This is a genomic window from Rhodococcus sp. UFZ-B548 (genome assembly GCF_903819475.1).
Classification (GTDB): Bacteria; Actinomycetota; Actinomycetes; order Mycobacteriales; family Mycobacteriaceae; genus Rhodococcus_F; species Rhodococcus_F erythropolis.
On sequence record NZ_CAIJDS010000002.1, the window covers coordinates 1 to 161,487 of the forward strand.

Sequence of the window (161,487 nt, forward strand, 5' to 3'; positions counted from 1 at the left end):
CGGACGAGGTCCACCCTGGCCGGGAGCCGGACGGGGACCGCCCTGACCCGGAGCCGGACGAGAACCGCCCTGGCCTGCACCCGGACGCGGTGCGCCGGGAGCCGGACGAGGTGCCGGACGCTCGGCGGGTGCCGAGGAGTACGGGTTGTTACCGACGCGAGGTGCCTTCGGTCCCGGACGCGGTCCGCCGGGCTTTGCGCCGGTGGACGGTGCCGCCGGAGCCGCGGGGGCTGCCGGTGCCGATGCTGCGGGAGCAGCCGGAGCCGGGCGTGCCGGCTGTGCCGGCTTCGGAGCGTTGAACGTCGGGGTGGGGACCGGCGCCGACGGTGCTGCCGGAGCAGCGGCTGCGGGAGCCGCGGGGGCTGCCGGTGCCGGAGCTGCGGGAGCAGCCGGTGCGGGTGCGGCCGGCTTGGGGCCGGGACGCGGGCCACCGGGCTTTGCAGCTGACGGCGACGGTGCGCCGGGCTTTGCCGCGGGGCGAGCCGCCGGAGCGGCTGCGCCGGTCTCGGACTTGGTTTCTGCTCCGCCTGCCGACGGGAATGACTCCCGCAGACGACGGGCGACGGGCGCCTCCACTGTGGATGACGCAGACTTCACGAACTCGCCTTGCTCCTTGAGCGTTGCGAGTAGTTCCTTGCTGGTGACACCGAGTTCTTTAGCCAACTCGTGCACGCGGGCCTTGCCTGCCACTGCTCTCCTCACTGATGAGGTCGAGCAGGAGGCATCCCACAGATGTGGGTCCCGCACGACCTCGGGTTATCGCCGATGGACGTTCATCGTTGGTGCTTCACGGTGTGCTCATGAGTGCTTGTGCCTGTTCTTCTCGAGAGGTACTGCTTTTGTGTGAACTGCGTCGACCAGCTGGTCGACAGCGGACGTGTCCAGATTTCCGGACACTCGCAGTGCTCTGCTGAATGCTCGGCGCCGCTCTGCCAGGCTCAGACAACTCGGATCCAGGTGCAGCCATGCACCTCGACCGGGGAGTCTTCGCGATACGTCGGGGACGAGCGGGGAACCCTCCGGCCCCTGCTCACCAACCACGACCCTCAACAGATCGACAGCCGACCCTTGTTCCCTGCACCCCACACACGTTCTGACCGGCGAACCGGGTTTCACGCGCGCAGAATCCGAGGACTCACGTCGAACCATTGTCCACTCTACCGCCGAACCGTCTCGATCACTGCATTCCACCGTTATCCGTTGGACGTGGCGGGCCGGTCGGACGCGTCGCCAACGGGTGCCGCATCGCTCCGAATGTCGATACGCCAACCCGTCAACCGTGCAGCCAGGCGGGCATTTTGACCCTCTTTTCCGATGGCCAACGAAAGCTGGAAATCGGGCACGATGACACGGGCCGCACGAGCCTCGGGATCGACGACAGTGACGGAGACCACTTTCGACGGGGAAAGTGCGTTGCCCACAAACGTCGCGGGATCTTCGTCGAAGTCGATGATGTCGATCTTCTCCCCCGCAAGTTCGCTCATGACGTTGCGTACGCGCTGACCCATGGGGCCGATGCATGCGCCCTTTGCGTTCAGCCCCTGCACGCGTGAGGCAACGGCGATCTTGGAACGGTGTCCCGCTTCGCGCGCGACGTTGATGATCTCGACGCTGCCGTCCGCGATCTCCGGAACCTCGAGTGCGAACAACTTGCGAACCAGGTTCGGATGGGTCCGCGAGAGGGTGATCTGGGGGCCACGGGCGCCGCGAGCAACCCCGACGACGTAGCACTTGATGCGCTCGCCGTGTTCGTAGTTCTCGCCGGGAACCTGTTCTGCGGGCGGCAACAATCCTTCGGCGCCATTGGATTCGCTGCCGATTCGAACGACGACCATCCCGCGAGAGTTTGCACGCGTGTCGCGCTGAATGACACCGCCGACGATTTCACCCTCATGGGTGGAGAACTCACCGAAACTGCGCTCGTGCTCGGCGTCGCGCAAACGCTGCAGGATGACCTGGCGTGCGGTGGTCGCCGCGATTCGACCGAATCCTTCGGGAGTGTCGTCCCACTCCTCGCCGATCATGTTGCCGTCGGCATCGGTGTCGTGTGCCATCACTCGCACCGAACCGGTCTTGATGTTGACATCGATCCGAGCGTTCTGCTTGTGCCCCTCGGTGTGGCGGTACGCCGTCAGCAGCGCGGTCTGGATCGTGGCGATCACAGTTTCGATCGAAACGCCCTTTTCGGCTTCGATCGCTCGCAACGCTGCAATGTCGATATTCACTTGTCGAACCCTTCTTCGTTTTCTACGTCTTCTAATTCTGCTTCGTCGTCTTCGACACTGTCCACGCCCGAGTCGTCGGTGAGGTCAACCGCATCCGAGGGAACTGCGCGCCCGTCCGGGATGCCGCCCGCGAGTTCCAACTCCGCCTCACTGGGCTTCGAGAACTCCACCTGAACTACGGCCTTCTGAACGTCGCCCAGTGCAATCTCTCGCACGGTCAGTCCGCCACGGCCACCGATGACAACCGCCACGGAATCGTCGTTCAACGTTCCGATACGGCCGACCACGGTCTCGCCGGCCAGATCGATACGCGCTTTGCGTCCACGAGCTCGACGCCAGTGACGCTCGAGCGTCAGTGGACGATCGATTCCCGGGGAGGTCACCTCGAGGGTGTACGGCGTTTCACCGATTTCCTCGAGGCTGTCGAAAAGTTCCGAAACGAGTCTGCTGATCTCTGCGGCGGCATCGAGTTCGATCCCGGCATCGCTGTCGACCATGATGCGCACCGCGCTGTGCTTGCCCGCACTGGTCACGACAACGTCTTCGACGTCGTAACCCTGGGCGTGCACGAGTTCGGAGATCAGCTCGATCACCCTCTCCCTGGATGGCACCGGCATCTCGCGAACTCCTCATTTCAGTTGTCGTCGATTGTCCGACTTGTGTCGACTGTCGACGTGGGCGGCTGCGAGCATGAAAAGACACCAGGTGCCTCAATGCTGCAAGCATCCAAGAGTACCGCTCATTACGCGTCTCCGTGACCAGAGTGCCCGACGCACGTCACACTTGAACACGTGCCGCGGATTCGAACGATCGGCCGACCACCTGGCACGATGGACTGGTGCTGACGCCCATGACTACTACCCCACTCTCCCGGCGGAGTGCGCTCAAGATGACGGGAACCGCAGCAGCGTTGGGCGCTGCAGCCTTCTCGTTGTCCGCCTGCACCGACACCGGCACAGCGGAGGCGGCTGCAGAAGTCGACCAGTTGACGGCCCAGGCCGAGCGAGCTCGCTCCGACGCGGCAGCCGCAACCGCCGCCATCGCTCTTGCGCCGGACAAGTCGGCATCACTGACCACGATCAGCGCCGAACGCACAGCGCATGCACTCGAACTCGACGCCGAGATTGCGCGAGCAGCGGGCGGCGGCGCTACGACCACTGCGCCCCCGTCGACCTCGGTCGCGAACGCTCCGACGGGCGTCGACACCTTGAGGACCTCGCTTAACGATTCGGCGCGCAGTGCCGCGGATCTCGCTCGCACGATGTCCGGCTATCGCGCGGGCTTGCTCGGTTCGATCAGCGCGTCGTGCTCGACCCAGGTTGCGGTGTTGCTTCCATGATCACTTCGCACACCCGTCGAACCGAGAGTTCTGCCTTGCTGACCGCAATCGAATCAGAGAATGCCGCGATCTTCGCTTACGGAGTGGTTGCCGCGTTTTCGAATCCTGCCCGTGTCAACGAAGTTGCCACACATACAGCCGCGCACCGCGCGCGACGTGATGCGCTGGTTGCCCTGTCGACCGACGCAGGCGAGACCCCGCCGACAGCCGCGGCAGCCTACGAGATCCCGTTCCCGGTGACGGACGCCGTAACCGCGGCACAACTGGCAGCACAGATCGAATCCGACACCGCCGTGACCTACCGGGCATTCGTCGAACAGGTCGATACCGACCAACTCCGCGCGTTCGGAATCGACGGCCTGACCGATGCGGCAATCCGCGGCGCCGGATGGCGGTCCGCGCTGGGAACCGCTCCGTCCACCTCAGCGTTCCCAGGGGACCCGGCTTCGTAGACTGCTGTGCGCCTTTATTAACCGCCGGCGGTTAATAAAGGCGCACAGCAGTGCTCAGGCCTTGCGATGCGAGGGCACGAACCAAGCCGCAACCACGGCCACCAACACGAAGCAACCGCCGACGCGCAGTGCAGGTGTCAGCGCATCTCCGTAGCCCAGCGGCGTGAGCGCGCCACCAGCGGCAAGGAAGACTGCGGTGAGAACCGCGATTCCCAGCGCAACACCGATCTCGCGAAGCGTCGAGTTGGTCGAACTGGCCGTTCCGTGATCAGGCTCGTCCATGTCGACGAGGACAGCCGTGGAACTCGGCGCGAAGGTCAGGCCCATGCCGATGCCCGCCATCAGTAGAGCCGGAACCAGCGAACCGTACGTCACGTCGGGACCGATCAACGCGGCCAACCAGAACAATGCTCCGGCCTGGAGCAGCAGACCGGTCAGCAGAAGTGAACGGAGCCCGACCTTCGGCGCCAGAAAACCGGCGAGAGGAGCGAAGATCATCGGCGCTGCCGTCCACGGAAGCGTCCGCAGGCCTGCTTGGAACGGGCTGTAGCCCATCACGATCTGGAGGTACTGCGACAGCAGGAACACCGCTCCGAAGATCCCGATCGAGAAGGTCAAGCCGATGACGTTCGCCATCGAGAAGCTGCGTGAACGGAACAGACGTAGGGGCATGACCGGATGTGACGTCTTCTTCTCGCGAAGAACGAACAGCGCCAACGCGACTGCGGAACCGACCAACGACGCAACCACTCCAAGCGATCCCCAGCCGTCGTCGTTGCCGTGAACGATCCCCCACACCGCCAGAAACACACCGAGTCCGGCGAGTGCGACACCGGGAAGGTCGAGAGGTTGTGTGCGACCGGTCGATTCACGCAACGCATACAACGCGAGAGGAACGGCAACGATCGCAACCGGGACGTTGATCCAGAAGATCCCCTGCCACGAGAACCCGTCGACTACCGCTCCACCGACCACGGGACCCATCGCGATTCCCAGTCCGGAGACGCCACCCCAGACGCCGATTGCCATGGCGCGCTTGGCTTCCGGTACCGCTGCGACGAGGAGGGTCAGCGAAAGCGGCATGATCGCGGCTGCGCCCGCGCCTTGAAATGCCCGGGCCGCAATCAGCAGGGCGGGAGTTGTCGACAGCGCCGAAGCGATCGATGCAGCCGTGAACAGCCCGATTCCGAACACGAACATCCGGCGGCGTCCCCACCGATCGCCGAGCGTCGTCGCCGAAAGCATCAGCGTCGCAAAGCAGAGCGTGTACGCATTCATGAACCATTGGAGCTGCCCGACGGACGCGTTCAGTTCCTTCTCGATCACCGGCAGCGCACTCGTCATCACGAGGTTGTCGAGGGTAGCCATGAACATGGGCAGAGAAGCAGCAACCATCGCTATCGCGATCGGAACCTTACGTCCTCCACTGTTTTCCGACCCGGATGCGGCGTCCGATCCGGACTTCGTCAAAACGGTCATCGTGATTCCTCGATGGTGAAGGTGCCTTAAGGCATCAATTGATTACTTAAGTCGAAACTAAGCTATCCGGTGATAACGTGTCAATATGTCGATCGGTGCAGCTGAACCACGTACCCGCAGGATGAGCGCACCGGAACGTCGCGCACTGGTCCTTGCCGCGGCAACGCGGGCATTTGCAAAGGGCGGATACTCCGGCACCAGCACGGACGCCGTCGCCAAGGAAGCCGGCGTCTCGCAGCCCTACGTCGTGCGCATGTTCGGGACCAAGGCAGATTTGTTCCACGCGGTGTTCACGCGTGCGCTCGACGAAATCGTCCGCACCTTCAACGACAAATTGGACACCGTCACAATCGATCCGAGCAATCCGCAGTTCTGGGCCGAACTCGGATCCGCCTACGGCGAGCTGGTCCTCGATCGAGACCTGCTGCTCGTCATGTTGCACGGCTTCGCAACCAGCACCGACGACGTCGCCGCCGTGTCCCGGACCGCCATGTCCGGCATCTACACCTTGCTGCGCGAGCGCACCGGTTGCACGCCCGAGCAAGCCCGCTTGTTCATCGCGAACGGCATGCTGATCAACAATCTGCTCGCAATGATGGCACCCGAACACGCCGAAGAAGATCCGGCCCTCGGCGAACTCTGGGGCAGCGTCTTCAGCGACTCGACTGCGATCACTCTCACCGGCGACGAATCCTCGAGCGAAACCGACACCGTTTCCTGACCGGTCACTGGGAAAAACTACACACATGTGACTGAGGACACCCTACAGTCGATCCGACATGTCTCCGGGAAACCCAGACGAAAAGGACCGACGGTGGATCTCGCACAACGCCTCGACGCGCTCGAACAGATCGAGGAAATCAAGAAGCTCAAACATGGCTACTGGCGAGCATGTGACGCCAAGGATCCGGTTCGGTTCCGCAGCAGCTTCATCCGTTCAGGAGCGTCGATCGACTACGGCCGTCTCGGCGCGTTCGACGACGCCGGGCCGATGGCGGACATCTTCGAGAAGATCGCTCTTCGCAAGGTCGACGGCCGGTACGCGGTACTCGACATGCATCACGGATTGCATCCCGACATCACACTGACCTCGGAGACGTCGGCAGTGGGGCGATGGACCCTGCAGTTCCGCCAGGTCGACACTGTCGGACGCACCGAGAAGTTGATGACCGGCGAATACGACGACAAATACGTGATCGAGGACGGTGTGTGGAAAATGAGTCAATGTCACTTCACGGAGACGTGGTCGATCACCACTCCCCTGTCCCCCGACACTGATATCCCTGAGGGTTCGTTGGGAGGCCCCCGATGACCACGTCGACAAACGGCAAAGTAGCGCTCGTGACCGGCGCGAGTAGGAGCGTCGGTAAAGGCATTGCACTCGCACTGGGAAGCGACGGATGGACGGTGTACGTGACGGCCCGAGGCACCGTCGGCGCCGACAGCCCGCTCGATCGCACCGCAGCGGAGATCACCGAGCGCGGCGGTCACGGCATTGCCGTGCAGTGCGATCACGCCGACGATCAACAGATCGTCGACCTGTTTGCACGCATCGCCGAGGAACAGTCAGGCCGCCTCGATCTTCTGGTCAACAACGTCTGGGCCAACCCGGCGGGCTATGCCGGCTTCGCCGATCCGTTCTGGAAGAGGCCGATCGACGATTGGGATTCGCTGATCGGAATCGGACTGCGCGCCCACTACGTTGCTTCGGTGGAAGCGGCGAAGTTGATGGTCCCCCGGGGCAGTGGAGTGATCGGCAATATCTCGTCATTCGGCACCCGCGGGTACCTGCACTCTGTCCTGTACGGGATGTCAAAAGCAGGTTTGGACAAGATGGCCGCCGACATGGCTGTCGAATTGAAGGGAACCGGCGTCACCGCACTTTCCTTCTGGCTCGGGTTGATCCGCAACGAGCGGATGGAGGCGAGTGGGATCGAGAGCTTCGAAGGCTTCTCACTGGCCGAGGCCGAAACCCCGGAATTCGTCGGCCAGGTCATCACTGCATTGGCCAACGATCCAGAAGTGAACGCGCGCAGCGGTCACACACTGATCACCGCCGAGACGGCCGTCGAGTACGGAATCACCGACGCCAACGGGAAACAACCTGCGTCACACCGCAGTGCCTTCGGTGGCGGCCCGCTTTTCTGAATCATCGGTGGCGGTGGTCGCGTCGCGTGCCGGCACAGCACGCGGCGCTGCCACTCGCGCCTTCAGGGCAAGCCAGGCACACCCGATGACGACGACGCCGCCGGCCACGATCGAGGGTGACAACGCCTCACCGAGTATCAGCGCCGACCAGGCAATGCTGAGCACCGGTTGAACCAACTGTGTTTGGCTCACAGTGGAAATGGGACCGATCGCCAGACCCCGGTACCAGGGAAAGAACCCGAGAAACATACTCACGCATCCCAGGTAGGCAAACGAAAGCCACGAATTCACATCGGCAGAAACCGGAGCCTGGGCCATGGACGCCACCGTCAACGCAATCGTGACCGGCAGTCCGAGAATCAATGCCCAGGCAATCGTCTGCCACGACCCGATCTCGCGGGCCAGCAACGCACCTTCCGAATATGCCAGCGCTGCACACACAACCGCGGCGAACAGAAGAAGATCAGCGAGATGAAACGAGCCGAGTCCGCCGTTTGCGACGGCCACGAACCCTACGACCGATACCGCGCCGGCGGCGCTTGCCCACCAGAATCCCTTACTGGGACGCTCTTTTCCTCGGACGACGGCAAATACCGCGGTCGCAGCGGGAAGTAGTCCGATCACGACTGCCGCGTGACTCGCCGGCGATGTCTGCAACGCAAACGTGGTGAACAGTGAAAACCCCAGTACCGCGCCAACGGTCACGAGTGCGATGCGCAACCACTGCCGAAGCGTCGGAAGCGTCGCGCGAGTAACCGACAGCATCACAATCGCAAGGGCCCCGGCAACGACGGCGCGGCCCGCGCCGACGAACAGGGGGTCGAGATCCGCGACGGCGACCCTCGTGAGCGGAACGGTGAACGAGAACGCCAGAACACCGAGCAAGCCCCACCACAAACCGGATCGAGACGATGGCATCGGTAGCGGTGCCCGTGACGTGACGATAGCGCTACTCTTCATACTCATATTCAACGATAGCAGTAGCGCACCAACCTGCGAAACTGGTATTTCAGGCGCGAACCCGTGTGCAGGAGATCGAAATTGCACCGAGCAGTCCGACGAGCGCGAAAGCGTAGAAGCCCCACGGCACGGCGTAACCCGCACCCAGGAGAACTCCGCCCAGAATCGGGCCACAGATCGCACCGACCCGGCCGACACCCGCCGACCATCCGAGCGCTGTCGCGCGAATCTGCGGTGGGTGATTGGCGCTCGTGAAGGCGTAGACCAGTACCTGTGCACTGAAAACGAAGCATCCGGCGAGGAAGACCATCACGTAGATTCCGAACGACACCTTCACACTCAGAAGCGCCAGGAACAACGCTGCTCCCGTGAACCACACGATGGCTGCAGTCCGCGGGCCGATCTTGTTCGCGACGCCCCCGGCGATCAACAGTCCGACGACGGCTCCGGCATTGAGGATCAGAAGGAACGTCAACGAGGCTCCGAGGTTGTAACCGGCCTCGCGCATGATCGTCGGAAGCCACGTGTTCAATCCGTAGACGAGCAGCAAGCCCATGAAACTGGTGATCCAGATGGCGATGCTGTTGCGCAGGAACTTCGAAGAGAACAGTGCGCGAACGGGGTTGGCGGCTTCGGCGCGCCCAGCTTCGGACGTAGGCGCAGCCTCGAGCTCGACACCGTAGCGGGCAGCGATTTCCTCGGCCTCGGCACGCTTTCCGTGAGCGAGAAGGTACGACGGGGATTCCGGCAGATACCGCAACATGAGTGGAATCAGGACGACGGCAGGAAGTGCGCCGACAACGAACATCGCTCGCCAACCGAAAGGTTCGATCACGACGAGCGCCAGCGCGGCGGTGGCAACGGCGCCGACGTGATAGCCGGTCATCAGCATGGTCGACGCAGATCCACCGCCTTGTTTCTTCGAGAATTCGTTGACCAGAGCCAATGCCGTCGGAAGGGCGCCACCCAGTCCCACCCCGGCGAGGAAGCGCAGCAGACCGAAGATGAACGGATTGGGCGCAATTGCGCACAACAGAGTCAGAATCGAGAATGCGGCAACGGCGTACAGCAGCGCGCGGCGTCGACCGATGACGTCAGTGAGAGTGCCGATCACGAGGGCGCCGATGGTCATGCCGATGAGCCCGAAGGTCGAGATCATCGTGATCGTGCCGGTACTCAATCCCCACGCGTCGTAGTCGAGAAGTGAAGGAATGACCGCGCCGAGTACGACCAGATCGAATCCGTCCAGAAGCACAGCTATCCAACACAACGGTGCTACCCACATTGCGGCACGCGCCCCAGGCGAACCGGTGATCGAACTCGATTGCGTATGCGGTGCGGTCATCGGATCCTCGACATTCACTGCTTGTGGGCGTTCGCTACCGGTTCAGATCCAGTAGTCCAGATCGAGATCTGTTCGCATTGCGAACGCATGTTCATAATGAGCACATCGATTGTGTACGGAGTCACAACGCCATGTCAAACGTCGCGGTAATCTCGAGGAATGGCACTCTCCGAAAATGAGCGTGAACAGTTTCTGGCCGAACCCCACATCGGGGCGCTGTCCGTAGCGGACGGCACCGAACGCGGTCCGTTGACCGTCCCGATCTGGTACCTGTACTCACCCGGTGGCAAACCATGGATCCTCACGGGCAAGGATTCACGAAAGGCACGACTCATCGAGTCGGCCGGGCATTTCTCGTTGATGGCCGAAAGGCTCGATCCGACAATCCGTTACGTCAGCGTCAGCGGATCCGTCGACAAGATCGTTCCGGGCACCGACGAGATGCTGGTCGAAGTCTCGCGGCGATACCTGACCCCGGACAAGGTCGACGGATATCTCGAATTCGCGCGATCGCAGTTGGGCGAGCAGGTAGCGATCTACATGAATCCGCAGCACTGGCTGTCTGCGGATCTCGGGGCGATCTGACACTTCACCGAAAAGCGAAGGCTCGGCGCGCCGGAGTGGCGCGCCGAGCCTGACCTGCATTCGAGTGTTCTCGGTATCAGCTCTCGGTGAAGAAGCGCACCCGATTGAGGCGATGACCGCTCGCCTCGAAGCCGAACAGGGCGATGGCCGGTTCCCCGCACACGATTACGCTCGCCGTCACAGTTCGACCGGCAACCAGCATCTTGCTCTTCGTCACGCCGGTGAGCAGAGCGTTGACGTCAGCATTGGACAACTGCGTCCCCGCCGGAAGCTCGACGGGTACCGGCGGCGTTCGACCGACAGCGGCCGCATCGAGGAACCGCGAAGCCGCCTTCTTGCCTTTGTCTCCGACTCCGAAGATGCCGCGCGAGAATCCGAGCGCTCCGCCGATCCCCTGGTTCGAGAGCAGCTGCGGGGTCAATTTCGCGGCAGCCTTCACCCCGGCAACGCCGGCGGTAGCGAGCTGGCTCAGCATCGTTGCCAATTCCCAATGCGCATAGAGGGTTCCGATCCGCAAGGAATCGGGCTCCCCCACCAAGTCGTAGCGCAAATGCATCGGCACGTCGAGGACGACTCCGGTCGACATCTCGGTAGCGAGGCTCAGATCGCGCCACACTGTGCGGCCGCACACGATATCGCGCTCGACGTGGAAGGTGATCGAATTGGGGGCGATGAACGTGTCGTAAAAACTCTCGATCGCCGCCTGCCCGTTATGCGGACGTGAACCTACAGGGTCGTTGATCTGGCCGTCTTCGGCAAACAGCGCAACCCAGGTCGAGCGATCATGCGCGCCGACGGCTTTCGGGGATCCCTCCACGACGGCCATCAACTGCTCACGCACCACCGGCGCGGTCATGCGCGCATCTCGTATGCACCGTCGTACGCCTTGACCTGCTGCCACACCCGGTCGAAGCGTTCACTGTCCACAACAGGCTTCCGCACTGCGGCCAAGGCCCACTTCTGCTGCTCCGGCGTCGACGACGGCTTTCCGTGCAGTGCGATCGCGTATCCCGAGAAGTCGCGAATCTGGAAGTCGAAGATCTGATCGACAACGTCGGCGTCGAGTCCGCTGATCTCGGCCTGCTCGAGAATCAGATGACCGTAGACGACGAGGGAGAACAGGTGCCCGACATTGAGCATGAAATCGAGATCCTTCTGCTGCTGCGCGTCCGGCGCTGCGGCAGTGAGCAATTCGGTGAGTGCGATCGCCTGCTCGTAGAAACGAGCGACGTTCGGGATCGAAGAGTGCTTCTCGTAGACGGGCTTCCACTCGTGGAACTGGATCTTCGCAGCGCCGCGGGTCGGTCCCTGATTCCAGAAGAACTCGTCGTCGGCTGCGTCGTCGCGCGTGACGATCTCCGGGAACTCCGCGGGGTTGAACAGGTAGTTCGGCAAGAACTTGAGGATCAGGCCGACGTTGACGTGGACGGTGCCCTCGAGCTTGGGCAGCGTGCCGATCATCTGCGCTGCTTCACGGAAGTACGTGGACTTCTCGTACCCCTTTGCCGCGATCACGTCGTGCAGCAACCCGACGACCTTTTCACCTTCCGAGGTGACCTTGGCCTTGGTCATGGGATTGAACAGCAGGTAGCGACGGTCTTCGAGGCTGGCGCTGCGGAAGTAGTCGACCGCCCGCGCGCTGAACTGTTTCATCGCGATCAGACGTGAGTACGCGTCGACGAAGGCGGCGCGTACATGGGCGAAGTCGGTGACCGGATTACCGTAGAGAATTCGATTCTGCGCGTGAGTGATTGCTTCGAAGAACGCATGTTCGGTGATCCCGATGGAGCCGGTGCACAGGTTGAACTTTCCGACGTTGACCGTGTTGAGCGCGGCCTCGAATGCGGCGACGCCGGTGTGCAGAATGTCTTCCTCGCGCACCGGGTAGTCGTCGAGGCGGAAATTGCTGACGTACATTTGGCCGCGCAGGACATTGTCCACAAGCTGATAGTTCGGATGTGCACTGTCGGCGACGAAGAACACGTAGCCTTCGGGACCCTCGACGTCGGTACGACGCCCGAACACAGACACCATTCCGGCTACGTTGCCGTTTCCGATGTAGTACTTCTCGCCGCTCGCGCGGAAGGCGACGTCGCCGTCGGTGGGAGTGAGAAGCATGTCGGTGGAGTACACGTCGGCGCCGCGATCACGCTCGGACAGGCCGAACGCCATGACACCACCGTCGACGAGTTCCTGCGCTGCACGCTTCTTCGCTGCGTCGTTGTCACTCATCCAGATCGGTCCGAGTCCGAGGATCGTGACCTGCCAGGCGTACCAGTAAGCGAGTCCGTAGAAACCGAAGATCTCACTCAAGGCCGCGTTGCGGGCACCGTCCCAACGACGGTTCTCGTCACCGTCGGCGAATGCCGCCGGAGTCTGGAACGTCGCGAACAACTTCTCCTTGCCGACGAACTCGAGAAAGTCGGAGACCCACACTGCGTCGAGGTCGTCCTGAAGCAGTTGCTTCTTGCCGCGGTTCTCGAACCATTCGATGGTGGCTCGCAGCAAACGGCGGGTCTCCGGATCGAACTGAGCGGGGTCGTAAGTATGGGGGTTGAAGAGCAATCCATCGGTGCCAGACACGTCATTACCTTTCGTCGATGACGCTAAACTACCAGCGGGTAACTTTCCGCGGTGCGATTCATGGAAGACCTGCGATTCTTCGCGAATGCCACAGGTCCATCGGATTCCACGTGCCCGCCCGAGCACGCGTGATCGGATAGCACGCCAATCCCAGCAACAACGCAGACATGTGGCCGATGGCGGTGAAATTGGTGGCGAAAATCAGAGGTACACCGTAGAAGACCAACAGCCCCGCGAGATAGACGTATCGCCACGGATCGACGATGCGGTACACCAGAATCCCCATGATGCCGGCCAGACCGTAGCTCACTCCCACGTCGAGAGTGTTGACCGCCGACTCCGCCACGTATCCGTGCCGAATACCTTCGTACAGAACACCTTCGCTGATGTACGTGGCTCCGACGTGGGCGATGACGACAACACACAGCCACCGCCACGTCCCGAGCCAACGCTCAGCCGTTGCATGAAAGATGGTGAAGAGAAGCAGGTATCCCAACCAACCGCCACCTTCGAGCCAGAAGGCACTCGAGAACAGGACTCGTAGCGGGTCTTCGGCCAGGTGATGCAGATTGGTCGAGCGCTTGCCGAGAAAACGCTCCTCGACATTGTCAGGCAGATGCCGCAGGAACAGTGTGGTGAACAGCAGGGCCAGCAACCAGACGTAGGTACCGGGAGCACTGCGCACCCATCGCCATGCCGCCTTTGCTGCCCCCAGCATCCTCACCGCTTCGAGTCTGCGCTCACTCGTTCACTACTGCAACGGCAAACCCGTCCCATCCCTTCGAACCCACGGTTTGAATGGCGGTGCCGTCGAGTTTCGGCTCGGCCGCGATCATCTCCAACACCGCTCGGCTCGCTTTGACGCGCTCATCGTCGATATCCGGGTTGGACACATGTCCCCCACGCACCACGTTGTCCACGATGATGACGGTTCCGGGATGCGAAAGGGCCAACGCCCACCGCACGTACTCGGTGTTGTTCTCCTTGTCGGCGTCGATGAAGACCAAGTCGAAAGGTCCCAACTCTTCCTTCGCGATCGACGGGAGGCTGTCGAGCGCAGCCCCGACGCGGATGTCGACACGGTCAGCCAAGCCGGCGCGCTCGATATTCGCCCGAGCGACATCCGCATGGGTGAGATCGAATTCCAGCGTGATGACTTGGCCCGAGGGGCCGACCGCGCGAGCGAGCCAGATCGTGCTGTATCCGCCGAGCGTTCCGATCTCGAGGACATTGCGCGCCAAGCACATTCGCGCCAGAAGGTTGAGGAGCTTGCCCTGGTTCGGCGCCACGTCGATCGGAGGGAGGCCGGCCTCGGAGTTGGCGGCGAGTGCCGCGTCGAGAACCGGATCTTCACCTACCAACGTGGAGACAAGGTAACCGTCGACTTCTGCCCAATCCGGTTCGCGTTCCATAGCCACGATTGTGGCAGAAAAGAAGGGCCGCCGCAGACACCTCGGAAGGTGGCTGCGGCGGCCCAGACGACTATTCGAATCAGCCGCGAACTGCGCTGATGATCTCCTCGATCGCCGAGACGGCGTCGATCTCACGGCTCTCGCCGGTGAAGCGGTCGCGAATCTCGACCTTGCCGTCGGCCCAACCACGGCCGACGACAACGATCAGCGGAACGCCGATCAGCTCGGAGTCCTTGAACTTCACGCCCGGCGATGCCTTGCGGTCGTCGAGGATTACTTCGAGTCCGGCACGGTCGAGTTGCGCGGCGAGGCCTTCGGCGCCTTCGCGTGCAGTCTCGTCCTTGTTCGCGATGACGAGGTAGACGTCGGCCGGTGAAACTTCGGCAGGCCAGCGCAGACCCTTCTCGTCATGGTGCTGCTCGGCAATGACGGCCACCAGACGCGAGACGCCGACGCCGTACGAACCCATGGTCGGGCGGACGGGCTTGCCGTTCTCGGCGAGGACGTCGACGGTGAAGACATCGGTGTACTTGCGGCCGAGCTGGAAGACGTGCCCGATCTCGATACCGCGAGCCGAGACCAGCGTGCCGGCGCCGTCGGGAGAGGCGTCGCCGTCACGAACCTCGGCGGCTTCGATGGTTCCGTCAGGGGTGAAGTCGCGACCGGCAACGAGGCCGACCACGTGCTTGCCGTCTTCGTCGGCGCCGGTAATCCAGCTGGTGCCGTCGACGACGCGCGGGTCGACAAGGTAGCGAACGCCGTTGGCCTGCAGTGCCTTCGGGCCGATGTAACCCTTGGCCAGGAACGGGTTGTTCTTGAAGTCGGTCTCGGTGATCATCACGAACTCGGCCGGCTCCAGCGAAGCTTCGAGGCGCTTTTCGTCGACCTCACGGTCGCCGGGGATGCCGATACCGAGCAGTTCCCACTCGCCGCCGGGCAGGCGGGTCTTGACCATGATGTTCTTGAGAGTGTCGGCGGCGGTGATGGTGCGGCCGAGGTCGGCACCGTTCGCCCAGTCCACGAGCGTGTCGATGGTGGGTGTGTTCGCGGTGTCGTACACCTTGGCTTCGGGCAGCCCGTCGAACGGAATCGAGTCGGGAACAACAGTCTTGACGGCCTCGACGTTGGCGGCGTAGCCGGATTCGAGGCAGCGCACGTACGTGTCTTCGCCGATCTCGCTCTCGGCAAGGAACTCCTCGGACGCGCTGCCGCCCATCGCACCGGAGGTCGCCGAGACGATGACGTATTTGACGCCCAGACGCGTGAAGATCTTCTCGTAGGCACCGCGGTGCGCCTGGTACGACTCCGTCAGGCCTTCGTCGCTGAGGTCGAAGGAGTACGAATCCTTCATGAGGAACTCGCGACCACGCAGAATGCCCGCACGCGGACGCTCTTCGTCGCGGTACTTGGTCTGCACCTGGTACAGGGTGACTGGGAAGTCCTTGTACGAGTTGTACTCACCCTTGACCGTCAGAGCAAAGAGCTCCTCGTGGGTCGGGCCGAGCATGTAGTCGTTGCCCTTGCGGTCCTTGAGGCGGAACAGGTTGGGGCCGTACTCGGTCCAGCGGTTCGACGCCTCGTACGGATCGCGCGGGAGCAGAGCAGGCAGCAGAATTTCCTGCCCACCAATGGCATTCATTTCTTCGCGGACAACACGCTCAACCTCGCGCAGCACCCGCAATCCCAGCGGCAACCACGAGTAGACGCCTGGAGCGATACGACGCACGTAGCCGGCACGAACCAGCAATTTGTGGCTGGCAACTTCGGCGTCCGAGGGATCGTCACGCAGGGTACGCAGGAACAGGTGGGACAGACGGGTAATCACGAGGTGTAAGGATAGTCGCCGCAGTCGGCCGAGCGGGCCTCGGTACGGTTACAGCGTGCTTGTACTGCTGCCTCCCTCAGAAACCAAGTCCGACGGCGGCAAGGATGCGCCCCTCGATCTGGCCGAACTGTCGATGCCACACTTGACCGAAACGCGCGAATTGCTGGTTCAGACGCTGGTCGATCTGGCCGCTGACGTCGAGGCGTCGTGCGAAGCGCTCGGGCTCGGTCCGACGCAAGCAGACGAAGTGGAACGCAACGCCAAGCTGTGGGTGTCCGCGACGCGGCCCGCGCTGCAGCGCTACACCGGGGTGCTCTTCGACGCCCTCGACGCCAAGTCGTTCACCCGTGCCCAGAAGGCCAAGGCTCTCGATCGGATCGCGATCGGCTCCGCCCTGTTCGGTGCAGTCCGTGCGGGAGATCTGATCCCCGCCTACCGCCTTTCCGGCGGGTCCAAGCTGCCCGGGATGGGCACGCTCCGCTCACTGTGGAAGCCGGAGTTGCCGAAGGCCTTGGCGGCCGAAGCCGACGGCCTTGTCATCGATCTACGGTCCGGCACCTACCAAGACCTCGGACCGGTTCCGGACGCACTGATCGCAACGGTCCTCACCGAGAAGCCGGACGGCACCCGCACTGTCGTCAGTCACTTCAACAAGCACCACAAAGGTCTGCTCGCCCGTGCGCTGGTGGTCTCGCGTGCCGAACCGACCGACATCAAGGGGGTTGCGCGGGTGGCGTCGAAGGCGGGCTTGCGCGTCGAAATCGCGTCGGAGCGTGAATTGATCATCCTGACGGATTGATGGCTTCGTCTGTCAAGTGCCACAGAAGGTTTGGAATGTTTCGCTGAAAGACTGCGGAGCCGCCTCGGTGTAGTCAGCCCACTCGTCGCGTCGGTCGAAGGGATGCGTGACCACCTCCAGCAGCTTCTCGAAGGGAGCGAGGTCGCCGTCGGTCGCGGCGCGCAGGGCAGCGTCGAGCCGATGATTACGCGGAATGTACAGCGGGTTGACGCGATCCATCGCGCTCGCGGTCTCCGCGGCCCCGTGTCCGTTTTCGGTCAGGGCTCCCTGCCACCGCTGCAACCAGGGCGCGATGTGCTCCCGTGGCACGAGGTTGTCGAGAGGCACCGAATTTCCGCGCAATTCGTCGGCGAGAGCGCGGACACTGCCCGTCCAATCAGCACCGTGTTCCGCCAACAACGTCAGCAGATCGTCGACGAGCGCCCGATCGACAAACGGCTGGGCCAGACCGAGCTTTGCCGCGAGACCGGCCGCGTAGTGACCCTCGTAGCGCTCGTCGAAGGTCTCGAGAACTGCTGACGCCGCGGAAATTGCTTCGTCGGGTGTGGAATCGATCAGTGGCAACAGCGTTTCTGCCAAGCGCGCCAGGTTCCACTTCAGTACAGCGGGCTGATTGCCGAATGCATAGCGGCCCCCGTGGTCGATCGAGCTGAACACTGCCGCCGGATCGAACGCGTCGAGGAAGGCGCACGGACCGTAATCGATGGTCTCCCCCGAAATTGTCGTGTTGTCGGTGTTCATGACCCCGTGCACGAAACCGATGAGCATCCACCTCGCCACCAGTGATGCCTGAGCCTCGACCACCGCCTCGAGGAACTTCAGGTAGCGATTGTGTGTACCCGTTGCCGGAAGTTCGGTCAGCTCCGGGTAGTGCCGGGCAATCGCGTAATCGGTGAGCGGCTGCAATACCTCGCCCTGCCGGGCCGCGAACTCGAAGGTCCCAACGCGTAGGTGACTCGACGCGATCCGAGCAAGCACGGCACCGGGTTCTGCGCCGTTGCGGCGAACGTCTCGGCCCGTCGCCACCACCGACAGCGCGCGCGTAGTGGGGACACCGAGGGCATTCATCGCCTCGCTGACGAGATATTCGCGCAGCATCGGCCCTACGACCGCATACCCGTCGCCGCCCCGAGAGAACGGGGTGCGCCCAGAGCCCTTCAGATGCAAGTCCACACGCTGCCCGTCACTGCTGACGAGTTCGCCGAGTAACAACGCCCGACCGTCCCCGAGAATTGGCGCGTACCCACCGAACTGATGACCCGCATATGCCATCGCCACCGGTGTGGCCCCGACCGGCACCGTCGAACCGGACAGGACGCCGATCCCGTCCACACTTCGCAGCGCTGCTACGTCCAATCTCAACGACGCAGCCAGTTGCTCGTTCAGCACGAGCAACTGCGGGTCGGGCGCGGCAGCACCTTGCCACGGCACCGTCAGAGCGCCGAGTTCGTCGGCGAAGGTGCTCTCGAGGCCGGCCACGATGGTGACCGTCTCTGCTGTGGATTCCTGGAATGCGGCCATCACACGAGAGTAGTCACCGTGCGACAACCTATCGATCAGCCCTGATCGATGTACGACTCGAGCTGATCGCGTTCGCTCTTGAGCTCGTCGATGCGGCTCTTCACCACGTCACCGATACTGACGATGCCGAGGAGGTTGCCGTCCTCGATCACCGGCAGATGCCGGATTCGACGCTCGGTCATGATCGCGGCAATGCTGTCCACCGCGTCTGCCGGAACGCACGTGTACATCAGAGCGGTCATGACCTCGGACACCTGGATCCCGAGAAGGTCCGGGCCACGCTCGTGGAGGCGTCGAACGACATCGCGTTCGGAGATGATGCCGACCACCGCGTCGTCGTCGACCACCACCATGGCTCCGATGTTGTGGCGGGCAAGATCGCACAGCAACCCGTTGACCGTCGTGTGGGCGTCGATCGTGACGATGCTGTTGCCCTTGTTTCGCAATATGTCCGCGATCCGCATCACGGCACCCCGATTCGTCGAGACTCTCGGCACGTCCTGCAACGATCGTATCGGCTAGCGAAGCGGAAAAACAGGACTGATCAGGCGATTCCCTGAGCTGCCTTCTCCGCAGCCTGAGCCTGGGCTACCTGAGAAGGTGTGAACCTGATGCACAGCGCCGCGATACCGGCGAACACCGCGCAGACCGCGCAGCCCACAAGTGCGAAGGTGTATCCCTCTCCGAGTGCGATCAATTGCGCCGGATTCATGTCCGCTGCCTTGCCCGAAGTGCCGCCGAGCGAGAGCGTCTTCGACGTCGCCATCGCACCGATCACCGACAGCGCCAGTGGTCCACCGAGCGTCTGGGCAACCTGAGCGATGGCCGTCAGCGGGCCGATCTCGGTCTCCGGCACACCGGCGATCGCGCACAGTGGCAAGGGCACCATCGCGAGGCCGATACCGAATCCGATCCCGATCACGGGCACGAACAAGTTGGCCAGGTAGGTGGAATCGGAATCGAGAGTAGATCCGTAGAGGAGTCCGACGATCATGATCACGACGCCGGTGAGGACCAGCCAACGGGGTTGAACCTTTACGGCGAGCTTGGAAGCAACCGACGCGGCAGCGCCCAATCCGAACGCGAACGGAATGAACGCGATACCGGCACGCAACGGCGAATACTGCATGATGTCCTGCACGAACAGTGCGACGAAGGCCGTCATGCTGAACATCGCGCCACCGACGAAGAAGATGGCGAGGAACGTCGCGACACGGTTGCGATCGGCGAACAACGAGAAGGGCAAGAGCGGGTTGTCCGCAGTTCGCTCGACGAAGAGGAAGGCGGCGAGGGCGACCAATCCGGCCGCCAATGCACCGATGACGGCGATACTCCCCCATCCCATTTCCGGGCCTTCGGTGAGAGCAAAAACAACACCGGTGCACCCGAGAGTCGCGAGGATCGCGCCGGGGACATCCAAAGCCAGACGCGTCTGATTCGTCTCTCGAAGGGCGCGGAACGCCATGCCGACGAGCGCGATCCCGATCGGGACGTTGATAAGGAAGATCAGTCGCCATGACACCTCGGTCAATGCGCCGCCGATGATCAGACCGGCGATCGATCCGACGCCCGTCATGGCGGCAAAAATCGCGATGGCCTGATTACGAGCCGGACCCGCGGCGAAAGTCGTGGCAACAAGGGCGAAGGCGGTGGGCGACGCCACAGCTGCGCCGACGCCTTGAAGCGCCCGCGCTGCGATCAACATGCCCTCGTTCAGGGCGAGACCACAGAGCAACGACGCCACCGTGAACAGCGAGACTCCCGCGATGAACATCTTCTTGCGCCCGTACGCGTCACCGAGGCGACCACCGAGGAGCATGAGACCTCCATACGCCAGCGCGTAGGAGGTCAAGACCCAGTTACGGCCACTGTCGCTCAATCCGAGATCAGACTGCAACGGCGCCAGCGCGAGGTTCGCGACAGTGCCGTCGAGCACCACCATCATCTGCAAACCACTCAGGACGATGATGGCGAGCCCGATGACTCGAGTGGCTACCGGGGCATTCGCCGAAGCGGTTTCAGATGTTGGGGAATCAGACACAAGACTTCACGTTACCCAGCGTCGACGGAAAAGCCCGCGACCGGCCCGATCACGATGATCGCCGGAGGCTTGATCTCCTCGTCTTTGACGCGCTGAGCAACGGTCGCCAGATCGGCCCGAAGTTCACGCTGAGTGCGCAGAGTGCCCTCTTGGATCACGGTGACCGGCGTTGTTGACGGGCGTCCACCGTCGACGAGCGCCTTCGCGAACTGATCGATGCGCTCGACCGCCATGAGCAGCACGATCGTGCCGCGCAACTTGGCCAGTGCCGACCAGTCGACCAGCGAATCCGGATGATCCGGAGCCACGTGCCCACTGACGACGACGAACTCGTGGGTGACACCGCGGTGGGTCACCGGGATGCCTGCGGCCGACGGGACCGAGATCGCGCTCGTGATTCCGGGCACTACGGTCACCGGAACGCCGGCAGCGGCACACGCTTCGAGTTCTTCGTATCCCCGCCCGAAGACGTACGGGTCCCCGCCCTTGAGGCGGACCACGAACTTGCCTGCCTTCGCGTTGTCGATCAGCGCGGCGTTGATGGCCTCCTGAGCCATGGCACGGCCGTACGGGATCTTCGCGGCGTCGATCACCTCGACGTCGGGACCCAGTTCGGCGAGCAACTCCGGAGGAGCCAATCGGTCGGCCACGACGACGTCAGCGCGTGCGAGCAAACGGCGTCCGCGCACGGTGATCAGGTCGGGGTCACCGGGGCCACCACCGACGAGAGCAACGCCCGCAGCGGCCGGCTCGGCCGTATCGGCGAGCACGCCCGACTGAAGACCTTCGACGACCGCGGTGCGGACTGCTGCCGAACGACGGTGATCGCCGCCGGCAAGAATTCCGATACTCATACCGTCGTACTCGGCGCTGGCGGGAGTTACCGCGGTGCCGTGCTTCGCGTTGTCGGCGCGCACGCAGAAGATGTGGCGACGCTCCGCTTCGGCGACGATCGCCGCATTGGTTTCCGGCTCGTCGGTCGAGGCGATGGCATACCACGCACCTTCGAGGTCGCCGTCGGCGTACGGGCGCTCTTCGACCGTGATCTGCCCGGCCGTGGCCATACCTTCGACGGCTGGAGTGAACGCGCGACTGATGACGTGAACACGGGCACCAGAGGCGACCAGCAGTCCGAGTCGGCGCTGAGCCACAGTGCCGCCACCGAACACGACCACGCGTCGATCGGTCAGGTTGAGGCCGACCAAGTAGTTGGTCTCGTCTGCGGTGGACTCGCTCACTCGCACTCCGTTTCGTCGTCAGAATTGTTCAAGCTGGAGGGAACTTTACGGGCCGCCGCCACGGTCACTCCATCCCTGGCAGTCTTGGCCACTAGGAGCGGGCCGCCCCCGGAGGCGAGGATCGCCGCCGCTTCCGCGACGCTTGCCGTCCCGATCGCGTGCTCGACGCGAGTCGACGGTGACGGAACCTGAACTCGCCCAAGTACGTCCGGGTCGAAACTCACAATCGGGACGTTCAGTTCATCGGCGGCAGCGAGCAGAGCTGCAGACGCCGCCTTGCCGGTCGCAGTGGCGAGGACCACGATCCTCGCTCGCTCCTGCAGCACCGCGTTCACCGCAGCGACGATGTCCTTCGCGGTGGCGCTCGACGTGAATCCAACGCCTATACAGAGGTCATCCCCGTGCGGCATCGACGAACTTCGCGATCGATTCGGGCTGCCCCACCGGATGAGTGTGGAGATACGACGCGTGGACGCCGCCGCGAACAAATCCTTCGCGGACACTGCCGCCGTCCCAGGGCCGCCACCCCCACGCACTTCCGCAACCGTCCGCGTCTGCCGAGACGAGAGACGTTCGGTGGAACTCGTGACCGGTGACGCGGGAGCCTGCTTCGAAGAGGCTGGAGTCGCTGATCGCCACTGCTTCGCGGTACCCGAGGGTCAGGCGTTTCCCGAATGTGGCATCCACCCCGACAACACCGGCCATGCTGTGACCGTCCAAGCTGCGAGCGAGGTAGAGCAGACCGGCACACTCGGCGTGGATCGGTGCGCCGCCGTCCGCCAGGTCACGAACCTGCTGCAGCAGAACGGTATTGGCCGCGAGGTCCACCGCATGCTCTTCCGGGAACCCGCCAGGAAGGACAAGAGCAGCAGTTCCCGCGGGAAGCTCGTCCCGTAACGGGTCGAACACCTGCACGTCCGCGCCGGCGGCATTCAGGAGTTCACGGTGCTCGGCATAGCCGAAGGTGAAGGCCGGGCCGCCCGCCATGGCAACCACAGGGCGAGACACTGCGTGTGCGCCGACCTCGGCAACCGGATCCCATGCAGCTGCACCCACGTTCGAGGCGGCCAGTGCGCGAACAGCGTCCAGTTCGACGTGCGAGGCAATCAAGTCGGACATCGCGTCCACTGCGGCCACAGCGGCGGCGCCGTGCTCGGCTGCCGGAATCAGACCGAGGTGCCGGGAGGGAACTTCGAGTTCCGTCAACCGTGGCACAACTCCGAGCACTGCGACGCCGACCTTGTCGCACGCATGACGCAACACCTGCTCGTGACGAGCGCTCCCGACGCGATTGAGAATGACGCCGCCGATGCGCACACCTGCGTCGTAGGTCGCGAAGCCGTGGAGTACGGCGGCCAGACTCTGACTGTGCCCACGGGCGTCGATCACGAGGATTACCGGCGAACCGAGGATCGACGCTACCTGCGCCGTCGATCCCTCCGCCGACGGCTGCGAGTTGGCCTCGTCGATCTTTCCGTCGAACAGACCCATGACGCCTTCGACCACGGCGATGTCACAGCCGGCGGTTCCATGCCGGTAGAGCGGTCCGATGCGATCCGGGCCGACCAGAACAGTGTCGAGGTTGCGTCCGGGCCGCCCTGCCGCGAGTCCGTGATAACCCGGGTCGATGTAGTCCGGCCCCACCTTGAAGGGGGCAACGCTGCTACCGGACCGTCGCAGCGCACCGATCAATCCCGTTGCCACCGTGGTCTTTCCGCTACCCGAGGCAGGAGCGGCGATCACTACGGCCGGAGTGGAAGGACTTACCATTCGATGCCCCGTTGACCCTTTCGGCCGGCATCCATCGGGTGCTTGATCTTCGTCATCTCGGTCACGAGGTCGGCGGCGTCGATCAGCGCCTGCGGGGCGTCACGCCCCGTGATGACGACGTGCTGGTTGCCTGGGCGATCGCGCAGTGTCTGCACTACCTCGTCCACGTCCACCCAACCCCACTTGAGCGGGTACGTGAACTCGTCGAGGACATAGAATCGATGCTCCTCGCCTGCAAGCCTTCTCGCGATCTCCTGCCAACCCTCCGCAGCGGCAGCAGCATGATCTTCCTCGCTACCGGCCTTGCGTGTCCATGACCAACCTTCGCCCATCTTGTGCCACTGCACCGGCCCACCGACGCCGGTTTCGTCATGCAGGTTTCCGAGCGCGCGGAACGCGGCTTCCTCGCCGACCTTCCACTTGGCGCTCTTCACGAACTGGAACACGCCGATGTCGAACCCTTGATTCCAGGCACGCAGCGCCATGCCGAAAGCGGCGGTGGACTTACCCTTTCCCGGGCCGGTGTGCACGGCAAGTACCGGCGCGTTACGACGCTGACGCGTGGTCAGACCGTCGTCGGGAACTGTCTCGGGAACACCCTTGGGCATCGTGAACTCCTGAGCTGGGATCTAGGCTGCGGCGCGGACGACACCCGCGACCTGCTGCGCTGACAATTCGGCAAGGCGGACGTAACCGCCACGTAGTTCTCGGGCCAACTCGGCTGCCAGCCCCAGACGCACGAGGCCGGTCTCGCAGTCGACGACGATGGAAGCGACGGACGCGTCGGCAAGAAGACGCGCGGCTACGCGGGCGCGATGCAGCGCGTCCTTGCCTCCGGTAGCCCGGCCGTCGGTGAGCGTGACGACGAGGGCGCGGCGCTGCGGGTCACGAAGCCGTTCCCGCAGAACCACTTCGCGAGCACGCAGGAATCCCTCTGCGAGTGGGGATTTGCCGCCGGTACGCATCGACTGCAGGCGACGGACGGCGATGTCCACCGAAGAGGTCGGCGGCAGTACGAGCTCTGCTTCACGACCACGGACAGTGATGACCGCGACCTTGTCGCGGCGCTGATAGGCGTCGCGGAGCAACGAGACAACCGCACCGGTGACCGCGGAGAGGCGGTCGCGTGCTGCCATCGACCCCGACGCGTCGACAACGAAGACGATCAGATTGCCTTCTCGCCCTTCACGAATCGCGCCGCGGAGATCAGCAGGTGCCAGCCGCAGCCGTCCAGCAGTGCGGCCGCGCGCAACTTGAGACTCGGCTGCGGCGAAGACCGTGCTCGTCAGATGCAATCCGTGGCCACGTTCCCGCGTGGACCGCACGACTCGTCCACGGGACGACATGGACCGCGAGCGGCGTCCCGGTGCACCTTCGCCGACACCAGGAACCTCGAGGAGCTTGGCCTTGAATTCGCCGGCCGGTGGCGCCGAGGGGCGATCGGTAGCGCGTACTCCCCCACCAGGTCCGTCAGGGTCTTCCGGGCCGTCGTCGTCCGGACCCTCGTCGTCCGGACCGCCGTCTTCGGGGCCACCATCTTCCGGGCCACGGTCTTCGTCAGGGCCACGGTCTTCGGGATTCTCGGGAGGTTCGGGCTCTCCGTCGCGCGCGTCGTCCTCTACCTGCGACTGGGCGTCCTGATCGGCCTGCTCGAGTGCATCGTCCAACTGCTGCTGATCCAGGCCGGGCTCGTCGAACGGATCGCGGCGGCGGCGATGCGGCAGCGTCAGTTCCGCAGCCACTCGCACGTCCTCCGCAGTGACCTCACTGTCGCCTCGCCAGGCAGCGTGGGCGGTCGCGGTGCGCGCCAGCACCAAGTCCGCGCGCATACCGTCGACGTCGAACGACGCACACAGTGAGGCGATACGACGCAGCTCGCGGTTGCTCAGCTCGACCGAGTCCAGTTTCCCACGCGCCGTGAGGATTTCGGACGCGAGCTCTTCATCGGCGGATTCGTACCGAGCGACAAACGCCTCGGGGTCGCGCTCGTAGTCGAGCCGGCGACGCACCACTTCCATGCGTACGTCGACGTCGCGGGAAGCTGCGACATCGACCGCCAGTCCGAAACGGTCCAACAACTGTGGACGCAGTTCTCCCTCTTCGGGATTCATCGTGCCGACGAGTACGAATTTGGCCGGGTGCGAATGGGAGATTCCGTCACGCTCGATGTGAACGCGACCCATCGCCGCGGCGTCGAGAAGCACGTCGACCAGGTGGTCGTGAAGCAGATTCACCTCGTCGACGTACAGAACTCCCTGGTGAGCCGCGGCGAGCAGTCCAGGTTGGAAAGCGCGCTCACCGTCGCGGAGAACCTTTTCGAGGTCGATGGACCCGATCACTCGGTCCTCGGTGGCGCCGACGGGCAGTTCCACCAAGCGGGCCGGTCGTGTCGTTCCGGCGTCGTCGACCGCGGGCAGCAGCGCAGTCAGCGCGCGCACGACCGTCGACTTGGCAGTTCCCTTCTCGCCGCGGACCAGGACTCCACCGATCCCCGGATGCACAGCACACAGAATCAGCGCCAACCGCAATTGATCCTGGCCGACCACAGCACTGAACGGGAAGCCCGCCACTGGTCGATCTTCTTCACTTCGCACGTCGATATCCCTCCACCTCTCGGTTTCCTCGCCGAGAATTTGGCTGCACTCGAATGTCGCGGCAACCTGGCTGAGATCTCCCGGTCAGTCGGTAGAGGAGAGATCTTTCACAGTGGCGGGACCGCGCCTGGATCGAACAGGACTTCCCCGCGAACATTCGGTATCGAAAAAACCCTAGTCGGCTCGCTTTTCCACGAGCCGACCAGGGTCAAATCTCCGACAAACTAGCTGACAGCCACGAAAGGCTCTCCCCCGCCACGGCGCATCGGGGTGTGCGGGATGCCGTCTTCGATGAACTCTTCGCCGTCAGCCTTGAATCCGTGCTTGGCGTACATCTCGACCAGGTAGGTCTGGGCGTTGATCCGACACGGCGCTTCGCCGACCTCGGCAAGTGCGGCCTGCAGGAGGCGGGTCGTGTGGCCCTGACCGCGAGCCTGACGCGACGTGCAGAGGCGTCCGATTCGGAAGCTCTTGTTTCCGTCGTCGTGCTCTTCGAGCAGACGGAGTGTGCACACCACCTGGCCGTCCTGCTCGAGCCAGAAGTGGCGTGTTTCCGTCAGCAGGTCCCGCCCGTCCAACTCGGGATACGGGCAGGCCTGCTCGACGACAAAGACCTCCACTCGAAGCTTCAACAACTCGTAGAACGTCTTGTTGTCGAGGTCGAGTGCCCATGAACGCTTCAAAGCTGCTGTTGCCGTCATGGGTTGGACTATCACACAGTCGCGACGGTATCCGCGACCGGAGCCGATTCGGAAGCACCAGCGGAATCGAGCTCGAGAACCTTCGAGGACCAATCCCAGACCTGGTTGAACAGGCCTTCGTTGTCAGTGAGTTTGACGCCGATGGACGGAACCATCTCACGAAGCTTGCCTTTCCAACCCTGGAACTCGGTCGGGAAGCAGCGCTCGAGGACGTCCAGCATCGCCGGGACGGCCGTGGACGCACCGGGCGAAGCGCCGAGCAGGCCGGCGATGGAGCCGTCCTCAGCGGCGACCACAGCGGTACCGAATTCGAGGACGCCGCCCTTGCCCTTGGCACGGCGGATCACCTGGACGCGCTGGCCCGCGGTGATGAGCTCCCAGTCCTGAGCCTGCGCCTTGGGCGCGAATTCACGCAGATCCCAGATGCGACCGGCTTCGTTCTTGGCGAGTTCGCTGACCAGGTACTTGACCAGGCCGAGCTCGCTGACGCCGACGCCGAGCATCGAGAGGATGTTGTTCGGCTTGACCGAGCCGGGCAGGTCCGTGACGCGACCCTGCTTGAGGAACTTCGGCGACCATCCGGCGTATGGGCCGAACAGCAGACCCGGCTTGTTGCCGATGACACGGGTGTCGAGGTGCGGCACCGACATGGGCGGGGCGCCGACGGCAGCCTTGCCGTAGACCTTGGCGCTGTGCTGGTCGATGAGTTCGGGGTTTGTGCATCGCAGGAAAGCACCGCTGACCGGGAAGCCACCGAAGCCCTTGGCTTCCTTGATGCCGGACTTCTGCAGCAGGTGCAGGGCGCCGCCACCGGCACCGACGAACACGAAGCGCGAGCGAACGGTGCGCTTTTCACCGGTGCGACGGTTGGTGACCTTGACGGTCCAGGACTTGTCCGAGTTCTGGGTCAGGTTGGTGACCTCGTGGCCGAAGTACATCTTGCCACCGGTCTTACCGATGTAGCCGATGAGCTGCTTGGTGAGCGCTCCGAAATCGACGTCGGTGCCGTCCTGGCTCCAGTTCAGGGCGATGGGATCGGAGAAGTCGCGTCCCTTGGCCATGAGCGGCAAACGCTCGCTGAACTCGGCCGGATCGTCGATGTACTCCATGCCGCGGAAGAGCGTGTGGCCGGCAAGTGCGTCGTAGCGAGCACGCAGGTACTTGGCGTTGGCCTCACCGTGAACGAAGCTCACGTGTGGGATGGGGTTGATGAATTCCTTGGGCTGAGTCAGGACGCCCTGCTCGACCGCGTGTGCCCAGAACTGGCGGGACACCTGGAACTGCTCGTTGACGTTGACGGCCTTCTTGATGTCGACCGTGCCGTCGGAGTTCTCCGGGGTGTAATTGAGCTCACACAGGGCGGAGTGACCGGTTCCCGCGTTGTTCCAGGGGTCGCTGCTCTCGGCTGCGACGGCATCGAGCCGCTCGAAGGTCGAGATCGACCAATCGGGCTGCAGCTGGCGCAGCAATGCACCCAGCGTGGCGCTCATGATGCCTGCGCCCACGAGCACTACATCCGTCTTCGTCTCTACCGCGTTCTGATTCGACACTGGAGAATCGACTTCCTTGTCATTAGCCGTGCGCGCATCCGCCTGCTGTGTTACGCCGAATAGGTTACCCGTGCGTACTCGCGCGGTTCACCACCCCCAATTGTGCTCTACAACGCGCACCCGAAACGACGATTAGATTGTGATTTGTGACTACTTGGGTTCCAGACGTCCTCGGTGACGGATATCAGCAGCTGACGATCCCGCTCGGAACGGATCCGGACGGCGAAGGCGAGGTGGACGCAACACTGGTCCGCTACCAACCGCGGAAGGAGGCGGTGAAGACACGTCGTGCCGTCTTGTACGTGCACGGATTCACCGATTACTTCTTCCAGAAGCACCTGGCCGAGCATTTTGCCGAGCAGGGCTACGCATTCTTCGCACTCGACCTGCGCAAGTGCGGGCGATCCCTCAAGCCGGGACACACGGCGCACTACGTCTCCGACCTTGCGCTCTACGACGCCGAACTGAACGAGGCGCTGCGCATCGTCCGCAGCGAGACCGACGGGAGCGAGGTGCTGCTCATGGCGCACTCGACCGGCGGTCTGATCGTTCCGCTGTGGCTGAACCGGTTGCAGCGCAAGCCCGGTGGCAGCGACGGCGCCGGAATCTGCGGGCTGGTGCTCAACAGTCCCTGGTTCGATCTTCAGGGCCCCTCGGTGGTGCGCAACGTCGGGACCACGGCGATCGACGCCCTCGGACGGGTATCGGCGAAGACGGTGATTCCGGGAACCGGACTACCGACTTACGGTTCCAGCCTTCATGTTTCGGCAAACGGAGTGTGGGACTACAACCTCGACTGGAAGCCTCTGGCCGGCTGCCCCGTCACCTTCGGCTGGATGCGGGCCGTCCGAGCGGGTCACGCGAAACTTCACCGCGGCCTCGCCATCGGAGTGCCTGCGCTGATTCTGCGCTCGAAGAAGTCGCAGTTCGCCAAGGCGTACAACCCGAGCGTCGACCTCGCCGATTCCGTTCTCGACGTCAAGCAGATCGCACGCTGGGCGGGTTGCCTCGGCGATCGCACCACCATCGTCCCGATCGACGGCGCCCGTCACGACGTGTTTCTTTCGACCGAGAAGCCCTTGGCCACAGCCTTTTCCGAACTCGACCTGTGGCTGGAGTGGCTCGACGGCCACCTCACTCCGGCCGCAGAAAGTTCGGCAAGCACAGCAAGCAACACACAGGAGATCGCGCAGTGACGCACTACGACCTTGCAATCATCGGCAGCGGATCCGGAAACTCGCTGCCCGACGAGCGGTTCGACGGCAAGAAGATCGCAATCCTCGAAGAGGGCACCTTCGGCGGAACGTGTCTCAATGTCGGGTGTATCCCGACCAAGATGTTCGTCTACGCCGCCGAGGTGGCACGCACCATCACCACTGCCGAGAAGTACGGCGTCGACGCCACGCTCGACGGCGTCCGTTGGTCCGACATCGTCAAGCGCGTCTTCGGCCGCATCGATCCCATTTCCGCAGGTGGTGAGCGGTACCGCAGCGAAGACAGTCCCAACACCACCGTCTACCGCGGCCACGCCACGTTCACCGGCGACAAGACGATCGACACCGGAACCGGCGAGACGATCACCGCCGACCAGGTGGTCATCGCTGCCGGTTCGCGGCCGATCATCCCGGAAGAGATCGCGTCGAGCGGTGTGAAGTACTACACCAACGAAGACATCATGCGACTGCCCGAACTTCCCGAGCACCTGGTGATCGTCGGCTCCGGATTCATCGCCACCGAGTTCGCACACGTGTTCTCCGCGTTGGGTTCTCGCGTCTCGATCATCGGTCGCAGCCAGAGACTGCTGCGGCACCTCGACGACGAGATCTCCGAGCGCTTCACCGAGTTGGCCGAACAGAAGTGGGACGTCCATCTGGGCTCCCCCCTCACGTCGGTACGCGGCGACGGCGACAACATCGCCGTCGAACTGGCAAACGGCACAGTCGTTTCCGGTGACGTCCTTCTCGTCGCGGTGGGTCGTCAGCCGAACGGTGACCTACTCGGTCTCGACAAGGCCGGCGTCGAACTCGACGACAAGGGCTCGATCGTGGTCGACGAATACCAACGCACCACCGCCGAGGGCGTCTTCGCACTCGGCGACGTCTCGTCGCCATACCAGCTCAAGCACGTCGCCAACCATGAAGCGCGCGTTGTTCAGCACAACCTGCTCCAGGACGCTTGGAAGGACACGTCCGAGCTTCGCAGCACCGATCACCGCTTCGTGCCGGCAGCCGTGTTCACCGACCCGCAGATCGCCGACGTCGGAATGACGGAGAAGCAGGCTCGCGACGCCGGACTCGACATCACCGTCAAGGTGCAGGCATACGGCGACGTCGCGTACGGCTGGGCGATGGAGGATCAGGAAGGCATCTGCAAGGTGATCGCCGAGCGCGGCACCGGACGCATCCTGGGTGCCCACGTCATGGGTACGCAGGCTCCGACCGTCATCCAGCCGCTCATTCAGGCGATGAGCTTTGGTTTGTCAGCTCAGGACATGGCACGCGGCCAGTACTGGATCCACCCGGCCCTGGCCGAAGTGGTCGAGAACGCGCTGCTCGGCCTCGACATCTGAGCCCCGCAGCCCTAATGACGCCGAAAAGGCGGGCACTCCGCACATTGGGAGTGCCCGCCTTTTCGTAGGTCAGAGTTTCACCAGGGGCTGGTACGCAGCACGATCTCGGTTGCGAGTTCGGCCGGTGCCGACTTGACGACGTCGTCGACACCCGGAAGTTCCGTCACGCGGAAGTCGGAGTACACGAAACGACCGCTGGCGTCGGCGATGGCCCGACCTCCACTGCCCACGACGACGGTGGTCGGAACCTCGACCGGCGGTACGCCGGCAATATCGCTCGCCGACGGATGTCCACGGTCCACGGCGATCAAACTCGCGAAGCGGCCGAACTGACGTGCAGCCAACAGCCACGCGAGATCGGCGCCCTCCCGGTGACCGACCAGGTTCACCCAGGCGATGTTCAACTCGTCCAGAAGTACCACGGCCGAGGTCTCGTCGAGATTCTCGATCGATTCCACCGCGACGGTCCGCAGATCCGAATGGTGCAGTCGCTCACACACATCGTCGTACAAGTCGACGGGGTCGCCCTTGCCGGGGAGCAGGAGTACCGCATGCTTGCTGACCGGCCCGTCGATCCGAACGGTGCACGAACCACTGCCCACCGCTACTCGAGTCAATTCCATGTCTGGAAACGGTACGCGATCCACACTGTGGAGGACCCTGGAGTCGACAGAAGTATGACCACTCATACATTCTCACCACCGCCGGCGAGTCCGATTTGTTCGCTCTGCACCGCCTCTCCCCTGAGCGAAAGTGGCTTTCGGCGCATCTGAGGCGACCGACGTACCGTTCGCTCGAGTGGGGGGGTGGGCGAAGCAACGAGCGCCTGACCGGAGGAAGCGCCTCGGTCAGCCCCTCATTGCCGGCTGATCTCGGTTCCCGTCGACGTAACAAGCAGAACCAGTGCGTCCGCAGTGCGCGCGCAGAACGCGTCACCGTCGGCGAGGCCACTCGTGAGGCCCCGCACGATGGTGGTTGCAACGAGAATGTCGAAGGCCACATCGGCGGTCGACACGATTTCCGCGTCGGACCGCTCGGGAAATTCGACACGCACGCGCTCGGCGAGCGCGAGCCGGGCCGGGTCTTCCGATCTCCGAACCAGTTGTTCGTAGGCGCCGTCTTCTTGGTGGTAGGCCGACAGCAGGCCGGGAATCGCTGCGCGCGTTGCCGGTTCGGCAACTCTCGCGAGGAACCATCTCGTCCAGGCCTGCATGTCGTCACGCAAATTCGACGTGGTCACCGGTAGCGCCGCATCCTGCATTCCGAAGACCGCATCCTCGATGATGGATTCCTTGGTCGCCCAGCGCCGATAAATTGCGGCAGTGCCCAGTTCGGCCCTTCGCGCGATGGCTGTGATCGTGGTCTTCTGGTAACCCTGCTCCGCCAGCAAGTCGCGGGCGGCGGTGAGGATGGCGTCGTCCACTTGCGGATCTCGAGGGCGCCCGACTCCGACGGTGCCGATGCGTCGATCTTTGCGTTCGTCCACAACTGCGGACAGTACCCGACCGGTTTCGCCGAAAACCATTACGTTGCGTAGCGCTCCGTAATAGATTGTGAACACCCCACTCCGTCGACACAAGGACCGACTGTGATCACACCGCACGACGAACTACTCATTCATCAACTCCCGACGACACTCGACCACGTCTCCCAAAGTGACCTGCGCTGGACCGAACGCATCGTGATGTACGGCTTCGACAAAACGGGCGAGATCAGCATCATGACGGGACTGGCCAAATACCCGAACCGCAACGTCCTCGACGCCTACGCGATGGTGACGCGCAAGGGTGAGGAAGCCCGCGTGGTGCGCCTGTCCACCGAGTTGAACCCTCAGACCGGAGGACTGGCAGCGTGGAGTGTGGGGCCGTACACCTATGAAATCGTCGAACCACTCCGCCAGGTACGTTCCACGGTCGACGCAAACGAACACGGATTGAGCCTGCAACTCGACTTCCACGGCGACTTCCCGGTGTACGAGCAGACGGCAGCGTTCCATCGCACGCGCGGCCGCGTTCGCGAAGACGCCCGACGCTTCTACCAGAACGGCACAATCACGGGTTGGATCGAAATCGACGGCACCCGCATCGACATCGATCCCGACAACTGGTGGTTCGGCCGCGATCACTCGTGGGGCGTACGACACGGCGGTGGCGGCGGCAGTCTGTCCGAGGGCGCGAACCTGCAGCCGTCCGAGGTTCCGGACGGAGTCCTCTATTACATGGGGATATTCCAATTCGACGACGAGGTAGTGCATTTCGCGCAGCGCGAAACCAGTACCGGCGCGCGCTGGCAGTTCGAGGGCGAGGTGCTCTTCCCGATCGGTTCCGGCAAGGACGCGCTACCGATCATCGACGTCGAGCACGACCTGAAATTCCGTGACGACATGCGGGTGGTCGAATCCGGCACTTTCACCGTGCACCGAGCGGACCGGACCACCGATGTGATCGAGGTGAATCCAGTGTGCGATTTCTGGCCCGGACTGGCCGGTTACGACGAGTACCGGGGGTACGCCTCCGGCATGTACCGCGGCAAGGACTTCAGCGACAGCTTCACCGTCGACATCACGAACCTCGATGAAATCCGGCAGGTGAGCATGCTCAGCGAGACGCTGTGCGAGGTCCGCATGGGAGACAAAGTCGGATACGGGCTCGTGGAAATGGTCTTCATGGGCGTGAATCCCCGCTACGGGTACACCGATTGGAGCAACACACGGACAGGTACGAACAATGACTGACCGAACAGCCGCAGAAGACATCGCACCCGCCCTTGAACCACTTGTCCGGGAGCACATTCCGGGTACTCGGGGCGCCAAGATCGTCAACTTCAAGCGCACCGAACGCGGATTCTCGACGGAGACATACCTGTTCGACCTCGATGGCGCCACTGGCGAGTCGAGTGGTTTTGTTTTCCGGCGTCCACCGGAGGTTTCGCTGTTCCCCGACTACGATCTCCGCCGCCAGTTCCTCGTGACACAAAGGCTCGCGAAGTCCGACCTCGCAGTCCCCCACGTTCGGTGGATCGACAGCGGCGACAACCCACTCGGCAGCCCCTACTACGTCATGGACCGCATCGGTAATGCCGAGGCGCCCAGCGACTTTCCGTCGTATCACAGTGCCGGAACATACTTCGAAGCCGATGAGGCAGGCCGAGCGAAGATGTGGTGGGGATGCGTCGAGACGATTGCGCAGATTCATCGCTTGGACCCGGACAAGCTCGAACTCGGATTCCTCGCCTACCCCAAGTTCGGCACCCATCCGGTCGAACAGGCGGTGAACTACCTCGACTGGGCCGTTCGTTGGGCATCGCCGGACCTACCGCCGATATTCGACAAAGCACTGGCCTGGCTGAGGGAGAATATCTACCAACCCGAACATGTGACACTGTGCTGGGGCGATGCCCGGATGTCGAACATCCTCTATGGTCCGGACCAGTCGATCGCCGGGGTTCTCGACTGGGAGATGGCCTACCTCGGCGATCACGAGGCCGACCTCGCCTGGCTGTTGTTTCTCGATTGGGCGTGTAGCGAATTCGAGGGACACACACCTTTGCCAGGCACTCCCAGCCGAGAAGAGACCATTGCCCGCTACGAGGAACTGACCGGCTGGAGGGTCGAGAACCTTTTGTTCAACGAGGTACTCGCTGCGGTTCTACTCGCTGTTCCGCTCCTGCGCCTGTCCACGCATCTCCAACTCGGCGAACATACGGATATCACCGCGTTCTGCAAACATCGTCTCGAACAGTTGCTGCGAGACGCGTAGTCGTCCGCGTGTGATTTTCCGCAAGGCTCCCGAATCATTCCGACGGGATTTCCTGCCACTCGGCGGACAAGCGCGAAACCCACACAGGCGTGCGCCGTTCCATTAATGCACGAACACCTTCCACCGCGTCCGGCTTCCCCATGACGCGTAGATGCAGGTCCGTTTCGATGGCCGCCACCGTCTCTGGTCGACAGCTGCTGCTCTGGCTCTGCCAGAGCAGTCGCTTCGAGAGTGCCACCGACATCGGTGCAGTGTTCGTCGCAATGTCTCGGGCGATCACCAACGCCGCCGAAAGGACTTCGTCAGCGGGCAGGCAACGGCTACCCAACCCGAGCGCGATTGCCTCGGCTCCGTCGAACGTCCTTCCAGTCAAAAGGATGTCGGCGGCCACAGCCATTCCTGCGATGCGCGGAACCGTCCAATGCGCCATCGCATCCGGCAACACACCGAGGCGAACCTGCGGAATTGCATACTTGGCGTCAGCTGCAAAGATTCTGATATCGGCCTGCATCGCGATGGTGAGGCCGATTCCGATCGCATGTCCGTTCACCGCTGCGATGACCGGCTTTCGCAACTCGAACGCCGGCGGATCCACCGGTGATGACGAAAACTGCTCGCCGTCAGGTGAATCGAAGGTGCCGGCGCCGTCGCCAAGATCTGCACCCGCGCAGAATGCTGGTGGCGCACCGGTCAGCACGATCACGCGAACGGAATCGTCTTCGTCGAGCTTTCGGTACGCCTGCCCCAATTCTCGACCCATGCGCTTGTTGAAGGCATTCCGTTTGTCAGGCCTGTCGAGGGTCACGACGGCAACGCCGCCGTCCACCGAAACCGAGATCATTGCCCCACCGCTTCCGTCCCGACGGCGTCGGCCGGATGCGCAGCCAGGACGTACAGAGATCGTGCGAGGGCATCTACAAAGCGGTCCTGACCCTCGAGCCCACGGGTCAGCCCCTGCATTGTCGTCGTTCCGGCCAGCAGATCGAACAAGAACATCGCGTCTGCACCTGCCGGGATCTCACCACGCCTCACCGCGTCGTCCAGCAGATCCTGAAACGCTGCACGAACCGGCGCACCGATAGCCAACAGACGTTGTCGCGCCTCCGCCGTCCGCGAATCGGCAAGCAGGCCAGGAACTCCGGCCCGCGCCGCGGGTCGGGCAGCGCGGACCAGGAAGATGTGCACCCACGTCGTCAGATCCACCCGCAAATCACCGGTCGACCGAGGCAACGGATGTCCGCCCGGTCCATGCACTGCTTCTTCGATCAGGGCTTCCCGTGACGACCAGCGACGGTAGATGGCCGGCGTATTGACACCGGCAGTCCTGGCAATCGCCGAAATGGTCGTCTGCTGATACCCGACTTCGGCCAGCAGTGTGCGAGCTGCAAGCAGCACAGCCTCGTCCTTGCCTGGGTCGCGTGGTCGTCCGATACGGGCGGGAGACTCGGTTTTCACCATTACATATTAACTCGTAACGTTATCTCCTACCTGAACGAACGCAGTTCAGGTGCCGGACGGCTTGGGGAGCCTCGTCATTCCGTAGACGTGATCAGCGCGCACCGTGAGGATCTGTCGACGCTCCGCAACCATCGCTTCGCGGTACTCCTCCCAATCGGGATGCTCCTGACCGCTGATGTCCCGGTACAGCTCGACCAGTGCGTCAGACACTTCGTCGTGAGGATCGGCCGCGACGGGTGTCACCACGGCAAGTCCTTCGATCACGGCGTAGCTCCAGAAGTCGGGCGCGCTGACGTGAAGGGAAACCCGCGGATCGCGGATCGCATTTTTACTCTTGGCGCGATCGGCTGTGATGGACACGGAAGCCGTCTTCGACTCGACGTCCCAGCGGTAAATGATGTTGGACAACTGTGGGCGGCCGTCACGCTTGACGGTTGCCAGCACGCCTTGTTTTCCCTGGGCCACGAGTGCGAACAACGCGTCGTCGGTGTCTGTGTCATTGCTCATATCTGCACCAACGACGCCGTGCGGCCGGTTTGTTCCGGAGGCAGTCCAGTTCGAAGATCGCGGACCGCAATCGCGCGATGTCTCTTCCCCCGATGGACGACAGCGGACAAAGATGGTCGACATGGCAACTTCTCACGACATCCTCCGACTGACTGCGTTCAGTTCGGATCCGGCCGGCGGTAATCCCGCCGGCGTGCTGCTCGACGCCCGCGGACTCGACGACCCCGAATTACAATCCGTTGCAGCCGAAGTCGGGTATGCCGAGACGGCGTTCCTCATCGAACCGGAACTCGGAGGCAACCCGCGCCACAGCCGGATCCGGTACTTCTCCCCTATCGCCGAAGTACCGTTCTGCGGTCATGCCACTATTGCGACGGCCATCGCTCTCACCGAGCGAGACGGCGACGGAACCTTCACATTCGAAACACCGATCGGACCGGTATCCATCGACACGGCGACCGACGAGGACGGAAGGTCGACCGCGACCTTCATCAGCGTCGAACCGTCGGTCTCGCCGATCGATCACGCCGTGCTGACAGCGCTGCTCGGGCTCATCGGCGTCGATTCGTCTGCGCTCGACGCGCGGTATCCCGCAATGCTTTCGTACGCCGGCAACACTCACCCGATCGTCGTACTTCGTGATCAGTCGACATTCGACGAGTTCACCTTCGATCCATCCGCAATGCGAATTCTGATGGACGCGCAGGGGTGGGCCGGCACGGTGACAATCCTGCATCCCCTCGACGACAACACCTTCGAAGCCCGAAATCTGTTTCCGGTGGGAAACATCGTCGAGGATCCCGCAACCGGGTCCGCAGCGGCGTCGACCGGCGGTTACCTGCGCAAACTCGAACCCGCGGCCACTCCGCGGCGAATCACCATCCACCAGGGCCGACACGTCGGGCGTCCCAGTGTGCTCGAGGTCGACATCCCAGTCGACGGCGGTACCTCGGTCACCGGCACCGCAGTGCCCGTCGTCGACGGGCAATAGTCAACCTCAGCGATGAGTTTCTCCCAGCCGGCGGGTCTATTCACCAGAGCGACGTCACAAGACCATCGCATCGAGCCGGGAGAACACCATGTCTGCAATCACGTCAACCGCACACAACCTCCACGTCACCAAGCCACGTGCCGTACTCGGCGCCACGGTAATTGCTCTCGTCGTCAATCTGATCCTGTGGTTGATCGGCCTCGCATTGGGCGGATCCTTCGAGATGACAGATCAGGGAAAGCCGGCGAGCGTCGCGCCTGGTGGGGTCATCACATTGACGGTGGTGCCACTGCTGGTCGGTTTGTCGGTCGCAATGTTGATCTCACTGAAGTGGGAGCCGATCATCCGCAGCGCCCAGATCGTGGGTGCAGTCGTGGCGCTCGGCACCATCGCTTTGACCATTGCCGCGGACTTCGACGCCGCCAGCACGGTCATGCTCGCGCTGATGCACGTGGTTGTCGCCGCGGGCGTCGTCGTCGCGCTCGAGGCTGTACGTCGGTCCCCCTCGAACTAGACAGCGGTAGGCGGCGCCGAATACGTCTCGACGATCTCGGCTGCCACGTCGCGCAACCGGGTATTCGTCGTCTGAGACTGCTTGCGCAGCATGTGAAATGCGGTGTCGGCGTCGATCCGATGGATGGCCATCAGCATGCCTTTGGCCTGTTCGATCGGCGCCCGGGTCTCGAGCGCACGTTGCAAGGCATCAGCCACCGCCTTGGCGGACTTGAAACGAGAGAAGTCGCCGATCGCGCGTGAGACCGTTGTCGTGAGAATCTCCATGACATCCGCGTCGACGCGGTCGAATGCCGCTGAGGCGCGTCCGTACAGGTTGAACGAACCCAGTCGCTGATCCGGCGTGAAGAGCGGCGCCGCGAGAAAGGACTTGATCCCTTCGTCCTTCGCCGCCGCCGCGAACCGCGGCCAGCGTTCCGCGCTGGTCTCGGCATCGACGACAACGGTTTCACCGGTTCGAGCGGCGTGCAGACATGGTCCGTCGCCGGCGTCGTATTGCTCGATGTCGACACGCAGAGTCCGCGAATCGGTATGAACGGCGGTGTAGGTCTGCCCGGCCAGATCGATGGTGACGCCGATGCTGTCGGCGCCCTCGATGGCGTCGTTCGCGATTTCGACGGCGCGCTGGAGCAAAACCACGAGTTCGTCCTCGTCGCCGATACTTCCTCCGAGCGCTGCCAGCAACTCCCGGACCGCGCTTGCAGTCAGCCGAGTTTCCGCAGCCTCGACGGCGACGTCAGCACCCGTTGCCGTCGCATCGTCCGGCATTACCGACGGCACCGAATCCTCGGTTCTCGGGTCGAAGCCTCTGGGGTCGAAAGCGGTATCCACGACGAAGCATTCTTCCAGCTACCCGGGCCGTCAGGAGAGTGAGTTCGGTGACAGAACCCGGCAAACCGCCGAGTCGTCAACGCCATCGGTCGAGCGCGAGACCCAGATTCCGCCTCGCCCGAGTGTGTTGGCCACGAACCGCGTCCGGACTCAGTTCCAGGACAACTGCGATCTGTGGATACGTCATGCCCTCGACTTCCCGCAAGACCCAGGCGGCGCGCTGACGCAGCGGTAGACGATCGAGTTCGGCTTCAAGAGCGTCGAGAAATGCTGTGCCGCATACTTCCTCGCTCGGATCGCGCAATCGAGTATCGACTTCGTCCCGAAGTCCGTCCACATCGGCGGCGCAGGAGCCGACTTTTCGATGGACATCCGCGATCTTGCGAGAGCAGATCGCGAACAACCAGGTCTTGATGCTCGAGCGCCGCTGAAACCCCGGAAGTTGGCGCCAGGCGGCAACGCAGGTTTCCTGGACGATGTCGTCGACGTCACTCTCACTGGTGACGAGTCGACGGGCAAATCGATACAAGTGCGGGCCGTATCGGCGAACGATGACGTCGAAGGCCGCATGATCGCCGAGCATTGCCGAGTCGACCAGCACCTCGTCACTGAAGTCGGTAAGCAAGCCGTCGAATTGATCTGTCACCGCGCACACTCCTACTAGGGAGCCGTCGCGGGAGTGAGGCCTGGCTATTCTACCGCGTCCACGTCGACGCCCGCGGGAGCGCTCTCAGGCTTCGAGTGCGGAGGCAATGACGGGAAGCCCGATCGGCGCCCCACCGTTGATCAGTTTCTCGAGTAGATCCTGATCGAGGTGCTGCTCGACGAGATCAGCGAGAAGGTCGAGTTGTTGTTCTCGCACCGCGGCAACCGAGGTGTCGGGTGCAGCAACAAAACCGGGAACCGCGATCTCACGCAGCAGGCTGCGCCGAAAGTCGTCACTTTCCAGGAGACCATGCCAGTGTGTCCCTCGAACAGACCCTCGCACACTGCCTTCCGGCACACCGCCCGAGTCCGCCAGCAATGGACGGTCCCCGTTGTGCACGACGCGTCCGTGATGAATCTCGTACCCCGACACCGAGATACCGTCGGCGGAACCGGTTACCTGCGCCAGCACTTTGTCCGAAGCGAATTCGATGTCGAGGTCCAGCAGACCGAGTCCTGCGGTGATCCCTGATCCTGATTCGACGTCATCGACGATGGAATTACCCAGCATCTGGTATCCGCCGCAGACTCCCAGCACCGCCTGCCCGCGGCTCGCTCGGGCGATGATCTCGTCAGCCAGGCCGGTACTCCGCAACCACTCGAGGTCACTCACGGTGGACTTACTACCGGGGATCACCACGAGGTCTGCGTCGCGGATCCGCGACGGATCGGTCACCCACGAAACTGCCACGCCCGGTTCACATGCCAGCGCCTCGACATCCGTCGAGTTGGAGATGCGCGGGAGCCGAACCGCAGCAACGGTGAGCCAGGCCGAACCGACGGGTGGGCCAGGGCGCCCTACCGGGGCGTTGCCGGTGACGCCAAGCGAATCCTCGGCGTCGAGCCAAAGATCGTCGGCAAACGGGATCACTCCGAGAGTGGGTCGACCGGTGAGGCTGCGCAGTTGATCCAGTCCGGGTTCCAACAGTGCAACGTCACCGCGGAATTTGTTGATCACAAATCCCGCGATCAATGCCTGGTCGCTCGGCGAGAGCACAGCAACGGTCCCGAACAGATGGGCCAGGACGCCGCCGCGATCGATGTCACCGACGACGACGACCGGAATCTGCGCAGCCTCAGCCAATCCCATGTTGGCAAGATCCGTTGCGCGCAAGTTGATTTCGGCCGGTGAACCGGCGCCTTCACAGATCACGACGTCGAACTCGGATCGAAGCGATTCGAGATCTTCGGCCACGACGGCGCGAAGCCACTGCCGATGCTGCATGTAATCGCGAGCACCCACCGTGGTCATCGCCTTGCCCCGAACGACCAGTTGCGAAGTGCGATCACTCCCCGGCTTGAGCAGCACGGGATTGAATCGAACACTCGGCTCCAGACCGCATGCCCGCGCCTGAAGTGCCTGCGCACGGCCGATCTCTCCGCCGTCCAGCGTGACCACGGAGTTGTTCGACATGTTCTGTGCCTTGAACGGCGCCACTCGGACGCCTCGACGCGCCAACATGCGACACAATCCGGCTACCAGAACGCTCTTGCCTGCGTCGGAAGTAGTGCCGGCTACCAGCAGAGCGCCGCGCATCGCCGAACTCAAGGCAGGGTGAGAATCTCTGCACCGGTCTCGGTGACCACCAAGGTGTGCTCGAACTGCGCCGTCCACTTACGGTCCTTGGTGACGACGGTCCAGCCGTCCTCCCAGATCTCGTAGTCGATACCACCGAGGTTGATCATCGGTTCGATCGTGAAGACCATGCCCGGTTCGATGATCGTCTCGACCGCGGGCTCGTCGTAGTGCAGGATCACGAGGCCGTTGTGGAAGGTCTCGCCGATTCCGTGTCCGGTGAAGTCCCGGACGACGCCGTACCCGAACCGATGGGCGTAGGACTCGATGACGCGTCCGATCACGTTGAGCGCGCGGCCGGGCTTGACGGCTTTGATGGCCCGCATCGTTGCCTCGTGTGTGCGCTCGACGAGCAAGCGGTTCTCTTCGGACACGTCACCGGCGAGCAACGTCGCATTGGTGTCCCCGTGCACCCCGTTGATGTACGCGGTGACGTCGATATTGACGATGTCTCCGTCCTGGATCACGGTCGAGTCGGGGATTCCGTGGCAGATCACCTCGTTGAGAGACGTGCAGCACGACTTGGGAAAGCTCTTGTAGCCCAACGTCGACGGGTATGCGCCGTGGTCGAGCATGAACTCGTGTGCGATGCGGTCGAGCTCGTCGGTCGTGACACCGGGAGCGACAGCCTTGCCGGCTTCCTGCAGCGCGCCGGCAGCGATCTTGCTGGCGATGCGCATCGCCTCGATCGTCTCCGGCGTCTGAACCCAGGGCTCGTTGCCCTCTTTGGCGGTCGGCTTCCACGCGTACTCGGGCCGCTCGATCTTCGAGGGCACAGCGAGGACGGGAGAGACGGTTCCAGGGACCAATGGGGTACGCACAGACATGCAGAACAGCCTAGACCTCGCGTCGCGCGTCAGCCGGATGCACTCCAGTTCCGGAAAACCGGATCGACGAGAATTCTGATGGGGGTCGACATCGTCTGTCCGAATTCCTCGAAGAGCTTGTCGCGAGATTCGAAGGTGCCCAGATCACGGTCGACGAATTCGGAGAAGTCCAAGCAATCGCACGAAATTGATTTGCCCCAACTGATCGGAGCGCGTCCGATCGCGTCGAACAGTGTCTCCTCGCCGGTATTCGTGAACGGTTCGAGCGCTGAGACCACCGCAGGTGAAACGATCTCGGAGATGTCCTGCCAGCGCCCGTCGACCAGAAATTCCGGCCACGCCAGCAGCACTGACTTCGGAATCACCGCATGTAGACGCCGAAATCTCGGGTACCAGAACTCCCCACGAAGTACGAGACCGCGAACTCGGGTGGCGATACCTCGGCGGCGAGACAACGCTTCGACGATAGCCAGTCTCTGACTGCAGGATCCGCGTCCTCGGCTCAATGTCACCGAGACGGGTTGCCGGTCGTCGAGGCCGTACACCGGCCGAATATTTGCAGCGACGCTGCGATGCGCCGACACCAGGAACTCCTGCGCCGACTGGATCGCACCTTCTGCAATGTCCTCGTAGAGGCGAGCCACGTCATCGTGGCCCCAGTCGAGAATCGGCGTCGCGGTTATATCGCCACCGGACACATCGTGGCGGATGTCACCTTGGCGGATTCCGCCGAGCAGCACGCACGTCATGTCTCAACCGTAGTGCGCGACCGGAATCGGTGGAGCCTGACAGAATCCGAACCGTGAAGAAATGGCTCCTGTTGATCACCGCGATCCTGACCGAGGTGTCTGCGACTCTGTCTCTGCGCGCGGCCCTCGATCACCCCGCCTGGTACGTCGTGGTCGTCGGCGGATATCTCGCAGCATTCACCGCGTTGTCGTTCGTCCTGCGGGAGGGCATGGGACTCGGTGTTGCATACGGAATCTGGGGCGCAACCGGAGTTGTCCTGACCGCGGTGTTCGCGACTTTCCTTTTCGGCGACCCCCTGACAGCCACGATGGGCGTCGGCATTGCCCTGGTCATCGGCGGAGTCCTCTGCGTTGAACTCGGTTCCCAGGTTGCTGCCGACAGCGGGCCGGCGGACCCGGCATGACTTTCGTATTTCTGATCGCTGCAATTATTTCCGAGGTCACCGCGACGTTGTCACTACGGATGGCGTCGCAGGACGGCAGCGACAAACGATGGCTCGCGGTTGTCACCGTGGGGTACCTCGCCGCTTTCGCTTTCCTCACGCTCGCACTCGACGCGGGCCTGACGATCGGCGTTGCGTACGGCATCTGGACTGCTTGCGGGGTGGCGCTAACAGCAATCGCATCCCGCATTCTCTTTCGCGAACCGCTGACCAAGCTCATGATCGTGGGGATCGGCCTTATCGCGGCAGGCGTGCTTCTCATCGAACTCGGTGCGGGCCACTGAACCCAGCAAACAGGGTGTAAGGTTTACCTAACTTTGCTTTGGAGGTAGTCCGCAGTGCCGATCCCTGCCCTTCGTGAAATCGACGGTGGCCTCCACCTGTCGGATTCCGACCGCCACACTCCGATGGCGCGCGCCGTCCCGGCGCCGTTCCAACTGACGACGTACATCGTCGAGACCGACCACATCACCCAGTGGCCACAGCACGCTCATGCCGAGCACGAACTCATCTGGTCCGACCGCGGCGTCGTCAACATGATCATCGACAATCAACTCTGGACCGTCACGCCCGGCGTCGGCCTGTGGATCCCTCGCGGGGTCCTCCACGAAGGTCAAGCCAATCCCCACGTCGCATTCCGCGCCACTCTCTTCACCCCCGAGTTGTGGACTCCCACCTGGAACGAACCGTGCATCGTGACCTTGAGTGAGGCAGCCCGGGTACTGCTGATACACCTCGCCCATACCGGAATGCCTGCAGAACAACGCCTTCGGGCACAGCAGGTCTGTGTCGATCTCCTCACCCCGGCATCGGCACCTCACTTCGATGTACCGATCCCCCGCGATCCCCGGCTTCGACAACTCGTCGACAAAGTGTTGTCGGATCCCGCCGACGATCGGTCACTCGACCAGTGGGCGCACGTTCTCAACCTCAGCCGACGCACGGTCACCCGGATTTTTGCCGCGGAACTTGCGCTCAGTTTTGCGCAATGGCGCACTCTGGTTCGCATGAGCACAGCACTGGGCATGCTCGGGACCGGGATGAGTGTGAACGCCGTCAGCCGTCGAGTCGGGTACGGGACGTCGAGCTCGTTCATCGCTGCTTTCCGTAAGACGGTCGGCTACACCCCTGGCAATGCGCTCGCCGCTGTCAACTGACTCGAGCCTGACCTGTTGTCGACATCTGCTGGCCCCTTCGCTACACGCACGCGCCCTACATTCACTTAGGTAAGCCTGCTCTCATGTGCGTACCGCACTGAGTCGTGCAAGCACTTCCCCGATCAATCCCGAGGAGTTTCGCGTGTTCAGATCTGCCCGTCAGAGAATTCGTCCCCAACGGAAGAGGCGAATTGTCGTTGCGCTGATGGTGGCGGCCGCACTGCCTCTGACCGCCTGCACGCAGTCGTCATCGGACGCCCAGGAAAATAGTTCGTCGGCATCTGCTGTCGAGGACGGCGCATACCCCGTCACGATCGAGCACGCATTCGGCGGCACCACCATCGACAAGGAACCGACCAGGATCCTCACCCTCGATTCCGCAGCGGCCGACACTGTCATCGCCCTCGGCGTCACTCCGATTGCAATGCAGAAGGACTCGTGGGCCGGCGACGCCGACGGCTTCCTCCCGTGGACGCGCGCGGAACTCGAGAAGTCGGGCCAGCCGCTGCCCACACCGGCGCCGTACTACTCCGACAGCGGTGAGCTTCTGTTCGAGCAGATCCTCAATGCCGCACCCGACCTGATTCTGGCCCCGTACTCCGGTTTCTCCGAGCAGGACTATTCGCGTCTGAGCTCGATCGCCCCGACACTCCCCTACGACACCAAGCCGTACCAGCCGAGTTCGTGGCAAAACCTCGCCACCGATGTCGGCAAGGCCTTGGGGCGCCCGGCCCAGACCGCGGATTTGATCAAGTCCGTCGAAAAGACGGTGGAAGAGTCGAAGACCAGCCATCCTGAATTCAATGGAGTCACGTTCGCCTTCGGGTCTTACATCCGCGAAGGCGAAACCGAAACGGCCATCTACGGCCCGGACGATCCGCGCGTGAAGTTCGTCGAAAACCTCGGACTCACAGTCGCTCCCGACGTGGTCAACGGTGCCAAGAACTTTGCAGGCGACTCGTTCCTGTTCGGCATCAGCATGGAAAAGCTCGACACGATAAACACCGACGTATATCTCGGATGGGCAAGCGATCAGTCGGAAGTCGACAGCACGTTGGCCAACACCCTGTTCGCACGGTGGCCGGTTATCGCCAACGGGAAGGACTTGTGGATCACCGACAATCGCCTGACAGCCGCCACCATGTACGTCAGCGTTTTGAGCGTTCCATGGGCAACTGACGAGCTGGTCCCCCAGTTGACCGAACTGGTTGCGAAGTAGCAGCTCGGCCCTCCTGATCAGAGACTTGTAGGCCACTCACTGCGCAGCGTTGCAAAAACCACAGTGTCGGTCCACTCGTTCTTGATCCACGCGTTCTGCCGAAAATGTGCCTCTCGCCGCAACCCGATTCGCCGCGCGAGTCGCGCCGAGGATTCGTTTCTCGCATCCATCTGCGCGACCACGCGGCGCAATCGGGGTGTCGCGAAGACCAGGTCGATCAGAGCGGTCACAGCTTCCGTCGCGAATCCTCGGCCGCCGAAGTCGGGCGAGAATGCCCACCCGACTTCGGCGGTGCGCTCGGTGTCGACAGCGTCCCCTGATTCGTCGACTAGCCAGGCACTCACGCTTCCGACAACCCGGCCCTCGTATTCGACGACAAGAGCCACCGCGCCCGCTCTCAGGTCGCGGCGAGACATTCTGGTCTGCACTGCCTCTCGCGCATCGTCCGGGCTCCAGGGTTCGTTGAACAAATACCGGCACACGTCGCTACGCCCGTAGAAGGTGAGAAGGTCCTGATGATCGCCGGGACGGTAGGTACGAAGCACCAGTCGATCCGTCCGAATTGTTACCGGCGCAGTCGTCGGCGTCATGCCTGCGTCCTCCACATCCATGCCGTCACGGTAGATCCTCTCGGATTCGTGGGCGAGCGAATATCGCGAGGATGTCCAGCGCTCAATGTTTGATTTGCCCCGTGGCGGGATACTTCACCACCGTAAATAGTCGCAATACGGAGTTACGCCAGGCAATTTCGCACTTGATACCAAGGGGCGGTCATGGCCGAGGAATCACTGGTCAAGCAAGGTGTGGCAAAAGGAAGCGCGCTGGGCGGAGCCGTTCTTCTCGTCACCGTCGGCGTGCTCGAAATTCTCCAAGGCATCTCGGCGATATCCAAGGACGATGTGACCGTTGTCGGCCCTGAATACGCGTACCAATTCGACCTCACCTCCTGGGGATGGATTCACCTCGTACTCGGCGTGCTCGTCACCGCTGTCGGAATCATGCTCTTCACCGGCGCGACGTGGGCACGGGTAGGCGCGATAATCTTCTGTTCGCTCTCGATCCTCGCGAATTTCCTGTGGCTACCCCACTCTCCGTGGTGGTCGATCACCATCATCGCGCTCGACGTATTCGTCATCTGGGCTGTCGCGACATGGAATCCCGACGTGATCTGAGGTCTCGACTTCGGATACACCCATCGAATTCAGCGTTTTCATCTGTGCGGCAGTAGTTTCCCTCCGGAGAGGAACATGATGGCAAACGGCACGAACGACGGCCCACTCCAGGAGGACGAACGTGCCGAACTAGCCAGGTTGCGGCAAGAGGTTGCAACACTTCGAGAGCAGACTCCCAGCGCCCGCGAAACGACCGTCGAGCAAGTCTCCCGGCCACCTCGACACGGACTCCGGTGGACTGCCGTGGCGATACTGCTGGTGTTGGTCGCCCTCCTTGCAGTCTTGTCCGTGACCACCCGCTTCACCCGTAGTCAGATACTCGATACGGACCGCTACGTCAGCACGGTCGCGCCACTGGGCGAGAATCCCGCCGTGCAGGCCGAGATCACGAATCAGATCACCGACGAGATCTTCGATCGTGTCGACGTCGAGGGGCTCACCACCGACGCACTCACCGCACTGACCGACGTGTCGAATCTTGCGGCCAACGCGCCGCGTCTAGATCAAGCCGTAGTGGGGTTGGCACCGGTGATCGCCGGCCAGGCAAAGAGCTTTGTTCACGACACGGTGGGCTCGCTCGTTCGGTCACAACAGTTCGAGGACTTGTGGATTCAAGCGAACCGATCGGCGCACAACGCACTGGTCTCGGTCATGACCGGAGATTACGGCCCCAATTCCGTCGAAGTCGATCAGAGCGGAACCGTCAGCATTTCGCTCAGTACGATCATCGACAGGGTCAAAGCAGCTTTGATCGACCGCGGCTTCGCCTTCGCAGACAAAATCCCCTCCGTGGACAAGGAATTTGTTCTCTTCCAGTCCCCCGAGCTGGTGAAGGCTCAGCGAGCCGTCTCGGCACTCGACAAGGTCTCAGCGGTGCTGCCGTGGTTGGGAATCGCTTGCGCGGCAGCCGCTGTCGCCGTTGCGCCAACCGGTCGCAGGCTCCGCGCACTGTCCCTGGTCGGCCTGTCGATTGCGTTGGGAATGCTGGTTCTCGCGATCGGAATTCTCATCGGACGCGCAATCTACCTCGACAGTGTGCCCACCGATATCCTCTCGCCAGACGCCGCCACTGCCGTCATCGACACAGTTCTGGTACCACTGCGCACGAGCCTGCGAGCGGTCGCGGTCCTCGGCGTGGTGATAGGGCTCGGGGCCTACCTGGTCGGTGGGTCGTCGTCGGCGATCGCCGTTCGACGAGGCTACGGGCAGGCATTGGACTTCGTCCGGCATTCTTCAAGCGGCCGTACGCCGAATCAGGTGGAGCGGTGGGCCAATCAGCTTCGTGTTCCGCTGCGCTGCGCCATCATCGGCATCGCCGCACTGTTGCTGCTCTTCTGGCGCTACCCCACCGGTCTGGTCGTGGGTTGGATCGTCATCATTGCGCTGGTTGCACTCGTAGCTCTCGAAGTGCTGGTTCGTCCCGCACGCGCCGCCGCGCAGGACGCCCGGCCTGACGACGCCGGAACCGACGACGCCAGGCCTGGGGCAGAAGATACAAAAACTACGCCAGCGCCTTTGCCTTGATTGCCTGGAATTCCTCTTCGTTGATCGCGCCGGAGTCGAGAAGCTCTCTGGCGTCGGCAATCTGCTGAGTCGGAGACCTGCCGGCGACGGTTCGAATGTAGTCACTCTGCGCGTGTATGTGCTGTTGAGCGGCCTCCATCGACCGCCGAGTCATTCCGTCATTCTTGACAACCACGTAGATCATCGCGGACAAGAATGGAATGACGAAGAGGAAAATCATCCACAACGCCTTGGCCCAACCCGAAGTCTCGTGATCACGGAACAAGTCGGTGATGATCGAGAACAACACGCTCAAATACGCCACAAAGGCAAAGCAGACGAAGATGAACCAGAAGAATTCCCAGAAACCTTCCATGTCAACGCTCCCTGTACTCGGTTTACACATAAGGAGTTCGGGAGGCTGACATTCCGCGCCTGAAATCTGCAGTCGGCCAAAACTCCCTGGTCCAAGGTCATTTCAGTATGCGCCGACGACGTCCGTTCCGGCTACAGTTCGAGAGGGTTCAGCACTGCGGACCGTTCATCCATTATCGGAATCACGATCATCCGGTTCGAGATCTCGTGTCTGGCCGCCTTTTCGACAAGGAGAGGCACGAAATCACGTATCCGACACCCCGCAAAACGTTGGTGAATTGTTCGCACTCTGTTTTCGATCTCCGGTGGAGGAACATTCGGATACCGGGAAATCAGGCGAGTGATCACCCGCTCGACGTGGAGCAACTCTTCGTCGCCAGTCATTCATTAATGGTCGTCCGTCCAGGCGACTGCGTCAAGACTCGAAACAGGTTCGAAAACAACACGATTCGGGTCTCGATCACGGAGAGAATAGGTTGACCGAATACGGGGCATACACATACGAGCGGACGATGCCCCGCGCGCTCACGTCTCCAAGGAGTGGAAGTGGGAAAGAACGCTCGGATTCTTCACGACGACGCGGCACTCGTCGCAGAAAAACCGATGAAGAACAAGGTATACCGCCACGAACTCAAGCCGATGCACGGTGAGCTCGTGGCTTTGCAGGAGTGGGTCAAATCGTCTGGCGCCAAGGTCTGCATCGTGTTCGAAGGCCGAGATACCGCGGGGAAGGGCGGAGTAATCAAAGCCATCACCGAACGCGTGAGTCCACGAGTGTTCCGGGTGGTTGCTCTACCGGCGCCGACCGAGCGAGAGCATTCGCAGATGTATGTCCAGCGTTACGTCCCACATCTCCCGGCGGCGGGCGAGATCGTCATCTTCGACCGAAGTTGGTACAACCGTGCCGGAGTCGAACGAGTGATGGGCTTTTGCACCGAAGAACAGGCTCATCAATTTCTCCAGCTCATTCCGACCGTCGAACGCGCGATCGTGGAATCGGGAGTCATCCTGCTCAAGTACTGGCTCGAGGTCAGCGAAGAACAGCAGCTCTTACGTCTGCAAAGCCGGATCGACGATCCTCGAAAGATCTGGAAGCTGTCGAATCTCGATCTGAAGTCGTTCAGTCATTGGTACGACTACTCGCGTGCTCGCGACGAGATGTTTCGCTTCACCGACACCGGCTGGGCGCCCTGGTATGTCGCAAACAACGACGACAAGAAACGCGGACGACTCAACATCATCAGTCACATTTTGAGTCAGATCCCCTACGAGCCCGTGCAATCCACTGACATCACCCTGCCGAAACGGCAGAAGGCCCACGGCTACCAGACGCCCAAACAACCGCTTCACTGGATTCCGACCCGGTATTGACGATCGCCAAGGAAAGGACGTGCGGTCATGAGCCCCACGCCGTGGCATGCGCAGAGTGGCGAATCAGTCGTGTCCGTACTGCAGTCGGACCAGCAGCGCGGACTGCAATCGAGTGAGGCCGACCAACGTCGACAACGCTACGGGTCGAACGAAATCACCTCGACGCCACCGCCGTCGACGTGGTCGATCGCACTGCTGCAACTGAAAGATCCGATGAACTTGATGCTCGTCGCCGTGGCCGCGGTCAGCATCGCCATCGGTGAAGTGCCGACAGCGATCGTGGTGGCGGTGCTCGTCGTGCTCAACATCGTCCTCGGAACTCGACAGGAGTTGAAGGCACGGGCCAGCGTCGACGCGCTCGCCAAGATGCAGACACCCCAAGCACGTGTCATTCGTGACGGGAACCTGATTCAGCTCGACGCTACCGAACTGGTGCCGGGTGACGTCGTCCAAGTCGAGGCAGGAGACATCATCGCTGCCGACGGGCGGTTGCTCGCCTCGACCACCCTGGAGACACAGGAAGCCGCATTGACCGGGGAAAGCGCGCCGATCCCGAAGGACCCGAAAACGCTGAGCAATGAGGATATTCCACTCGGAGACCGCAGCAATCTGGTGTTCCAGAACACCTCGGTCACCCGCGGCACAGCGACCATGGTGGTCACCGAGACCGGAATGCAGACGCAGATCGGCCAGATCGCGTCGATGTTGTCGGCCGTCGCCCCTGGCAAGTCGCCACTGCAACGAGAATTGGACTCTCTCACCAAACTTCTCGGCATCATCGCGTGGACAGCCGTGATCGTCATCGTCGTCATCGGACTCATTCGTGGTCAGGACCTGACAACGCTTCTGCTCCTTGGTATCGCGATGGGAGTGTCCGCGATTCCGACCGGCCTGCCAACCTTCGTCCAGGCAATGCTGGCCTACGGGGCCCGTCAACTGGCCGACGCCAAGGCCGTCGTGAAGAACCTGACCGACGTCGAAACTCTCGGCGCGACCAGTGCAATCAACTCGGACAAGACCGGCACGCTGACCATGAACCAGATGACCGTCCGATCGCTGTACGTCCACGGCCGTTGGTACACAGTCGACGGCGAAGGCTACGCCAAAGCGGGAAGGATCACGCAGGTTGCCGGCGAGGCACCGCCCGACTTCACCCTTCTCGCATACGGACTGTGTCTCGACAGCGATGCAACGGTTTCCGATTCCGGGGAAGTTGTCGGCGACCCGACCGAGGCCGCACTCGTGGTGCTCGCGGCAAAGATCGGTGCCGACGCCCCACTCACCAGACGGACCTACCCGCGGGTGGCGACGGTTCCGTTCGATTCCGCGTACAAGTTCATGGCCACGTACCACCATCTCGAAGTCGACGGCTCAAGTCAGTTCGTCGGATTGGTCAAGGGCGGACCCGATGTCGTCCTCGCTCGTTGTTCTTCGGCCTTTCTCCCCGGCCGCCGGCAGGTCCCGATCGAGGAAGTCCGAGACGAACTCACGGCAGCAAATCAGTCCATGTCCGAGAAGGGTCTTCGGGTGCTGGCATTCGCGGTCAGACGACTCGACGGACGGGAAGACGCTGTCGTGGCGGACCCTATGTCCTTTGTCGAGGACCTGACGTTTGTCGGTATGGCAGGCATCATCGACCCGCTGCGTCCGGAGGCGGTCGATTCGGTGCGAACCGCACACCGGGCCGGCATCGAGGTCCGCATGATCACCGGCGACCATGCCATCACCGCCGCCGCGATCGGTGCCGAACTCGGACTCGGCCCGGGCGCGGTCGGCGGAGCCGAATTGCAAGCGATGACCGATGACGAACTCTCGGCCGCGTTGCCGAACCTGCACGTGTTCGGCCGAGTCACTCCGCAGGACAAACTTCGCTTGGTCGATGTCATGCAGAGCGGTGGCGCCGTGGTCGCGATGACCGGAGATGCTGTCAACGACGCCGCCGCGTTGAAGAAGGCCGATATCGGCGTCGCCATGGGCTCGGGCAGTGAGGTAACCAAACAGGCGGGCAAGATGGTGCTCACCGACGACAACTTCGGAACCCTCATCACCGCGATCACCCTGGGCCGCAACATCTACGAGAAGATCGTCTCGTACATCCGCTACCAGATGTCGAAACTCTTCTCGTTGGTTCTCCTCTTCCTCGCCGCGAGCATCTTCAACATCAACGAGGGTGTGGCACTGACACCGCTGATGGTGCTGTTCCAGCACTTCTTCATCACACTGTTCCCCGTCGCCGTGATCATGCTCGACCCGCCGCCACCGGATCTGATGAACAAGCCGCCACGCGATCCCAAGATGCCGATCGCACATCGAAGCGCAGTCGCTCAGTGGCTCGCGTACGGCGTCTTGCAATTTGCCGTGACACTCGCAGCGATGCTTCTCGCACCCGGCGAAATGAGCACTACTGAGGCGAATGTCCCCATGACCACCGCATTCGTAGTGCTCTCGCTCGGTTCGATATTCGCTGGGTTGACCATGCGGCGTGATCCCGAGTCCGGCCTTGTTCCGCCGGTTCTCGGTGCCATCAAGATCTTGACCATCCCCACGGTCGTGACCGTATTTGCCGTCGAGGCGGGTGTTCTCCAGGATCTCCTCATGACAACCTCACTGACCGGCGCCCAGTGGCTCGTCTGCCTAGGCTGGTCGCTGATCATCCCGGTTGTCGTCGAGTTGGAAAAGGCGATCCGACGCCGCCGCCTCTCACCGACACCTGTCGCCATCACCGCGACCACTGCAGTTGCCCCCGAGCGCGCCCGTCACTCCGCTGAGGGAGGGACAATCACACGATGACGTGGACGGAGGGTCTAGGTCGGCTACCGGGGATCGCGACTGCCCGCGGGTACCGCCGCGAATGGCTGCGAACCGACATCACAGCAGGGCTCGTCTTGACGGCCCTGCTGATCCCGGCGGGGATGGGCTACGCCGAGGCCGCCGGATTGCCCGCGTACGCCGGTCTGTACGCAACCATCGTGCCGTTGCTCGCGTACGCGGTAGTCGGACCGTCGAAGATTCTTGTACTCGGGCCTGATTCGTCGCTGGCACCGCTCATCGCCGCCGCAGTCATACCGCTGGCGGTGGTCGGCGATTCGGAGAACGCGCTTGCACTCGCCGGGGTTCTCGCCGTCCTTGTCGGGCTCATCCTGGTGATCGGCGGATTCCTGCGTCTGGGTTTCGTGACCGAACTCCTCTCGAAACCGATCCGCCTCGGCTACCTCAACGCCATCGCGCTCGTCGTCGTAATCGGTCAGATTCCCAAGCTGCTCGGTTTCTCCGTCGACGCGTCCGGCCTCCTCGGTGAAATCGGTGAGATCGGAAAGGCTCTGGCCGGTGGAGATGTCGATCCCCTCGCTGCCGTCGTCGGCGTGGGTTCACTCATTGTCATTGTGGTCTTCCGGCTCTGGGTACCAGTTGTACCCGGTGTGCTGGTCGCCGTCGTCGCGGCAATAGTCTTGTCCGCCGCCGCCGGTCTCACCGATGACATCGGCATGGTCGGCGCACTGCCGGAAGGACTTCCCCTCCCCTCTCTCGGTGGAGTCACCTGGCAAGACGTCGGGCACCTGATCGGACCGGCGGCCGGTATCGCGCTGATTGCCTTCGCCGACACCGGCGTTCTCTCGCGCACCTTCGCCGCCCGACACGGCGAGGACGTGAACGGCAGTACCGAGATGAAGGCGATCGGTGTCGCGAACGTGGCCGGCGGACTGTTCGGCGGATTTCCGATATCGGCGAGCGGATCACGGACGCCGGTAGCCGAACAGAGTGGGGCGCATACACAATTGGCCGGTGTCGTCGGAGCACTCGCCGTCCTGGTGTTTGTCCTCGTCGCTCCCGGACTGACGGCATATCTGCCCGATGCAACACTGGCCGCCGTCGTCATCGTCGCCGCGTGTGCACTGATCGACGTGGGCGGCATGGTCCGCATGTGGCGCATGAGCACCGTGGAATTCGGCCTCGCCGTCGCGGCGTTTCTGGGCGTTGCCCTGGTCGGGGTGCTTCAAGGCATCCTTGTTGCGATCGGACTCTCCTTCGTAGCGGTCATCGCGCAGGTATGGCAGCCACATCGAACCGAACTCGTCGAGACGGGCGAACCCGCGGGATTCCACGACGTCGAACGCCACCCGGACGGACATCGCATCCCCGGCCTCGTGTTGGTGAGATTTGACGCACCACTGTTTTTCGCGAACGGCGAGATCTTCGACGAGTACGTTCGCTCCGTCGTCGCCAAGGCACCCGACCCGGTCGAATGGGTGGTCATTGCCGCCGAGCCGATCACCGGACTCGACACGACCGCCGTCGACGAACTCGTCGATCTGGATACATTTTTGGAGGGCAAAGGAATTCGATTGGCATTCGCGGAGATGAAAGGTCCGATCAAGGATCGACTCATCCGATTCGGGGTCGGCGACAGGTTCGATTCGACGCACTTCTACCCGACCATCGAAGCGGCCGTGAACGCATTCCGCACCCGAACCGGCGACTGACAACGCCAGGCAATCGGGAGCCTAAGCTGCATTAGGTACCGTTTGGTATGGGATTCACGACGGACAACGTTCCGGCTCGCCGTATCGCTCAGGTCGCCGGGGTGGGTGGGATTGCCGTCGGTGTCATTGCGCTGATCTCGTTGTACTCCACCAAGCCGATCAACCCGTTGATCGCCGTGGCCTCCTTTGTCCCGATGCTGCTTGCAGTCACACTCGCAGCGTCCCTGATATGCCTGGTTTTTCGCCGCTGGATCCTGCTGGCGATTTCGGTGGTACTGATAGCGGTGGGCGCGTCGGTGATCAGTCCATTGTATGTAGCAAACAGTTCCGAAATCGACGGGCCGTCTCTGCGTGTAATGCAAGCGAACCTTCTCTTCGGGCAGGCAGACCCCGTCAGTTTGACTGCGACGGTGCGTGAGAAGGCAGTCGATGTCCTGACGGTTCAGGAACTGACCACATCACTCGAAGGCTCTCTGAGAGATCAAGGGCTCGAGCAACTGCTGCCGCATCACTACTTGGTACCGGACGAGGCCGGCGGGGGTGGCGCAGGTATTTACAGTCGTTATCCGCTGACGGAAACTCGGGAATTGAACGGCTTCGGACCTACCAATCTTGTTGCCGAAGTGGGATTCTCAACCCCGTTCACCCTTCTGGCGGTTCACCCCGGACCGGCGTACGTGACCCCGCCCGACGTGTGGACTGCCGAGCTGAGCACTTTGCGAAACGCGCTCGACGCCGCTGCCGCGGAGGGAACCGTCGTCGTCAGTGGCGATTTCAACACGACCTTCACGCACAAGCAATTCCGTGAGCTTCTCGACGTCGGCTACTCCGATACCGCAGACCAATTGGGAGTCGGCATCGTTCGCACCTACCCGGCGGACAAAAAATTTCCCGCGATCGTCGGCATCGACCATGTACTTCTGCGGGGTGCACAGGCGAAGACTCTCGAGCGCATCGAGATCGAAGGTTCCGATCACTACGGCTTGATCGTCGACGTGGCGATCCCCCAGTAGTCGGAGAGCACCCGATCCGCGCGAACGCGTTACGGATCACCCGTGCTTCGGCATGCTTCGACCCGACACATCGATTGTTCGATGTAGATGATGCGGCGTACGCAGGACGATCGACCGGTCCACCACGGATACGCCCGGAAACTGCTCGGCGAGATAACCTTCCAAACGCTGCACGTCGTCGATCGAGCGCAGCCACACCGCCAATGCGATGTCGTAGCTGCCGATCGTCGAAGCAACAAGCCTCGCCTCACGCAGGAGGGAAAGGCGCTGAGCAATGGCTTCCTTTCGCCCCTCGAGACGTAAGAAATACCAGGCGTAGGCCGGCCAGCCGGAGTAGGGCCGAGCAATCTCCGTGCGGACGACCAGGCGCCCCGTCGACAGCTCGTGAGAAAGGAGCGCCCCGGCGCGAGCCGGCGTGACGCCGAGGGCTGCAGCGAGGGCCGAGACGGTAATTCGTGGTTCGCGAGAAAGGATGTCGAACAGCTTCGACTGTTCCTCTTCGCTGGCGCGTACCCCACGACTCTTCGCCGCCGGGGCCGAGTCGAGCGCGGCAATTTCTTCCGCATCGAGAGCACGTAGACGCCAGTTTCGTGCGTCGGAATTCGCCGAGGACACGATCTGAGTTCGCATCGCAGTGACCATCGGTAGCGATCGTGTTCGTTCCAAGACATACCTGGACAATTGATCGAGGTCAGTGCAGGTGAGCGTGACGAGTAGATCCCGATTGCCGGTTGTGAGATCGACTGTGAGAACTTCGGGATCGTGCGCGATCTGTTCGGCCACGCTCAAGGTCTGTGCCGGTGCGCATTCGATCTCGAGCAGTGCGGTCGCCGACACGATGGGACCCCCACGGTACGCAGCGATCCACGCTATCCCTTGCGAGTGCAGACGCTCCCAACGCCTGGTCAGGGTGACCGGGTCGGAACCGATCGCGCGTGAAAGCTCGGACCACGAGGCTCGCGGCCTGATCTGCAGTGCGTTCAACAGCCGAAGATCTTCGTCCTTGAGCACCTGATCCTGCACCGAGGACCTCACTTTCAAAAGAATGCTGCACCGAAACAGGATCGAAACGCATCGATCCTAACTTCATCACATCAATAGTCCACCAAATCCTGAACCTCGAGAACGCTTGCTTCTTGCGTTCGTTCGCCCCCTCGAGAAAGACACCGACATGACCGAAGCATTCCCTGTCTCGCATGACGATTCTCCGGTCAGCGATCAAACCCCGACGCAAAAGATCGTTTTCGCCTTGAGGTCGCCACGGCTGTGGATCGTGGCGATTCTGCTCCTCGCGCTTGCGGCAGGCGCTCAACTGATCGGCCCCGCAGTGATTCCTGTCGGCGCTGCCGCCATCACGATCTTGCCCATGGTGTGGGGACTGATTGCCGGCGGTGCCGTCTCGAGTCAGAAGTGGAAACCTCTCGGCCTCGATCTTCAGGCCGCAGCCTCGGCAATCATGGGGCTGGCTGTTCTCTTGCTTTGCGCGAGACTGTCTTTCACCATCGGCCCGAACATCCAACTGTTGTTCGAGGCGGGCCCCGCCCTGCTACTGCAGGAACTGGGGCACTTGTTCGGCACTATCGCTCTCGCACTCCCGTTGGCGGTACTCCTTCGGATGGGACCGGCCACCGTCGGAGCCACCTTCTCCATCGACCGCGAGGGGTCCTTCGCGATGGTCAGTGAACGCTACGGTCCCGATTCCGACCAGTACCGTGGTGTCCTGTCGATGTACGTCTTCGGCACTCTGTTCGGTGCCGTGCTGATCAGCCTGATTGCGTCGCTGGCGACATCCTTCAACATCTTCGACCCCCTTGCATTGGCGATGGGTGCTGGGGTCGGATCCGGCTCGATGATGGCTGCCGCTGCCGCCAGCGTCGTTTCGGCGCACCCCGAGATGGCCGACCAGGTACTCGCCGTAGCGGCAACATCCAACATCATCACCGGCCTCCTCGGCGTGTATGTCGGCATGTATGTCGCACTCCCCCTTGCCGATCGAATCTACGGCGCACTCACCAAGCGCTCGAAGACGACCAGCGAACGGAAAGCCGACACTGCCCCACGAGCGGTTGCGCCGAGCGTCACCGTGCCGCTGACCACCATCGTTCCGATTCTGTTCGTCGGTGGGGTCATCGTCTCCTCAATCGCAGCGGGTGGCGTATCTCGATCGATCATCGTCGGTTACCTGATCCTCACCGGATTGTTGCTCCTGGGCGTCGGCGTGGCCCGCCTGACGCGCGGCAAGATCGCGGCGATGATCGCAATCATCACCATCGGCGCCTTGGCGACAACACCGTGGTCCCCCATCGGTGATTTCGTCTCGAGCACCGTCGGGACTGTCGACTTTCTCTCGATCTGCACCCTCACCTTGACTGTCGCAGGTCTCAGCCTCGGCAAGGACCTTCCCTTGCTCAAGACGATCGGCTGGAAGATCGTGCCCGTCGGAATCGTCGCGATCCTCGCCTCTTACCTACTTTCCGTGGTCGTCGCGGAGTTCGCGCTGGGCCTCTGGCACTAGAACTGCACCCGAAGACGCTGAGAACCGTAGACACCGCGATCCGAAGACACAGAGAACCAAAGATGTTGAAAGGAAGCAATACCCATGTCCATCGCTGACACCCTCACCCACACAGACTCGGTTTCGAGCACGATCGAGAAGTGGGCATCACGCCTCATCGATGTCAGCCACACGATCCATGCTCACCCAGAGCTGGCATTCGAAGAGCATCGGGCGTCCGCCCTCTTGGCGGACGCCGCACAGGAAGCCGGCTTCACGGTTACTCGCGCCGCCTACGGCCTCGAGACGGCATTCGAAGCTGTGCGAGGCTCCGGCCCCTTCCGCGTCGTAGTCTGCGCTGAGTACGACGCCCTTCCCGACATCGGTCATGCGTGTGGACACAATGTCATCGCCGCTGCCGGACTGGGAGCAGCGATCGCGCTCGGAGAGGTCGCGGAGGAACACGGCCTGACCGTCGTCCTTCTCGGTACGCCGGCCGAAGAACATGGCGGCGGGAAAGTCTTGCCCCCCCCCCCCCCCCCCCCCCCCCCCCCCCCCCCCCCCCCCCCCCCCCCCCCCAGGTGAAGACGTCAGTTGCACGGTCACCGGAACGCAGGCAGTCGACCGGTTCGACGTGACCTACACCGGACGAGCCGCACACGCGGCCGCTGCGCCACACAAGGGCATCAACGCAGGTGACGCCGCCACGATCGCCTTGGTCGCCATCGGACTTCTCCGTCAACAACTTCCGTCCGACGTCAGGCTCAACGCCTACGTCGAGCACGGCGGCGAAGCAACAAACATCATTCCGGCCTCGACGTTGGTGCGAGCGGAAGTTCGGGCCGCAGAACTCGACGTGCTGTTGGACGCCAAGCGTCGCATGCTCGCCTGCTTCGAGGGCGCAGCTGTGGCCAGCGACTGCTCCTGGTCGACCGAACGCGCCGAACCGCGCTACGAGGAGCTTGTTCAACATCGCGTGCTGGCGACGATCTGGGACGAGGAGATCGCGAGCCTGGGCCGCACCGCGGCCGCCCGAACTCCCCTGACCGGCGGCTCGACGGACATGGGCAACGTGTCGAAGGTGGTCCCCTCGATCCACCCGATGATCGCGTTGCGCGGCGTCACCGGAGTTCCTCACACTATCGAGTTTGCCGCTGATGCCCGCTCCGCAGCGGGCGACGAAGCTGTTCTGCACGGAGCAATCGCAATGGCGCGCACAGTGATCCGAGCCGCAACCGGGGACTCGCGCTCCAACCTCCTGACGATTGCGGCCCAGCGCGAGTCAGGAGCGACCACCGTCACGAGCGCCAAATGAGCACCACCGGCGTCTACGTTTCCGCTCTCGAATTCTTCTCCATCGGCATCGGACCCTCCAGTTCACACACGGTCGGTCCGATGCGCGCCGCCCACACTTTCGGCGGCGAGCTCTCCGCCGCCGGCTTGACCGCGTCGGTCGACCGAATTCGCTGCTACCTGCACGGCTCTCTCGCCGCCACCGGAATAGGTCACTGCACTCCCGACGCGGTGATTGCGGGACTTCGTGGGTTGGATCCTGAAACGTGCGAGCCGACCGACGTTCACGGGCGCTGGGCCGAACTGTCGGACGGCGGATCGGTGATGCTCGTCGGTGGCTCACTCGAACACGTAGTGTTCACTCGCGAGGACATGGTGTTCGAGCCACTCGTTCGCCGTCACGGGCACCCCAACTCGATGACACTGACAGCCTTCAAGGGTAACGAAATCGTCTGTACGAGTACATATCTGTCGATCGGTGGCGGATTCGTACTGCGCGCCGGAACGGAGACGCAAGCAAGCGCGCATTCGATCAACTCACGCTATCGAACCGCGAAAGAGCTACTGGCGGAATGCGGCTCCGGAACCATCGCCGAGCTGGCACTGTCGGACGAAATCGCGATGCATGGCCAGGATCGAGCATTCACCGGCATCGACGCGATCTGGTCCGCGATGCGCGCATGCATCGAACGCGGCACCCAGACCGAAGGTGTATTGCCCGGGCGTCTCGGAGTTCGCCGACGAGCACGGTCTGCGAACACTCAACTGGAACAACGTAACTGCGACCCCTCCTCACGCGAGTGGCTGACCGTCTACGCCATGGCGGTCAACGAAGAAAATGCAGCAGGTGGCCGCGTGGTAACGGCTCCGACGAACGGCGCTGCGGGCATCGTGCCGGCGGTGCTCTATCACCACATACGCGCTACGGGCGCCGGCGCTCACGACGTTCGAACCTTTCTCCTCACCGCTGCCGCAATCGGATCGATCATCAAGGCGAATGCCTCGATCTCGGGTGCGGAGGCGGGGTGCCAGGGTGAAGTCGGAGCTGCCTGCGCGATGGCGGCAGCCGGCTTGTGCGCTGTCATGGGCGGATCACCACGACAAATCGAGAATGCAGCTGAGATTGCCATGGAACACCATCTGGGGCTGACCTGCGATCCGGTTGGTGGCCTGGTCCAAATCCCCTGCATCGAACGAAATGCCGTAGCCGCCTCGACTGCAGTCACCGCAGCTCAGCTCGCATACCTGGGTGACGGGACGCATGTGGTGAGCCTCGATACCGTCATCGAAACCATGCGCCAAACCGGAAACGACATGTCCGTGCGTTACAAGGAAACCAGTGAAGGCGGACTCGCCGTCAATGTCGTCGAGTGCTGAGGGGATGTCGACGGCGGGCGGACGCCATCACCGGAAATATCACCCTCTCGAACGATGAAGTCCGGTGTACCGATTTCTACACTCGTTGACATGACCTTGTGGACGGTGACCAGATGATCGCTCATCACGCTGGAGGAATCCCACTGCACAACACTCCACGGCACAACACTGCGGGGCCGTCGCGCTCGACGCAGCACTCCGGTCGCAAGATCGCCGCGTTGATCGCGTTGGTCGCCGGTTTCTCCGCTGCCTTCGTTCTCGCCCCGGGCATGCTGACGAGTAGGCCGGGCGATGGGTACGCAGGCCAGGGGGAACTCGTCGAGACGGTCCGCGCCGCGTTCGTCGAATACTGGAGTTCCGGTGTCCAAGCCGTCTCTCCGAGCTTGGAGTCCGCTGTCGACTACTGGCTGCGCTACCACGTGGCCAAGGCTGTGATTGCGGTAATCCTGCTGACGGTTCTGCTCGCACTCGGCCGCATGGTCAAGGCGTCGTTCGTGAACGCCGGCCCTCTGACGGTTGGAAAGAAACTCGCATTCGTCTCGGCGGGAGGCCTGGTCACGCTCCTCGCGCTGTTCTCTTCGGTACTCGTGATGGCAAATGTCCAAGGTGTTGTCGCACCCTTCTCTTCGCTGATCTCGATGTTGCCCGTGGCCCAGACGGATGGGGCACTCTCCGAAACTGTCGGGCAGGTCCGACAACAGCTCGCTCAGTCGACGGGCACCGGAAATCAGCAAAGTCCCGCCCTCGAACTGATGATCAGCGACTTCGCGCGGTATCACTTGGCCATGGCGGTGATCGCGCTGATCGCGGCAGCAATATCACTGGCCGTGACTGTGGTCGTGTGGGCACGCTTCGCGAGAACGGCACGATCCGACAGGCGGACGAGATTCATGTCGGGGTCGATAGGCCTTCTCACTGCACTGTTCACGCTGGGATTGATCGTTGTCGGCGTAGCAAATATGGGCACCGCGGCAGACCCCGCACCGGCGCTGGCGGCGTTCTTCGACGGCGGGCTCTGACCCAAGTCAAGGGTTCAGGCCAGGGTTCCGTAGTCCCCCGGTACCGGTTGAGGAGGTACCTGGGGACTGCGTCTGCCGTACCCGGGGTCGATGTGTGAGTGCCCTCGGACAGGCAGAGTTCGACTCATGAAAACCGGAGCAAGACGCATCATGCTTGTCGGCCTGTGCAGCGCCATCATTGCCGGCGCTGTAATCAGCTGCAGCACGGACAAATCCACAGACAATCCCACATCCACCACTGACAAGGTCATGGACTCTGCCATCACCGGCCAGCTCGATTCGATCATCGACGCTGCGGTGAATTCGACGGGGATTCCCGGTGCGATGGTGGGCATTTGGGGACCCGACGGCAACTATGTGAAGGTTGCAGGAGTCGCCGACACTGCAACCAAGGCACCGATGGAGACCGACTTCTACCACCGGATCGGTAGCGTCACCAAGACATTTACCGTCACCGCCCTGCTGCAATTGGTCGACGAGGGAAAGATCGGTCTCGACGATCCGATCTCCCAGTACGTCGACGGGGTCATGGAAGGTGATGCGATCAGCTTGCGTCATCTGGCAGGGATGCGCAGCGGCCTCGTGGACTACACGACGTCTGAACAGTTTGTGATGGAATATCTTTCGGATCCTCGCCGAACTTTCACACCGGAGGAACTCGTCGGATACGTCAAGGACCTCCCACTCCAACTTCGACCAGGGACCACCGTCGACTACTCGAACACCAACACTATTCTGCTGGGAATGGTGATCGAAAAGGTCTCCGGCTCAAAACTGTCGGACGTCATCGACACCAAGATCACAACACCACTCGGCATGGAGCACACCAGCTTTCCCACGACCAACGCGTTCCCGACACCACACGCACAGGGTTACACCAACCAAACGCTCGACGAATCCGTGACCGCGGCGACGGACTGGAATCCGTCGTGGGGCGGCGCCGCGGGTGCAATGATCTCGTCGTTGGACGACATGCGCATCTGGGTTCCGGCGCTGGCCAAGGGCGATCTCCTCACCGACGACACTCAGAAGCAGCGCCTGCAAACCGTGAACTTGAGCGAAGGGGACGACAGCTCCGGCTACGGTCTCGGATTGTTCAACAGCGGTGGCTGGATCGGTCACAACGGAAGCCTGCCCGGCTACAAGACAGTCTCGGTCTACTTGCCCGAGAAGGACACCACCCTGGTTGTCTTCATCAACACCGACATCGACGGCGAGACTGATCTGACCAGCGCGTTGATGGTACCGATCACCAAGTTGATCAGCCCCGACAACGTCTACGGCTGATCACCTCAGGTCCGATCGACAATTCAGACAAAAGTGACATATCGGGTTCGATCTGTCGATAAGCTCGACCGTCGGCAGATCGAAACCCGAAAGAGGCGCTCATGGGATCGTTGAACGACTGGCTACTCAACAGCGACAGCCCGCTCGTGGGCATAGTCGGCGGCATCCTGCTGACGATCGCAATGCTCTCCGGCGGTGCGGGCATGTAGCCCATTAACATCAGCATGTGATTCGTGACATCTTCACGTGACTCAACGAACATGTTCGTTACGAACATGTTCGTGTACGATGAAAACATGCCCAACCAGCCAGCAAGTCCATCGAGCCGACGCAATCGTCCGGCCAAACCCGCCCTGACACGCGAGGGCATCGTCAGTACCGCGGTGGAAATCTTGCGGTCGGAGGGGTTGCAGAAGTTGACCATGCGTCGACTCGCCCTCGAACTCGACACCGGGCCGGCGTCGCTGTACGTGTACGTTCAAAATACCGCCGAATTGCACGCCGCCGTTCTGGACGAACTGCTCGGAGTCGTGGACCTCGCCGAAAATTCCTCCGGCACTTGGCAGGCGCGCCTCGAACGGGTGCTGACGTCCTACACGGCCATACTGTTCGATCATCCCGGCCTTGCCCAGTCGGCTCTCATTTCCCGGCCCAGCGGAGTTCACTACGTACGCCTGCTCGAGCGCCTGCTGGCATTGCTCGACGAAGGCGAAGTCCCTTCAGGTCAAGCCGCGTGGGGCGTGGACTTGCTGCTGCAGTACGCGACGTCCACTGCTGCCGAACACTCGGCGCCGAACAATTCCGCCGACTCGGATGCCCAATGGAGCGCGTTGACCGACGCAATCCGGAACGCAAACCCGCAGACGCACCCACTCGTCGCAGGCCATGCAACAGCTCTACTTGCCGGTGAACCCACCGCGCGTCTCTCCTGGGGATTCCGCACGCTCATCACGGGCATCGAGAACACCCCACTCACTTCTTAGGAACCCACCATGAACCACTATCCCATCGCAATCATCGGCGCCGGCCTCGGCGGCCTCACCCTCGCCCGAGTCCTCCATCTCCGCGGAATCGATTCGGCGGTATTCGATTTCGAATCCGGACCAACAGCTCGGACCCAAGGCGGGATGCTCGACATCCACGAAGATTCGGGCCAGATCGCGCTTCGTGCCGCAGGCCTCTACGACGAGTTCCGCGCACTCGTTCATCAAGGCGGCGAAGAGACACGCGTCCTCGATCGAAATGCCGTCGTGCACCTGAGCGAGCAGGACACCGGAGACGGCGACCGCCCGGAAATCGACCGCGGCCAGCTGCGTGACCTACTGCTCAGCTCAATTCCGAAAGAAACAATCCGCTGGGGAGCAAAGGTCCGCAGTGCCCATCCGTTGCCGGACGGTCGGCATGAAGTCCACCTCGTGGATGGCACCCACTTCACCACCGATCTCCTGGTCGGCGCCGACGGCGCGTGGTCGAAAATTCGCCCACTGGTTTCAAACGCCACTCCTGCCTATACCGGAGTATCTTTCGTGGAGTTCGACCTTCACGACGCCGACAACCAGCACGCGAAGGCCGCTGAAACAGTCGGCGGCGGAATGATGTTCGCGCTCAGTGCCGACAAGGGCTTCCTTGCCCACCGTGAGACCGACAACAGTCTGCACATCTATGCCGCCCTGCGAGTTCCCGAGAACTGGTCAGCGAGTGTCGACTTCTCCGACGATCATATTGCGAAGAAGATTCTGCTGGAACACTTCTCGGACTGGGACGAGTCGCTGCGGTCACTGATCGTCGAAGCGGACAGCTCGCTGACCCCTCGCCCCATCCATGCTCTTCCCATCGGGCACAGTTGGAGCCGTACTCCCGGGGTCACTCTGCTCGGGGACGCAGCGCATGTCATGTCGCCGTTTGCCGGAGAGGGCGCGAACCTGGCAATGCTCGACGGCGCCGAACTCGGCCAGGCGATCGCGTCACATAGCGGCACGGAGGAAGGACTTGCTGCCTACGAAGAACGACTCTTCCCACGCAGCGCCGCATCGGCACAACAGTCGGCTGACGGTCTGGACGTGTGCTTCGGCGAGAACGCACCCCAGGGGCTCCTGGACATGTTCAACTCACAACCGTGACCTGACGAATTCGGATCAGGTCGTCATGCCTCGAGGGCCAAGCGACGAAGACAAACCACGGTGGGCTTCGACTTCATCGAGCAGTTGGTGGGCTTTCTGCTCGACCACGGACAGTGCATCGGCGCCGGCGACCCACCGACGCGGGGGTAGCGGCGAATCGACAAGTGCCACAAGTGCCGCGGCAAGTTTCACCGGATCCCCACCCTGGGCACCGTTCATGCTCTTCCACGCTTCGACGGTCTTCCCAGTCCGAGCGCCGTAGTCGTCTATCGACAATTCAGGCCAGATCGACGACGCACCCTCGACAAGCAGTTCGGTCCGGAAGAATCCCGGCTCCACGATCGTCGTCCCGATTCCGTACGGGTCGACGTCGAATCGCAATGATTCCATCCAGCCCTCCAGCGCAAATTTCGACGCGGCGTAGGCTGCGCAAAACTCCTGACCAACCAGGCCCGCAAGCGAACTGACAGTCACGACATGTCCACTCCGTTGCCTACGCATCACCGGCAACACCGCCCGTGTCACATTGATCGGCCCGAAAAAGTTGGTCTCCATCTGAGCGCGAAGTTGCGCCGGACTGACAACCTCGAAGAACTCGGCGTAGAAGTTTCCGGCGTTGTTCACCAGCACATCGATTCCACCGAATCGTGCAACTGCCGTGTCCACCGCAGCATATGCGGCTTGTTCGTCGGTGATGTCCAAGGCAATCACCAACAGGTCGTCATGCTCACCGATCGCTGCAGAAACACGGTCCGCATCACGCCCCATTGCCACCACCGCGTGCCCGCCGGCAAGAGCCGCCTGAGCAATGTCGACTCCCATGCCCCGGCCTGCGCCGGTTACGAACCAGACCTTCTTGTCACCCATGTTCACTGTCCTCCCGTTTGATGGAGTCCAGTACAGAACAGATTCCACGGGCCTGGGAGTGCCTACCGTTCCCGGTTACGGCAGACCCCCTCGACGCCCCTCCTACTCGCGAAGAGTCGTCAAGAAGGCAATGCGGTCGCCGCGGTAAAGCGAGCGAACCCGCTCGATCGGCACACCCTCCGGATCGACGGAGGTCCGGTGCAGCAGAAGCATCGGCATCGAGGTCGTGGACTCGACGAGCGTTGCCTCACGCGGTGACGCGAGCACCGTCTCGATCCGTTCGGTTGCGGAGGCGAAGACCACGCCGATGGAACGGATAGCCGCGTACAGCGACGTCGTGGCATCGAAAGCGTCGAGCATCTCACCGAACCTGCTGTCCGGCAGGAAGGTTGACTCGAGTCCGATCTTCTCACCGTCGGCGAAGAGGACACGCTCGAGATGAACGACGCTGTCGCCCAACTCGATACCCAACTCCGTGGCGAGACCGTCGTCGGCTGACATTCGTTCGAACGTCACAACCTTACGACTGGGCACTCGCCCAGCACTCAGCGCGCCTTCGGTATACGAACGAATCGAGAGAGGCTGAACCAACTTCGGACTCGCGACGACAGTGCCCCGCCCCCGCCGCTCGATCCGTCCTTCGACAAGCAGATCACGAAGCGCTTGACGGACCGTCTCGCGAGCGACAGTGAACCGTGCCGCCAATTCCCGCTCGGACGGGACTGCGTCGCCCTCCTCGAGCCCACTGAGAATGGTCTCGATCTCGGTGCGCACCCGGTAGTACTTCAGCTCCGGTTCGATCACGACGCTCGAGGTCCCCGGCCCGGTGGACGTCTGCTGATTCATGGCGCAAGCGTACAAGAATTCGGTCTATACCAATTGTTAACCTGGAGTTCGTCTCGATTCCCCCTATTGGTCTAGACCAAACGTCACTATCTCTACATGCGAATTTTGATTGTGGGCGGAGGAATCCTCGGAACGGCGCACGCCGACGAGGCAATCCGCCGGGGACACGACGTCATCCATCTCGAACGCGAGCCCGAAGCCCGCGGTGCAACGGTACGGAACTTCGGATTGGTCTGGGTATCCGGGCGCGCTCCGCACGAACTCGAAGCCGCGCTGCGTTCGCGCGAGCTGTGGGCGGACCTTGCCGCCCGTGTCCCCGGCGTCGGATACCGCCCGGCCGGCTCCATCACCCTCATGCGCACCGAGGAGGAGGTCGCGGTCGCGCAGGAAGCATTCGCTCGGCCGGACGCCGACAACCGAGGGTTCGCACTTCTCGATCCCGACGCCGTTCGCGTCGTCAACCCCGCGCTCCGGGGCAAGTTTCTCGGCGGACTGCACTGCACCCTGGACGCCGCTGTCGAGTCACGGCAAGCGCTCCCCGCCATCCGTTCTTACCTCGAATCCACCGGCCGTTACACCTTCCACGCCGGAACGGAAGCCCGCGAGATCACGACGAACAGCTCCGGCGTACACACCCGCGACGACCGCGGTCGCAACTTCGACGCCGATCTCGTGATCGTCTGCCCCGGAGCAACACTCGGCGGATTGGCCCGCGATCTCGCCGGCGATCTCCCGTTGCGACGTGTGCGCCTGCAGATGATGCAGACCGCCCCACTCGGCGAAAAGCTCACCACCGCAATCGCTGACGGTGACAGCTTCCGCTACTACCCCGGTTTCGCCGGATCTGCCCTCGATCACCTTCGCTCGGTGCAGCCACAGGAACCGACTGCCGACGAGCACCGCATGCAACTCCTGTGCGTGCAGCGCTTGCACGGCGGTCTGACCATCGGTGACACCCACGAATACGAGGAGCCCTTCGACTTCGACGTCGACGAGGCGCCCTATCGCCATCTGTCCGGAGTGGTGGAAACACTTCTGGGTCGCGATCTTCCGCCCATCGTCAAGCGATGGGCGGGCGTCTACAGCCAGTGCCTCGACCCCTCACAACTTGTTCACCGCGCACAAGCCGCCGACAACGTCTGGGTGGTTGCCGGTCCCGGTGGCCGCGGCATGACGCTCGGCCCGGCACTGGCGGAACAAACCGCCGACCAGCTCGGTCTCTGAATCCTTCCGACAAGAAAGACTTCTCATGTCTCCCATCACCCTTGCCGTTCTCGACATGGCCGGCACCACCGTCGCCGACGACGGACTGGTTCTTCGCGCGTTCGCCGCCGCTGCCGAAGCCGGCGGACTGCCTGCCGAAGGCCCGGAAGCCGACGCCGCTCGCCAGTACGTCCTCGACACCATGGGCCAGTCGAAGATCGTCGTGTTCCGGGCGATCTTCGGTGACGAAGACCGCGCCCAGGCCGCGAACGCCGCCTTCGAAACCACTTACGATTCCCTCATCGACCAGGGCCTGGCCGAGCCGATCCCTGGCGCGGAGAAGGCGATCACCACACTGCGCGAGGCCGGCATCAAAGTTGCCTTGACCACCGGTTTCAGCCGATCGACGCAGGACAAACTCCTCGTCGCACTCGGCTGGGAAACCCTCGCCGATCTCACCCTCTCCCCCGCCGAGGCCGGTCGCGGTCGACCGTACCCGGACCTGATTCTGACTGCCCTGCTCAAACTTTCGATCGACGACGTCCACCAGATCGCCGTACTCGGCGACACGTCCAACGACGTGCTCAGCGGCATTCGCTCCGGCGCATCCATCGTCGCCGGAACTCTGACCGGCGCACACGACGAGCAACAGCTTCGCGACGCCGGAGCCACCCACATCGTCACGTCCGTAACGGAGTTCGCCGAACTCCTCACCCACTCCTGATCTCACCTCCGAAAAAGGAATCGTCATGCGTCTACGCCCGAGCATCGCTGCGGCCGCTCTCGCCGTGTCCGTCCTTTCGTTCACCACCGCCTGCGGTGGCACCGGCACTGCTGCCGGATCAGATACCGAGACCGTCACCGTCTACAGCGCCGACGGTCTGTCCGGTTGGTACAAGGGAAGATTCGACGCCTTCACCGCGCAGACCGGTATCGCCGTCAACCTCGTGGAAGCCGGATCCGGCGAGGTCGTCTCGCGGGTCGAGAAGGAACAGTCCAACCCACAGGCAGACGTGATCATCACGCTGCCGCCATTCATCCAGAAGGCCGACGCCCAAGGTCTGCTCGAGCCCAGCGGAATCGACACCTCCGCCGTTCCTGCAGACGAGAAGGACGACGCCGGCAAATACGTACCCGTCGTCGAGAATTACCTCTCGTTCATCGCCAATCCGACTGCATCACCCGCCCCACAATCTTGGGACGATCTGCTCACTGACCAGTTCAAGGGCAAGTTGCAGTACTCCACGCCCGGCCAGGCCGGCGACGGTACCGCGGTGTTGTTGCTGCTCCAGCATCTGATGGGCAAGGAGGGCGCACTCGACTACCTCGGAAAGCTCCAGGCCAACAACGTCGGTCCCTCGTCCTCCACCGGAAAGCTCCAGCCCAAGGTCAGCAACGGGGAACTCCTGGTCGCCAACGGTGACGTCCAGATGAACCTCGCCTCCATCGCCGACGACGGCTCGAAGTTCGACATCTTCTTCCCCGCGGGAGCCGACGGCACTCGCACCACCATTGCACTGCCCTACGTGATGGGCCTCGCCAAGAGCGCACCGAGCAGCGAACAAGCCAAGAAGTTGATGGAGTTCCTGCTCTCCGAAGAATCCCAGAAGACCGTCGCCACCGATGCACTCGGCGTATCGGTCCGCGAGGACGTCCGAAGCAGTGCCGGTGAATCGACCGACAAGAACACGCCTTCGGGAGTTCTGCAGGGCGTCAACGTGTGGACCCCGAACTGGAACGACGTCCTCAGCTCGCTCGACGCCGACATCGCCGCTTACCAGAAAGCCACCGGGAGCTGATCATGGCAAGAACCAGACTGGGGCGGACGCTCCCCGAGACCGTCGGTGTTCACGGAGCGATCGAACACTCCGCTCCGGCCATCACCTTCGATCGCGTCAACGTCGCCTACGGCCGCGGGAAGACCGCAACCCATGCACTCGTCGATTTCAATCTGCGAGTGGCACCGGGTGAAACTGTGGCACTGCTGGGGCCCAGTGGATCCGGCAAGTCGACCGCCCTGAAGGCCCTCGCGGGATTTGTCCGCCCCACGTCCGGTTCCGTCAAGCTCGGCACCCGAGACGTCACCAATCTGCCTCCCGCACAACGCGGTATCGGCGTCGTCGTTCAGTCGTACGCTCTTTTCCCGCACATGCGAGTTTCCGAGAACGTAGCCTTCGGACTCCGAGCCCATCGCGTTCCGCGCTCGGAGATCGGCCATCGCGTAGCCGAAGCCCTCGACATGGTCGGGATGTCGGCGTACGGAAAGCGCCTTCCCCGTGAGCTTTCCGGCGGTCAACAGCAGCGAATCGCAATCGCCCGAGCCTTGGCAATTCGCCCTGGAGTACTCCTCCTCGACGAACCACTGGCCGCCCTGGATGCGCAACTTCGCGAGAGCATGCTCGGCGAACTGGCGAGACTGCGCGCCGCACTACCTGACACAGCCATGCTCTATGTGACGCACGATCAGAGTGAAGCCCTGGCGCTCGCAGACCGAATCGCAGTGATGCGCAACGCCAGACTCGCGGACATCGACACCGCCGAGGCCTTGTGGAAACGCCCGCCGTCCAGCTTCACCGCGGCCTTCCTCGGGGGTGCGAACCTGCTGCCCTGCACCGTCACACGCGTCATCGGCACCTCCGCACTGGTCTCGATCGGTGGCACGCCGTTCACCGCTCACGCCCCGCAGCCCGAGATCGGGCACATCGAATGGGAGTCCGACATAGACGCCTACCTGTGTGTTCGTCCACACGCGGTAGGCGTAACCGGCGTCGGCGCACGAGGATCATTCCCGGCGCGCATCGTCTCGAGCGTCTGGCGCGGTTCCACGACGCGACTGACGCTGGCTGTCCGTGGCCTCGACGACGTCCGCGTCGACGTGGATGTTCCAGGGCACGACGAACGACCGGTCGACACCGAAGTGGGCGTCGTCTTGCCCACGGACGGCAGTGTCCTGGTTCCGGCGGATCGCCACCCATGACCACTACCTTGGAACGCCCTGAAACCGCTGTGCCCCAGCACAAAGACCCCATCCCGTGGCGCCGGATCGGGTGGACGCTACCGCCACTGCTTCTTGTCCTCGTGTTTGCTGTCTATCCCACTGCGCGTGTCCTCACGGAATCGCTGAGCACCGGAAGCGGCACCGGGTTGTCCACGTGGTCCTCCGTGCTCGGTTCGGAACTGTTCAGGACCGCACTCTGGCGGACCATCCAGATCGCCGTGGCGTCGACCCTGGGGTGCCTGATCCTGGGAACCTTCCTCGCCTTGGTGCTTGCCTTCGTTCCGTTCGCCGGATCCAAGGTGGTGGGGCGATTGATCGACACGGTGCTCGCCCTGCCGTCATTCCTGATCACGCTGGCGTTCACGTTTCTGTACGGCACGGCCGGCGCCGTCAACGCCTTGATCATCAGCATCACCGGCGACGCGAGCGGCCCGCTGAATTTCCTGAACACTCCGTTCGGAGTCATCGCGGCCGAAATCACCTTCTTCACACCCTTTGTCGTGCGTCCACTGTTGGCCGCGTTCACCCAGATTCCGCGTGAACAGCTCGACGTTGCAGCCAGCCTCGGCGCGTCACCCGTCCGAGTTCTGCGGCAGGTGGTGATGCCGGAAGCGTGGCCAGCCCTCCTGGGCGGTGGATCGCTCGTACTTCTGATGACACTGAATGAATTCGGCATTGTGCTCTTCACCGGAGCAAAAGACGTCGTAACTCTTCCGGTCCTCATCTACACCCGCGGCATTGTCACCTTCGACTTGCCCGGCGCGGCAGTGATCGCGACGGTCCAGGTCGCACTCTCACTCGGCCTGTACTGCCTCTACCGATTCACCTTCAACAGATTGATGGGAGGCAGCCGTGCTGCTGTGGACACGAAGCTCTAGGGCCCTCGTACTCGGATTCTTCACCCTGGTCGTCGCGGTGGTTTTTGTCGCGCCCATCGCCACCGTCGTCGCGGCTGCCTTGGCCGGATCGTGGACCGGTCCACTTCCGTCGAATCTCGGCGGCAAGAACTTCTCCACGGCGCTGTCCGACGAGAACTTCGCCAGCCTGATCGTCAGTTTGCAGACTGCATTCATCTCGGGAGCACTGGCATTGATCGTCGGAACGTGGGCCGCGCTGGCCTCTCGTGAGGCACCGATGTGGCTGCGGCGCATCACCGATGCCGTATTCCATTTACCGATTGCGGTTCCGTCGGTCGCGATCGGCTTGGGTCTGCTCATCACTTTCAACGAGCGCCCATTACTGCTCGGCGGCACCAAATGGATCGTGATTCTCGCTCACACGGTTTTGGTGCTTGCCTTTGCCTTCAGTTCCGTATCGGCCGCGCTCGAACGGCTCGATCCCGCCTACCGTCAAGCTGCCGAATCACTCGGCGCCGGCCCAGTGCGGGTGCTGACGCGGGTGACGCTACCGCTGCTGCTCCCAGCGTTGGGTGCGGCCGCCGGGCTTTCCATCGCACTGTCGATGGGTGAGCTGGGCGCAACGGTCATGGTCTACCCGGCGACATGGAAGACCTTGCCGGTCAGCATCTTCGGACTCACCGACCGCGGCCAGGTATTTCTTGCCGCAGCAAATACGACACTGCTGCTTGCAGTTACCCTGATCGCCCTCATGGTGGTCGGCAGAATCCGTCGGCGCTGACCTTGCTGTGCGCCTTTATTAACCGCCGGGGGTTAATAAAGGCGCACAGCAAGGGGTTTATCCCTTCCGCAAGATGTACCGCTGAACCTTGCCGCTCGGGGTCTTGGGCAGGTTCGGAACAAAGTGCACTGTGCGCGGGTACGCGTGCGCTGCAAACTTCTTCTTCACCAGGGTTTGCAGTTCCTTCTCGAGTTCGTCGTCGCCGTCGACACCTTCGCGAAGTACGACGAACGCCTCGAGAACCTCACCGCGCAACTCGTCGGGCATGCCCACCACTGCCGCCTCGATGACATGCTCGTGCATGACCAGCACGCTCTCGACGTCGAAGGGACCGATGCGGTAGCCCGCCATGATGATGACGTCGTCGTCGCGCGAGGAGAAGAAGAAGAATCCGTCCTCGTCCGTCATTCCGGCGTCACCGGTGATGTACCAGCGACCGTCTTCGCTGAATCGCTGCTTCGTCTTCTCCGGCGCATCGACGTACCCGGTGAACCACATCAACGGGCTGTTGTGAGTATCGATCGCCACGCGCCCCTGAGTGCGAGCCGGTGCGATGTCATCCGAATTGTCTTCCAGCACAGCGGCAGACCAGCCCGGCAACGGACGACCCATCGATCCGGGGCGGACGTCCTCGCGGAGTCCGTCGGCCCAGGCGTTGACGATGAACATGCCGTGCTCGGTCTGGCCGTAGTGATCACGAACCTCGACGCCCAACGAGTTCTTCGACCACGCAACAACATCCGGAGTCAAGGGCTCACCGGCCGAGGACGCGCGGCGCAGCGAGATGCCTTCCGGAACGGGTGCCTTGTCGGCACGCAGACTGCGGTACACGGTCGGAGCAGCGGCAAAATTGGTGACACCGAACTTCTCGATGATCTGCCACGTCAGCGGCGCGGAGAATCCGGCGTGCAGCAGAATGCTTCGCGTGCCGGCGGCAAGCGGACCGAGCAACGCGTAGTACAGCCCGTACGCCCAGCCCGGGTCTGCGGCGTTCCAGAACACGTCGTCCTGACGGACGTCGAGGCCGAACTCCTGGTAGGCGTGGAATGACGCGAGCGCGCGCACCGGAACCGGCACGCCCTTGGGTGTTCCCGTGGTGCCACTGGTGAACAACTGCACCATCGGTGCGTTGCCGCCGACTGCCTGCGCAGCGCCCCTCGGGTCTTCGGCATCCTGAGCTGCGACAAGTGCATCGAAGTCCAACTCGTCACCGGTCGCGCCGCCCGCGACGATGACCTGCCACGCTGCGTTGGCGGGGATGTCCTCACCCGGCGCGAGCTTGTCGAGCTGATTGGCGTCGGAAATGACCACCTTCGCGCCACTGGCCGTCAAGCGGAAAGCGATGGCCGGCGAAGCGAACGCCGTGAACAAGGGCACGTGGACCGCGCCGCGGCGCCAGATTCCGAGGAGTGCGACCACGAGGTCCGCAGACTTGCCCATCAAGGTCGCGACGTTGTCACCCGGCTCGACTCCGAGGTCGGCCAGAGCTGCCGCGAAACGCGCGGACTGCTCACGTAGATGACCGTAAGTGAGATCCACCGAGCTAAGGTCTGCCTCGACGACGGTGAATGCAACGCCATCCGCGGGATGCCGATCGCAGAGCAATTCTGCGGCGCTGGCATGCGGGGTGTCGTACTGGTCCAGCAGCTCGCGCACCCGTGCGGTGGGATCGGTGCTCATCAACTTGCTCCTTATCGATCGTCGTATGGTTGGCCCGACCGGTTACGTTGGCGGCTCGTCATACGTACTGTTCACCCCCTATGATCTAGCTCACAAGAGAACTTCACTACCCCCAGAAAGGGGTACCTGCGTGAATCGACATGCTTCGTCACTTCTGCGTCCCCGCGACGGGGACGCTATGCGAGGTGAACTCCGAACAATTGCAGCTCAGGGCGTTGTTCCCGTGCTGTTCGGAGGCGAGGTCCAGGACGGAACCCTGCACCTGAGCGAATTCGTCGGCACCCGCACCAACAATCTCAAGGGCGTGGCCATCCCGCCGCGCTCGGGCATGGGCGGACGCGTCGTCGCCCAGGGTTCACCGATCACCGTCAACGATTACGGCAATTCGCAGTCCATCACTCATCATTTCGACCGGCCTGTTCTCAGCGAGGGCCTGCATTCGATCATCGCCGTTCCGGTCATGGTGTCCGGCAAATCGCGCGCTGTCCTCTACGCCGCGATCCGTGATTCCGCTCCCCTCGGCGATCGCACAGCAGACGTCATGGTCAGCGCATCCCGGCGTCTCGGGATGGAGTTCGCCATCCGCGACGAGGTCGATCGTCGCCTGCAACTACTTCAGGCCGCCGCCGCGACCACCGCCGACGGTATGTCTTCGGAAGAGATCCGCGGAGTCCACGCCGAACTACGCAGTGTCGCCCAGACCGTGACCGACACCGACTTGCAGACCAAGCTCCGCGGACTTTCCCAGCGTTTGGCCAACCTGCTGCGGCCTACCGCCGACGCCGAATCCGACGTCGCGCTCACCCCGCGTGAAGTGGATGTTCTCTCGCAAGTCGCACTCGGCTGCACCAACATCGAAGCCGGCCAACGGCTTTCCCTTCGACCTGAAACAGTCAAGAGCTATCTGCGAAGCGCGATGGGAAAGCTGGACGCGAGCTCACGCCACGAAGCCGTGGTTACCGCTCGCAGGTTGGGACTGCTCCCCTGAGGGGTCAGTAGCCTTCCGGCAGGGCGGTGAGCATGTCGCGGGTGACTGCGACGGCGTTGTCCGAACTTCCGCCCCGCACAACCAGAGTGGCGAAGGCCAGGTTGCCGCGATAGCCGACGAACCACGCATGCGATCCCCCGTCGACCTCGGCTTCACCGGTCTTGCCGTACACCTCACCCTGATCTTCGACGCGTTCTGCAGTACCGCTCGTGACCACGAGCCGCATCATGCCGCGCAGGCCGTCGACCATGGCCGGCGTGATCGCCGGGCGCTCACCGTCGATGGTGGTTTCGCGCCCCGAAATCAGTTGCGGGACCGGAGTCGAACCGTTCGCGACCGTCGCAGCTGCCATCGCCATTCCGAACGGACTGACCACGACCTTGCCCTGACCGAACCCGTCTTCCGTCCGCTGGACCAGGTCCGACGCCGGCGGCACCGAACCGGAATCGATCGGCAATCCCACCACGTTGTAGTCCTGGCCGATGCCAAACTGCGCTGCGGCAGTGGTCAACGTGTCTGCCTGCATCTCGCTGGCCAACTTGGCGAAGGACGTGTTGCACGAACGCGCGAAGGCCGTTGCCATCGGCACCGTGCCGAGTGCGAACTCGTTGTAGTTGGGGACGCTGCGCTCGCCGATCTCGATTCGGCCCGGGCATGGCACCATCGTGTCGGGGGTCGCCTGACCGGTCGAAATTGCCGCCCCTGCAGTGATGATCTTGAAGGTCGAACCAGGCGGGTACTGACCCATCGTCGCGACCGGCCCGTCGCGGTCAGCTGCCTTGTTCTGCGCGACGGCCAGGATCGCGCCACTCGACGGTTCGATCACCACCATCATCGCCTGATCCTTGTTCACGTTCACCGCGCGCTGAGCAGCGATCTGGATGTTGCGGTCCAGACTGATACTGAACGACGGAACCGGTTGTGGCGCAGTCTCGGTCAACACGTCGGTGTCGACGCCGTTCTGGTTGACCGTGACGACACTCCAGCCGGCTTTGCCGTCGACCTCGTCGATGATCGTCTTCTTGATCTGCCCGAGAAGGTCAGGCGCGAACTCCGGGTCGGTCGACACGAGATCCGATTCGTCCGATACCGATACTCCCGATATCGCACCCAACTGCGCCGAAACTTGGTCGTAGTCGTCACTGCGCAGCCGCGTCACCAGATAGTCACCCTTGACGGCCGTCGAGGATTCGGCGATCGACTGACCGGTCAGCGACGCATCGAACCGCCCGAGAACACTTGCGAGACTGTTCGCGGAACCGATGATGTCGTTGCTCTTGGAGCGATCGAACTTCACTCGGTAGACGATTCCCGGCACCAGGACGTCGGTCCCCGAATGCTCGTTGACCCGCGCTCGCGGCGCCGCGGTTGCCCGCAACGACATCGTCTGCTTGTCACCGAGGCGCGGATGAACGTCCGTCGAACTCCAACGGACGGACCAGTCGCCGTCCTTGCGTCCCATCTGCAGCTCGCCGTCGTACGTCCAGACGCGGTCTTTCGGCAGGTGCCACTCGTAGGTGTAGCCGACCGTCGCAGTGTCACCGTTCATCTTCACCGACGTGGTCTCGGCAGTCATCGACTCCGCCTGAAGCGCATCCCAGGTGTCACTCAATACAGGACCCGCGGAATCAGGCCGGTCCGTCATTTTTGCTGCCTCGTCGATGTCCCTGTCACCGAACGCACTCAGGAACTGCTGCGCGACGGGCTCGGGGCCGGCGGGTTTCGGAGTACACGAACTGATCCCCACCGCCAAAAAAATCACGGTGCAGGAGGCCAACAGTTGGGCCGAGCGACTACGAGAGAAATGCCGAGTGTTCATCGAGCCCCATAGTAGGGCGACAAATGCTCCACCCAGCGTAGGCGCGACCATTGCACGCAGCTTGGACGCTCAGTCGAGCAGCACCGTCGAGAAGGTCGCGACCTGCCGGAACCCCACCCGCGAATAGGTCGACCGCGCAATCGTATTGAAGCTGTTGACGTACAGGCTCGCAATGCGACCGGTCGCCATGATCGACTCCGCTACAGCCGCTGTACCGGTCACGCCGAAGCCCTGCCCACGAAATTCCGGGTTGACCCACACGCCCTGAATCTGGCCACAGCGAGCAGACATCGAACCGACCTCCGCCTTGAAGACGACGTGGCCGTCCTCGATATGCGCCCACGCTCGACCAGCGGCGATCAGGCTTGCCACACGATGTCGATATCCGCGCCCACCGTCGTTTGCACGCGGATCGACGCCAACCTCTTCGATGAACATCGCGATCGCGGCAGGCAGATAGATCTCGAGTTCGTCCGAGCGAACCTGCCGCACCAGTGGGTCCGACGGGCATGCCAGCGGCTCGGATACCGCGAGCAACGGCTGTTCGGGGCGAACCTCCCGCGCAGTTCCCCAATCGAGCTCGAGCATCTCCCACAGCGGCAACGCCAATTCGGCGCGACCGACCACCGACGAGCACATGCGCGGAATCCGACAGGCGCGGTCAGCGAATGCCCGAATGTCATCCGGATCGCCTCGAAGTGGAACCAGATTTGCCCCGGCAAAGCACAGCGAGGACAACGGCCCGCCTCGACTCCACAGCTCGCCGTGAATCATTCGTGGGTCGACACCGCATTCTTCGACGCGCGCGGCAATCATGCAGGCGGCCACCGGATCGGCGTCGAGTACCCGTCGGACGTCTTCGAGATCTCGACTTCCGACCTGCTTGGCTCCGAGGAGTTTGAGCATCCGTCAACCCCCTCGACTCGACTGCGCGTCCACGAATATCACTACCCGATCATGATGCACTCAGATTGCCACGAACCTGACACCGACGGGGAAGATTCATCCGGCAATCACTCAACTCACGGTGACGACCGGCGCACCCTCCGAAGCGTCACCCTCCATGCTTTCGGCGATTTTCATCGCTTCTTCGATCAAAGTCTCGACGATCTGCGCCTCGGGCACCGTCTTGATGACCTTGCCCTTGACGAAGATCTGGCCCTTGCCGTTGCCGGACGCCACACCGAGGTCAGCCTCACGTGCTTCACCCGGTCCGTTCACGACGCAACCCATGACTGCCACGCGCAGCGGGATCTCCATGCCTTCGAGGCCGGCAGAGACCTCGTCGGCAAGTGTGTAGACATCGACCTGTGCACGGCCACACGAGGGGCATGACACGATCTCGAGCTTGCGGGGACGCAGGTTCAGAGACTGCAGAATCTGGTTACCGACCTTGATTTCTTCGGCCGGCGGGGCCGAGAGCGAAACCCGGATGGTGTCGCCGATACCCTCCGCGAGCAGCGCACCGAAGGCGACCGCGGACTTGATCGTGCCCTGAAACGCCGGCCCTGCCTCCGTGACGCCGAGGTGCAACGGGTAATCGCACTTCGCGGCGAGTTGGCGGTAAGCCTCGACCATGATCACCGGATCGTTGTGCTTGACGGAGATCTTGATGTCACCGAAGCCGTGCTCTTCGAACAACCCGGCCTCCCACAGCGCGGACTCGACCAACGCTTCGGGCGTCGCCTTGCCGTACTTCTCCATCAACCGAGGATCGAGCGATCCCGCGTTGACACCGATACGAATCGGAATGCCTGCATCACCGGCAGCCTTGGCTACCTCTTTGACACGGCCGTCGAATTCCTTGATGTTGCCCGGATTGACGCGCACCGCAGCGCATCCCGCATCGATTGCCGCGAAGATGTAGCGCGGCTGGAAGTGGATGTCGGCGATAACCGGGATCTGGCTCTTCTTCGCAATGATCGACAACGCGTCCGCGTCTTCCTGACGCGGGCAGGCGACACGGACGATGTCGCAACCGGACGCGGTCAGCTCCGCGATCTGCTGGAGCGTTGCATTGACATCGTGCGTCTTCGTGGTGCACATGGACTGCACCGAGATGGGGAAATCGCTGCCCACACCTACCGTGCCGACCTGCAGCTGCCGTGTCTTGCGTCGAGGAGCAAGAATCGCTGCGGGTGCCGAGGGCATTCCCAGTCCGATAGGGATGGTCACGTCTGTGCCTTCTTTCATAGCTTCACTGCAAGTTTAGCCGGGCGATCGCCGCACTACCGCGCGGCAACCGTCGCCATGCTCACACGGTCAGAAGATCTTGATCGGATTGACGATGTCAGCCGTGAGTGTCAGCAACATGAACGCGCCACCGATCACGATGAATACGTAAGTAATCGGAAGGAGTCTCGTGTAGTCGACGGGACCGCCCGGAATCAAGCCGCGGCGAGCGCGGAACCAATCGCGGATCTTCTCGTAGAAGACCACCGCGATGTGACCGCCGTCGAGCGGCAACAGCGGCAGGATGTTGAAAACACCGAGGAAGAAGTTGATCGATGCGAGCAGTCCGACGAACGTCGCCCACTGTGCACGGTCCGCCGCTTCACCGCCGATAACGCTGGCACCAACCACGCTGATAGGTGTGTCCTGGGCGCGTTCGCCGCCTGTCACCGATTCCCACAACGCACCGACCTTTGCCGGCAGATCAGCCATGGCCTTGACCGATTCGACCAGAGTGAAGCCGGTGAAACTCAGGGTGCCCGGAACTGCGCTGAAAGCGTTGAACTGGAGCAGGGGTGGAGACACGGTACCCAGGCTCATTCCGACCGCACCCACTGTCGCCGAACGCAAATCACCTGTTGCCGGATCCGTCACCCACCGCTGTGCCTGTTCTACGACGACTGGAATCGTTAGATCCTGCCCATCGCGTTCGACGCTGAGCACTGCAGTACCGGTGACCGGCTGCAATTTGGCCACCACATCGGCCGACGTCGACACCGGTTGCCCATCAACGGCTGTGATGACATCCGACGGCTCCAACCCAGCCCGTTGCGCCGGACCGTCACCGGAGCACGTCGCCAGAGTTCCGTCTTCGGTCTGCGTCGGTGCGACGCACGACAGACTTCCCACCTTTGCCAACGTATCGCCGCTGCGATCCGGCAGGCCCCAGCCGAGAGCCAGCCCGTAGAGCAGCGCAAAGCCGAGAATGAAGTTCATCGCGATACCGCCGGACATGACGACGACACGCTTCCACGCCGCCTTCTTGTACATCGCGTGCGGCTCTTCTTCGGGTGTCATCTCGTCGAGAGCCGTCATACCGGCGATGTCGCAGAATCCACCGAGCGGCAGCGCCTTGAGGCCGTACTCGGTCTCACCTCGACGGAACGAGAAGATCTTCGGTCCGAAGCCGATGTAGTAGCGGCGAACCTTCATTCCCAAAGCCTTGGCCGTCCACATGTGGCCGGCTTCGTGCAGGGCGATGGACACGCCGATGCCGAGGGCAAACAGCACTACGCCCAGTGCAAAAACCATGAAAGCTCTAGCCCTCCTGCTTCACGAGCTGACGCGCTCGTGTGCGTGCCCAGCCGTCTGCGGCCAGAACGTCGTCCACGGTAACCGGTTCCGCGGACCATTGACCTGCATCGTCGAGAACAGCGGCCACCGTGCGGACGATCGCCGGGAAGGAAATGACACCGTCGAGGAATGCCTGAGCCGCCACTTCGTTGGCCGCGTTGTAGATCGCGGTGAAGCAACCGCCGGATTTGCCCGCGCTTCGCGCCAGATCGACGGCGGGGAACACCGACGAATCGAGCGGCTCGAATTCCCAGGTGGAGGCGGTGGTGAAGTCGCATGCCGACGCAGCACCTTCGATGCGGTCCGGCCAGCCTAGAGCGAGAGCGATGGGGAGCTTCATGTCCGGCGGGCTTGCCTGCGCCAGCGTCGACCCGTCGAAGAAGGTGACCATGGAATGCACGATCGACTGCGGGTGCACGGTGACGTCGATGCGGTCGTAGTCGATCCCGAACAGCAGGTTCGTCTCGATCAGCTCGAGGCCCTTGTTGACCAGAGTTGCCGAATTGAGGGTGTTCATGGGCCCCATCGACCAGGTGGGGTGCGCTTTTGCCTGAGCTGGATTCACACTTTCGAGATCCTCGGCGCTCCAGCCACGGAACGGTCCACCCGAAGCGGTGAGAACCAACCGAGCCACTTCGTCGCCTGTTCCACCACGTAGACACTGGGCAAGCGCCGAATGCTCCGAGTCGACCGGCACGATCTGACCGGGTGCGGCGGCTTTGGTCACCAGCGCTCCGCCGGCGACAAGCGATTCCTTGTTCGCCAGCGCCAGGCGCGCTCCCGAGTTCAACGCCGCCAGAGTCGGTTCGAGTCCCAACGAACCGACGAGTGCATTGAGGACAACATCGGCACCGCTGTCCCGAACCAGTTCCGTCACGGCGCTCGGTCCCGAACGGGCGGTTACCGATTCCAGCGCCGATGCCGCTGCAGGATCGGCGACGGCGACCTCGGTGACGCCGGTTGCACGAATCTGTTCGCCCAACAACTCGACGTTGTTGCCGCCCGCTGCGAGACCGACTACTTCGAAACGATCGGGGTTGGCTGCGATGACCTCCAGCGCTTGGGTACCGATCGAACCGGTACTGCCGAGGAGGAGGACGCGGGTACGTGTGGTTTCCTGCACTCGCCCATTGTTCCTGATAACACCTGAGAACAACCTTATCGACGCCCAACTACGTACGACAGGCAGTCGTATGTCACCATATTGGGCAGTAGTGCAACCGAATGAGCAGGAGGATCGACCGTGGCCGATACCCAGTTGGACGTCAAGTCCAGCGCCCCCGTCGTGGTCTCGCACGTCGATGAGGCCGAGGTTCCCTCTGCCGCATGGGGGTGGAGTGGTGAAGGACTCAAGTTTTTCCGTTTCCTCGGATGGTTCTTCGCAATATTCCTGCTTCTGATGATGATCGGAAACCATCACGGCAAGGTCGAGGATCTGTGGCTCATCGGCACCGCCGGATTGATGATCTTCGTTCTGGTCCGCGACATCGTCATCCGTCGCCGCCCGCGCTAGAGACCTGACAAAGAGAAGGCCTCCACGAACGAAAGTTCGTGGAGGCCTTCTCTTTATGTGTTTTTCAGGCCTGGAGGGTTTCAGTTCTCGGCTGCCAGCTGGCCACAGGCTGCGGCGATTTCCTGACCGCGCGTATCGCGCACGGTGCACGAGACGCCCTGGGCGATGACCCGACGCACGAACTCACGCTCGACGTCCTTGGGGCTCGCGTCCCACTCGCTACCCGGAGTCGGGTTGAGCGGAATCAGGTTGACGTGCACCAACCCGCCGAGTGCTTTCTTCAGCTTCTTGCCCAGCATGTCCGCGCGCCACGGCTGATCGTTGACGTTCTTGATCATCGCGTACTCGATGGACACACGCCGACCGGTCTTGTCTGCGTAGTACCGGGCAGCCTGAAGTACCTCCGACACTGACCAGCGATTGTTGACCGGCACAAGTGTGTCGCGCAGTTCGTCGTCCGGTGTGTGTAGCGATACCGCCAGCGTGACGCTCAGGCCTTCGTCAGCGAGCTTGCGGATAGCGGGAGCGAGGCCGACGGTCGAGACCGTCACGGACCGCTGAGACAGGCCGAGCCCGTCGGGTGCGGGCGAAGTGATGCGTCGTACCGCTGCCACCACGCGCTTGTAGTTCGCCAAAGGCTCGCCCATACCCATGAACACGACGTTCGAGAGGCGTCCGGGTCCGCCGGCAACATCACCGTCGCGCATTGCGGCCGCTGCCTCGCGAACCTGATCGACGATCTCGGCGGTCGAAAGGTTGCGGTCGAGGCCGCCCTGACCCGTCGCACAGAACGGGCAGGCCATTCCGCAGCCTGCCTGACTCGAGATACAGAGCGTCGCCCGATCGGGATAGCGCATCAGGACGCTTTCGAGCAGCGTTCCGTCATGCGCCTTCCACAGGGTCTTGCGAGTGTCGCCCGAATCGCACGCGAGGTGCTTGATCGGGGTCAGCAAGGTCGGGAACAGCGACTCCCCCACCTTCTCGCGCACCGATGCGGGGAGATCGGTCATCTTCTCCGGATCGGCTTCGAGACGCGCGTAGTACTGACGCGCGAGCTGATCGGCCCGGAAAGCCGGAAGGCCGAGCTCTTTCACCGCTTCTTTGCGCTCGGCGGAATCGAGATCGGCGAGGTGCCGTGGAGGCATTCCGCGCTTGGGTGCAGTGAAAACGAGGGGAAGAGAGGCAGCCATAGTTACACCATTGTCCCATTGTTTTGGGGTGCTACCCCACTGCCACCCGATTGTGGCCGGATTACCCGTGCAACTTTGCGCAGGTTGCGTGATGATCATGTCATGTCAACCACACCAGAGGATCCGTCGAACTCCCCCGTGTACGGCCCTGCCGACGGTTTCGGTCCCGACCCGGAACTTCCGAAGGTGGGCGAGGACAAGGCAGTCGAAAAACACGATCCCGAACCGAACCCGACGCCTGAACCGGTGCCGACCGGAACCGCGGTAACCGACCGAACCAGGGCTGCGACGACGTGGGTTGGCCTGGTCATCGGCGCAATCGTGCTGATCATGCTGCTGGTGTTCATCCTGCAGAACCTCGAGAGCGTCTCCGTCAAGATCCTGGCCTGGCAAATCGACTTTCCGCTCGGAATCACGATCCTGCTCTCCGCGATCGCGGGCGCATTGATCATGGCGTTGGCAGGCGGGGTTCGCATCATTCAGATCCGGCGCGCAGCGAAGCGGCAGATGTGACTGAAATCTAGTTACGCAATTGGGTCTACCCGCGAGTAAGCAGGCATCATTGTTGTCGTGGAAATCACCCGAAAGGCCCCGATGTGACTACTCACATGGAGAGACCTGTGACCTCGCGTATTGCCCCGCAACAGGCAAGATCCTGGCTCCTCGTCCCCGCGTCCAAACCGGACACCTTCGACGCCGCACTCGCGAGTGCGGCCGACGCCGTCATTCTCGACCTCGAGGATGCCGTCACCGCACCCAACAAACCGGCGGCCCGCCGCGATGTCGCCGCATTCCTGAGCGAACACAATCACGCCTGGGTTCGGATCAACGACGCCACGACACCGTTCTGGGAAGAGGATCTGGCCGCACTCGCGGGCCTCCCCGGACTCGAGGGTGTCATGCTCGCAAAGACCGAAAGCGGTCAGCAGGCCGACGCCACGGCCGAGCGACTTCCCGAAGGCACCAAGATTCTTGCTCTCGTCGAATCCGCGGTAGGACTCGAGGCTGCGCCCGAGATCGCACGCACTGACGGCATCTTCCGTCTCGCATTCGGCAGCGGCGACTTCCGGCGCGACACTGGGATGGACGACTCCCCCACGTCGATGTCGTACCCGCGTTCGCGGCTCACCATCGCCAGCCGCGCGGCACGCATCGCTCCGCCGATCGACGGTCCCACGCTCGGCCCCGATCTGGATCTGCTCGCCCGAGACTGTGCGATCACCTTGTCACTCGGTATGGCCGGCAAACTCTGCATGACCACCGCGCAGACTGCCCCCGTCAACGCGGGACTGAGTCCCTCCGTGGCCGACGCGATCTGGGCTCAGAATGTCATCGACGATCTCGGCGAAGACGGCTCACGCGTGCGCGATGGCAGCGACCTGCCCAAGCTCGCCAAGGCGAAGAAGATTCACAAGCTGGCCACCCTGTTCCACATCCCCACCGATCACTGATTTTTTTACTACTGAATCGGTGCAGAAAACGTCAGGCGCTCAAGTCGGAGCGCCTGACGTTCGTCTTTTGAGTCCGCTTTCACGCAAGTTCGAGTGATCGTGGTTTGGACCGAACATGGATCCGGTATCGCACCGTGAAGCCCAATCCCGTTACTTGCGAGAACGCACGCTCGGCAGTCTTCTCGGTGAACTCGATTCCGAGTACCCGCCGCAAGTCGTCTCGATTCTCGAACTCCCACCGGGCGTCGACACGCGTGAGCGAGAACCCTTGAGCCTCGAAGAATCCTTCGACCGCCGCGGGATCGTATTTGGGCAGATCCGCCCTCATCCACTCTCCGTACGGGCCGGCGCTCACATCGAGATCCACGATCAGCAGGGCTCCCCCGGGCCTCAGGATGCGCATGGCTTCACGAATTCCCGGGCCGCAGCCTTTGCCGAAAAAGTACGCCGTACGGGCATGAACGAGATCGACTGAAGCATCCACCAGACCCGTGGACTCTGCTGAACCCTGGACTACGTCGATCGACGCCGAATCGCGGGTTCGTTCCCGCGCGGCCTTCACCAGCGGTGCGTGCGGCTCCACTCCGACAACACGACGGGCAGTACGAGCGAACTCCGGTAGATGGAACCCCGCCCCACAGCCGACGTCGACGACGTCGCGTCCAGACCAGTCGACCTGGGCTCGCATCGCGGCCCAAATGGAACCGTCGACGTCCTGCGCGCGGTTCTCGATTTCGTACACGCCCGGCCAGTGCCAGATGTTCGGGCTGGGGATCGGCTTGGAACGGCCGGAGAAGAAATCACGCACGCGAAATCAGACGAGTGCGTACAGAATCAGCCAGGTGACAAATGCCGACGGCAGGAGTGAATCCAGGCGATCCATGATTCCGCCGTGGCCGGGAAGCAGGGTTCCCATGTCCTTGATGCCGAGTTCACGCTTGATCTGCGATTCGATCAGGTCTCCGACCGTCGCGACTACCACCAGGACGACACCGAGCAGGACGCCGATCATCGAATTCGCGTCGAGGATCAACGTCACCGAAAGCAGGCTGCCGATGACGCAGAAAATGAGGGAGCCGACAAATCCTTCCCAGGACTTCTTCGGGCTCACAGCCGGCACCATCGGGTGCTTCCCGAACAGCACTCCGGCCGCGTAACCGCCGATGTCGGAGCACACGACACCGATCATCAGGACGAAGACGCGCCCCGGGCCGTCGTCTTCGAGCACCATCAATGCACCGAATGACGCCAACAGCGGGATCCACGCCAGAACGAACACCGTGATCGAGGTGTCTCTCAGGAAGTTCTTCGGGGTCGCCTTGAGCCCGTGGTCGAACAACCGCCACACCATGCACACCAGGACGGTTGCGGTGAATCCGCTGAGCACCCCGACCGGTCCCCACGGCCAGCCGAGCCAGATCGTGGCTTGCCCTCCGACGAGAAGGGGAATTCGCGGCACCTCGATGTCGGCTTCACGAAGCCGCGTTGTGACCTCCCACGTCGCGATGAACATCGCGATCGCGACGACAGCGATCCATCCCGGGGGCAGGAAGATCAAAGTGCCGATGACCAAGGCTCCGAGACCAGCTCCGACGCCGATGGCGGCAGGTAGGTTCCTGCCCGCCTTCGACTTCGGCGGTTGCGCGCCCTCAGCGCCGCCCGTAGGCCCGTCCGTGACGGGACCACCGGCGGTTCCCTCTTGTGCGTGCACCCAAACTCCCTGATCTACTCCCGACGACAAACACTGCAAATGAGGAGGCTATACCTCCATCAACTCTGCTTCCTTGTGCTTGACGAGTTCCTCGACCGCGTGCACGTACTTCGCCGTGGTCTTGTCGAGTTCTTTCTCTGCGCGACCGACCTCGTCCTCGCCGGCTTCACCGTCCTTCTGGATCCGGCCGAGTTCGTCCATCGCCTTGCGGCGGATGTTGCGCAGCGTGACCTTCGAATCCTCGCCCTTGGACTTGGCCTGCTTCACCAGTTCACGACGACGCTCTTCAGTGAGCTGCGGAACCGAGATGCGGATGATGCTGCCGTCGTTGGACGGGTTCACACCGAGATCCGAGTTGCGGATCGCCGTCTCGATCGCGTTGAGCTGCGAAGCCTCGTACGGCTTGACGATGACCATGCGGGCCTCGGGGACGTTGATGCTCGCGAGCTGCGTGATCGGCGTGATCGAACCGTAGTAGTCGATCACGATGCGCGAGAACATACCGGGGTTCGCGCGTCCGGTGCGAACCGAGCCGAGATCGTCCTTGGCTACCGTGACAGCCTTTTCCATCTTCTCTTCTGCCTCGAAGAGCGCTTCATCGATCACGGCTGTTCCTCCATGTTGTTCTGCATCATTTTTTGGGTGTCACTCACGACTTGATCAGGGTGCCGATCTTCTCACCGGACACCGCGCGAGCGATGTTTCCTTCGGTGAGGAGGTTGAACACCATCATCGGCATCGAGTTGTCCATGCACAGGCTGAACGCCGTCGCGTCCGCGACCTTGAGCTCACGTTCGATGACCTCGCGGTGCGTGATCTGTTCGTACATCGTCGCGTCCGGGTCGATACGCGGGTCGGCCGAGTAGACGCCGTCGACGGCCTTGGCCATCAGCACTACCTCGGCACCGATCTCCAGCGCGCGCTGCGCAGCAGTGGTGTCGGTGGAGAAGTAGGGCATACCCATCCCGGCACCGAAGATGACTACTCGCCCCTTCTCGAGGTGCCTACGTGCGCGAAGCGGAAGGTACGGCTCGGCGACCTGTCCCATGGTGATTGCCGTCTGCACTCGAGAATCGACGCCGGCCTTCTCCAGGAAATCCTGCAGAGCGAGGCAGTTCATGACGGTGCCGAGCATGCCCATGTAGTCGGAGCGCGCGCGATCGAGGCCACGCTGCTGCAGTTCCGCTCCGCGGAAGAAGTTTCCGCCGCCGATGACCACTGCAACCTGTACGCCCGATCGAACGACCTCTGCGATCTGCTCAGCCACCTTGGTGACCACGTCGGGATCGAGACCGACTTTGCCGCCTCCGAACATTTCGCCGCCGAGTTTGAGCAGGACCCGCTTGAATCCTGGACGTTCGTTGGCTGGTTCGGACATTGTTCTCCTCAGTTCGATACAAGACCTTGTAGGTCCTTCATTCTTCTTCTGCCGCCGAATCGGACACCGCGACATAGGAAAGCCCCCGGGACTCGTCCCGAAGCACTCTTATCCTGCCTCATCGGAGGCCCCAGGTACACGTAGACCCCGCCGGTAGAGCAAATGCTCTTCAGGCGGGGTCCATGTGTACGGGCTCCGAATTAAGCGGAGGCGCCGACCTCGAAACGCACGAAGCGCTTGATGGTCACGCCTGCCTCGTCGAGGATCGCCTTGACGGTCTTCTTGGAGTCCGTGACCGAAGACTGCTCGGTCAGAACGACGTCCTTGAAGAAACCGTTTACGCGGCCTTCGATGATCTTCGGCAGAGCCTGCTCGGGCTTGCCTTCTGCGCGGGCGGTCTCCTCGGCGATGTGACGCTCGGAAGCGACGATTTCAGCGGGAACCTCGTCACGCGTGACGTACTTTGCCTTGAGTGCTGCGACCTGCATTGCAGCGCCGCGAGCGGCCTCAGCAGCAGCATCGCCTTCGCCGGTGTACTCGATGAGAACGCCGACAGCGGGCGGCAAGTCGGAGCTGCGCTTGTGCAGGTAAACGGCAACGGGGCCGTCGAAGGAAGCGACGCGGCTCAGTTCGAGCTTCTCGCCGATCTTCGCGGACTGCTCCGCAATGACGGTGTCGATGGTCTTGCCGTCGAGCTCGAGCGCCTTGAGAGCGTCGAGGTCCGCAGGCTTGCCAGCAGCAGCGACGGTCACGATCTCGTCGGCCAGCTTGATGAACTCGTCGTTCTTGGCGACGAAGTCGGTCTCGCAGTTGATCTCGATCATGACGCCGTCCTTGGCGACGACGAGACCCTCAGCGGTGGTGCGCTCTGCGCGCTTTCCGACATCCTTCGCGCCCTTGATGCGCAGCTGCTCGACGGCCTTGTCGAAATCGCCGTCTGCATCTGCGAGTGCGTTCTTACATGCCATCATTCCGGAGCCGGTGAGCTCACGGAGCCGCTTGACGTCAGCGGCGGTGTAGTTCGCCATGATTAGCGAGCCTCCTCATGTATCTGTTTCGGACCTAGGACTAACGGTGAAGCACGGCCTAGCGGTGAAGCACGGCCTGACGGTGGTGCTCGGGCCTAACGGTGAAACGGCCCTGACCAAAAGAACTCTTGGTCAGGGCCGGTTTCAACGAATCAGGCCTCGGTGGCCGGTGCCTCTGCGGCGGGGGCTGCCTCAGCCTCTGCGGCCGGAGCTGCCTCAGCCTCTGCGGCCGGAGCTGCCTCAGCCTCTGCAGCCGGAGCTGCCTGCGAGAGCAGTTCCTGCTCCCACTCGGCGAGGGGCTCGCCTGCGCCGGCTTCGGGCTTCGCGTCCTTGTCGGCGCTCAGTCCTGCACGTGCCTGCACACCTTCGGCAACCGCGGAAGCGACAACCTTGGTCAGCAGTGCTGCGGAACGGATGGCGTCGTCGTTGCCCGGGATCGGGTAGTCGACGAGGTCGGGGTCGCAGTTGGTGTCCAGGATCGCGATGACCGGGATGTTCAGCTTGCGAGCCTCGGCAACTGCCAGGTGCTCCTTGTTGGTGTCGACGATCCACACCGCGGAAGGAACCTTGGCCATGTCGCGGATACCACCGAGGGTGCGATCCAGCTTGGTCATCTCACGCGTGAGCATGAGGATTTCCTTCTTGGTGCGACCTTCGAATCCACCGGTCTGCTCCATTGCCTCGAGCTCCTTGAGGCGAAGCAGACGCTTGTGAACGGTGGTGAAGTTGGTGAGCATGCCGCCGAGCCAACGCTGGTTGACGTAGGGCATTCCGACGCGAGTCGCTTCGGAAGCGATGGACTCCTGCGCCTGCTTCTTGGTGCCGACGAAGAGGACGGTGCCGCCGTGGGCAACGGTCTCCTTGACGAACTCGTACGCCTTGTCGATGTACGTCAGCGTCTGCTGGAGGTCGATGATGTAGATGCCGTTGCGGTCGGTCAAGATGAATCGCTTCATCTTCGGGTTCCAGCGACGGGTCTGATGTCCGAAGTGGGTTCCACTATCGAGCATCTGCTTCATGGTTACGACAGCCATGGCTGTGTACCTCAAACTTTCAATCCGGTTGATGCAGGCGATCGGGTGATCCCTGCCCTGGCACCCGCACGGCCGTCGGACCTGTTTCGTGAGAACCAGGACCAGCCGAGGCCGGAAAACGTGCGCGGGCGCGCGAAGTCGGACTGTGCGAGCACAGACCGCTCGACAAGTGTACGTCCTCGTCCGCCGATGCCATAACCACCCCGGAAGCAACAGACCGAACCGGCGGTTGTGGATCGGCGGTCATCCTGTGGACTACCCGTCTGATCTGCATTGAAGCGCGCGTGACTCCGCGCAAGATCAAGGAATGACGATGTTGCTCGGAGCTCGACGAGGAGTGGTCGTTGCCGTGATCTCCTGCTGTGTGGCCGTAGGCACGGCGTCGGCAGACGCGCGTTTCGACTGGCCGCTCGCTCCCCGGCCGCACGTGGAACGCGCTTTCGACAAACCGGCCAAGAATTGGCTGCCGGGTCATCGCGGGGTCGATCTCGGCGGCAGTGCCGGCCAATCCGTCCTCGCGGCCGGCGACGGCATTGTGGTGTTCGCGGGAGTGGTCGCCGGAAAGCCAACGGTGTCGATAGATCATTCCGGCGGCCTACGCACGACCTACGAACCCGTCGTGGCAGTCGTTCGCGCAGGTGAACGCGTCGCCGCCAGGTCCGTGATCGGAACCCTCGAAACCGGGCACGAAGGGTGTGCTGTCGAAGCATGTCTGCACTGGGGCTTGCGCCGTGGACGCGAGTATCTCGATCCACTCGGACTCGTTCGGACGCAACCGCTCAGGCTCAAGCCATTGAAAGGAGGCTGATCGGTCGCAGAAATCGGTCGCAGAATCAGTGCCACTCGGAAACGGCGTGCCGACCCACTGCGTCCGCGAAGTCGTCGGCCACCATCGCTGCCAGTTCCATGAACGCTCGTCTGGTGGCCGGTCGCATCAACTCGAGGTCCATCACCGACCCCTCCGCGAGATGCTCGTCGAAAGGAATGACCTCGACGGCACGGCATCGACGCATGAAATAGTCCACCAAAGCGTCCATGTCGATCACGCTCGACCCTGGCCGGGCGGCGCTGATGACGACGACGGTCCGTTCGACCAGATGGCCGTATCCGTGCAACTGAAGCCAATCGAGCGTTGCCGCTGCGCTGCGCGCTCCGTCGATTGCCGGCGAACTGACGAGAACCAACGAATTGGCAAGATCGAGAACGCCGTTCATCGCCGAGTGCATGATCCCGGTACCGCAATCAGTGAGGATGATGTTGTAGTAGACCTGCAAGATGTCGATGACCTGGCGATAGTCAGCCTCGCTGAACGCCTCCGAAATCGCCGGATCCTGCTCACTCGCCAGGACCTCGAGGCGACTCGACGACTGGGATGTGTGCACTCGAACGTCCGAATAGCTCTTTATGTCCGGTCTAGCAGCAATCAGATCGCGCACCGTCGAATTGGTCTGCAGCGGAACACGTTGCGCCAAAGTTCCGAAATCGGGATTGGCGTCAACCGCCACGACGCAGTCACCACGAAGCGAAGCAAATGTCGCACCGAGTCCGACCGTGACCGTCGTCTTGCCCACGCCCCCTTTGAGCGAGAGCAAAGCGACTCGGTAGTCGTTACGGATCGGCTGCTCGATTCGGGCGGCCAGTGCACGGTTGCGCTGTTCGTTGGTCGAATCTCCCAGATTGACCACACCTCCGGTCGCACGATGTAATCCTCTACGCCATCCGCCACGCGGCGTCCGTTTAGGGCGTTTCAGTAAAGCTTCGGCAACCAGATCCTGGTTTGTCACCTGCTGTTGGCTCGACGGTGGCGGTGGCGTGGTCCAGACCTCTTGCAGTCGTGCCACAGGCTCCGGCGTCGGCGCCGGCTCGGGAGCCGGTTGTGGCGCTTCGGACAGCCAGGCCGGTTGGCCGCTGTTCGGCAGGTGCTTCACATCTTGGCGGTTCACGAATCCCCCGGATTTCGCATGTCATCGAGTGTCTCGACACGACGATCGAACTTGCCGATTGTTCACTCTTCTGAGCTGCGACGCTACCAAATACCGGCCGAGAACTCGCGTCGCTTCACAATCTAGGCGCGTGGATGGGCCTGATCGTGGACGGATCGAAGGCGTTCGACCGACACGTGCGTGTACAGCTGAGTGGTCGCCAAACTCGCATGTCCGAGGAGTTCTTGGACCACACGAAGGTCTGCACCACCCTCCAGCAAATGTGTCGCAGCCGAGTGCCGAAGCCCGTGCGGACCCATGTCGGGAGCCCCTGGAATTGCAGCCATGGTTTCGTGGACCACCGAACGCGCCTGACGCTGATCGAGCCGGCCGCCTCGAACTCCGAGGAGCAATGCTCGCCCGGACCTATCCGAACTCAGCGCGGGTCGTCCGTGCTCGAGCCACCCGTTCAGTGCCGATTCTGCGGGCAGGCCGTATGGCACCGATCGCTCCTTGTTCCCCTTGCCGAGGACACGAAGCAAACGTCGATCAGCATCGACCGACTCGACGTCCAGTCCACACAACTCGCCGACGCGAATTCCGGTGGAGTACAACAATTCCACGATGAGTCGGTCTCGCAGGGCGAGCGGCTCCTGTTGCTGCGCACCGCTTTCCGCTGCATCCATTGCGTCGAGGGCCTGGCTCTGACGCAGCACCGTCGGCAGCGTGCGACGAGCAGGTGGAGCCGCCAGACGTGTGCCCGGGTCGACGGAAATACGTCCGGTCTGCGCGAGCCACGCAGTGAAACCACGCGCCGAAGAAGCCCGTCGAGCTACCGTCGTACGGGCTGTTCCTACGGCATTCTGGGCGGCCAACCACGAACGCATGACACTTAGGTCGAGGCGGTCGAGATCTGCATTCTCCGAACCCGCGGAGAAATGGGTCAGCAACGCCCGCGCGTCACCGACGTAGGCGCGGATCGTGTGTTCCGACCGGCCTCGGCTCAGTCGGAGGTGCTCGGCATACGCATCGAGGTGAACGCTCAAGCTCGCCGGCAATGCGTCAGTCATGAACACACGCTCGCTCGCCGCGATTGAAACCGCAAGCTGCCTCGCCGATAGGGTTGATCGGTGAATCGAGCAATTCCTCTGAAGATGTTGTGTGTACTGGCACTGATTTCCGCAATCGCTCCACTGTCCATCGACATGTACCTGCCCGGCCTACCTTTGATGGCGGATGCACTCGACACTACTGCGGCCAGCGTTCAGCTCACGCTGACCACCTTCATGGCAGGCCTCGGAATCGGCCAGCTGATCATCGGTCCGATCTCCGACGGACTTGGCAGGCGACGAATACTGCTGGCCGCGACAATCATCACGGCGCTGAGCGGTGCGGCATGCGCGGTGGCGCCGAACATCGCGTTTCTCATCGGTGCACGACTCGTCCAGGGCTTGAGTGGAGGCGCTGCCATCGTCCTCGCCCGCGCCTGTATTGCCGACCGAGCGCGCGGCGACGACGCAGCGAAGCTCTTCAGCATCATGATGATCATCGGCGGTATCGCTCCCGTGGTCGCGCCACTGATCGGCGGCGCACTTCTCGGCCCCGTCGGATGGCGCGGGATCTTCTGGGTCCTGGCTGTCGCGGGCGCCGTGATGGTGGCTGGTGTCGTTTTGCTCGTTCCCGAGACACTTCCACCCGAGCGACGCCATGGCGGTGGTTTGAAGGCCCTGATCTCGAATCTGCAGTACGTGGTCCGAAACCGGCACTACCTCGGATATGCGCTCGCATTCGTCTTCGGATTCGGCGCCTTGTTCGCGTACATCTCCGCGTCACCGTTCGTCGTTCAGAATGTTCTCGGGCTGAGTCCGTCACAATTCTCGATCGTGTTCGCAGTGAACGCCACCGGAATGGTCACGGCAGCGATGATCACCACTCGCCTGCTCGGTCGCGTCGGAGCTCGCACGCTGCTGCGTTTCGGGGTGTGCCTGCTCCTCATTGGTGGCGCCGTATTGTTCTGTACCAGCGTGGTTTTCAGTTCCACGAATACGTGGTTGATCTTGGTCCCGCTGTTCGTGGCGATTTCGAGCATCGGGTTCATCATGGGCAATGCAACCGCTCTCGCCCAAGGAGAGGTCACCAACGCGGCCGGAACTGGTTCAGCCCTGATGGGAGCGGGCCAGTTCGGCTTGGCAGCGCTGGTTTCGCCGTTGGTGGGAATTGCGGGAGAAGACACTGCCGTGCCGATGGCAATCGCAATTCCCACCTTCGGAGTTCTCGCGGCCGTTGCGCTCGTGTTGCTGACTCGCGGCAAGGCCGCCGCGAGTTAGTTTTCGGCCGCGGCGAGTTCGGACTTCCAGACCCGGAAGCCTTCTTCGGTGCGACCACGACGCCAATAGCCGGAAATAGAAGCAGCCGCCGCCGGGACATTTCGTTCCTTGCGAATGTACGGCCGGAGGTTGTGCATGACGGCTTGTGCTTCACCGTGAATGAACACGTGCGGTTCGCCCGGCAACCATTCGAGTGCCGTGACCGCGGCGACAACCGGAGCGTTGTCGCCAGCTAATTCTTCGCCGACAGCATCGGACGATGCTCCGCGATGCAGCCAGGTCACGGCAATACCTTCTGGGGCATCGAGCGCGATTTCGTCTTCCGGCCCCCCGACTTCGACGACGGCGTAGCCGACCGCATCCGGCGCCAATCTCGCTATCGAAGCAGTAATAGCAGGTATTGCGGTCTCGTCTCCGACGAAGAGATACCAGTCAGCAGATGGTGACGGCGAAAACGCGCCACCCGGTCCACGCAGGGTAATCTCAGCGCCCGGCTGAACGGACGCGGCCCACGGACCTGCAACTCCCATGTCGCCGTGGACGACAAAATCGATTGCAATCTCTTTGGCATCAAGATCGTACGAACGAATCGTGTAGGTGCGCAGTATCGGCTGATCAGGAGTGCCGAATTCGATCTTTACATAGGAATCGCTGTATTCACTGGGAGTGAAGGACTCGAAGCCCGGTCCCCCGAGAAACACTCGCACCATATGGGGAGTCAATTGTTCGGTCCGCAGAACCGTCAATGCAGTTGTCGGCTTGGCCACAGAAAGGTCCTTCCAAAAGTTAGTGTTACCTAACTAAGGTACACGACAATTGCAGCGCATGGACAAAATGCCTCCCCCGGTACATCCGCCCCGCGCGCGACAGACCACGGTGCTCAACGAAATAAACCGACCACTCTGCCGGGTAAATTCGTCGGTGGCAGCCAAATTTCCGAATCAGGACTCGTGCATGATCAGGCAGCACATCGCTATCGGAGAAATTCAGCAAAGCAATAGTAAAATACGCCTCTGGCCCCCGGCGAGGTTCGCCAGGGGCCAGAGGAGGTATTAATTCAACCTAGTGTGCAGCGTCGAAAGCGTCGATGATTTCCGCTTTGATACGCCCGCGCGGAGCAACTTCGTAACCGTTCTTACCCGCCCAATCACGAATGGCCTGGAGCGTCTCCTTGGAGCGGCCAGAACCCGACGTGGCCTGCGGAGATGCAGCCTGCGCCTTCTTGCCACGCTTCCCGCTCACCTTCGCCGCCGCCTCGACGAACGGCTTCACCGCAGCGTCGAACTTCTCTGCATTGGTGGCGCGCAGATCGATCACGTAATCCGTTCCCTGGTAAGAGAACTCAATTCGATCACCGAATCCATCGTCAATCGGCTTACCGTCAAGGTCGTCGATGAGTTGCCGAATCAGCTTCTCAGCCATTGCACTCCTCTTTCAATGATCGATTCAATTCTCCTTCACAATACACAGATAGAGCGTTGATGAACAAAAGAAGTCCGGAAACCTGTGCCATTTCCGAACAGACTCAATGGTCCGAATTAGCAGCGGGTTAACGACGAACCAATCAATACCCGCACTCAGGGGAACCAGACTAATCAGACTTCAAAGCACATTGACCTGAGACTTTCCTGAGGCCCGTTAAATTCACGGCCAAGTCTGCAAAGCTGGGTCGAGAATAACGCTGCACACAGGCCGATCGAGTTCACGAAAAGCAGTCCTGACGTGCAATTACCAGCATCGCGAGGGTATTCGAGTTTCGTTCTCGCCGGAACGGTTAGTGGGCATCGCCACCCGCCCACCGGACGAGCACAATCAAGTTCACGCGCTACCGCGTCCGAAACCATCCACTCGAATCCGAACTCGCAAACCCCTCGAGTTCGAGCAGAGGAAGAGTTGCACGAACCTGCGTTATGAGCAATCCCGATTCCTCGGACAGCTCACGCGTACTACGTGAACCTGTTCCCGGCAATGCTTCGTATACCAATCGAGAATTGCCCCGCAATGCATCGATGTCACGTGTAGCGGCTGCATCCTCCGCGGATTCCCCGACACCAAATGGACCTGACGCTTCGACTACATCCACGGCATTGGAAACGAGTTGCGCTTCACCTTCGCGGATCATCCGGTGACATCCGGTCGACGATGCCGAAGTAACCGGCCCGGGCACCGCCATTACCGGCCGGCCCAATTTCCGGGCCCAATTGGCGGTATTGCGAGCACCACTGCGCCAACCCGCCTCGACCACCACTACTCCGTCCGACAACACAGCTACCAGTCGATTCCTTGCCAGAAACCGGAACTTTGCAGGTGTTGTGCCCGGTGGATATTCACTTATCACTGCACCCGAACTCGCTATCTATTTGAGTAGTCGCGCATGCCCTGACGGATACGCTCGATCGACCCCACAGGCCAAGACAGCCAGTGTGTTTCCACTTACGCCCAATGCAGCGCGGTGCGCGGCCCCGTCGATACCGAAGGCCGCCCCGGAAATCACGGTCCATCCGTCGACAGCGAGGTCACCGGCAATCTCTGCCGTCACGTGTTCGCCGTACGCAGTAGATGCTCGCGTACCGACAATCCCAACCGATCTCTCGGTCAGATCAACCAAATCCCCGGACCCCAACACCCACAACACAAATGGCGCCGTCTCACCCCCGGAGGCATCGAGTCCGTCGAAGGAAAGCATTCGCCACGCCGGCCAATCGGCGCAGTTCGCTGTTACGAGTCTGCCACCCATCGCCTCCATCAGGTCGAGGTCTCGTTGGGCTGTGTCGATGTGAGCGCGGGCTCGCGTCTTCTCCTCGATCGCGGGTGGCAGATCGCCGTTGCGGACCGCCCTCGCAGTTTCTTCGACCCCGAGCTCGTCGATCAACATGGACATATACGCGCTTGGGCCCTGCACGACGCGGGACAGATATGCCCAAGCGAGTAGTCGCGGATCGTGCGCAGTCATTGGAATCCCCTGTCTCGGAAGTCGAGTGCGGTGACAACTTGGTCTGGTCCGGGCATCGCCTCACCTGCCAGATCGGCGACACTCCAGGCAACCCGCAACGCTCGGTCCGCCCCACGAGCAGTGATCACACCTTTACGCAGCGCCCGTTCCACCGGCGCCAGCGCCGCACGCGAGAGTCTGAACTTCTGTCTCAACGCCGGCCCTGGTACTTCCGCGTTGGTCCGCCACCCGTACTCACTCCACCGCTGGGCTGCAGTGTCTCGAGCCGCCGCCACGCGCGCACGAACATCGCCGGTACTTTCCCCTACTTCGTCGATCAGCGCTCCGGTTGCAACGGCCTGCATCCGGACCCTGATGTCGACTCGGTCCAAGAGTGGACCGGACAATTTCCCCAGGTAACGGCGACGCGCCGCAGGTGCGCAGACGCAGTCCGCGTCTCGCGGCGGCGCGCATGGGCAGGGATTGGCGGCCAGGATCAGCTGGAACCGCGCCGGGTATCGGGCAACTCCGTCCCGCCGGGCGATTCGCACTTCCCCGTCTTCGAGTGGCGTGCGTAGCGCTTCGAGCACCTTCACCCCGATCTCGGCACATTCGTCGAGAAACAGCACGCCGCGATGAGCCCGGCTGACCGCACCAGGACGAGCCATCCCACTACCACCACCCACCAGCGAACTGACCGACGAACTGTGATGCGGCGCAATGAAAGGCGGCATATCTATCAACGGCCGATCCTCCGGCAACACCCCCGCCACCGAATGAATCGCCGTCACCTCCAACGACTCCCCCTCCGTCAACGGCGGAAGAATCCCCGGAAGCCTCTGCGCCAACATCGTTTTCCCGATCCCCGGCGGACCCGTCAACATCAAATGATGCGCACCCGCCGCAGCAACCTCGATCGCCCACCGAGCATCCGTCTGCCCGACAACCTCACTCAGATCCCGCACCGTCACCACGTCAGCACGCTCGAAAACATCAGGAACAGCCAGCGCCAACTCACCACGCAACCACCCGATCACCGCGGACAGATCGTCAGCGCCCAGCACTTCGATCCCCTTCACCAGGCCCGCCTCAGCCAACGCCCGAGCTGGAACCACCACAGTCCCCCATCCCGCCCGCTTCGCCGCAAGCACCGCAGGCAACACACCACGCACCGTCCGCAGTCGACCGTCGAGTGCCAACTCCCCCAAAAAGACAGTCTCCCGCAACAACTTCCGCGGCAACTTCTTCGCCGCATCGAGAACCGACAACGACAGAGCCAAATCGTAAACGCTGCCCACCTTCGGCAACGTCGCCGGCGACAACGCCAAAATCACCTTGCTGTCCGGCCACTCCTCACCAGAATTGGTCACCGCGGCCCGAATCCGATCACGCGACTCGTGCAACGCCGTATCAGGCAGCCCCACCAAATGCACCGCAGGCAACCCGCGCCCGATATCCGCCTCGATCTCCACGATCTGCCCGTCCACGCCACTGACCGCAACAGAATGCGCCCGCCCCAACGCCATCAGAACGCATCCACAAAATGCTCGACCGAAGGCACGCCGTCGCGGCCGATCAACACCGCCACCACATCGAAACGCACCCTCGACCACGACCGACCCGAATCAGTGAGCCACTGCATCGCCAACACCCGAATCCGACGCTGCTTCGCGAACGTCACCGACTCCGCCGGACTCCCGTACCCGACACCCGACCGAGTCTTCACCTCCACGAACACAATCCGATCACCGGACGTCGCAACAACATCCAACTCGCCGTACCGACAACGCCAATTGCGCTCGACAATCTCCAAACCCGCATCAACCAGGAACTCGACAGCCACATCCTCGCCCCGAGCCCCCAACGCCATATTCCTCGCCATCGCAGCCCCCACCACTCACACCCCGCGCCCGCCCATACGAAACGCGTCCCAACCACCACCCTCGACCCACCACCACAAAACCAAGCCACCCAAAACCCACCTGTTGACAACTCCGTACCTGTTGACAAACTCAACATGCACTGGCCACCGAGCACAGACCGGCCTCGCGGCTACTTCAACCGAAGTGTGGTCCTCTTCGACGCAGGTTGTCTGCTCGGTACTGTTAGACGTGGATCCACGTGTATACGTCTTTCAGCTTGATGCCGGCCTGCGAAGATAACTCGCCACAAGTCGTTTAAAGCAGCATCCCCGCTACAAGCTTCTTCGTCAGAGTGCGGAATGATTTCAGGGACGGGCTTGAATGGCACCGCGTAGACTGAGCCAAGCGCAGTGTTGAACTCGCTCTGCGCCGATTGTCGATACTGGAAGATCAGGCTGTCGTTCAGGTTGAAAGTCGTCGTGAATCCTGCCTCGGCCCGGATCCCATCGAGTGAGCAATTTTGCCCCAGTCTCGGCCGCGCCGAGCGTCACCGTCAGCGTGCGTTGTCTCCTCCTTCCCCATCGCGTTGAAATACATGCTCCAACAAAAGAATTCGAAACCACGGAAATGCCAGTCAGCCGGCACTTTCCCGTCCACGTTCGGCCTCTCGACAGCAGTGAACCAGGTCGCTAAGTACGCCCGCGACATCAGCTAACGCGGCGTGCGGGGGTTCGAGTGGAGAAACCGTATGACAGTCATGTCTTCAGTAAAAGACTCGACCACGGCCTTCTCACACTGCTCGCGAGCCAGCTCACCCACGTAAATAATCGGACCGATTTCACACCCAGTTGCGACCTTGATTCCAGTCGCACCCTCAGGAACGCCCTCGACCAAGGACGTGCGTTCACGGATTCTGTTTGGACTGAATAAATCTACTTGAAGCGTCGTACTCATATTCTCTTCTGAAGATATATCAGATTGCGAAAATGAATATTAATAAGACGATCATGGCGGAGATCAGTGCGGCGATAAGCCAGAGACCCAGCCCTGGAACTGTCACCAAACCTTCGGCTGCTTCAACACCAATGCTGCGTGTGCATACACTGCTGCCATCAGGCCAACCGGGTCGTACGTGAACAACCCGATCCCCACTTCATCGGCATACGCAACCGCAGCTTTGCTGCAACTCGATGCCGCAAAGAAGAACAATGCCTTCTTGGCGTCAGTCTCCCGCGCACCGTAAAGCTGCTGCATCTCGGTCCGGACCGCGGCGCCGACCTTCCACTTCACCTGTGTCAGGGCATGTGATGATCGACCATCAATTCCGCCGTCCGCTCTCCCAGTCGTTGCGACCGGATCAGTGAAGCCCCAGGACCTCATAGCCTCGGCGGGGTTCAACTCTCTGCCTTGTTCGGCGTGGTAATGCACCGCATCCGACCTCGACTAAACATACATCGCATTTAGCATCCAGTGTCATTCAAATAGACGACAGTCTAGGCAACCCACAGATGCTACTATCCGCCGATGGGAATTGGGAATCGAAAAAGGACAACATTCCGGCTAGTCCTTCTTTTCGGCATACTCACGATAATATTGCCGAGTTGTAGTACTGATTCGCCGGGCACTAATGAGCAGGTTCCAGCATCTGCGCAAATATCTGACGAGGGTTTTCACATACAGTATGACGAATTGACTGTCGAAGGAACCGGGAACAGCGGTGATGTGGGGGCAAGCGCTAGTGTTGATCAGGACGGCGTCAGCACCATCCAGGGTGATCAGAACATGCTCATAACCATCAGCGACCGATACCAGGTCGTCATCGAGGATTCCGATGGGCAACCGAACGCCCCTATCACCCTGCGTTTCCGCGTCGATGGTGAAGCGGTGCAGAGAGCAATAGATTCCGGGGGTGAGGTGGTGGTCCTCTCAGAATCAGCAGGTGCAGATACCCCATCGATGGTAGATGCACAGTTCAACCCCAATGACTCCACGGTGACGGCAACGGTAGACCATCTCAGCTGGTTCCAAGCTGTCATCTTCAACACCAATGAATTCTTGAACAAAGCAGGACAGGGGATCAAGGAAGTCCTGGGAACCGGGTTCACCAAGCCTGCCTGCGTTGGAGATCAGATCAAGTATTCGACGTACAGCGTTCAAATATCAGCACTAGCGGACGATGTAGCGTGGACATGCCTCCGATCAACCTGGACAGGCACGCTCGACTCCCCTCAAACAGTCGAGCTGCATTCTAACTCTCCAGTGCCTTGGGTGATTTCTAGCGATCCTTCCCCGCTTGCTATTAACAAAACGAAAACAGACAGCCAGAACCGCTCACTTTCGATAGCTTACGAGCAGCTTATGGGTTCAGACGTCAGTTTCCTCGGTCCAGGCGATGCGCTGACGCTCGACTTTAAGCAATACGTCGGCTCACCTAAGTCGGGCACACTAACACGCGACCCCAAGCTTGATAACGCTGCTTTCTCGTCGTGGGGGTATGCATACGCTCTCGAAAATATCTCTTCCGCACTGTTCCCGCCAGCAAAGGTGATCAAGGTTCTAGTCGGTTGCTCCTCAGAGATAAACAATCTTCTCGACGCAGTTCAGACCGCGGCCAATTGCGGCAAAGAATTCGGATCGACTGCCATTTCATTCGTCCTGAGCAGAGTTGCGGTGTCGAAGATATATGACTTTAGTGCGAAGTTCGGGCTGGACAACATACCCAATAGCGCAACATGGAAAGTGTCGCGAGTCGGAGGTGAGTCCAATGGAGGCGAAATCAGTGCAGCCCCGAGCAGTAGTGGACCCGCTGCTGACTACGCGCCCAAAGAGTGCGGTCCCGTTACCGACCGTCGCGGCAAGACCGCGACGGTCTTGAACGACAACGCGGTCATCGACTGCACAGAAGCTGTCTCTGTCATGAGTGAATACCTGAACGATCCCAACGTAAATGATCGAACCTACCGTTTCGACGGGTGGACCTGCTCAGTACTTGGTGCCGCAGAGGAAGAGAAGATGGGCTACGTCATCAAGTGCGAACGGGAGGACAAGGCGGCGATCATGCTAGCAACGCGGTGAGCAGTAATTGGGTGGAGCAGGCAAACACCTCTCTGTAGACGGAACCAGACAAGAGCGCTCGTTGAGCCTGGGCCTAGTGCTGTACATCGAACGTGCAGTAGCTGGCGGGATCTACCGCGGACCGATGCTGATCAACTCGCGATTGACAAGATGGACATCGCCGCGAGGTTCAACCGTGGCCGGATCGCTGCGTTCGGCGGTTGGAAGAGCACTGTTGCGACGGTGGGGATTACCGACTCCGCACTTGACCACGCTAAAGAGCGCCGTGAGAACTCTTGCTCGACCATGCCTGACGGTGTTACCGAACGCCTGAAGGCGGAGTGGTACCGCCGAACAGGATTTCGCCTTAAATGCGGTGCAAAGAACGGCTTTAGTCACCGAGTCAGAACGGGTTCCACCAGTTGATGAACTCGATCCACCACGAGCCCGGAAAGAGCAAAGTATCGAGAAACGGGTTGGTTAGGTCGGGCAAGCTTCCAATCATCGTCATCTCCTCAAAACGGGTTCCACCATGCTGTGAGCGGTCTCAGGAACGGGTACCAAAACAAGACTTCTTCGGGAATGTCAGCCACGTTTCCGATCATGCTGGTGTATCGCACGTCACACAGACCGTGTTAACGACGCACTGATCCAGGGAAGTCTTCGATCTAGACGTTACGGACTAGCTCAGGTGGGTTCTCGCTGCGCTGGTCGATGTAGTCATCGCCAGCACTCAGGACGTGGGCAGTCGTTGAAACGAAGGTTCGCTCCGGTCCCTGCTGTTTGGATTAGAAGATTGCCGTAACCACCAACGAATGCCAACGGTCCCCCTCGCCGCACGTTGAGGTCTTCGATCTCATTCCAATCGCAGTGTGTCTCGCAGCTGAAGAACGGACTCCCCCAGTTCTTGATCGTCTCGCCGCTGTCGTTGTGAATCGCACCGGAGTTTCCGGGGCACATCAAAGTCTCTGGACTCTTGTGCCCCTACGAATCGCGTCCCAACCACCACCCTCGACCCACCACCACAAAACCAAGCCACCCGAAAACAACCTGTTGACAACTCAGAACCTGTGGAATTCGGCAGCGCGACACACCAACGGCGGCCCGAACCGTGACAATTTTCTGAAATCCCCACAATTTGGACGAAAGTCCAGTAGAACTAGTTACAGTTTTGCTCAAACCGTCACGCACCCCGCTGAATGGAGTTCTACATGGCCCGCCGCTCACTTCGCCACGCAGTAGCAACCACTACATCCCTCGTTCTCATCGCCGCCGGCGTCACTGTTGGACTTGGAGCCTCGGTGGCGCAAGCAGCACCGGCATGCGCGCTCAACCAGTCGGTCACCGACAGTTGGGCCGGTTCCCTCGGGACGCCGTACACCGTCAGCAAGGAGGTTGTCGGCGATGGCAAGGTCGCCGCGGGTCAGACGGTCACCTACATCACCAAGGTTTCCGGTTCCGGAGCCCTCGTCAATCAGATCCGCGATTTCCACCCGGCAGGATTCCAGCTGGTCAAGGCTCGCCTGAACGTCAAATGGCTTATCGGCGACCAGAAGTGGGACGACGTCACCAAGACCGTCGTTGTCGGCAACAACTCCGTGGTGGCAAAGGGCGGCGGATGGACCACTGCGGGCGGCGGCGTCATCGCTTTGGAAACCACCTACAAAGTTCCCGATAACGCAGTTGTAGGCACGCAGCTCGACAGCGGCGCCGGCACCAACATTGTGCTGGCGGCGGGCGACTGGAACATCAATCCGATGGGCGTCTGCGTCACCATCCGGCAGCCGAACCCCGTCGAGGCGGGCGCCGGAAGCCTCGAGGACATGGGCTTCGGCTCACTCAACTCCGGATCAGGCCAGGTATTCGGCTCCCTGACCGACCCGCAGGGGTCGATGACCAATGTCATCAGCGGTGTCTTGGGCAATGTGCTCGGCAACATGAGCTGACTCAGTTCAGATTAGTAAATCGGCCGAGCTACCAGCAGATGCTGGTAGCTCGGCCCATTTCTACTTTGCCGAACAAAGCTTTGCCGTCAACCGAGTTCAAGAAATCATCAGCAAATCACCGCATCAGCTTTCCGCCGTACCGGGCCGGCGTCGTACCGAAGGTTTCCCGAAATGCGGCGATGAACCCACTGCTGGTGCGGTAACCAACCTGCGGGGCAACGTCATTGACACCCTCACCCCGCGCGAGCATCTCGAGTGATGCGTACATGCGTGCTCGAGTTCTCCACTGCCCGAAGGTAATCCCGGTATCGGCGACAAAGGCTCGCATCAAGGTCTTGGAACTGACCCCGAGTTCGCCCGCCCACTCCCCCAGCGTCCGTGAGTCTGCCGGATCGGCAAGGATGCGGGCAGAAACCGAACTCGCCGCAGCATTGCGAGGAACCGCGAGGACGTCGTGCCGTTCGGGCGCGGCAGCAAGAATGTCGTAGAGCAACTCCTGACTCATCAACCGCCGAGCATCGTCGATGGTCCGGTCGGCGAGATGGCGCAGCAATTGAGCGGACAGAGCATCGACTTCGAGAACAAGTGGCTGAGTCCACCGCGGCCCGGCAGGGCGTAGATCCGGACGCGCATAGGCCGCAATCATGCACCCCTCCGTCAGAAGTGTCATGTCGTGGAGAACGGTGCCCGGCAACCAGACCAAGTGCGCGCTGTGCAGGTGCCACACATTGCCTCCGGCAGCGATCTGCATCGTCCCTTCACTCATCCAGGCGATCTGATGCTCGGGGTGTCGATGAGCTCCGTACGCAGTCACTCCGTCGACGACGTTGGTGTAGACCTGAAAATCTTTGAATGTCCGTCCGCGACTATCGGGTAGCGCTAGCAAGGACTTTGGACGAGTCGAGTAACCAATAGTGGACATTTTGCGTCTTTCTGGGCGTATCCGAGTCCATTCTGAAGGATGGACCGACGATCCTGCAAAGGTTAGCCTCACTTTATTGCTGACGCGACCAGTTCAGCACTTCACGCGGAACTCAGATCACTTCGCCCACCACTTCGAAGGAGCATGCACGTGCCCTCACGTAGCACCCGAATCCTCGCCGCCTTATTCACGACGGCCGCGATCATCGGGTTCTCGACCGCCTGTGGAACCTCGCAAGGCGTCGACACCGCATCAGCGACCCAGAGCAACGACGCATTCCCCGTGACGATCGAGCACGCACAGGGTTCGACGACCATCGATGCCGAACCGCGGCGGGTAGTGACACTCGGATACACCGATCACGAACCACTGCTCGCCTTGGGAGTCGAACCCGTCGGCATGGCCGAATGGTGGGGGTCCGGCATGGATGAAAGCTGGCCGTGGACGAAGGACTACTGGAAGGGGAAAACTCCGACCTACATCAACAGCGGCGGAGACTTCAACTTCGAGCAAATCGCCTCCCTCGCACCAGATCTGATCCTAGCGCTGTACGCCGACATCGACACGGAGACCCACAAGAAGCTGACCTCGATTGCGCCGACTGTCGCGCAGAGCAAGGACTACGACGCATACACAACGCCGTGGACCGACATGACACTCACCGCCGGGCGCGCCCTCGGCAAAGAACCACAAGCTCAGCAACTGATCGCGGATACCGAAAACGCGTTTGCCACCGCTCGCGCTGCACACCCGGAGTTTTCCGGGCAAACCGCAACGATCGTCAACCTCGACACTCCCGAGGGATACGTGTTCTCGTCGCACGACCCACGCGGCATCTTCCTCTCGCCACTCGGATTCACCCTCCCCCCGACGGTCGACGCATTCGTCGGCGACCAGTTCGGCGACTGGCTGCCGAACGAGCGATACGACATCCTCGAACCCGTTGATCGTTTGATCGTGATGGCCGATCCGGAGGGAGAGAAGGCCCTCCCCGGCAACACTCTCTACCAGCGGCTACCCGCTGTGAAAAACGGAAATGCGATAGTCGTGCGATACACCGCAGATCCACCCGTCGGCGCGGCGATGTCCGGCAATACCGTCCTGAGCATTCCGTACGCCATCGACCAACTGACCGCCACATTGTCGAAGTAACCAACAATTCCAGGTATCGAAAATATGTTCGAATGATGCTAGCCTCAAACCCAGGAAGCACTCACGGACATCGAGGATCACCATGGACGAGGTACCGGAGACAGCGCTAGATCTTGCACGACTCGATCTGGCTCGGCTGGTCGACGAGTTGACGGTTCTCGACCAGCGACGCGTCGACATCGGCGAGAGCTTGGTTCAACTCGAGTACCTCTACGCCAGGATGGGCGCACGGCAACAAGCAGATGCTGCTCGAAAAGCCTTCCAGGAGAAGTACGTCGGACGAATCTACGAACTCGCAGACGGTCTGCGCACCTGAAAAGAGGTTGCACACAACCACTGACGGAGCGCATGGTCATTCCTGCACGACACACCGGACCGATCGGTTCGGCTGTGAACTATGTGGGAGAAATCTGATGGAGAAGATCACCAAGAGGCTGTGGAACTGGGCATCGATACTCGACGAGAACACTCGCGAGCAAGCGCTGCGTACGTCCCAGATGCCTTTTGTCCGTCCACATCTGGCACTTATGCCGGATGCGCACCTCGGTGCGGGAGCGACGGTGGGTTCGGTCATTCCGACGGAAGGCGCAATCATGCCCGCCGCCGTCGGAGTCGATATCGGCTGCGGAATGATCGCGGTCAAAACCCAGTTCAGTGCACGCGACCTTCAAGGCCGCGACCTGAGCGTTCTTCGCCACAGCATCGAACGCTCCGTTCCGCTCTCGGCGGGTGTCTACAACAAGACGCTGAGCGACACGGCGCAAATCCGCATCGCAGAACTCGAGGCAATGGCGGGCGATCGCCTGGCCTTCTACGACAAGTTCAAGAACAACTGGAGGTTTCAGCTCGGAACGCTGGGTTCTGGCAACCACTTCATCGAGGTGACGCTCGACGAGAGCGACGGCGTCTGGCTGTTCCTGCACTCGGGCAGCCGCGGTATCGGAAACAAGCTCGCACAGCATCACATCAAGATCGCCAAGGACTTGTGCGAGCGGTGGTACATCAACCTTCCCGATCCGGATCTTGCCTACCTGGTCGAGAAGACGCCCGAATTCGACTCGTACATCACCGATCTCAACTGGGCTCAGCACTTCGCTCTGCTCAACCGCGAAGAGATGATGGACCGCGTGGTGAAGGACTTCGCGCACTTCATGGGTGACGGCAAGCCCGCGATCATCGACGAGGTCGAGCGGATCAACTGCCACCACAACTTCACCCAGAAGGAGTTCCATATGGGCCGGGGTGTGTGGCTGAGCCGTAAGGGTGCGATCAAGGCAGACGAGGGCACGCCCGGGCTCATCCCCGGTTCGATGGGGACGGCGAGTTACGTCGTCGTCGGGAAGGGAAACGTGCCGTCGTTCAAGTCCAGCCCCCACGGCGCGGGTCGGGTGTACGGACGTAACCAGGCACGCAAGACCTTTACGATCGAAGATCTCGACAAGGCGATGGTCGGCATCGAATACAAGCGTTCCGCGGCGTTCCTCGACGAGATCCCGGGTGCGTACAAGGACATCGACGTCGTGATGGACGACGCGAAGGACTTGGTCGAGATTCGACACACGCTGCGTCAGATCGTGAATGTCAAGGGCAACTGACCCCGCGCAACTCCGCGAAATGCAAAGTGCCCCGCCGATATCGGCGGGGCACTTCGTTGTCAAGATCAGTCAGGAAGGCGCAGATCCGGCTTGTCCAGCTCTTCGATGTTGACGTCCTTGAACGTCACGACGCGCACGTACTTCACGAATCGCGCCGGGCGGTACATGTCCCACACCCAGGCGTCGGACATCCGCAGTTCGAAGTAGATCTCCCCGTCTGAATTGTGGGGCAGCAACTCGACCGTGTTGGCCAGGTAGAAACGTCGTTCGGTCTCCACGACGTAGGAGAACTGTCCGACGATGTCCCGGTATTCACGGTAGAGCGACAGCTCCATCTCGGTTTCGTACTTCTCGAGATCCTCGGCACTCATCGGTTTAGCCAGTCCTCCCAGTTCGTCTGAACGTCCATCATCCCGTACGGCCCGCGCGTTGTTCCAACCGGACTCCCGCAGCCACCACGTTTGCGTACGTCATGCGATGCTCGGGGCACGGCCCCAGCTCGTCGAGAGCGTCCATGTGCAGTGGCGTGCTGTATCCCTTGTGAATCGCGAAGCCGTATCCGGGATGAGTGTCGTCCATCTCGGTCATCACACGATCTCGGGTCACCTTCGCGAGAACGCTCGCCGCGGCGATGCATGCAGCGGCGCCGTCACCGCCGATAACTGGTAGCGACGGAGCCGTCAGACCCGGAACCCGGAACCCGTCGGTGAGGACGTAGCCCGGTTCGAGATCGAGGCCCGCAACTGCTCGTCGCATCCCCTCGATGTTGGCAACGTGGATACCGATCTGATCGACTTCCGCAGCGGGTACCGAAATAACACTCCACGCCAACGCCAAACGCTTGATGGCCGGGAAAAGCTCCTCGCGCGCGCGTTCGGTCAACTTCTTCGAATCGTCGAGCCGCGCCAGTGCCGCTTGCGGTTTCGGCGCCAGGACACACGCGGCAATGACGAGTGGACCAGCGCACGCTCCGCGCCCGGCTTCGTCGACGCCGGCGACCGGACCGAGTCCGGTTCGCGCCAACGCAGACTCCATCGTCCGCAGACCTGCCGATCTGCGAATGACAACGCGAGGGGGCCAACTACTCACTGTCTCTGCCTACTCGGAACTACGCGAGTCCATGTGTGCGGTACGACAACTCAATTGCCCTGAATATCAGGCGCATCGATGCCGCCCATTCGCGACGGGGGAAGAACGATGAAACGAGCTTGACCGATGATGTTGTCGATCGGGACGGTTCCCTGGAACTCGTCGTCGACGTGGTAGCGCGAGTCGGCGGAATTGCTGCGGTTGTCACCCATGACCCACACGTGGCCCTCGGGAACGGTGATCGGTCCGAAGCAGCGGCCCGACTTCAATTCGGTGTCACACGTTTGTGTTCCCGGAGTGAACGGGAAATCCATCTTGATGTACGGCTCGTCGAGCGGCTTGCCATCGACCAGGACTCGGCCCTGATCGTCACAGCATTCGACGGTCTGGCCGCCGGTAGCGATCACTCGCTTGACCAAGTCGTTCTCGTCCGGCGGAACGAGGCCGACCCACGAACCGACCTCTTGAATGCCGCGAACGACAACGTTGTCGGACCGATTGGACACATATTTCGTGTTCCACGAATCGGGTCCCTTGAAGACGACGACGTCGCCGGGTTCCGGATCGCCGAAGCGGTATCCGATCTTCTCCACCACGATGCGGTCACCGGTACATCCCGCACAGCCGTGCAGTGTCGGTTCCATCGACTCGGATGGGATGAGAAAAACTCTGAAGACAAATGCCTGAAGGACGATGCTGAGTACCAGCGCTACGCCGATCAGAACAGGGAGTTCTCGCAGGAACGATCGCTGTTTCTTCTGCGGCCGATGTGAGGTCGGTTCCGCGGAACCGCTTGATCCCTCGTGATTCTCGGGTCCGGACGACAATGCCTGCTCCTTCGAAGAATCTGCCACAGAAACCAGATTAGCCCGACACCGCGCGTACGCGGTGCCGGGCTCATCGGAAAGATCAGCGCTTTTCCTTGATCTTCGCCTTCTTGCCACGAAGCTCACGGAGGTAGTACAGCTTGGCGCGACGGACGTCACCGCGGGTCAGAACCTCGATGGAGGCCAGCGTGGGGCTGTGAACCGGGAAGGTGCGCTCGACGCCGACGCCGAAGGAGACCTTACGGACGGTGAAGGTCTCGCGAACGCCGCCGCCCTGGCGACGAATAACGACGCCCTTGAAGACCTGCACGCGCTCCTTGGAGCCTTCGATAACCTTGACGTTCACGTTGAGCGTGTCGCCGGGACGGAACTCGGGGATGTCGTCGCGGAGCGACTTTTTGTCCAGGAAGTCCAGGGTGTTCATATGTCATCCTTGTATTTCGCAGGAGCAGAGGAACCGAGCGGCACGCGTTTCGGTCTCCCGAAACGGCGCTCGTCTGGTTCGTGCCCAGATCAAGTGCTGCTGCCTGGTCCAGGCAACCCGTCCATTGTGCCAGACGCGGATACCAGCGGGGAAATCGGTGGCGGCGGAGCCGCGTGAATGGTGTGGTCCAATTCCTGCTCGGCCGCGGTCATCGCATGCTCGACGCTCGGCGATCCGGCAATCAGATCCTGGACGTAGATCTTGGCCCTGATGACCGGTCGCCGCCACTTCCGCTCACGCTCGAGCGCGCGGTTCATCCGTTTCGGCTTACGCGTGTACCGCCAGCGAGCCCACGGTGCACCCGGCCGGCTCAAGCGAACCGCTCCGATTACCAGCAGCGGAAAGACGAACAGGCCGACGAGCCCCGTCCATATCTTCCCCTTGAGAATCACGATTGCCGCCAAGGCGAAGTTGATCAACGCGACAAAAACGAACACCAACTTGATCCACGGATCCCGTTCTTCACGGAACCCGGCGACGTCGAGAAGTTCGAGCGGGCGGAAACCCAACAGCACCAGACCGGTCACGGCGATTGCGACGAAAACCGCATCCACCGAGGTCCGACCTTGCTCGGACCAGTACACATCCTTCAGATAGAAGATCAGTGCGAACTCGTCGAGCACCAATGCCGCACCCATACCGAAGATCGCCGCCAGGACGGCACCGGTGGTCTGCGAACCATCGACGTAGACCGCGATCAGCGCACCACCGGAGATCATCATGGCGATCACACCGAACACGACGTGATGCACGTGCTGACCTCCGGGCGCGATGTTGCCCGGCCACCATTTCACCTGCGCACGGATCATCCGGACGCTGAGACGGATGAAGAGGAAGGCAGAGAGGAATCCGAGCAGGAAGAACAGCAATGGCAATCGGCCATGGGCGATGATCTCGCGCTCGAGCCACTCCCGCATCACTGTCCTCCCTTCACCGAATTTCAGATCCGACCATTCTTCCGATTGATACCGCCAACCGACTCGAATGAGACGATACGGACTCCGAAAACCCGGCGGACGGAATTACTTGCCGAAGCCCGCCTTGCGCAGAGCCTCAGCCATCGACCCGGCAGCGGGCGCGCGGTTGTCCGGACGCGACTCGCGTCCACCCTGACGTCCGCCACTACCTCGTTGCTGCCCCTGACGCTGACCCTGTGGCTGGCCCTGACGCTGTGGTTGCCCACCTCGCGGGCCTTCGGACTTGCGGGGTGCGCCCACCTCGTCGTCGAGACGAAGCGTCAGCCCGATGCGTTGGCGTGCCTCGTCCACTTCGAGGACCTTCACCTTGACGACGTCACCTGACTTGACGACCTCGCGTGGGTCCTTGACGAAGTTGTGTGACATCGCCGAGACGTGAACCAGACCGTCCTGATGAACTCCGATGTCGACGAAGGCACCGAAGGCTGCGACGTTGGTGACCACACCTTCGAGAGTCATACCGGGCTTGAGATGCGCGACTTTCTCGATGCCTGCGGCAAAGGTCGCGGTCTTGAATTCGGGTCGTGGATCTCGCCCCGGCTTCTCCAACTCGGAGATGATGTCGGTGACGGTCGGTAGACCGAATCGCTCGTCGACGTAGTCGGACGCCTTGACCGATCGAAGTGCCTGCGAGTTTCCGATCACGGTGCGCACGTCCCCGCCGGCACTGGCAACGATCTTGCGAACCACCGGATATGCCTCCGGGTGGACGCTCGACGCGTCGAGAGGGTCGTCGCCGTCGGTGATCCGCAAGAAGCCTGCGCACTGCTCGAAAGCCTTGGGTCCCAGTCGGGAGACGTCCTTGAGTCCCTTGCGGGACTTGAACGGACCGTTCTGGTCCCGATGGGCGACGATGCTCTCCGCTAGGGAACCTGCGATTCCGGACACCCGAGCGAGAAGTGGCACGGACGCGGTGTTGACGTCGACGCCGACCGAGTTGACGGCATCCTCGACGACGGCGTCGAGCGAACGTGAGAGCAGCGATTCGGTGATGTCGTGCTGGTACTGACCGACACCGATGGACTTGGGATCGATCTTGACCAACTCCGCCAACGGATCCTGCAGGCGACGCGCAATGGACACCGCACCGCGAATCGAGACGTCGAGGTCGGGAAGTTCCTGCGACGCGTAGGCCGAAGCCGAGTACACCGATGCGCCTGCCTCGGAGACGACGATCTTGGTCAGGTTGGGCGCGCCGGTCTTCTTGATCAGTTCGGTAGCGAGCGTGTCGGTCTCGCGTGAGGCCGTGCCGTTGCCGATGGCGATCAGTTCGACGCCGTGCTTGGCGACCAGCCCGGCAAGCGTCGCAAGCGCCGCGTCCCACTTGTTCTGCGGCTGGTGCGGGTAAATCGTCTCGTATGCAACAACTTTGCCGGTTCCGTCGACGACGGCAACCTTAGTTCCGGTGCGAAATCCGGGGTCGAGTCCCATGGTGGGTCGGGCGCCGGCGGGAGCCGCGAGGAGTAGATCCTTGAGGTTGGTGGCGAAGACGTCGACGGCGTCCTTTTCGGCCGACTGCCGCAGACGCATTCGAGTGTCGATACCGAGCGTGACGGCGAACTTCGTCTTCCACGCCCACTTGACGGTGTCGAGAAGCCACCCGTCGGCGGCCCGACCACGGTCGGCGATCTCGAACCGCGACGCGATGCGGCCTTCGTAGACCGTGCGCTCCCCCGGCGCGAGTTCTTCGGTGTCGGCCGCCATGTTGAGCGACAGCACTTCTTCCTTCTCTCCGCGCAGGACGGCGAGGATGCGGTGCGAGGGCAATTTGGAGAACGGTTCCGAGAACTCGAAGTAGTCAGCAAACTTCGAGCCATCGGTTTCCTTGCCCTTGCGGACCGATGAGACGACCTGGCCGCGACTCCACATAAGCTCGCGCAATTCACCGACCAGATCGGCGTCCTCGGCGAAGCGCTCCACGAGGATCGACCGGGCACCGTCGAGTTGCTCGTCCGAATACTGCGCGGGATCGGTGGTGGGATCTCCGATGAGAGCGTCCGCGACAGGCTCGTGGCCGGCCTCGCGGGCGATCTGCGCCTTGGTGCGCCGCTTCGGTTTGAAGGGGAGGTAGATGTCCTCCAGCCGCGCTTTTGTCTCGGCCAGCATGATCTGACCGCGCAGTTGATCGTCGAGTTTGCCCTGAGAGTCGATCTCCGTGAGCACGGCGTCACGACGGTCGTCGAGCTCGCGGAGATACCGCAGCCGCTCGTCCAGAAGTCGCAACTGGGCGTCGTCGAGCGTGCCGGTGACTTCCTTGCGGTACCGGGCGATGAAGGGCACCGTGGCTCCGCCGTCGAGAAGGTCGACTGCTGCTGCAACCTGGCCTTCGCGGACGTCGAGTTCCTCGGCAATGCGCTGGTTCACGGTCTTGAGAATCACGAGATCCGACCCTACCGCTATCCTGAGACAAGAAGATCGGCAACAGTGCCGTGTCAGGGCTACCGGGGGAAACAGATGAGTACGCGGTACGTCCGGATTGCCGCAATGGCGGCCGCAGTTACTTTTGCGGCTTCGTGCAGCGGTGGACAGAACCCGGATGATTCGATGCAGACCCCCGCCTTCCCCGACACCAATGTTCCGGTCGCGGAGACTCTCGACGGCCGACTGGCTCAAGCTCAGGTGGCGGCGCTCGGGCGCGGTGCGGACGTCTCCATCGCCGTCCTCGATCGATCCTCGGACAAGTACCTCGATGTTGCCGGCGACCAGCAAATCGAAACTGCCTCGGTGGCAAAACTTTTCATCGCCGAGGATCTCCTCCATCAGGACGCTCGCGGCGAGCGGCCCATCACGGACGACGATCGCACCCTCATGGCGGCAATGCTCGAATCCTCCGACGACACCGCAGCCAACCTTCTGTGGGACGAGGTCGGCGGTCAGGAGGTGATCACCCGGGTTGCCGAGCGTTACGCACTGACCGCGACGACGCCGCCGTGGGACGGAATGTGGTGGAACACCGAGACCACGACGCACGACCTGGTCACTTTCTACAACGGCGTCCTCGACGACTCCGACCGGCTCGGACCTGAGCGGGTCGAGCAATTCGTCGAGTACCTGCGGCAATCCACTCCCGAAGGAACCGACGGCTACGACCAGAGGTTCGGATTGCCCGAGGCCTTGTTCGGCGAGTCGGTCATCGGAGTCAAGCAAGGCTGGATGTGCTGTGTCGAGGACAAGTGGATCCATCTGTCCACCGGCATCGTCGGTGACGACAACCGATACATCATCGCAATCGGTTCGCGAGAAGACGTCCAGTACACGGACGAGGACAGCTTCTATCCCGACACCTCGTTCACCGACGCCGTCGACGACGAAAGCGCACTGCACGCACGTGACACTGTCACCGGCGTCACACAGATTCTCTTCCCGAGCGGAAGCATCGACGACTGGGCGGCGGCATCCACGACCGCGGATTCGGTGATGCCCGAAGCTTCCGGGCCCTGATTCGATCCACGCGGTCGTGTTCGTCCTCAAGCCTGCTTGTACTCGAGGACCGAACCGATGACCCGTTCCTGTTGTTCGGACGTGAGCATGGGCCACAGTGGCAGTCGAAGGATCGACGCGGAGAACTCGGCGCTACGCACACACGGCTCCGGTGTTCGTCCGTAGCGCACACCGGCCGCACTCGTATCGAGCGGAATGTAGTGGAACGGCGCCACGATTCCGTCGGCGGCGAGATGCCGAATCAAGCCGTCGCGGCTCTCTTCGGTAGGCATCTTGAGATAGAACAGGTGCGCGGTGTGCTCGCGATCATCGGGAACCGCCATGGGAACGACACCGTTCTCGGACGCCCACACGCCCAGACTCACGCTGTAGGCATCCCAGACGCGATGCCTGGCCGCCTGAATCGCGTCGAACTCCGAGAGTTGTGCGTCGAGGACAGCGGCATTGAGTTCACTGGGCAGATAACTCGACCCGATGTCCTGCCACGAATACTTGTCGACCTGGCCGCGCAGGAAACGCGCACGGTCGGTCCCCTTCTCACGGATGATTTCGGCGCGGGTCATCAACTGATCGTCGGAGAGCAACAGCGCGCCACCCTCGCCGCAGTGAACGTTCTTGGTGTCGTGAAAACTCTGCGTACCGATAGTTCCGATGGTGCCGAGCGCCCGCCCGCGCCACTTTCCGCCGAGCCCGTGAGCGTTGTCTTCGATCAACGCGACACCGTGGAGTTCCGCGAGGTCGAGGAGGGGTTCCATGTCGGCGGCGACTCCGCCGTAATGCATGACCAGTACTGCTTTCGTTCGTTCCGTGATTGCCGCTGCGACGCAGTCGGGATCGATATTGCCGGTACTCGGATCGATGTCGACGAAAACAACAGTGGCCCCGCGCAACGCGACGGCGGTCGCCGCCGAACTGAACGCGAAGCTCGGGACGATCACCTCGTCACCTGGGCCCAATTCGAGTAGCAGCGCACCCAATTCGAGTGCGTGCGTGCACGAGGTCGTCAGCAGAGCATGCGTGGATCCGGTGATCGCTTTGAGTGCTGCAGTCGCGGACTTGGTGAAACGTCCGTCACCGTGAATGTGATCGGACTCCAGAACCGTTGCCAGATTCGACAATTCGTTCGATGCCCGATAGGGGCGGGAGAAGATGATGCGATCAGTGCTCACGACTACGCCGATCGATCGAGGTTCCGGGCCGCGGTGAATCGACAGTCAGATACAGAGGCTTTCCGACAAGGACGTGCAGTGCCACGCCAAGGTATTCGGCGATGAGACCGAGCGAGAACAGGATCGCACCCGAACAGACCAGCAGCGCCATGATGATCGACGCCCATCCTTCCGGGTCGTTGTTGTCACCGGTCATGGCTTGGACGAAGATCACCGCAGCCATGATCACACCGGCCGACGCCAGGGTGACCCCGAGCAGACTCACCAGTCGCAGACCGCGTGTTCCGCTACACAACACCATCTTCCAGAACAACGAGAACAAACGGCGATAGTTGTACCCCGATTCCTCGCGGCCTTCCGCTCGAAGTGTCACCGGCGCCGTGGCGGTATTGCCGACAACCCACGTCAGCGCGACGTCCAGATACACGCCGTTGGCGGCGACGCCGGCCAACTGTCGGCCGATGTCACCTCGGATCAGGCGGTAACTTTCGAATCTCGTCGAATCAGGGAACGCGAATACCGTCGCCAAGACGATCTTTGCGCCGCGCGAGGTCAGGTTCCGCAAGAATCCATGCGGGCGGGTGTTCGTGGGTTTGGAATACACGAGATCGGATCGCTCCGTCAGCGCGGTGTCGAGGAAAGCCCCGATGTGCACCGGGTCGTGCTGACCGTCTTCGTCCATCGTCACGATCCACTGGCCACGTGCAACGGCCATACCGGCGATAGTCGCCGCGTCCTGGCCGTAGTTGCGACTGAGCCACACGACACGCACCTGATCGAAACGGCGCTCCAATTCGAGTAACACGACGTCGGAACGGTCCGGACCGTTGTCGTGAACCAGCACGATCTCGTCGACGGTGAACTGCGCTCCACCGGGCGTCGAACTGGGTGCGCACAGGCCGTCCAACTCCTCGACGAGCGCCGTGATCGTCTTTTCGCCCTGATAAACGGGCACTACGACGGAAATCGAGTGCACTCGCTTCCACTCCCTTCAGGGGGCTCGACTGGCGCCGAGAGACAGGCACGATCGGGCCCACACCGTCGCGAACTTTAACACGCAGAGATGTCCGGACTTCGGATGCCGACGGCGCGTGATGCGCTCGCGTCTCCGCGCGCCCCACCTGCCCTGTTAAGGTCTGGAACTCGTGGTGGAAACTCGCACTCTCGCCCGGGCAGACGTGTACAAGTGGGGCGCCGTCACGGCGGTCGGTGTCATCGCCGGCTACCTGGCCGTGGTGCTCGCGAACGCTCGTCACTTCTACACCGACGACACCGAGTCCCAGTACGCGCCGCTGTGGGTCATGCTCGGCCGTAGCCTGCGAGAAGGACACCTGCCGGTACTCGTCCCCGAGAACTGGATGGCCGGCAACTACGCGATCGAGGAAGCGGGCCTTCTCAATCCGCCACAACTTCTGATCGACCTGATCGCACCGTCCTTCGACAACCTGGCGCTTTACGCGACGATCGTGAAATTGATCTTCGCGATCATCCTTGCGCTGGGCGTCTATCGGATCTGCCTGGAGTACGGCTCGAAGCCCACGTGGGCTGCGGTCGCCGGAGTCTCGATTCCGTTCACCGGTTTCCTCCTCTTCTTCGACTCGGCCAGTTGGATGACAGCCTTCACCGGCACTGCCTGGATGGTTCAGGCGTGGGCCTCGGCAATCCGCTACGCCCGCGGTAAGAGCGGTCCGATCCCGACCTTCGTGTTCTTGTATCTCGCGATGTCGGTCCAATATGTTTTCCCCGCAGTCGAATCCGGTTTGATGATCGTCGCAGTCGCGATCGGCGAAGTTGTCTATCAGCGGCGTTGGCTGCCGTCGCTGCGGCTTCTGGCGGTGTCCGCGTGTGCCGCCCTCGCCGGTCTCGCGACGTATCTGCCGAGCCTGCTCACCGCTGACGTCACCTGGCGCGGTGCATCCGAAGTCAAGAACGACGCTTTCCTCGCCGTTCCCTGGTCGGAATCGCTGAACGCGAGCCTGCCGAGCACGATGCCCGCGTTCTCCTCGTGGTGGGGATACATCCAGACCATGCCCATGGTCTACGTCGCGTGGTTCCTCATTCCGGCTCTGGCATTCATCGACTGGGGCAAGGCACGCGCCGCGGGACGCGAATTGACCGCCGTCGGGATCTTCACGGTCGCCGTCCTCATGTGGACTGCCGGGCCGAGCACGATCGGCCCACTGCGGTGGCCCGCGCGCGTGCTTCCGATGGTGGCCATCGGACTCCTGCTTCTGGTGTGCATCCTGCTCGGGCGTTACGCCACGACCGACAAGTTGCGCGGACGCTGCGTTGCAGCCGGAATCCTCGTGGGCCTGCTTTTGATCAGGTCCGCCTCGGCAGCTCCCGGGCTCGCGAAATGGCATGTGATCTCAGCCCTGGTCGTTGCCGCACTCGGCGCTGCGATGGTGTGGCTGGGCCGCACCAAGGGCACCGCGCTCGCATGCCTGTTGGCAATCGCCGCGGTCTCCCCCATCGCCTACGCCCAGGTTCGGGCCGCGCAACCAACCCCGATGAGCTGGAACCTGCCCGAATCCCGCTCGGAGATGAAAGAGACCTTCCCCGACTTCGAAGGCACGACACTGCAACTGGGCGACCGTGCACTCATCGGACCCGGGGACAAAACCCTCGACGGAGCATACGGTTCCCTGGCTTTCGGAAACTACCCCAAAGACCTCGAACTGACCTACACCAGCGGCTACACCCCCAACGGGCACTTCTACTTCGGTGATCTGCTCTGCATGCGCTGGGACATGAGCGTCTGCCCCGACGCCTTCCGGCGGGCATTCACCGTCGAACCCACCACCGGCCGCACCATCGTCGACCTGATGAAGGTGGACCGCGTCGTACTGCAGAACGCCCTCTACCCCGACGCACGTAAGAACCCGGCCCCCGACGGGTGGACATGGGTCGACTACCCCGGACACGAGAACTACATCTCCGTGCTCGAACGCGTCGACGGCCCCGTCTCGACACGAAACGGCCGCATCGCCGATACCCGTGGCGTCGAAGCTGTTTCGACCGCGGAATCGAACATGTCGAGCACCCTTCGTGTCAGTTCGGAGACCGGCGGCAAGGTTGTGTTCGCACGGCTCGGCTGGCCCGGGTATCGAGCTAGCCTCGACGGTCAGCCTGTCCCGATCGACGTCGTCGCGAAGTCCTTTGTCACCGTGGACATCCCAGCCGGGACGAAGGACGCTGAACTTGTCCTCACGTGGCGACCCCCGGGATGGAAGGTCGGCGGCGCTTCGATGGTCGCCGGAATCCTCGGCCTCGGTGTGCTCGAGTGGATGTATCTGCGGACACGACACAAGGACCGGATCAACACCGTGAAAACCGAGTCTTCATGACCGAAGACATCGCATCACCCGAGAACCCCGGCCCACTGCTGCGGGTGGTCAAGCATCAACCCATCGCGTTTGCCATTGTCGGAGTGGCCAATACGGCGATCGGATACGGGCTCTTCGTGATCTGGTCACTGATCCTCGACAACAAGGATCTGTATCAAGTGGCTGTGATCGGTGCGTACTCCATCAGCGTGCTCATCGCTTTCGTTCTGCATCGGACGTTGGTTTTCCGCGTCCGCGGACATGTGGCACGCGACCTGGGCGCGTTCATCGTCGTCAATTCCGGTGGCCTCGTGCTGAATCTGATACTCGGAACAATCGCGGTGTCGATTCTGCATGCCCCGCCGCTTCCCGCCCAGGCGGTTGTCATGTTGATCGTTGCCGGGGTGAGTTTCTTCGGTCATCGATACTTCTCGTTCCGCCGCAAACCTGCCGAGCGGCACTGACCCTTCTACGATTCGCGGGGTAGCGCTCGATCCACCGCGGCCTCGACGATCGTACGAATATCTTCCTCCCGGAACAGGTTCGGCAATGTCAGTCGATCCAGTACGAGCCAGTTCAACGACAAATAGAGCAGGCGAACGGTCATCGCATCACCCGGCACGCCCGACGCCAGATGATTGGCTACGTTCAGATCGAAGTCTTCTCGGATGCGGACGGTCAGGACCGCTCGCAGGTCCGGACGACGTATCGCCTCCAGCCGCAACTCCATGAGCGCGAGGAAACCCGTTCCAAACGAGGTGACCCGCTCGACCACGTCGAGCATGAGCGTCACCAGTCGCTCACGATCGGTGCCGTTGACGGGATCGATCAATCCCTCGAGGTCGTCCGGAATCAGTCGCTCGTAGATCCGGCCACCGGCCTGCGTGAGTAGGTCGTCGCGATTGGAGAAGTAGTTCGACGCTGTCCCGTTCGGCACGGCTGCCTGGGTGTCGACGGCTCGAAAAGTCAAGCCTCGAGCACCCTCTCGGGCCAACACCTCGATTGCCGCGTCGATCAGGGCAAGCCGTCGTTCCGGGTTCTTTCGCACTTGACATCACTCCTGACACGACCCTAAGTTAAACCACTACGACCATAGTACTACGAACGGAGCGTTTGATGCGAAAGCTTGTGTACTACGTGGGAGCTTCCCTCGACGGCTACATCGCGGGACCAGACGGCGAATTCGATTTCTTCCCGGTTTCCGAACAGATCACGGTCTGGATATGCGATCGATATCCCGAGACCGTGCCAACGCATGTGCGGCCCGCTCTCGGAATCGAGGACGCACCCAACAGAACCTTCGACACGGTCGTCATGGGCCGCGGCTCTTACGAGCCCGGGCTGAGCCTCGGCGTGACCAGCCCTTTTGCGCACCTGCGCCAGTTCGTCGTCTCCAGCACCCTCCCTGACGCCGAGGATCCCGCGGTCACCATCGTTCGCACCGATCCACGTGCGGTCGTCAGATCCCTCAAAGAGGAAGAAGGACAAGATATCTGGCTGTGCGGCGGCGGAACTCTCGCCGGCGAACTACTACCGGAGATCGACGAGTTGATCGTCAAAAGGTATCCGGTTGTCGCCGGCGCGGGCATACCGCTGATCAGAGGTAACTTCGAGCCGACACTGTTCACACCGACTGCAACCGAATCGCTCGACGACGGCGCAAGCATCACCTGGTTGAAGAGAAATACCTAAGGAAGTAGATCCGGTCGACGCTCGGCCGTGCGCCGCAGCGACTGCTCATGGCGCCAGGCTTTGATCTTCGCGTGATCTCCGGAAAGCAGAACAGGCGGAACCTCGAGATCACGCCACACGGCGGGGCGAGTGTAACTGGGCCCTTCGAGGAGCCCGTCGGAGAACGAATCCTCTTGGTGCGACAGCTGATTGCCGAGAACGCCGGGCATCAGTCGCACAACAGCCTCGACCATCACCAGCACGGCTGCTTCGCCGCCGATCAGAACGTAATCGCCGATACTGACTTCTTCGACGCGAACCCGCTTGGCGGCGTCGTCGAAGACGCGTTGGTCGATACCTTCGTATCGGCCGCAGGCGAAGACAAGGTGCTTGGCGGTGGCCCAGCGATGTGCGGTCGCCTGAGTGAACGGGACGCCGGCGGGAGTCGGCACCACCAGGATCGTCTCGGCATCATCCGGGCCGGAAGTATCGGAGCGACCGATCACGTCGTCGAGCGCCGGGCCCCAGACGGTGGGTTTCATGACCATGCCGGGCCCGCCGCCGTACGGGGAATCGTCGACGGCTTTGTGTACGTCATGGGTCCACGACCGAAGATCGTGGACGTCGACCGAGATCAAGCCACGTTCGATTGCCTTGCCCAGCAAGGCAGCACGAAGCGGTTCGAGATACTCGGGAAAGATGGTGACGACGTCGAGACGCATGACAAACGATCAGTCGTTGTCTGGGTTCGAATTATCGCTGTTCGACTTGTCGCCGAAGTCCGGGTCGAGCAGCCCCTCGGGAGGCTCGATCATCACGACGCCGTCGGCAATCGACACCGAGGTGACGATGGCGGCGACAAACGGGATCAGCAATTCACCGGACGTCTCGCCGGTACGACGAATCGAAAGCAATTCGCCTGCGGCGGAATGTAATACCTCGATGACCGAACCGACCTCGGTACCGTCCGTGAGGACGACCTTCAGTCCTTCGAGTTCGTGATCGTAGAACTCGTCCGGATCATCCGAAGGCTCGAGTTCGGAACTGTCGATGACAAACAGTGTGCCGCGCAACGCATCTGCGTCGCCACGGTCACTGACGCCTTCGAGGCGCAGCAGAAGCCGCCCGGAATGATCCCGGGCGGCTTCCACTGTGTACGACTTCAGTGTGGACTCGCGCGGCTTGCGCCCACGCAGCACAGAACCTACGGCAAAACGATCTTCGGGCTCGTCTGTACGAACCTCGACTACCAATTCACCTTTGATGCCATGCGACTTCGCGACACGACCGACTACGAGTTCCACCTGTTTACTGCCGTCTACTGATCGGTGTCGACGACATCAACACGGATACCGCGGCCACCGATGCCGGAGACCAAGGTCCGCAGAGCGGTCGCCGTGCGACCACCCCGACCTATGACCTTGCCGAGATCGTCGGGGTGCACGTGCACCTCGACGGTCCGTCCCCGACGTCCGGTGATCAGCTCGACACGCACATCGTCGGGATTGGCGACGATGCCACGCACGAGATGCTCTACCGCATCAGCGACGACGGCACTCACTTGTCAGCAGCCTCGGCGTCTGCAGCGGGAGCCTCGGCGTCAGCCGCGGTGTCTTCTGCCTTGGCCTCGTCAGCCTTTGCAGCCTTCTTCTTCTTGGGGGTGATTGCTTCTGCAACCGGCTCGTTCTCGGCCTGCGCGAGCGCAGCCTGGAAGAGCTCGAGCTTGGTGGGCTTGGCTTCCTTGACGCGAAGGGTGCCTTCGGTGCCCGGCAGGCCCTTGAACTTCTGCCAGTCACCGGTGATCTTGAGGAGTGCCTCGACGGGCTCGGTGGGCTGTGCGCCCACGGACAGCCAGTACTGAGCACGCTCGGAATCGATGTCGATCAGCGAGGGCTCTTCCTTGGGGTGGTACTTGCCGATGGTCTCGATCGCACGGCCGTCACGACGGGTGCGCGAGTCGGCGATGACAACGCGGTACTGAGCGTTGCGGATCTTGCCGAGTCGGGTGAGCTTGATTTTGACAGCCACAGCTGCAGTTCTCCTTCAGCGCGCACAACAGTGCTGCGCATGTCACGTGCAATTCAGCGACCCACACGATTTGTGAGCCCGGTTTTGCCTCTATCCTGTGACCGTCGCAGCGGTACGTAACCGGTTGCGACGAACAATGGTCCATTGTGCCAGATGGGTGGGCTCGTTCGGAAACCACCCTGTGCGCGCTTCGAGAGTGCAGGGACTCCCTAACCACTCACGGGGGTGCCGCGGAGGATCACACGCATCGGCTTCGCGAGCACATCGGGGTTTCCGCGCGGATCTTCGGAATAAACCACCAGGTCGGCGGGCGCTCCCTCTTCGATGCCCTGGGCACCCAACCAACTCCGCGCATCCCAGCTGGCTGCGCCCAACGCCTGGTGAGCTGTCAATCCGGCAACTTCGAGTTCGGCGATCTCGTCGGCGATCCGCCCGTGTCTGATCGATCCGCCGGCATCCGTTCCGGCATAGATCGGAATCCCGGCCTCGTGAGCGGCACCGATTGTCTGGTGCCGACGAGCGTGCAAATCGCGCATGTGCGCCGCGTAGATCGGATATCGCGTGGCGGAGTCCGCGATCTCGGGGAAAGTAGCGATGTTGATCAGCGTCGGAACCAGGGCCGTGCCGTGCGCGACCATCGACTCGATGGTCGCGTCCGTCAATCCGGTGCCGTGCTCGATGCAGTCGATACCGGCGTTGATCAGGCCGGGCAAAGCGTCTTCGGCAAAAACGTGAGCGGTGACCTTTGCGCCTTCGGCGTGGGCGGCAGCGATGGCCTCGACCAGGATCTCGTCGCTCCACAAGGGAGCCAGATCGCCGACGGAACGATCGATCCAGTCGCCGACGAGCTTGACCCAGCCGTCACCAGCGCGTGCCTGACGCACTACCTCGGCCGGCAACTGAGATTCGTCGTCCAGGTCGACCGGCAAGCCCGGGATGTACCGCTTGGGTGCCGCGATGTGCTGACCTGCGCGAATGATCCGCGGCAAATCGAGGCGCTCGTCGATGAACCTGGTGTCGACCGGTGATCCGGCGTCGCGGAGCAACAGCACGCCCGCGTCACGTTCGGTCTTCGCCTGCTCCAGCAAGCCGTCGACGGTTTCGCCGCCGCCACCGCCGTAGCGGATACCGACGTGACAATGCGCATCCACGAGACCCGGTGTGATCCAACCCGATTCGACGATCGTCTCCGCACCGGACACCGGCTCGAAGGAAATCAGCCCGTCGACGATCCACAATTCGATCGGCTCGGCATCGGGCAGACCGATACCCCGCAGATGAAGCGCAGCCACCGACTACTTCTTGGGCAGCTTGAGCTGGGAAAGATCGATGCCTTCCAGTCCGGGCGGCAACTGATCGAGACCCTTGGGCATGTTCGACAGGTCGGGCATCCCGGCCGGCATTCCGCCGGGCATACCCGGGAATCCGCCCATGCCGGGGAATCCTCCGCGCATCTTGGGCTGCGTCGGGCCCTTGCCGCCCTTCTTGCCCTTCTTGCCCTTCTTGCTGCGAACCTGCTTACGCGCGCCGGGCATGCCCATACGGCCGGCCATGGCAGCCATCATCTTGCGGGCTTCGAAGAAGCGATCCACCAACTGGTTGACGTCGGAAACCTTGACGCCCGAACCGTTCGCGATGCGCAGTCGGCGTGAGGCGTTGATGATCTTCGGATCGTCGCGCTCGGCCGGTGTCATACCGCGGATGATGGCCTGAATGCGATCGAGTTGCTTCTCGTCGACGTTGGCCAGCGCGTCCTTCATGCCGCCGGCACCCGGCAGCATGCCGAGGAGGTTGCCGATCGGGCCCATCTTGCGGACGGCCATCATCTGATCGAGGAAGTCTTCGAGGGTGAGCTGACCGGAACCGATCTTCGCTGCGGTCGCTTCGGCCTGATCGGCGTCGAAAACCTGCTCGGCCTGCTCGATGAGGCTCAGGACGTCGCCCATACCGAGGATCCGGCTGGCCATGCGATCGGGGTGGAAGACGTCGAAGTCTTCGAGCTTCTCGCCGGTGGACGCGAAGAGGATCGGCTGGCCGGTGACCTCGCGGACGCTCAGTGCGGCACCACCGCGGGCGTCGCCGTCGAGCTTGGTGAGGACGACACCGGTGATGCCGACTCCTTCACGGAACGCGTCGGCGGTACTGACCGCGTCCTGACCGATCATGGCGTCGAGGACGAAGATGGTCTCGTCCGGGTTGACGGCGTCACGGATACCGGCGGCCTGCGCCATCAGCTCCGAGTCGATACCGAGGCGACCGGCGGTGTCGACGATCACGACGTCGTAATGCTTGTTGCGTGCTTCTTCGACGCCGGCGCGGGCGACCTCGACGGGGTCGGCTGCGGAAACGCCGAGGGCGTTCTCGCCACCGCCGATGGAGGTACCGGGGTGCGGCGCGAAGACTGCCGCGCCCGCACGCTCACCGACGATCTGAAGCTGAGTGACGGCGCCGGGACGCTGAAGGTCGCAGGCAACGAGGAGGGGCGTGTGCCCCTGGTCCTTGAGCCACTTGGCCAACTTTCCGGCCAGCGTGGTCTTACCGGAACCCTGCAGACCGGCCAACATGATGACCGTCGGCGGAGTCTTGGCGAACTGGAGTCGACGAGTTTCGCCGCCGAGAACCTCGACCAGCTCTTCGTTGACGATCTTGACGACCTGCTGAGCCGGGTTCAGTGCACCCGAGACCTCGGCGCCCTTGGCGCGTTCCTTGATCTTGGCGATGAAGCTGCGCACTACGGGAAGCGCGACGTCGGCCTCGAGCAGGGCAAGGCGGATCTCGCGGGCCGTAGCGTCGATGTCGGCGCCGGACAGACGACCCTTGCCACGCAGATCCTTGAGAGATCCGGTCAATCTGTCGGAAAGGGATTCGAACACCGAGTGCGCTCCTGAAGGTCGTGCGAGTTAGCCGTGGATATTCTCGGGCACCAGCCTAGCCGCTACGCCCGCACCGATCCCAGCCGATGCGGGCGTAACTGCCGAAACCGGTCCGTCAATCCTCTTTCTTCTTCGGTTGTGGCACCGGAACCACCGCCAGCACCGCCTCCTCGACGCGCTCTCGCGCCGCGCGGGTATCGGCCTCACCGAAGTCGAGGCAGAACGCGTCGACCACCGAGGAACCCAACGTGGCGACCTTCGCCCACCGGATGTCGGCACCACTGTGTTCGAGTGCTGCGGCCAGTCGGCAAAGCAGGCCGACGCGGTCTTCGGTACGCAATTCGAGGATCGCGTGACCGTCACCGGGCGCGTCGAACCAGATGACCCGCGGCGGTGCCTGCGAATAGAGCACCGGAACCGCCGAATCCTTGTTTGTCTGGATCGGGTCGTCCCACTGCTCTGCCCGTGCCTCCTCGTCCTTGGCGTCGAGAAGTTCGAGCAGATTCAGTTCACCGGCCGAAGCGCGGATCAATTCCTGCCTGAGCAGCACCGCCTGCGGCGGTGTGCCGAACCTCGGTGTGACGACAAACGAATTGACCGCCGAACCCGCATGCGACCCCAGCGAAGCGGAATGCACCCGCAACGACTGCAGCGCCAGAACGCCGGCAGCCCGAGACAGCAGCCCGGGCGCGTCGGGCGCGATGACGGTCACGACGTAGGTGTGCGGATTCTCGGCCGGTACGAGCGAGACGTGAACCCCGCCCTCCTCGGCAATGGCCAACTGCTCGGGAGCGAGTGGGTCGGGTTGTGGGAGTTCCTCCCCCGCCATCAACAAACGGCAACGACGCACGAGCTCACCGATCAGAGACGACTTCCAGTCGCCCCAGACGCCAGGACCGGTGGCCAACGAATCCGCCTCCGCCAACGAATGCAGGAGATCGAGAAGCGTCCCGTCCCCTTCGAGTGCGTCGACCACTCGCTGCACCGTTGCCGGATCGTCGAGGTCGCGACGAGTCGCGGTTTCCGGCAGCAGCAAGTGATAGCGCACCATCGCCGTCAACGTCGCGACGTCGGAAGGCCAGAGTCCCAAGCGATTTCCGATCGCGGTGGCCAATTCGGCACCGACGACGCTGTGGTCTCCCCCTCGCCCCTTCCCGATGTCGTGGATCAGCGCACCGAGCATGAGCAGATCCGGCCGAGCGACGCGAGTGGTGAATCCGCTTGCATACGCGGCGGTTTCGACCAGGTGGCGATCCACCGTCCACGTATGGACGGCGTCGCGCGGCGGAAGATCGCGAATGGTCCCCCACTCCGGCAGGAGGCGACCCCAGAGCCCGGTCCGGTCCATCGCCTCGATCACCGGAACGGCACGCGATCCCGAACCGAGCACGACCAAGAGATCGTTGACCGCATTTTTCGGCCACGGCTCACGCAGTTCCGGGGCATTGTCGGCCAGTCGATTGAGCGTCGACGCGGAGATCGGCATGCCGTTGGTGGCCGCCGCTGCCGCGACCCGCATCACCAGACCGGGATCCTTCTTCGGCCTCGCATCGCGCGCCAGGACAACTTCGCCGGCATGCTCGACGACGCCCTCGTCCAGTGGTCGCCGCACCGGCGCGCGACGCAGCCGCGACAAACCACGCCGGGGCAAGGAGTTTCCGGCGGTACGGATACCGACGTCCACCGAATAGCTGATGGTGCGCGCCGATTCACTGAGAAGGCGGGCCAGATCGAATCGATCACCGATCCGCAGCGCCGCACCGATTTCGTCGGCGTCCTGCGCTCGCAGTTGATCGCGGGCGCGACCGGCAACGCGGTGAAGTTCGGTGCGCACGTCGAGCAACCGCCTGTGCGCGAGTGCCAGACCGCCGCCGGGCGAGTTGGGTCCCAGCCCTGGCATCCCGTCGGTCAATTGCGCGATGGACAGGGCGTTGAGCAGTTGGACGTCACGCAGCCCGCCACGGCCGCTCTTGAGATCCGGTTCGGCGCGATGGGCGATCTCGCCGCTGCGCTCCCACCTCGTACGGGTCTGGGTGATCAATTCGTCGAATCGGCTGCGGATGTCCATGCGCCACTGTCGACGGACACCACTGATCAACAGGTTGCTCAGCTCCACATCGCCGGCAATGTGGCGTGCTTCGAGCATTCCGAGTGCCGCCGTCATGTCGGTGGCCGCAACCTGAAGCGCCTGCGGAAGCGTCCGCACGCTGTGGTCGAGTTTGATGTGCGCGTCCCACAGCGGGTACCACAGGCTGTCCGCAACCTGGGCCACGACTGCTGGGTCCATGTCGTCGTGCAGCAGAATCAGATCGAGATCGGAATACGGCAACAGTTCGCGTCGGCCAAGACCACCCACGGCGACGATGGCAAACCCACAATCCGGTTTGATGCCCAGTTCGGTCCCCTTGGTGGTCAACCAGAACTCGTGCAGATCGACCAGTGCATGTCGCAGAGAAGGGGCGTCGAGCCTCCTGTTCTTGACGCCTCCGGTGAGTAGGGCCTTGCGTGCGCGGGCCAGGTCCGCAGCTTCGTCGGATCCCCCTGACGAGACCGGCCCTGGCCCCGTCGCTTTCGCGACGGAACCAGGGCCGAGGTTCTCGGACCCTTTCGGGTCAGAGTGCATCGCCACCGCGTTCCCCGGTGCGAACCCGGATGACCGACTCGACTGGCGAGACCCACACCTTGCCGTCACCGATCTTGCCGGTGCGAGCGGCCTCGACGATCACCTCGACCACCTTGTCCACGGCCGCGTCGTCGACGACGACCTCGACCCGGACCTTGGGTACGAAGTCCACGGAGTACTCCGCGCCTCGGTACACCTCGGTGTGACCCTTCTGTCGGCCGTAGCCCTGAACTTCGCTGACTGTCATACCCAGCACTCCGGCCTGCTCGAGTCCGGTCTTGACGTCCTCGAGCGTGAACGGCTTGACGATTGCTGTGATCAGCTTCATGTGCTCATCCCTTTCCAAACTCTGAAGTGCCTGAATTCACTTTAATCACGTGCTGATCACGCGAGGTCGTATGCGGTCTCTGCGTGTTCGGTCTCATCGATGCCGCGTGCCTCGTCCTCGGCCGAGATTCGCCAGCCCAGGGGCTTGAGTGCGAAGCCGATGATCGTCGTCAGAACGCCGGTGAAGACGAGTGCTGCGAGTGCGATCACGATCTGAACCACCAGTTGCTTGTAGTCGCCGCCGTAGAAGAGGCCGGTTGCGGTGCCGAAGAATCCGATACCGATCGTGCCCCACAGGCCGGAGACAAGGTGCACACCGACGACGTCGAGCGAGTCGTCGAAGCCGAAGCGGAACTTCAGGCCGACTGCGAGAGCGGACAGGATGCCGGCTACGGCGCCGAGGAAGATGGAACCGACCGGGTTGAGCGCACCGGCAGCAGGGGTGATGGCGACCAGACCGGCGACCGCACCGGAAGCTGCGCCGAGGCTGGTGGCGTGACCGTCACGAATACGCTCGGTGGCGAGCCAGGCCAGGACTGCGGCACACGTCGCGGTGGTCGTGTTGACCCAGGCGAGACCGGCGTTACCGTCGGCGGCGAATGCCGAGCCGGCGTTGAAGCCGAACCAACCGAACCAGAGAAGTGCTGCGCCGAGCATCACGAAGGGCAGGTTGTGCGGACGGAAGGCGGTCTTGCCGAAGCCGAGACGCTTGCCGACGATGAGGGCGAGGACCAGACCGGCCATACCCGCGTTGATGTGAACGACTGTGCCACCGGCGAAGTCGATCGGAGCGACGTTGGCGACGGTGACTCCGTCTTCGTTGACCGTGGTGCCGAAGAGCTTTGCCGCGATGCCGTCCTCGGAGCCCGAGAGGAGTCCGCCGCCCCACACCATGTGTGCGAGGGGGAAGTAGACGACGGTGACCCAGATACCCGAGAACAGCAGCCAGGTGCCGAACTTGACCCGCTCGGCCAGGGCACCACTGATAAGGGCGGTGGTGATGATCGCGAATGTCACCTGGAACGCGATGTCGATGACGTTGGGGTAGCCCCACGCGCCGGCGATGAAGTTGCCGTCAGCATCGGTGATGCTGTTCTTGAGGCCGAAGAACTCGAACGGGTTGGCAAAAATGCCCCCGATGTTCTCGGTGCCGTAGGACATCGACCATCCCCACAGAACGTAGATGACGCCGATGACGGCCATGGCCCCGAAGGACATCATCATCATGTTCAGGACGGACTTGGACCGAGACATCCCGCCGTAGAAGAAAGCGAGGCCGGGTGTCATCAGCAAGACCAGAGATGCAGCCATCAGCATCCATGCGGCGTTACCGGAGTTCGCCAACAAATCGTCGGTACTCACTTACTACCTCCTAGTCGCACGTGCCGGGCAGCACGTCGTTAAGGAGAAGAGTGCTGGGCTGGTGTTTCGTCCATGGCGCTGTCGCGTTTCGCAGACGTGAACCAATTGCCCAACTTTGTTGCAAACAGGTTTCGCCAGGGGGTTCTACCGACCCTGTGCGCCTTTTCGGTAGTTCGCGCTACCAAAAAGGCGCACGGGGCGTCAGCCCAGGAGGGCGTCGACGAACGCACCCGGCTCGAAGGGCGCCAGGTCGTCGGCACCTTCACCGAGACCGACCAACTTCACCGGCACACCCAGTTCATGCTGAACCTGGAAGACGATTCCGCCCTTGGCGGTTCCGTCCAGCTTGGTCAGTACGACGCCGGTGATGTCCACGACCTCCGCGAACACTCGAGCCTGTGCCAGTCCGTTCTGGCCGACCGTCGCATCGAGAACCAGCAGAACGTCGTCGACCGACGCCTTCTTCTCGATGACCCGCTTGACCTTGCCGAGCTCGTCCATCAGGCCGGTCTTGGTGTGCAGGCGGCCGGCGGTGTCGATGAGGACCACGTCCACGCCGTCCGCGATGCCCCGTGAGACCGCGTCGAAGGCAATCGCAGCGGGATCGCCACCCTCCTTGCCACGAACAACTTCAGCGCCGACACGCTCGGCCCACGTCTGGAGCTGATCGGCGGCGGCCGCGCGGAACGTGTCCGCGGCACCGAGCACGACGCGACGACCGTCGGCGACGAGCACGCGAGCCAGCTTGCCGGTGGTCGTTGTCTTGCCGGTCCCGTTGACGCCGACGACGAGCAGAACAGCCGGGTGATCATCATGCGGCAATGCGCGGATGGAGCGGTCCAGTTCGGGACGCAGTTCGGCGATCAACACCTCGCGCAGAAGGGCGCGGGCGGCAGCCTCGGTCCGGACGCTGCGGGCCGCCATCTGCTCACGAAGCTTCGTGACAACCTTTTCCGTGGTCGCGGAGCCGAGGTCTGCGATGAGAAGGGTGTCCTCGACTTCTTCCCACGAGTCCTCGTCCAGATCGCCGCCACCGAGTAGGCCGAGCAAGCTCTTGCCGACCGCTGACTGCGAGCGGGAGAGGCGCCCGCGCAGTCGGTCCAGCCGGCCTTCGGTCGGGTCGATCTCGTCCAACACGAGCGGTGCAGGCTCGACGGGTTCAGGAACTACAACGGGCTCGGGAACTACGACGGGCTCGGGTACGACTGCAGGTTCGGGAACGACAGGTTCTTCGACAACAGGTTCTGCTACTGGTGGTTCTTCTACGACCGGCTTTTCGATTACCGGCTCTTCGACAACCGGCTCCTCGACAACAGGTTTTTCGACGACAGGCGGCTTCTCCGCGACCGGCGGCGTCGGAACCACCGGAGGTGGCGCCGTTGCCGTCGAGCCTTGACTGAAGTTGAACCCGCCGCCGGCCTTGTAGCCGCCTGACTTGTCCTTCTCGGGGGTGCCGAGCTCCGGCTTCGTCTCGGGCGCCTTCAGCGACACCTGCCCCTTGCGGTAGCGCAGGAATCCGGCAACGAGAACGACGAGTAGTACGGCCGCTACAGCCGCGATGATGATCCAAGCCTGGGTAGTCACCGGCCCATTGTTTCAGGCTCCGACCCGGAAAGTGAGCAGGGCTTACGTCGAGGCCATGTCTTGACCGCGAAGTCGCTGCGAAATCACGGTGGTGATGCCGTCGCCGCGCATGCTGACTCCGTACAACGCGTCGGCGATTTCCATCGTCGGTTTCTGGTGAGTGATCACGATCAACTGCGACTTCTCCCGCAATTGTTCGAAGAGTCCGATCAGCCGCCGCAGGTTGGTGTCGTCCAACGCCGCCTCGACCTCGTCCATCACGTAGAACGGGGACGGGCGTGCCCGGAAGATCGCGACCAGCATGGCCACCGCGGTCAAGGACTTCTCGCCGCCCGACAGCAACGACAACCGCTTGACCTTCTTACCGGGCGGACGCGCCTCGACTTCGATGCCTGTGGTCAGCATGTCCGACGGATCGGTGAGAACCAGTCGTCCTTCTCCCCCGGGGAACAATTTCTCGAACACGCCCACGAACTCACGCTCGACGTCGGCATAGGCCTCGGTGAACACCTGCAGAATTCGTGCGTCCACGTCTGCGACCACAGCAAGAAGGTCCTTGCGTGCGGTCTTGACGTCTTCGAGCTGAGTGGAGAGGAAGGTATACCGCTCCTCGAGAGCTGCGAATTCCTCGAGCGCCAGCGGATTGACCTTGCCGAGGGTGGCGAGGTCTTTCTCCGCCCGCTTCGCGCGCCGTTCCTGAGTCGCACGATCGTACGGAAGCGGAGCGGGGGCGGTTACCTGCTCGCCGCGCTCCTTGGCCTGCTCGTACTCCTCGATTTCGAGAGCGGTCGGCGGCAGTTCGACGTCGGGTCCGTACTCGGCGATCAGATCATCGAGGCCGATACCGTACTGATCGAGGATCGACTCCTCGAGTTGTTCGATGCGCAGCGCCGCCTGAGCCTTCGCAACCTCGTCGCGATGGACGGCGTCGGTGAGTGAAGCGAGCTGTCCGGTCAGTGCCCGGACGATCTCGCGGACCTGATCCAGCTTGGCCGTGCACTCGGAGCGGGCCCGAGCCAACTCGTCGCGGTGAGCAAGAGCCGCGGCGACGACGGCCTCGAGTTCGGCCGCCACGCGCTGTCCCGACTCGGCGACGGCAGCTGCAACTTCCGCAGCGTGCGCTCTGGCGCGCAGAGCCCGCTCGGCGCGAATTCGTGCCTCTCGTTCGGCAGCAGCGGCGCGGCGAAGCGAATCAGCCTTTCCGCGTACGGATTCCGCACGTTCTTCGGCGGTGCGCACGGCAAGGCGAGCATCCATTTCGACTATGCGCACTTCGGCCAGCGCTGCTGCGGCCATTTCGCGATCGGCAGCGGTCGATTCCGCACCGTGTCCCGGTGCACTGCCGTCGGTTTCGGCCACACGCAGACGTTCTTCCAGGTCCGCCAGCTTTGTCAGCGACTCACCGCGGCCCTCCTCGGCACGCACTCGCTGGGCGGTCAACCGCTCGGATTCCGCGTGGGCGACTCGTGCTGCCTGCCCCAATCTGCCCAACTGCTCGTAAATGGCGGACATGGCGGCGTCCGACTCGTTGAGCGCCGCCAAAGTCTGCTCCGCGGTCTCGCGTCGAGCGGCCTGTTCGGCCATAGCGCCGGACAGCGCCGCGTCGAGTTCCTCGGATCGGCTCTCCGTTGCCGCCAGTTCCGCTGCTGACGCGTCGATCGCCGCCTGTACCTCCAGCGTGCTGGGTTGCCGATCCGAGCCACCGATCATCCACCCCGAACCGTGCAGATCGCCGGAACGCGTCACTGCACGAATTCCCTTGTGGTCAGCAACAACTCGAATCGCGTCCTCGAGAGTCTCGACCAGGACAACGCCATCGAGTATTGCGGTCAACCCCGCACGCAACTCATCAGGGCAGTCGATGACGTCGACGGCAGGACGACTGCCCGGTGCGATCTCGGCCTCGCGTTTGATCACCGGTTCACCGCTCACGATCAGCGAGGCACGCCCACCGTCCTGATCGGCCAGCGCTGCAACAGCGGAGCGAGCCGAGTCCAGCGACTGCGCCACGACGGCGTCCGCCGCCGGCCCCATCGCGGCAGCGATCGCAGCTTCGTAGCCGGGTTCGACGTGAATCAATCCGACCAGCGAGGTGATGCCGTCGTCGCGCCGGTGTTCGAGCAGCCAGCCGCCACCGTCCTTGCGCTGCAAGCCCATCGACAGTGCCTCGACGCGCGCACGGAGCGAAGCTATACGTTGCCCGCTCGTCTTTTCTTCCTCGCGAAGTTCTTCGACACGTGCGTCGATCATCTCGAGAGCTTCGACGGCGCGTTCATGATTGGTGTCGAGGCCCACTTCACCGGCGTCGAGGTCCCCGATGCTTTCCTGCACCGTGTCGAACTCGGCTTGTGCGGCATCCCCACGCAGACGAGCCTCGTCGATGGCCTCGGTCAGTCGGGAAACTTCCGCGTCGACGGATTCGACGCGGGTACGCAGAGTGTCGACCTGACCGGAGAGTCGAGCAAGACCTTCACGGCGGTCGGCGACGGCACGAACTTCCGCCATGTGCGCCCGTTCCGCTTCTGCTGCAGCATCTTCGGTGGCTGCCAGCTGGTCCCGAGCAGCTTCCGACGCCGCTCGCGCGATTTCGACGCCTTCGAGGAGTTCGGCCTCCTCGGCCGCAAGACGTTCGGCGCGCGCTTCCATCTCGTCCGGGTCCTGGCCGCGATTGCCGACGGGTTCGGAGTCGAGATGTCGTGCACGCTCGCGGGCGATGCGCACGGTGGCGTTGACTCGTTCGGCAAGCGCGGACAGCTGGAACCAACTCTGCGCAGCCGCTTCCGATCCCGGAGTCAGACGAGCGAGAGCTTGCTCCTGGCGCCCGAGTTCGAGGTTGGCCTCGTCGAGCGCGGACGCCACCTCGTTGTGCTGTTCGCGGGCGGCTTTCTCGTCCTGCGCCTGGTCGTTCAGTTGGGTTCGACGGGTCACCAGGTCGTCAGCGGCCAGCCGCATCTTGGCATCACGCAGGTCGGCCTGGACCGTCTGTGCTCGCCGAGCAACCTCGGCCTGGCGTCCCAGCGGTTTGAGTTGCCGACGCAGTTCCGCGGTGAGGTCACTGAGTCGAGCGAGATTGGCCTGCATGGAATCGAGCTTGCGTACCGCTTTTTCCTTGCGGCGGCGATGTTTGAGGACTCCCGCGGCTTCTTCGATGAAGGCGCGTCGATCCTCGGGGCGGGATTCGAGGATCGCGGCGAGCCGTCCCTGCCCGACGATGACATGCATTTCGCGGCCGATACCGGAGTCGCTGAGCAGTTCCTGGACGTCCATCAGACGGCAGGACGAGCCGTTGATCTCGTACTCCCCCGCGCCGTCGCGGAACATCCGGCGCGTGATCGACACCTCGGAGTACTCGATCGGGAGCGCGCCGTCGGCGTTGTCGATGGTCAAGGTCACCTCGGCGCGGCCCAGCGGTGCGCGGCCGGAGGTGCCGGCAAAGATGACGTCTTCCATCTTGCCGCCGCGCAGAGCCTTGGCGCCCTGCTCGCCCATCACCCAGGTCAACGCATCGACGACGTTGGATTTACCCGAGCCGTTCGGCCCGACGACACAGGTGATCCCCGGCTCGAACCGAAGAGTCGTTGCCGACGCAAAGGATTTGAATCCCTTGAGTGTCAGACTCTTGAGGTGCATGGGGGGAAACTTTACCGCCAAACCGGTCAGCGTTCGACGAACCCTGTCAGGTCGCCCCTGGCGGGGTCCCAGCTGTCGACCACGAGGTCCACCGTGCCCGGTGTTGTTCCCGAGCGAAGCAACTCCAACAATTTCTCGAGCTGCGTGCGTTCGCCTTCCGCCACGACGAGCACTCGACCGTCACGCTGATTCGACGCATATCCGATCAACCCGAGTTCGAGGGCGCGGGCCCTGGTCCACCACCGGAACCCGACGCCCTGAACATATCCGTGAACCCACGCCGTCAACCGCACAGGCGGTGTCTCAGTCATGACGTTCAGCCCGCCACACGTTCGAGACGGTGGACGTCGCCGAGGAAACCGGTGGTGTAGAGCGAGTTGGGGTCCCAGCCCGGGCCGCCACCGAACTTCACCGCCGATGTGAACGGCAGACCCGAGGCGATCTCACACGAAGATCCCGAATCCGGATCGACGCGAACAACTTTGCCGCCGGCATTGAATGCGACGTACAACGCGCCGTCCGGTCCGACGGTCAGATCGTCCGCCATGTTTGCCGGACCGAACCCGGGGAGCGTGATCGTTCGCACCGGCCCGCCCAGATCGTGTGCGTCGAGGACGTGGACGGCGGTCACCATGTCGAAAGTGGTCGTTACGTAGATCGTCGAACCGGAGCGTGCGAGGCCGTCGACGGTGCCGAGATCCTCACGAACGATCGAACTGGTTCCGTCACTGTCGATGACCGTGAGCCCCGGCCGGGTCAGGGTGCGAGCTGTGAGGAAACGGTTACCGTCCAGTGGCACAAGCCCGTTCGGCATCACCAGACCGTCGGCAATCGTAGTCACCGATCCGTCTGCGACGTCGACCTTACGAAGGCTGCCGTCGGCGATTCCGAACAGACCCGAGACAGTCGAGTTGCCCGTGGTGAAGTACACGGAACCGTCACGCGCGACCAGCCCGCCAGGACCGGTGACGTCACCGACCAAAGTTGTCCGTGTTCCGTCCGGCGCCACTTTCAGCAGTGCACCCGGCCCGATCAGAGCCGACTGCGACAACGCCATCGATCCGCTGCCGTCGAATTCGAGATTCTCGAGCATTCCGGCACCAGTCGTCACGACGCTCGACGTCCATTTGCCGCAACCACCGTCCGAGCCGTCGGCCGGGACCGATGCCTGTGCCGGAGCACTCACCGCCACAACGGAACCCAGTGCGATCGCAGCGACAGCACTGCCGGCGCGGGACATCAGGCTTCCGTGTCGAACGACAGCGTGACCTTGGTTCCGGCCTTGAGAGTGCGCCCGACCGTGCACACCTTGTCGACGGAACGCTCGACGAGAGTGATGAGGCGCTGCTGCGCTTCGGCATCCAACTCACTGAGGTCGAGTTCGAGAACCTCGTCGAGCTGCGGGTAGACCTCGTTTTCACGATCGGCGGCACCGGACACTCGAACCGTCGCGTCGTAGTTGTCACCGAGGCGGCGAGAGATCGGGAAGTCTGAGCTCATCCCGGTGCATGCAGCCAGTGCAATTTTGAGGAGTTCGCCGGGCGTGAAGACTCCTGGCACCGATTCGGAGCCGATGAGAACCTCTGCGCCACGCGAACTCTTGCCGGTGTAGAGGCGGGTTCCTGTGCGTTCCACCCAAAGCTCCGTGTGAGCTGGGGCGGTTGCAGTGTTGTCTGGAGTCTGTTCAGCCATGACGCAATCTTGCCACTCCGCCGAATCGAAGGGGCGGAGACCTAGGCGATTCGCCGTGCCCTCGGGGTCGGCTGACACCGCGGGCAACTGAACGACGATCGATTCATGAACTTCTCACGCTTGATCGGCGCGCCGCATCGCGGGCACGGAAGATTCTCCTGCCCGTACGCCGACAGCGACCGGTCGAAGTAGCCCGATTCCCCGTTGACGTTCACGTACAGCGCGTCGAAGGACGTACCGCCCTGATCGAGCGCCTCGCCCATCACCGAGTGCGCCGCGGTCAACAGTTCTCGAAGTTTGGGCCTGGTGAGCGATTCGGCGATTCGGTTGCCGTGAATCTTTGCACGCCACAATGATTCGTCGGCGTAGATGTTTCCGATTCCGGAGACCACTGTCTGGTCGAGAATCGCCCGCTTGATCTCGGTGTGCTTGCCCCGCAGGACTTTCACGACGGATTCGAGATCGAACGCAGCATCCATGGGATCGCGAGCGATGTGCGCCACCGACTCGGGCAGCATCGTTCCGTCGACCTCGACGAGGGGTGAAATCGACCAGCCACCGAAGGTCCGCTGGTCGACGAATCGAAGATCAGCCCCGGAATCGAGGGCCAACCGAATGCGTAGGTGCTTTTCCCAGTCGACTGTCGGGGGTTGGACCAACATCTGTCCGCTCATCCCGAGATGAACCACCAGTCCGACACCGGCAGGCTCGAGAACCAGCCACAGATACTTGCCGCGACGCTCTGCCGAAGCGATGGTCTGCCCGGTGAGTTGGCCGATCAAGTCCTCGGAACCGAGAATGTGGCGCCTGATCGCGCGGGGATGGAGGACCTCGACGGCCTCGATCGCCGCACCTACAGCATGAGACTGTAGGCCGCGGCGAACGACTTCGACTTCGGGAAGCTCAGGCAAGAGTGAACTCAGCCGGCGAGATCAGACGGGTTGTCAGCAGCGACTGCGCTAGCAGCGGCATTCTCCGACATCGTCTTCCATGCCGAACTTGCTGCCTTCTGCTCGGCTTCCTTCTTGGAACGACCGACACCGACGCCCAAGGGCTTGCCACTGATGAGAACTGTGGCCGTGAATTCCTTGTCGTGATCGGGTCCGGTAGCGGTGATCTCGTAGACGGGAACTCCGGCACCGTGTTCTGCGGTCAGTTCCTGCAGACTCGTCTTCCAATCCAGACCCGCGCCGAGAAGCGGTGCGCGAGTGAGTAGATCGTCGAACAGATCGAGAACAACACGTCTCGCAGTATCGATGCCGTGCTGCAGGTGTATGGCGCCGAGAATCGACTCCATACCGTCGGCGAGGATGGACGGCTTGTCACGGCCGCCCGTCATTTCCTCGCCCTTACCCAGCAGCAGGTGAGCTCCGAGTCCACCTTCACCCAGAGTCCTGGCAACCTCGGCGAGTGCATGCATGTTGACCACGCTGGCACGAATCTTCGCCAGATCACCTTCGGATTTGTCCGGGTGGGACAGATAAAGATTTTCGGTCACCGTGACGCCGAGAACGGAATCCCCGAGAAATTCGAGGCGCTCGTTCGTGGGCAGACCGCCGTTCTCGTACGCGTACGAGCGGTGCGTGAGAGCCAGGGTCAGAAGACCGGGCTCTATATCTACGCCGACAGCGGCGAGGAGCTTGTCGTGATTGCCCTCGCCGCCGGCGGCTGAAACTGTATTTTCGCTCGTCATAGTCTTTCTCCGGGGAGAACTAGACAGCAGCGGTTACCTGGCGGCCCTTGTAAGTACCGCATGACGGGCATGCGATGTGGGGAAGGGTCTGCTCGCCACAGCCACGGTTGGGGCAGGTAACGAGGGTGGGCACAGTGGTCTTCCACTGGCTACGACGCGACCGCGTGTTGGATCGCGACATTTTGCGCTTGGGGACAGCCACTTCTACTTCTCCTCGGCTTCGGTGATCACAAGATTTTCGCTGGTGTTTGATTCCACGCCAAATTTGGCCGCGAGACCAGCCCAGCGAGGATCAAGTATGTCATGCCCATGCCCAGATTCCGCAATCGCCAGGCGAATGCCACATTCTGAGCACAATCCCAGGCAATCATCACTGCACAGAGGCTGGAGCGGAAGCGCCAGACCGACTGCATCGACGATGACCGGTTCGAGGTCGATTTCGTCGTCTTCGACCGCGTAGACCTCTCCCTCTTCCGTCGTCTCCTCGGTGGTGCTGTCCGGGTAAGCGAACAACTCCGTGAGATAGATGTCCACGGTGCCGGTGAAAGGTTCAAGGCACCGCGAGCATTCACCCTTGGTGGGTGCGTGCACGTTTCCGGTGACGAGAACGCCTTCGGACACTGCTTCGAGACGAAGATCGAGATCTATGTCCGCGCCCGCTTCGATCGCGATTAGATCGAGACCGATACGGTTCGGGGACTGAATTGTTCTCTCGACGGTACGCATCGACCCTGGACGACGACCGAGCTTGACCGTGTCCAGCAAAAATCCCGCATCACTTGACTGATGCGACGAACTACGACGATGCGTTGACAAAGAGAACTCACCTAACTGTTGAAACTGGTATGGGCAACCACTCCACAATACGGCAGCTACAACGCAAATCCCAATTCCGTCCACGAAAAAGTGGGCCGCCCCATATCGGACGACCCACCCTCGACTGTCTCGTTCGCTCTAGCGACGACGCTCCGAACGACGATCGTCGTCCTGGTAGTCGGGGACTCCCGAACCTGTTCGAAGCTGTTGACGACCACGCCCGACCGATCGAACCGTTCCGGTGAGGAACTCTTCGAACTCGGCCAACTTGGTGTCCACGTACAGGTCACACTCCGAACGCATCCTGTCGGACTCGGCATGAGCGGCGTCGATCACTCGCGCGGATTCCGCGTGCGCTGACTGGACAACCTCGGTCTGCGACACCAGACGAGCCTGCTCCGCCGTTCCCTCCGCCACTGAATGTTCGTACGAGGCCTGGCCGGACTCGATCATCCGATCGGCCTCGGCACGCGCCCGTCCGGTGACGGCCTCGTACTCACGACGGCCGTCGGTGACGGTCCGTTCCGCTTCTGCTTCGGCGTCCTCGACCAACTGATCGGCGTGCGCGCGTGCTTCGGCAACCATGCGATCGGCCTGAGCCTTGGCATCGGACAGAATCCGGTCGGCGTCGTCGCGTGCGTTCTCGACAGTCGAGGTTGCCTCGGCATTGGCGCTGCTGACCGTCTTCTCGGCGTTTGCTCGCGCGTCACCGACCAATTTGTCGCGATGATCGAGGACGTCCTGAGCGTCGTCCAGCTCGCTCGGAATTGCGTCCCGGACGTCGTCGAGTAGCTCGAGTACGTCACCGCGAGGCACAACACACCCTGCGGTCATGGGAACACCGCGCGCCTCTTCGACAATTGCGACCAGTTCGTCCAGTGCCTCGAATACGCGGTACACAAGCAACCCCAATCTCTACCGGCCGAAATCGGCCCACATCGTCACCGGTCCACTCGGACCTGTGCCCGTTCCTGTCCAAGTTTGCCGGAAGAACGGCCAACGGGGTGTCGTCGTGGTCGGTGTGTCGGGGATCAGCTGTTTTCGGATGCTCGTTCGGCGATACGCGCGAGTAGCCGAGAATGCACCTTGGCCGGGAGCATGTCGGAGACGTCGCCGCCGAAGGTCGCAACTTCCTTCACCAGAGAACTCGACAGGTAGCTGTAGGTCGGGTTCGTGGCAACGAAGAGCGTGTCGACGCCCGTGAGCTTCTGATTCATCTGGGCCATCTGCAGCTCGTAATCAAAGTCGTTCGCGCCGCGCAGACCCTTGACGATCGCGCTGAGTCCTTCTTGTTTCGCGTAGTCGACCAACAATCCGTGCCACGACGTGACGCGAACGTTGGGCAGGTGGCTCGTCGCGTCTTCGAGCATCTCGATCCGCTCGTCGATCGTGAACATGCCACGCTTGCTCTTGTTGATCAGCACGGTGACCACGACCTCGTCGAATTGCGCAGCAACTCTTCCGATTACGTCGAGGTGACCGTTGGTCACAGGGTCGAAGGATCCGGGGCAGACGGCGCCAGTCATGAGTCCAGACCGTAGCAGGTGGCCAGCTCGATGCGGGCTTCACCGTAGTTCTTGGCCTTGATCGGCTCGTAGCCCTGAGGCCACACAGTCTCCGGCGAGCGCGACGAACGTTCGAGTACGACGATCGTGCCCTCCCCCACCCATTTGTTGGCCTGCAGATCAGCGAGCATGGACACGACGGCCTCGTCGGTTACCGCATACGGCGGGTCCGCGATCACGATGTCGTATTCACGCGCGCTCGGACCCGAGACCACGGCCGCAACCGGAGCGGCGCGAACCGTCGCCCCCGGCAACGCGACAGTGCCGATGTTCGCCTTGATGACGGCAGCAGCCTTGGCATCGGATTCCACGAGAACAACGTGCTCGGCTCCCCGCGAGAGCGCCTCGAGGCCGAGAGCACCCGAACCCGCAAAGAGGTCGAGAACCGCGCACCCTTCGAGATCGATGCGCGCTTCGAGAGCACTGAACAACGCCTCACGAACCCGATCCGACGTCGGACGGGTGCCGCTCGGCGGGACTCGCAGGCGTCGACCGCCCGCGAGTCCCGAGATGATGCGTGTCACTCTGCGGCGCTCTCCCCCGTCGAGACGACTACCAGCAGGTCTCCGCCCTCGACCTGTTGGACGGCGCTGATCGCGATCCGAGAGACGACGCCGGCGCGCGGCGAGGTGATCGCCGCTTCCATCTTCATCGCTTCGATCGTGGCCACGGTGTCGCCGGCCTCGATCTTCTGGCCTTCCTTGACCGCGAGCGTCACGACGCCCGCGAACGGTGCAGCCACGTGGCCCGGGTTGTTCTTGTCGGCCTTCTCCGCCACCGGTACGTCACTGGCAATGGAGCGATCGCGGATCGAGACCGGGCGCAGCTGGCCGTTCAGGATGCACATGACAGTGCGGTAGCCGCGCTCGTCGGGCTCGGAGATCGCCTCGAGACCGATGATCAGTTCCACGCCGGGAGCCAACTCGACCCGGTGCTCGTCGCCGCGCCGCAAACCGTAGAAGAACTGGTTTGCCGAAAGCCGCGACGTGTCACCGTACTTCTCGCGGTGTTCGAGGAATTCCTTTGTCGGGCCGGGGAACAGCAGACGGTTCAGCGTCGCCTGACGGTCCTTCGACGAGCCCTCCAGCAGCACCTCGTCCTCAGCGGACAACGTCGCTTCCGGCTTGGCCTGGCCACGTCCTTCGAGTGCCTTGCTGCGGAACGGTTCCGGCCAACCACCGGGAGGCGTACCGAGTTCACCGCGCAGGAAGCCCACCACGGAGTCGGGAATGTCGAACTTCGCCGGATCTGCGGCGAACTCCTCCGAAGGCACGCCGGCACCGACAAGATGGAGCGCGAGGTCGCCGACGACCTTCGACGACGGCGTCACCTTCACAAGATGCCCGAGCATGCGGTCTGCGTCGGCGTACTTGGCTTCGACCTCTTCGAACCGGTCGCCGAGACCGAGAGCAACGGCCTGGGTCCGGAGGTTGGAGAGTTGACCGCCCGGAATCTCGTGTGTGTACACGCGACCCGTCGGCGCCGGCAGTCCGGATTCGAACGGCGCGTACACCTTTCGCAGCGCCTCCCAGTACGGCTCGAGGTCGCACACGTTCTGCAGGTTCAGTCCGGTGTCGAACTCGGAGTGCGCGGCAGCGGCGACGATGGCCGAGAGCGCAGGCTGGCTGGTGGTTCCGGCCAGTGCCGCGGAAGCACCGTCGACTGCGTCGGCGCCCGCCTGCCACGCTGCGAAGTACGTGGCCAGCTGTCCACCGGGAGTGTCGTGCGTGTGAACGTGAACCGGCAGATCGAAGTTGCTGCGTAGCGCCGTCACCAGCTTGGTAGCTGCCGGAGCGCGCAGCAGGCCTGCCATGTCCTTGATCGCGAGCACGTGAGCGCCGGCATCGACGATCTCTTCGGCCAACTTCAGGTAGTAGTCGAGCGTGTACAGAGTTTCGTTCGGATCCGACAGATCACCGGTGTAGCTCAGCGCCACCTCCGCGAGGGCCGTTCCGGTCTCACGCACCGCGTCGATGGCGGGCCGCATCTGGTCGACGTTGTTGAGCGCGTCGAAGATTCGGAAGATGTCGATACCGGTGTCGGTGGCTTCCTGAACGAATGCGCGCGTGACCTTTTCGGGATACGGCGTGTAGCCCACCGTGTTTCGGCCGCGAAGAAGCATCTGAAGGCAGATGTTCGGGATCGCCTCGCGGAGTGCGGCGAGCCGGTACCACGGATCCTCGTGCAGGAAGCGAAGTCCCACATCATAGGTCGCGCCGCCCCAGGCTTCGATCGAGAGCAGTTCCGGCGTCAACCGCGCAACGTGCCCGGCTACTCCGAGCAGTCCGCTGGTCCGAACTCGCGTGGCCAACAACGACTGGTGCGCGTCACGGAAGGTGGTGTCGGTGACGCCGACGGCCTTCTGCTCACGCAGTGCCTTCGCAAAACCTTCGGGTCCGAGTTCGAGCAGGCGCTGACGGCTACCGGCAGGAGGAGGCGTCGAAAGATCGATCTTGGGCAGCTTGTCCTGCGGGTACACCGCCGAGGGCCGCTCACCGTGAGGCTTGTTGACAGTCACATCCGCGAGGTAGGTCAGGATCTTCGTGCCGCGGTCTGCCGAAGAACGCAGAGTCAGCAGCTGAGGACGTTCCTCGATGAAGGAGGTCGTCACACGTCCGGCCCGGAAGTCCGGGTCGTCGAGAACCGCCTGCAGGAACGGAATGTTGGTCGAGACGCCACGAATGCGGAACTCGGTGACCGCGCGGCGAGCCCTCGCGACAGCGGCTTCGAGGTCACGACCACGGCAGGTGAGCTTGACCAGCATCGAGTCGAAGTACGCGCCGACCTCGGCTCCGAGCGTGGCGCCGCCGTCCAGGCGGATACCGGCTCCGCCCGGGGTGCGGTACGCAGTGATGCGGCCCGTGTCCGGGCGGAATCCGTTGGCCGGATCCTCCGTGGTGATGCGGCACTGCAGCGCCGCGCCGCGAAGCTTGATCGTGTCCTGTGACAGACCAAGTTCTTCAAGCGTCGAACCGGACGCGATCTTGAGCTGCGACTGGACCAGGTCCACGTCCGTCACTTCTTCGGTGACGGTGTGCTCCACCTGAATTCGCGGGTTCATCTCGATGAAGACGTGATTGCCGCGCTTGTCGAGGAGGAACTCGACGGTGCCCGCGCACGTGTACCCGATCTCCTTCGCGAAGGCGACGGCGTCGGCACAGATCTTGGCGCGCAACTCTTCCGAGAGATTGGGCGCCGGAGCAAGCTCGATCACCTTCTGGTGGCGACGCTGCAGCGAGCAGTCACGCTCGAAGAGGTGGATGACATTGCCCTGCTCGTCGGCGAGGATCTGCACTTCGATGTGCCGGGGGTCGATGACGGCCTGCTCGAGGAAGACCGTCGAATCGCCGAAGGCCGATTCCGCTTCGCGCGCTGCGGCTTCGATCGATTCCTTGAGCTGTGAGCGCTCCGCAACGCGGCGCATTCCGCGTCCACCGCCGCCGGCAACGGCCTTGACGAAGATCGGGAAGGTCATGTCCTCGGCGGCCGCGAGCAACTCGTCGATGTCCGCTGACGGCTCCGAGGACGCGAGCACGGGGAGACCGGCGGCCTTTGCCGCTGCGATGGCCCGAGCCTTGTTTCCGGTCAACTCGAGGATCTCGGCGGACGGGCCGACGAACTTGATGCCTGCCTCGGCGCACGCCGCCGACAGATCCGGGTTCTCGGAAAGGAAGCCGTAACCGGGGTAGATGGCGTCGGCTCCGGCACTCTTGGCGGCGGCGACGATTTCCTCGACTGAGAGATACGCCCGAACGGGGTGACCCTTCTCCCCGATCTGGTAGCTCTCGTCTGCCTTGAGACGGTGGATCGAGTTCCGATCCTCGTACGGGAACACCGCGACGGTTCCGGCACCTAGTTCGTAGGCGGCGCGGAAGGCACGGATCGCAATTTCGCCGCGGTTCGCGACGAGCACTTTGGAGAACATTCGAGAAAACTACCCCGATTTCATCTTGCGTCTACATGCGGAGTCTCATATTTCGGACTGAATCGAGAAACCAACCCGGTGGTCCTCGTGCTATTCGATTTCAGCTTGTCGTCATACCCGTCACGACTTCTCGAGGTACTCGATCCGGTCGGAGTCCAGGGCAGCGGTCACCATGGAAGCGAGGGCGGGATGATCCTCGAGCGACGGATCGGAGTCGACGATTCCCTGAGCGAACTCCCTGGCGGACTCGAGGATGTCTCCGTGGGCCATGAGGGAAAGCAGTCTCAGATTCGAGGTTGTGCCAGACTGCGCCGCACCGAGAATGTCTCCTTCACGTCTGGTCGCGAGGTCGAGTTGCGCCAGTTCGAACCCGTCGTTGGTCGCTGCCACCGCCGAGAGCCGCTCGTACGCCGGTCCGCCGGGATTGCTTCCGGTGACGAGGATGCACAGCCCCTGGTGCTTGCCTCGACCGACTCGTCCGCGCAGCTGATGGAGCTGACTGACGCCGAACCGCTCGGCGTCGACGATCACCATCACCGTCGCATTCGGAACGTCCACACCGACTTCGACGACAGTCGTACAGACGAGGACGTCGATGTCACCGACGTTGAATGCGCTCATCACGACGTCTTTTTCGTCGGAAGGCAGTCGACCGTGCAGCAACCCGACTCGCAGATCGGCCAGCGGGCCACTCGACAGCTCTTCGAAGACGTCGACCGCCGACTTGGTCTCGGGCTGCTTCTCCTCGGTGAACTGGTCCTCACCGGCACCCTGCTCACCGTCGCCGATGCGTGAGCACACGACATACGCCTGACGACCAGCGGCAACGTCCTCACGGATTCGTTCCCATGCGCGATCCACCCACTGCGGCTTCTGCTTCGCGGGCACGACGCTGCTCTTGATCGGGGTTCGCCCACGCGGTAGTTCCCGCAGGGTCGAGACCTCGAGGTCGCCGAGCACCGTCATGGCGATGGTTCGCGGAATCGGCGTTGCCGTCATCACCAGCAGATGCGGACTCAGACCTTCACGCGCTCGTGATCGCAACTGATCACGTTGCTCGACGCCGAAGCGGTGCTGCTCGTCGACGACAACCATGCCGAGGTTGAAGAACTCCACGTTGTCCTGGATGAGCGCATGGGTACCGATGACGATCCCGGCGTCGCCGGTCACGGCTTCGAGCAGCGCTGCGCGCTTCGCAGCGACCGGCAGCGAGCCGGTCAGAAGGGCGATACGGGTGGAATGTTCGGCCGAACCGAGTTCACCGCCTGCGGCCAGCGGGCCCATCATCTTGCGCAGTGATCGCGCGTGCTGATTTGCCAGGACCTCGGTCGGTGCGAGCAACGCGCACTGATAACCGGCGTCGACGACCTGCAACATCGCGCGCAGAGCCACGATGGTCTTGCCTGACCCGACCTCGCCCTGAAGAAGCCGGCTCATCGGGTGTGGGCGAGCGAGATCGCTGGAGATCTCCTCCGCGACTGCTTGCTGTCCCTCCGTCAGAGTGAACGGGAGCATCTCCTCGAACTGGTCCGCGATCCCGCCGGCAACCGGAGCGCAGGCCGGCGCTACACGCTCGGAATTGTCGTGACGACGCATCGCGAGGACCAACTGCAGAGACAGCGCCTCGTCGAAACGCAGACGATCCTGAGATCGTTCGATGTCCTCCTTGGTATCCGGGAGGTGAACGGTGCGCAGTGCCTCGTCCAAACCGATGAATCCGTGCTCGGCCCGAGTCTCGGCGGGCAACGGCTCCTCGATCGGATCGAGTTGATCGAGCACTTGCCGCACGCACCGCATGATGGTCCAGCTCTCGACCTCGCGGGTCGCCGGGTACAGCGGGATCAATGCGCGGTCGAAGACGGACAGATCGAGTTCGGCGCCGGGATCCTGGTTTGCGCGAGCCAGACCGGCAAGGTCACCGGCCCCCTTGATGGATGCAAGCGGAACTACCGAATCCTCCTCGCCGACACGAGGTTCCGGGAGGATCAGGTAGCTCGGGTGGGTGAGAGACCACTTGCCGCGGAAGTACTTCACCGTCCCGGAGAACATCGCACGCACGCCGGGCTTGATGACGTGCCGCACCTTCTGCGGATTGAAGAACGTGACGTCGACGGTCTGCGAATCAGTCGCGAGCGATACTCGCAACATCTGCCCCGGACGGTTCTTCATCTTCACGACCGCCGCCGACGCCACCCGCGCGATGATGGTGATGTGCTCACCTTCGGGCGGCTCCTTCTCGGCAAGTTCCTTGCCTGCCGACGCGTACCGGTGTGGGTAGTGACGCAGCAGGTCCTCGACCGTCCGAATCTCGAATGCCTCGTCGAGCGCGTCCGCGGTCTTCTTTCCCAGCAGCCGATCGAGTGGGTCGGCGAGCGTCGCCATCAGTTCCTCCAGCACAGTGTCGCGGTAAGCACATGTGTTCGTATATCAGTAGTCACCGACAGACCCGGTTCGATCACTCCACACCCAACTGGAACAGGTCACCCGGCTGATCACCCTGATAGACGAGCACGTCGACGCCCGGATGGTGCGCGATGACGTGCGCCTCGAGCTGCCCGGCCAGGGCGTCCGGCGCGTCGGCGCCCATGAGTAGGGTCACGAGTTCGCCACCGGATCCGAGCGCGAGGTCGACCAGTCGCGCACTCGACTCCGCGACGTCGGGACCGATGAGCACCACCTCGTGCCCCATCAGACCGATCGCGTCACCCGGATCACACGTCCCGACGTACGTCAGCGAACGCTCGACCGCAATTCGCAATGATCCCCAGCGCGTCGCAGCCGCCGCCTCGGACATCGTGAAGCCGTCGTCGGCGACGTTGCGTTGAGCGTCGTGAACGGCAAGTGCGGCCAAGCCCTGAACCATCGACGATGTCGACAGCAGCAGAACCTGGTGAAGCGGATCGCGTGCAGCGGCACTGACTGCGACCAGTTCCTGAGCCGTCAAGGCTCCGTTCGGCAGCACCAGAACTTCACTTCGCTCCATCTGACGAATGCGGCCGAGCAGTTGCGCACGTGTCACCGGCGCGTCGTCGCACCGAAGAACCGTCGCACCCTCACTCTCGAACAACGCCGCCGCACTCTCACCGGCGACGACGGCCAGAACGCCGCGGGCACCGGCACCCGGGAATCGCCTCTCCGCCCGTGCCACCAACTGGTCGCGTTCGTCGACGAGAAAACTGCTGATGCGAATACCGTGGACCTTCCCGGCTTCGAGGCCGGCTTCGACGGCTGCACCGGCATCGCAGCAATGCACGTGCACCGACCAGCCACCGAAGCCGTCGCTGACGATGACCGTCGAATCTCCGAGGACGGACAGCCGCGTGCGCAGCGCCGTCATGCGATCGTCGTCCGAGTCGTCGACGAGGTACATGACCTCGAAATCCTGTTCCGAGTGATCACCACATTCGATCGGGCTCTTGTGAGCCCAATCGTGATCGAATGCGCTGACGTCGACAACTGCGCTCGACCTCGGGTCCGGCGTCCCCAGATCCTCGCGAACCTGCGACTTCCCGGTCACCACCTCGACAAAAGCGTCGAGGATCAGAACCAGACCGAATCCCCCGGCATCGACCACCCCGGCCGACGCCAGAACGTCCAGTTGCTCCGGGGTCTTGTTCAGCGCGATCGCAGCCGCATCGGCAGCGGCGGCAACCACGGAAGCAAGATCCTCGCCGCTCGGCGTCTTGGTGTCGACGCACTCCTGCGCTGCCTCACCCGACGCGCGCAGAACCGTGACGATGGTGCCTTCCACCAGATCGGAGACAGCCCGAGAAGCCAGCCCCGTCGCCGTGGTCAGTGAGTTCGCAAAGCTACGGCCGTCGATGTGCTCGCCTTGAACGCTCTCCGCGATACCCCGGATCACCTGGGAGAGGATCACTCCGGAATTACCCCGTGCACCGGACACCGCGCCCCGAGCCAGCGCGTTGGCGACGCGGCCGGCACTGCGGACGTCGTCCTCGATCGTCTCGGCGGAATCGAGCGCGGCCCGCATCGTGAACAACAGGTTGGTGCCGGTATCCGAATCAGGGATGGGAAAGACGTTGAGGCTGTTGATCTCACCGCGACGTTTCTGGAGGCTGTCGACCGCCCGACGGGCCCAGCGCCGCAGCAGATGTCCGTCCGCGACGGATTCCGCTTCTTCGGCGACGCGTTGCACTTCCCCCACTGACGGTTCCCCTCCACGATGGACAGACAGACGATGGAAAGACTGACGATGAAAAAGAGATCGGTGATCGGTGCAGTCGAGGGTAGTCCGACGCTTCTGCGCAACCGTCATTACCGGGCGGTTTGGCCATTCGGGCCGGAAGCGGTTACTCTTACACGGTTGCCTCGAACGGGCTACACGAAATAATGCTGCACTTTGTTTGTTGCTGATTGACTGTTTTCACGTTCGGCTGCACAGTGAGCGGTCAAGGATCGGTTCGAAGTCGAGTATATTCGGATTGTAATTCTGGCTGCCCTACCGTGTAGGGTAACCACTTCAATATTCATTTCTAACAAGGAGTTCGCGACTATGGCTGCCGTCTGCGACGTATGCGCCAAGGGGCCCGGCTTCGGTAAGTCGGTCTCGCACTCGCACCGGCGTACCAATCGTCGCTGGAACCCGAACATTCAGTCTGTTCGTACCGAGGTTGCCCCGGGTAACACCCGTAAGGTCAACGTGTGCACCTCCTGCCTGAAGGCAGGCAAGGTCGCTCGGGGCTGATTGCCCGAGCACAAACTATTGCAGGCTCTGCCCCCGTCACTTCGGTGACGGGGGCAGAGCTGTTTCTATGTGGCTGTATCTATGTGTCCCCGTGTTTCGTATGGCTGTCCGACACCCGTAATGTGCGTTGAGTGACTTCCATCGATGACCTGAGCAAAGTGACCCTCGACGAGGGCGTACTCCGCATCACCATTTCCACCGCCGCCAACGGCACCTCCCTCGACGACGAAGGACTGGTTCAGGGCGCGCAGGCGCTCGAGACAGTCGGAAACGACATCGGGAGCATCCTTCTGGTCGGCGAAGGCGCAAACTTCTGTGCCGGCGGCAACGTCCGTGCGTTCGCCGCAGCCCCTGACCGCGGCGAGTACGTCGCCGAGGTTGCCCGTGTCTTCCACGTGTTCGTTCGCGCGCTCGACGCCGCGACCGCTCCAGTGGTGGCCGGGGTCCACGGATGGGCTGCCGGCGCCGGAATGAGCCTGGTCTGCCTCGCCGACGTCGCAATCGGCGGCACCGGCACCAAGCTCCGCCCCGCGTACCCCTCCATCGGTTTCACCCCGGACGGCGGAATGTCGTGGACACTCCCACGCATCGTCGGCGTGGCACGCGCTCGCGAGATTCTTCTCAACGATTCGGTGATCGGTGGCGACGAAGCCGTCCGGCTGGGGATCCTCACCCGACTCGTCGGCGACGACGAGGTCCAGGAAGAGGCAGCTCGCCTCGCCCGCGCTTTGGCCAACGGACCGAGTACGTCGTACTCGGGAATCAAAGCACTGCTGCGTTCGTCGCGGACGAACTCGCTCGCCGAGCAACTCGACGCCGAGGCTGCGTCCATCGCCCTCGCGGCGAACAGCCCGATCGGGCGCGAGGGTGTCGACGCATTCGTCGACAAGCGTCGCCCCGATTTCACTTCCGCAAAGCAGGCCTAGTCAGCTGGCATGCCGAATGTCGTGTCACGACGTTCGGCATGCCAGGTGAGTGCAGGCGCAGTTCGATCAGCCCAGATTCCAGTCGACCGGGTCGGCCCCGAGTCCGGTCAAGAGTTCGTTCGCACGACTGAACGGGCGCGAACCGAAGAAGCCGCGCGAAGCCGAAAGCGGTGACGGGTGCGCTGATTCGATGATCGGTGTGTCGCCCAGCATCGGCGCGAGAGTGGCCGCGTCACGACCCCACAAGATCGCCACCATCGGTGACGACCGCGCCACCAAAGCGCGGATAGCCTGCTCGGTCACCGGCTCCCAGCCCTTCTTACGATGAGAAGCGGCTTGACCCGGCTGCACGGTGAGTACGCGATTGAGAAGCAGCACACCTTGTTTCGACCACGGCGTCAGATCGCCGTTCGGCGGTATCGGCAACCCGAGATCCTGGTGATACTCCTTGTAGATATTACCGAGACTTCGTGGAACCGGCCGCACGTCCGGGGCAACCGAAAAGCTCAACCCGACAGCATGACCGGGCGTCGGATAGGGATCTTGACCGACGATGAGCACCCGAACGTCGTCGAACGGGTTCGTGAATGCACGCAAGACGTTCTCTCCCGCAGGCAGATACTCCCGTCCCGCAGCGATCTCTTCGCGCAAGAACTTACCCATCGCGGAGATCTGCTCCGAGACCGGTTCGAGTGCCCGCGCCCACCCTGGATCGACGATCTCTGCAAGCGGCGCCATCAGTCGAGCCTGAGCAACGCGTCGCGGTAGTACGCCGCATTGGCTGCGTACATCTTGACGTTTCCGTCGAGGTGGCCGAGCGGAACTTCGTATCCCGCACGGACCTTGGCGGGCACACCGAGTGCCATGCTGCGCGGGGGAACTTGCATCTTGTTGGCCACCACCGCACCCGCGGCGACGATCGACCCCGTCCCGATCACCGTTCCGTTGAGAACCACGGATCCCGATGCGATCAGGCAGTGGTCCTCGATGGTCGACCCCTCGATATGCGCGTTGTGGCCCACCACGCAACCGGAACCGATGACAGTCGCATCGATGGCGGTGCAATGGATGACAGTTCCGTCCTGGATGTTGGATCCGATTCCCACCGAAATGGTTCCGTAGTCACCACGCAATACCGCCTGCGGCCAGATCGAGGTGCCTGCCGCGAGAGTCACGGCACCGATCACCACTGCGTCCGGGTGAACGTATGCGTCCGGATGAATGTCCGGAACTCTGTCTCCAAGTGCATATACAGCCATGAAAGCAACCTATACCGCGGTGGTGACGGTGGTCGAAAAGCTGTGCCATCCCCCACCGCTCTCACGAGGCGAACCGTCGACGCTCACGCCGGAACCGGCCGCAACCTCACCGATCACAGTCCAACCCGACGGAATCTCGACCTCAGGCCCGAAAGTTGCTGCAAATCCGTGATCTTCACCACCGGAGAGGATCCAGTCCAGCGGATCGACGTCGAGCGCCTCGGCCGCCGATGCGACATCGGGTGAGGTGGGAACCGCGGCCGAGATGATGTCGAACCGCACGTGCGAGGCCTCTGCGAGATGTCGTAGGTCCGCGATCAATCCGTCGGATACGTCCGTCATGGAATGTGCTGATTCTGCGGCGTCCCATGCCGATTGATACGGCGGATTCGGAACACGATGAGAGGCAAGCAAGTCTGGAAAGCTTTCGGTCTCGTCGAGCAATACGGCTTCGTCGAGCAGTAGAGCCAACCCGGCTGCCGAGCAACCGAACAACCCGGCGACCGCGATCTTGTCACCGATCTTTGCTCCCGAACGCAGAACTGCCGGACGGCCACCGAGATCGCCGAGCACGGTCACCGACACCACGATCACCGGTGACTGGACCAGGTCACCGCCGACCACACCGGTCCCCAGATCAGTTGCCGCGTCCCAGATTCCCGCGGAGATTGCGTCGATCACGTCGACCGGAGTCGAAGGCGGGCATCCCAGAGACACGGTGAATGCCGTCGGCCGCGCTCCCATCGATACGACATCCGCAGCGTTCTGTGCCACTGCCTTTCGGCCGATGTCGCGTGGCGAAGACCAATCCATTCGGAAATGCCGACCTTCGACCAGCATGTCGGACGAGACAACCACACGGCCGTCTCCGGACGTCACGATCGCGGCATCGTCACCCGGCCCCAGTTCGGTGGTGACCGGTTGGATTCGGCCGACCAGAGATCGCGCGATCACGTCGAACTCCCCCACCTGTTCAACAGTGTGCTCTGACCCGAACTCCGATGATGCGATGAGTGTCTCCAATGCCGACGCAATTCGCTCGTAAGCGGCCTGCGGTACCTTCTAGCTGTGGTCGTGAATGCTTCTGCAAGCTCACGCGTGTGTCGGCAATCCTACCGATTCACCGACGTGCCCTGCGAAGTGACGAGACCGCTGATCGACTGGACCAGGACCCGAGCGAAGAACTGAGCATGGCAGAAAACACCTCCACCGCAGACAACGCCGACATCGACCCCGATAGCGACGACGATCCGTCCGAGCGCCGCAGTCCGGCGCTGATCGCCACCGCCATCGCGCTCCCGGTAGCCCTGATCGTCGGAGTGGTGATCGCGGCCGTCGTCGCGGGAAACAACCCTGAACTCTCGCCGGTAGCGCTGGGACCCGTACCGGCACCGGCGGCGGAGTCGGAGGCCTGCGTTTCCCTCCTCGGTGCGCTCCCCGACAAGATCGACGACTTCACGAAAGCCGAGTTGGTTGACCCTGCTCCGGCTGGAGCGGCAGCTTGGCAGCGCAGCGAAGGTGAGCCGATCGTGTTGCGCTGCGGGCTCGACCGTCCGACCGAGTTCGACCAGGCTGCAGCACTACAGGTTGTGAACGGTGTCCAATGGTTCCAGGTCTCGGGAACCGACGTCGGTCTGGCTGCGAGCACTTGGTTTGCCGTAGACCGCGGTGAGTACATCGGTATCACGATCCCCGACGGGACCGGCCCGACGCCGATTCAGGAGATCTCCGACACCATCACGGCGACTCTCGAACAGAAGCCCCTCGACCCGGCGCCGGTCGCGGTTCCCTGATCAGCGAAGTCCGGTACCGCGAGCGATGGCGGTGTCGACCAGTGTCGAAATCAAAGTGCGGTAATCGATTCCGGTGGCGTTCCACATCTTCGGATACATCGAGATGGAAGTGAACCCGGGCATCGTGTTGATCTCGTTGATCACCGGGCCGTCAGCCGTGACGAAGAAATCGACCCGCGAGAGTCCCTGGCAATCGAGTGCCTTGAACGCGCGGACTGCAAGCTCCCTGATCTGGTCGCTCACCGACTCGTCGAGTTTTGCGGGGATGTCGAATTCGCAGACGTCGTCGAGGTACTTGGTGTCGAAGTCGTAGAACGCGTCCGAATCGGTGTCGGCATCCGGCATCCGGATCTCGGCGACCACGCTGGCCTTGACGTCACCGTTCGGGAATTCGAGGACGCCGCATTCCACCTCACGGCCGATGATCGCGCCTTCGACGATCACCTTGGGATCGTGCAGGCGCGCATGAGCGATCGCCCCGTCCAGACCGTCCCAATTGCTCACCCGGGTGATGCCGATAGACGAGCCTCCACGAGCGGGCTTCACGAACACGGGAAGGCCCAACTCCGCCTTCTGCTCTTCGGTCAGCGTTGCGATTCCCGGCCGAAGCACGACCTGCACTCCGACGGGAAGTCCTTCAGCGGCAAGAAGCTTCTTCGTGAACTCTTTGTCCATGCCGGCGGCGCTGGCCAGGACTCCGGGTCCGACATACGGAACCCCGGCAAGTTCGAGCAATCCTTGAATGGTGCCGTCTTCGCCGTAAGCCCCATGCAGAACGGGGAAAACGACGTCGACCGACGCGAGCACAGCACCGGCGTCGGAGCCGTCGAAGGAGATGACCTCGCCCTCGCGGGTGGGGTCCGCGCTGAGGACCACCGACGTTCCGTCTTTGTCGACCGACGGCAACGCGCGCCCGCTGATCGCGAGGGAGCTGGGGTCGCTCGACCCGAGGACCCAGGAACCGTCGACTGTGATGCCGATCGGTACGACGTCGTACCGATCCGGGTCGAGGTTGCTCAGGACGCTTCCGGCGGAAACACAGGACACTGAATGCTCATTGCTCCGGCCACCGAAGATCACGGCCACGCGGGTACGGCTGCTGTTCACGCGTCAAACCGTACCGCCGAATCGACTTCGGCACGCGATCGGGCCGGGCCGGAAATCATCGACGTGGTCCGCTCACGCGTCGAGCGCGCGCTCGATGTCGGCCAGGAGATCGGCGGTGTCCTCGATGCCACAAGCGATTCGGACAAAACCCGCACTGACCGGATCGCCCCAGCGCGCACGACGATCCGCCGTCGTGTGGATCCCACCGAAGCTGGTGGCGGCCGTGACGAGATTGCTCGCTTCGACGAACGAGTGGAATGCTTGAGCCGAATCCAACTCGGCGCTCACCAATCCGCCGAATCGTTTCATCTGACCGGATGCCGTTGTGTAGGACGGGTCACCGCGAAGGCCGGGATAACGAACGGACCGGACCGCTTTGTGTCCAGCCAACATCTCGGCCAGGGCCAGCGCGTTGTCGCACTGACGCCCGAATCGCAGGCCTGCCGTGCCGAGACTCCGGTGCGCAAGCCACGTCTCGAAGGGGCCGAGCACCGTTCCCGAAAGAAGTCGCTCACGCTCGATCCGCTGACTCACCGCCGCATCGGAAGTAGCGACGTAACCCATCAGGAGGTCACTGTGCCCGCTGAGTGCCTTGGTACCGCTGGCCACCACGACGTCGGCACCCAATTCGAGCGGGCGCTGCCCCAGCGGTGTCGCAGTCGTGTTGTCGACGATCAGCAGCGCGCCCGATCGGTGACACACGTCGGCGAGCACGCGAAGGTCGACCACGTCCAGCACCGGGTTGGACGGCGTCTCGGCGACGACGACCACGCGACCCGGTGACGCGTCGAGCAAATCCGCGAAGCTCGCGTCGCCCATCTGCAGGGTCGAGACTTCGCGAACGGTGATTCCCAACGGCGCCAGACGTTCGTTCGCGTACAACCGCACCTGGTAGTACCCGTCCGAGGGCACGACGACGGTATCCCCGGCGACGAGCACGCTGCGCAAGGTCGCGGTGATCGCAGACATCCCCGACCCCATGACGAGTGCGTGGTCCGCTCCTTCGAGCGCCGCGAGCGCCGATTCGAGTCCGCGCCAACCCGGGTTCGACGCTCGAGCATAGGTATCGGACTCGGAGCCTTCGTCCACCGAAAGTTGGTACGGCGCAGCAAATATCGGACCCAGCTGCATGGGCTGACCCGCAGCGTGTTCGCGCGCAACGGCGCTCACACTGCGCGTCGAATCCCCGTAACCCTCGAAATCACTCACATTAATTTCACTCATTCCGGCTTCGTCCGGCGTCCGAGCAACTGACCGATCGCATCGCTGACGGCCATGCCTTCGTGGCACACCCGATGGACCGCGTCGGTCAACGGCATCTCCACGTCGTAGCCGGCAGCGAGTGCGCGTACCGACGTACACGACTTCACGCCCTCGGCGACCTGACCGTTGGTTGCCTTCTGTGCCGACTCCATCGACCCGCCCCGTCCGAGTCGCTCTCCGAACGTCCGGTTTCGCGACAACTCGGACGTGCAGGTCGCGACCAGGTCACCGACGCCCGCCAAGCCTGCAAGCGTCGACGCCTTGGCGCCGAGCGCGACACCGAGCCGAATCGTCTCGGCGAGACCACGGGTGATGATGCTGGCAACCGTGTTGTCGCCGAATCCACTACCGGCGGCCATGCCGCAGGCCAGCGCGATCACGTTCTTGCACGCGCCACCGATCTCGCAACCGATGACGTCGGAGTTGGTGTACGGCCTGAAATAGCCGGTAGCGCAAGCATCCTGGAGAGCGAGGGCACGCGAGGAATCCGAGCAGGCGATCACCGTGGCCGCTGGCTGCCCGCTGGCGATCTCGTGTGCAAGATTCGGGCCCGAGAGCACCGCGACGCGCCCCGGTTCCACGCCGGTCACCGACACGATGACCTGGCTCATGCGCATGAGCGTCCCGGTCTCGATTCCCTTGGCCAGACTCAGCAGAGTCGCATCGGGTCCAATCGAGCCTTTCCACTGCTCCAGGTTTCCCCGTAGCGACTGCGAGGGAACCGCCAGCACGATGAAGTCAGCGCCTGCCATCGCCTCCTCGTGGTGGTGGGTCGCGCGAATCGACGAAGGCAAAGCAATGCCTGGCAGATAGTCGCTGTTCTCGTGCGTGGTGTCGATGCGCTTCGCGACCTCTTCACGCCTGGCCCACATCGTCACGTCGGTTCCGGCCTCGGCCATCACCTTGGCCAACGCTGTTCCCCACGAACCTGCGCCCAATACAGCTGCCTTACTCACACGCTCACCCCGTCTACCCGGCGAAGCGGGTCGCCGCCAGAAAAATCGTCTGCACAGAGTATCGCCTGTGGTGCACTGCGGTGGGCAGCCGCGGACACCGAGCGTGATGACTGGCAAGATCGAGGGATGGACAGCGCGGAACCCCCGTACCCACACGTCGTGGAGACACCGCATGCGCGCACGGAGATCGAACGCCCCATGCATGCGATAGTGGCCGTCAAGTCCTTGAGATCGGCCAAGTCCCGGCTCGCGGGCGAACTCGACGCGGACGCGCGTGCAGACCTCGTGTTGGCCATGCTTCACGACACCCTCGCGACCGTTGCCGCCGTCTCTGCCATCGACACCGTCACGGTGGTCACCCCAGACCCGACCGTTGCCGCTCTTGCGTATTCCGTCGGCGTGACGGTCTACGCCGATCCAGCTCCCGACATCTCGCTGACCAACGGCGCCTCACCGCGCGCGGAGGAAACCCTCAACGCAGCGTTGAGTGCAGCGGCCGCCGATATCCGAGCCAAACGCGGAGTGGTCGACCTCGTTGTGCTGCAAGCCGACTTGCCCGCGATGCAACCGAGCGAGCTGACGGAGGCCGTGGCCGCCGCCCGAAGCGGTGGACGTTCAGTCGTCGTCGATCACCACGGCACCGGCACTTCCGCATTGTTTGCGTGTGGCGAGAGTGCGCTCGACCCCCGATTCGGTCCGGAATCCGCACGGGGACATGCTAATTCAGGTGCTCGTCCACTCAACGGCCAATGGCCGGGACTGCGCACCGACGTCGATACCCACGCCGATCTCGACACCGTGCGCGCACTGGGAGTAGGCCCCGCGACATTGGCTTCGTTGACCAGACTCAAGGCCACGCCGTCGAACAGTCGATGAATTTTCTTTCATCGATTGTCGGACCGCGCGATTGTGGGGGATGATCGACGAGTGAGCAATGGCGAAGCACTCGAAAACCGTATTTCCGAAGACCAGTCGGACGGAGACCACAGCTCCGGCCGACACGAGAACGGCGCGGCCACCTCGCCGCGATCTCAGGCCGTCGCGGTCGCCACCAACATCCCGGGCGCTCCCCCTGCAGCTACCAAGGCAGAGCTACCCGAATTGCTCGTCGGACTTCCCGAGGATCGTTACCTAAACCGCGAACTCAGCTGGCTCGATTTCAATGCTCGTGTTCTCGCATTGGCTGCCGACGAGTCACTGCCGTTGCTCGAACGCGCAAAGTTCCTCGCCATCTTCGCTTCCAATCTCGACGAATTTTTCATGGTCCGGGTCGCCGGACTCAAGCGCCGCGACGAGACGGGACTGTCGGTCAGGTCCGCCGACGGCCTCTCCCCACGCGAACAATTGGCGCTCATTGCGCGTCGCACCCAGGAACTCGCCGACAAGCACGCACACGTGTTTCTCGACTCGGTCCGCCCTGCCCTGGCGGCAGAAGGCATTTCAATTGTTCGATGGGCCGACCTCAGCGCCGACGATCACGGCCGGCTATCGGCGCATTTCCACGAGCAGGTCTTCCCGGTACTGACGCCGTTGGCAGTCGATCACGCCCACCCGTTCCCCTACATCAGCGGACTGAGCCTCAACCTCGCCGTGACAGTGAAGGACTCCGTCACCCGCGGCGAACACTTCGCTCGCGTCAAGGTTCCCGACAACGTCGGCCGGTTCGTGCGAGTCAAGAGCACGACGTCTTCGTCCACCATCGATTCGTTCCTCCCGATGGAAGAACTGATTTCGGCTCATCTGGACGTGCTGTTCCCCGGAATGGAAATCGTCGAACATCACGCCTTCCGAATCACACGCAATGCCGATTTCGAGGTCGAAGAGGATCGGGACGAGGATCTGCTGCAGGCACTCGAACGTGAATTGGCGCGTCGTCGTTTCGGTTCGCCCGTTCGCCTCGAAGTTGCCGACGACATGACCGAGCACATGCTCGAACTGCTTCTGCGTGAACTCGACGTCGATCCGGCCGACGTGATCGAGGTTTCCGGGCTCCTCGACTTGTCCTGCCTCTGGCAGGTTTACGCCGTCGACCGCCCAGCACTCAAGGACGCGCCGTTCGTCCCGGCGACGCATCCGGCGTTCGGCGAGCGTGAGACACCGAAGAGTGTGTTCTCGACCCTGCGCGAGGGCGACGTGCTCGTCCACCACCCTTACGACTCGTTTTCCACCAGCGTTCAACGCTTCATCGAACAGGCCGCGGCCGACCCGCAGGTGCTCGCGATCAAGCAGACCCTGTACCGAACTTCGGGCGACTCCCCCATCGTCAACGCACTGATCGACGCCGCCGAGGCCGGCAAGCAAGTTGTTGCCCTCGTGGAGATCAAGGCCCGCTTCGACGAGCAAGCCAACATCAAGTGGGCACGCAAACTCGAGCAGGCCGGCGTTCACGTCGTCTACGGTCTCGTCGGTCTCAAGACTCACTGCAAGACGTGCCTCGTCGTCAGACGCGAAGGTTCGACCATTCGTCGCTACTGCCACATCGGCACCGGCAACTACAACCCGAAGACCGCGCGCATGTACGAGGACGTCGGATTGCTCACGGCAGCACCGGAGATCGGTGCTGACCTCACCGACCTCTTCAACTCGTTGACCGGATACTCCCGCAAGACGAGCTACCGCAACCTTCTCGTCGCGCCGTACGGGGTTCGCCGCGGGATCATCGAGCGGATCGACAACGAGATCGCCCACAAGCTCGCAGGCCGCGATGCCGGTATCCGCTTGAAGGCCAACGCATTGGTCGACGAGCAGGTCATCGACGCGTTGTACCGCGCGTCCAAGGCCGGTATCCCCGTCGAGATCGTGGTCCGCGGAATCTGCGCGCTCAAGCCGGGTGTTCCGGGCCTCAGCGAAAACATCGAAGTACGTTCCATTCTCGGGCGGTTCCTCGAACACTCGCGAATGTTCCACTTCCGCTCGGCCGACGAATTCTGGATCGGCAGCGCAGACATGATGCACCGCAACCTCGATCGCCGCGTCGAGGTCATGGTGCAGGTCAAGGATCCGAAACTGTCGAAGCAACTCGGTGACATCTTCGATTCCGCGCTCGATCCGCGAACTCGCTGCTGGGTACTGCATCCGGACGGCAGTTGGGTCGCTGCCCCCGAACGCGGTGAGGACGTACGCGAGCATCAACAGTCGTTGATGCGCAGCCGCACCGCCAGCGGGTCTTGACGGGCTCGGATCACACCATGAGCGACAAGCCGGTCAAAGCCAACATCTTTGCCGCAGGCGCGGTTCTGTGGCGGAAGGCTCCCCAGGATCCTTCCGCCATCGAGATCGCCGTCGTACATCGACCGAAGTACGACGACTGGTCATTCCCCAAAGGAAAGCTCGATCCAGGCGAGACCTTCTTGACCGCAGCAGTTCGCGAGGTCCGCGAAGAGACCTCGATCACCGGACGTTTCGGAAGGCACCTCGGTGGCGTGACGTACCCGATCCCGGGACATCGCAAACTCAAACGAGTCGAATACTGGTCGGCCGAAGCAGTCGACGGAGATTTCGGGCCGAATAACGAAGTAGATGTTCTCTATTGGCTTCCGGTCGCCGAGGTCGCCGATCATCTTTCCTACCCGATGGATCGAATGATTCTTCGCCGCTTCGTTTCCATTCGGCCTGACACCAAAACGGTATTACTCGTCCGCCACGCAAAGGCTGGAAGCCGTAAGCGGTACAAGGGCGACGACAATTTGCGTCCACTCGACGCCAAGGGCAAAGAGCAATCCGCCGCCTTGGTCGAACAGCTGAAAATCTTCGGAGCCGATTCGGTTTTCGCGGCTGACCGTACGCGCTGCATCGACACCGTAATGCCGTTGGCGGAGGCATTGGGTGTCGAGATTTCGACGGAACCTCTTCTGACCGAAGAAGGTTACGAGGCCGATCCCGACGCCGCTCGGGCACGTGCGCTGCAGATCGCCGCACTGGAGGGCACTCCAGTGATCTGCAGCCAAGGAGGCGTCATCCCCGATTTGATGCGCTGGTGGGCTGATACGGCCGGTGTAACACTGCCCTCTGCACGCAACCGTAAGGCGAGCACTTGGGTGCTCTCGTTCCTCGACGGCCGTCTCGTCGCCGCCGATCACCTCGACAGCCCGCTCCCCAAAGTCGCCAACTCCTGAGGGATTTGGACCAACCGGCCCCAGCTCGATTCGGTAGTTTTGCAAAGCACTGAAACACAGGAGAATTCACACTTCTCCCAGACAGCAAAAAGAGGTGCAGCCGCGGATCAGATCCGCGGCTGCACCTCTTTGTCTTACGGCATCGGGTTTTTCACCCGAACGCGACTACTTTCCGCGCTTGGCCGGAGCCTTCTTGGCCGGAGCCTTCTTGGCTGCGGTCTTGGCCGGAGCCTTCTTGGCCGGAGCCTTCTTGGCCGGAGCCTTGGCTGCGGTCTTGGCCGGAGCCTTCTTGGCGGGAGCCTTGG

General features: G+C 62.5%; 156 protein-coding genes and 1 pseudogene. 57 read left to right on the forward strand and 100 right to left on the reverse strand.

The window, feature by feature from the left end; translation table 11 throughout:
• The 4 genes from H7C86_RS02765 to rimP form a co-directional block, all read right to left on the reverse strand.
• Positions 1 to 690: translation initiation factor IF-2 N-terminal domain-containing protein (locus H7C86_RS02765; protein ID WP_182261063.1), on the reverse strand; the 690-nt coding region annotated here is incomplete at its 3' end.
• A gap of 108 nt (positions 691 to 798) precedes the next feature.
• Positions 799 to 1,149, reverse strand: a complete 351-nt coding sequence (locus H7C86_RS02770) for a YlxR family protein (RefSeq protein ID WP_019748063.1) — start codon at positions 1,147 to 1,149, stop codon at positions 799 to 801.
• A 44-nt stretch (positions 1,150 to 1,193) separates the two neighbouring features.
• Complete coding sequence (gene nusA / locus H7C86_RS02775) at positions 1,194 to 2,225, reverse strand: transcription termination factor NusA (RefSeq protein WP_003942738.1); 1,032 nt, start codon at positions 2,223 to 2,225, stop codon at positions 1,194 to 1,196.
• A complete protein-coding gene (gene rimP, locus H7C86_RS02780) occupies positions 2,222 to 2,842 on the reverse strand; it encodes a ribosome maturation factor RimP (RefSeq protein ID WP_182261064.1) in 621 nt (206 codons plus the stop codon). The genes nusA and rimP overlap by 4 nt, the downstream gene beginning before the upstream one ends.
• Positions 2,843 to 3,114: 272 nt before the next feature.
• On the opposite strand from rimP, the gene H7C86_RS02785 reads away from it, so the two are divergent.
• On the forward strand, positions 3,115 to 3,564 hold the full coding sequence (locus H7C86_RS02785) for a hypothetical protein (protein WP_031331238.1): 450 nt from the start codon (positions 3,115 to 3,117) through the stop codon (positions 3,562 to 3,564).
• A complete protein-coding gene (locus tag H7C86_RS02790; RefSeq protein ID WP_078377414.1) occupies positions 3,561 to 4,016 on the forward strand; it encodes a ferritin-like domain-containing protein in 456 nt (151 codons plus the stop codon). The genes H7C86_RS02785 and H7C86_RS02790 overlap by 4 nt, the downstream gene beginning before the upstream one ends.
• A 54-nt stretch (positions 4,017 to 4,070) precedes the next feature.
• Here H7C86_RS02790 and H7C86_RS02795 read toward each other — a convergent pair whose 3' ends face one another.
• Positions 4,071 to 5,495: an MFS transporter gene (locus tag H7C86_RS02795; RefSeq protein ID WP_182261065.1), complete on the reverse strand. Its 1,425-nt coding sequence runs from the start codon at positions 5,493 to 5,495 to the stop codon at positions 4,071 to 4,073.
• An 85-nt stretch (positions 5,496 to 5,580) separates the two neighbouring features.
• On the opposite strand from H7C86_RS02795, the gene H7C86_RS02800 reads away from it, so the two are divergent.
• The 3 genes from H7C86_RS02800 to H7C86_RS02810 all read left to right on the forward strand — a co-directional run bounded on the left by H7C86_RS02800 (position 5,581) and on the right by H7C86_RS02810 (position 7,643).
• Complete coding sequence (locus tag H7C86_RS02800) at positions 5,581 to 6,216, forward strand: TetR/AcrR family transcriptional regulator (RefSeq protein ID WP_020969397.1); 636 nt, start codon at positions 5,581 to 5,583, stop codon at positions 6,214 to 6,216.
• Between the two features lie 93 nt (positions 6,217 to 6,309).
• Complete coding sequence (locus H7C86_RS02805) at positions 6,310 to 6,807, forward strand: nuclear transport factor 2 family protein (RefSeq protein WP_182261066.1); 498 nt, start codon at positions 6,310 to 6,312, stop codon at positions 6,805 to 6,807.
• Positions 6,804 to 7,643 carry an SDR family NAD(P)-dependent oxidoreductase gene (locus H7C86_RS02810; RefSeq protein WP_029255177.1) on the forward strand — a complete coding sequence of 280 codons (840 nt, stop codon included), beginning with the start codon at positions 6,804 to 6,806 and terminating at the stop codon, positions 7,641 to 7,643. The genes H7C86_RS02805 and H7C86_RS02810 overlap by 4 nt, the downstream gene beginning before the upstream one ends.
• Here H7C86_RS02810 and H7C86_RS02815 read toward each other — a convergent pair.
• Positions 7,605 to 8,561, reverse strand: a complete 957-nt coding sequence (locus H7C86_RS02815) for a DMT family transporter (protein ID WP_070386731.1) — start codon at positions 8,559 to 8,561, stop codon at positions 7,605 to 7,607. The two genes, H7C86_RS02810 and H7C86_RS02815, sit on opposite strands and share 39 nt — an antisense overlap.
• 91 nt (positions 8,562 to 8,652) lie before the next feature.
• On the reverse strand, positions 8,653 to 9,948 hold the full coding sequence (locus tag H7C86_RS02820; protein ID WP_099697944.1) for an aromatic acid/H+ symport family MFS transporter: 1,296 nt from the start codon (positions 9,946 to 9,948) through the stop codon (positions 8,653 to 8,655).
• 159 nt (positions 9,949 to 10,107) lie between these two features.
• Between H7C86_RS02820 and H7C86_RS02825 the strand changes: the two genes are divergently transcribed.
• Entirely contained in the window at positions 10,108 to 10,533 is a 426-nt protein-coding gene (locus H7C86_RS02825; RefSeq protein ID WP_020907428.1) for a pyridoxamine 5'-phosphate oxidase family protein, read from the forward strand.
• A gap of 76 nt (positions 10,534 to 10,609) precedes the next feature.
• Here H7C86_RS02825 and H7C86_RS02830 read toward each other — a convergent pair whose 3' ends face one another.
• From H7C86_RS02830 to H7C86_RS02850, 5 genes are all read right to left on the reverse strand, one after another.
• Positions 10,610 to 11,389 carry a nuclear transport factor 2 family protein gene (locus H7C86_RS02830; RefSeq protein ID WP_021333004.1) on the reverse strand — a complete coding sequence of 260 codons (780 nt, stop codon included), beginning with the start codon at positions 11,387 to 11,389 and terminating at the stop codon, positions 10,610 to 10,612.
• Positions 11,386 to 13,116: an acyl-CoA dehydrogenase family protein gene (locus H7C86_RS02835; protein ID WP_182261067.1), complete on the reverse strand. Its 1,731-nt coding sequence runs from the start codon at positions 13,114 to 13,116 to the stop codon at positions 11,386 to 11,388. Before H7C86_RS02835 ends, H7C86_RS02830 begins: the two co-directional genes overlap by 4 nt.
• A 58-nt stretch (positions 13,117 to 13,174) precedes the next feature.
• Positions 13,175 to 13,834 carry a rhomboid-like protein gene (locus H7C86_RS02840; RefSeq protein ID WP_182261159.1) on the reverse strand — a complete coding sequence of 220 codons (660 nt, stop codon included), beginning with the start codon at positions 13,832 to 13,834 and terminating at the stop codon, positions 13,175 to 13,177.
• Between the two features lie 22 nt (positions 13,835 to 13,856).
• Positions 13,857 to 14,528, reverse strand: a complete 672-nt coding sequence (locus tag H7C86_RS02845) for an O-methyltransferase (protein WP_182261068.1) — start codon at positions 14,526 to 14,528, stop codon at positions 13,857 to 13,859.
• Positions 14,529 to 14,607: 79 nt separating this feature from the next.
• On the reverse strand, positions 14,608 to 16,353 hold the full coding sequence (locus H7C86_RS02850) for a proline--tRNA ligase (RefSeq protein ID WP_182261069.1): 1,746 nt from the start codon (positions 16,351 to 16,353) through the stop codon (positions 14,608 to 14,610).
• A 55-nt stretch (positions 16,354 to 16,408) separates the two neighbouring features.
• Here H7C86_RS02850 and yaaA point away from each other — a divergent pair, with 55 nt between their 5' ends.
• Complete coding sequence (yaaA, locus tag H7C86_RS02855; protein WP_182261070.1) at positions 16,409 to 17,152, forward strand: peroxide stress protein YaaA; 744 nt, start codon at positions 16,409 to 16,411, stop codon at positions 17,150 to 17,152.
• 12 nt (positions 17,153 to 17,164) lie between these two features.
• Here the strand turns inward: yaaA and H7C86_RS02860 are convergent, their stop codons facing one another.
• The 10 genes from H7C86_RS02860 to mqo form a co-directional block, all read right to left on the reverse strand.
• A complete protein-coding gene (locus H7C86_RS02860; protein WP_182261071.1) occupies positions 17,165 to 18,673 on the reverse strand; it encodes a YdiU family protein in 1,509 nt (502 codons plus the stop codon).
• Between the two features lie 35 nt (positions 18,674 to 18,708).
• Positions 18,709 to 19,137 carry a CBS domain-containing protein gene (locus H7C86_RS02865; protein WP_007735005.1) on the reverse strand — a complete coding sequence of 143 codons (429 nt, stop codon included), beginning with the start codon at positions 19,135 to 19,137 and terminating at the stop codon, positions 18,709 to 18,711.
• 80 nt (positions 19,138 to 19,217) lie between these two features.
• Positions 19,218 to 20,714 carry an MFS transporter gene (locus H7C86_RS02870; protein ID WP_020969389.1) on the reverse strand — a complete coding sequence of 499 codons (1,497 nt, stop codon included), beginning with the start codon at positions 20,712 to 20,714 and terminating at the stop codon, positions 19,218 to 19,220.
• An 11-nt stretch (positions 20,715 to 20,725) separates the two neighbouring features.
• Positions 20,726 to 21,952 carry a uroporphyrinogen-III C-methyltransferase gene (gene cobA / locus H7C86_RS02875; RefSeq protein WP_047271356.1) on the reverse strand — a complete coding sequence of 409 codons (1,227 nt, stop codon included), beginning with the start codon at positions 21,950 to 21,952 and terminating at the stop codon, positions 20,726 to 20,728.
• A complete protein-coding gene (locus H7C86_RS02880; RefSeq protein WP_080910479.1) occupies positions 21,949 to 22,362 on the reverse strand; it encodes a cobalamin biosynthesis protein in 414 nt (137 codons plus the stop codon). Before H7C86_RS02880 ends, cobA begins: the two co-directional genes overlap by 4 nt.
• The gene (locus H7C86_RS02885; protein ID WP_182261072.1) at positions 22,346 to 23,722 is read right to left on the reverse strand and encodes a cobyrinate a,c-diamide synthase; all 1,377 of its coding nucleotides are present in this window, start codon (positions 23,720 to 23,722) and stop codon (positions 22,346 to 22,348) included. The genes H7C86_RS02880 and H7C86_RS02885 overlap by 17 nt, the downstream gene beginning before the upstream one ends.
• Complete coding sequence (gene cobO, locus H7C86_RS02890; RefSeq protein WP_019748043.1) at positions 23,716 to 24,330, reverse strand: cob(I)yrinic acid a,c-diamide adenosyltransferase; 615 nt, start codon at positions 24,328 to 24,330, stop codon at positions 23,716 to 23,718. Before cobO ends, H7C86_RS02885 begins: the two co-directional genes overlap by 7 nt.
• Positions 24,331 to 24,351: 21 nt before the next feature.
• Positions 24,352 to 26,316 (reverse strand): magnesium chelatase subunit D family protein, encoded by a 1,965-nt coding sequence (locus H7C86_RS02895; protein ID WP_259349028.1) that lies wholly within the window; start codon positions 26,314 to 26,316, stop codon positions 24,352 to 24,354.
• A 224-nt stretch (positions 26,317 to 26,540) separates the two neighbouring features.
• Complete coding sequence (locus tag H7C86_RS02900) at positions 26,541 to 27,017, reverse strand: GNAT family N-acetyltransferase (RefSeq protein WP_003942808.1); 477 nt, start codon at positions 27,015 to 27,017, stop codon at positions 26,541 to 26,543.
• An 11-nt stretch (positions 27,018 to 27,028) separates the two neighbouring features.
• A complete protein-coding gene (gene mqo, locus H7C86_RS02905) occupies positions 27,029 to 28,567 on the reverse strand; it encodes a malate dehydrogenase (quinone) (protein ID WP_020907417.1) in 1,539 nt (512 codons plus the stop codon).
• A gap of 146 nt (positions 28,568 to 28,713) precedes the next feature.
• Here mqo and H7C86_RS02910 point away from each other — a divergent pair, with 146 nt between their 5' ends.
• Positions 28,714 to 29,763 carry an alpha/beta hydrolase gene (locus H7C86_RS02910; protein WP_182261073.1) on the forward strand — a complete coding sequence of 350 codons (1,050 nt, stop codon included), beginning with the start codon at positions 28,714 to 28,716 and terminating at the stop codon, positions 29,761 to 29,763.
• Positions 29,760 to 31,136: a mycothione reductase gene (mtr, locus tag H7C86_RS02915; protein WP_070386967.1), complete on the forward strand. Its 1,377-nt coding sequence runs from the start codon at positions 29,760 to 29,762 to the stop codon at positions 31,134 to 31,136. Before H7C86_RS02910 ends, mtr begins: the two co-directional genes overlap by 4 nt.
• Positions 31,137 to 31,213: 77 nt before the next feature.
• On the opposite strand, the gene H7C86_RS02920 is transcribed toward mtr, so the two are convergent.
• Both H7C86_RS02920 and H7C86_RS02925 read right to left on the reverse strand, forming a co-directional pair.
• Complete coding sequence (locus H7C86_RS02920; protein WP_003942671.1) at positions 31,214 to 31,759, reverse strand: alpha/beta fold hydrolase; 546 nt, start codon at positions 31,757 to 31,759, stop codon at positions 31,214 to 31,216.
• A 233-nt stretch (positions 31,760 to 31,992) separates the two neighbouring features.
• Positions 31,993 to 32,697, reverse strand: a complete 705-nt coding sequence (locus tag H7C86_RS02925; protein WP_259349029.1) for a TetR/AcrR family transcriptional regulator — start codon at positions 32,695 to 32,697, stop codon at positions 31,993 to 31,995.
• A gap of 27 nt (positions 32,698 to 32,724) precedes the next feature.
• Between H7C86_RS02925 and H7C86_RS02930 the strand changes: the two genes are divergently transcribed.
• Both H7C86_RS02930 and H7C86_RS02935 read left to right on the forward strand, forming a co-directional pair.
• Positions 32,725 to 33,870: a hypothetical protein gene (locus tag H7C86_RS02930; protein ID WP_021343973.1), complete on the forward strand. Its 1,146-nt coding sequence runs from the start codon at positions 32,725 to 32,727 to the stop codon at positions 33,868 to 33,870.
• On the forward strand, positions 33,863 to 34,894 hold the full coding sequence (locus H7C86_RS02935; protein ID WP_020907412.1) for a phosphotransferase family protein: 1,032 nt from the start codon (positions 33,863 to 33,865) through the stop codon (positions 34,892 to 34,894). Before H7C86_RS02930 ends, H7C86_RS02935 begins: the two co-directional genes overlap by 8 nt.
• A gap of 34 nt (positions 34,895 to 34,928) precedes the next feature.
• On the opposite strand, the gene H7C86_RS02940 is transcribed toward H7C86_RS02935, so the two are convergent.
• Genes H7C86_RS02940 through H7C86_RS02950 form a run of 3 tightly spaced genes read right to left on the reverse strand, consistent with a single transcriptional unit; the run spans position 34,929 to position 36,859 of the window.
• Complete coding sequence (locus tag H7C86_RS02940; protein ID WP_020907411.1) at positions 34,929 to 35,735, reverse strand: enoyl-CoA hydratase/isomerase family protein; 807 nt, start codon at positions 35,733 to 35,735, stop codon at positions 34,929 to 34,931.
• Complete coding sequence (locus H7C86_RS02945) at positions 35,732 to 36,352, reverse strand: TetR/AcrR family transcriptional regulator (protein ID WP_020907410.1); 621 nt, start codon at positions 36,350 to 36,352, stop codon at positions 35,732 to 35,734. Before H7C86_RS02945 ends, H7C86_RS02940 begins: the two co-directional genes overlap by 4 nt.
• Before the next feature lie 45 nt (positions 36,353 to 36,397).
• Entirely contained in the window at positions 36,398 to 36,859 is a 462-nt protein-coding gene (locus H7C86_RS02950) for a PPOX class F420-dependent oxidoreductase (protein ID WP_020969381.1), read from the reverse strand.
• A 121-nt stretch (positions 36,860 to 36,980) separates the two neighbouring features.
• Here H7C86_RS02950 and H7C86_RS02955 point away from each other — a divergent pair, with 121 nt between their 5' ends.
• Positions 36,981 to 37,850: a PhzF family phenazine biosynthesis protein gene (locus H7C86_RS02955; RefSeq protein ID WP_259349030.1), complete on the forward strand. Its 870-nt coding sequence runs from the start codon at positions 36,981 to 36,983 to the stop codon at positions 37,848 to 37,850.
• 88 nt (positions 37,851 to 37,938) lie between these two features.
• Positions 37,939 to 38,364: a DUF6069 family protein gene (locus H7C86_RS02960; protein WP_182261075.1), complete on the forward strand. Its 426-nt coding sequence runs from the start codon at positions 37,939 to 37,941 to the stop codon at positions 38,362 to 38,364.
• Here H7C86_RS02960 and H7C86_RS02965 read toward each other — a convergent pair.
• The 5 genes from H7C86_RS02965 to H7C86_RS02985 all read right to left on the reverse strand — a co-directional run bounded on the left by H7C86_RS02965 (position 38,361) and on the right by H7C86_RS02985 (position 43,051).
• Complete coding sequence (locus H7C86_RS02965; protein WP_019748033.1) at positions 38,361 to 39,194, reverse strand: GAF and ANTAR domain-containing protein; 834 nt, start codon at positions 39,192 to 39,194, stop codon at positions 38,361 to 38,363. The genes H7C86_RS02960 and H7C86_RS02965 overlap by 4 nt on opposite strands.
• Before the next feature lie 76 nt (positions 39,195 to 39,270).
• The gene (locus tag H7C86_RS02970; protein WP_020969378.1) at positions 39,271 to 39,840 is read right to left on the reverse strand and encodes an RNA polymerase sigma factor; all 570 of its coding nucleotides are present in this window, start codon (positions 39,838 to 39,840) and stop codon (positions 39,271 to 39,273) included.
• Between the two features lie 84 nt (positions 39,841 to 39,924).
• Complete coding sequence (locus H7C86_RS02975) at positions 39,925 to 41,436, reverse strand: cobyric acid synthase (protein WP_182261076.1); 1,512 nt, start codon at positions 41,434 to 41,436, stop codon at positions 39,925 to 39,927.
• A gap of 8 nt (positions 41,437 to 41,444) precedes the next feature.
• The gene (map, locus tag H7C86_RS02980) at positions 41,445 to 42,302 is read right to left on the reverse strand and encodes a type I methionyl aminopeptidase (protein WP_182261077.1); all 858 of its coding nucleotides are present in this window, start codon (positions 42,300 to 42,302) and stop codon (positions 41,445 to 41,447) included.
• Positions 42,303 to 42,331: 29 nt separating this feature from the next.
• Positions 42,332 to 43,051: a transglutaminase domain-containing protein gene (locus H7C86_RS02985; protein WP_042951657.1), complete on the reverse strand. Its 720-nt coding sequence runs from the start codon at positions 43,049 to 43,051 to the stop codon at positions 42,332 to 42,334.
• A 53-nt stretch (positions 43,052 to 43,104) separates the two neighbouring features.
• Here H7C86_RS02985 and H7C86_RS02990 point away from each other — a divergent pair, with 53 nt between their 5' ends.
• The 4 genes from H7C86_RS02990 to H7C86_RS03005 all read left to right on the forward strand — a co-directional run bounded on the left by H7C86_RS02990 (position 43,105) and on the right by H7C86_RS03005 (position 45,870).
• Positions 43,105 to 43,455 carry a multidrug efflux SMR transporter gene (locus tag H7C86_RS02990; protein WP_019748028.1) on the forward strand — a complete coding sequence of 117 codons (351 nt, stop codon included), beginning with the start codon at positions 43,105 to 43,107 and terminating at the stop codon, positions 43,453 to 43,455.
• Complete coding sequence (locus H7C86_RS02995; protein ID WP_019748027.1) at positions 43,452 to 43,778, forward strand: multidrug efflux SMR transporter; 327 nt, start codon at positions 43,452 to 43,454, stop codon at positions 43,776 to 43,778. The genes H7C86_RS02990 and H7C86_RS02995 overlap by 4 nt, the downstream gene beginning before the upstream one ends.
• A gap of 54 nt (positions 43,779 to 43,832) precedes the next feature.
• Positions 43,833 to 44,651 carry an AraC family transcriptional regulator gene (locus H7C86_RS03000; protein ID WP_020907402.1) on the forward strand — a complete coding sequence of 273 codons (819 nt, stop codon included), beginning with the start codon at positions 43,833 to 43,835 and terminating at the stop codon, positions 44,649 to 44,651.
• Between the two features lie 142 nt (positions 44,652 to 44,793).
• Entirely contained in the window at positions 44,794 to 45,870 is a 1,077-nt protein-coding gene (locus H7C86_RS03005; RefSeq protein ID WP_225989566.1) for an ABC transporter substrate-binding protein, read from the forward strand.
• A gap of 17 nt (positions 45,871 to 45,887) precedes the next feature.
• Here the strand turns inward: H7C86_RS03005 and H7C86_RS03010 are convergent, their stop codons facing one another.
• Positions 45,888 to 46,481 carry a GNAT family N-acetyltransferase gene (locus H7C86_RS03010; protein WP_135000349.1) on the reverse strand — a complete coding sequence of 198 codons (594 nt, stop codon included), beginning with the start codon at positions 46,479 to 46,481 and terminating at the stop codon, positions 45,888 to 45,890.
• Positions 46,482 to 46,643: 162 nt separating this feature from the next.
• Here H7C86_RS03010 and H7C86_RS03015 point away from each other — a divergent pair, with 162 nt between their 5' ends.
• Together H7C86_RS03015 and H7C86_RS03020 are read left to right on the forward strand one after the other, a co-directional pair.
• Positions 46,644 to 47,042, forward strand: a complete 399-nt coding sequence (locus H7C86_RS03015) for a hypothetical protein (RefSeq protein WP_019748023.1) — start codon at positions 46,644 to 46,646, stop codon at positions 47,040 to 47,042.
• Positions 47,043 to 47,120: 78 nt separating this feature from the next.
• Entirely contained in the window at positions 47,121 to 48,566 is a 1,446-nt protein-coding gene (locus H7C86_RS03020; protein ID WP_182261162.1) for an ABC transporter ATP-binding protein, read from the forward strand.
• Here the strand turns inward: H7C86_RS03020 and H7C86_RS03025 are convergent.
• The gene (locus H7C86_RS03025) at positions 48,544 to 48,921 is read right to left on the reverse strand and encodes an SHOCT domain-containing protein (protein ID WP_020969370.1); all 378 of its coding nucleotides are present in this window, start codon (positions 48,919 to 48,921) and stop codon (positions 48,544 to 48,546) included. The two genes, H7C86_RS03020 and H7C86_RS03025, sit on opposite strands and share 23 nt — an antisense overlap.
• A 131-nt stretch (positions 48,922 to 49,052) precedes the next feature.
• Entirely contained in the window at positions 49,053 to 49,304 is a 252-nt protein-coding gene (locus H7C86_RS37135) for a three-helix bundle dimerization domain-containing protein (protein WP_019748020.1), read from the reverse strand.
• Positions 49,305 to 49,523: 219 nt separating this feature from the next.
• On the opposite strand from H7C86_RS37135, the gene ppk2 reads away from it, so the two are divergent.
• From ppk2 to H7C86_RS03045, 4 genes are read left to right on the forward strand one after another with little or no spacing between them, the layout of a single operon-like run.
• On the forward strand, positions 49,524 to 50,291 hold the full coding sequence (gene ppk2, locus H7C86_RS03030; protein ID WP_153212522.1) for a polyphosphate kinase 2: 768 nt from the start codon (positions 49,524 to 49,526) through the stop codon (positions 50,289 to 50,291).
• Positions 50,292 to 50,318: 27 nt separating this feature from the next.
• Positions 50,319 to 53,081, forward strand: a complete 2,763-nt coding sequence (locus tag H7C86_RS03035; RefSeq protein WP_182261078.1) for a cation-transporting P-type ATPase — start codon at positions 50,319 to 50,321, stop codon at positions 53,079 to 53,081.
• On the forward strand, positions 53,078 to 54,772 hold the full coding sequence (locus H7C86_RS03040) for a SulP family inorganic anion transporter (protein ID WP_021343951.1): 1,695 nt from the start codon (positions 53,078 to 53,080) through the stop codon (positions 54,770 to 54,772). Before H7C86_RS03035 ends, H7C86_RS03040 begins: the two co-directional genes overlap by 4 nt.
• A gap of 47 nt (positions 54,773 to 54,819) precedes the next feature.
• Entirely contained in the window at positions 54,820 to 55,785 is a 966-nt protein-coding gene (locus H7C86_RS03045) for an endonuclease/exonuclease/phosphatase family protein (RefSeq protein ID WP_182261079.1), read from the forward strand.
• A 36-nt stretch (positions 55,786 to 55,821) separates the two neighbouring features.
• Here the strand turns inward: H7C86_RS03045 and H7C86_RS03050 are convergent, their stop codons facing one another.
• Positions 55,822 to 56,820, reverse strand: coding sequence for an Lrp/AsnC family transcriptional regulator (locus H7C86_RS03050; RefSeq protein ID WP_259349031.1), 999 nt, complete (start codon positions 56,818 to 56,820; stop codon positions 55,822 to 55,824).
• Between the two features lie 136 nt (positions 56,821 to 56,956).
• On the opposite strand from H7C86_RS03050, the gene H7C86_RS03055 reads away from it, so the two are divergent.
• The gene (locus H7C86_RS03055; RefSeq protein WP_020969365.1) at positions 56,957 to 58,300 is read left to right on the forward strand and encodes a DUF3100 domain-containing protein; all 1,344 of its coding nucleotides are present in this window, start codon (positions 56,957 to 56,959) and stop codon (positions 58,298 to 58,300) included.
• 147 nt (positions 58,301 to 58,447) lie between these two features.
• Here H7C86_RS03055 and H7C86_RS37140 read toward each other — a convergent pair whose 3' ends face one another.
• A complete protein-coding gene (locus H7C86_RS37140; protein ID WP_259349032.1) occupies positions 58,448 to 58,786 on the reverse strand; it encodes a hypothetical protein in 339 nt (112 codons plus the stop codon).
• A 127-nt stretch (positions 58,787 to 58,913) separates the two neighbouring features.
• On the opposite strand from H7C86_RS37140, the gene H7C86_RS37145 reads away from it, so the two are divergent.
• The 6 genes from H7C86_RS37145 to H7C86_RS03085 all read left to right on the forward strand — a co-directional run bounded on the left by H7C86_RS37145 (position 58,914) and on the right by H7C86_RS03085 (position 65,375).
• Positions 58,914 to 59,594 (forward strand): peptidase dimerization domain-containing protein, encoded by a 681-nt coding sequence (locus H7C86_RS37145; RefSeq protein ID WP_259349033.1) that lies wholly within the window; start codon positions 58,914 to 58,916, stop codon positions 59,592 to 59,594.
• On the forward strand, positions 59,591 to 60,949 hold the full coding sequence (locus H7C86_RS03065; protein ID WP_141487404.1) for an L-serine ammonia-lyase: 1,359 nt from the start codon (positions 59,591 to 59,593) through the stop codon (positions 60,947 to 60,949). The genes H7C86_RS37145 and H7C86_RS03065 overlap by 4 nt, the downstream gene beginning before the upstream one ends.
• Positions 60,950 to 61,062: 113 nt before the next feature.
• On the forward strand, positions 61,063 to 61,968 hold the full coding sequence (locus H7C86_RS03070; protein ID WP_252858551.1) for a hypothetical protein: 906 nt from the start codon (positions 61,063 to 61,065) through the stop codon (positions 61,966 to 61,968).
• Positions 61,969 to 62,094: 126 nt separating this feature from the next.
• On the forward strand, positions 62,095 to 63,255 hold the full coding sequence (locus H7C86_RS03075) for a serine hydrolase (RefSeq protein WP_019748010.1): 1,161 nt from the start codon (positions 62,095 to 62,097) through the stop codon (positions 63,253 to 63,255).
• 296 nt (positions 63,256 to 63,551) lie between these two features.
• Positions 63,552 to 64,238 (forward strand): TetR/AcrR family transcriptional regulator C-terminal domain-containing protein, encoded by a 687-nt coding sequence (locus H7C86_RS03080; RefSeq protein WP_182261080.1) that lies wholly within the window; start codon positions 63,552 to 63,554, stop codon positions 64,236 to 64,238.
• A 9-nt stretch (positions 64,239 to 64,247) separates the two neighbouring features.
• The gene (locus H7C86_RS03085; RefSeq protein ID WP_182261081.1) at positions 64,248 to 65,375 is read left to right on the forward strand and encodes an NAD(P)/FAD-dependent oxidoreductase; all 1,128 of its coding nucleotides are present in this window, start codon (positions 64,248 to 64,250) and stop codon (positions 65,373 to 65,375) included.
• A 15-nt stretch (positions 65,376 to 65,390) separates the two neighbouring features.
• Here H7C86_RS03085 and H7C86_RS03090 read toward each other — a convergent pair whose 3' ends face one another.
• A complete protein-coding gene (locus H7C86_RS03090) occupies positions 65,391 to 66,242 on the reverse strand; it encodes an SDR family NAD(P)-dependent oxidoreductase (protein ID WP_182261082.1) in 852 nt (283 codons plus the stop codon).
• A 102-nt stretch (positions 66,243 to 66,344) separates the two neighbouring features.
• Complete coding sequence (locus H7C86_RS03095) at positions 66,345 to 67,088, reverse strand: GntR family transcriptional regulator (protein WP_182261083.1); 744 nt, start codon at positions 67,086 to 67,088, stop codon at positions 66,345 to 66,347.
• 96 nt (positions 67,089 to 67,184) lie between these two features.
• On the opposite strand from H7C86_RS03095, the gene H7C86_RS03100 reads away from it, so the two are divergent.
• From H7C86_RS03100 to H7C86_RS03125, 6 genes are read left to right on the forward strand one after another with little or no spacing between them, the layout of a single operon-like run.
• Positions 67,185 to 68,312 carry a TIGR03364 family FAD-dependent oxidoreductase gene (locus tag H7C86_RS03100; protein WP_182261084.1) on the forward strand — a complete coding sequence of 376 codons (1,128 nt, stop codon included), beginning with the start codon at positions 67,185 to 67,187 and terminating at the stop codon, positions 68,310 to 68,312.
• A 25-nt stretch (positions 68,313 to 68,337) separates the two neighbouring features.
• A complete protein-coding gene (locus H7C86_RS03105) occupies positions 68,338 to 69,015 on the forward strand; it encodes a phosphonatase-like hydrolase (protein ID WP_069145991.1) in 678 nt (225 codons plus the stop codon).
• 25 nt (positions 69,016 to 69,040) lie between these two features.
• Complete coding sequence (locus H7C86_RS03110) at positions 69,041 to 70,090, forward strand: 2-aminoethylphosphonate ABC transporter substrate-binding protein (RefSeq protein ID WP_020969356.1); 1,050 nt, start codon at positions 69,041 to 69,043, stop codon at positions 70,088 to 70,090.
• Positions 70,091 to 70,092: 2 nt separating this feature from the next.
• Positions 70,093 to 71,268 (forward strand): ABC transporter ATP-binding protein, encoded by a 1,176-nt coding sequence (locus H7C86_RS03115; RefSeq protein ID WP_182261085.1) that lies wholly within the window; start codon positions 70,093 to 70,095, stop codon positions 71,266 to 71,268.
• A complete protein-coding gene (locus tag H7C86_RS03120; protein WP_182261086.1) occupies positions 71,265 to 72,167 on the forward strand; it encodes a 2-aminoethylphosphonate ABC transporter permease subunit in 903 nt (300 codons plus the stop codon). Before H7C86_RS03115 ends, H7C86_RS03120 begins: the two co-directional genes overlap by 4 nt.
• A complete protein-coding gene (locus H7C86_RS03125; RefSeq protein WP_019747999.1) occupies positions 72,142 to 72,927 on the forward strand; it encodes an ABC transporter permease in 786 nt (261 codons plus the stop codon). Before H7C86_RS03120 ends, H7C86_RS03125 begins: the two co-directional genes overlap by 26 nt.
• A 57-nt stretch (positions 72,928 to 72,984) precedes the next feature.
• Here the strand turns inward: H7C86_RS03125 and H7C86_RS03130 are convergent, their stop codons facing one another.
• Positions 72,985 to 74,607: an AMP-binding protein gene (locus tag H7C86_RS03130; protein ID WP_069145989.1), complete on the reverse strand. Its 1,623-nt coding sequence runs from the start codon at positions 74,605 to 74,607 to the stop codon at positions 72,985 to 72,987.
• Between the two features lie 178 nt (positions 74,608 to 74,785).
• Between H7C86_RS03130 and H7C86_RS03135 the strand changes: the two genes are divergently transcribed.
• Positions 74,786 to 75,595, forward strand: a complete 810-nt coding sequence (locus H7C86_RS03135) for a LuxR C-terminal-related transcriptional regulator (RefSeq protein ID WP_182261164.1) — start codon at positions 74,786 to 74,788, stop codon at positions 75,593 to 75,595.
• Between the two features lie 4 nt (positions 75,596 to 75,599).
• Here the strand turns inward: H7C86_RS03135 and H7C86_RS03140 are convergent, their stop codons facing one another.
• The 5 genes from H7C86_RS03140 to dxr all read right to left on the reverse strand — a co-directional run bounded on the left by H7C86_RS03140 (position 75,600) and on the right by dxr (position 82,062).
• A complete protein-coding gene (locus tag H7C86_RS03140) occupies positions 75,600 to 77,414 on the reverse strand; it encodes a penicillin-binding transpeptidase domain-containing protein (RefSeq protein WP_020907378.1) in 1,815 nt (604 codons plus the stop codon).
• Positions 77,415 to 77,483: 69 nt separating this feature from the next.
• On the reverse strand, positions 77,484 to 78,320 hold the full coding sequence (locus H7C86_RS03145; RefSeq protein ID WP_182261087.1) for a GNAT family N-acetyltransferase: 837 nt from the start codon (positions 78,318 to 78,320) through the stop codon (positions 77,484 to 77,486).
• Positions 78,321 to 78,431: 111 nt separating this feature from the next.
• Positions 78,432 to 79,589 (reverse strand): flavodoxin-dependent (E)-4-hydroxy-3-methylbut-2-enyl-diphosphate synthase, encoded by a 1,158-nt coding sequence (ispG, locus tag H7C86_RS03150; RefSeq protein ID WP_007734888.1) that lies wholly within the window; start codon positions 79,587 to 79,589, stop codon positions 78,432 to 78,434.
• Positions 79,590 to 79,676: 87 nt separating this feature from the next.
• Positions 79,677 to 80,897: an RIP metalloprotease gene (locus tag H7C86_RS03155; protein WP_019747995.1), complete on the reverse strand. Its 1,221-nt coding sequence runs from the start codon at positions 80,895 to 80,897 to the stop codon at positions 79,677 to 79,679.
• A 7-nt stretch (positions 80,898 to 80,904) separates the two neighbouring features.
• Complete coding sequence (dxr, locus tag H7C86_RS03160; RefSeq protein ID WP_080910460.1) at positions 80,905 to 82,062, reverse strand: 1-deoxy-D-xylulose-5-phosphate reductoisomerase; 1,158 nt, start codon at positions 82,060 to 82,062, stop codon at positions 80,905 to 80,907.
• Positions 82,063 to 82,182: 120 nt separating this feature from the next.
• On the opposite strand from dxr, the gene H7C86_RS03165 reads away from it, so the two are divergent.
• On the forward strand, positions 82,183 to 82,452 hold the full coding sequence (locus H7C86_RS03165) for a DUF2631 domain-containing protein (protein WP_019747993.1): 270 nt from the start codon (positions 82,183 to 82,185) through the stop codon (positions 82,450 to 82,452).
• A gap of 80 nt (positions 82,453 to 82,532) precedes the next feature.
• Here H7C86_RS03165 and rlmN read toward each other — a convergent pair whose 3' ends face one another.
• Positions 82,533 to 83,642, reverse strand: coding sequence for a 23S rRNA (adenine(2503)-C(2))-methyltransferase RlmN (rlmN, locus tag H7C86_RS03170; RefSeq protein WP_019747992.1), 1,110 nt, complete (start codon positions 83,640 to 83,642; stop codon positions 82,533 to 82,535).
• Positions 83,643 to 83,744: 102 nt separating this feature from the next.
• Between rlmN and H7C86_RS03175 the strand changes: the two genes are divergently transcribed.
• Positions 83,745 to 84,155: a lipopolysaccharide assembly LapA domain-containing protein gene (locus tag H7C86_RS03175; protein WP_180279630.1), complete on the forward strand. Its 411-nt coding sequence runs from the start codon at positions 83,745 to 83,747 to the stop codon at positions 84,153 to 84,155.
• 95 nt (positions 84,156 to 84,250) lie between these two features.
• Positions 84,251 to 85,093: a CoA ester lyase gene (locus H7C86_RS03180; RefSeq protein ID WP_030244636.1), complete on the forward strand. Its 843-nt coding sequence runs from the start codon at positions 84,251 to 84,253 to the stop codon at positions 85,091 to 85,093.
• A gap of 79 nt (positions 85,094 to 85,172) precedes the next feature.
• On the opposite strand, the gene H7C86_RS03185 is transcribed toward H7C86_RS03180, so the two are convergent.
• From H7C86_RS03185 to rpsB, 6 genes are all read right to left on the reverse strand, one after another.
• Positions 85,173 to 85,901 (reverse strand): class I SAM-dependent methyltransferase, encoded by a 729-nt coding sequence (locus tag H7C86_RS03185; RefSeq protein WP_097387486.1) that lies wholly within the window; start codon positions 85,899 to 85,901, stop codon positions 85,173 to 85,175.
• 6 nt (positions 85,902 to 85,907) lie between these two features.
• The gene (locus H7C86_RS03190) at positions 85,908 to 86,804 is read right to left on the reverse strand and encodes a phosphatidate cytidylyltransferase (RefSeq protein ID WP_003942673.1); all 897 of its coding nucleotides are present in this window, start codon (positions 86,802 to 86,804) and stop codon (positions 85,908 to 85,910) included.
• 48 nt (positions 86,805 to 86,852) lie between these two features.
• Entirely contained in the window at positions 86,853 to 87,410 is a 558-nt protein-coding gene (gene frr / locus H7C86_RS03195; protein WP_182261088.1) for a ribosome recycling factor, read from the reverse strand.
• Positions 87,411 to 87,453: 43 nt separating this feature from the next.
• Entirely contained in the window at positions 87,454 to 88,182 is a 729-nt protein-coding gene (gene pyrH / locus H7C86_RS03200; RefSeq protein WP_019747988.1) for a UMP kinase, read from the reverse strand.
• Between the two features lie 200 nt (positions 88,183 to 88,382).
• Positions 88,383 to 89,210: a translation elongation factor Ts gene (gene tsf, locus H7C86_RS03205; protein ID WP_019747987.1), complete on the reverse strand. Its 828-nt coding sequence runs from the start codon at positions 89,208 to 89,210 to the stop codon at positions 88,383 to 88,385.
• Between the two features lie 152 nt (positions 89,211 to 89,362).
• Positions 89,363 to 90,244, reverse strand: a complete 882-nt coding sequence (gene rpsB, locus H7C86_RS03210; RefSeq protein ID WP_113682954.1) for a 30S ribosomal protein S2 — start codon at positions 90,242 to 90,244, stop codon at positions 89,363 to 89,365.
• Positions 90,245 to 90,557: 313 nt separating this feature from the next.
• Between rpsB and H7C86_RS03215 the strand changes: the two genes are divergently transcribed.
• Positions 90,558 to 91,052, forward strand: a complete 495-nt coding sequence (locus tag H7C86_RS03215; protein WP_256279847.1) for a M23 family metallopeptidase — start codon at positions 90,558 to 90,560, stop codon at positions 91,050 to 91,052.
• 25 nt (positions 91,053 to 91,077) lie between these two features.
• Here H7C86_RS03215 and H7C86_RS03220 read toward each other — a convergent pair whose 3' ends face one another.
• Both H7C86_RS03220 and H7C86_RS03225 read right to left on the reverse strand, forming a co-directional pair.
• Positions 91,078 to 92,187, reverse strand: a complete 1,110-nt coding sequence (locus H7C86_RS03220; protein WP_019747985.1) for a MinD/ParA family protein — start codon at positions 92,185 to 92,187, stop codon at positions 91,078 to 91,080.
• A gap of 122 nt (positions 92,188 to 92,309) precedes the next feature.
• The gene (locus H7C86_RS03225; protein ID WP_031331262.1) at positions 92,310 to 93,236 is read right to left on the reverse strand and encodes a tyrosine recombinase XerC; all 927 of its coding nucleotides are present in this window, start codon (positions 93,234 to 93,236) and stop codon (positions 92,310 to 92,312) included.
• Between the two features lie 84 nt (positions 93,237 to 93,320).
• Here H7C86_RS03225 and H7C86_RS03230 point away from each other — a divergent pair, with 84 nt between their 5' ends.
• A complete protein-coding gene (locus H7C86_RS03230) occupies positions 93,321 to 94,493 on the forward strand; it encodes a multidrug effflux MFS transporter (protein WP_182261165.1) in 1,173 nt (390 codons plus the stop codon).
• Here H7C86_RS03230 and H7C86_RS03235 read toward each other — a convergent pair.
• From H7C86_RS03235 to H7C86_RS03260, 6 genes and pseudogenes are all read right to left on the reverse strand, one after another.
• A complete protein-coding gene (locus H7C86_RS03235) occupies positions 94,490 to 95,260 on the reverse strand; it encodes a siderophore-interacting protein (protein WP_182261089.1) in 771 nt (256 codons plus the stop codon). The two genes, H7C86_RS03230 and H7C86_RS03235, sit on opposite strands and share 4 nt — an antisense overlap.
• A 295-nt stretch (positions 95,261 to 95,555) precedes the next feature.
• Entirely contained in the window at positions 95,556 to 95,915 is a 360-nt protein-coding gene (locus H7C86_RS03240) for an Lsr2 family protein (protein ID WP_003942721.1), read from the reverse strand.
• A 403-nt stretch (positions 95,916 to 96,318) separates the two neighbouring features.
• Positions 96,319 to 97,446 (reverse strand): annotated as a pseudogene (dprA, locus tag H7C86_RS03245) (DNA-processing protein DprA).
• A complete protein-coding gene (locus H7C86_RS03250; protein ID WP_021333044.1) occupies positions 97,443 to 98,951 on the reverse strand; it encodes a YifB family Mg chelatase-like AAA ATPase in 1,509 nt (502 codons plus the stop codon). Before H7C86_RS03250 ends, dprA begins: the two are co-directional and overlap by 4 nt.
• Positions 98,951 to 99,307, reverse strand: coding sequence for a YraN family protein (locus tag H7C86_RS03255; protein ID WP_041815868.1), 357 nt, complete (start codon positions 99,305 to 99,307; stop codon positions 98,951 to 98,953). Before H7C86_RS03255 ends, H7C86_RS03250 begins: the two co-directional genes overlap by 1 nt.
• A gap of 1,036 nt (positions 99,308 to 100,343) precedes the next feature.
• On the reverse strand, positions 100,344 to 100,667 hold the full coding sequence (locus H7C86_RS03260; protein WP_235867884.1) for a restriction endonuclease: 324 nt from the start codon (positions 100,665 to 100,667) through the stop codon (positions 100,344 to 100,346).
• Positions 100,668 to 100,976: 309 nt separating this feature from the next.
• Here H7C86_RS03260 and H7C86_RS03265 point away from each other — a divergent pair, with 309 nt between their 5' ends.
• A complete protein-coding gene (locus tag H7C86_RS03265) occupies positions 100,977 to 102,362 on the forward strand; it encodes a hypothetical protein (RefSeq protein WP_182261090.1) in 1,386 nt (461 codons plus the stop codon).
• Positions 102,363 to 103,552: 1,190 nt separating this feature from the next.
• Positions 103,553 to 104,287 carry a hypothetical protein gene (locus H7C86_RS03270; RefSeq protein WP_003942731.1) on the forward strand — a complete coding sequence of 245 codons (735 nt, stop codon included), beginning with the start codon at positions 103,553 to 103,555 and terminating at the stop codon, positions 104,285 to 104,287.
• Between the two features lie 115 nt (positions 104,288 to 104,402).
• Here H7C86_RS03270 and H7C86_RS03275 read toward each other — a convergent pair whose 3' ends face one another.
• Positions 104,403 to 105,209, reverse strand: coding sequence for an AraC family transcriptional regulator (locus tag H7C86_RS03275; protein ID WP_070796226.1), 807 nt, complete (start codon positions 105,207 to 105,209; stop codon positions 104,403 to 104,405).
• A 144-nt stretch (positions 105,210 to 105,353) separates the two neighbouring features.
• On the opposite strand from H7C86_RS03275, the gene H7C86_RS03280 reads away from it, so the two are divergent.
• The 3 genes from H7C86_RS03280 (at position 105,354) to H7C86_RS03290 (ending at position 107,956) form a co-directional block, all read left to right on the forward strand.
• Positions 105,354 to 106,361 carry an iron-siderophore ABC transporter substrate-binding protein gene (locus tag H7C86_RS03280; RefSeq protein ID WP_259349034.1) on the forward strand — a complete coding sequence of 336 codons (1,008 nt, stop codon included), beginning with the start codon at positions 105,354 to 105,356 and terminating at the stop codon, positions 106,359 to 106,361.
• 82 nt (positions 106,362 to 106,443) lie between these two features.
• Complete coding sequence (locus H7C86_RS03285) at positions 106,444 to 106,677, forward strand: hypothetical protein (protein ID WP_019747974.1); 234 nt, start codon at positions 106,444 to 106,446, stop codon at positions 106,675 to 106,677.
• A gap of 97 nt (positions 106,678 to 106,774) precedes the next feature.
• Positions 106,775 to 107,956 carry an RtcB family protein gene (locus tag H7C86_RS03290; protein ID WP_020969338.1) on the forward strand — a complete coding sequence of 394 codons (1,182 nt, stop codon included), beginning with the start codon at positions 106,775 to 106,777 and terminating at the stop codon, positions 107,954 to 107,956.
• Positions 107,957 to 108,021: 65 nt separating this feature from the next.
• On the opposite strand, the gene H7C86_RS03295 is transcribed toward H7C86_RS03290, so the two are convergent.
• From H7C86_RS03295 to H7C86_RS03320, 6 genes are all read right to left on the reverse strand, one after another.
• Entirely contained in the window at positions 108,022 to 108,327 is a 306-nt protein-coding gene (locus H7C86_RS03295; protein WP_003942715.1) for a DUF2469 domain-containing protein, read from the reverse strand.
• A gap of 37 nt (positions 108,328 to 108,364) precedes the next feature.
• On the reverse strand, positions 108,365 to 109,045 hold the full coding sequence (locus H7C86_RS03300; protein ID WP_024487346.1) for a ribonuclease HII: 681 nt from the start codon (positions 109,043 to 109,045) through the stop codon (positions 108,365 to 108,367).
• A gap of 50 nt (positions 109,046 to 109,095) precedes the next feature.
• On the reverse strand, positions 109,096 to 109,899 hold the full coding sequence (gene lepB, locus H7C86_RS03305; RefSeq protein WP_003942787.1) for a signal peptidase I: 804 nt from the start codon (positions 109,897 to 109,899) through the stop codon (positions 109,096 to 109,098).
• Positions 109,900 to 109,954: 55 nt separating this feature from the next.
• A complete protein-coding gene (rplS, locus tag H7C86_RS03310) occupies positions 109,955 to 110,296 on the reverse strand; it encodes a 50S ribosomal protein L19 (protein WP_003942791.1) in 342 nt (113 codons plus the stop codon).
• Between the two features lie 89 nt (positions 110,297 to 110,385).
• Positions 110,386 to 111,273: a hypothetical protein gene (locus H7C86_RS03315; RefSeq protein WP_003942742.1), complete on the reverse strand. Its 888-nt coding sequence runs from the start codon at positions 111,271 to 111,273 to the stop codon at positions 110,386 to 110,388.
• Positions 111,274 to 111,378: 105 nt separating this feature from the next.
• Entirely contained in the window at positions 111,379 to 113,712 is a 2,334-nt protein-coding gene (locus H7C86_RS03320; protein ID WP_070796224.1) for a Tex family protein, read from the reverse strand.
• Between the two features lie 75 nt (positions 113,713 to 113,787).
• Here H7C86_RS03320 and H7C86_RS03325 point away from each other — a divergent pair, with 75 nt between their 5' ends.
• Positions 113,788 to 114,774: a serine hydrolase gene (locus H7C86_RS03325; protein WP_182261092.1), complete on the forward strand. Its 987-nt coding sequence runs from the start codon at positions 113,788 to 113,790 to the stop codon at positions 114,772 to 114,774.
• Between the two features lie 26 nt (positions 114,775 to 114,800).
• Here H7C86_RS03325 and rffA read toward each other — a convergent pair whose 3' ends face one another.
• Together rffA and H7C86_RS03335 are read right to left on the reverse strand one after the other, a co-directional pair.
• Positions 114,801 to 115,943, reverse strand: a complete 1,143-nt coding sequence (gene rffA / locus H7C86_RS03330) for a dTDP-4-amino-4,6-dideoxygalactose transaminase (protein WP_182261093.1) — start codon at positions 115,941 to 115,943, stop codon at positions 114,801 to 114,803.
• Positions 115,933 to 116,919 (reverse strand): glycosyltransferase, encoded by a 987-nt coding sequence (locus H7C86_RS03335; RefSeq protein WP_019747967.1) that lies wholly within the window; start codon positions 116,917 to 116,919, stop codon positions 115,933 to 115,935. Before H7C86_RS03335 ends, rffA begins: the two co-directional genes overlap by 11 nt.
• 172 nt (positions 116,920 to 117,091) lie before the next feature.
• On the opposite strand from H7C86_RS03335, the gene H7C86_RS03340 reads away from it, so the two are divergent.
• Both H7C86_RS03340 and H7C86_RS03345 read left to right on the forward strand, forming a co-directional pair.
• Entirely contained in the window at positions 117,092 to 119,290 is a 2,199-nt protein-coding gene (locus tag H7C86_RS03340) for a hypothetical protein (protein ID WP_182261094.1), read from the forward strand.
• Positions 119,287 to 119,733, forward strand: a complete 447-nt coding sequence (locus tag H7C86_RS03345; RefSeq protein ID WP_020969332.1) for a GtrA family protein — start codon at positions 119,287 to 119,289, stop codon at positions 119,731 to 119,733. Before H7C86_RS03340 ends, H7C86_RS03345 begins: the two co-directional genes overlap by 4 nt.
• 5 nt (positions 119,734 to 119,738) lie before the next feature.
• Here the strand turns inward: H7C86_RS03345 and H7C86_RS03350 are convergent, their stop codons facing one another.
• Complete coding sequence (locus H7C86_RS03350; protein ID WP_182261095.1) at positions 119,739 to 120,317, reverse strand: TetR/AcrR family transcriptional regulator; 579 nt, start codon at positions 120,315 to 120,317, stop codon at positions 119,739 to 119,741.
• Between the two features lie 68 nt (positions 120,318 to 120,385).
• Here H7C86_RS03350 and H7C86_RS03355 point away from each other — a divergent pair, with 68 nt between their 5' ends.
• On the forward strand, positions 120,386 to 120,961 hold the full coding sequence (locus H7C86_RS03355; protein WP_182261096.1) for a dihydrofolate reductase family protein: 576 nt from the start codon (positions 120,386 to 120,388) through the stop codon (positions 120,959 to 120,961).
• Here the strand turns inward: H7C86_RS03355 and trmD are convergent.
• The 24 genes from trmD to H7C86_RS03475 form a co-directional block, all read right to left on the reverse strand.
• Complete coding sequence (gene trmD / locus H7C86_RS03360; protein WP_182261097.1) at positions 120,958 to 121,662, reverse strand: tRNA (guanosine(37)-N1)-methyltransferase TrmD; 705 nt, start codon at positions 121,660 to 121,662, stop codon at positions 120,958 to 120,960. The genes H7C86_RS03355 and trmD overlap by 4 nt on opposite strands.
• Before the next feature lie 9 nt (positions 121,663 to 121,671).
• Complete coding sequence (rimM, locus tag H7C86_RS03365; protein ID WP_020969330.1) at positions 121,672 to 122,244, reverse strand: ribosome maturation factor RimM; 573 nt, start codon at positions 122,242 to 122,244, stop codon at positions 121,672 to 121,674.
• A gap of 14 nt (positions 122,245 to 122,258) precedes the next feature.
• Positions 122,259 to 122,501, reverse strand: a complete 243-nt coding sequence (locus H7C86_RS03370; protein ID WP_003939023.1) for an RNA-binding protein — start codon at positions 122,499 to 122,501, stop codon at positions 122,259 to 122,261.
• On the reverse strand, positions 122,498 to 122,968 hold the full coding sequence (gene rpsP, locus H7C86_RS03375; protein ID WP_003942818.1) for a 30S ribosomal protein S16: 471 nt from the start codon (positions 122,966 to 122,968) through the stop codon (positions 122,498 to 122,500). Before rpsP ends, H7C86_RS03370 begins: the two co-directional genes overlap by 4 nt.
• Before the next feature lie 209 nt (positions 122,969 to 123,177).
• A complete protein-coding gene (locus tag H7C86_RS03380; RefSeq protein WP_060938667.1) occupies positions 123,178 to 124,260 on the reverse strand; it encodes an amidohydrolase family protein in 1,083 nt (360 codons plus the stop codon).
• 3 nt (positions 124,261 to 124,263) lie between these two features.
• Entirely contained in the window at positions 124,264 to 125,841 is a 1,578-nt protein-coding gene (gene ffh / locus H7C86_RS03385; RefSeq protein WP_003942713.1) for a signal recognition particle protein, read from the reverse strand.
• Positions 125,842 to 125,956: 115 nt separating this feature from the next.
• Positions 125,957 to 128,464 carry a [protein-PII] uridylyltransferase gene (locus H7C86_RS03390; RefSeq protein ID WP_070796281.1) on the reverse strand — a complete coding sequence of 836 codons (2,508 nt, stop codon included), beginning with the start codon at positions 128,462 to 128,464 and terminating at the stop codon, positions 125,957 to 125,959.
• Positions 128,454 to 128,792: a P-II family nitrogen regulator gene (locus H7C86_RS03395; RefSeq protein ID WP_003942772.1), complete on the reverse strand. Its 339-nt coding sequence runs from the start codon at positions 128,790 to 128,792 to the stop codon at positions 128,454 to 128,456. The genes H7C86_RS03390 and H7C86_RS03395 overlap by 11 nt, the downstream gene beginning before the upstream one ends.
• 56 nt (positions 128,793 to 128,848) lie before the next feature.
• Complete coding sequence (locus H7C86_RS03400; RefSeq protein WP_051636583.1) at positions 128,849 to 130,108, reverse strand: ammonium transporter; 1,260 nt, start codon at positions 130,106 to 130,108, stop codon at positions 128,849 to 128,851.
• Between the two features lie 246 nt (positions 130,109 to 130,354).
• On the reverse strand, positions 130,355 to 131,737 hold the full coding sequence (ftsY, locus tag H7C86_RS03405) for a signal recognition particle-docking protein FtsY (RefSeq protein WP_182261098.1): 1,383 nt from the start codon (positions 131,735 to 131,737) through the stop codon (positions 130,355 to 130,357).
• A 42-nt stretch (positions 131,738 to 131,779) separates the two neighbouring features.
• Positions 131,780 to 135,367, reverse strand: coding sequence for a chromosome segregation protein SMC (smc, locus tag H7C86_RS03410; RefSeq protein WP_182261099.1), 3,588 nt, complete (start codon positions 135,365 to 135,367; stop codon positions 131,780 to 131,782).
• A 26-nt stretch (positions 135,368 to 135,393) separates the two neighbouring features.
• Complete coding sequence (locus H7C86_RS03415; protein WP_020907281.1) at positions 135,394 to 135,678, reverse strand: acylphosphatase; 285 nt, start codon at positions 135,676 to 135,678, stop codon at positions 135,394 to 135,396.
• Between the two features lie 5 nt (positions 135,679 to 135,683).
• Positions 135,684 to 136,607, reverse strand: a complete 924-nt coding sequence (locus H7C86_RS03420; protein WP_182261100.1) for an SMP-30/gluconolactonase/LRE family protein — start codon at positions 136,605 to 136,607, stop codon at positions 135,684 to 135,686.
• Positions 136,607 to 137,059: an OsmC family protein gene (locus tag H7C86_RS03425; protein ID WP_020907278.1), complete on the reverse strand. Its 453-nt coding sequence runs from the start codon at positions 137,057 to 137,059 to the stop codon at positions 136,607 to 136,609. Before H7C86_RS03425 ends, H7C86_RS03420 begins: the two co-directional genes overlap by 1 nt.
• A 41-nt stretch (positions 137,060 to 137,100) precedes the next feature.
• On the reverse strand, positions 137,101 to 137,970 hold the full coding sequence (gene mutM, locus H7C86_RS03430) for a bifunctional DNA-formamidopyrimidine glycosylase/DNA-(apurinic or apyrimidinic site) lyase (protein ID WP_019747953.1): 870 nt from the start codon (positions 137,968 to 137,970) through the stop codon (positions 137,101 to 137,103).
• 8 nt (positions 137,971 to 137,978) lie between these two features.
• Positions 137,979 to 138,752, reverse strand: a complete 774-nt coding sequence (gene rnc / locus H7C86_RS03435; protein WP_019747952.1) for a ribonuclease III — start codon at positions 138,750 to 138,752, stop codon at positions 137,979 to 137,981.
• A gap of 19 nt (positions 138,753 to 138,771) precedes the next feature.
• Positions 138,772 to 138,954 carry a 50S ribosomal protein L32 gene (gene rpmF, locus H7C86_RS03440; protein ID WP_007729318.1) on the reverse strand — a complete coding sequence of 61 codons (183 nt, stop codon included), beginning with the start codon at positions 138,952 to 138,954 and terminating at the stop codon, positions 138,772 to 138,774.
• Between the two features lie 2 nt (positions 138,955 to 138,956).
• Positions 138,957 to 139,517, reverse strand: coding sequence for a DUF177 domain-containing protein (locus H7C86_RS03445; RefSeq protein ID WP_182261166.1), 561 nt, complete (start codon positions 139,515 to 139,517; stop codon positions 138,957 to 138,959).
• A 189-nt stretch (positions 139,518 to 139,706) separates the two neighbouring features.
• The gene (locus tag H7C86_RS03450) at positions 139,707 to 140,468 is read right to left on the reverse strand and encodes a DivIVA domain-containing protein (protein WP_003942696.1); all 762 of its coding nucleotides are present in this window, start codon (positions 140,466 to 140,468) and stop codon (positions 139,707 to 139,709) included.
• A 131-nt stretch (positions 140,469 to 140,599) separates the two neighbouring features.
• The gene (gene coaD / locus H7C86_RS03455; protein ID WP_182261101.1) at positions 140,600 to 141,094 is read right to left on the reverse strand and encodes a pantetheine-phosphate adenylyltransferase; all 495 of its coding nucleotides are present in this window, start codon (positions 141,092 to 141,094) and stop codon (positions 140,600 to 140,602) included.
• Positions 141,091 to 141,657 (reverse strand): 16S rRNA (guanine(966)-N(2))-methyltransferase RsmD, encoded by a 567-nt coding sequence (gene rsmD / locus H7C86_RS03460; protein WP_003942746.1) that lies wholly within the window; start codon positions 141,655 to 141,657, stop codon positions 141,091 to 141,093. Before rsmD ends, coaD begins: the two co-directional genes overlap by 4 nt.
• Complete coding sequence (locus H7C86_RS03465) at positions 141,654 to 145,058, reverse strand: pyruvate carboxylase (protein ID WP_020969323.1); 3,405 nt, start codon at positions 145,056 to 145,058, stop codon at positions 141,654 to 141,656. The genes rsmD and H7C86_RS03465 overlap by 4 nt, the downstream gene beginning before the upstream one ends.
• Before the next feature lie 120 nt (positions 145,059 to 145,178).
• Positions 145,179 to 147,440 carry an ATP-dependent DNA helicase RecG gene (recG, locus tag H7C86_RS03470; protein ID WP_029255116.1) on the reverse strand — a complete coding sequence of 754 codons (2,262 nt, stop codon included), beginning with the start codon at positions 147,438 to 147,440 and terminating at the stop codon, positions 145,179 to 145,181.
• Between the two features lie 73 nt (positions 147,441 to 147,513).
• Positions 147,514 to 149,223, reverse strand: coding sequence for a DAK2 domain-containing protein (locus tag H7C86_RS03475; RefSeq protein WP_020969321.1), 1,710 nt, complete (start codon positions 149,221 to 149,223; stop codon positions 147,514 to 147,516).
• A 348-nt stretch (positions 149,224 to 149,571) separates the two neighbouring features.
• Here H7C86_RS03475 and rpmB point away from each other — a divergent pair, with 348 nt between their 5' ends.
• Positions 149,572 to 149,763: a 50S ribosomal protein L28 gene (rpmB, locus tag H7C86_RS03480; protein WP_003942669.1), complete on the forward strand. Its 192-nt coding sequence runs from the start codon at positions 149,572 to 149,574 to the stop codon at positions 149,761 to 149,763.
• A gap of 131 nt (positions 149,764 to 149,894) precedes the next feature.
• Positions 149,895 to 150,689, forward strand: a complete 795-nt coding sequence (locus H7C86_RS03485) for an enoyl-CoA hydratase-related protein (RefSeq protein WP_019747947.1) — start codon at positions 149,895 to 149,897, stop codon at positions 150,687 to 150,689.
• Positions 150,690 to 150,755: 66 nt separating this feature from the next.
• On the opposite strand, the gene H7C86_RS03490 is transcribed toward H7C86_RS03485, so the two are convergent.
• The 3 genes from H7C86_RS03490 to H7C86_RS03500 are packed head-to-tail and all read right to left on the reverse strand — an operon-like array spanning position 150,756 to position 152,959.
• Positions 150,756 to 151,427 (reverse strand): uracil-DNA glycosylase, encoded by a 672-nt coding sequence (locus H7C86_RS03490; RefSeq protein ID WP_020907272.1) that lies wholly within the window; start codon positions 151,425 to 151,427, stop codon positions 150,756 to 150,758.
• Positions 151,427 to 151,948, reverse strand: a complete 522-nt coding sequence (locus tag H7C86_RS03495; RefSeq protein ID WP_182261102.1) for a gamma carbonic anhydrase family protein — start codon at positions 151,946 to 151,948, stop codon at positions 151,427 to 151,429. Before H7C86_RS03495 ends, H7C86_RS03490 begins: the two co-directional genes overlap by 1 nt.
• A gap of 9 nt (positions 151,949 to 151,957) precedes the next feature.
• A complete protein-coding gene (locus H7C86_RS03500) occupies positions 151,958 to 152,959 on the reverse strand; it encodes a thiamine-phosphate kinase (RefSeq protein ID WP_182261167.1) in 1,002 nt (333 codons plus the stop codon).
• Between the two features lie 89 nt (positions 152,960 to 153,048).
• Here H7C86_RS03500 and H7C86_RS03505 point away from each other — a divergent pair, with 89 nt between their 5' ends.
• The gene (locus H7C86_RS03505) at positions 153,049 to 153,741 is read left to right on the forward strand and encodes a DUF3515 domain-containing protein (protein WP_078377411.1); all 693 of its coding nucleotides are present in this window, start codon (positions 153,049 to 153,051) and stop codon (positions 153,739 to 153,741) included.
• On the opposite strand, the gene H7C86_RS03510 is transcribed toward H7C86_RS03505, so the two are convergent.
• From H7C86_RS03510 to H7C86_RS03520, 3 genes are all read right to left on the reverse strand, one after another.
• Positions 153,742 to 154,848 carry a D-alanine--D-alanine ligase family protein gene (locus H7C86_RS03510; protein WP_020907268.1) on the reverse strand — a complete coding sequence of 369 codons (1,107 nt, stop codon included), beginning with the start codon at positions 154,846 to 154,848 and terminating at the stop codon, positions 153,742 to 153,744. It abuts the gene before it with no gap.
• A 72-nt stretch (positions 154,849 to 154,920) separates the two neighbouring features.
• Positions 154,921 to 156,072 (reverse strand): cystathionine gamma-lyase, encoded by a 1,152-nt coding sequence (locus tag H7C86_RS03515; protein ID WP_182261103.1) that lies wholly within the window; start codon positions 156,070 to 156,072, stop codon positions 154,921 to 154,923.
• Positions 156,069 to 157,067 (reverse strand): NAD(P)H-dependent glycerol-3-phosphate dehydrogenase, encoded by a 999-nt coding sequence (locus H7C86_RS03520; RefSeq protein WP_019747941.1) that lies wholly within the window; start codon positions 157,065 to 157,067, stop codon positions 156,069 to 156,071. Before H7C86_RS03520 ends, H7C86_RS03515 begins: the two co-directional genes overlap by 4 nt.
• Before the next feature lie 126 nt (positions 157,068 to 157,193).
• Here H7C86_RS03520 and cofC point away from each other — a divergent pair, with 126 nt between their 5' ends.
• From cofC to H7C86_RS03535, 3 genes are read left to right on the forward strand one after another with little or no spacing between them, the layout of a single operon-like run.
• Positions 157,194 to 157,943, forward strand: coding sequence for a 2-phospho-L-lactate guanylyltransferase (gene cofC / locus H7C86_RS03525; protein WP_078377410.1), 750 nt, complete (start codon positions 157,194 to 157,196; stop codon positions 157,941 to 157,943).
• Between the two features lie 51 nt (positions 157,944 to 157,994).
• Positions 157,995 to 160,238 (forward strand): RNA degradosome polyphosphate kinase, encoded by a 2,244-nt coding sequence (locus H7C86_RS03530; RefSeq protein ID WP_003942685.1) that lies wholly within the window; start codon positions 157,995 to 157,997, stop codon positions 160,236 to 160,238.
• Between the two features lie 17 nt (positions 160,239 to 160,255).
• The gene (locus H7C86_RS03535; protein WP_019747939.1) at positions 160,256 to 161,182 is read left to right on the forward strand and encodes a bifunctional NUDIX hydrolase/histidine phosphatase family protein; all 927 of its coding nucleotides are present in this window, start codon (positions 160,256 to 160,258) and stop codon (positions 161,180 to 161,182) included.
• Positions 161,183 to 161,487 lie beyond the last annotated feature (305 nt).

What these genes read in the sequence shown, in the direction of transcription:
- H7C86_RS02770 (WP_019748063.1), bottom strand. Translation starts at nt 1,149, where the DNA reads ATGGTTCGACGTGAGTCCTCGGATTCTGCGCGCGTGAAACCCGGTTCG.
- rimP (WP_182261064.1), bottom strand. Translation starts at nt 2,842, where the DNA reads ATGCCGGTGCCATCCAGGGAGAGGGTGATCGAGCTGATCTCCGAACTC.
- H7C86_RS02785 (WP_031331238.1), top strand. Translation starts at nt 3,115, where the DNA reads ATGACGGGAACCGCAGCAGCGTTGGGCGCTGCAGCCTTCTCGTTGTCC.
- H7C86_RS02790 (WP_078377414.1), top strand. Translation starts at nt 3,561, where the DNA reads ATGATCACTTCGCACACCCGTCGAACCGAGAGTTCTGCCTTGCTGACC.
- H7C86_RS02795 (WP_182261065.1), bottom strand. Translation starts at nt 5,495, where the DNA reads ATGACCGTTTTGACGAAGTCCGGATCGGACGCCGCATCCGGGTCGGAA.
- H7C86_RS02800 (WP_020969397.1), top strand. Translation starts at nt 5,581, where the DNA reads ATGTCGATCGGTGCAGCTGAACCACGTACCCGCAGGATGAGCGCACCG.
- H7C86_RS02810 (WP_029255177.1), top strand. Translation starts at nt 6,804, where the DNA reads ATGACCACGTCGACAAACGGCAAAGTAGCGCTCGTGACCGGCGCGAGT.
- H7C86_RS02815 (WP_070386731.1), bottom strand. Translation starts at nt 8,561, where the DNA reads ATGCCATCGTCTCGATCCGGTTTGTGGTGGGGCTTGCTCGGTGTTCTG.
- H7C86_RS02820 (WP_099697944.1), bottom strand. Translation starts at nt 9,948, where the DNA reads ATGACCGCACCGCATACGCAATCGAGTTCGATCACCGGTTCGCCTGGG.
- H7C86_RS02825 (WP_020907428.1), top strand. Translation starts at nt 10,108, where the DNA reads ATGGCACTCTCCGAAAATGAGCGTGAACAGTTTCTGGCCGAACCCCAC.
- H7C86_RS02830 (WP_021333004.1), bottom strand. Translation starts at nt 11,389, where the DNA reads ATGACCGCGCCGGTGGTGCGTGAGCAGTTGATGGCCGTCGTGGAGGGA.
- H7C86_RS02840 (WP_182261159.1), bottom strand. Translation starts at nt 13,834, where the DNA reads ATGCTGGGGGCAGCAAAGGCGGCATGGCGATGGGTGCGCAGTGCTCCC.
- H7C86_RS02845 (WP_182261068.1), bottom strand. Translation starts at nt 14,528, where the DNA reads ATGGAACGCGAACCGGATTGGGCAGAAGTCGACGGTTACCTTGTCTCC.
- H7C86_RS02860 (WP_182261071.1), bottom strand. Translation starts at nt 18,673, where the DNA reads ATGGCCGCATTCCAGGAATCCACAGCAGAGACGGTCACCATCGTGGCC.
- H7C86_RS02865 (WP_007735005.1), bottom strand. Translation starts at nt 19,137, where the DNA reads ATGCGGATCGCGGACATATTGCGAAACAAGGGCAACAGCATCGTCACG.
- H7C86_RS02880 (WP_080910479.1), bottom strand. Translation starts at nt 22,362, where the DNA reads ATGCCGCACGGGGATGACCTCTGTATAGGCGTTGGATTCACGTCGAGC.
- H7C86_RS02885 (WP_182261072.1), bottom strand. Translation starts at nt 23,722, where the DNA reads ATGGTAAGTCCTTCCACTCCGGCCGTAGTGATCGCCGCTCCTGCCTCG.
- cobO (WP_019748043.1), bottom strand. Translation starts at nt 24,330, where the DNA reads ATGCCCAAGGGTGTTCCCGAGACAGTTCCCGACGACGGTCTGACCACG.
- H7C86_RS02900 (WP_003942808.1), bottom strand. Translation starts at nt 27,017, where the DNA reads ATGACGGCAACAGCAGCTTTGAAGCGTTCATGGGCACTCGACCTCGAC.
- H7C86_RS02920 (WP_003942671.1), bottom strand. Translation starts at nt 31,759, where the DNA reads ATGGAATTGACTCGAGTAGCGGTGGGCAGTGGTTCGTGCACCGTTCGG.
- H7C86_RS02935 (WP_020907412.1), top strand. Translation starts at nt 33,863, where the DNA reads ATGACTGACCGAACAGCCGCAGAAGACATCGCACCCGCCCTTGAACCA.
- H7C86_RS02940 (WP_020907411.1), bottom strand. Translation starts at nt 35,735, where the DNA reads ATGATCTCGGTTTCGGTGGACGGCGGCGTTGCCGTCGTGACCCTCGAC.
- H7C86_RS02945 (WP_020907410.1), bottom strand. Translation starts at nt 36,352, where the DNA reads ATGGTGAAAACCGAGTCTCCCGCCCGTATCGGACGACCACGCGACCCA.
- H7C86_RS02950 (WP_020969381.1), bottom strand. Translation starts at nt 36,859, where the DNA reads ATGAGCAATGACACAGACACCGACGACGCGTTGTTCGCACTCGTGGCC.
- H7C86_RS02955 (WP_259349030.1), top strand. Translation starts at nt 36,981, where the DNA reads ATGGCAACTTCTCACGACATCCTCCGACTGACTGCGTTCAGTTCGGAT.
- H7C86_RS02960 (WP_182261075.1), top strand. Translation starts at nt 37,939, where the DNA reads ATGTCTGCAATCACGTCAACCGCACACAACCTCCACGTCACCAAGCCA.
- H7C86_RS02975 (WP_182261076.1), bottom strand. Translation starts at nt 41,436, where the DNA reads ATGCGCGGCGCTCTGCTGGTAGCCGGCACTACTTCCGACGCAGGCAAG.
- map (WP_182261077.1), bottom strand. Translation starts at nt 42,302, where the DNA reads ATGTCTGTGCGTACCCCATTGGTCCCTGGAACCGTCTCTCCCGTCCTC.
- H7C86_RS02985 (WP_042951657.1), bottom strand. Translation starts at nt 43,051, where the DNA reads ATGACGTGCGTGCTGCTCGGCGGAATCCGCCAAGGTGACATCCGCCAC.
- H7C86_RS02995 (WP_019748027.1), top strand. Translation starts at nt 43,452, where the DNA reads ATGACTTTCGTATTTCTGATCGCTGCAATTATTTCCGAGGTCACCGCG.
- H7C86_RS03010 (WP_135000349.1), bottom strand. Translation starts at nt 46,481, where the DNA reads ATGGATGTGGAGGACGCAGGCATGACGCCGACGACTGCGCCGGTAACA.
- H7C86_RS03015 (WP_019748023.1), top strand. Translation starts at nt 46,644, where the DNA reads ATGGCCGAGGAATCACTGGTCAAGCAAGGTGTGGCAAAAGGAAGCGCG.
- H7C86_RS03020 (WP_182261162.1), top strand. Translation starts at nt 47,121, where the DNA reads ATGGCAAACGGCACGAACGACGGCCCACTCCAGGAGGACGAACGTGCC.
- H7C86_RS03025 (WP_020969370.1), bottom strand. Translation starts at nt 48,921, where the DNA reads ATGGAAGGTTTCTGGGAATTCTTCTGGTTCATCTTCGTCTGCTTTGCC.
- H7C86_RS37135 (WP_019748020.1), bottom strand. Translation starts at nt 49,304, where the DNA reads ATGACTGGCGACGAAGAGTTGCTCCACGTCGAGCGGGTGATCACTCGC.
- ppk2 (WP_153212522.1), top strand. Translation starts at nt 49,524, where the DNA reads ATGAAGAACAAGGTATACCGCCACGAACTCAAGCCGATGCACGGTGAG.
- H7C86_RS03035 (WP_182261078.1), top strand. Translation starts at nt 50,319, where the DNA reads ATGAGCCCCACGCCGTGGCATGCGCAGAGTGGCGAATCAGTCGTGTCC.
- H7C86_RS03040 (WP_021343951.1), top strand. Translation starts at nt 53,078, where the DNA reads ATGACGTGGACGGAGGGTCTAGGTCGGCTACCGGGGATCGCGACTGCC.
- H7C86_RS03045 (WP_182261079.1), top strand. Translation starts at nt 54,820, where the DNA reads ATGGGATTCACGACGGACAACGTTCCGGCTCGCCGTATCGCTCAGGTC.
- H7C86_RS03055 (WP_020969365.1), top strand. Translation starts at nt 56,957, where the DNA reads ATGACCGAAGCATTCCCTGTCTCGCATGACGATTCTCCGGTCAGCGAT.
- H7C86_RS37140 (WP_259349032.1), bottom strand. Translation starts at nt 58,786, where the DNA reads ATGTTCTTCGGCCGGCGTACCGAGAAGGACGACGGTCAGGCCGTGTTC.
- H7C86_RS03065 (WP_141487404.1), top strand. Translation starts at nt 59,591, where the DNA reads ATGAGCACCACCGGCGTCTACGTTTCCGCTCTCGAATTCTTCTCCATC.
- H7C86_RS03070 (WP_252858551.1), top strand. Translation starts at nt 61,063, where the DNA reads ATGATCGCTCATCACGCTGGAGGAATCCCACTGCACAACACTCCACGG.
- H7C86_RS03075 (WP_019748010.1), top strand. Translation starts at nt 62,095, where the DNA reads ATGAAAACCGGAGCAAGACGCATCATGCTTGTCGGCCTGTGCAGCGCC.
- H7C86_RS03080 (WP_182261080.1), top strand. Translation starts at nt 63,552, where the DNA reads ATGCCCAACCAGCCAGCAAGTCCATCGAGCCGACGCAATCGTCCGGCC.
- H7C86_RS03085 (WP_182261081.1), top strand. Translation starts at nt 64,248, where the DNA reads ATGAACCACTATCCCATCGCAATCATCGGCGCCGGCCTCGGCGGCCTC.
- H7C86_RS03090 (WP_182261082.1), bottom strand. Translation starts at nt 66,242, where the DNA reads ATGGGTGACAAGAAGGTCTGGTTCGTAACCGGCGCAGGCCGGGGCATG.
- H7C86_RS03095 (WP_182261083.1), bottom strand. Translation starts at nt 67,088, where the DNA reads ATGAATCAGCAGACGTCCACCGGGCCGGGGACCTCGAGCGTCGTGATC.
- H7C86_RS03100 (WP_182261084.1), top strand. Translation starts at nt 67,185, where the DNA reads ATGCGAATTTTGATTGTGGGCGGAGGAATCCTCGGAACGGCGCACGCC.
- H7C86_RS03105 (WP_069145991.1), top strand. Translation starts at nt 68,338, where the DNA reads ATGTCTCCCATCACCCTTGCCGTTCTCGACATGGCCGGCACCACCGTC.
- H7C86_RS03110 (WP_020969356.1), top strand. Translation starts at nt 69,041, where the DNA reads ATGCGTCTACGCCCGAGCATCGCTGCGGCCGCTCTCGCCGTGTCCGTC.
- H7C86_RS03115 (WP_182261085.1), top strand. Translation starts at nt 70,093, where the DNA reads ATGGCAAGAACCAGACTGGGGCGGACGCTCCCCGAGACCGTCGGTGTT.
- H7C86_RS03120 (WP_182261086.1), top strand. Translation starts at nt 71,265, where the DNA reads ATGACCACTACCTTGGAACGCCCTGAAACCGCTGTGCCCCAGCACAAA.
- H7C86_RS03130 (WP_069145989.1), bottom strand. Translation starts at nt 74,607, where the DNA reads ATGAGCACCGATCCCACCGCACGGGTGCGCGAGCTGCTGGACCAGTAC.
- H7C86_RS03135 (WP_182261164.1), top strand. Translation starts at nt 74,786, where the DNA reads ATGCGAGGTGAACTCCGAACAATTGCAGCTCAGGGCGTTGTTCCCGTG.
- H7C86_RS03140 (WP_020907378.1), bottom strand. Translation starts at nt 77,414, where the DNA reads ATGAACACTCGGCATTTCTCTCGTAGTCGCTCGGCCCAACTGTTGGCC.
- H7C86_RS03145 (WP_182261087.1), bottom strand. Translation starts at nt 78,320, where the DNA reads ATGCTCAAACTCCTCGGAGCCAAGCAGGTCGGAAGTCGAGATCTCGAA.
- H7C86_RS03155 (WP_019747995.1), bottom strand. Translation starts at nt 80,897, where the DNA reads ATGGTTTTTGCACTGGGCGTAGTGCTGTTTGCCCTCGGCATCGGCGTG.
- rlmN (WP_019747992.1), bottom strand. Translation starts at nt 83,642, where the DNA reads ATGGCTGCCTCTCTTCCCCTCGTTTTCACTGCACCCAAGCGCGGAATG.
- H7C86_RS03175 (WP_180279630.1), top strand. Translation starts at nt 83,745, where the DNA reads ATGTCAACCACACCAGAGGATCCGTCGAACTCCCCCGTGTACGGCCCT.
- H7C86_RS03180 (WP_030244636.1), top strand. Translation starts at nt 84,251, where the DNA reads ATGGAGAGACCTGTGACCTCGCGTATTGCCCCGCAACAGGCAAGATCC.
- pyrH (WP_019747988.1), bottom strand. Translation starts at nt 88,182, where the DNA reads ATGTCCGAACCAGCCAACGAACGTCCAGGATTCAAGCGGGTCCTGCTC.
- tsf (WP_019747987.1), bottom strand. Translation starts at nt 89,210, where the DNA reads ATGGCGAACTACACCGCCGCTGACGTCAAGCGGCTCCGTGAGCTCACC.
- rpsB (WP_113682954.1), bottom strand. Translation starts at nt 90,244, where the DNA reads ATGGCTGTCGTAACCATGAAGCAGATGCTCGATAGTGGAACCCACTTC.
- H7C86_RS03215 (WP_256279847.1), top strand. Translation starts at nt 90,558, where the DNA reads ATGTTGCTCGGAGCTCGACGAGGAGTGGTCGTTGCCGTGATCTCCTGC.
- H7C86_RS03225 (WP_031331262.1), bottom strand. Translation starts at nt 93,236, where the DNA reads ATGACTGACGCATTGCCGGCGAGCTTGAGCGTTCACCTCGATGCGTAT.
- H7C86_RS03230 (WP_182261165.1), top strand. Translation starts at nt 93,321, where the DNA reads ATGTTGTGTGTACTGGCACTGATTTCCGCAATCGCTCCACTGTCCATC.
- H7C86_RS03240 (WP_003942721.1), bottom strand. Translation starts at nt 95,915, where the DNA reads ATGGCTGAGAAGCTGATTCGGCAACTCATCGACGACCTTGACGGTAAG.
- H7C86_RS03250 (WP_021333044.1), bottom strand. Translation starts at nt 98,951, where the DNA reads ATGGCGTTGGGGCGGGCGCATTCTGTTGCGGTCAGTGGCGTGGACGGG.
- H7C86_RS03255 (WP_041815868.1), bottom strand. Translation starts at nt 99,307, where the DNA reads ATGGCGAGGAATATGGCGTTGGGGGCTCGGGGCGAGGATGTGGCTGTC.
- H7C86_RS03260 (WP_235867884.1), bottom strand. Translation starts at nt 100,667, where the DNA reads ATGAGGTCCTGGGGCTTCACTGATCCGGTCGCAACGACTGGGAGAGCG.
- H7C86_RS03270 (WP_003942731.1), top strand. Translation starts at nt 103,553, where the DNA reads ATGGCCCGCCGCTCACTTCGCCACGCAGTAGCAACCACTACATCCCTC.
- H7C86_RS03275 (WP_070796226.1), bottom strand. Translation starts at nt 105,209, where the DNA reads ATGTCCACTATTGGTTACTCGACTCGTCCAAAGTCCTTGCTAGCGCTA.
- H7C86_RS03280 (WP_259349034.1), top strand. Translation starts at nt 105,354, where the DNA reads ATGCACGTGCCCTCACGTAGCACCCGAATCCTCGCCGCCTTATTCACG.
- H7C86_RS03285 (WP_019747974.1), top strand. Translation starts at nt 106,444, where the DNA reads ATGGACGAGGTACCGGAGACAGCGCTAGATCTTGCACGACTCGATCTG.
- H7C86_RS03290 (WP_020969338.1), top strand. Translation starts at nt 106,775, where the DNA reads ATGGAGAAGATCACCAAGAGGCTGTGGAACTGGGCATCGATACTCGAC.
- H7C86_RS03295 (WP_003942715.1), bottom strand. Translation starts at nt 108,327, where the DNA reads ATGAGTGCCGAGGATCTCGAGAAGTACGAAACCGAGATGGAGCTGTCG.
- rplS (WP_003942791.1), bottom strand. Translation starts at nt 110,296, where the DNA reads ATGAACACCCTGGACTTCCTGGACAAAAAGTCGCTCCGCGACGACATC.
- H7C86_RS03315 (WP_003942742.1), bottom strand. Translation starts at nt 111,273, where the DNA reads ATGCGGGAGTGGCTCGAGCGCGAGATCATCGCCCATGGCCGATTGCCA.
- H7C86_RS03325 (WP_182261092.1), top strand. Translation starts at nt 113,788, where the DNA reads ATGAGTACGCGGTACGTCCGGATTGCCGCAATGGCGGCCGCAGTTACT.
- H7C86_RS03345 (WP_020969332.1), top strand. Translation starts at nt 119,287, where the DNA reads ATGACCGAAGACATCGCATCACCCGAGAACCCCGGCCCACTGCTGCGG.
- H7C86_RS03355 (WP_182261096.1), top strand. Translation starts at nt 120,386, where the DNA reads ATGCGAAAGCTTGTGTACTACGTGGGAGCTTCCCTCGACGGCTACATC.
- trmD (WP_182261097.1), bottom strand. Translation starts at nt 121,662, where the DNA reads ATGCGTCTCGACGTCGTCACCATCTTTCCCGAGTATCTCGAACCGCTT.
- H7C86_RS03390 (WP_070796281.1), bottom strand. Translation starts at nt 128,464, where the DNA reads ATGCACTCTGACCCGAAAGGGTCCGAGAACCTCGGCCCTGGTTCCGTC.
- H7C86_RS03395 (WP_003942772.1), bottom strand. Translation starts at nt 128,792, where the DNA reads ATGAAGCTGATCACAGCAATCGTCAAGCCGTTCACGCTCGAGGACGTC.
- H7C86_RS03400 (WP_051636583.1), bottom strand. Translation starts at nt 130,108, where the DNA reads ATGCTGATGGCTGCATCTCTGGTCTTGCTGATGACACCCGGCCTCGCT.
- smc (WP_182261099.1), bottom strand. Translation starts at nt 135,367, where the DNA reads ATGCACCTCAAGAGTCTGACACTCAAGGGATTCAAATCCTTTGCGTCG.
- H7C86_RS03415 (WP_020907281.1), bottom strand. Translation starts at nt 135,678, where the DNA reads ATGACTGAGACACCGCCTGTGCGGTTGACGGCGTGGGTTCACGGATAT.
- H7C86_RS03420 (WP_182261100.1), bottom strand. Translation starts at nt 136,607, where the DNA reads ATGTCCCGCGCCGGCAGTGCTGTCGCTGCGATCGCACTGGGTTCCGTT.
- H7C86_RS03425 (WP_020907278.1), bottom strand. Translation starts at nt 137,059, where the DNA reads ATGGCTGAACAGACTCCAGACAACACTGCAACCGCCCCAGCTCACACG.
- rnc (WP_019747952.1), bottom strand. Translation starts at nt 138,752, where the DNA reads ATGACGAGCGAAAATACAGTTTCAGCCGCCGGCGGCGAGGGCAATCAC.
- coaD (WP_182261101.1), bottom strand. Translation starts at nt 141,094, where the DNA reads ATGACTGGCGCCGTCTGCCCCGGATCCTTCGACCCTGTGACCAACGGT.
- H7C86_RS03465 (WP_020969323.1), bottom strand. Translation starts at nt 145,058, where the DNA reads ATGTTCTCCAAAGTGCTCGTCGCGAACCGCGGCGAAATTGCGATCCGT.
- recG (WP_029255116.1), bottom strand. Translation starts at nt 147,440, where the DNA reads ATGGCGACGCTCGCCGACCCACTCGATCGGCTGCTGGGAAAGAAGACC.
- rpmB (WP_003942669.1), top strand. Translation starts at nt 149,572, where the DNA reads ATGGCTGCCGTCTGCGACGTATGCGCCAAGGGGCCCGGCTTCGGTAAG.
- H7C86_RS03490 (WP_020907272.1), bottom strand. Translation starts at nt 151,427, where the DNA reads ATGGCGCCGCTTGCAGAGATCGTCGATCCAGGGTGGGCGCGGGCACTC.
- H7C86_RS03495 (WP_182261102.1), bottom strand. Translation starts at nt 151,948, where the DNA reads ATGGCTGTATATGCACTTGGAGACAGAGTTCCGGACATTCATCCGGAC.
- H7C86_RS03515 (WP_182261103.1), bottom strand. Translation starts at nt 156,072, where the DNA reads ATGAGTGAAATTAATGTGAGTGATTTCGAGGGTTACGGGGATTCGACG.
- cofC (WP_078377410.1), top strand. Translation starts at nt 157,194, where the DNA reads ATGGACAGCGCGGAACCCCCGTACCCACACGTCGTGGAGACACCGCAT.
- H7C86_RS03535 (WP_019747939.1), top strand. Translation starts at nt 160,256, where the DNA reads ATGAGCGACAAGCCGGTCAAAGCCAACATCTTTGCCGCAGGCGCGGTT.